This is a genomic window from Rhodoferax sp. ZS1R8, from assembly GCF_056521325.1.
Genome location: NZ_JBWMBA010000002.1, coordinates 110788 through 339232 on the forward strand (window position 1 = coordinate 110788; position 228445 = coordinate 339232).

Here is a 228445-nt window from a genome sequence, read left to right on the forward strand (position 1 = left end):
CGCTGCGGCGTATCAGGCGCACTGTACTGTCCAGGCGGTCCAGCGACGGCAGCACGGCGCGCAGCAATTGGGCACCAGCGCCGGTCAGCTCCACGGCGCGGGTGTGGCGCAAGAAAAGGGGTACGCCCACCTCTTCTTCCATGGCCTGGATCTGGCGGCTGACCGCACTCTGCGTCAGCGACAGCTCTTCGGCCGCTGCGCGAAAGTTCAGGTGCCGGGCCACGGCCTCAAAAGCGCGCAGGTGGCCCACCGCTATGGGGCGGGTACGCAGATGGTTTTCAGAATGCTGCATGGGTGATAGGGCAGAGCAGAAAGGTATTGATGCGAAATTGGAATGAATAGCTTATCCCGTTTTCATTGGACGATCAAGGGTTATCCCGCGATCATTCAGGCATCAAACGCAACAAAGGAGCGCACCATGTCAAGCCGCAATTTCCTGGATTTCCAAGCCTCAACAAGCCAGGACGCCGTTCGCGGTATCTGGAAGTTGGCCCCCGGGCGCGCGCTGAGCCTGCAGCCGCGCCAAGCCGGGTTGTTGCGTGTGGCGCAAGGCCAGGTATGGGTCACGCTAGACGCCGAACACCGCGGTGCCGGTAACGAGTCGGGAGACTACTTTCTGCACGCCGGCGAGCAGTTAACGGTTGGTCCCGGTCAACATCTCGTGCTGGAACCTTTCGAGCGTGCTGACCAGCAAGCCGTCTATTTTGAGTGGGAACCGGCACCTGCCAGCGTATGTGCTCTGGCTGTACCCAACCCCCATGCCGTCACGCAGCCACTGCGGGATCTTGGCCAGGCCTTGGGCATGGTGGGCTCGGCCCTGGTCCACTTCTGCGAAGGCTTGCTGGCCTATGGCCGCCAGCTGCTGCCCGGCCGCCATGTGGCGCAAGTTACGCACTGCAGCTGAGTATTCAAACCGATCGCGTCGGCCACGCTGGTGCATCCGTACCGGGTGGCACCGAGGGGCGGCTCCACAGTGCAGGTGTGCGTGACAGCTGGGGCGTGGGCCGCACTGCCACCAGTGTGCCGAAGCCCGATGCGTAGGTTTCCAAATAAACCTGCCGATCCGGTGCGGTGACGGCAAAGCCTGAGGGAATGCGGCCCAGGCCGCGCAGCCAGTGTGCCGTTTGTGCAAGGGACACGCGCACATGCCAGCTGCCGCCTTCTTGCAACTGCCGCAGCTTGGCGGCCGCAGTTCCAAAGGCCATCAGGTATCCGCTGGCGTGGTCCAGGATCTGCATGGGCAGAGCCCTGGGCTGGGGTGAGCCGGCCGCTTCGGCCTCGGCCAGATTGAAGCCAGTGGCAGCTTGCACCAGAGAATCAAAACCGCGCCGCTGGGCCCACGGACCCTGATTTCCATACGCCGACAAAGACACGACGACGATGCCGGGCCGCCGTTCAGCCAAGGCTTCAGCACCGTAACCTAGCGCTTGCAGGCCGCCCGGGCGGTAGCTCTGCACGAAGACATCGGTGTTGGCTACCAGCGTATCCATCGCCAGTCTGTCTGCCGCGTTGCGCAGGTCTATGTGGCTGGAGAGTTTGCCGCGGCTGTTTTCGGCGATCAGGCCGATGTTGGGCAGGTGGGGTGCGTTGACTAGCATCACATCTGCGCCTAGCGCCGCAAGGGTACGGCCCGCGACCGGGCCGGCGACGATGCGGGTCAGGTCCAGCACGCGCAGCCCCGTCAACGGCCTTTGGTCTGACTGCAGTTTGGGTAGTTCGCGTGGAGGTGCATCTCCTATGCGTTCTATGGTCAGCAGCGGCTGCGCCGCCACTACCTGCGCGTGGGGGTGGGCGTCCCACTGTGCAAAGCTGCGCAATGCGGAAACAACCAAGCCCTTGTCGGCCGCGGCCTGTTCAAAACCCAACGCCTTCCAACTGCGCAGGGCGCGTTGCGCGTCCTCGCGCTGAGCGCTTGCACCAGACAGCCCCAGCAGTGCCAGTGCACCCTCACGGTGGTGGGCGAAGTTGGCGTGTAGACGCACCCAGCCATCGGCACACGCGTATAGGCCCGAGAAGGGGTCCCACGCATCAATGGTCTTGTCGTCAACGCTGAACCAGCCCTCGCACTCCACTGCCGCATGCGCCATGTTTACGCCCACCGTCTGGCGCTGTTGACCGCGTGCATGGCCCAATTCGCACGCTGCCAGGGCCGCTGCGGCAATGCTGGTTTGCGCTGCGGTACCTACTGCAAAAGACGAGGCGAAAACCGGGTCTGCGCCCTCAAGTTCCAGATGTTCCAAAGCGTGGGGTGTCAATCCACCCAAAAGCCACAGGTTGCGAATGACGGCATGTGGGTCCATGGAAAATATTTGTGCAGTGGCTCGGGCGTGGAAAAAGTGTTGACCGCTTCCCCTAGACTATAACGATCGCCTCACGACAGAAAGTTTGCACCATGGCGCCCTGCGCAACCGGCCAGTACCTCACCCCTTATGAACGTGGCAACCAGAACCAGACAACCCAGTGGAATGACTGCATAGCCTTCTACGGGAAGCTTGCCGCGGACTTTCCCCGCATATTGCATTTCTTCCAGATCGGCATAGCTGACAACGGATTGCCGCTGCATGCGGGCGTGGTCACCAGCGACGGTGTTGGCGACCGTGCGCAGATCAAGGCAGATGGCCGGCCGGTCTTCTTCAACAACAACGGAATCCACCCTGGCGAGCCCGAGGGCATAGATGCCTGCATGGCGCTGGTGCGGGACTTTTGTACCCAACCCGATCGGTTGAAGACCCTGGGCAAGACCGTGTTCCTGTTCATACCGGTGTACAACGTGGACGGCTGCCTCAACCGCCAATCGACTTCGCGTGTGAACCAGTTGGGTCCGGAAAACTTTGGCTTCAGGGCCAACGGGCGCAACCTGGATTTGAACCGCGACTTCATCAAATGCGACAGCTTGGCGGCCCAGGCTTTCAACCGATTCTTTAGCGCCTGGGACCCGGACGTGATGGTCGACACCCACACTTCCAATGGCGCGGACTACCACTACACGATGACGCTGATCAACACCCAGACTGACAAGCTGGGGGGTGGACTGGGTGACTTCCTGCGCGACACCATGCTTCCGGATATCTACAGCAACATGGCCCGCCGTGGTTGGCCAACCTGCCCCTATGTCAATCCGGTCCGCGCCACACCCGACGATGGCATAGAAGACTTTTTAGAAGTACCCCGGTTTTCCACTGGCTACGCGGCGCTGCACCACTGCATTGGCTTCATGCCAGAGACGCACATGCTCAAGCCATTTGCCGACCGCTACGCGGCCATGCGGACGCTGGTGGAGGTGGTGCTGGAGTTCACGGTCGACCACGGCGCGCAGATTCAGGCGCTGCGCCAGGTGGCCCGGAAGAATGCCGCAGAGCGTCGCAGCTGGCCGGTGCTGTGGCAGCCCGATACTGAACGCCCCTCGACCTTCCGTTTCAAGGGCTACGCAGCGGTCTACCGACCCAGTGTGCTCGGTAATTACAACCGTCTGGCGTATGACCGCAACCAGCCCTGGGAGCGTGACATACCGTGGTTCAACCGCTGCTCCGCAGCACTGGAAGTAGCCACACCCAAACAGTATTTGATACCCCAGGCGTGGCGCGAAGTCATTGAGCGCTTGCAATGGAACGGTGTGCAGCTACAGCGGCTGCAGACCAATCAACTGGTGCAGGCCCGGGTGTACCGGATTGCCCACGTGCAGTCACGCGAGCGCCCCTACGAGGGGCATATGTTCCACGACACGGTGGAGCTCACCGCGCACACCGAAACCGTTCAGGCTTATGCGGGCGACGTACTGGTAGACCTGGCCCAGCCTCTTGCTCGCTACGCGGTAGAGACGCTGGAGCCACAGGCCCACGACAGCTTTTTCCGCTGGGGATTTTTCAACAGCGTGCTGGAGAAGAAGGAAGCGTATTCGGATTACGTGTTCGAAGATACTGCGCTGGAGATGTTGCAGCAAGAACCAGAATTGCGGACCCGCTTCGAGGACTGGAAGCGGGAGTACCCCGAACGCATTTCCGACCAGACTGCGGTGCTGGATTTCATCTTTGCCCATGGAAAGCGTTTCAACGAACCAGAGTGGCTGCGCTATCCAGTAGTGGGACTGTTGTGAGGGCCTTTGCGCGGGAGTAGGATGCAGTCAATAGCATTGCTGTGACTGGAGAACGAAATGGCGAACGAACTGGCTGCGGGTGCAGCGACCGATGCATTGCATGAGGATGCGGATGAAGAGATTACCGAGGTGGAGGTGGGCGACCTGATGCACCGCCCGGATGGCTACTACTGGCAGACCCCCGACGGCACCCAGGAATTCGGCCCATTCGAAAACCTGGAGCTTGCACTGGCCCATATGCAGTCGACGAGTGAGGAAGAAGTTACCGAACCTGGTGAAACGCTGCAAGAGGCGGAGGATGAAATTGGCGTAGCCGCCTGGGTGGACCCTGATACCGGAGAACTTGCCGAAGGCCAGTCCACGCCCCGGCTCAACGACGAGTAGGGTTCGTCCGTGATGCCGGTTACCACAGCTTGGCGCAGTTGCCGCTGAATACCACTGGCCCGCGCTGGCGTGAAGGGGCGGCTTCGGTTTCCAATGTCACGGTCAGTTTGCTTACTTTGGAAAACAATTTTTCCGAGGTATCCGGGAGCGAAGAAATGGTCGACCCCTGGGCGGGCACCGTACCGACCGCGAATGGAACCCCGTCTGTAGGATGGGCCCACAGCACCATATAACCTGCGGGCGGCGCAGTTACAGGACCAATGATTTTGATGGCTATCGTCTTGCCGTGGCGCAGCGAGCTGACGAGCACCTTGCCGTTGCCCGCTGTATCGGTCAACAGGCCGACATAGCTCGGTGGCAGACGCTCCCCCGCACGCATGGCTATCTGCTCACTGGATACAAAAAGTGTCGGCGCCATAAAAAACAGTGCCCCCGCCGCCAACATTCCTGCGGCCAGCCCGCCAAAGCCAAAACCTGCCGGCATCAGCCAGCCCAGCCATGCCGGTGGCTTGAGCGGAGCCAGTTGCTCCTGGGGCTTCTGCGTGCGGGCTGCAATTGCCGGCCACAGCTTGGCGGACGGCGTCTGCGGTGGCACTGACAAAGCCAGTTCGCCCAGCCGCATTTCCCACAGCGTGACCTGGGCTTGAATATCTATCCGGTCCGCGCGCAGTCGCTCGAACCGCCGGCGTGCGCCGCCGCGCAACGTGCCTAGAACATAGGCAGAGGCCAAGTGCTCCAACAGATCGGGATGGGTGTACCTCATGCGACCACTCCCTGGTCCGCCAGGCAGGCCTTCAATTTTTCCAGGCCGCGGCGTATCCACGCCTTGACCGAGCCCAGCGGGGCACCCATCTGGGCGGCAACTTCAGTGTGGGACAAGCCTTGGTAGTAGGCCAGCGCCAGACTTTGGCGGTGCGTGCCTTCCAGCGCGCCCATGCAGGCGCCGATGTGCAGGGCTTCGGTCGCCTGCTCCAGCAGTTGCACTGCGCTGGGATTGGCCTGCGCGTTGGATGCCGCGGCCGTGTGGGAGGTCTCTTCATCGTCCGGCGATAACTCGCTTTCCTTGCGGCGGCTGCGCAGTCGCAGGGCGTCTAGTGCCTTGTTGCGCACGATCGCAATCAACCAGGTCATGGGTTGAATGGATTGCCCGCCCACCTCGCTGCGATAGCCACCTGCGTTCTTCCAGATACTCACATACGCCTCTTGCAAAACATCTTCGGCCGATTGGCCGTTGCCTAATATACGCACGGCAACGCCGAACAGATGCGCGTGTGTGCGGGCGTAGAGCTGCGCAAAGCTGGCGTGGTTGCCGTAGGCCGCCAGGCTGATCAACTCCTGGAGGCTGAGGGTGTCCAGTTTCATAACTGGTCAGTATATGGATTTCCAACGCGCGAAGGCCGCAAATACCGTTTTGTCTATTTCTGGACCACCCTGCATCCGGATGGTGATCTGCGTCGTATATGCAGGGGTGGCATGATTTCTGGCGGTGAACCAATTGAGGAGAAGAGCATGGGACGTTTGTCTTCAAAGGCGTGTTTGGCGCTGGTAGCGCTGGTGTGGTTTAAGGCGGCATACGCAGCCCCCGCTGCGCTGTCAACTGCCGAGCCACCCGCAGCCGTGGTGGATGGTGTCGTCAGTCCGGCATGGTTGGAGCGTTTGGGCCGCCGCCAACCCCTATCTGCCGGCATGGTTTTGCAGGAGCGTGACCGTATCGAGACCGGGGCAGATGCCCGCGTGCTGCTGACGCTACCCGAGGGCAGCAAGATCAAGCTGGGTGAGCGCGCGCAGCTGGGGTTTGACACCTTGTTGGCGCGCCGTGAGGGGCAGGATGGCAACGTTTTCCTGAAATCGGCGATCAGCGTCGTGACCGGTGCCTTTCGCTTCACAACGAATGCGCTGTCCAAAGCGCGTAGCCGCCGCGAGGTGGATATCCGCTTGGCCACTGTGACGGCCGGGATCCGCGGCACCGACCTGTGGGGCAAACAGGGGGGTGCCAAAGAGATTGTCTGTCTGCTGGAAGGGAAAATTGAGGTCTCACGCGACCCGGTGGGCGGCCAAAGCTCTTCACCCGTGGTGCTGGACCAGCCGTTGCAGTTCTATATTGCACCCAAGGGGGAACCTACCTTGCCGATCGGCCGGGTGCCGGACGCCCAGTTGGCCCAATGGGTAGCCGAAACCGATATTGCGCGCGGTGCCGGTGGCTCCAGTGTGGATGGTTCCTGGAAGCTGCGCTTTGATACCCAGACCACGTTTGCCCAAGCCATGGCGCTATACGAAGAATTACGCGACCAGGGTTACGCTGCGCAATTCCAGCCCGAAAAAAAAGCTGGCAAGCGCATCTATGTGGTGCAGCTTGCCAACTTGTCCAGCGAAGACGATGCCCGCGCTCTGGCTACCAGACTGGGCCATGGCGGCAATGCCATGCCCAGCGTGGGCCGATAGTTTCTGTTTAAAGGGACATCTTGAACTGCACGCCGTAGGTGCGCGGGTCGTTGACGAAACCCAACAGGTTGTTGAAGTCGATGGCGCCGTTTATCTTTACTTGATTAGTGATGTTGCGGCCGAAGATCGCAGCTTCATACTTACCATTGCCCCAGTTGTAGCCCAAGCGCAGGCCGCCTTCCAGCAAAGATGGTGCGGTGAATTCTTTAGATTCGTACAAGAAAAGATTAGTCTGGCTGCGGTAAGCCCAGTCGGTGTAGATGAAGTACTCACCACCGTCGGAGGTAGGAATGCTGTAGCGTGCAGTGACATTCGCAATCCATTTGGGTGCGTTAGGCAACGGGTTGCCGTCAACCAGTGCAAACTTACCTGTGCCGAAAGTCTGTACGGGGTTTAGAACCGTGCAAGTTCTGCAAATACCGATGGCCAATGCAGGGTCGTTGATTTTTGTATCGTTATAGCTCCCACTGAAAGTTACCAAAAAATTGGGCGTGATGTAGGAATCAAAATTGACCTCGATCCCATCCCCGCTCGCTTTGTTGGCGCTCACCAGCCTCACCGTGTTGTCGGAACCACCTACAGACGTCAGTTGCTGATCTTTTACGTCATAGTGAAACAGGCTGATCGACGTACGGGCTCGCTTCTCAAACAGGTCTGCCTTATACCCGGCCTCAACGGAAAGAATAGTCTCCGGTTTGGCCTGCGTTAACGGGGCACCTTGAGGGGCTTGGATACTAGACCCGCGGTAGCCCGTGGCGACTCGTCCAAACAAATTCGAGTCCTTGTCTAGCTTGTAGGTTGCTCCCAGGTCCCAGGTGACCTGGCTGTCGTTTGTATCGCTACCCAAGCCATTGCTAGCATTAGCTACAGGTCCGGGTTGGCTAATCAACGACTTCTTGTCCTGCGAATAGCGCAAGCCACCCCGAACTTTCAGGTCCGAACTAACGGCGTAGGCCACACTTCCGAATAGTGCATTGGCTTGCGTAGTTTGGTCACTCACGAACACACTCGTTTGAGCATTATTAGCCAAGGAGTTATAGCCATAGCTGTCAAAACCCAACTTTTCACGGAAGAAATAGGTGCCAACTTGCCAACTGAAAGGACCTCGGGTCTTTGACTCCAGGCGAAATTCTTGTGTCACCTGTTGATGATCGCGGATGCCAGTAGCTGATTCGACAGAGAATGGAATCACTCCAGGTCCGCTGACCGGCAAATACGCCGCGCCGTAGCCGCCGTCAATGTCTCCGCGACTGAACACGCTGACTGTTTCATAGCCAGTAATCGAGTAAAAAATGAAATCTGGGAGCGACCATTTCAACTTAAGGTTGGCTCCTTTAATGCTCAGGTTCTGAGAGTTCACGCCGTCAGTTTGAATTCGGGATGGATGGAAGTCATCCACCAGCTCGTTGCTGCCCGGTTTGATGATATTGGCACGGAACAAACGTGCGCTGCCATTTAGGTCGCGGTTGTGGATTCCAATCAACGCGCTGAAGATCCCACCACCATCGTAAGCTGCTTGCAGGCGCACGGCGCGGTCGTCATAGCCTTCCAGATCCTTGGTCGGGCCTTTGTCGTTCTTGACCCAGTTGTCTCGGTGCTGCAGTTGCGCCGAGATGCGGGCGTTCCATTCGCCGGACAGCGGCAGGTTGAAGGCCGTTTCCAGGGCGGCTGTGCCGTAGGTGCCGTAGGACGCGTTGAAGTAACCGTCGGTGGTCTTGGAGGGCTTGACCGAATCAATCTTGACCACGCCAGCGGGGGTGTTGCGGCCAAACAGGGTGCCCTGTGGGCCGGCCAGCACCTCAATACGGTCCACATCAAACACGGGGAAGCCCTTCAGGATGGGGTTTTCCTGCACGATGTCGTCATAGATCAGCGAGACGGGCTGGGAGGCGTTGGAGCGGAAGTCGGTATTGCCGTAACCACGGATGTAGAAGCGCGGGAACGCACGGCCAAACGACGATTCGATGTTCAGGCTGGGTACGCGGCCCGACAGCATGCGGATGTCCATGCCACCCGTATTCAGTACATCAAATTTTTCACCGGAAATGGTGGAGATGGAACTGGGAACGTCCTTGATGTTCTCTGCGCGGCGCTCGGCTGTCACTGTCACGGCTTGCAGCACGCCCGCTTGCGGTGCGGAGGCAGTTTCTGCGGGTGCTGTGGTCTGGGCCATGGCAAAGGCCATGGGCCAGAGTAGTGCAATGCCGACCATGAGCGGCGTTGGCGAAAAACGGTTGTGGCCTGAGCGGGCGAGTTTTTGCATGGGGAATCTCTTTGTTGAATGAATGGTCAGGAAATTGTCGCATGACCCATGCAAATAGCGGGCCATCTTGGCGCAGGCTGTCAGGCCGTTGGTAGCGCGCGACACCCCGGAGCATTGCGAACTTGGACTTTTGTTCGGGGGCGTACATACAAGCACCAGCGTCCGACCTACTCTCGGGCATTCCAACAAGAGGAAGCCACGACCATGAATACACTTACTTGCCATATTTCCGTTGCGCGCCACCTTGCGCTGACTGCCGCCACACTGGTTTTGGCCAGCGGGGCCGCATTTGCCGCCGGTTCGTCGCCAGACGTCTCCAGCGCGGAGCAGCGCTACCGCCAGGAAATGGCCGTCTGCGATAGCGGGCGGTCCCAGCAAGACGTGAAAACTTGTCGCACCGAGGCCCGCAATGCCTTTGCGGAAGCCAAGCGCGGCGCCCTGAGCGATGCGCCCAAGCAATTCGGCAACAACGCCGTGCAGCGTTGCAGCGAATTCACAGGCGACGAACGCAGCGCCTGCGAGGTTCGGGTGCTCAACCCTTCACGCGTGGACGGCAGCGTTGCGGGCGGCGGTCTGGTGCGCGAAAGCGTCATCATTGTCCCCGCGCAATAGTTCAGCGGCCCGCCTAGCGGCAAGCCGCTGTCGGCCGGAATGGTTTAGGTTGAATCTGGCTGTAGCCATCGTCCAGAAAGCGTAAGCAGCTATCAAATATGTAGCACCGATGGAGCCGTAGCGTTCTTCTAAACGCCGCCATTTGCACTGCTTACACCCGATTTCGGTTGTTTTGTGTCGTTTGCGCATAGCCATTTGGCTGCCCCGCCGACCGTATTTTCACCCTCGGAAAGGCGTAGACTCGCCGGTTGCGCCAGTCGGCGCTACTTTTAACTGGGGTGTAACAAAAAATGCGCATACGATCGCTGTCCATTGCTTTTCTTTTTTCCACGCTGGCGTTGCTAGTGTCGGGTTGTATGGAGACTGCCCCTAAGGCTGCCGATACATCTCAGGCTGCGCCCGCACAAGGGGCTGGTCCCACATTTGGCAACCCTTCGCCTAACGCTGGTACATCTACCTCCAATAAGGCCAATGCCGCAGCCGACGCCGCAGCCTACAAGGAAGTTGCCTACAAGAACGCGAGCAAGAAAGGCCCCGCGCTGATCGTCATCCCCGGCGAGATCAAGAGCGCGAACGCGACCTTCACGCAAAAATTCTCCCCCAACAATATTGCCGATTTTGGTGAGCTGGAATTGTCCCAAGCCAACTTCACGGTGCTGGAGCGGGCCAACCTGGGTAACCTGCTGAACGAAATCACGCTGGCTTACAACCTGGGCAATGTCGCCCAGGCCCGTAAGACCATGCAGGTTGGCAAACTCAAGACCACGAAGTGGATTGTCAAATTCGACATCCTGAAGGCCGAGCAGATTGCCGAGAACTCCAAGGGCTTTGATGGCCAGGCTATCGGTGGTCTGATCGGATCGCTGTCGGGTACCCGTGCGGGTGCCGCGACCGGTCATGTCGTGGGTTCTGTGAAGACTGGCGATTCCACTGGCGTGTGGCTGATCGGCATGCGCTACAAGATCATGAATGCCAGCACCACTGAGCAGGTGGCGCAGGGCTACAAGGAACTGAAGATGGAAGTCGGCGCCACGCGCACCAGCGTGATGGGCATCTCCGAGAGCGCCAAGGGTGGCGTCGGCTTGGACACGATGATCCAGCGCCTGATCCAGACTGCGGTCTGGGATATTGACGCTAAGTACAAATAAGCCCCCACGCTCCGCCGCTGCGCGGGTCGCCGCCCCCCGAGGGGGCTAACTCGCCTTGGGGCGGCCCAGCGGCGAGTTGCCCAGCCTCTTGTTCCGCTGCTGGCCTCTCAGGCGGGTACCGGCTGCCGGCTTCTGAGGTGGACGCCTGCTAGCATGCAGCGCACCGATCCACCGGCCAACTCAATCGTTGGAACGTCCAGCGGTAGTAGTTGCACATGGCGTTCCAGTACGCCAATCTGGTCCTCCGTCAGCGCACGCAAGGCGCGCGCCGATAGTGCCAGCACTCGGCCGTTATGGCCCTGCAGCTCCAGTGCATTGCCGGCGAATTCGCCGATCTGCCCGTCGCTCAGCGCCACTAGTTCACGCCCGCTTTCCTGCAGGCGTTCGCGTACTGCTTGGCGGCGCTCGGCGTTGGTGATCATGTCAAAGCCTACCATCGCAAAGCCGGTGCCTATGCACATCAGCACATTGGTGTGGTAGACAGCACGGCCCAGCGCGTCGGCCGCATCAAACAGCATGGGGTCGAAATTAAAGTGGGTGCAGAATCGCTCCAGCGCAAGCGGGTCGGCACGACTGGAGCGGGCCACATAAGCGACGCGGTCGATGTGGTCCAGCACCATGGCGCCGGTGCCCTCCAGGTAGACGCTGTCTCGTTCCAGGCCGGAATAGTCAATGACGTCTTGCACGCGGTAGTGCTGCTTCAGCAGATCGATAACATCCCAGCGTCTCTCGCGTTGTCGGCTGGGCGTGGCCATTGGGTAAATGGCAACGTGGCCACCGGCGTGGGTGGAAAACCAATTGTTGGGGAACACCGCATCGGGCGTTTGGGTTCCGGTGTCTTCAAACAGGTGCACCACCACGCCGGTATCTTGCAGGCAACGTGCCGCGGTGCTCACTTCTGCGTAAGCGCGTGCCGCCGTGTCAACGTCTGATCCTGCGGGGCTTAGGGTCTGGAATGCGTTGTCCTGCAGCGTGTCGGGGTTGGAGCGGAACATATGCGGCCGAACCATCACGACCGCCGCTGGCGCCTGCGCACTGAAGCACCGCGCCGCGCTCACGCCACCGTTTCCAATACTGTATGGGCCGGGTGAGCCGCGCCACCACTTGTCTTAGGTGTTGCGGGGGCAGCGGGGCGGATCAGCTGGTACAGATCTTTGGGGTCGGCCAATGCGGGAATCAGCGGAATCGCGGCGCCGATGTTCAGCGACTGGGCAAGGTCGTAGATGTAGCGCAGCGCGGAAAAGTCTTCCATCGCAAAGCCAACCGAGTCGAAGAAGGTGATCTGCTTGGCGTTGTCGCGGCCCGGGGCGTGGCCACCCAGCACTTGCCACAGTTCGGTGACACCGAAGTCGGCGTCCATTTGCTGCAGGTCTCCTTCGATACGGGTTTGCGGCTCATACTCTACAAACACCTTGGCTGCGCGCAGCACGTCGGCATGGATCTCGGTCTTGCCGGGGCAATCGCCGCCCACACCGTTGATATGCATGCCCGGTGCAAGCATGTCGGGGGTGATGATGGTCGCATTGGTCTTGTCGGCCGTCACCGTTGTCACGATGTCAGCACCGCGCACCGCCTCTGCCGTGCTAGCGCAGACCACTAGGCGTAGGCTAGTGGTATCGGGGTTGTTTTGCAGGTTGCGCACCAGCTTGGCGGTGGCGCGTGCGTCCACGTCAAACAGCCGGATCTCCTCAATGCCCACCAGGTGGTGAAACGCCAGCGCCTGGAATTCGCTTTGGGCACCGTTGCCTATCAAGGCCATCACGCGGCTGTTGGGGCGGGCCAATGCACGGGCGGCCACGGCCGACGTCGCGGCGGTGCGCATGGCGGTGGTCAGTGTCAACTCGCTGATCAACAGCGGGAAGCCACTGGCTACGTCGGCCAACACGCCAAAGGCCATGACAGTGGGCAGGCCCACGGCGGTGTTCTTGGGGTGGCCGTTGACGTATTTAAATGTATAGGTATCGGCGTCGGCAATTGGCATCAGCTCAATGACGCCGTCGGCCGAATGCGCAGCCAGGCGGGCCGATTTGTCAAAGCTTGTCCAGCGCAGAAAGTCCTGGCGGATGTAGGAAGCCATGCCTTCCAGCGTACGGGCCAGATCGGCCTTACCAACGATAGTGGCAACGTCTTCTGGGCTTAGAAATAGGGTGCTGTGGCGTGCTTGGTTGCGTGTTGTCATGGTTTGTCTCCTCTGGATTGCAAGGGTTTGCAATGGGGTATGGAGGAGTATGGTTTGGCGACCAAACAATAACAATTGTCAATAATGCATAAAAATAGGCAATAAATTGCCATTACGACATGGTAAATTGCCGATATGGATGAGATTGACCAAAAACTGTTATCGCTGCTGCGCCAAGATGCGCGCCTGACCGTGGCCGCTCTGGCTGCAAAATTGAGGGTGTCGCGGGGCACGGTGACCAACCGCATCCGTCGCCTGGAGGACGATGGCGTTATCGTGGGTTACACGGTTCGCCTGCGCCCCGACGTGCAGCACAATACGATCAAGGCTTGGATGAGTATTGCGGTGGACGGCAACCAGACCCGAGCTGTGATTGCCAGCTTATTGGGGGAACCCGGTGTGGCGACGCTGCACGACACCAATGGACGCTGGGATTTGCTGGCCGAGCTGCGGGCCGAAACTTTGCAGGAACTGGCCAAGGTGCTGGAGCGTATCCGCTTGCTCAAAGGCATCAGCAACACCGAGACCAGCATCCATCTAGAAACATTTCGGGCGTCGTGAATAGCCCCGGCGCCCGGGGTCTGGACCTACCTTCAGTCCTTATGCTTTTTGCCGTGGCCCTTGCCATGCTTGTTGCCATGCTCGTGCTCATGCTCGTGTTCTTCCTCGTAGCGCTCGCGCACCCAGTCTTCACGGACAAAGTAGACCGGCTGTCCGCAGGCGTTGTAGCGACCGCAGTGCTTGCTCCAGTTCTTTTGATGCCCTGGTGGAACATAGAGGTAAACCGGCTGCTGGTGGACTGCAATTGGCGCAGGTGCAATGACAACGGGCTGCGCGTAGACCACGCGGGGTTGGGGGAACGCGCCAATATCGATGCGACCATAGACCCCGGGTTGGTTGATGCCTATGGAGACACCGACATTGGTCTGCGCGAAGACGGGTGTCAGGGCGCTGGCGGCAAGCAGAAGGGCAAATATTTTCTTCATGGTGTTTTCTCCTGTGGTCACGATGACCTTCCAACGGTTGAGCTCCTGCCGCGGCCGACCGACGGTGGAGGCCCCGAATGTAAGTTTTTGTCAACGCAATGCGTTGTAGGCCTTTTGCAGCCGCAGGCCACTGGCGCGTAACGTGCTTTCTTCGAGCCTGCCATCGCGCCAGGCCTGCAGCATGCAATGCATCAGAGTGTAGTACTGGTCGGCATCGTAAGACACCAGCAACAGGTCAACGCCAGCGTTGACCGCATCCACGCCCGCGTTGCACATGCCGTGCCGAACGACGGGCGCCATGGCCAAGTCATCGGTTACCAATATGCCCTCGTGCTGCCAGCGATCTCGCACAATGCCTTGCACCACTTTGCGGGATAGTGAAGCCGGGGTGTCGGCGTCCACGGAACTGAGGGCAGCATGCCCAACCATTAGCAGGGCCTGCGTTGCCTTGAGGCCTTCGCGAAAGGGTATCCAGTCGCTGGTCTCCAGTTCCTTCTGGCTCAATGGCAGTTTTGCGCGGAATAGATGCGTGTCCGCGCCGACGCGACCGAGCCCCGGGAAGTGCTTGAGCGTGGCCTGCACGCCCTGGGTTTGCAGGCCGCGGGCATACCCAATGACGGCAGAGCTGACACGGTTGGGGTCAGCGTCTATCGCGCGCTGGCCGATCAGGCTATGCATGTCGAAACGGCTGCGGGCGCGAGGAAAGGAAAGATCAGCCAATGGCGCAAAGTTCACATTGACGCCCAGGGTAGCGAGCCCACGACCGTGTTCCTGTCCATAGGCAAATGCCAGCGGCTCGATGTCGCTTTGTTTAGCCCCGGCAATGATGGTGGCCAGAGGCGGGGTGCTTGCCAGCGGCGGTGACATGCGTGCGACGATGCCGCCCTCCTGGTCCGTGCTGACAATCAGCGGCGGTAGACCGGCGTTCTTACGCAGCAACTGCAAGTCTGCGATCTCCGCCGCGATTGCCGCCACCGTTTTCCCCTGTACGGTATTGGCAGCCACGAAGATGCCGCCGACGAATCCCTTCTGCACCAGCATGCGGGCCTCGTCGGGATGGCCGTAGCCGATGATGAAGTGGGCGCCCAACTTCTGTATTGCGGCTGCCTCCGCGTGCAATACGTGATGGCGGCGCCAGTGAAACAGCCCCTCTTGCAAACCCGCTATGACCAATGTGGTCAACCACATGGCCAGCAGCGCGGCGCGTTGCACGCCTCTTGGCCGGGACTGCCACCATTGGACGCTGACCATAGTCACCGCTGCGATGGCCACTACAAACAGCAGCGGTGTGAAAACAAAACGCCCTGGCAGCAGCAATGGGTTTCGTAGCAGGATCGCCAGTGGAAGCGCGACCAGCGCGCCACCCCATAGCAGACCGTGGCGTAACGCAATCGCCCTCACAGGCTCACCGCTTTTTCCGCGCGCATAGGACGCTTGCTCAGCCCATACCAGTCCATGCGGCGTGTTCCCAGCATCAAGCCTGCCAGCGCGAAAAACAGCAGCAGAGAACCCAAGAGCAGCGCGCTTTGTTCCGAGCGCAGAATGCCAAACAGTGATGCGTACAACAAGGCTAGCGCAAAACTGAATCCCATCCCCCGGCGCCAGCCTTGCAGAATGGCCGCCAAGTAAGTGCCGATCAACGCGATGGAGGCACTTGCCGCTACTAGATAGGCCATCGCAAAGGTGATGTGTTCGGACAGGCTGGTCAATAGCAAAAAGAACACTGCCTGGGCCAGGCCCACCAGCGCGTACTGAATGGGGTGGATGGGCAAGGCCCGCACGTTTTCGAACAGAAAGAAGGCAGCGAACGTCAGTACGACAAACAGCACGCCGTATTTCACTGCCCGCAAAGCCTGGCGGTAGATGTCTACCGGGTCTATCAGCCGTACTTCGAAGCCTTTGGCATCAGCTTTAATTTGGGTGGCGTCTGTGTTGGACGCCAGACCGGTCGTGCTCCAGCGGGCTACAAATCCGTCCTTGTCGATGTCCCGGCTGCGCGGTAAGAAGGCGCCTCCGAAACTGGGGTGAGGCCAGTTGCCGCGCAACTCGGTGGTCGTAACATCACCCAAGGGAACAAACTCAAGGCTGCCGGTGCCCGCCAAGCGCAGGTCCACCCGAAAGGGGATGCGTGCAGCTTTGCCATCCAGCACCTGTTCCGACGTGCCATGAAAGCCCGTCTCCATGCCGCGGATGTTGGCGGCGCGGTGCAAGTCCAGTAACTTGCCGTCCAGCTGGATTTTGGGCTCGCCATTGAGCCCGCGAGGATCGGCGATGCCAACGGATACCGTGGGCGTTCCCCACTTCAGCCGGGCGTTGGCGCCCAGCGGTGGAAGAGACGCCGCACCGGGTGTCTCTATCGTTCCGGTCATCGTGCCTTGAAGTTCGAAGACGGCCGTTTCATGCAAGCCGTAGGCGCGCTTTTCCACGGCAAGACTGCCGTCAAAGTGCAGGTCCTTGGGGGCTACCGTCAGCGTGTGGGTGCGCTTGCTGCGCACCACTTTTTCCTTTGGTTCGCCGCGGTACTCATAGGTTTTTTGCTCGTCAAATTCTTCCTCTACCTTTACTGTGAGCACCGGGCCGAGGATTGACTGCTCACCGGCGGTACTGGCTGCAATGGCGTGGATGGCGTCGGCCCGATAGGCCGTGCGCTCGTCAATCGTGCGTTCGATCATGGCCAGAGGAATCAGTAACAGAGCGGCTATCAGCGCCAGCAATGCGCATTTGAGAAGAATGGGGTATTTCATGGAAAAGTGTCCGTCGTGTAAGTCAGCGACCAGTATTTGCAAGCCCTGTGAAATGCGCACGAAGCCCAAGTGCGTTAGCAGTGAAGGGCGTGTGAAAGCTGGACGATGACTGCGCGGGTATTCCCCAGTTGTCCCGCATTGACGCATTGGAGACACTTGCGCACCCCGATAAGTTGAATCCAGATTCAAGGAGCTATCCATGCGTTCTGTTTGCCTGACTTTCTTCCGTCAACGCTCTGCATTGGCTATCAAGTCCTTGCTGGTGTTCCTTCTCTTTTTGGCGGGTGGGGTTTATGCCACCAACTACTCGTTGTGGGTCAATGGCCGCAACAACCCGAATGCCCAAGTGGGCAACTATGCGGACTTTACGTACTGGGGCCCGGCTAGCACCGCGGCCGGCGTGAACAAGAAATCGGTGAATTGGGACGGTTTCAGTCGCGTGTCTGACCAAAATTACCTTGTCCGCGACGCGCTGGATTGCTACTGCACCGGCAACAACTGGTGTTACATCGCAGCGCACAGCGCCGGCAATTTGCAGATTGGCTATGCCTTGTCGCTGTACGGCGGCACGGCCCGCAGCAAGAAGAACGCCACCCCTAACGCTTCGGGTGTGTGCGGAAATTCCGATGGAACAACTCAAACTGGTTGGAACATCAAGTGGGTCGATGTGGCGGCGGGAGCCGGCGGTGGGAGTGAGTTGGCGAACGTAGGTAGCTGGGCCGTATCCGATCCTCTCAGTTCCGATTTGAAAACCGCAACAGCCCGTGCGCTGTACGACCACAACCAGACGCGCGCCAAGTGGTTCTACATGTACGCCGGCGCCAAGGGCACGCTCTATTCTGGCGTCTTGCCGGGCCAGGATGATGAGGCCGTGGCCTATCACTCGTCGGGTGGTGTCTCCGGCAGCGGCGGCGGCGCCGGCTTCTGCAATCCATCCGACTGGTTCTGCAACGACCTGACCATGGGCACTGCCGCCAATGAGGGTGGTGCAGCCAAGTGGAGCTACCACACTGTGGCCTTCCGTGATGACAGTGAATCCTACAACCACTACACAAACGGCGCCTGGGGCGGTGTGGTGTCCAAGGTGCGTGCCGACATGGCGGCCAACGCCAATTAACCGCCATCCGTTTCGCCCGACTATGGCAGTGTGAACCATGAAACGGCGTGCAAAGTCGGCTTGGCTCGGCGGCGCGCTGCTGGTGCTGGCCGTGCTGGGTTGGTATGGGTTTGGTGCAGCTAGCGATGCGGCTCCTAATGGCGCTGCGGCCGGCGCAAGCCAATCAGGGACGCAAGACGGGGCCAGTGGCGGTGCCCCGTTGTCGACGGGCAATGGCAGTGGCCCCCCCTACACCGCTGCAGGCCTGCAGTCACGCCAAGAGCAACTGGCCTTGTGGCGCGGCCGTTACGAGCGGGCGGAACACACTTACGCCAGTTACCGTGACGCCACGCGCTACCCCTACGACTCTCGGCCGATTGCCGAGCACCCCGACCAGATTCACCCGTTCGCACCGATTGCGGAAGAGCTGAAACTGCGCAATGCCAAAGGCGAGGAGGTCAAGGGCATCCGCCTGCGTACCAGCCAGGAGCGGGTTTTTCTCAGCGGCTCCGAGAGCGTGAAGTTCAGCGTAGCCGTGCGCGATGAGAGCGGCAGCCCTGTACCCCTTGTGATACGTAGTGCCCAGGCGCAGTCCATCCCCGATTCGCGTACACCGATCAAGCTGGTGCAAGCCAGCGTGGTTTTTGCAGACGATGGAACAGGGGCCGACGATTCTGCCGGAGACGGCACCTACTCCGGCCGCTTGACACCTGCGAGTCAGGGCTTTCAAAACTACGGCGGCACCATCCGCGTGCTGGTCGAACTCTCGGCAGACGGCCAGCAAGGTGTCGCCCATTTCGATGTGGTTTACATGCCGGACGTGCCTGCCACTTGGGCTGGAGTGCGCGAAGCGCTGGAAGCCGGCTCGCTGAATTTCTATCTGAAGGCCAATGTGCGTGTGGGAGGTCGCTACGTCGTCAGTGCGCGCGTGGACGATGCCAACGGCGTGCCATTTGCGTTGCTGCAGTTCAATGACGAAGTGGTCGCGGGTAGCCGGGAGTTCAAGTTGCAGTTGTTCGGCGCACTGGTGCAGGACAAGAGCCCTGCCTTCCCGCTGCGCTTGCGCGATGTGGATGGCTTTTTGCTGATCCCGGATAAATTTCCGGACCGCAGCACCATGGCACGCCAGGTGGGTGTAGTGCACACGAGCGCCGTTTACCCCAAGAGCCGATTTTCCTCCGCCGAATGGAGCAGTGAAGAGCGCCAACGCTACTTGACCGAATATGGCAAAGATGCCGATACTGCCAGACGCAAGGTGGAAGAGCTTACCAACCCTTAAATTCCCGTGGCTTGTTGTGGTGTGCACATACCGACCAAGGCGGCGGTACTATTGCTGCTTCCATATGATGACTGCATACATTTTTCGGCGCAGCATTTTGTCCGCGGTGGGCTTGGCGGTTTTGTGTGGATGCGCGGGTCCTGCCAGAAAAACTGCAACCGATCCGATAGCGGCGGCGAATGCCTATGTGCAAACCAACCGGCTAACCTGGGGTGCCACCGCCAGCGCAGTTGCCCATTTTCAGGCCGTTGGGCATCAGGCCTATCTGTTGGAGCAATTGCATCCGGCGGCGACGCAGCTGCCCGCCACAGTCCAGTCGCAGATCGACGCCATGACCGTATCGCAACAGCCCCTGGTGGCGCTGGTGCAAACCATGGAGCAGCGTCGCAAGGACGCCGACGCGGTTACGGATGATGCCGCCAAGAAGACAGCCCAGCAGGCTTACCAACAGGAGATGAACCGGCTCTCCAAGGAGTCGGCAACGCGCCATGTGTTGCGTGCCCTGTATTCCAATACCCAGATACAGGAGCAAATGACCTGGTTCTGGTTGAACCATTTCAGCGTGCACCTTTACAAGAGCAACCTGCGGGCAATCGTGGGTGACTATGAAGAGACCGCCATCCGCCCAAACGCTCTCGGTAATTTCAGGACCCTGCTGGGCGCCGTGGTGGAGCATCCTGCCATGTTGCGCTACCTAGACAATGAGCAGAACGCGGCGGGGCGCATCAACGAGAACTTTGCACGCGAGCTCATGGAACTCCACACGCTTGGCGTGGACGGCGGCTACTCCCAGCGGATGTGCAGGAGCTCGCCAAGATACTGACGGGATTTGGTGTCAATCTGGGGACCACAAACCCGCCCCAGAAGAAGGAGTTGCAAGAGCTGTACCTGCGCAAGGGCTTGTTCGAATTCAACCCTGCGCGCCACGCGTTTGGGTACAAGGAGCTTTTGGGGCAACCCATCCGTGCCAGCGGCTACGGTGAGTTGGGTGAGGCCCTGGACCGACTGGTGCGCCATCCGGCAACTGCACGCTTGCTGAGCAAGAAGCTTACGACCTACTGGCTTGCCGATGAGCCACCCGCCGCTGTGGTGCAGGGCATGGCGCAGGCGTTCGAGCGCAGCGGTGGTGATATTGCCGCCACCTTGCAGGCCTTGTTTACCTCCGATGCCTTCACGTATCCCGCCACCTACAAGTTCAAGGACCCCACGCGCTTTGTGGTGTCTGCAGTGCGCCTGGCCTATGACGAGAAGCCGGTACTCAATGTGAATCCGATGCTGAACTGAATCAACCGCATGGGTCAGCCCTTGTATGGCCGCGCTACACCAGACGGTTACTCCTTGCAGTCCAGCGCCTGGGCCAGCCCCGGGCAACTGGCGACCCGCTTCGAAATCGCCAAAGCCATTGGTTCCGGCAGCGCGGGATTGTTCAAGACGGAAGGCCCGGATGTGCGCGAGCTTCCGGCGTTTCCGCAATTTTCAAATGCTTTGTACTACCAATCGATAAGCAAGGGCTTGGGGCAGGCCACGCGTCAGGCACTGGACCAAGCCGCGTCACCGCAGGAGTGGAACACCTTCCTGCTGTCATCGCCCGAAATGATGCAACGCTGATGCTCAACACGAAAGAGGGGTTTGCATGAATCGCCGTGAATCACTCGCCGGATTGGCCGCACTCTCCCTACCATTTCCAACCGGTCGCCTGTATGCCGCGCCGGATGTGGGATCCCGGCTACTGGTGGTGTTCTTGCGGGGTGGCTATGACGCTGCCAGCCTGTTGGTCCCATGTGCGAGCAGCTTCTACTACGAATCCCGTCCTGACATTGCCATTGCCAAGCCGTCCAGTGACTTAGCGTCCAGTCTCCCGTTGGTTGATGGGTGGGGCCTGCACCCTGCTTTACGCGACAGTCTGTACCCGTATTTCAAAAATGGGGAACTGGCGTTCGTGCCTTTTGCGGGAACCCATGACGTCTCGCGCAGCCATTTCGAAACACAGGACAGTATCGAAATGGGCCAAGCCCTGGACGGTCACAAAAACTACAGTTCCGGGTTTATGAACCGCCTGGCGACGGTGTTGAAGGGCAGTACGCCCATGGCTTTTACCGAGCAGCTGCCCGTCATCTTCCAGGGGGATGCAAAGGTTCCCAACACCGTGCTCAAGACGTTGGCGAAGCCCTCGGTCGATGCCCGCCAGAGCAGCATCATTGCATCCATGTACCAGGGCTCGCCGTTGATGGAACAGGTGGCAGACGGTTTCATGGTGCGTGATGGCGTGTTGCGTGAGCTGACCGCTGAGATGGACGCCGCCAACCGTAACGCCATTGCAGCCAAGGGCTTTGAGCTAGAGGCCAGACGCATCGCACGCTTGATGAAGGACAGCTACAGTCTGGGCTTTGTCGATGTTGGAGGATGGGATACGCATGTCTACCAAGGTGCAGCCACTGGCTACCTGGCCAGCCGTTTTGAGGAGTTGGGGCGAGGGCTGTCGGTGTTTGCGCAGGAAATGGGCACTGCTTGGCGCACCACCACCGTGCTGGTGCTCAGCGAGTTTGGTCGCACTTTCAGGCAAAACGGAAACCGGGGCACGGACCACGGTCACGGAACCGTGGCGTGGGTGATGGGCGGAGGTGTACGGGGCCAACGCATCGCCGGTGAGCAGGTCCGTGTCGAGCAGGCGACACTTTTCCAAAACCGGGATTTCCCCGTGCTTAACGAGTACCGGTCCTTGTTGGGTGGCGTGTTCAAACGCCAGTATGGTTTGTCTTCCGAGCAATTGGAATTTGTCTTCCCGGGCGCCAAGGCGCAAGACCTGAAGCTTTTGTGATTTTAAAAATGGGGAGCTTGCAGTAGACTGAATCCGGCTGAGATGCTGGGTCTACTACAGGAACTCCATGGAAGAAGCAGTCGATACGAAGCGCATGCTGCGCCGGGCGAACCTTCGCGATCGGGTGGGTGGTTTCCTTGGAACCGTTGGCGGCGAGCCTGTCGATGAAAGATTGCTGTTGCTCATCCGATTCAATTGGGCGGTGGTCAGCTTTGCCATCTGCTACATGGCCGTAAGTTGGGCCATTAACTTTCAATCCGGCATCTATGTGATGGTAGTGCTAGGACTGCTGTTGCTGGCCAATCTGGTTTTCATCTACAGAACTGGCAACTATACGGTTGCCGCCAACATTTATCTGTTTGCGAACTGTTTTGTCGGCATATTGGGTTGCACGTATTTTTCGGGCGGTCTTTACTCGCCGGTCATATCCTGGTTCGCCACCGGCCCGGTTACCGCCACGCTGTTGCTTGGCTTTACTCGCAACGCCATCATCTGGCTCGCTGTCAACGCAGTGCTGGTGCTGGCTTTTGGCTTTGCTGCAGGTCTTGGTGTCGAGTTGCCTTTTCTCTACGATGTACGGCATGCGGATTTCTTTTTTGCGACCAGTCAGATTGGACTTGTGCTGACGCTGCTGGTACACACCAAGATCTTTGATTCAGCCAAGAACCGGGCGCTGCTTGAATCCGAGGCGCGCAATGCCGAGCTTCAGACCGCTTTGTATGAGACCGCCCAGGCGCGCCAAAAAGCCGAAGAGGCCACTGCGTCCAAGTCTGCCTTCCTGGCCAATATGAGCCATGAAATCCGGACACCGATGAATGCCATCATTGGCATGAGCCACCTGGCGTTAAAGACTGAGCTGGCTCCACGCCAGCGCGACTACTTGCAGAAGGTGCAGCAGTCGGGTCAGCACTTGCTGGGCATCATCAACGACATCCTGGATCTCTCGAAAGTAGAGGCCGGTAAGCTAGACCTTGAGAATCGTGAGTTCAGCCTGGAACAGGTGATGGCCAAGGTGGCTGGCCTGATCGACGAGAAAGCCGCCGATAAGGGGCTGGAATTGTTATTCGACATCCCGCAGAACGTGCCGGACGCCTTGCGCGGCGATGCGCTCAGGCTGAGCCAGATGATCATCAACTACGCCAACAACGCGGTCAAATTTTCCGACCGGGGCGCGATAGACATCATCGTGCGGGTGCAGGAGCACGACGCCGATTCGGTGTTGCTGCGTTTTGCCGTGCGTGACAGCGGTATAGGACTAACACGTGAGCAGGCCAGCAAGCTGTTTCAGAATTTCCAGCAAGCCGATGCCACGACGACGCGCAAATACGGTGGCACGGGTCTGGGGCTTTCCATCACAAAAATACTGGCCACGCAAATGGGCGGCGAGGTCGGTGTAGACAGCGAGGTAGGGCAGGGCTCCACGTTCTGGTTCACAGTGAGATTGGGTCTAGGTAGCGCCGCGCCGCGCCAACTGTTGTTGCAAAGTGGTCTGCAGCCCCCGCGTGTGCTGGTGGTGGATGACATGCAGAGCGCGCGACAGGTTTTGGGTGAGATGCTGGCCTGCATGCGTTTCACAGTCGATGTGGCCGACGGCGGCGCCCAGGCCTTGGGCTGCATCCAGGCAGCCGATGCTGCAGGCAATCCCTATGACATCGTGTTACTGGATTGGCAAATGCCTGGCATGGACGGCATAGAAACCGCTCAACGCATGCGCACCTTGAATCTGCAGCGGCCGCCGCAGCTGGCCATGCTTTCTGCACACGGCCGGGGTGATCTGGGTGCGGCACTGGCCCGTGCACCCGGAGCGGACATCGCGGCGGTGCTAGACAAGCCAGTCGTTCCCTCACAACTGTTCGACACCCTGGGAGCCCTGTTATACGCAACGCCTGGCACAGATAGTGCGTGCAGAGAGGTTGCACCGACCGCGATTCCCGCTGCCTTGCGCGCCATCCGCGGAGCCCGCATTTTGTTGGCGGAAGACAACCCCCTGAACCAACAAGTCGCCAGTGAATTGCTGAGCGATGTGGGGATGGTCGTGGATATCGCTGACAACGGTCGTATAGCCTATGAAAGGCTTGCCGAGGGTGTGGCTACCGCCCGGCCCTACGATCTGGTACTGATGGACTTGCAGATGCCGGTCATGGATGGACTGGAAGCCACGCGCCGTATACGCGCGCTGCAACACGGGGGCAGCGTTCCCATCGTCGCGATGACGGCCAACGCCATGGCATCGGACCGTGAACAGTGCGTTCTCGCAGGCATGGTGGACTTCGTCGCCAAACCGATTGACCCCGATGCACTGTTCCAGGCGCTGCTGCGCTGGATAAGACCTATCGATAGCGCTGGGCCCCATCGCGCAGGCGCCGGGTCAACCGGTAAGCTCGCTCCTGAACCCGGAGGCACAGATGCCATTCCGATACACATTCCGGGTCTGGACCCTGCCGCAGGCCTGCGCCGCGTGCTGGGAAAGCCCCAGCGTTACATGGCGATGCTACGGGGCTTTGTAGATACACAAGCGGACGCTGCGGCCCACATCCTCAGCGCGATAGAAGCGCAGGACACCCAGGCGGCGGCCCGGCTTGCCCATACTCTCAAAGGCTTGGCTGGCAATATTGCGGCGGCTGATCTGGTCGAGCACGCGGCGGCTGTTGAACAGGCGCTGCACGCGGAAGGCAATGCCGCTGATTTAACGCTTTTGCTCACCCAGCTAGAACGGAAGTTGGCTGCGCAGGTCGAAGCGATACGCCAGGCCCTGCCGACGGAACCCCAAACCAGCCCGCCAACCGAAATTGATATGTCGGACGCAAGCAGGCTCATCGCGGTGTGTCAACACCTCATCACTTTGTTGACCAATGACGACGGAAATGCCGAACGTGTGCTGGCGGAACATGCGAACATGTTGCGCATGGCGTATCCTTTGCACTTCTCCAAACTGCAGGCGGCCGTGAATCGGTTCGACAGCGAACGCGGCCTGGAGATACTTCAGCAAGCCATAGCCGGAAGTTAAGTGATTGCAATGTACGCACCGCAAGACCTATCCTATCGACCCACGATTCTGGTGGTAGATGACACGCCCCAGAATTTGGCGTTGATGCGTGACCTGCTGGAAACGGACTACACCGTCAAGCTGGCGCCCAGCGGCACGCGTGCACTGAAGATTGCCAAAACCCAGCCTCCGGATATGGTGCTGCTGGACATCATGATGCCCGACATGGACGGCTATGAGGTGTGCCGCCAACTCAAGGCTGACCCAGCGACCGCTGATATCCCGGTGATATTTTTTACCGCCAGGATCGAGACGCAAGACGAGCAGATGGGTTTTGCGCTTGGCGCAGTGGACTACATCACCAAGCCCATTAGCCCACCCATCGTGTTGGCGCGGGTCAAGGCGCATCTGTTGTTCAAGCAGGCGCGCGACGCCCTGGAGCGGCGCAACCGCGAGGACAAGCAGCGCTTTGACACCGCTTTGGCGCAGCAGATCGAGCTGAATGAACTGAAGTCCACCTTTGTCGCGATGACGTCGCACGAGTTCCGAACACCGTTGACGTCCATCCTTGTATCGCAAAGCCTGCTGCGCAACTACTGTGACCGGCTTCCGGTCGCGGAGCGCAACGGCTTGCTCGACAGCATTGAGGCCACCGTCAAGCGCATGGTCCTGATGCTGGACCAGGTGCTCACCATAGGACGTGCCGACGCGCACCTGCTGTCCTTCAGCCCTAAGCCGTTCAATCTGCTGGTGCTGTGCCACCAACTGCGGGATGAGGTCAATGCCGTTCATGCCGGCCCCGGCAAGGCCGTTGCAGCCCGCGTCGCGCTGGAGACAGAATTGGATGACCAGGAAGTGCTGGCGGACGAAAAGCTGCTGCGCCACATCCTAGGCAATTTGCTGTCCAACGCGGTCAAGTATTCGCCACAAGCCAAGGAGGCTTTTTTTCGGATACGCCGCAATGGCGATAGCGTCCGTTTCGAAGTGCAAGACCAGGGCATCGGCATACCGGCCGATGATTTACCGCGACTGTTCGGCGACTTTCACCGTGCCAGCAACGTTGGCAACATACCGGGTACAGGCTTGGGGCTGGCAATCGTCAAACGCGCCGTTGAAAGCCATGGCGGCACCATTGGAGTGACCAGCCAGCCCGGCATGGGAACTTGCTTCACCGTGACGATTCGCTTGGGCTGATCACAGCACTTGCTTCCACGGCAATCCCTTGTCGAAATTCATGCGGTCTAACGCCTGCAGAGGTTTGAGCAACAACGGCGTGTGCATTTCCCAGATATCGCAATAGTCTTCGTCGGATTCCGTCGCAGACAGGATGCTGTTGACAGCGCGCCGTGCGGCTTCGTTGGCGCCCTCCATTGTGGCCAGGTCGGTATTGGTCTTAACGTAGTCGCTGGCCAGAAACAGGTTGTCAATGGCGGTGTGGGCGTTTGGTCGGATGCTCCAGGTGTTGCACTGGTTGACCAGCAAAGGCTCCAGCTCAATGACCTTTGCCAGAGCCTCTTGCTTGGCGGGGCTCAGCCGGTCGGTAATCGCCTTGCTCATGCCGGCGTTCGTGGGTTCAATGTCCTCGTCCAGGTAGTAGTCTTCAACCATGTCATCGCGCAATACGTCGGCGCCGCCAAAATTGAGTTCCTGCTTAAGCTGCTCCCAAACCTCCGTCTTGATTTCTTCCTTGGTGCAATCCCGGGCTGCCTTGCCGTTGAAATTGCCTACTGCCTTCCAGTCCGAAATGTCCACGGACAGGATGGATACCACCTTGCCGTTGCCGCGGCGACGCAGGTCGTAGCCGGGCCAGAACTGGATCTGCGAGATGCTGGTCAGCGCCCAGTTGCTACCGGTGTACATGGTGTGGCCGCGGTTCAGGTCGACCTTGGTGTTCAGATAGAACTGGATGCCATTCATCCACTCCACATTGGGGGCAAGCTTGATGATGTTCTTCAGCGATGGGTCGAGTGCCAATACCTTTTCGCTCATCAAATTGGCAGCCCTCTCCACCGGTACGGCCAGCAGGTAGTAGTCGCCGGGTGCGCCACCGTGGCCTACATCGCCATCTTTTTCGTAAGTAACGCCGCTGATACGGCCTTTTTGGGTCTGAATGCTGTTTACGACGGTGCCGTGGTGGTACTTGACGCCTTTGCTGGTCAGGTAGTCGTACCAGGGATTGAGCCATGCCTGGTTGGTGGGTGCGTTGAATACGCGGTCGGTGTCCCGAGTGAACGGGTCCATCATCATGTACAGCATCTGTAGCAAGATGGCGCCGCAGGTCCGCGTGCTCGCCAGCTGGGCTTGGCAGGCGACGAGGCTGCGGGTCAATCCACCAGACAACAGTCGCTGGTACGCGGCGCTCTTGGTCGCAGATTCTGTGTAGTCCCACCAGCTGATGTTGTCATATTCATCGGCAAAGCGTTTACTGCAACTCGTCATAAGCTGCCAGATTTTTCCCGAGAAGAAGCTGATTTCGTCGTCGGTCAACTCGGCGCTAAAAGCCTGGAAGCCTTTAAAAAATTCCTCAAGGTCTTGCAGAGAGGTCGGAAAATTCACTGGCAGGACGATGGGTTTGGCGTTGCTTTGCGCCATCATCATGTTCTCCGTCACCACCAGATTGTCAAACGCGGACCTGTCGTTCCCCACCGGGATCCGCTTCATGGTGTCGGTGACATGCTTGTAAAAACCGGGGAAAAACCGAAAGCCGTGCTCGCCGGGCAGGAACAGTGTCGGGTCGATCTTGTTGGTGCCCGGTGCGTCGACACTACGGGCCTTGCCGCCCACATACCGCGGGTTTCGTTCAAAAATCTCGACCTGAAATCCCCGCTCCATTAACTCGTGCGCGGCGCTCATACCCGCCACACCGCCACCGATAACGATCACTTTTGGCATAGTGCCTCCCCAAAAAGTCAGACCCGTACAGTACGCAATGGCTTTTGTATGCGCCTGCGGATCTTACTGACATCCGGGAAAACAGCTAGTGTTTTTAAGCCACTACTTCAACGCCTTTCCAGAAAGCCACGCGCCCCTTGATGTTGGCGGCTTCCGGCTTGGGTTCCGCGTAGTACCAAACTGCATCGGGATTGAGCTCGCCGTTGACGATTAGTGAGTAGTAGCTGGCCTGGCCCTTCCAGGCGCAGGTGGTCTTGTGGTTACTGAAGGTGATGAAGGCGCGGTCCAACGTGCTTTCGGGGAAGTAATGGTTGCCCTCCACCATGACGGTGTCGTCACTTTCGGCGATGACGGTATCTTTCCAGATTGCTTTCATAAATGGCTACTCTATTTGGGTGCGTCCAGCCATAGCAGGCAGAACTGGTTGGCAGGGTCGGTCCACGATTGGCCTGGCGTAAAGCCAGCGCGCTGGGCCAATTGGCTCAGCCCGTGGACGGTGAACTTATAGGAATTCTCTGTATGCAGGGTCTCGCCCTGTGCAAACGTAAACGATGCACCGCCCACACGGACCGACTGCTGGCAGGTGCTCATCAAATGCATTTCGATGCGCTGGAACGGCGCATTGTAGAAAGCGCTGTGCGCAAATTGGTCGAGCTGGAAATTGGCGCCCAGCTCGCGGTTTGCGCGCACCAGCACATTGCGATTGAAGGCTGCCGTGACACCCTGGCTATCGTTGTAGGCAGCGTGCAGCCGCTCCGGGCTCTTGACCAGATCGACCCCGAGGATCAGCGACCCCCCCTGAAGCGTTTTGGCGCACATGCGCATGAAGCGCAATGCATCCAGCGGCTCGAAGTTCCCCAGTGTGGAGCCAGGGAAAAATCCCACACGGCGGCCCTCAGGCGGCATGTCCGGTGGCAAAACAAGATCCTGCGTGTAGTCGGCTTCGAGTGGCTCTACCTGCAGATTAGGATAGTCTCGGGCCATTCGCAAGGCAGCGCCCTGCAGGTGCTCCGCAGAGATGTCGATCGGAATGTAACGGGCGGGCTGGTCCATGGCGTCCAGCAATACCCGAACCTTTTGCATGGAGCCGGCGCCGAACTCCAAAATCTCTGCATGCGGTCCCATAAGCTTCGCTATCTCGTCTGCGTGTTTGTGCAGGATCGACAGTTCGGTGCGTGTTGGGTAGTACTCCGGCAGGTCGCAAATTTTGTCGAACAGGATGGAGCCTGCACTGTCGTAGAAGTACTTGGGCGAAATGCTTTTGCGCTGGTGGGCCAAGCCCTGTTTGAGGTCGGACATGAACTCGTTTTCAACAAGGTCGGGCGTACTTGCAGCGTCGGTGTCAAGAAGGTCTGCGTCGCCGGCATATGCCAGGTTGTCTTTCATGGGTGGTCCTTTGCCAGGCGTATGCCAGAAAACTGCCAGCGGGCCGCTGGCGGAAAAAAGTTGCGGTAGGTCTTGCGGCTATGGCCCGCGGGCGTGACCGGGCTGGCGCCGCGTAGCACCTGCTGGCCCACCATGAACTTGCCGTTGTACTCGCGCACGGCGCCAGTGCTTGGTCGAAAGCCGGGGTAGGGGTCGTAGGACGAACGGGTCCACTGCCAGCCACTGCCCATCATCTGCGTGATGCCCGGCAGGTCAAAGGCCACCTCCCATTCAAATTCGGTGGGCAGGCGTGCGCCCGACCATTCAGCGAAGGCGGCGGCCTCGTAGAAGCTGATGTGGTGGACGGGCGCTTGCCGGTCCAGTGCCTGCACCCCGTTCAGGCCGAACACCTGCCACGCGTCAGACGGTGCTCGCGGATCACCGGGCGCCAGCCAGTACGCCGGCGCGGCCAGCCCTTGTGCCTGCACGGTGGCCCAACCGTCTGACAGCCACCAGCGGGCCTGCGTGTAGCCGCCGTCCACAATAAAGTCCAGGTACTCGCCGCAATTGACGAGGCGGTTGGTGATCTGAAACGCATGCACCAGCGCCTGGTGCGCCGGGGTTTCGTTGTCGAACGAAAAACCAGCACCTGCATGGCCTACTGTGTGCACGCCTCCTGTCCCGGCCAGCCATTGCAGCGCTACGGGCGCGCTGTCGGTCTGCGGCACTTGCCGGACAGGCTGGTAGGGCGGCAACAGCGGGCTGCAGGACAGCAGGTGCAGCATGTCGGTCAGCATCAATTCCTGGTGCTGCTGCTCGTGCTGCAGCCCCAGTTCAATCAGACCCGCAGCGACCTGCCACGTGGCTTCATCGGCTGACTCCAGATATCGCAGCAGGGCAGCGTCAACATGCTGGCGGTAGCTATGGATGTCAGCCAGCGCGGGCCGGGTCAACAATCCCCGCTGCGGCCGCGGGTGTCGTGGCCCCAGCGCTTCGTAGTAGGAGTTGAACAGGTATAGGTAGCGCGTATCGAATACTTGGTAGCCTGGTTGGAACGCCTGCAGTACCACGGTCTCAAAAAACCAACTGGTATGGGCCAGGTGCCACTTGGTCGGGCTGGCGTCGGGCATGGATTGGACGCACTGGTCTTCGGCCGACAGCGGGCGGGCCAGTTCTAGCGTGCGTGCACGCACGGCGCTAAAGCGCCGGGCCAGGGCAGCGCGGGGTTCTGCCAAAGCAAAGGATGCAGTTGTCTGGGCGGCGGATGGCATGGAAGCTCCGTTTGTCACAGTGCGTGGCGCACGGTGGGCGTGCGCATCGTGACCAATTCTTCGGCCGCCGTCGGGTGCACGGCCAGCGTGGCGTCCAGTGCGGCTTTGGTGGCTTTGAGTTGCAAGGCCACGCCCATCAACTGCGCCATCTCTCCGGTGTCGGGCCCCACACCATGGAAGCCCAGCACGCGGTCCGTGTCGCGGTCCACCAGCAACTTGAACAGCACCTTGCCGGTATGGCCGGACAGCGTGGCTTTCATGGGGCGAAAGCTGGTGCGGTACACGTCAAGCCGTGGGTAGTGGTGGAGGGCCGTCTCTTCGGTCAGGCCGACGACACCCAGCTCGGGTGTCGTGAACACAGCGGTGGGTATCAAGTTGTGGTCTACGCGGCGTGGCATGCCGCCAAACACGGTGTCGGCAAAGGCATGGCCTTCGCGGATAGCCATGGGGGTCAGGTTGACGCGGTTGGTCACGTCACCGACGGCGTAGACGCTGGGAGCGGTCGTCTGGCTGAATTCATCCACCGGTATGGCGCCATGGGCATCCACCGTAATGCCCAGCGTGTCCAACCCAAGATCGTGGGTATTGGGCTTGCGGCCCAGCGCGCGCAGCACGCAGTCTGCTGCTACGTTTTCGCCGTTGTCCAACTCTACTGCCAGGCCATCGGCAGCTTGTGTGATCCCCGTCACATGGCGGCCGAATTGCAATTGCAAACCGCTCTCCACCAGTTCACGGCTGAGGTGGTTTCGCACATCTTCGTCGAAGCCCCGCAGTATCTGTTCGCCGCGCACCACCACGCGGACCGTGGCACCCAGGCGCTGCAGCACGCAAGCTAGTTCCAGTGCGATATAGCCCGCGCCCTGCACAACCACGCGCTGGGGCAGTGCCGTCATGTCGAAAAAGCCATTGGAATCGATGCCAAGCTGATAGCCTGGAATGTCCGGACCCCTTGTCGGTGCTGCTCCGGTAGCTATCAAAATGTGTTTTGCGTGCAGTTTGCTGCCATCGGCCAGCACCACCTTGTTAGGGCCTGCCAAGCGCGCGCGGCCAGCGAAAATCTGCACACCGGCAGCCAGCAGGTTGCTGCGGTAGATACTTTCTAGGCGGGCCACTTCCGCGTCGCGACGCGCCTTCAGCGTGGCCCAGTCGAACCGTGTCTCCGCCAAGGTCCAGCCGTAACCGGCCGCCTCTTCAAATTCTTGTGCGAAGCGGGAGGCGTAGACCATCAGTTTCTTGGGCACGCAACCGCGTATCACACAGGTGCCGCCGAGTCGGTACTCCTCCACCAGGGCTACGCGCGCGCCATGACTAGCCGCGATGCGCGCTGCCCGCACCCCGCCCGAGCCACCGCCCACTACGACCAGATCGAACTCGGACATGGAAACCCTTTAAAAATGGTCGAATAAGGTGGACTTCGCATAGCGTGGCGAAAGGTTAACAGCATGCTGCCAGAATGTGTGTGCGTTGCCCAACGAATAGGAGTAGTCGATGCCCCACGTCTTTTCTTACACCCTCAGACCGTTCACCACCGCTGCCGGCAAGACCGGCATGCTGCATTCTCTGCCAGCCCTGGCGAAAAAATTCCCTAATGTGAACCGCCTGCCGGTATCGTTGCGCATCGTACTGGAAAGCGTGCTGCGCAATTGCGATGGCAAGAAGGTCACGGCCGAGCACGTGGCGCAGCTCGCCAACTGGCAGCCCCGGTCCGAGCGCAGCGCAGAGATTCCGTTCGTCGTGTCACGTGTGGTATTGCAGGACTTCACCGGCGTGCCGCTGCTGGCCGACCTGGCCGCGATGCGCAGCGCCGCCAAGCGCCTGGGCAAGGACCCGGCTCGCATCGAACCGCTGGTGCCGGTGGACCTGGTGGTGGACCACTCGGTGATGGTGGATCACTATGGCAAGAAGAATTCGCTGGACCTGAACATGAAGCTGGAGTTCCAGCGCAACCGCGAGCGCTACGAATTCATGAAGTGGGGTATGCAGGCCTTTGACACCTTTGGTGTGGTGCCGCCGGGATTTGGCATCGTGCACCAGGTCAACCTGGAGTACCTGGCGCGCGGCGTGCACAAGGCCGTGCAACGCGATGCCAAGGGCATGAAAACGACCGAGCTGTACTACCCCGACACGCTGGTGGGCACCGACAGCCACACGACGATGATCAACGGCATCGGCGTCGTGGGCTGGGGCGTGGGTGGTATCGAGGCCGAGGCCGCGATGCTGGGCCAGCCGGTCTACTTTTTGACACCCGACGTGGTGGGGTTCGAGTTGCGCGGCCGCCTGCGCGAAGGCGTCACCGCGACCGACCTGGTGTTGACCGTGACGGAGATCCTGCGCCAGCACAAGGTGGTGGGCAAGTTCGTGGAGTTTTTTGGCGAAGGCACACGCACGCTGAGCCTGCCAGACCGGGCCACCATTGCCAACATGGCCCCCGAATACGGCGCCACGATGGGCTTCTTTCCGGTTGACGAGAAGACCATGGAGTACTTTGAGGGCACGGGCCGCACCAAGAGCGAAATGCAGGCGTTTGAGGCCTACTTCAAAGCCCAGGGCTTGTTTGGTGTGCCTTTGGCCGGGGAGATAGATTTTTCGCAGGTCGTGACACTGGACCTGGGTTCCGTCACCCCCAGCCTGGCGGGCCCCAAGCGTCCGCAAGACCGCATCGAACTGGGCAAGGTGGCCAGCCAGTTCGAGTCGCTATTCTCCAAGTCCAATGCGGAGAACGGTTTCAACCAGCACGCGGCGGTGTTCCAGACCCGGCACCTGTTGCGCGTCTCTGGCGAGCCCGTGGCAGACAAGGTGCCGCTGGCCCCACCCACTCCTCTTGGTGCAGCCCGTCCGATGATGGAGATGGAGGGAAACAAGCCCACGCTGGCAGCGCACCATGAGCCGCCCGCGGTTCCCGAGACCGCCACGCCGGTTGGTGTGCCCGACATCACCGTCGGCCATGGCGATGTGCTGATTGCCGCCATCACCAGCTGCACCAACACGTCCAACCCCAGCGTATTGCTGGCGGCAGGCCTGCTGGCCAAGAAGGCGGTGGAGGCGGGGCTCAGGGTGCAGCCGCACATCAAGACTTCGCTGGCGCCGGGCTCGCGCATCGTCACCGAATACCTGACCGAAACCGGTCTGTTGCCCTACCTGGAGAAGCTGGGCTTTGCGCTGGCCGGGTATGGCTGCACCACCTGCATCGGCAATGCGGGCGACCTGACGCCGGAGCTGAATGAAGTCATCACCAAGAACGACCTGGTGTGCGCCGCCGTGCTGTCGGGTAACCGCAACTTCGAAGCGCGCATCCACCCCAATCTGAAGGCCAACTTCCTGGCCAGTCCGCCGTTGGTGGTGGCCTACGCGATAGCCGGCACGGTGACCCGCGACCTGATGACCCAACCCGTGGGCAAGGGCAAGGGCGGCAAGGATGTGTACCTGGGTGACATCTGGCCCAGCAGCGATGAAATCCATGCACTGCTGAAGTTTGCAATGAACGGCAAGGCCTTCCGCCAGAACTACGCCAAAGTGGCGACCGAACCGGGCAAGCTGTGGGACAAGATCAGAGGGGTATCGGGCCAGGCCTACACCTGGCCGACCAGCACCTACATCGCCGAGCCGCCGTTCTTTGATAATTTTGCTATCAAATCAGGAGCTGGTCACGCGCAGCCCACGGGGGCTGCAGGCCTAAATGGCTCTAAGCTTTCCGGTCAAACGGCTGGCGCACCCGCTGTGCACGGCGCGCGCATCATGGCGCTGTTCGGGGACTCCATCACCACCGACCACATCTCACCCGCCGGCTCCATCAAGGAGAGTTCGCCGGCCGGGCAGTGGCTGCTGGCCCATGGGGTGCAAAAGCCCGACTTCAACTCCTACGGTTCACGCCGCGGTCACCACGAGGTCATGGTGCGTGGCACCTTTGCCAATGTGCGCATCAAGAATCTGATGCTGCCGCACAAAGCCGACGGCGGCCAGGAAGAGGGCGGTTTGACGATTTATCAGGGGCCGCAGGGGGTGGAAGGCGTGGGCGACAAGCTTTCGATCTTCGACGCCGCCATGCGGTATCAGACGGCGGGTATGCCCACCGTGGTGTTTGCGGGCGAGGAATACGGCACCGGCTCCAGCCGTGACTGGGCCGCCAAGGGCACGGCCCTGCTCGGCATCAAAGCGGTCGTCGCGCGCAGCTTTGAACGCATCCACCGCAGCAACCTTGTGGGCATGGGCGTGCTGCCACTGCAGTTCAAGCCCGGGGAAAGCTGGAGTCGCCTGGGCCTCAAGGGTGACGAGGTCATTAACATCATCCCCGACGCCCATCTGACACCGCAGAGCGAGGCGCAACTGGTGATCACCCGGGCCGATGGCACGCAGAGCCACCACAGCCTGCTGCTGCGCATAGATACCCCCATTGAGGTCGACTATTACCGGGCCGGTGGCATCCTGCCCTATGTGCTGCACCAGTTGCTGGGCAACTAGGGTGGCCTGAGCGGCAGACTGGCGCTGCTGAGGCGGTGGTCAGGCCGCTACTGCGACCCGCCTGCTGCGTTTGCGCGCGACTGGGCTTTTGTCGGCGGCCGCCTTTGGTGTTGGGCTTGGTGGGGTGTTGTGCAATAGCGCCGTTGGCTTGTCGGATTTGGCTTTGGCCGGGTTCAGCAGGGCTTCGACCGGATCGGCCAGTTGGGCCCGTGCCAGTTCCAGCAGCGCGCGGTGTTCTGCCAGCAAGCCATCGGCAAGGTCATTGACATCGGGTACGGCGCGGCGGCAGGCGATCAGGCCGTAGTCGAGGCGCCCGTTGTAGCTTTGCACGGTCACATTCAGCGCCATGCTGTGCGCCGGAATGGAAACGGGGTAGTAACTGACCACCTTGGCGCCCGCAAAATACAGCTGTACCGGAATACCCGCCACGTTGGAGATCACCAGATTGGCCAGCGGCGGCATCACATTGGCCAGGCGCGAGCGGCTGAACAGCGAGGCCACAGCTGACATTAACCAAGGCGCGGCGGGCAGCGGAAAGTCAGTGGGGATGGCGGCCTTGAAGCGGCTCATCTTGGCCTTGGTGCTGGCCGACAGTTCATGGATCTTGCGCAGCCGGGCCAACGGGTCCTTGATATCGGTGGCCAGGCCCATCGTGACCATGCTGACCTGGTTGTTGGATGTGGTGTCGCCCTCGGCCCGCAGGCTGACGGGCACGGCAGCGGTCAGCGGCTTGTCGGGCAACTCGTTGTTGTCCTGCAAGTAGCTGCGCAGGGCGCCGGCAGTGGTCGCCATGACCACGTCGTTCAGCGACACGCCCAGCAGCTTGGCGATCAGCTTGACCTCGGCCAGCGGCACAGTGCGCCCGGCGAAGGTACGCTGGTTGGTGATGGCCACGTTCAGTGAGGTGCGGGGCGCAAACAGCGTGAAATCCTTAGGCAACGACCAGTCGCGCTTGCCGCTTGCGTCCTTGGCCGGGATCAGCACGCTTTTGGCAGATTTGGCAATCAGCGGCAGTGACTTGATCAGTCCCACCGATTGGTTGACCGTGTTGCGGGCGGCAGCGCCCAGCAGCTCGGCAATACCCAGCTGGTATTGGTTGCGCCGCGCGCGGGGGCGGGGCGGCTTGATGGCCCGCCCAGTGGCAGCCAGATCAAACATGGCCTGCGCCACGGCCACACCGGCCTGTCCGTCAATACCGGCATGGTGCAGCTTGCTGTACAGCGCCACCTGACCGCTCTTCAGGCCATCAATGACAAAGAATTCCCACAGTGGGCGGCTGCGGTCGAGCAGGCTGGAATGCAGGCGGGCTACATATTGTTGCAATTGCCGGTTGCTGCCGGGTTTGGGCAGAGTGACATGGCGTATGTGGTAATCCAGGTCGATATCCTCGTCCTCCACCCATACCGGGTTGGACAGGTCCAGTGGCATCAGCGCAAGCTTGCGGGTGAAAACTTCGGCCAAGTGCAAGCGCTGCTGGATGTAGCTCTTGGTGTCCTCGAAGAAGTCACCGCTATAGCCCTCGGGCAGGTCCAGAACGTTGAGGGAGCCGATATGCATCGGCATTTCAGGCGATTCGAGGTGGAGAAATGCAGAATCCACGCCGCTGAGATGTTTCATGGCCAAAGCCTTTTGGGAATTGAGCAACCACGATAGCATGGCGGCCGGCAATTGCGAAGAGGGGTTTTACGGCTGCTTTCTCCTGTTCGCGCATGGCGTGCACTGGGTTACCATTCGCCCGCATTTTCAAGGAAGCAGTCCATGTCCCCATTTGGTTTTTCGCGTTCAGGTATTCGTTCTTTCCCCCGCGGCCCGGTCATAGCCACTGTGCTGCTGTGCAGCATCGCCACGCTGTCTGGCTGTGGCAAGAAGGGGACAGAGCTGGGTGGTGGTAGCTCCGAAGTGACCGGGTCGGCCGGACCAGCGGGCGCCAAAGGCGAGAACAAATCGCTGGTGAAGTGCGATGCGCCGGTCGCCACGTTGGCACTCGCGGAAAATCCAAACGGATATGTCATGAGCAGCAGCTACAACTTGCCCAGTTCACCCGTACCCCTGGTGCGCCTGCTGGCGCAGCAAAGCGGTTGCTTCCGTGTCGTGGATCGGTCCGCGGGACTGCACGGTACCATCCAAGAGCAGCAACTGAAGGAAAGCGGCATCCTGCGCAAGCAAGGCAATACCGTGGAAAAAGGCAAGGGCTATGAGGCGCAGTACACGCTAATCCCCAACCTGACCTTCAGCGAGCAAGACGCCGGGCGTAGCCTGGGCGGCGTGCTGGCCCACATTCCCGTTGTGCGTGATCTGGGTGCGCTGATCGGCGTTGTGGAGCAGATCAAATTCAAGGAAGCCCAAGTAGCGCTGCTGCTGACCGACAACGAAACCACGGAGCAGGTTGCCGCCGCAACCGGCTCTGCACGCACCACCGACTTGGGACTAGGCGGACTGGCCTTCGGTGGAATGGGTGGGGCGGGCGGTATGGGTTGGAGTAATACCAACGAGGGCAAGGTTATCGCCGCCGCTTTTTTAGACGCCCACAACAAGCTGGTGGTGCAAGCGCGTGAACTAATGGCCAAGGATTTGCCACCAACGGTGGCAACGAAGAAGACGCCCAGCAAAGGTCTCTAGGACCTTGCTGGGCTCAGGCGTTGTTTCAGGGGAAGACGCCAGTCAAAGTCGCCTTGCCGATGATGAAGGCCTTGAAGTCCAGTTCAAACTTGGCACGGCTGTACTCAGGCACTGCAGTGACCCAAGTGACGTTGTCCGTCAACGCGTAAACAGTCAATTTGTAAGTGTGTCCTGAAGTAGCAGGACCGGCGTACCCGATGCCAGCAACGCCACCAGGTCCGATGGTGTAGTTGCTACCGTATACGACTCCGCTTTGCAGCAACAGGTTTTCGCCTTCAGCGATGGCAGTCTTGGCCACCGGTAGGTTGAATACGCTCCAATGGCGGCAAGCACTGATGCCAACCTGACATGGTGCAGTTTCATCATCCATAACAATAGCAAACCGCTTGGTCGCGGTTGGAATGTCAGAAATGTTCAACTGCGGCGTAAGATTGTTGCCACCGACTGTTGTGCTCGCGATACGCAGCGGTATCGTTCCACCATCGGCATACGACGTAGAGTTGATCGTCAGGTTGGTGGGGCTTGCAGTCACGGTGGTTGTGGCGACCGCACTGTTGCTCTTTCCGTCGCTCGCCATCAGCGTCACAACGTACACACCTGCTACCTCAGGGACAAAGCTGGTCTTGACCCCGGAGGCCGAGACCAGGGTTGCGGTGCTGCCCGAGGGCCGCTGCAAAATGGACCATGTGTAGCTGATCGGATCCTTGTTGGCATCCGACGTGCCACTGCCATCCAGGGTCACGGTGGAGCCGATCAGAACGTTTTGCGGGGCACCTGCGTTAGCTACCGGAGGAACATTGCAGGAATTGACGCCCAATGTGCAGTCGTTGGTTTTGTTGTCCCCGCCTCCGCCACAGCCTGCCAGCAAAGCAGAAGCCAGTCCCAAGCAAATTAAAGCCTTCATTTTGTTCATCCCGTGTTTGTAACCGTTCGATTGTGCATGACAGTCGCTCTCTTTTCAATAGCATGCAGCTTTGCGCGACGATTCAGTATCTTTTGTAACTGTACCTAGCGCCTGTGTAGAAATTAGTCCGATTGGACTATTGGTACTTTAACCGACACCCGCCTACACTCAAACGCGATCTTTGTCTGGCATGCGTAGCACAAGGGTCCAATCAAGCCTTGCTCTGGGGGAGCAGGCACTCACTCCATTTCTCAGAAATAAAAATTTCAGTATGAAACTCAAACCTCTTGCACTGGCTCTGTTGATGACCGCCGCCGCCGGTGCGCAAGCAGCGCAATTTAATTTCTCTGGTGATATCGCCACCCATAAGGATGTCATCCAGATCGGCTTTTCGCTGCTGACGGACGCAACGGATGTAAGGGTTTGGACCGATTCCTTCCAGAACGGTGCTAACTTTGACCCCATCACTGCGGTGTGGTCGCAGAACAATGCCGGCTGGAACCTGTTGGGCCAAAACGATGACCGCTCCAATATTGCGCCTGGACAAACGCGTTTTGACTCCGGCCTGACGTTCGCCACACTGGGTGCCGGCAACTACCTGTTCACAATCGCTACTTTCAACAACTGGGCCCGTGGCACAACCCTGGCGCAAGGCTTTACATTTGACAGCCAGACCGCCATCCCACTGTCACAGTGGAACCAGCCCGCCAACCACGCCAACATGGGCACACACTACAGCGTGCACCTCTCCGGTGTGGATTCCGCCGTGAGCGCAGTTCCCGAACCCGAAACGTATGCCATGTTGCTGGCCGGCCTGGGCTTGGTGGGCGCGATAGCACGTCGTAAGAATCGCAAGACTTCCACAGCAGCTTAAACACTGCGTTGATTGGCCTGCCCCGCATTCGCGGGGCTTTTTTGCGTCTGCTTCGCGACTACCGCCCCGCTCAGTTGCCGAGATAACGCGCTTCCAAATGCCTGCGGAAGTGGAGGGCGTTCAGTGGCTCACCGGTAGCCCGGGTCACCAGCGCATCGGTAGACCAACGGCTGGCTTGACTCCAGATGTTTGTGTCTAGCCAGTCCATTACCGGTGACAGGTCACCACTGGCAATGCTGGCATCCATATCCGGGTGCGACCTGCGAATGGTTGCGAAATATTGCGCTGCGTAGATTGCGCCCAAGGTGTAGCTCGGGAAGTAGCCAAACATGCCCGATGGCCAGTGGATGTCCTGCAGGCAGCCTTGGTCGAAGTTGCCAGCCACATCCACACCCAGGTACTCCTGCATCTTGGTGGTCCACAGTGCCGGGATGTCATCTGCCTCGATCTCACCGGCAATCAGCGCGCGCTCGATCTCAAAGCGCAAAATCACATGGGCCGGGTAGGTCAGTTCGTCCGCATCCACGCGGATGAAGCCGCGCTTGACGCGGGTGATCATGCGGGCCAGGTTGTCGGCCTCGAAGGCCGGCTGGTCTCCCAGGTGCTTCTTGACCAGCGGCGCGATCAATTGCAGAAACGCCGGGCTGCGGGCCAGTTGCATCTCGAACGACAAGCTCTGGCTCTCGTGTATGCCCATAGAGCGGGCACGACCTATCGGCAGATGTACTGTGTCCCGTGGCAGGCGCTGCTCGTAGCGGGCATGGCCGGTCTCATGGATGATGCCCATCAGGCTGGGCGCGAACGCGGCCTCGTTGTAGCGCGTGGTGATGCGCACGTCTTGCGGCACGCCACCACAAAACGGATGGGTTGAGATGTCGAGCCGGCCGCCCTCAAAGTCAAATCCCAACAGGCCCATCACTTCCACGCCCAGCGCGCGCTGTTTGTCGATAGGGAAAGGCCCCATGGCCTGCACCACCTCTTCGGATTGTTGCTTGGCAATCACCTTGTCGATCAGATCCGGGAGCCAGGTTTTGACCTCACCAAATAGTTTGCTGATGGCGCTCTCGGACATGCCGGGTTCGAACTTGTCCATCAGGGCCTCGTAGGGTGTGCTACCGGTGGCATCGGCCAAAAATTTCGCTTCCTTGCGAGCCAGGTTGACCACCTCGCGGAAGTTGCCCAAAAAGCCTTGCCAGTCGTTGGCCTTGCGCTGCGTGCGCCAAGCGTGTTCGCAACGGGCGCCAGCCAGGCTTTGGGCTTCGACCAAATCCTGCGGCAGGCGGTTGACCAGGGCCCACTCTCGGCGCATCTCGTTGAGACTAGCCTGGTCAGCCTCCGGCAAGTTGGCGTTCTGCGCTGCGTCGAATTGGTCTTTGAGTGCAGGGTCTGTCAGCGTCTGGTGCATCAGCACTTGCAGCTCGGCCATGGCTGCGGCGCGGGCTTCGTTGCCCTTGCTGGGCATCATTGCGGCTTGGTCCCAGCCGGCTATAGAAGCCAGATGGCCGAAATGGTGCAGGCGTTTGAAGGTGGCGTTTAACGGCGCCAGTGCGGATGCGGTCATGGTGGGATTGTTCCTAGGGGATGGGACGCGTGGGTACGCTGCGGTTGCAGATATTGCTGTGCAGCGCACTGCGCACCGCCCAGCCACCAATGGCATGGCGGCTGGCCTCCACCAGGTTGCGCCAGGTGGCCGTGTCGGTGCGCATGATTTCGATGTTTGGCTGCTCGCTGGCCGGAATATCGGCCAGCATGCGCGCGCGGGTAATAGGGGTGTAAGCCTCGGGCTTGTCGTAAAAGCCCATCGGGCCAGGGCCACGCGGCATGGACGACAACACGTTCATGCCTTTCACTATGCGCCCGACCACCGTGATGTTGAGATCCAACGCCCTGGGTGCCTGGCCATTGATGGCGTATAGGCTAGTACCGTTGCTGCTATCGGGCTTGGTGCCGCGCGCTGCTCCCACCATGCCGTAGCAGTGAACCAGCCATGCCTGGTTCTTGGCCGGATTGGCGGCTACCGGCATACCATCGACAAAACCGCTCACCGGGGCCCAACCATCGGGATCGGTGAATTTGGTAATGGGCAAACCCTTGAACGGAATCGAAAACTCGGCTGGCAGGTTGGCCAGTGCCGTACCCAGCGGTTTAAGTTTGTCCTTCTCTTTTTCCTCATCCGCGGGGTCGGCCCATTGCGTTACGTAGTTGTCCTGCACGCGCACCACGGCGGAACCAGTGTAGTACCCCTCACGGGTCAACGTGCGGATATTGGCTGCATGTTTGGGAGCAAAGCGCGGTGCCAGCTCCATAACCACAGCCTGGCCATGGATCTCCATGACCACGGTTTTCTCAGGGTCCAGCCGGCGCCAGTCGCTGGGCGCCGAATTCTTGATGATGTCGGCCTGGCTGGAGAGCGGCTGCTGCGCTGCATAGCCCGTCAGAGTCACCAGCGCAGCGGCACAGAAGAGGGATTGTGACTTGAAGCGCAACATACAGACCCTTGTCGTATTGAAGGCTTCAAGCATACCGTCAGTTCAGATCAAAACGCACGCCCTGGGCCAGCGGCAGCTCCCTGGAGTAGTTGACCGTGTTCGTCGCACGGCGCATATAGGCCTTCCAGGCATCTGAGCCGGATTCACGCCCGCCGCCAGTCTGCTTCTCGCCACCAAACGCGCCACCAATTTCTGCACCGGATGTGCCGATGTTCACGTTGGCAATGCCACAGTCCGAACCGGCGGCGGACATAAACTGCTCCGCCTCGCGCACGTCGGTCGTGAAGATCGACGACGACAGGCCCTGTGGCACGTCGTTGTTCAATGCGATGGCTTCAGACAGCTCGCCGTACTGCAACACATACAGGATGGGTACAAAGGTCTCGTGCCGTACGACTGCGGTTTGTGCAGGCATTTGCACCAGCGCCGGGCGCACGTAGAAGGCATTGGGGAAGCGGTCCTGCAGCGCGCGTTCGCCACCGGAGATTGTGCCGCCCTGGGCCTTGGCCTGTTCCAGTGCCGATTGCATCGCGTCGAATGCAGCGCCATCAATCAGAGGGCCGACCAGCGTACCGTCTTCCAGCGGTGAGCCAATCTTGAAGCTGGCAAACGCGCGGGTCAGACGGGCCACCAAATCGGCATGGATGGATTTGTGGACGATCAGGCGGCGGGCCGTCGTGCAGCGCTGGCCCGCAGTACCGGCTGCGGCAAAGGCCACGGCGCGCACGGCCATGTCCAGGTCGGCGGATGGCGCCACGATGATGGCGTTGTTGCCGCCCAGTTCCAGCAAGCTGCGGCCAAATCGGGCTGCCACGCGCGGACCCACGGCCTGACCCATGCGGGTGCTACCGGTAGCGGATACCAACGCCACCTTGACATCGTCCACCAGAGCTTGGCCCACGTCGGCGCGGCCCATGACCAATTGGGACAGGTTGGCCGTCCGGTCGGCGCCAAAGCGCGCGCAAGCGCGATCAAACACGGCTTGCACGCCCAGGGCACACAGCGGTGTTTTTTCCGACGGCTTCCACACCACGGTGTCGCCGCAGACCAGTGCCAAGGCTGCATTCCATGCCCACACGGCCACTGGGAAGTTGAAGGCGGTGATGACACCAACCACACCCAGTGGATGCCAGGTTTCCATCATGCGGTGGCCGGGGCGCTCGGACGCAATCGTCAGGCCGTACAACTGGCGTGACAAGCCCACGGCAAAGTCGCAGATGTCGATCATTTCCTGCACCTCGCCCAGGCCCTCGGACAAGACCTTGCCGGCCTCCAGGGACACCAGCGTGCCCAAGGCCTGCTTGTGTTCGCGTAGCTCTTCGCCGAGCAAACGTACCAGCTCGCCGCGTTGCGGTGCGGGCACCGTGCGCCAGGTTTGTTGTGCAGCATGGGCGCGGGTTATGACGGTTGCTACTTCAGTCAAAGTGGTTTCGTGCACCTGGCCCAAGGACGCGCCGTCAATCGGCGAGCGGGATGGCAGGGTTCCGCCGGTGTAGGCGCTGGCGGTCACGCCCAGGCGCGTAAGCAGGGTTTGGATGCTGTCTGTAGAGGTAGACATAGGATCTCCGTATTCGGTGAGAGGTGCTTGCTTAACCGATGGACTCGACCTGGCGCGATTGTTGGTACGCCTTGCCAAAGCGGTTGGCCAGGAAAGCTGGCAACTCTACCTGTTCCTGGCGGATGAAACCCGACTGCGGCAGCTTGCCCTCACGGAACAGATCCACCGCCGCGCAAATGCCGGCGGCTGTGGTGATCTGGATGGCGCTCAGCGGGGCCTTTTCGTCGCGGTCGGCAAAGATCTTGCGGGCAAATACTTCCTGTACCAGGTGCCCATCGCGCTCGCCGCTGACGGTCACAAAAACCAGCACCACGTCTTGCATGGTCAGCGGGATGGAGCGGCGCAGAATGTCCTTCAACGTCTCCTGGTCCGACTTCATACCCAACTCTTGCAGCAGCATCTTCATGATGTCGCAGTGGCCGGGGTAGCGCACGGTCTTGTAGTCCAGCGTGGCAACCTTGCCTTTCAGTGTCTCGCACAGCGTGCCCAGACCGCCCGAGGTGTTGAAGGCCTCGTACTCGGTGCCGTCCAGCGAAAAGTGCTCCATGCCTTCCAGCGGCAGCACTTCGATGATCTCGCCATCGCGGATCGCTTCGCACGGGTGGCAGTATTCGTTGATCAGGCCGTCCACGCTCCAGGTCAGGTTGTACTTCAGCGAATTGGTTGGGAAGGCGGGTAGCGCACCTACGCGCATTTTCACTTCGTGCAGCTTGCTGAACTTCTTGCTGAGGTGGTGGGCCACGATGCCAATGAAGCCGGGCGCCAGGCCGCACTGGGGCATGAAGGCGGTCTTGGCACCTTCGGCCATGCGCATGATCTCGCGTGTGGCGGCCACGTCTTCGGTCAGGTCAAAGTAGTGGCAGCCGGCTTCCAGTGCCTGGGTGGCGGCCATGGTGGCCAAGTGGTAGGGCAGGGCGTTGACAACGGCGTCATAGCCCTTTAGCGCGGCGCGCAGTGCGCTGGCGTCTGAGGTGTCGATCTGCGCCACTTCCAATGGTAGATGACGCAGCTTCTTGAGAGCCTCTTCGCTGCGGTCCACGACCTTGACCTGGTAGTCGCCTGAGCCGGACAACAACGTCGCTATTGTTTGGCCAATATGGCCCGCACCCATCAGAACAACACGCATGGCAATCTCCTGGTAATAAGTTTGAATGCAACAAGTCTAGGTCCAGGTTCGGACGAACTAAATGGACGAAGTGTCGTAATGGTGGATTAAGCAGACGATTCGTCGTAATATCCGGTCATAAAGACCAAAGGCAAGCTATGAGTACCCGTGCTGTGACACCGCGAGCGTCTAACATCCACAGACCCACCACCCCCGCCATACCAGAGCGCGCCTTGCGCGACCAGCTGGACCGCGACCTGCTGGCTCTGCTGCAAGCCAATGCCCGCGCCTCCACCGCCGACCTGGCACGCCAACTGGGCACGGCGCGCACCACGGTGCTGGCCCGCCTGGGTCGCTTGGAGCGCGAGGGGGTGATTGCCGGCTACACCGTGCGCCTGGGCCAAGATGTGCGCGATGCGGGTCTGCAGGCCTTTGTAGGCGTCACTGTGCAACCCAAGGCCGGCCGCGAGGTCGTGCGCCAGATATCCCGCATGCCCGAGGTGCGCCAGCTGTGCGCCGTCAGCGGTGAATTTGATTACGTTGTGTTGCTGCGCGCCGAGTCCGCACTGCGCATGAATACGCTGCTCGATGAGGTCGGCAACTTCGACGGCGTGGTCAAGACCACGACATCGGTTGCGCTGGAGTGGAAGATCGACCGCACCTGAGCCCCCCATTACAATGAGAGACCGGGTCGGCAGCTACTGCCAGCCTGTAAACGCTAGGGGTGCTGGTCGTCGCAAAGCGGCCGGCTGAGATAACACCCTGGAACTTGATCAAGGTAATACTTGCGCAGGGAAGCGTGGTGTAAAGGCCGTTGTTCTGTACACAGAACGTGTTGGCCTGTCCGTGCGCCCTGCCGTCGAAAAAGGATATGCGATGGCCCCCCGTCTGAACCTCAAACTGTCCCCCTGCGCCGCCGCAATGCTTGTCGTATTGGCGGCGCCCGTGTGGGCCCAGCAAGCTGCAACGCAAAGCCTGCAGGGCGTCACTGTCAGCAGCAAGGCCGCACCCGTGCTGGATGTAGACCGTGCCGATGTGGGCGGCCTGGGCCTGCCGCTGGCCCAGACGCCGCAGAGCATCAGTGTGCTGGGCGCCGACCTGCTGGCCGCCACGGCCGCCAGCAGCCTGTCGCAAGCCATCAAGCTCGACGCCTCGCTGTCCGACAGCTACAACACCACCGGCTACGTCGAAGGCATGTCCATACGTGGCTTTTTGCTGGACCCGAAAAACAACTATTTGCGCAACGGCCTGCCATTCTCCAACTACGCCCCCGTTGCCCTTGAAAACAAGGAGCGCATCGAAGTGTTGAAGGGTGTGGCCGGTTTGCAGGCGGGCGTATCGGCGCCCGGTGGCCTCGTCAACTTTGTGACCAAGACCCCGCAGCCGGGCAACTTCACCACAGCATCGATTGGCGGCGACAGCAATGGTGGCAGCAAAGTGCATCTGGACAGCAACACCGCATGGGGTCCAGTGGGCGTGCGCTTGAATTTGGCAGCCGAGGACCTGCGCACGGTGTTTGACCGCGCAGACGGCAAGCGCGAATTTGCCAGCCTGGCGTTGTCCGGTCACTCGTCGCGCGATACCAAGGTCTCTGTCGACCTGGAGTTCCACCACAAGAAGCAACCGTCTGTGCCGGGCCTGGGCCTGCTGGACACCAATGGCGATGGCGTGGCCGACACGCTGCCCGCCCCCAACTATTCCCGCCTGAACCTCAACAATCAGACTTGGTCGCAACCTTTCGAGGCCACCAGCACCCATGCCCAGATCGCCATCGACCACCAGTTCAACCCGCACTGGACAACCCATCTGGGCCTGAGCACCCAGCGCACCGTGGTGCAGGACCGGCTGGCATTTCCCGATGGCTGCAGCACAGGCCCCAAAGAACTCTATCCGGGACTGTGTGGCAATGGCGATGTAGACATCTACGATTACCGCAGCGAAAACGAAGAACGCAGCACCTGGGCCTGGGATGCGAGCATGCGCGGCAAGCTGCTCAGCGGAGGCGTGCTGCACCACCTGAACCTGGGTCTGAGTGGCCGCAGCGCGCGCACCGATATGGCGCCCAAGCAGGCCTACAACTTTGTCGGCACGACCAACATCGATCGCCCCATCGCTCTGCCAGCAGATGGCGCGGCTGGTGACCTCAACACCAACAGCCGCGAACGCGCGGTGGATGCCTATCTGTCGATAGCCAGCGACCTCGGCCGCAGTGTGCGCAGCTTTGTCGGCTTTCGCATGTCGCGCCTGAACCGCAACAGCGAGCGCAGCGATGGTTCGCGTGCCATTGCCATCGACCAAACCGTGACCACCCCGTGGGCCGGCCTGTCGTGGTCTCCAGCAGCCAGCACCATGTTGTACGCATCGTGGGGCGAGGGCACCGAGTTGGAAGCCGTGCCCAACCGCGCCAGCAAATTTGTCAATGCCGGCGAGGTATTGCCCGCGCTCAAGAGCCAGCAGACCGAGCTGGGTCTGAAATGGCAAGCGCATCCGCGCTTGCTGGTGTCGGCCGCGGCCTTCAACATTAGCAAGCCCTATGCCGATGACCAGCCCACGGCCAGCGGCAAACCGCTGCGCGTCGTTGGCGGCAAGACCGCGCGGCACAGTGGCCTGGAATTGATGGCTGTTGGCCAAGTCGGCAAGCAACTCTCGGTACAGGCCAGTCTGATGGTGCTGGATGCCAAATACACAGACGCCCTGGACCCCGCACTGGTGGGCCAGCAGGTTACCAATGTGCCCAAGACCAAGGCATCGCTGTTTGCCGATTACAAGCTTGTGTCGCTGCCCGGCCTGTCGCTTAGCACCCTGCTGACCCATGAGAGTGGTAAGACAGTCACGGCCAACGCCGCTGTCGGTCTGCCAACCGCCTGGCAGATGGATGCGGGCGTGCGCTACCAGAACCGTATGCTGGGCAAGTCCACGCAGTGGAGTCTCAATGTGGAAAACCTGACCGACCGCAACTACTGGCGCGAAGCGCCCACGCAGTACTGGGGTGGTACCTATGTGTTCCCCTCCACGCCACGCACGGTGCGGGCCCGAGTCACCATCGAATTCTGATCACGGGCAGCGGTTGCCATGGAGCCCCGCCTCATCTGTCTGATCGGAGCCGAATGCACTGGTAAGACTACGCTCGCCCAGGCTCTCGCGCAGCGTATGGGCGGGCTGTGGGTGCCGGAGTACTTGCGCAGCTTTACCGATCACCGCGGCCGTACACCGCAGCGCGACGAGCAATTGCGCGTCCTGCACGAGCAGGTGCGCCACGAAGATGCCGCGCTGGTAAGCGCCCGTGCGCGGCGGATACGCGTGGTGGTGTGCGACACCGCGCCACTGCTGACCGCCGTCTACAGCGACTACGTGTTTGGCGACACCACGCTATACCCCATGGCCCGCGACCTGCACGCCCGCTATGCGCTGACACTGCTGCTGGAGCCGGACATTCCCTGGGTGGCGGACGGGCTGCAGCGCGATGGCACCGCCGCGCGCGCTACGGTGCATGCGCGCATCGAGCAGGCATTGGCCGATGGCGGTTGGCCCCATGTGCGCATCGCCGGCCAGCCCGAACAGCGGCTGGCTGCGGCGCTGGGCGCTATACGCCGGGCACTGGGCTAGAGCGGTCGCAGCGGTTAGACTGGCTTTTTGTTCTTTATGCGGACCCACACACCATGACCGAACTCGTCGCCTACAGCCTGGAAGATGGCATTGCCACATTGACCCTGAACAACGGCAAGGTCAACGCCTTTTCCCATGAGCTGATTGCCAGCTTTAATCACGGGCTAGACCAGGCGGAAGCCGCGGGCGCGGTGGTCATCGTAACCGGTCAGCCCGGCATTCTCAGCGGTGGCTACGACCTCAAGGTCATGACAGCCGGTCCGCAGGCCGCCATCGATCTTGTGGCCGCTGGGTCCACACTGGCCCGGCGCATGTTGGCCCACCCGCAACCGATCATCGTGGCCTGCCCGGGCCATGCCGTCGCCAAGGGCGCCTTTGTGCTGTTATCGGCTGACTACCGCATTGGCGTCGAGGGGCCGTTCAGCATCGGCCTCAACGAGGTCAAGATCGGCATGACCATGCACCACGTAGGCATCGCCATTGCGCGCGACCGGCTGACCACACCGGCCTTCCAGCGCTCGGTCATCAACGCCGAAATGTTCACGCCCCAGGGTGCGATGGCCGCAGGGTTTCTGGACCAGGTGGTGGCGCCTGAGCAATTACTCAGTGCGGCCGTTGAAGTGGCGCAGCAGATGAAGAAGCTCAACATGACAGCCCACGCCAACACCAAGCGCAAGGTGCGCAAGGCCTTGCTGGACGCGCTGGAGGCCGCCATCGCACTGGACAAGACCATCAGCCTGATGTAAACCCTATTGGTGAAATCAGGCTCTAGCCCTCGTGGAACGTGCGTAAGCAGCTACTGAATTTATAGCGCTTTCCGAGACTGTCCCCTTCCGGAAATCGCAAGACTATGTCCTCCACACTGATTCGCCGCCTTCTGCTTGTACTGCTGGTCATCGGTTTGCTGGGCCTAGCCGTGTGGTGGGCCAAGCGCCCAAAACCGGTTGCCGTGCTGGTGGCCGTGATTGACCAGGGCCGCGTCGAATCCAGCATTGCCAACACCCGGGCGGGCACCGTGGAGGCTTGTATGCGTACCAAACTCTCGGCCACGGTGGGTGGGCGTATTGAGGTGCTGGCCGTCAGGGAAGGCGACAAGGTCAAAAAGGGCCAGCTGCTGATGAAGTTGTGGAACGACGACCAGCAGGCGCAAAGCAGCTTGGCTCTGGCCCAGGTGGAAACCGCGCGCAAGCGGGTGGCGGAGGCCTGCACGGTGGCGGCCAATGCCGAGCGCGAGGCCGAGCGCCAGACAGCCTTGTTCAAGCAGGGCTTTGTATCCGGCTCGCGTGACGAGCAGGCCCGCGCCGAAGCCCAGGCGCGCCGCGCCGGTTGTGACGCGGCCAAAGCCGACGTGGCGCAGACGCAGGCACGCGTTACTGCTACGCGCGTCGAGCAAAACCGCACCGTGCTGTACGCGCCTTTCGCTGGCACCGTGGCCAAGATCGTGGGTGAGGTCGGTGAATACTCCACGCCGTCCCCGCCCGGTGTGCCTACGCCGCCGGCCATAGACCTGATTGACGACACCTGCCTTTACGTGCGCGCCCCTATGGACGAGGTGGATGCGCCCAAGATCAGCGCCGGGCAGACGGTGCGCATCAGCTTCGATGCGCTGCCCAAGCAGTCTTTCCCCGGCAAGGTCAAGCGCGTGGCGCCCTTTGTATCGGCCGTGGAGAAGCAGGCCCGCACTGTCGATATTGAAGCGACGCTGGACACACAAGCCGACAAAGCAGCGCCGCGCCTGCTGGTGGGCTACAGCGCCGATGTGGAAGTAGTGCTGGCCTTGCGAGAAAAGGTGGTGCGCGTCCCGACCTCGGCCTTGCATGAAGGCGGGCGTGTGCTGGTGGCCGGTGCGGATGGCACCCTGCAGGAGCGCGTGCTCAAGACTGGCCTGGCCAACTGGGAATTCACCGAGGTGCTGGACGGCCTTGCCGCCGGCGACAAGGTGGTGACCTCGCTGGAGCGCGAAGGTGTAAAGCCTGGCGCGCATTTCATCGTCGACGAAAAGAGCAAAAGATGAGCCCCCACGCTCACGTTCGTTCACTGTCCCCCGAGGGGATGCTCTCCCTCCTGAAAACGGCCCGTCGGAAGGCAAAATGACCACGCCGCAGATCGAGCTCGCCGGCATCGAGCGGGTCTTCCACCTGGGTGACTCGGAGGTGCACGCGCTGCGCAATCTGGATTTGTCGATCAATGCCGGCGAATATGTGGCAGTCATGGGGCCATCGGGTTCGGGCAAATCGACGCTGTTGAATCTGCTGGGCCTGCTGGACCGCCCCAACACGGGTGTCTACCGCCTCGAAGGCCGCGACGTGACGACGCTGTCGCCCGACGAGCAGGCGCGTGTGCGCAGCCAGCGCATCGGATTTGTATTCCAGAGCTTTCACCTCGTGCCGCGCCTGACCGCCGCCGAAAACATTGCGCTGCCGATGGTGCTGGCCGGCCTGCAACCCGCGCAGCGCAGCGAGCGGGTGCAGCGGGCGCTGAAGGACTACGGCCTGGAGAACCGTGCCGGCCACCGGCCCGACGAGCTCTCGGGCGGCCAACGCCAGCGCGTGGCCATTGCCCGCGCCACCATCATGCAGCCGGCGATGATTTTGGCCGACGAGCCCACCGGCAACCTGGACCGTGCCACCGGCGAAGAGGTGATGCGCCTGCTGGAAGGACTCAACGCCCAGGGTGTGACGTTGGTCCTGGTCACGCACGACGCCGCATTGGGCGCCCGCGCCCACCGGCAGCTGCGCATGGAAGACGGCGTACTGCAGCAGGATCTGCGCCGTGACCTTGCAGCAACCACGCCACTTCAACCGCCATGCGCAGTGCCGACCTGATCCGATTCGCGCGCGATGCCGCCACGGGCAATGCCCTGCGCGCGTCCTTGCTGGTGTTGGCGATGGCTATTGGCGTGGCGGCCGTCGTGGTGCTTACTGCGCTGGGCGATGGTGCCCGGCGTTATGTGATGTCCGAGTTTTCCGCGCTGGGCAGCAACCTGGTCATTGTGTTGCCGGGGCGCTCGCAGACCGGAGGCTTCAGCCCGGGCAACGCCATCACCAACACCACGCGGGATCTGACTATCGACGATGCGCAAGCCCTGCAGCGTGCCAGCGCCGTCAACCGCGTCGCACCACTGGCCGTGGGTACGTCGGAGATCAGCGCCGGCGGCAAGCTGCGCGAGGTTTTGGTCGCCGGCACAGTGTCGCAATATGCGCAGGTGCGCCAGCTGGCGCTGGCCCAGGGCCGATTTCTTGCCGCCGGCGATTGGCGCCGCGGTGCCAGCGAGGCGGTGATTGGAGCCAAGGTGCGTGACGAAATTTTTGGCAGCGGGCCGTCGCTGGGTCAACTGGTACGCATAGGTGACCGGCGCTTTCGTATCGTGGGCGTGTTGGGCAGCAGTGGCCAGGGCCTGGGCATGAACACGGATGAGCTGGTGTTCGTACCAGTGTCGATGGCGCAAGCCATGTTCAACAGCAACACGCTGTTCCGGGTTCTGGTGGAAGCCCATGGCCGCGAATCCGTCGAGGCCGCCAAGGTGCAGGTGGCCGACATCATCCAGCAGCGCCACGATGGCGAACGCGACGTGACCGTCATCACCCAAGACGCGGTGTTGGCCACCTTTGACCGCCTGCTCGGCGCGCTAACCTTGGGCGTGGCTGGAATTGCCGCCATCAGCCTGGCGGTGGCGGGGATACTGGTCATGAATGTGATGCTGGTGTCGGTCACCCAGCGCACGGCCGAGATCGGACTGCTCAAAGCATTGGGCGCCACCGGTGGCCGTATACGCCTGCTGTTTCTGGCAGAGGCAAGCATGCTGTCGTTGACGGGTGCGGTCGCAGGCTATGTGCTGGGTCAACTGGCAGCCGCTTTTATCCGCCATCTGTATCCGACCCTTCCGGCTTATCCGCCAGACTGGGCCGTGCTTGCGGGGCTGGCTACGGCATTGGTTACCGGCACTTTGTTTGGGGTGCTACCGGCACGGCGTGCGGCGCAGCTCGATCCGGTGCAGGCATTGTCCAAACGCTAGCGCATGCTGCCAATCGACGCCGTACGCCTCGCCTTGCGGGCCATCGTTGCGCAGCGCCTGCGGAGCTTCTTGACGCTGTTGGGCATAGCGGTGGGCATTGCGTCCGTGATTCTGCTGACCTCCATTGGCGAGGGCATACACCGTTTTGTGCTGGCGGAGTTCACGCAGTTTGGCACGAACATCGCAAGCGTCTCGCCCGGCAAGGTCAAGACCTCCGGCCCCGCACCGACCGGCATACCCAGCTCGGTACGGCCGCTCACGCTGGACGACGCACGCGCATTGCGCAACTTGCCACACGTGATCGGCATGACTGCGACCGTATGGGGCAATACCGAGGTGGGTGCCAACGGCCGCGTACGCCGCACCACGGTCAATGGTGTCGGGGCCGACATGCTCAAGGTCTACAGTATCCAGGTCAAGGCCGGCCAGTTTCTGCCGGATGAAGCGCTGGAGAACGCCCGTGCGTTTGTCGTGCTGGGTTCCAAATTGAAAGCCGAGCTGTTTGGCACCACCAACCCGCTGGGTGCCCGGCTGCGGGTGGGCAACCTGCAGTTTCGTGTGATCGGTGTGTTGGAGGCCAAGGGCCAGTTTCTGGGTGTTGATTTGGATGATGCCGCCTACATCCCCACCGCGCGTGCACTGGAGCTGTACAACCGCGACGGCATGATGAAGATAGACCTGGCGTACGAAGAGGGCGTGCCCGCAGCGCGCATTGTGTCGGCGGTCAAGAGCACGCTCAGCGCACGCCATGGTCGGGAAGATTTCACGATCACGACCCAGGAGGACATGTTGCGAACGCTGTCCAATATTCTGGACATTTTGACGATGGCTGTAGGCGCCCTGGGCAGCATTTCGCTGCTGGTTGGGGGCGTCGGCATTGTCACCATCATGACGATTGCCGTAACTGAGCGAACCAGCGAGATCGGTCTGATGGTGGCACTCGGTGCACCGCGCCGCACGATACTGGGCCTATTCCTCGGCGAGGCTGTCACGCTATCGGCCATTGGCGGCGTCATGGGTTTGGCGCTGGGTTTTGGTTTGGCCCAGATCATCCACCTGGCCGTGCCGGCCTTGCCAGTGCACACGCCGCTGAGTTTTGTGGTGCTGGCTGAGTGCATAGCGGTGGTGATAGGGCTGCTCGCCGGTGTGTTGCCAGCCCGCAGTGCAGCACGGCTGGACCCGGTGGATGCCCTGCGCACCGACTAGTCATCTAGTTGTAGCCTGGTGTTTCAGCAGGCAGGTATGGACACTTCCCGACACAAATGCTTACCGTTAGATGCCTCTGTCGCGACGATGCTGGGGTTTTACCCTCCGGGAGTTCATCCTTTGGTATTTCAAGACAGACGTAGAAAGGCGACCGCACCGCCAACTTCGCCGATTCCGCTGGAGGAATTGGTGCAGGATGTCTACGTATCGTCCCCACCCGATGCGCAAAAGCAAATGCTGGCCCGCCTGGTCGACAAAGTGTATGAGACCGGGCCCGCTCCCCTACAGGGCTTGGTTGAAGATGGACAACAGGCAGTACCCAAAGCAGAGGCCGTGGCTGTGGTTGAGAATGCCATGCACACGGGCGGCGCCGCTTTGGCCAAGGTGACGCGCGTACTCGTCAATTCGCCGTCGCTTGTGGGATCGGGTGCTGGTGCTGTGCTCCTCGCACTGTTGCGGCGCACGCAACGCCGTCGGTCGGGTGATCGCGTAAAAGTAGATTAGCCCCGCGTCATTTATGCCAGTTTTTGGCCCGGGCCTGCCGCTCGGCCGCCACGTCCAAGGTTCCGCCTTCGGCGCGCTTGTCTACCGCATCCAGCAGTGCCGGCGGAAGCGAAGCCGAAGCTTGGCGGACTGCCCCGCCAGATGGGACCTCCAGGGTATTGACTTGTTGTACGGTCCATTGCCCTGCCTGTTGGCAGGCCAGACCCGCAATGGCAGTGGTGCTGAAGGTGCGGCAATAGTGGCCATCTTTGTCCATAAAACTTAGCTGCACCTTCACGCCATCCCCTGCCACCGGTTCACTCGCCAATTGGTTTGACAGGGCCTTTTCGATTTCGCCACCCGCCACCAGTTGACCCTGGTTCACGCCCACGGACGGGTCCACACCCGCGCCCAGGAAACGCGTGCCCAGCAGCACGCCCAGCATTACGCTGGCCGCCATGCCGCCCAGTTGTGCCCAGGTTGGCATGGTCCGGACGCCCGCACGCTTGGCCCGCGCATCGGCCAGTTGCACGACCACTGGCGCAGAGTCAGCGGCCGTAACCCCTTGTGGTGCAGCCTTTAGCAGTTGGGTCAATCTATCGGGTACCGGTTCGCTCAGCGCCGCGGCAAAGGCGGCGCTTACGCGCTTGCGTTGCTGCTGCATCTGGTCCACGCGCTGGCGCAGTGCCGGGTTGGCCTGCAGCGCAGTTGCTACCTGGGTATGCTGCGCGGCATCCAGTTCGCCGTCTGCAAAGGCCATCAGGGTTGCGTCGGCCAGTGTGTTGTTGCCCGTGTTCATGGATGTACTCCTTCGTGTGCGCCACCCAACAGGGCTTGCAATGTTTCGCGTGCGCGCGCCAGCCGGCTGGTTAGCGTACCCACCGGTATCGCCAGCACCTCGGCGGCCTCTTGGTAGGAAAAACCTTCGACCAGTACCAGGCCAACCACGGCGCGCTGGTCATCCCCCAGTTGTGCCACGGCCTTGCGCACGGCAATGGCGTCCATTTGCGCATCGTTGGTAGATGCGCCGACGTTTTCTCCGGCCTCTTCTTCCACAAAGGTCTGGTTGCGCCGGTCGCGGGCGCGGGTCTCATCAATCCAGGCGTTTTGCATGATTCGAAACATCCAACTGTCCAGCCGCGTGCCCTCTCGCCACTGTTCGGTGTGCGTCAGGGCCCGCTCAACTGCGATTTGCACAATGTCGTCGGCATCCTCCGCGTTGCGGGCCAGCGTGCGGCCAAACCGCCGCAAGCGCGGCAGCAGGGCGGCAATCTCATTGCGCAGGTTCGTTGAGGAGGATTCAGCCATCTCTAATTGACACAACGTGCGGGCTAGGGATTTTCTTCCATGGATGGTTCGTTATCATCGCATGCAAACCATGATGCGTTACAACCAGCGTGTTCCCGGGCGGGCCATAGCCGCTGTCATCTTGACGGGCCTGTCCTTGGTGTTGCCTGCCCATGCCCAGCTGGGCTTGCCGCCAGCAGTAAGGCCTACGGTGCCTGCCGCGCAGCCACAGGTTCCGCAAGTGCCCGGTGCCTTGCGCAGCCCCACCCCTTTGACCGGCCTACCACCGCCCAGCCTGCCCCAGCCGGTGACTGTGCCACCCGGAGTGGGAACCGTGGTCCCGGCCCCGTTGGGTCAGCAGGTCCTGCCGGTTTCTCCCAATGCCCAATCCCCCCTTTTGCCGTCGGTTCAGCCTGCCGTGTCCGCGCTGTCTACGGTGGTGACGCCTGCTGCAGAGGTGGCGGGCGATCTGACGGTAGCTGATAGCGTGCGGGGGCTGGTTCCACTGCAACAGTTGCGGGCCAGGAACGTTCAGGAATTATTGATCCAGCACAGTGCTGTGCTGGAGTCGGACCCCAAGGGTGAGCCCGTGCGCCGGCAGGAGTTGCTGTGGGTCTCACCGAAGACGCAGGCGCTGAAGTCTGCATTGGCCATGGGTTTTGTGGTGTTGCGTGAACACAGCCTGCCCGAGCTGGATCTGCGCGAGGTTGTGCTGCGCCCCCCTGCCGGGGTGGGCACGGCCCAAGCCCTTGCGCAACTGCGGGCGCTGGCACCGGACGTTGAAGCCGACTTTAACCATGTATTTACGCGCAGCGGCGATGCGGCGGGCAGTGGTATGGCGGTCCCGCGTGTTGCGGCTGCAGGGTCACGCCGTGTGGGCTTGGTCGACGGGGGTGTGGACCGGCAGCATGCCGCTTTGCGCGGTGCCACCGTGCATTTGTGGGGGTGTGGGGAGATACCGCATCCCAGCACGCATGGCACGGCGGTAGCGTCTTTGTTGCTGACTGGCACCGAACCGGCGGGTGCGATAGCTGCAGGGGGAAGCACGCTGTTTGCTGCCGACATTTACTGTGGCAAGCCCGAGGATGGTGCGGCCGAATCCATAGCGCTTGCGCTGGCCTGGATGGCGCGCGAAAAGGTTGCCGTGGTGAACATCAGTCTGGTAGGCCCGCCCAACCGTCTGCTGGAGCGTGCCGTGGAATCACTGGTGCGCAAGGGCTTCTTGCTGGTAGCCGCAGTAGGAAATGACGGCCCGGCCGCGCCACCCTTGTACCCCGCTGCCTACAGCGGGGTCGTGGGCGTCACCGCGGTGTCGCTTGATCACAAAGTCCTGCCCGAGGCAGCGCAAGGTCCACACGTAATGTTTGCAGCGCTGGGGGCCAGGGTGGCGGTGGCCGAGCCGGGCGGTGGCTACGCGCTGGCGCGGGGCACGTCATTTGCGGCACCGCGCGTAGCGGGGCTGTTGGCCCAACGCCTGGGCATGCCCCACCCACAGGCAGCTTCGACTGCGCTGGCGGCGCTGGCAGGCACTGCCGTGGACCTGGGGGCCGCTGGGCGGGACCCGGTATACGGCTATGGCCTGGTAGGGGCGCGCTAGAGCCGAGGGGCCATACAGGCTGCCCTGTTGCAATTGTTTACATATGGCGATGGAAGGAACCGTTCGCGGACTTCGTTGTACTTGGTGTAGGGGCCGGAATGGCTGGCCCTAAATTGTCAAAGGAGCATCCACCATGTTCAAACGTCAATTCTCTTCTGTGAACCGCAAGCTCGCCGCCACCGTTGTGTCGGCCCTGTTTCTGTCCGTATCCGCCCATGCTGGCCTGCTCGGCGCAGGCGGAGTCGCCACCGGTTTGACGGGTAGCGCCGTCGGCGGTATGACCGGTAGTGCCGTCGGCGGTATGACCGGCCGATTGGGTGTAGGCACGCCCATGCCCACGATGAACCCTTCTGCGCTGAGTGCGGCAAATGTGAACGCTGCGACGATGAACGCGGGCAATCTGAACGCAGCCGCGCTGTCGGCCGGCACGGTCAATGCAAATGCTGCGGCTGCCGCTGCAGCACAGGCCGCCACCCAGAGCCGCATGCAAGCGGTTGTCCCGGCACGTGCTGCTGGGGCTGTGCAGCAAACGGGCCAACTGGGTGCGCAGGCGGTGGGCCAGGCTGGTCTCGCAACCTCCACACCTGTCGCCGCCCCCCAGGGGGTGGGCATTCCCAACGGTGAGGACGTCACGCTCCAAGCCGAGCGTTTGACCCGCAGGGGCAGTGCGACCGGCAATATGGCGGTCGAAATGGCCTCTGACGCGCAAGGCCAGGCGGTCGGCCAGTTGGTACGCGTCAAGCAATCTGGCGAAGCCAGCGCTGATACGCAAATAACTGCAGCACGCAGCGATAGCGCTCGAGTAGGCGCGCTAGCCAGTGGCACAGCAGCTGCCACTGCCAATGCCTCTACCCAAGCGGCGACCAATACCGCGACCGCTGCCGCCAACCGCAAACCCCAGGTCGCAGCCAAGGGAGAGGCCTCGGGTTCGGGTTCCGTGCAGGCTTCCAACCGCAACGCATCGGTGTCGGGTGATGCCTCGGCTCGCGGCTCCGCCTCGGTCAGTAACTAAGTTGCACTAACGCCCGTCCGGTGTGACGGGGTTCACAAAAACCCGGGCGCTGCGGTGGCAGCCCCGGGTTTTTTCATACCGCACAACAAAGGGGGGAATCCATGCGTTTCAGGCCATTCGCGACCGCAGGGATCTGCCGATAATTGGCCCATGATTCGCTCCGCGCACCCCGACGGCACCCAGCGTCCCGGCTTTTTAACAGTGTTTGTCCTGGTATGTGCCACGCTGACCGCTGGCTGTGCAGACACTGCCTATCTGCTGGGTTCGGCCAGCGGCCATTTGCAGCTCTTGCAAGCCGCGCGCCCCATAGACGACTGGCTGGCCGAAGACAACACCCCTCCGGCATTGAAAGAGCGGCTGCGGCTGGCGCAGGACATACGGCGATTTGCCGTCGGCACGCTGCAATTGCCCGACAACGCCAGCTACCAACGCTATGCGCAACTGCCGCGGCGCGCCGTGGTGTGGAATGTGGTGGCAGCGCCTGCCTATTCGCTGACGCTCAACACCTGGTGTTTTCCATTGGTGGGCTGTGTCGGCTACCGCGGATACTTTGACGAGCAGGAAGCCAAGCAGCAGGCCGATGCATTGCGTGCACGGGGACTGGAAGTCAGCGTCTACGGTGTGCCCGCCTACTCCACACTGGGCTGGACCAACCTGCTCGGCGGTGACCCGCTGCTCAGCACCTTCATCCAGTACCCTCAGGGGGAACTGGCCCGCATGATCTTCCACGAAATGGCGCACCAGGTGGTCTACGTGAAGGACGACACCGCGTTCAACGAATCCTTTGCGACCGCCGTCGAGCGCCTGGGCAGTACCGCCTGGCTGGCCAAGCATGCCAAAGCCGGCGCACAAACGGAATACACCGACTTTGATGCGCGGCGCCGCGCCTTTCGCACTTTGACGGGCAAGACCCAGCTGCAGCTCAAGGCCCTGTACGCAGATGGCGGAGGCGATGCGCCGGCCACGCTGGAGGCCAAAAAGCAGGCCGTCTATGCCGAGTTCCGCCAGAGCTATACCGAGCTCAAGCAGGGCTGGGGTGGCTCGACGGGCTATGACGCCTGGGTCGCCAGCGCCAATAACGCCGCCTTCGGCGCGCTGGCCGCGTACGACGATTGGGTGGCCGCTTTCGAAATACTGTTCGCACGCCATCCCGGCGACTGGCGGTCCTTCTACGGCGCGGTGCACCAGCTTGCCGAGTTGCCGCGTGCGCAGCGCACGCAAGAACTGAAACAGTTGCTGGCGCACAACCAACAAACTGTTGCTGCACAGTGATCGGCGCCGTGGCGCGGTCGTTGCCCTGGTAGAGATTGCTATCAAATCAGGAGCTGCTTATGCACGTTCCACGGGGGCTAGCGGCTGATTTTACCAATAACAACTGGCTCAGGCGGACTTGGGCGCCTCCTGCCGGTGCACCCAGGCCAGGAAGGCGCACAGCGACACACCGGCGGCCACCAGCCCGGCCGTGCTCATGGCCCAGTAACCCTGCGCGCCTTGCAGTGTCGGCGGCGCCCAACTGCTGGTGGTGACAAAGTAGCCGCCCACCAAGCCTATGCCCCACAATGACGTGGCATAGAAGACCAACGGCATTAGCGTGACGCGGTGCGAGCGCAACACAAAATTGGCCATGGTCTGGGCTGCGTCTGCCACATGGAACCACCACACCCACACCAGCAGCGGCAGCGTGGCCGCGATGATGGTGGGGTTGTCGGTATACACATGGAGCACTGGCTCGCGCAGCAGGTAGACCAGTGCGCCAAGGATGGCCGCGATACCAACGCCAATCTCCACGCCATGCCAGCCCAGTCGGCGTGCCTCGGCCAGGTCGTGCGCGCCCACGCGCTGTGCGACAAGCGTAGCCGTGCCATTGGCCAGCGCCAACGGCAGCATGAACATCATTGACACCAGGTTGGCCGCCAGCTGGTGGCCGGCCACCGCCTCGCCGCTCTGGCGCGAGATGAGAAACGCCATGGAGCTGAACCCCGTGACCTCGATCATGATGGCCGCGCCCATTGGCACGCCCAGTTTCAGTTGCGCCAGCATGGCGGTACGGTCTGGCCGGGCAAAGCCCTTGTCATGCAGGCCGAACGGTGCGTAGAACGGGTCCCGCCGCATGACCACCCAAGCTGTCATAGCCTGCGCCCACATCACCAGCGCTGTGGCCAGCCCACAGTCAACGACGCCCATGGGCGCCACATGCCAGCTGCCTAGGCCACCGGGGAGCGGCAGCGTCCAGCCATAGATAAACAGTGCGCTGAGCGGGACCTTCAATGCCAGCCCGCCGATTTGCAGCGCCATCACTGCCTTGGGCCGTGACACCGCAGTATTGAAGCCGCGGTACACCGTGAACAGCAGCGAGGCCGGCAGCGAAAAAGCCAGCGCAGTCAAATAGCCACGCACCTTGTCCGAGACTTCGGGGCTGGTCTTGGCCAGCGCCAGGAACGGCCCGGGTAACAGCAGTAGCGTGCTGCCCACCACCGCCAGACCTAATGCAATCCAGATCGCCTGGTGCACCTGTCGGCCCGCTTCGCGCAACTTGCCGGCGCCAAACAATTGCCCGGCCATAGGACTGATGGCCAGCACCATGCCCATGAAGCCGATGAAGATCGTGATGTAGGCCGCCATGCCGATCGATAGCGCCGCAAGATCACTGGCCGCAAAACGCGCTACGAGTATGGTGTCCACTGTGCTGAAGCCCAGCACCGCCAGTTGGCCAATCAGCACCGGCCAGGCCATAGGCAGGATGCGGAAAAAACTGTCGCGCAGCGAGGCGAGGTAGCTGGCGTGGATGGGGGTGTTGGCGGTGGTGTCTGGCGTGTCAATCATTGACGCACCAGTATCGCCGATCGTGTACGGTTACATGCCCGCAAACAGCAGGTTCCAGCTACAGAGCTGGGGTGGGCGCCAAAGTGAGGTAAAGGAGGAGGCCGAAGGCCGGGGGACACGAACGGCGGCGCTCACCCCAGTTCTGTAGCGGGCGCAATGCGCAAACGCGCCTCCGAAGGAAACTACTTCTTGGATCCAGCGTACTGCAGGAAGTTCTCGGGGCTCACGCGCAGGGCTGCACCCGTAGGGCAGGCTCGAACACAAGCCGGGCCGGCCTTGATGTCCTTGCACATATCGCACTTGACGGCCTTCTTCTGGCTGGTTTTATCCTGGAGGTTGCCGGCCTGGTGCGTGCCGGGCTCCGGTCCCAAGCCAAACAACATCCACGACAGCAGGTTGCCGCCCGTCTTCTTGGTTGACAGCGGCGCCATCTGGATGACGTCGTATGGGCAGTTCTTTTCGCAGTTCCCGCAGCCGATGCAGGCATCGCTGATGAACACCTCACCATTGGGTGAGCGATGGATGGCATCGGGCGGGCAGTCCTTCATGCAATGCGGGTGCTCGCAATGTCGGCACGATGTTGGCACGTGCAGGTTGGCATAGGTCGGTCCGGCCTCGCGGTCCAGGCGGGAGAAGCCGTCATGCGTGCTGGCGCAGGCTTTTTCGCAGTGGTCGCAGCGTACGCACAGCGATTCATCAATTAGCAACACGTCTGTGGCCTCACCAACCCCCTGCTGCAACAAAAACGAGATCAGGTTTCCTGATTGGGTGTCGTCTGCTACCGCCTGGTTGGCCTGTACCCGCTGGTTGTACTGCTCGTTCAGCTGGTGGCGCATGCTTGTGTTGCGGGCTACGATATCCAGCACCTGGTTGGCATCCAGCACAATGGCCTCGGTAGGCACCGCTGCCCGCACGGTGGCCGATCGGGGAGCGTTCATCATCAGCGCCATTTCCCCAACATAGTTTCCGGCGGACACATACGACATCACCACCTCGCGCCCGCCCAGCATGTGCGACACCATCACCGAGCCACGGCGTATCAGGTACAGCCCGTCGGCCTTATCGCCCTGGTTGAACAAGGCTTCGCCGGTTTTGTAGTGTTTGAGCGTGGAGCCCTCGACCATGGTATCCAGGTCGGCTTCGGTCACATTGCCAGCCACGTACTTGCGAACCGCACGGCGCAGCGCGACACGGTCCAGGTTGCGCCGAACGGGGTCTACCGTGGCGAGCAACTTCAGCATGGCACGCCGTGGGGTTTCAACCAACAGGCAGTCCAGCCCGGCAACCGCGGTGGCCGAGCGTCGGCGCCCGGAGATCAATCCCATCTCGCCAAAGAACTGACCATTGTCCAGGATGATGTCGTTCGCCTGGGTCTCACCCACAATCTTGACCGTGCCGGAGACGATAGAGAAAAAAGAGTTGCTGTAGTCGTTGCGTTTAAAAATTTCTGTCCCTGAGCGCAGCATGCGCAGGTCGCTATCGAGCATTACTTCGCGCAGCTGCAGCGCGGTCAAGCCTTCGAATAGCGGCACACTGCTACCCACCAGTTCCAGCACTCCGCTGACACCACCCAAGTGAGGCAGCTGCCGCAAGATATCGGCAAATTTTTGACGCAACAATGGTTCGTCTGCGGACTCGACGCTGCGGCCCATGATGGTTTCTACGACTTCGTAGCCCTGGTTCATAGCCTGCTTGATCAGCGGGTATCCACCCAAAGCCCCTATGACATACAGCCCCGGCACGCTCGATTCATAGGTGGTCGACAACTCTGGAAGTGCCGTAGCTTCTCTGCTAGTAAAGCGCACGCCGAAACTCTCCACCAGTTTGCGGGGGGGCGTGGCACCCAGGCGGGCGATGATGCGGTGGCAATCGATGCGTTCCTCACCCGAAGGGGTGTTGAGCACCACGGACAGCCGTGGCTCGGTGCCTCTTGCGGAGTGGCGCTTGGACAAGTCAACGTGGGAGACCATCATGGTCCGGTTCATGTCCTCCTGCGACGAGGCGGTGTCTAGGGGAGCAACGTGGTCTACCTGTGTGCTGAAGCGGCAACTCACCAGCCCGCTGCGCGCTGCCGCCTGTATGGCTGTCAAGTTACCGTCCTTGCAGCGTGTGAATTCTTCGTTGCGGTTAAGCAGGATGACGCGGTTGGTTGCTGCGGCAAGGGCCAGTGCGTTTTCAATGGCTGCGTCACCCGCGCCAACCACCAAGATGGTTTCTCCTTCGTACTCCTTTGGGTTATCAAGTTGGTATTGGATGCCGGGCAGGTGCTCGCCCGCCACGCCCAGCGTGCGCAGATTGCCCTGCAGGCCAATAGCCAGTACCACGTGCGCGGCAGACACGATCTCTGAACTGGCGAGCTCAATCTGGAACAGACCCTTGGCGCCGGTGATGCCGACTACCTGCGCGTTGTGCTGCACCTGCACGCCAAGCGAGACCACTTCTTGGTTCCATTGATTCAGAATGCTTTCGCGCGAACCTGCTGCAAAGCTGACGGGGCTGCGCAAGCCCAGGACGGCTGGCTCAGCCATCACGTGCTTGCCCTTCTGGTACTTGTAGATGGTGTCGGCCAAATGTTCCTGGGCTTCCAGCAGGATATGCCGAATGCCCAGCGATGCGCAGTGGCCCGCTGCGGACAGTCCCGCCGGACCGGAACCGACGATGGCGATGGTGAAGTCAGCTTCCATGGCGAATCCTTGCTAACGTGCCCCGACCACACTGCGAAACTCGCGCAGTCGGGACATGAACTCTGCGGGTTTGTAGGCCTCGTCCTTGACCAGCACCGCGCGTAGCTGCGCCAGTCCCTTGTTGTAGGCCGCAGGGTTCTTGACAGCGCCTGTCTGTTGCATGGCGCTGCTCAAGCTGCCCAGGGCCATCGTGGCCTGCTCGGCACCCGAGTAGTCAGGGTACAGGCCAGCAAGGCCGTCGTCTATCAGGTTCAAGGTCATGGCGCGCAGTGTGCCGCCATCAAAGCTGGACGCAGAAATCTTTTCGCTGGCTACCTGTGCCTGTTGACGCAGCGCCAGTGCCTTGTCATTGAGTTTGCCATTGCCTGCCAAGGCCTTGTTCAGGTCTTGCGCGGCCTGGTTGAAGCGGTTGTACAGGTCCGCATCGAGTTGGCGCAGGATCAGGCGCAGCATCAGCGCATTGGCATCGTTCAGCCGTATCAGCCCGGGGGAAATACTGGTGCCAAAGGCGGTGCGGGGCTTCCAGCGCTGGTCTGCCATGGGGTGGTGGCAGGCGTGGCAGTCAAAGAGCGTGGGTTCCGGGAAGACGCCGTCGCGCCCGCGCACCGGGTCCACCAATATCTCCATCTGTGTGCTGACCGCGAGTGCCTGGCCCAGCGCCCAAACTTTGGCATGGTTGCTGGCATGGACACCCTTGCGTTCGGTGTAGTCCTTGTCGACGTTGAAGTGCGCCGGCTGTAGATTGGTGAAGGTCGTCAACTCAAAACTCAAACGCGGGTGGCCGGCGGCCATGGTGCGGTGGTTGACGTATTTGTCGGCTGTGCCGAAGTGGCAGGACATGCACAACTTGGCCCGCGCCTGCGGCACGGCGGCCGGGTACAGGCCGTGGGCCAGATTGTCCGCATGCTTGACGCCGGGCGCCGTGTGGCCGGCTATCCAATTGCCGGCCGGGCCATGGCAGCCCTCGCAGCCTACGCCGTCGGTGATCTTGTGGCGGGTGTCGACCCGCTCAGCCACCGGGTTGTGCGCATGGCAATCCAGGCACTCCTTCGATTCGTGGGCTGGCTTGGTCAGCCCCAGCTTGCTGGCGATGCTGCGCGAGCGCTCGTTCAACAGCACGCTGTAGGCGCGGGCATGCTTGTCCAGGCGGGACCAGACCACGTATTCGTTTTGCGCAACCGGAGAACTCTGCCAGGTGCTGACCGAGCCGTGGCATAGCGAGCTGGAACAGTTGACGACGCCCAGGGTTTTGTCCGGAGACTGGTCGGGCAAGGTTTGGGCATGTACCAGCGAATGCCCGGCCGCCAGCGCTGCCACCAGCGTCAGGAGCACGGAGAACCGCGCTGCCAGAGAAAAAATCAGGCGGGTCATCGAGTGGCTCCCAGTGGTGCGGCCGATTGGGCTGTGTACTGTGTGGGTGACTGAGCGGAGGCGGAGGCCTTGCGGCCATTGGCAGTGGGCGTGTCGTCCACGGTCCACACCCCTCCGTCCTTGCGCAGATAGAGCTTCTGCATTTCGGGCAAGGTAAAGGGCCGCGAGCCTATGCGCCCGAAGACTGCAATCTGGCCCCCGGTCTCATCCACAGCGCGGTCACGGTCCATACCCTTGGACAGTGCCAGTGCGCGCGATGCGGTGGGCCGCCATGCCACCACCTGCGGTGCGGGCGAAGGTGAGAAACCGTAAAATTTGGGTTGTGTATCGGGCGCCGTCAATTGCACCACCTTTAGGCCGTTGACGCCATCGGCCACATACGCAAACAGCGAGGCGTTGGTGGAGCCGACGATCACATCCTGCGTATCTGTCAGCTTGCCGCCCATGCCCGCCTTGCCCTGCGCGTCGCTGTTGGTGAAGCGCTGCACCAGTTGTGGCCGCTCGGGCTTTTCAACATCGACCACGGCCAGGCCCTCAGCCCCTGCGGCCACGTAGGCATAGGTGCGGGCCAGGTAGACCTTGCGTGCATCGCGCAGTGTTACCCGCGCTTCAGATACCAGACGCGGCTTGGCGGGGTTGGTGATGTCCAGCAGCTCCAGGCCCGCAGCGGTGGTGACCCACAGGTAGCGGAACTGCACAGCGCTTGCGCGGGCGTCTTTCAGCGGTACGACAGCAGCCACGCTGGGCTTGAGTGGGTCATCCACGTTGACGACAACCAGACCCTTGTCTGCAGCGATGTACAGGTAGTGGCCGGCGACGACCACATGGCGTGCGCCATCCAGGATGCCGGGGTTACCCGCATCGCCGTTCCAGGTCAGCGCACGCTGCAGAAAGTTGTTGCGGAATTCACCGTCGGCCAGCGTGTCAACATTGGTGACGATCAGGCCTTCCTTGGCGTCGGTGATGAAGGCATAGTGGTAGATGGCGTGAAAGGGCTGTTCCTGGTTGGTGGTGCGCATCAGCTCGCCCTGGTTGCGCAGCGGCGCGATGGGCTGGTTGGTGGGCAGGGCGACGCAGGTGGCGTTGGCGGATGCAATATGCGTCTGCTGGCCCAGCTTGGAGAAGGGTGCAGAAATGATGCGCTGTGAGACGCCCTTGTTGGCGATCGACGCCACGTCATAGACCCGCATGCCACCCGTGCCTTCGGCGGCGTAGAGGTACTCGCCGCGCAGGCTGAGGCACTGCGTGGCGCCGGCCGTGCCATGGTCATGCGCCTCTTGCAGTTTGCCGTCCGCCTTCAAATGGTTCTGGTACCAGTCCGGGTAGGCGTAGCGGTGCAGGTAGCTACCGATCACCGCCTGGGGCTCATCCCATTCGGTGACTTGCACAGCCTCTACATGCTCGGCCTCGCCCACCCAGGTGTTGTGACCGATGAAGTTGACGAAATTGGTGCCCTGCAGCAGCAGCTGCGCCATGATGGCGTTGTTGTCATTGGCCTGGCTGACATGGCAGTCCGAGCAGGTCTTGGTCTCGGTCTTGCGTTCTGTATGCGGGTAGTGGGGCGCAAACGCCTGTGAGGAGAATCCGCTGGCCGCCACCGGTGCTTGTTGGATATAGATCTTTTCGCGGTTGGCGTTGGTGGACGACAGCACCAGCGCAGAGCTGGATCGTATCGGCGATATCTTGGCACCCTTGACCGGCCCGTGGCGGCCCAACTGGAAGACGTCCTCGCGCACGACCTGCGGGTTGTAGGTCGCGTAGTTGCGGGTTTCTCCACCTTCGTAGTGCAGGCGTTCGGTCTTGGCATTGGCCTGGATCGGCAGGTGGCAGCCGGAGCAACTGGTGGTCCATGACAGGTGGCAGCTGTAGCAGGTCATGTTGTCATCCCCGTGGGCATAGCCTTGTCCATTGGTAGTGGCGCCCCACTGACCGTTTTGCCCGGCCTCGCCGGCATGCATCAGCTTGGCGCGGGCGGCCTTTTCGTTGTAGCGGGGGTTGCCTGGTGTGACCGAATCCTTGACCAGGGACATTTCCCATTCCAGTGTCGGGTCTACTGCCGAGCGCTGGAACAGTTTGTCACCGCGCCACTCAAAGCGTTTGCGGCCGTCTTGTGTGCGCAGCAAGGCCATGTCCATGCCACCGGGCTTGGCGGCAGGGCCAGTGGTGACAAGCTTGGGGTAGGCGTTGGCGCTGCCATGGCAGTCCTTGCAGTCCACTTCAATGGCGGCGGCCACCTCACCATAGATGTGGCCGTTGCCATGGTTGTCCTGCGAGAAGTGGCAGTCGACACAGTGCATGCCCACGTCCAGATGAACCGATGTCAGATGCACGGCTTTCTTGAACTTTTGCGGATCGGTGTCCGACACCGGTTGGTTGTCGGTATCTAGCAATGTGCCCTTGCGGTCGCGTTTGAACACCTGGCGGAAGTTCCAGCCGTGGCCGTGGTAGTCGGCAAACTGCGTGTCCTTGAGCGTTGGGTTCAGCTCCGACACTTTCTTCGAGAATTCAGGGTCGCCCCACAAACCACGGGTGGCCGCTTCTTCCGGGTTGCGCGCCAATATCTTGCGGGACTCTTCTGCCGTTGGGTATTTTTGCGCTTTGGGCCACATGCTCGGCGCGTCGGTCTCGTAGTCCCACATCGTTGTGCCATAGAACGAGTTCACAAACACATTGGGCTGGTGCATATGGCATGTCATGCATTGCGAGGACGGTATGGCGCGCGTGAACTGGTGCGATATCGGATGGCCCGACTGGTCCTTCGGGATAGTTGCGTCGCGGGTGGCGGCTTTGCCCTCGTGGCCGAAGCGCGCATACGGTCCGGAGTGCTGGGGATCGCGGTCATTGGCGTAGGGGCTATGGCAGGCGGTGCAGCCCGACGATCGATAGTCGCCCGGCTGCTCGTTGGTGCCCAGAAACCACAAGTGCGGGTCATTCAGCCGCGTCTTCGTGATGTTGATCAGTGGCACGGCGATGCGGCTGCCGGTGCCCGGCCCGCGGTTGGACTGCTTGATGTCGGGGCGGCCGGGTTCGTCCAGCTTTTGCAGGCCGCCGCTCAGGTTGGGCAAGCCGACCTCGGGGAACTGCGTGCCGATGACACGGCCGCCCCGCTCGAACACGCGGAACACATCGGCGGGCGGCACCGTCTCCCATGCCGGCAGCGGTAGCAGCATGTCCAGAATGCCCATGTCCACCATATGCGGGTTGGTGGGCAGCGGGTTCTTCAGTAGCGCTGGCTCACTCAGCGCGGTGTAGGATTCACCCAGCCGATAGCGCTTGTAGGGCAGGATGCCATTGTTGTACGAGGCACCGCCCCACAGCATGGCGCTGGTGGACATCAGGCTGCGTTCACTGGCCTGCACGGTGGCCAGGTGGCAGGCGCCACAAGCCTGGCGCGCCACGCGCATGTCGCCGGGATTGATGAAGCGGATAAAGGCCGGTGACTCGCGGTTGAGCTGTGTGAAGCTGCCCGGCGGGTTGGCAGACGAGGGGTAGTTCCACTGGACGGGGAAGCGCGGCAATACATGGGCCGCCTTCAGCGCGTCCTGGTACGGGGCGTCGGCCGTCTCGGTGTTCGCTGGTTTCTGGATGGATGCGTTGCCACCATGGCAGTCGGCGCAGCCCAGCACTACGCCGGGGTTGGCATGCATGCTGCGGTGGTCCTTGGCCGCCGATGAATTGGCATCGCCCAGGCCGGTGTGGCAGGACTCGCAGCCGACTGACTTTTCCAGAGCCTGCGCCAGGGTCTGGCGCACCGGCGCATCCGGTGTGGCGGCCGTTTGTGAATCCGTGCTTGGCGCTGCGCCGGACGAGGACCAGGCGCCCTGAACCGTCCACAGTGAAGCGACCACGGTGACCAGCACGGAGCTGTACAACCAGAAAGCAGATTTGAAACGCGCGGTCATCGTGGTTTTGTTCTTAAAAGGTGAGCAGCAAGTTGACCAGCACCGAGTAAGGCCGCTCACTGCTGTCGAACAATTGCTTGTAGCCTCTGCCTGGCTCCAGCGCTGCCACCGACGCGTTCAGCACCACGTTCTGCGTGCTGAACGGGCGGTACTGCACCCCTACAGAAAGATCGGTGCCCAATTGGCGGTCTACCGGACCTTGGTTGCGCAGGTATTGCAGCACTGTGGTGTCGGCAAACGAGATGCTGGACAGGTTGACAAGCAGCCGCAATTGCGGCGTCAGGTCTACATCGGCACCGATGCCCAGCAACTGCAAACCGGGGTTGACGAAGTTGGACTGGCCTTGGTCCTTGCTGGAGCGCAGGCTGGGCAGTACACCGTTGCGACCAGACAGTGCCACGCCACCACCGCCGATCAGCGGAATGGCCTGCCGTATCCAATAGCTGGTGTCCGCCCCGGCGATCTGCGGGTTTTCGAAGATGGCATCAAAGCCAGTGGAGCGGCCGTCGAATGGGTCCTTGTCGCCGGTGGCCAGTATGCAGGTCGCACGCAGTCTCAGCCAGTCAAAGTCGCGCGACAGCTCGGCAGCCGCAAAACCGGCTTCAATCCGCTGGGATTGCTGGGCGATGGGGTCGTAGCTGGCATTGCCAATGGCTGCATACAAGGATGTGCTCAGGTTCCATCGGCCGAAGTGGCCATCGCCATTGGCGCCCAGGTAGGTCACGTCGTAGTTGCGGCCACGCACATCGCCGGTGATGGCCGGGCGCACCTGGAAACCATTGCGGTCGTAATAGTCGGAATCGCCGCCTTCGCGGTTGCGGTTGTGTGCAATGGTGAGTTGCGTGGTGTGGCCCAGTACCGGCCAGTCTTGCTGGTAGACATTGGCGACAAAGGTGTCGTCGCGGCGCATGCGTTGCGACACATCGTTCAGCCCCGAGTTGGTGTCTTTCTCGAAGCGCCGCAGCCACGCCAGGTTGTACTGCTGGCGGTTGTTGTCGCGGTTGCCAAATAGCCGCACGCCCAGCGCCTGGTCATTGAACAAGAAGCCGCGGAAATCGGTGGTGAAGGGCTGTATGCCAACGCGCAGCGAGTCAAAGTCATAGTTGTCTGATACGTTGCGCAGGTGGATGTCGGCAAATGCTTCCTGCACACCAAAGTGGCGGTCTTTGCGGATGGTGCCTATGCGTGGGTCGGCATTGAGGCCACGCACTTCTTCCAAGCGGGCGTTCGTGGCGTTGAAGGCACCGGTAAACTTGAACTCGTAGTCTTGCGGCTTGAACGTGGTGTTGCCCTTCACCACCGATGCGCTGAGGATGACCGTCTGTGCGACTACGGTCTGGCGCCCCTGCCCGAACACATCGTTGGCCTGCTGGCGCGCCGCCGACTGTGCGCCCACCGGCGTGGGGACGCTGCGGCTCTCGACCAGCGTGTCGGATACCACACCGAGGTTTAAAAACCAGTCCGGTCCCCAACCACCAAAGGCCTCAAATGGCCGGTCGCCCTTCAGCGTGTTCTGGTTGTACGGGTCCCAGCGCCGGTCTGGCACGCCCAACTGTTCTACCAGGCGCCAGCGGTCCGGTATCGGCAGGCTGACGCGGGGATCCAGGCGCTCCGGTGGTGGCACCTGGCGGGGGTCAATGTCGGGCAGTGTGAACGTCAGCGGCTCGGACTGTGCGCGCTTGAGTTCAATCGCCGGCTCGTTGGCGGGTGGCGGCGCGGGTGCGGACTGCGCAGAAGCCCACGAAGCCATCAGTGCCAACACTGCCAGTGACAGTGCCGTGCGCCGTGCAGGGCCGCAGTGCAAGTGGCGTGTCACAGGCCGGCGCATACGTTCTGTTCATCGCTGTTGTTGAACGGGGCCTGAGGACACTGCACATAGCGCAGCTGTCCACCCGTTAGGGGCAGCTTGTCGGCCCGCATGCCGGCAGGCGCGTGGCCAAGCCCGGTTCCCAAAATGCGCGACGCGTTGGCAATGCCCAAGAAGGCGACCATGTCATCCTGGTCCACACCGTCACCGGACACGCCCACCGCACCTATCAGTTGCGCGCTGCTGCCGCTGACCCGGTACAGCGGGAAGCCCCCGGGGAAGATCTGCAAGCCGTTCCTCAGGTTGGGCAGCCCCGTACATCCCACCGCAGGTACAGGGGGCGTTCCGGTTATGGCGTTGATGGACAGGTCCAGCTGTAGGCCGGTGCTGAAAGGGCTCCACGCGGAAAGAGGTTTGGACAACGGTCCATTCCCGGTGATGGCGATGCCATCCGGAAACATCGGGCGGGCCAGATTACCAATGGTGCGCGCACCAAATGCCAGGCCGTCAGACAACGCCGTGGGACGGTTCAGAAAATTGCGCAACTGGGCCACATAGCTACCAATGGACGACGTGGCGACCGGTTTTAGATAACTGGCATCGGGCAGCGCCTGCAGTGCCGCGCCACTGGTGGGGTTGGAGAAAAAAGCGGCACTGCGGGCCTTTTGCACCGACACATCCAGCGAAAAGACTGGCGCATCCGGCGAGCGTGCAATACCCAGTATCTCGCCGTCCAAACCCACGACCGAAACGGTGACCTGCGCGGTAGAGCCTGCCGGTTTGCGGATCTGCGCACGGCTGCGGTTGGCCACGTCCAGCGCGGAGGCCACCAACTGGCGGGCCTCCGCAGCCGTAACCAAACCGTCGGTGCTGGCGCGGGGCGGGTAGAGGTTGTTGTTGGCCGCATCCACGACGATGTAGGCGTTTTGCGCGGCAAAGCCTGCGCTGTCCTTGCGTAAGCCAGAGTTTGCATCGCCAAAGGCCACACCCGTTCGGACAGGAGGGCTGAAATAGCCCGCCACTGCCTGCAGACTGCCCGGCAGTGTGGACAGTGCCGGTGCTGCCGAACCCGCTCCGCTGTACACGGTGTCGAGGTAGCGCAGGCTGCGGCCATCCAGCGTGATGCGGCTGGCGATGATGTCGGCAGGTGCCTCAAAGCCGCGCACTGCGGCGACCGCTAACTGTTCGTCCAGGTCGCTGTCGATATTGCGGATGTCCAGATCCAAACCATAGATGCCGTCCGCAATCACCCCCACGCCGCCAACCAGACGGCCGCCTTTGTAGACCGGCAATCCGCCCGGATCGGCGGACAAACCCAGAGGCGCGCGTTTGGGGCCCAGGCTGGTGTCGGATTCCTTGCGCATCACGTCCGAGCAACCAAGCTGCGAAAACTGCACGCCGAAGAGCGGACCGGATGGCTGGTTGGCCTCCTGCGGGTTGAAGTTCTCTTGAACGATATGGCTGGCCGTGCGCGTGGAAAAGGCATTGCCCGCGCTGGACAGGTAAGCGCCGGTTAGCGCCTTGCTGATAGCAGCCAGCGTGCTGGGCAACGTGTCCACCTGCTCCAGCCCCCCGCGCACGCCGCGGCCGCCGTCGATACGGAATGTGGTGGCCGCGCCCGACATGCTGAACACTGCCAGCACATTGCCGACGCGGTCGGTCACCGCAATGGTGGCGCGTGCACCCTGGGCCTGGGCTTGCACCACGGCCTGCGCGACGATGGTTTCAACTTCAGCGGCGGTCAGTTTGTCGGCAGAGCAGGCACTGCCACATTCCGGAACAGCGACTGGTGCCGATGTGGCTGAGCCACCGCCACCCCCACTGCCACCGCAGGCCAGCAGTGGCAGCGCCAGCGCACACGCTGCTGCGCGGACAAGCCGTTGCCATGCGAGCAGGGTGCGGGGCGTCTTGTTCATGGTGCGGAGGCCGCCTTGTCAGGGGCGGATGCACTGGCCTGGGGCTTGGTGGCTGGGGCAAAGCTGGCATGCACCACTGGCGCGTGGAAATCGTGGCAGTTGTTGCACTGGCTGATGACCTTGTCTTGTCGGGTAATGCTCAGGTCATGCGCTCGGCTACCGATGTGGCAGGTTCGGCAGGTGGAGATGGGCGGTATCAGAATATCGCTACTGGTCTTGGATTTGGCCGCAGCATGGCAGCTGCTGCAGGCGGCGTTGGCGTGTTGTGCGTGTGAAAACTTGGATTTGGGTAACCAGTGGTCATTGCTTAAAACCGGCTGCACTTTCCACATCGGCATGCCATTCGCGTCCAGCCCTGTCTGGCGTTCAATGCTGTGGCATGTCAGACAGGTACCCTTTGGGTTTTCAAACATGTCGGTGGCTGCTGCCAACGTCTTCTCGTTGACCCAACGGGCTGATGCGCTGAGCTGCGAAGACGCGGCTCCCAGTCGGGGACCCTGCAATAGCGAATTCACTACTACCACTTGGGATGGGTTTTTTTCCAGCACCAAAGCAGAAAAACTATCACGCAGCGCCGAGACCACGACCTGGGGTTGCGCATGCGGCACCTGCCGCGTGGGCTTTTGAGGGTCTATTCCCAATTGGTGGCAGCTGATGCAGGCTTGCTCCATACGAACTGGTTGGTAGCGAACCTTCGCGCTGTCGAGTTGGTGGCAGCTATTGCACTGCAAAAAGACTCGGCCACCGGAAGCGGCGGGCCCTACTGGGCTGCGAACACCCTGGAGGGGTAGGTGGACGTCGTGCGGGAACTTGATACCGCTGTTCTCTTTGAGCGCAGGCGTCTGGACTACGCGTTGAAGCGCATTTGGCGCCGAGCTGTTTTTTATCGTCAGGCGGAAGTCTGGGTGCTCTTTGCCAAAGTCACCCACATTCTGCAGTGTGCTGGAAGGTGCAAGGGCCTTGACGTTTGCGTGGCATTGCTCGCAGCCCATGGCGTCGATCTTTTGCATGCTGTCCGCGCCCTGGTGTTCTTTATGGCAGCTCGCGCAGCGCTGGCCCGCGAAGACCTGGGCCTGCAGCGCCGGGTGGTCCGGAATGTGGGCTCCCGACCGTTGGTGGCAGGATACGCAGGCAAGGTCTCGTACGCGCTCGAACGGCTTCGTGTGGCAGTTCTGGCATTGGTTGCCAATAGTCAGGTGGGCCGATGAAATGGGCCCCGGGTTCCACAGCGCGTCTAGCTTGACTGGTGGCGGGCCGTCATTCACAAGTTCCATGGGTTCGTAAGCCTGCCACAGGGGCAGTGCCAACAAGGTCACGCTGAATAACAGCGCGGCTAACCACGACAGGCTGCGCATGCCAATCAGCGAGCGGCGGAAACCGCCCTGCGAGCGCGGAGTATCGGCGCGCACCTGGCTCACAGGTTTATGCGTGAACTGCAGTGTTAGCAGTGGTTGCGCACACTCGGGGCCGTGCGTGATATCGGTGACGACAAACTCAAACGGGCCGATCAGAATGACTTGGCCAGTCGCAAGACGGATCGATTCTTGTAGCTTGCCATCGACGAGTACAGAGCCTCCCCGGCCTTGCAGCATCAGGTAGCCGTCTTCGGCACGGTGGATCTCGGCGTGCTCCAGGCGCACCTGTGCGGCGGGAAGGTAAATCTTGCAGGCCGCTGCGCGGCCCAGGGTCAGGGATTCGGAAGAAGTGGCGCGGGCGATGCGGCGAGCAGTTTCACCACCTTGCGCCGTGGTTTCGACAATAGTGCAGCGAATCATTCCGCGCTACCAATAGATGAAAACAGAGATGATGTGGGCCACCAGCGCTACCAGCAGCGCGATCGACATCGGTACATGCAGCATCAACCATAGCCGCAGCTTGGCGGTCAACCGGTAGGCCTTGCGGATACGGTCCACCAGCCCCTGGCGCCGCACCATCTGCCCATAAATTTCCCGCCCGGCCCGGGCGGACTCGGCGTTTATTTCTTGGTTCAGGGTTTCGATGGCGGTGACGGCGTGCGCAGTAGGGCAGTTGGCGCCCACCGTGCCCAGCAGATTCTCTAGAGCGGTGCCTTGCAGCCGGGTGTTATGGGCTGCGTTGAGGATCAGCGCGTTGTACTGATCGGGGAGCGTCAGGGCCAATTGCTGTGCTTGGCTATCGATGTCCTGGAGTTGCAGCATCAGCGAAGAAAGCGTGTCGTCGCCCATGGTCGTGGTTAGTCGCGACGGGACTCGGCTGAACACCACCACGCCGTAAATTCCGCTTCCAACAACAATCCACATCAACAGGTAGGCCAGCGAATGGTTGTTCCAACCCAGTTCGAAGCCGCTGTGCAGCGTGGCCAGAATGACGACGGAACACCCCAGATAGACGTGCGCCGACAGCCAACCCTGGGCACTACTGCTGCTGTGGTAGCGCCTTTTGCGGATGCCCAGCCAGGCCAGCCAAATCACCAATCCTGTGGCTGCCGCTCCGAATGTGTAACCGGGCAAGGTTCCGCCATAGCCTAGCTTCCCGGGGGTTTGGAACAGGTATAGCCGGTGCCAAACATAGGCCATTGCAGACAAAGAAACGACCCACCCTGCCAGCTTGAGATAGCGGAAGTGCCGGTACTCCAAGAATCCCTGGTGTTTCATGCTGGCGCCTGTACGGGTTGTGAGGGCTTGCGGGTATGCCGGACCGATCATACGGTCAGACCCCAGAAAAGTGAGGATTTGTAACAATTTGATGCAATGGGTGTGGTGACCTTGCACCAATAGGCATTGGGTATAGTGCGGCGTTGTCCAATCCCCACCCTGAGGAGCCGTTTATGGTCAAGAAGATTTTTCTCGGGCTGCTGGCCGCCATTGCGCTGCTGCTGATCTTTGCGACCACACGGCCGGACGCCTTTCGCGTAGAACGCAGCATCAACATCCATGCTGAGCCGGCCAAGGTCTACGCCCTGCTCAATGACTTCCACAGTTTCCCCGCCTGGTCACCCTGGCAAAATCTGGATCCAGCGATGCAGACCACGCACAGCGGCGCACCCAGCGGGCAGGGCGCTGTATATGCTTGGACTGGCAATGACGCGGTAGGCTCCGGGCGCATGGAGATTTTGCAAACGGTACCGAATGCCAGCGTCACTGTGAAGCTGGATTTTCTTAAACCTTTCGAGGCGCACAACACCACGCAGTATTCGCTGGCCGGCAACGGCAACAACACCACAGTGACCTGGGCCATGTACGGCCCCAGCCCCTACATCGCCAAGCTGATGGGGGTCTTTGTTAGCATGGACAGCATGGTCGGAAAAGACTTTGAGCGCGGGCTGGCCAACCTGAAAGCGCTCGCAGAGAAATAGGCTCGTTTTCCCCGTTAGAGTTGCAGAGCTCTGGCACCCGCGGGGTGCCTGCCCGGTATTGCCCACTGCACGGCCGCTTTGATTTTCATATGTTCCACGAGACCACGATGCAACCCACGGTTAAACCTCAGAACCCCAATTTTTCTTCAGGCCCTTGCAGCAAGCGCCCCGGTTATGACGTAGCCCGGCTTCAATTGGATACGCTGGGCCGATCGCACCGCTCCGCGCTGGGCAAAAAGGCGTTGGGGCTGGCCTGTTCCGAAACGGCCCGTGTCCTGGGCCTGCCTACGGACTACCGGGTGGCTGTCGTTCCCGCTTCGGACACCGGGGCGGTTGAGATGGCTCTGTGGTCGTTGCTGGGTCCACGCGGTGTGGATGTGCTGGCTTGGGAGACGTTTGGCGCGACCTGGGTCAACGACATCGTCCATCAGCTCAAGCTGCCCGGCGTCAACGTTATCGATGCACCCTATGGCGTGCTGCCAGATCTGAAACGCGCAAATTTTGCCAACGACGTGGTGTTCCCGTGGAACGGTACGACATCGGGCGTAAAGGTGCCCAATGGCGACTGGATCCCGGCTGACCGTGCGGGCCTGACCATTTGTGACGCTACATCGGCCGTTTTCGCGATGGAACTGCCGTGGGACAAACTGGATGTCGTGACCTTTTCTTGGCAAAAGGTGCTGGGTGGCGAGGGTGGACACGGCATGCTGGTACTGAGCCCGCGCGCCGTCACCCGGCTGGAAAACTACACACCGCCGTGGCCATTGCCGAAGATTTTCCGCATGACGGCCAATGGCAAACTATTGGAGAGCCTGTTTCAGGGCGACACCATCAACACGCCATCGATGCTGTGCGTCTCCGATTACCTGGACGCCCTGGCCTGGGTAGACAGCCTGGGCGGCGTGCAGGCCGTTATGGCGCGCAGCCAGGCAAATTTGAAGATCGTCGAGGACTTTGTTGCTGCGCACGACTGGATTTCGTTTCTGGCGCAAGACCCGGCCACGCGCTCCAACACCAGCGTCTGCATGACGCTGGCGGTCAGTGATGTTCAGGTCAAGCAAATGGTGGCGATGATTGAAGCCCAGGGCGTGGCGTTTGACATCGGGGCCTATAAGGATGCACCTGCCGGCATCCGTATTTGGTGTGGCGCAACAGTCGAAGCAGCAGATCTGGCCGCCTTGTTGCCATGGCTGGAATGGGCCTACGCACAGGTTGTCAAAGCCTGAGAATTGCTACAAAAATAATAGCTGCATACGCTATCCAGACGAGGGCTACAGGCGTTTTTTGATTAGCGTGATTCGACCCGCCCATCGGCGTGTTTGGCAAAACGCCCTTGCGTGCGCGGGTGTACGGGGTCGCTTGCAGGCCAAGGCCAGCCGCCGAACCCGGTCCGACGGTAGTCCAGAAAAGCCTGCTGGATTTCTGCCTCCGTGTTCATGACAAACGGGCCGTACTGGGCTACCGGCTCGTTGATGGGCAGGCCCTGCAGTACCAGCAGTTCGGTCATATCCGGGCCGCAGACGAGTTCTGTGTCGACTCCTGCCTGAATCTCGATAGCGCTGACGGGCGGAACCGTTTGTCCGGCGATCGCCAGGGCGGAACCCTTGAAGAAATACAACATGCGCCGCGTGCCGTTGCCACTGGCAGCGGGTAGCGTCCAGCGTGCACCTGGCTGCATTTTGATGGTCCAGATGGCGAGGTCGGCATCGGGCTCTGACGCCCAAGAATCCGGCGGCGGCGGCAGGCCACTGGTGTCGCCAAGTTTCCCCGCTATGCAAGCGACATCGGTGGTCTTGCCGGCGGCATCCACCGCGTGCACATGGGCAATATCCTCACGCCATAGCATCGTGAAGTGCGGCTCCACCATTTTGCTTTTAGCGGGCAGGTTCAACCAGATCTGGAACAACTCGGCCGGGTTGGGTTTGTCGGTGTGAACCAGTGGAAACATCTCGCAGTGCACGATGCCCTTGCCAGCGGTCAGCCACTGCACGTCGCCGGCGCCAAAGCGCGCGGTGGCTCCCAGAGAATCGGAGTGGTCTATCAACCCCTGGCGGGTGATCGTCACGGTCTCGAAGCCGCGGTGCGGGTGAGAGGGGAAGCCGGGAATGGTTTGCCCGTGGTACATGCTCCAGCCGTCCTTGCCGGCAAAGTCCTGCCCAATATTGCGGCCTGCCAGCGAGGCTAGCGGGCCCATGGCCGCATTGCCCTGTGGATAAGCGTCATTGTGGTGTACGCAAAACAGGAATGGGTCCAGGGTTTGCCAAGGAAAGCCCAGGGGTCGCTCGCTGAGGATGGTGGGTGAAGTCATTCACATGATTTTCACCGCATTGGCATTCGCGCGCCACGGACGGGGCCATGGCCGCTGCCTGCAACTAAGATACCGGGGTCCTAAACCCTGAGCGCCTGAATTGTTGACCATGCCCCTCCGTTCTGTCTACTGGCGCTTGCTGTGCGCGGTGCTGGCCGTGGCTGCGGTGCTGGTTGTGGAACTGTGGCAGCGCCCGAGCGCACCACCGCAGGCCAGCGCGGTGTGGCCTGCCGTGCCGGCCGTTACCGACCTTACCCATTTGCAGGTGGTCGCCCGGGGCGAGATTCCGATGCCCGCCGGCATGGCGGCGGCCCACGCCAGCAGCCTGTTGCCCATGCCCGCCAACCATGCTGCGGCGCTGACTGTCTTTTGGTTTTCGGGTGACCGCGAGAGTGGACCCAATGTGCAGATCGCCGCATCGCAGTATCTGCGCGCCACCCAACGGTGGACACCAGCCCGCTTTGTTGTGAACCGCTTTGCGATGGGCGAGCAGCTAGGTCATGGATTGCGCCGTCTGGGCAACCCGGTCGCGTGGATGGATGGCAAAGGACGCGTCAACCTGTTCGTGGTGGCGACCGGTTGGGGTGGCTGGGCGGCCTCACGGGTCCTGCATCTGCGCCAGAGCAGTGCGGGCAGTGGCTCGGAAGAGCTGATTCTGGAGCCGGTGCGGGTGTTGCCGCTGTCGTGGTTGTGGAACACCAGCTTCCTGGTGCGCAACGCGCCGTTGCAATTGCAGGACGGAGGCATGGTGCTGCCGGTGCACTTTGAACTTGGCATCAAATACCCCACCGCCTTGCGCTTTGACAGCGACGGAAGTTACCGGGGCATGGTGCGCATGTCCCAACGGCCGTATGCGCTGCAGCCCAGTCTGGTCATGCAGTCGCCACGCGCCTGGCTGGCCTACATGCGCGATGAACGCCCCAAGGGCAAGGTCGGCGTGGCCCAGACTCTGGACGGCGGCCGGCGTTGGACGGACCTGCCGGACCTTGCGCTCGACAACCCCGATGCGGCAGTCGCGGGCTTGGGTCTGGCGCCGGGGCACCTGGTGTTGGCCCATAACTCGTCGCTTGCGTCCCGCGGGACCTTGGACCTGAGCCAATCGGCGGATGGCCGGAACTGGACCATAGTCCAAACCCTGGAGAAGGGCGGCTTCGACGACGAGTTTTCGTATCCCGCGCTGGCCTGGCTCGACGGCAGCTTGTGGGTCAGCTATACCGTGGACCGGCACCGCATTGCATGGCAACGCCTGGCACCCCCCAGCATCGTGGAGGCCAAGCCATGAGCGCACACTGGGCGCCATGGCTGGCGCAGTTAGCGGCGACCGACAGCCCAGTGTTGCCCCACGCGCTGGCCATGCAAATCTGGCTGCACCTGGGCTGGAGCGTGGTGTTGGCCTGCACGGGCGCAAACCTGATGGGCCGTTGGATACCGGCGCCCGCTGGCAAGCTGGATGGCAAGCAGTGGGGCGTGGCGCTGGTGTTGGCAATCTGGAGCTGGGTACCCGGCCCTTATTCACCCGCCTACTGGCTGGGGCTTGCGTTCCAGGCCCCCAGCATCGTAACGGTGTTGCTGTGCGATGCGCTGCTGCGTGCGCGGTTTTTCGCAACCCGATCCGGAATGCCGCCGAACATAACTCCGCACCGCGCCACACTGGTGCTCGCCGTATGGGGCGTGCTGACGGGCTGGGCGCTGTTGTTGGACAGCTTTGCGCTATTGCCAATGCAGATGTACGCATGGGGCTTCAGCACGGCGGCTGTGGTTGGCGTGCTGGTGGTGGCACTTCTGCCCTGGCTGCTGCTTGCGGGGTCTATGCCCGTGCCCACGCGCAATCTGCGCCTGTGGACCGTGCCGATGGCGGTGTTCGCGTTTGCGGCTGTGCGCCTGCCCAGCGGCAATGTGTGGGACGCGGTGCTGGACCCCTGGTTGTGGGTAGCGCTGCATGCTCACGTGGCAAGGGCGCTGTGGCGGAGGCAGCGGCGCTAGGCCGGCGATAGGCGGTAAATGGTGCGACTGCCAAACAGCGTACCGCAAGCAACAAATGGTTCGCCGTCCAGCGCCTGACGGAACGCATCGGTCACCAGCACCTCTCCAGCCTGGGCCGTGTCCTCGCCCAGCTTGGATGCAGCATTGACTTCGGCGCCCCAGATCTCGTTGTTGTCTATGCGCAATACGCTGCCATAGCCCAATCCTATGCATACTTCTATCCGGTCTTCGGGAGCACGCCCGGGATTGACCGCTGCCGCGGCAGCAAGCATGTCCCGTGCGGCGTTCAGCGCCTGTTGCGGCGTGTCGAACACTACCAGTAGCGAGTCTCCTTCATGCTTGATGCAGTGACCGCCGTGCTGCGCAATCAGTGGCAGGAAGAGCGCTTCGGACTCGTTCGGCCGGGCGCACTCTGTATCCATTTGTTACCAAATGCTAGCGATAAATGCTGCAATAGGCGTTGTACTCTGCTTGCAGAAGAGCAAAACTACCGGTGCATACCGGATCCGAGTTGGAGCCATACACCGTGGCGGTGAACGGAAGGAGAAGCCATGAACACTTGGCAGGGCGACTTGCTGGGTATTACTGATACGGGACGTACTGCGGACGAGGTTTTCGTAAAAATCGAGGGCGCGTCGAAGGCGTTGGGCTTCGAATACTGCGCCTACGGGTTGCGTTTGCCGACCCCAATCTCCAATCCCCGCACAGTCATGCTGAGCAACTACCCGCTGGCATGGCAGACGCGCTATGCCAGCCAGGGCTACCTGGCCGTAGACCCAACTGTGGCCCACGGGCGCCAATCGCAAACTCCGCTGGTCTGGAGCCATGCGGTGTTTGAGTCGACGCCCGATCTGTGGGAAGAGAGCCAATCGGCCGGCTTGCGGTTCGGTTGGGCGCAGTCCAGTCTTGACGCCGTGGGTGTTGGCGGCATGCTATCGCTTGCGCGTTCCAGTGACGCGCTGTCTGCTGCGGAGCTGGAAAGCCAGGAAGTGAAGATGCGTTGGCTGGTCAATATTTCGCACCTTGCGCTGTCGCGCCTCTTCGTGTCCGAACTGCTCAAGGAGTCGCAGCCGGATTTGACAGGGCGCGAGATCGAGGTGCTGAAATGGACAGCCGACGGAAAATCCTCCGGTGAGATCGCAGACCTGCTCTCCATCTCGGAAAACACAGTGAATTTCCACATCAAGAATTCAGTCGCGAAGCTGCGTACCGCGAACCGCACTGCTGCTGTGGTGCGGGCGGCCATGCTGGGTCTGTTGAACTAGCAGGCAATTTGGCATATATTCGGCCGGACACACTAGCCGATGTGACAGCCCACCCAGTCCAGTTGATCCTATGCACCTATCACCCGATGGATTGATCCGCTTGACTGTCGATCAACTGCTGTCGACGCCGCTGGAGCATCTGGTATCGGGCGTGGATGCCGACCCAAGCAACCCCAAAAGTGCCTGCGGCACGCAAACCTCTTTGTCTGGCTATACCGAATGGGTCAGCACGCGAGACCCCACGATTTCGATCGGCTGGGACTGGCGCCTACAGACGCTGGCAGCGGGCGCACGCTGGATTCGCGTTGGCCTGCCGCGCAGCAACCTGATGCTGACGCAGGACAGCGGCTGCGACGCAAGCTGGCTCGGCAATCTCGAAATTCTTGGCACGGTCGTTGATGCTTTGGCCTGGCGCGAAATATTGCCCCAGGTTGTGGCGGCACGCTACGCCTGAATTCTTTCTTACAAACCTACCAGTTCTAGTAGTTACAAGGCGCTGATAAGCGCGGTTCAATGAATCTCCTCTTGTGAAAAAGGAGACGACGTGAACATAGTTACCGGGACACCCGCGGATCTGTCGGTGGAGATCATGGCCGGCGTTGCACGCTACCGCCATAAGGTTTTCGTGGAGAAGCTCGGCTGGCAACTGCGGTGCGAGAACGCGCTGGAATACGACCAATTCGACCGCGACGATACGGTCTACGTCGTGGCCCAGAATGAGGATGGCGAGGTCGTGGGTACTGCGCGATTGCTGCCCACCACACGGCCGTATCTGCTGGACGAAGTGTTTCCCCAGCTGCTGCACGGCATTGCGCCCCCCCACTCGCCCGATGTGTGGGAGCTATCCCGGTTCGCTGCGGTCGACTTCAGCGTTCAGGGTGGATCGGCGCTTGCACAGTTCTCGTCGCCAATTGCTGTGGGTCTTCTGCAGGCCTCGCTGGAGTGCGCGGCGCGGCACGGTGCCAAACGCTTTATCACGGTTTCGCCGCTGGGTGTGGAGCGCTTGCTGCGCATTGCAGGCTTCAAGGCACATCGGCTGGCTCCACCCACGCTGATGGATGGAAATCCGGTATTCGCCTGCTCTATCAGTTGCGAGACCGACGGCGCGGCGGCTGTCGAGGGCAGCACGTATTCGCTCGCCTTGCGGGCGTGAACCCACAAGAGTGCACGCTATGCTCAACCTAGGCAAGTACCGTTTGGTTATTCTGCTCACCGGGCTGTTCCTGGTGATCTTCGGCGCGGTGATGGTGCTGACCTTCGTGATCTCCCGCCAGATCGCAACAGACGCCGTCTCGCTGAATTTGGCCGGCCAGCAACGTACCCAGGTGCAACAGTTGGTAAAGACCGTACTGTTGCTGGAACAGGGTGGCACACAAGGCGTTATCGATAGCAACGGCGCTACCAGCTTCTCGGAGCTGAAGGATCTCTATTCCACGGTGGATGCGCTGAAAGCTGCGCTGACGGCTTTCCGCGAAGGCGGTATGCAGTTGGAGAGTGGAGCGCGGGTTGCGTTAACACCGCAGGACGACGTGCAGGCGGCCGCATTCTTCAAGCTGCTGGATGAGTTGTGGGCACCCATCAACGAGCAGGTTCAGGCCCTGCGCAAGAAGGAGAACCCCACGCAGGACGACTTTGGCGCTCTGCTGCAAGTGCTGGTGCCGGACAACCTGAATCTTTTGGAAACCTCGAATTTGCTGACCTCGCGCATGGAGTCCTTGTCGGCGGACAAAGCGGCCACGTTGCGCAAGATCCAGACTGGCGGAATTGCGTTGGCATTCCTGAACTTTGCGCTCATCGTCTACGTGTTTCTGGGGCGCCTGCGTGCCAGCGACAGCGAGGTCGACCGCATGCAGGCCGAAACGCAAAACATCTTGCGCACCATGCAAGAGGGCTTGTTTCTGCTGGACAACAATTTCCATATAGGCTCCCAGACATCCCATGCACTAAGCCAAGTTCTGGGCACCACCGTCAAGCCTGGCGGCGACTTTCTGGCAATCCTCAAACCGATGGTTTCGCAGAAGACGTTGGACACCACCAAAGAATATATTGAGTTGTTGCTGCGTTTTGACGTGAAGGAAAAACTGGTAGCCAGCCTCAACCCGCTGGACGCACTTGAAATCAACACCACCCGAGAGAACGGCACGGTGGAAACGCGCTACCTGAATTTTCGTTTTAACCGGGTGGTGGACAAAGGCAAGATTACGCACTTGCTGGTCACTGCCTCCGACATTACCCGGCGGGTCAAGCTGGAGCGTGAACTGATCAACAGCGAACGCCAAGTGCAGGACCAGATGGCCATGATGGTCTACATCCTGCAGGCCGATGCCAGCCAGATGCGGGACTTCTTGGAAGGCTCGGTTGCAGGTCTCAACCGCATCAATGAAGCGCTGAAGAGCGGTTCCACATCCGGTGTTGCCAACGCCGATATCGACCACTTCTTCCGCATCGCCCACCGTATCAAAGGGGATGCAGCGGCACTGAATTTGCAGGCTATCGCAACATCGCTGCACAGTTTTGAAGACCTGTTGCAAGGTTTGCGTGGCAAGCCGAACCTGCAGAACGAAGACCTGCTGCCAGTGATTGTGCGTGTCCGCTCCATCTACGCAGAGCTGCATGCGGTCCAGGAAGCCATGGCCCGGATTGCCCAGGTGCGCGGCGTTGTAAACGTGGAGCCGCCCAAGCCCGAGCACGACCCGGCGCGCCAGAATTCGCCCTTTGTCGCCCAGTGGCGCAACCTTGCCCAGCAGATCGCCAATCGCAAAGGCAAGAAGGCCGATTTGACCTACCACGGCCTGGACCTGGAAAAAGTAACCAAGTCCATGCGCGAGACGATAGACACCATCGTCACGCAGTTCATTCGCAACGCTGTCACACACGGGTTGGAGACACCGCAAGAGCGTGCCCACCTGGGCAAAGAGGAAAAGGGAGCTATCGCGGTGTACCTGTCGGAAGCAGGAGATGGCGCGCTGGAGCTGAGCTTTCGTGACGACGGTGCCGGGATCAATGTGGAAAAGTTGCGGGAGGCAGCGGTGCGCAACGGCGCTTTGGATGCCGAGAAGGCGCGCAAGGCCGATGTGCGCCAGTTGACGGAACTGATCTTTAAGCCGGGCTTCTCCACGCATGAGTCGGTGGATGAAGACGCGGGGCGGGGCGTGGGGCTGGACGTGGTCCGGGATCTGGTCGCACGGGTTCGAGGACGAATCCACATTGGAACGGCACCGGGCAAGTATTGCCACTTCCGTGTGCAAATTCCGTCCCACTTGTTCTCCTCATCCAACCTGGCTTCACTGGCATTGCAGGCGGAGGCACACAGCTGATGGAACTCAAACTGATGATCATTGATGACTCCAACGTCATCCGCGGGAAAATCTCCCGCGCCTTGACGCGCCACAACATGCGCGTGGTGGCTACCGCTGCCAATGGCGAGGAGGCCGTAGAGCGGTTTATGCCCGACAAGCCTGACATCGTGACCATGGACCTGACCATGCCACGCATGGATGGCTTGGAGTGCATCCGCAAGCTGAAAAAAATCAAGCCAGATATCAAGATCCTCGTGGTCTCGGCATTGGCGGACAAGGCGACCGCCATCCAGGCGCTGAAGGAGGGTGCGCAGGGCTTTCTGTGCAAGCCGTTCTCCGACGACGACCTGACCGACGCGATGGACGAACTTTTATCAGGGGCATGACATGGACGAAGACCAGCTGCGTATTTTTGTAGGCATTGTTCAAAAATACTTTGAGAGCGAGACCGGAAAAGGTCCCGATACCGGCAGTCCCTACCTGGGCGATGTGACCGATCTTCCGATGCTCGACTTTACGGGCGTCATCGGAATTTCCGGCGTGCGCCAGGGTTGTGTCTACATCACAGCAGGACCGGATTTGCTGCGCGCCCTGCTGCTGCACGTGGGCGAGACAGATGTATCCGACCAGAACCTATGCGACCTGTCCGGAGAAATTGCCAACACCATTGCGGGTAACGCACGTATGCACTTTGGCCCAGACTTCATGATCTCGGTGCCGGTGATTGTGCGAGGTGCAGCGCATGCCATCCATATGCCGCGCAACACCAAGGCTTATGTGATCCCGTTTCGGTGGCGAAAGCATCCAGCGTCGCTGGTGGTCAGTTTGCAGTGATTGGGAGTCCCGTATATGCATGCATCTTTCGTGACGCGCACCGCCCTGGCGATGCTTCTGGTCTCCGGCTTGGCGTCTGCATCGGCAGACACTACCTTGACCAATGCCTCCTATACCGCGACCAAGGAAATGTTCGCCGCGTACAACCCGGCATTTGCACGCTATTGGAAGGCAAAGACCGGCGAGGCTGTGCAAATCAACCAATCTCACGCCAACTCCAGTACACAGGCCAGCCTCGTCAACAGCGGCTTGGCAGCCGATGTGGTTACGCTCTCCGTACCGTTGGATGTGGACGAAATTGCCAGCAACCGCTTGGTGCCGGACAACTGGAAGCAGCGCTTGCCACAGGGCTCCACGCCGTACTACTCCACCATCGTGTTTCTGGTACACAAGGGCAACCCGAAGGCGATCAAGGATTGGCCTGATTTAGTGCGCTGGGGAGTGCGCGTGGTCATGTCCAACCCCAAGTCTTCGGGTGGCGCGCGCTGGAGCCACTTGGCCGCCTGGGGTTACGCGCTCAAAAGACCGGGCGGAAGCGAAGCCAGCGCCCGCGATTTCCTAAAGCGCCTGTACAGCAATAACAAAGTATTGGAGTACACGGCACGTGGCGCCTCCACCACCTTCGTTGACCGCAAGCAGGGTGACGTCATGGTGTCCTGGGAGAACGAGGCCTTCCAGATCGTCGCGCAGCACCCCGATTTGTTTCAGATCGTTGTGCCCTCCGTCTCGGTTGTTGCGGAGCCACCTGTGGCCGTGATCGACAAGGTCGTTGACCAGCGGGGTTCGCGCAAGGTGGCGGAAGCCTATCTGCAATACCTGTATAGCCCCGAAGGGCAGGCCATCGCGGCCAGCCATTACTACCGTCCGACCGACCCTGCGGTGGCGAGCCAATTCGAGAAGCAGTTCACACCGCTCAAGTTGTTCAAAGTGGGAGATCTCTACAAGGACTGGCAAACCATTGACAAAGTGCACTTCCAGGATGGAGGGATCTTTGACCAAGTGTATGACCAGTACCGAAATGGTTCATAAAGGACTCCTTATGCCTTCCATCGTCAAAGTGGCCACCACATTTCTATTTGCCCTAGGCACTTGTTTCGCCGGGCTGTTTCCCTCAGCGGCAAACGCTACGGCAACGGTGGTTGGCACGCAGGATGTGGTCATCGAGCGCGACGTGGCCGCCCTAGCAGCCCATTTGTCCCGGCTCTGTCCCAGGGCCGACGCGGCCAGCCAAGCGGCGTTTGATGCCTGCCGCAAGGGCATGTTCACCAGCGCCCAGATCCAAACTGCGCTGAGTCCGATCACACTTTGGGGGCGCCAACGCGATCCCAACACGGTGTTGAAGGAGACATCGCTGACACAACTCGCGCCAGAAGTGTTGACCGGTATGTACATGCCGCTGTTTATGTTCGACGGCACTTACTCGGTCAGCTATTCCGAAGCCAACGGCTTGTACTTGGCGCGACTGGGTGTCGGCTTTCGCAACCGGCTACAGCCCGGCCAGTTCCCCTATCCCTTCTGGCATGAGTCCAACAAATGGAATACCTACGAGAACGCGAAAGCCATGCTGTTCTGGCTGGACCCCAAGTCCGGCAAGGCGCGCGCCGTGCAGTTCACCCAACTGGGCGAAGGCATGCCCGCCGTACCCGTGCAACCCAATACGCCTCCAGCTTTTGACGGCAAGTGGCTGTGGACAGACGCGCGAGGGAAGACCCAACCGGCGGTGACTTTGTTCGACGGTCTTTTTGACACCGCAAATCCTTATAAGGTAGGGCTGGAGCAAAGTTACCGCGCGCTGGCACTGTCGCTACGCGACGGCCAGTGCTTGCAATGCCACGTGCCCAGCAACCCCCAGCGCTCGCGCAAGCTGGTGTTGCTTCAGTCTCCAGCGCACGCGGCTGCAGAAATCAAGCGGCTGATGAAGCAAGTCCGAACCGACCGTATGCCCGTAGATGAGTTTGGGTTGGAGGAGGCACTCGATCCCCAGCTGAAAGCCATGTTGTTGGAGCGGGGCCGGGAGTTCGAGCAATTCGTCGATAAGGCCCATGCTTGGGAGCGTCAGCGGCGTCTCTCCAGCAGTGCAGCTGACGTCGGAGTCGTGCAATAGTTTTCTGTAGAGGGACCTATGTCTTTAAACATTCAGTTGAAATTTTGTGTGGCGGCACTGTCACTGGCATGTGTGGCGCCTGGTGTTCATTCCGCATCGGTGCTAGGCGCTGGCGCCTCGCTGCCAGCACCGGTATATGCCAAATGGGCTCAGGCTTATAAGCAGGCAACCGGCACCAAGGTCGTCTACCAGTCCATAGGTTCTGGCAGTGGCGTGACGCAGATAACTGCCAAGTCAGTGGACTTTGGCGCGACTGACAGCCCGTTGTCTGGTGCGGTGCTGGAAAAGAACGGCTTGCTGCAGTTCCCGACTCTGCTGGGTGGTGTGGTCCCCATTGTCAACCTGCCCAATACCAAGCCGGGCGATGTCAAGCTTAGCGGCCCGGTGCTGGCGGACATCTATATGGGAAAAGTCCTCAACTGGGACGACGCCGCCCTCACGCAGCTGAACCCGGGTGTGTCGCTGCCGAATCTGGCGATTGCTGTTGTACGTCGATCCGATAGTTCCGGCTCGACACTGCTATTCACCGACTACCTCTCCAAGGTTAGCCCGGAGTGGAAAACGCGGCTGGGCCGTGGCGTTACCGTGCCGTGGACGGTGGGGCTGGGCGGCAAGGGCGACGACGGTGTCCGCAAGTTCGTGCAGCGTTTGCCAGGGGCGATTGGCTTCGTAGACTACGGCTTTGCGTTGAACAACCAGCTGACCTACACGCAACTCAAGAATCAAAGCGGCGCGTTTGTAACACCCAATGCACAAAGCCTGCAAGCGGCGGTTAGCAGCAATTGGGAAAACTCAGGGTTTTCCGACATCCTGACCGAAGAGCGCAGCCCAGGCGCCTGGCCCATCACAGGAGCCACCTTTGCGCTGATACGCAAAGTGCAAGATAGGCCCGAGCAGGCGCGCGAGGTGCTCAAGTTCTTTGCCTGGGCTTTCAAGGAGGGCAATAAATCGGCCACAGAGTCTAATTACGTTCCATTGAATGAAACGACGACGCGTGCGGTCATCACGCAGTGGCAAGTGGTGCGGGACGGCACCGGCAAGCCTTTGTACGAATAGGCGATGACCCAGGCGGCATACATGCGTAGTGGTTTTCCCTCAATTACTTGACATCTAAAGGTTTAAGCCTAAACTAATTGCAGATCCCACCCCGAGTCGCAAGGCTCTTCTGGAGTTGCAATGAATATCGTGTGCATAGGCGGCGGCCCCGCTGGGCTGTATTTCGCACTGCTGATGAAGCAGGCCAACCTGTCGCACGACATTACCGTGGTGGAGCGCAACAAGCCCTACGACACCTTTGGCTGGGGCGTGGTGTTCTCGGATGCGACCATGGACAACATGCGCATTTGGGACCCGACCAGCGCGGCCGAGATCGAACAAGCCTTCAACCATTGGGACGATATCGAACTGGGTTTCAAGGGCGAAGTCATTCGCTCCGGTGGCCACGGCTTTGTGGGTATTGGCCGCAAGAAGCTGCTCAACATCCTGCAACGCCGCTGCGAGGAGCTCAACGTCAAACTGGAGTTCGAGGTAGATGCCGAGTCTGATCTTCAATACCCCGATGCCGACCTGATCATTGCCAGCGACGGCATCAACTCCCGCATCCGCGCCCAGCACGCAGATATCTTCAAACCCGACATTGTGGTGCGGCCTAACCGCTTCATATGGCTGGGCACCCACAAGCTGTACGACGCCTTCACCTTCCTGTTCGAGAAGACCGAGCACGGCTGGTTTCAGGCCCATGTCTACAAGTTTGACGAAAGCACTACGACCTTTATTGTGGAATGCCCGGAGCACGTTTGGCAGGCCCACCGCCTGGACCTGGCAGACCAGGAGGAGTCGATTGCGTTTTGCGAGAAGGTCTTTGCGAAGAACCTGCAAGGCGCCAAGCTGATGACCAATGCGCGCCACCTGCGCGGCTCGGCGTGGTTAAACTTTCAGCGTGTCAAGTGCGAGCAATGGTCGTTTTTCAACGGACGCAGCCATGTGGTACTGATGGGCGATGCGGTGCATACGGCGCACTTTGCAATTGGCTCGGGCACCAAGCTGGCGATAGAAGATGCGATTGAACTGGCACGCCAGTTCCGCGACCAGGGCGACACTGCGGAACACATACCCGCCGTGCTGGCGCGTTACCAAGCGTTGCGCCATGTGGATGTGCTGCGCCTGCAAAACGCGGCGTGGAACGCGATGGAGTGGTTTGAGGCCTGTGGTGATCGTTACTGCGACCAGTTGGAAGGCCCGCAATTCATGTACTCCATGCTGACCCGCAGCCAGCGCATCAGCCACGAGAACCTGCGCCTGCGCGATGCCAAATGGCTGGGCGATTTCGAGGCCTGGTTTGCCAAACGTGCCGGCATGCAACTGGCGCCCGGCCAGGCTGCGCCTCCGCCGATGTTCACACCCTACACCGTGCGCGGCCTGACCTTGAAGAACCGCGTTGTTGTGTCACCGATGGCCCAATACTCTGCGGTCGATGGCGTGGCTGGCGACTACCACTTGGTGCACCTGGGCGCCCGCGCCATGGGCGGCGCGGGTATGGTGTTTGCCGAGATGACCTGCGTCAGCGCGGAAGGCCGCATCACGCCCGGTTGCCCTGGCCTGTATGGACCCGAGCACACCATTGCCTGGAAGCGTATCGTCGACTGGGTGCATGCCAATAGCGACTGCAAGTTCGCCCTGCAGATTGGCCATGCGGGTGTCAAGGCATCGACTCGTGTGGCCTGGGAGGGCATAGACCAGCCGCTGCCTAGCGGCAATTGGCCCATCGTCTCGGCATCGGCCCAGCAATATCTGCAAGGCGTGAGCCAGACCTCGCGTGCCATGACCCGCGCCGATATGGATGCCGTGACGGCCCAGTTCGTGGCCAGCACGTATGCGGCAGCGGAGATCGGTGTGGACTGGCTGGAACTGCATTGCGCCCACGGCTATTTGTTGTCCAGTTTCATATCCCCACTGACCAACCACCGCGAAGATGCCTATGGAGGCAGTCTGGAAAACCGCCTGCGTTACCCGTTGGAAGTGTTCGCCGCCGTGCGCGCGGCATGGCCTGCTGATAGGCCCATGTCGGTGCGGATCTCTGCGCACGATTGGGTGGAGGGCGGCATCACGCCAGATGACGCCGTGGAGATTGCCAAGGCTTTCAAGGCCGCCGGCGCCGACCTGATTGATTGCTCATCCGGCCAGGTCAGCAAACAAGAAAAGCCGGTCTACGGCCGCATGTTCCAGACCCCGTTTGCTGACCGCATCCGCCAGGAGGCCGGCATCGCCACCATCGCCGTGGGCGCCATCAGCGAGGCCGACCATATCAACAGCATCATTTCCGCCGGCCGTGCCGACCTGTGTGCCGTGGCGCGGCCACATTTGGCCAACCCGGCCTGGACGTTGACCGAGGCTGCCAAGATTGGCTACACCGCGCTGGCATGGCCCAAGCAATATGTCTCTGGCAAGACGCAGATGGAAGCCATCTTCCAACGTGAGAAAGCGCAGGCCGCGGCGGCTGCGATGTCCCCCGCACGCGCGGCCGAGGCGTGAAGACGATGACCGCAACAAACACATTGCAGAATCGCCACGCCGTCGTCACCGGTGGAGGGCAGGGCATAGGTGCAGCCATCGCCCGATTGCTGGTCGCGCAGGGCGCGAATGTCACGGTGTTGGGCCGCAAGCTGGAAACGGTGCAAGCCCTCGCGGCAGAGCACCCTGAGCGCCTGCACGCCGTCACTGCCGATGTGTCAGATGCGGACCAAGTGCATGCAGCATTCGCTGACGCGCGCCAGCGCTTCGGCCCTATTGCCATTCTGGTCAACAACGCCGGCCAAGCCAGCAGTGCGCCATTCCTCAAGACCGACGCCGCGCTGTGGAATCAGATGCTGGCCGTCAACCTGACTGGCACGATGTTGTGCACCCAAGCCGCAGTGCCAGACATGCTCGAAGCCAAGTGGGGCCGCGTCGTCAATATCGCCAGCACGGCAGGCTTGGCCGGCTACGCCTATGTGGCCGCCTACTGCGCCGCCAAGCATGGCGTCGTCGGGCTGACGCGTGCATTGGCCTTGGAATTCGCCAAGAAGGGTTTGACCGTCAACGCGGTCTGCCCCGGCTATACCGAGACCGACATCGTGCGCACCAGCATTGCCAATGTAGTTGCCAAGACCGGCCGAACCGAAGAACAAGCCCGTGCGGAATTCACGGCAGGCAACCCGCAAGGCCGGCTGGTCCAAGCCGATGAAGTGGCCGATGCCGTAGCCTGGTTGTGCGGCCCCGGTGCCAGCGCCATCACCGGCCAATCCATAGCCGTCTGCGGTGGGGAGGTGATGGTATGAGTAAGGCCGACCACAGCCGCACGCTGTTGAACGATGCCGACGAGTTAGGCCATGAGGCCCGCTCCAACGGTGGCGACCACGCGGCGCTCAAACTTTGGCTGCGCATGCTGGCCTGCACCACGCAGATTGAAGACGAAATCCGCAAACGCCTGCGCAGCCGCTTTGACATCTCGCTGCCGCGCTTTGACTACATGGCCCAGCTCTACCGCCAGCCCGAGGGGCTGAAGATGAGCGAGCTGTCGCGCTTCTTGATGGTGACTGGTGGCAATGTGACCGGCGTCACTGACGAGCTGGAGCGCGAAGGCCTGGTCTCGCGCATCAACAACCCGCAAGACCGCCGTGCCTGGATTGTGTGCCTGACCGCCAAGGGCCGCGACACCTTCGAGGCCATGGCCGAAGAACACGAGCAGTGGATTCTGGAACTGTTCGCGGGGCTGCCCGCCAACACCGTGCAACAGCTCTACAACCAGCTAGGCACCCTGCGTGTGCAACTGGTGCGCCAACAAGACAACCCCACCAAGGAGAACAACAAATGACTTCAGACGCCAACAGCCCCGCCCTGGACCCCGCATTGCAAGCCGGCAACCATAAGCCCCTGGCCGGCTACCAGCCGCTGCACTTCTTGTGGAAGCCGGAGGCCGGCGTGGCCACCATCACGCTGAACCGCCCGGACCGCAAGAACCCGCTGACCTTTGACTCGTATGTTGAGTTGCGCGATCTGTTTGGCCAGTTGAAATACGCCACCGATGTGCATGCCGTCGTCGTCACGGGCGCGGGCAATAACTTCTGCTCGGGTGGTGATGTGCACGAAATTATTGGCCCGCTGATCCAGTTGAAGGCGCCCGAGTTGCTGATGTTCACCCGCATGACTGGCGACCTGGTCAAGGCCATGCGCGCCTGCCCACAACCCATCATTGCCGCGGTAGACGGTGTGTGTGCCGGTGCCGGCGCCATCATCTCCATGGCGTCGGACATGCGCCTGGGCACGGAGCGCAGCAAGACCGCGTTCCTGTTCAACCGCGTCGGCCTGGCCGGCTGTGACATGGGCGCCTGCGCCATGCTGCCACGCATCATTGGTCAGGGCCGCGCCAGCGAATGGCTGTACACCGGCCGCTCGATTGGTGGTGTGGAGGCCGAGCGCAGCGGCTTCTTCAACCGCCTGTGCGCACCCGAAGAGCTTGCTGCAGCAGCGCATGCCTTGGCTGCTGATCTGGTTGCCGGCCCCACCTTTGCCAATGGCATGACCAAGACTATGCTCCACCAGGAGTGGTCCATGTCCATAGACCAGGCGATAGAGGCCGAAGCCCAGGCCCAAGCCATTTGCATGCTGACGCAAGACTACCACCGCGCCTACGCAGCCTTTGTCGTCAAGCAAAAGCCGGTCTTCCAAGGCAACTGAGTTAAGGAAAGACTATGAGCGACACTGCATACCTGAACTGGCCCTTCTTCGCGCCCCAGCACGCCGACCTGGCCCGCACGCTCGACGCATGGGCTGTGGAACACATTTCGCAGGAGCACGGCCACGATGTGGAGGCTGAATGCAAAGCGCTGGTGCGCAAGCTGGGCACAGCAGGTTGGTTGAAATTCGCCATAGGTGGTACGGCTTACGGCGGTATGGGCGACAGCATAGACACCCGCTCCATCTGCCTGATCCGCGAGACCTTGGCCCGCCACTCTGGCCTGGCCGACTTCGCGTTCGCCATGCAGGGCCTGGGTTCCGGTGCCATCAGCCTGGCCGGCAGCGAAGAACAAAAGCATTTGTATCTGACGCGGGTTGCCAGCGGTGAGGCCATTGCCGCCTTCGCACTGAGCGAGCCCGACGCCGGCTCCGACGTGGCGGCCCTGCAATGCAGCGCCCGCATCGATGGTGACCACGCGGTGCTGAACGGCACCAAGACCTGGATATCAAATGGCGGTATTGCCGATTTTTATGTGGTGTTCGCCCGCACCGATGAGGCGCCAGGCGCCCGCGGCATCAGCGCTTTTATTGTGGATGCCGACACACCGGGCTTTGTAATTGCCGAGCGCATTGACGTCATCGCGCCGCACCCGCTAGCCACGCTGCGCTTTACCGAATGCAAGGTGCCCTTGATCCAACGCATAGGCGCCCCCGGTGAGGGCTTCAAAATTGCGATGCGCACGCTGGATGTGTTCCGCACATCGGTGGCCGCCGCGTCGCTGGGCTTTGCCCGCCGCGCGCTGGACGAAGCTCTGGCGCGCGCCACCACACGCAAGATGTTCAACCAGACACTGGCCGACTTTCAGTTGACCCAGGCCAAGCTGGCGCAAATGGCCACCACGGTGGACAGTAGCGCTTTGCTGACCTACCGCGCCGCCTGGCAGCGCGATCAGGGCCGCAACGTGACGCGCGAAGCCGCTATGGCCAAGATGGTTGCTACTGAAGGTGCGCAGCAGGTCATTGACGCCGCAGTGCAGATCTGGGGCGGCATGGGTGTGGTCAGCGGCCATATCGTCGAACGCCTGTACCGCGAAATCCGTTCACTGCGGATTTATGAAGGCGCCACCGAAGTGCAGCAGCTGATCATTGCCAAAGACCTGCTCAAGGAAGTCTCCCAGTAATACCAGGGAATTGCCATGTCCAGTAGTGCCCACATTGACACCTTCGCGCGCGATAACCTTCCGCCTGTTGAGCAACAACCGCGGTTCCTCTTTGATCTGCCGGAGCTGAAATTCCCTGCACATTTGAACTGCGCAACGGAGTTATTGGATCGGAACATTGCCGAGGGCCATGGCAGCCGCATCTGCATACGCGCACCTGGCGGCCTGAGCTGGACCTATGCGGATCTGCAAGACAAGGCGAACCGCATTGCCAACGTGCTGGTGCACGACATGTGCGTGGTGCCCGGCAACCGCGTGCTCTTGCATGCGCCCAACAACGCAATGATGGTGGCCTGCTGGTTTGCCGTCATCAAGGTCGGAGCCATTGCCGTGGCCACGATGCCGCTGCTGCGTGCCAAGGAACTCAAACCAGTGATAGACAAGGCGCAGATCCGCCACGCGCTGTGCGATTTTCATCTGGCAACCGAAGTGCAGAGCGCGGCCCAGCAATGCCCCACATTGCAGACTATTCGCTACTTCAACGACGAAAGTCCCGATGGTCTGGATGCCGCTATGGCACGCCACAGCCCCGTGTTTGCCAATGCCAATACCGCTTCAGACGACACCTGCATCATCGCCTTCACCTCCGGCACCACCGGTATCCCCAAAGCCACGATGCATTTTCACCGTGATGTGATGGCCATCTGCGCTTGCTGGCCACGGCATGTGTTGCGCGCCACGGCCGACGATGTTTTTATGGGCAGCCCGCCGCTGGCCTTTACCTTTGGTCTGGGTGGTTTGGTACTGTTTCCCATGTCGGTGGGCGCCTCCACCGTGTTGCTGGAGAAGGCCGGGCCACCCCAGTTGCTGGAAGCCATACAGGCCTTTGGCGCCACCGTGCTGTTTACCGCGCCCACGTCGTACCGTGCCTTGGCGCCTCAGGGTGAGGGTTTGCGCAACGGCAGCTTGCGCCACTGCGTGTCGGCCGGTGAAGCGTTACCGGTTTCAACCCGCACATTGTGGCGTGATGCCACCGGCATCGAACTGATAGACGGCATTGGCGCCACGGAGCTGTTGCATATCTTTATCTCGGCGGATGAAGAACATGCCCACCCCGGTGCCACCGGCAAGGTCGTGCCCGGCTACCAGGCGCAGGTGGTGGACGATGACGGCAAGCCGGTACCCGTGGGCACGGTAGGCAAGCTTGCAGTGCGCGGCCCCACGGGTTGCCGTTACCTGGCCGATGAGCGCCAAACGAAATACGTGCGCAATGGCTGGAACCTGACCGGCGACGCCTACAAGATGGATGCGGATGGTTACTTCATCTACCAGGCCCGTACCGACGACATGATTGTGTCCAGCGGCTACAACATCGCCGGCCCCGAAGTGGAAGACGCCTTGCTGTTGCACCCCGCCGTAGCCGAATGCGCGGTGATAGGTTGCCCCGACGACGAGCGCGGCCAGATCGTCAAAGCCTTTGTCACGCTGCGTGCCGGCCATGAAGGCAATGAGGCCATGGTCAAGGCGCTGCAGGATTTTGTGAAGAACACCATTGCCCCCTACAAGTACCCGCGTGCTATTCACTTTGTCAGTATGCTTCCACGCACCCAGACCGGAAAGCTGCAGCGCTTCAAGCTGCGCGACCTGGCCTGATCAACCTTTTCATCCATTCCCTGCCCGCTTGATCAACCCAAAGGAACCACTGTGAACCGTAGTACACCTCGCTCCTCGCTCTTCCTGCGCACCCTGGTCGCGACCGCTGCCGCAGTGACCGCGCTGTCCGCAACGGCACAGACTTCCGAGCCGGTCAAGATTGGTTTGCTCAGCACGCTGTCCGGCCCCGGCGCTGGTTTGGGTGTGGACATCCGCGATGGATTCCAACTGGCGGTCAAGCTGGGTGGCGGCAAGCTAGGTGGGCGTGCGGCCGAAGTGGTGATCGCCGATGACCAGGCCAGCCCGGACGTGGGCCGCCAGACGGCGGATCGCCTGATCAAGCGTGACAAAGTGGACTTTTTGACCGGCATCGTGTTCTCCAATGTGATGCTGGCCGTGGGTACGCCCACCTTCCAGTCCAAAACCTTTTACATCAGCGCCAACGCCGGCCCCTCGCAATATGCGGGTGAGCAGTGCAATCCCTACTTCTTCAGTGCATCGTGGCAAAACGACAACCTGCACGAAGCCGTGGGCAAGACCGTGGTCGACAAGGGCTTCAAGAATGTGGCCCTGATCGCCCCCAACTACCCCGCTGGCAAGGACGCACTGACCGGCTTCAAGCGTTTCTACAAGGGCACCATCGCATCCGAGAGCTACACGCAGTTGAACCAGTTGGACTACGGCGCAGAGATCTCGCAATTACGCGCCACCAAGCCCGACGCGGTGTATATCTTCTTGCCCGGCGGCATGGGCATCAACTTCATCAAGCAGTTTGTCGGTGCCGGTTTGTCCAAAGACATGACCTTGTTTGGCCCCGGCTTCTCGGCCGATGAAGACGTTATCAAGGCCGTGGGTGAACCCATGCTGGGCATGTTCAACAGCTCGCAGTGGGCGCATGACCTGGACAACGCAGCCAACAAGACCTTTGTAACCGCGTTTGAAAAGGAATACGGCCGCATCCCATCGCTGTACGCAGCGCAAGGGTATGACGCGGCCAAGCTTATAGACGCTGCCGTGCGTGACAGCAAAGGCAAGTTGGATGACAAGGCAGCCGTGCGCAAGGCGCTGGAAGCCGCCAAGTTTGATTCGGTACGCGGCGCCTTCAAGTTCAACACCAACCACTTCCCGATCCAGGACTACTACCTGCGTGTCGTCACCAAGAACGCCCAGGGCAAGGTCACCAACCGCACGCTGGGAGCGGTGTTCAAGAACCAGCCCGACGCGTACGTCGGCAGCTGCAAGATGCCTTCGTAATTAACCCAAGAGCCCATGAACACCATCCTGATTCTGGAGCAGATGCTCAACGGGCTGCAGTTCGGCTTGATGCTGTTCCTGCTGGCCGCCGGGCTCACGCTGGTGTTCGGCATCATGGACATGATCAACCTGGCCCACGGCTCGCTGTATATGGTGGGCGCGTATCTGATCGCGTCCGTCGCACAGGCCACCGGCTCGTTCTGGTTGGGCCTGGGCTTTGGCATTGTGGGCGCAGCCATCTTTGGCATGCTGCTGGAAATGACCGTGCTGCGCCGCCTGTACCAGCGCGACCACGTGTCGCAGGTGCTGGGCACGTTTGCCATTTTGCTGATGTGCAATGAAGGCGTGCGCATGATATGGGGCTCGCAACCCCTGTCATTGAACCCGCCTGCGGCCTTGGGCGGCCCGGTGGAGTTGATCAGTGGTTTTTCTTACCCCGCCTACCGCCTGTTCATCATCGGCGTGGGTCTTTTGGTGGCGGGCTTGCTGTACTTGCTGATCGCCCACACCCGCGTCGGCATGCAGGTGCGCGCCGGTGCGGCCAACCGCGAGATGGCAATGGCCATGGGCACCAATGTGCAACGCCTCTTTACTGCTGTGTTTGGCGTGGGCGCCGCGCTGTGCGCAGTGGCCGGTGGCATGCTGGGGCCGCTGCTGGCGGTGCAGGTGGGCATGGGCGAGAGCATCTTGATCCTGGCCTTTGTCGTCATCGTCATTGGCGGGATTGGCTCCATACGTGGGGCCTTGCTGGGTGCACTGTTGGTCGGCATTGTGGACACCGCCGGCCGCACGCTGATCCCACCCTCGCTGGGGTATCTGGTCGGTCCCGAGGCCGCGTCCAACGCCGGCCCGGCAGTCGCCTCCATCCTGATCTATGTGCTGATGGCCGCTGTGTTGTTCTTTAAACCCCGGGGCCTGTTCCCCACCCACGGCTAAGCCAACCGTACGCATGCAGACGACACAGGACTCCTCCGCGCCAAGCCTGCTGGACCATACGCTGCAACTGCGCTGGTCATTGCCCGTGCTGGCCTTACTGGCGGCGTTGCCGCTGTTGGCATCGTTGGCGGGCGACACGTTTTATGTAGGCCTGGCCACCCGTATTTTGATATTTGCGTTGGCCGCCACCAGCCTGAATTTGATCCTCGGCTTTGGTGGCATGGTCAGCTTTGGCCATGCCGCGTTTGTGGGCGTGGGTGCCTACACGGTGGCTATCTTGATGCAAAGCGGTTTGGCGTCTGCCTGGGCCGCGTGGCCCATTGCCATGCTGGTCAGCGCTACTGCCGCGCTGCTGATTGGCTGGGTCAGCCTGCGCACACAGGGCGTGTACTTCATCATGATCACGCTGGCTTTTGCGCAGATGTTGTATTACCTGGTGGTCTCGCTCAAGGCCTATGGTGGTGACGACGGCATGTCGCTGGCCGGGCGCTCCAGCCTGGGCCTGGGTGTGAACCTTGGTGAAGACACACACCTCTACTACGTCACGCTGGCGCTGCTGGTGGTCGCCATGGTGCTGATTACCCGCCTGCTGAACGCCCGCTTTGGCCATGTGCTGCAAGCCATACGCGAGAACGAGGTCCGCATGACGGCGATTGGCTTCCCTGTGTTTCGCTACAAGCTGGTGGCCTTTGTGCTGGCTGGTGCACTGGCAGGTTTGGCGGGTGCACTCTTAGCCAACCAGGGCAGCTTTGTCAGCCCGGCGCTGATGCAGTGGAGCCAGTCCGGCATGCTGATGATCATGGTCATCCTGGGGGGAGTGGGCCATTTGTATGGCGGCGTGCTGGGCGCCATCGTCTTCTTGCTGCTGGAAGAATTTTTGAGCCACTACACCATCCACTGGCAACTGGGCCTGGGGGCGGTGTTGCTGGGTGTGGTGCTGCTGGCCCCCAATGGCCTGACGAGCATGCTGCGCCGCAAAGGGGCAGCAGCATGAGCGCAACCATCGTGTTGGACGTGCAAGGCCTCGTCAAACGCTTTGGCGGTCTGACCGCCACCGACCATGCCAACCTGGCCGTGCACCAAGGCCAGATCCACGCGCTGATTGGCCCCAACGGCGCTGGCAAGACCACGCTGATCCACCAGATATCGGGCGCACTGCAGTCCGACGCGGGCCGCATCGTTTTCAACGGTGCTGACATGGCGGGCATGCCCATGCATCTGCGCGCACGCAAGGGCCTGGTGCGCTCGTACCAGATCACCAGCATCTTCAAAAAGTTGTCCGTGCTGGACAACCTGGCACTGGCCGTGCAGGCGGTGGATGGCAGCAGCATGGCCTTCTGGCGCGCCGCGCGCAGCGAGCAGGCCCGCTATGCCAAAGCCACAGTCGTTGCAGAACGTGTGGGTCTGGGCAAACACCTGAGCCGCCTGTCTGGCGCACTGTCCCACGGTGAACAGCGCCAGCTGGAAGTAGGCTTGGCGCTAGCCACCCAACCGCAGTTGCTGTTGCTGGACGAACCTATGGCCGGCATGGGGCCAGACGAATCCGAACGCATGGTCACGCTACTGCAAAGCCTGCGCACCGAGACCACGATATTGCTGGTGGAGCACGACATGGACGCCGTGTTCCGCCTGGCCGACACCATCTCGGTACTGGTGTTTGGCAAGGTCATCGCCAGCGGCAACGCACAGGCCATACGCGACAACGCCGAGGTGCGCAAAGCCTACCTGGGTGATGAAGTGGAGGGTGTTCCATGACCGCACTGCTGGAGATCGACAACCTGCAAACTGCGTACGGCCCCAGCCAGGTGTTGTTTGGCATCAGCCTGCGCATAGAGGAAGGCGACGTGTCCACGCTGCTGGGCCGCAACGGCATGGGCAAGACCACCACCGTGCGCTCCCTGCTGGGCCTGACGTCCAGCCACAGCGGCACGGTGCGCTTCAGGGGTGAACGCATCGAGCGGCTCAGCGCCGACCGGATCGCGCGTATGGGCATGGCCGTGGTGCCCGAAGGCCGCATGATCTTCCCCACACTCAGCGTGGCCGAGAACCTGCGCGCCTTTGCCGGCAACCGCAATGCATCCAGCAACCCGTGGACGTTGGACCGCGTCTACGCGCTGTTCCCGCGCCTGGCCGAGCGTGCGCGCAACATGGGCAACCAGTTGTCGGGTGGCGAGCAGCAAATGCTGGCCATAGGCCGCGCGCTAATGACCAACCCCCACCTGTTGGTACTGGACGAAGCCACCGAAGGCCTTGCACCGCTGATACGCGAAGACATCTGGCACTGCCTGGCTACGCTGCGCGCCCAGGGCCAAAGCATTCTGGTCATCGACAAATATGTTCAGCGCCTGGTGCAACTGGCCGACCAGCACACCATCATCGAGCGCGGCCGTGTGGTGTGGGCGGGCAGCTCCCAGCAACTGGGTGCGGACCCCAGCCTGTGGCACCGCTACATCGGCGTCTAAGCCTATCCAAAAAATAGAGAGAGCGAGTTCACGATCATGACTACGACTACCCCGCCAACCAACACAGTATTGCAACCCGCCGACTGGGCGCGCCCCCGGGGTTACGCCAATGGCGTTATGGCCTGCGGCCAGACCGTGTGTGTTGCCGGCATGATCGGCTGGGACGCGCAGTGCCAATTTCACACCGATGATTTCGCCGGCCAGGTGCGCCAGGCGCTCTTGAACGTGGTGGCCGTGTTGCGCGAAGCTGGTGCCAAACCCGAACACATCGTGCGCATGACCTGGTACGTGACTGACAAACGCGAATACCTGGCTTCAGGGCGCGAGATTGGTTTGGCGTTCCGGGAGATCATTGGCAGCTTCAACGCAGCGATGACGGCAGTGCAGGTGTCGGCGCTGATCGAGGATCGGGCGAAGGTGGAGATTGAGGTGACAGCAGTTATTCCGGATTGAGTTTTAGCAGCTAAATGAGGCTGCAGCCCTCATCCAGCGAGCGTAACCAGCTACTGATTTTGTAGCATTTTTGGAGTGAATGGTCACGCCACCGCAGGCAGACGGTCCAGCAGTTTGTCCAGCGTAATGGGGTAGTCACGCACGCGCACGCCGGTGGCGTTGTAGATCGCATTCGCAATGGCGGCACCCACGCCACACAGCCCCAGCTCGCCGACGCCCTTGGCCTTCATTGGCGACGAGATCGGGTCAGTCTCATCCAGAAAGATCACGTCCTGGTGCGGTATGTCGCCATGCACAGGCACTTCATAACCTGCCATGTCGTGGTTGACGAAGAAGCCGCGGCGTTTGTCGACGGCCAGCTCTTCCATCAGCGCGGCGCCCACACCCATGGTCATCGCGCCAATCACCTGGCTGCGGGCGGACTTGGGGTTCAGGATGCGCCCGGCGGCACACACTGCCAGCATGCGGCGCACGCGTATTTCACCTGTAGCGGCGTCCACGCCTACCTCCACAAAATGCGCGCCGAACGTGGACTGCTGGTATTTTTTGGCCAGATCACCAAACTCGATGGCGTCTTGCGCCACCAGCCCGCCCGTGCCTGCCACCTGCGCCAGCGGCACAGACCGGTCACCCGTGCGCACCATGCCATCGGCAAACACCGCATCGGCCGGTGCCATGCCGGCTGCGCTGGCCACCATCTCGCGCAGCTTCATGCAGGCCGCGTACACGCCCGCTGTGGACGAGTTGCCGCCCCATTGACCGCCCGATCCGGATGACACCGGAAACGCCGAGTCTCCCAGCCGCACAAACACTTTCTCCAGCGGAACACCCATCACCTCTGCGGCCGTCTGCGCAATGATGGTGTACGAGCCGGTTCCGATGTCGGTCATGTCGGTTTCCACGGTGACCAGGCCCGTGTTGTCCAGCCGCACGCGGGCGCCGGATTTGGTGACCTGGTTGTTGCGGAAGGCCGCCGCCACCCCCATGCCCACCAGCCATTGCCCGTCCCGCACCTGGGCGGGCGTGGCTTTGCGCCGGTTCCACGCAAAGCGCTCGGCCCCCAGGCGCAGGCATTCGTTCAGCTGGCGTTGTGAGAAAGGGCGTTCTGGCTTTTGTGGATCAACCTGCGTATCGTTGAGGATGCGAAATTCCAACGGGTCGAGCTTGAGCTTCTCCGCCATCTCGTCCATCGCAATTTCAAGCGCCATCAAACCGGGTGCCTCGCCCGGCGCACGCATGGCGTTGCCTTCGGGCAGGTTCAGCACTGTCAGCCGGGTCTTGGTGATGCGATGGGGTGCGGCATACAACAGTCGGGTCTGGCTCACGGCCTTTTCCGGCTTGCCGCCGGGTAGGTCGCCCGACCAGCTCTCGTGCGCCATGGCGGCTATCTTGCCATCGGTCGACGCACCGATGCGTATGCGCTGTATCGTGGCCGGGCGGTGCACCGTGTTGTTGGCGATCAGCGGCCGCTGCAGCGCCACCTTGACCGGCTGCCCAGCAGCCCGCGCACCCAGCGCGGCGAGCAGCACATCGGCCCGTATGAACAGCTTGCCACCGAAGCCACCGCCGACGAATGGCGACACCATGCGCACATTCGCCTTGGGTATGTCCAGCGTTTTGGCGATGTCACTCACGCTCCAGTCCACCATCTGGTTTGAGGTCCACACGGTGAGCTTGTCACCTTGCCACGCAGCGGTGGTGGCGTGGGGCTCCATCATGGCGTGGGACTGGTCGGGCGTTGTGTACGTGGCTTCGAATTGCACGGGTGCTGCCGGGTACGCAGTGTCGAAGTCGCCGTAGCTGGTATCCGATGGGTCGCCCTTGTCGGTCGGTTTGGGCTTGAATGCATTGCGGGTCGCAGCAAGGTCGTATTCGCCCGCTTCCTGTGCGTACCGAACCTGCACCAGTTGTGCGGCGGCACGCGCCTGCTCAAAGGTCTTGGCCACCACCAGGGCGATGGCCTGGTGGTAGTGCTCAATGTCCGGCCCACCGAGCAGCTTGGCGGTGTTGAGCTTGCCTTTTCCCAACTTACCGGCGTTGCGGGCGGTGACGATGGTGAGCACGCCGGGGGCCGTGCGGGCAGCCGCCAGGTCCATGGATGCGATCTGTCCTTTCGCAATGCCTGCCCCCACCACATAACCATAGGCGGCATCGGGCGCGACATCGTGGCGTTCGTACGCGTAGGGCGCTACACCGGTGGTCTTGAGCGGGCCGTCGATGCGGTTGACGGGCTGGCCGACCACCTTGAGCTGGTCAATCGCGTTGGTGGTGGCGGGTGTGTTGAATTGCATGGTCATGTCCTTGCTTGGGCCAGCACGCTGGCGAGCGTGCGCTCCACCAGGCTCACTTTGAAGGCGTTGGCCGCAGTCGGCCGGGCGTCTGCCAGCAGCTGTGCGGTCATGGCCTTGGCACCCCCGGGCAGGGCTGCTTCCGCAGCCTCCAACCGCCAGGGCTTGTGCGCCACGCCACCCAGGGCCACGCGGCCCGAGCCGTCGCGCTGCACGATGGCCGCCACCGACACCAATGCGAATGCATACGAAGCACGGTCGCGCACCTTGCGGTAGATGTGGCTGCCACCGGCCGGGCGCGGCAGCGTCACCGCGGTGATGAGTTCGCCGCGCTCCAGCGTGGTCTCGATGTGCGGCGTGTCGCCCGGCAGCCGGTGAAAGTCCGCAATCGGGATCACGCGCATGCGGCCATCACCACGCACCGTGTGCACCGTGGCGTCCAGCACCCGCATGGCGACCGCCATATCGCTAGGGTGGGTGGCGATGCAGGCCTGGCTGGTGCCGATGATGCCGTGCTGGCGGTTCACGCCGTCCAGCGCGCTGCAGCCGCTGCCGGGTTGGCGTTTGTTGCAGGCCTGGTCGGTGTCGTAAAAATAAGCGCAGCGCGTACGCTGCAGCAGGTTGCCGGCGGTGGTGGCCTTGTTGCGCAACTGGCCGGACGCACCCGACAGTAGGGCGCGCGATAACACGGCATAGTCGCGCCGCACCCGGTCGTCCGCCGCCAGCGCGGTGTTGCGTACCAGCGCGCCCACCCGCAGCCCGCCGTCCGCCGTGGTTTCGATCTTGTCCAGCTTCAGTCCATTGACGTCCACGAGGTGGGTGGGGGCTTCCACCTGCAGCTTCATCAAGTCCAACAGGTTGGTGCCACCGGCAATGAACCGGGCGGTTGGGTTGCGAGCAACGGCCGCTGCCGCATCGGCGGGCTTTAGGGCGCGCTCGTAGGTAAAGGGCTTCATGTGCGCACCCCGGCCACTTCTGAGATGGCTTCGATAATGTTGGAGTAGGCGCCGCAACGGCAGATGTTGCCGCTCATGCGCTCGCGTAGCTCGTCCACCGACAGCAGGGGCCGCGCGGTCAGGTTGGCGCTGACATGGCTGGGGATGCCGCGGCGCACTTCGTCCAGCACGCCCACGGCAGAGCAAATCTGCCCGGGCGTGCAGTATCCGCACTGGTAACCATCGTGCTTAATGAAGGTGGCCTGCATGGGGTGCAGGGCCTTGGGTGTACCCAAGCCTTCAATGGTGGTGACCTTGGCGCCTTCGTGCATCACGGCCAGCGTCAAGCAAGAATTGATGCGGATGCCGTCCACCAGCACGGTGCAGGCGCCGCACTGCCCGTGGTCGCAGCCTTTCTTGGTGCCGGTCAAGTGCAGGTGCTCCCGCAACGCATCGAGCAATGTGGTTCGCGTGTCCAGCTCCAGTGTCTGCGGTTTGCCATTCACTTCCAGCGTGACCGTGGCCACCGGAATCGCCTCGGCTGGCGTGGTGGTCGCGGCAGAAGCCTGCTCGAGCGCGGCGGCCGTTGCGGCCGAGCCCGCCCCCACAATCAACAGGTCGCGGCGGGAAATGGTCAGGTAGTCTGAAATCTCCATGGGTACTCCAATCCATGTGCCGCAAGGGAGCTTGGGCGTGCTCCACAACATACACAGATGGGAGTCTGCCCGGTGTGCGAAGCCGCACATTTGAAGCGAAATATGCCTGAAGCCCTCGTGCGCCCGGCGTAAGCAGCTACTGATTTTGTAGCGGCTGCGGAGTAATTTTCTTGCGTTGGGGCGGCGCTTCGGTCTCGTTTTTGCCGAACACCTTCCCCAGCGCCCCCCCAATACGCGCCCCGATCACCGTGCCAATGCCGGGCAACACTGCGGTGCCGATGGCGGCCCCGGCGAAAAAGCCCGGCGGCACCGAGGCCTTGGGTTGGTGCACCGAGCCGCTCAGGGTGAACGGCACGCCCAGGGCGCCTTCGACCAGGTCCACGTTGCCGCTGGCTTCGATCTGGCCGTGGTAGACCGTGCCCTTGCCGGTAGCGGTGAACCTACCGGCCCGCGCGCGGATGTCCGTGCCGGTGACGCGCATACCTTCTGCGCCGTTTTGGGTATCCAGCTGGCCAGTCAACTCCTGCAACGGGGTCTGGCCATCGTGTTCCTTGCCGGCAGTGCGGATGGCTTTGTCCAGGTCAAATCGCAACAGCGCTGCACCATGGACCGAGAATTCCGTCCGCGTATGCAGCGATCGCGCAAGCAGGCCCGCTGTCTTACCATTGGCCGACACCACGGTCTGGCCCGTTGCTTTACCTGAAACGGGCGATCTGCGATTGAAGGTGGCCAGCGCGCTGGCCACCTCGATGCCACGGGGCGCCAGCAGGCCGCTCAACTGCATGGCTCCGTCTTCACTAGTCTGGAGTGCCACGTGCCCGTGCGCTGTGCCGCCGCCTACATGGATTTGCATCTGCCAGCGGTCGGCATCTGAATCGCGTGCAGCGGCCAGTGTGAACGGAGGGGTGGTTCCGGGGCGGCGTATTTCGGCATGGCGCGGACGCCAATGCGGGTCAAAGTCGACCTCGCCGTCGAAGCTGTTGGCCACGCCGCTGTAAGAGATCCAGGTCAGATTGCGCACCACCAGGCGTGCCAGCGGCACACCGTCACTTTCACGTTCAAACTCGTTGATGCCCTGCGTATGGAGGTTGAGTGCATGCAGTGAGTTGCGGGGAATGACAGCATCGTCCACTTCCACGCGCCCGAAGACTAATTGGCGGTGCAACAGCAGCGTGCGCAACTGGGGGTAAGCACTGAGCCGGCCAATGACCACTGGCACTGGCTGCTGGGTACGCGCGTCGCGGATGGTGATGACCGGCACAGGCAATAGGCTCCACTCGACGGCTGCGATGGAGAGTTTGACGTTAAACCGTTGCTCCACCTCGGCACCCAGGCGGGCCGCTAATTCCTGTTCGGTCGGCATCCACCACACCAACGCGAACCCGGCCACTGCCAGCACTGCGATAGCTGCAATTCCGAACCTGATGGCCCACCGGTGCGAAGCCTTCATGGTTGAACGCAATCAAAAAAGTTGATACTAGGGGGGCATCGTATCAGCGGGGGCGTGGTCCGCGCCCTGAGCACCTGATCGGCCGTGGTTGTTGGCCGTCTGCGGTTCGGCGGGTTGAACACCGTCGCCGGGGTCTGCGCCGTCAGAAGCACGTGCCAGTGGCGTGGTGCGGATCTGGAAGATCGAAAACCACTGCTTGGCTTCGCTTTTAATAGGCCGGGTGCGTGCGCCTAGGTATGTCATGCGCGCATGTTCGCGCCATTGCCTGGGTATGTATGTTCGTTCGCTAACATTGAGGGGCGGTACACAGCGTGGTCACGGTGTGTACTGCACTCACAAACTGTACGGGAGTCTTAAACATGAAAAAAAACCTTATCGCCGCATGCATTTTTGTTGGCACCTTTATGCCGGCCTTTGCGGCAGCGCCGTCCGTCGAATCGCTGGACGCCCTGTTTGAAGTAACTCGTACTGAGGCACTGGTGGACTCGTTATCGGCGACCATCGACCAAAACATGCGTCTGAGCATGGAGCAGTCTGTAGCGGGCCAAAAGCTCACCGATACCCAACGTAAGTTGCTAGACACGACGGCCCAGAAAACGCTGAAGATCGTTCGGGAAGAGATAACTTGGGCCAAGCTCAAACCGGTGTACGTGGGCATTTACCAGGAAAGCTTGTCGCAGGAAGATATTAACGGGCTGGTAGCCTTCTACCGCAGCCCAGCGGGAGATGCCATGGTCAAAAAAATGCCCCTGGTCATACAGAAATCGATGGCGGCGGTGCAGGCCATGCTCGCGCCAATGATTGAAAAGCTGAAAACCGCCCAGGCCGAAGCGATTGGTGAAGTCAAAGCCGCTAAATAGCGCTTGGCGCGAAGGGCCGGCGCTACTGCGCGGTTTTAGCCAGCGTCTTTGCTCAAAAAGTCCACCAGCGCGCCATTCACCTGGCGCAGGCGCTGGCTCAGCAGCCGGGTGACCCGTAGCAATAGCTTGATGCCCAAGGCCTCGTTGACCACCAGGATGCGCTCGAACTGGGCCTTGGGTAGCACGGCCAGCACACAGGCCTCAGTGGCGATACAGGTGGCGGAGCGGTTCTCGCCGTCGATCGCCGCCATTTCACCAAAGGTGCGCCCGGCCACGATATGGGTTACCACTTGCGCAACGCCGGCGGCGTCTTTCTTGCGCACCTCGATTTCGCCCGACAGCAATAGGCCCATAGCGTCTCCCTCATCGCCCTCTTCAAACAGCAGTTCGCCAGCCTTGGCACGGTAGCCCGCCATGTGCGAGCTCAGTGTATCGAGCTCGTCCCACGACCAATCCCTGAACAGCGGCGAGCGCGACAGGGAATCACAAACCTCGATGCGAAACGCACGAGACTTCGGGATGGCTTCGAGTGAATGGGTTTGCATGGGTTGACAGTTTATCGCGCCCAGGTGGCCGTGGTGTAGGGCCCGCAAACGGCCAGTTCGATTCCGTACCTCGCAGGCTTGTACGTGTGTCGTGCACCTGCAAGCACCTGCATTGCCTTATGTGTCTTCGGTTTTGTGCGGCAAGTTGTGGAAGTAAAGACATTCAATTTTGCTATGTGCGTCTGCGAACAGTCATGCCACGTCTAGAGGAATAACGTCTGCCTTTCATAAACGGCCTCGCGGCCAATCATTGAAGGGAAGACTTTATGAAGACTGTAGGAAAGCTGTTGGGCTGCGCTCTGGCACTCACGTGCGCAAGCGTTATGGCCGTTGAACAAGCACCCGCCAGCGCAAGTGCAAGCTCTGCGCCGCGCGGGCAGATGTCAACCAATGTCGACAACACCAACATCAACAATCGCGACAAGAGCGGAGCTACCAAGACTCCCGAAGACCAATCCAACAGCACGCGAGACCGCGAGCTGCTGGCGGCGGTACGGCGCGCCATCGTTGATGACAAGTCCTTGTCCACAATGGCGCACAACGCCAAGATCATGGTGGAAGGCGGCACCGCTACCTTGCGCGGTCCGGTCAAGAGCGCAGAGGAAAAAGCCAAGCTGGAAATGCTTGCAAAGAACGTCAAAGGTATCACCAAGACTGACAACCAGTTGGACGTGAAAACTGGCGACACAAGCAAATAAGTTTTTTTAACCCCAAGGAGTTCACATGTCAAAGAACGCAGTTTTCTGTATTGCCAAAGACCGTAGCCAGGCTGAGGCGATTGTTGAAGCTTTGAAAACCACCGGTTTCCCCAGCACCGATATCTCTGTGCTGCTGCCAGACAAGTCGGGCACCCGTGATTTCGCCCACGAGCAAAATACCAAGCTGCCTGAGGGTGCCACTACAGGCGTCGTCGCTGGCATGGGCGGCGGTGCGATCCTGGGCTGGCTGGCCGGGATTGGCACTCTGGCCATCCCTGGCGTAGGCCCTTTCATTGCCGCCGGCCCCATCATGGCAGCCCTTGGTGGTGCGGCTGTAGGCGGTGCCACCGGCGGCATCATCGGCGCGCTGGTTGGCATGGGTATCCCCGAGTACGAAGCCAAGCATTACGATGGAAAAATCACTGAAGGCAACACGCTGATCTCCGTGCACACCGATGACTCTGATGAGGAGCGTAAGGTTCGCGACATCTATGAAAGCATGGGTGCCGAGGACATTAAATCCACCAGCGAGGCTTCAGTGCCGAGCTAAGGCTTTGTTTGAGGCATGTCTGCGATTTAGCAGACATTAGTGGCCGCCAGTGCACTTGTAACAAGTGCACTGGCGGTTTTCATTTTGGCTCAACAGATGCGTTGCACCTCGTCAAGGTGTAGTCTTCTTTTCTCCCTGGTTGTGAGAGCCCGTGGGTGAGCCAGAATTCTTATCTGCTCGGCCCTCGTCCGAGCGCTTGCCGCCCTTAGCGGCGGTGTCCTTTACCGGCTTGTCTTTGCCGCCTGTGCTGTCTTTGGAATTTTGAGGCATGGTGGTTCCCATTATTTTGATAAACGTGGCAAAAGCGCCGCTTGCACGTTAATGGCTCTGCAAGCGCGCTTCTGTTCGATGTCAAACACAGATGGAGCCTAGAATGAGCTCCACCCGCCGCGCTGGAGCCGACCTTTGAAACTCTCCGTCTATATCACCGATCACGCAGATGAAATACTCACCGAGTGGGATTCGTTTGCTGAGACATTGGCGCCCGCCGCCATGACGCGCAAAGCTCTGCGCGACCATGCGCGCCAAATGCTCTTGGCCATCGCACAGGACATTGATACCGTCCAAAACGAGGCAGAAGGCGTGGAGAAATCGCAGGGCCATGCGCCCGACACGTTTCCACAGAGCGCCGCGTCCATTCATGGCACGTTACGGGAGGACAGCGGATTCACCCTGGTTCAACTGGCAGCCGAATTCCGCGCGCTACGGGCCAGCGTGCTGCGCCTGTGGCTGGGCGAGGTCGTTACCTTTGATAAGGCCGTGACGCGAGACATCGTGCGCTTCAATGAAGCGGTCGATCAAGCGTTGGCAGAGTCCGTCGCCACGTTCTCTGATCGCAGCGGAGAGACGCGCGACCGTTTTCTCGCGGTGCTGGGCCATGACCTGCGAACACCGCTGTCTGCCATTAGCATGTCAGGCCACCTGCTCGTACTGTGTCCAAACGATGCCAGTAGGAATGTAGATATTGGGCAAAGGCTGCAGCGCAGCGCCGCGACGATGACGGCCATGGTTAACGATTTGCTGGAGTATTCGCGTACCAAGCTCGGCGGAGTGATGCCCTTCGAGCCGGAGCACGGTGACCTTGGCGAGGTTACGCAGGCCGCTGTCAACGATGCCCGGCTGGCCAATCCCAAATGTGATTTCGCTATCACGCTGCACAATGACCTGACGGGCGAATTTGATGCGGTGCGTATGCAGCAGGTCATCATGAACCTGCTGGCCAATGCGGCCCAATACCGCGCACCCGGAACCCCAGTGGCGGTGACTGTGTGGGGCCAAGATTTAGACCTTGCTATTTCGGTACACAACCGCGGGACGCCCATACCGGACGCATCGCTGAAGACCATTTTCAACGCCCTGGTCCAGCTGCCGGCGGGCAGCGAGACGGCGGGCAGACCGAGCACCAGCATGGGCCTGGGACTTTTTGTCGCACGCGAAATCGTACGGACCCACGGCGGGAAAATTGACGCTACTTCGACTGAAGACGAAGGTACCGTTTTTCGTGTGACGATCCCACGCACCGTTCCGCAAAAGCTGGACTGAGCTGCAGCCGGGAAGCACCTGGGCACCAATCTGGACCGCAACAAGCGCTACGATGTCAGACCAGCTGCCGCTGTGGGTACAGGTCAACACGGATGTTGAAGTGCAACGGCTGGACCAGTTGATCCAGACGCGCGGGGGATGAACTACGGTCCGGCCCGCATCAGAGTTGTGTGCCCACCAGAGAAGCCAACGCCTCCCCTATGCGCTCACGCACGGGGCGTGCAAGCCAGTCGGCGTAGGTGACACGGCGTGACTTTGCGAGATCAGCCTCAAACGTGGCCGTCTGCGCGCTGGCAAAAACCGTATCGACAACATTCAATGTCGCTTCGTCGTTGAGCCTGAACGACCGATTGTCGAAGTTGGTGGAGCCCACTGAGACCAGCAAGCCGTCGACGATCATCACCTTGCAGTGGTACATGGTGGGCGCATATTCCGCGATTACGGCACCGGCGGCGAGCAGCGGCCCCCAGGTAGCGCGGGACGCGGTGCGCACGGTCTCGCTGTCGATGAATTCACCTGGCACTACGATGCGCAGTTTGACGCCGCGCTGTATCGCCTCTACGAGGGCTTGCAGGGTCAGCGGGTCGGGCACGAAGTAAGCCGCAGATAGGTCAATGGACCGGGTAGCGGCGGTCACGGCCAGCAGATACATCAGTTGCATACTCTCACTGCCACCCGTCGGTGAACTGCTGAACATCTGCGCCGATGCCGGTCCCGCTGGCGATATCACCGGGAAGTACGCGGGGCCATGCAGGACGTGGCCCGTAACCTTTATCCAGTTGTCAATGAAGACCGATTGCATTTGCGCGACCACGGGGCCAGTTACCTCGAAATGTGTGTCACGCCAGTGCGCAGGATCTTGCGCGTGGCCGGTCCAGGGTGACGCCACGCCAACGCCTCCCGTAAAGCCTACACGGCCATCAACGACCAGCAGCTTGCGATGGGTACGGTTGTTCAGCCGCCCCAGATGTGACCAGTGCGGTGGATGGAAACGCTTGACCTGAACGCCAGCCTGTACCATCTTGTCGACCAGCTTTTCGTCCATCTTCACGCTGCCCACCCAGTCGAGCAGGACATGCACTTTGACCCCGTTGCGGGCACGTTCGGCCAAAGCGTCGGCGAAGGTCTGACCAATGTCACCTGACCAATAAATATAGGTCTCGAAGGTGATGGATTCTGTGGCGCCGCGAATTGCCGCGAGCATTGGCGGGAATATCTCATCCCCATTAAGCAAGGCACGAACTTTTGTGCCTGGGAGGAACGCCGGTCCCAGAAGCACACCGAGTTCATGCATGAATCGGGGATCATCCAACGCGAAGTGGCGTTCTACGTGTCGCTCGATTTTTGTTTCACCGCCGACGAAGTTGGAGAACAGCAATCCGGCAACCAGACACAGGCCGGCCACGATGGCTGCAGTCGCAAACCAACGTGGGCGTCCACGGAGTGATCGCCACTGGCTATACAGCGACCTGGACGCTCTTGTTTGCATTGGGGCCTATCGCTCGAGGTGCATCCCGTCGAATCCCTCAAAGGACATCATGTCCAACTCGACACGGGTGATCGCCAGCGACAGCCAGATCCAGGCTACCAGACCGATTGTTGGCAGAACGACCAGACCCAGCAGGGAGAAGAAGGTAGCTGCAGTCATGGCCTTACCACTGGCACGGTTGTGGCCTGACCATTGTTGTCGCTGGGTGCGTAGCCATAATTCATTTCAGGTCCTGTCGGCGAATCTGGCTGCGGCCGCAAGGGATTGCGGCTGTTCATGCCATTCACACGGACAAGATGCTAAGCGCCCGGGCAAGAGCGCTCTGTGCGATGACACACCCAATTTTCCACGGCAACGTGCAGCGCTAAGGCGTCACCGGGTCGCCGCGGGGTTTTAGACGTGGCGCCGTTTGCCGTCTCAATCGAGAGAGATGTTTTGGGCCTTGATAAGTTTGTGCCAGCGAACAGTTTCAGTGCGGATCAAGTCACCATACTGCTGGGGTGTGCTTGCGATCGGCTCAATACCAAAGTCGATGAGTTTTTGCCGAATGGCGGGTTGATTGATCGCAGCCGCTATTTGCTTTTGCAAAGCGTTCACAGTCTCGGCGGGCGTGCCTGCCGGAACCACGACACCAGTCTGCGCCGATGCCTCTACATTTTTGAAACCCAATTCTGCGAAAGTCGGTACATCGGGCAACTGGGGCAGCCGGGTAGCGTTCGCGACAGCCAGAGGACGGATTTTTCCACCCTTGATAAATCCTCCACCTGCAGCCAAGTCGACCATCATGGCGGAAATTTGTCCACCCGCCAGGTCAGTCAGCGATGGCGCTGCCCCGCGGTAGGGGATGTGCACCATGTGAAGGCCAGCGCTGACTTTCAACAACTCCATTGCCAGGTGGTGCGGGCTTCCTGCTCCTGCAGAACCGTAATTGACCTTTCCTGGATTGGCTTTGGCCTTTGCGATGAAATCTTTCGCGTCCTTTGCGTCAGAGCCGGGTCCAACCACCAGAACCATGGGGAACTTTCCCATCAGCGTGACGGGCGTCAGGTCTTTTTCTGGGTTGTAGGAAAGTTTGGAATAGAGCGCCGTGTTAAAGACCATCGTACCGTTGTCGGCGGAAAGAATGGTGTAGCCGTCAGCGGTGGAGCGGGCTACCTCGGCTGCCGCAATGGACGTGTTCCCCCCAGCCTTGTTATCAACGACGATGGGTTGTCCCACCTGGCTAGAAAGCTGCTGGGCAATGGTGCGCGCCAGGAAATCAGAACCACCACCTGCTGGGTAGGGTACAACCCAACGAATGGACTTGGCTGGGTAGGCCTGCGCCTGCGCCATCGGTGCAAAGCTGACAAGTGGTAACACGGCCATCAGGCCCGTTGCAAGACGGCGTTTCATCATCATGGATTTCTTTCCCGTTAAAGAGTTGCTGCGCACGATATTACTCCCGGAACTGATTGGCGAAGCGCAGCCAGGCTGGCCTCCTCAGCCAAAATGGAATATTTGCCGAGCCTGACCGAAATACCCTTCCATTCCATTCAATCTACCGTGGTGCCCAACAAACGAAAGGGATTCATCCTTACCCGCCACTGGCAGGATACAGCTGTGGGCACCCAGATCGAGTACTGGCTGGCCACGGACGCTGGGCCTTTGAGAGTGTTGCTGGCTGCGCAGACCTCCGTGGCCTTTGTCGAGACCCGGTTCCGGGCGGCGGTGGAAGCGTATCTCCCAGCTATGCCCGGGATGCAGCTACGCGAACTCGATTTGAAGACCTTCCAGCAAGGCCCTGTCATCGGCGTCTATGCCAGGCAGTTTCGCCAACTCGGGCAATTGGCGCGCAAGCTTGCACCGCAGAACATTCCGTTGCTCGAAGCCGACGTGCGTCCGCATGATCGCTACCTGATGGAACGCTTTATCACGGCTGGCGTATCGGTGGAAGGCGGTCAGGTCGAGCAATCCACTGTCATCGACTGCAGGCTCAAGCCAGAGCCTGACTTCCGCCCTGTGCTGAAGGTCGTGTCTCTGGACATAGAGACCAGTGAAAACGAGGAGCTGTATTCCGTCGCGCTGGACGGCATGCCGGAGCGCTTGGTCTTCATGCTGGGGGAGCCTCCTTCAGCGTCCACTGAGCCTTTGGACTTTGCACTCATCTACCTTCCAACCCGCAAGGCCATGGTCGAGAGCCTCAACGATTGGTTCGCACGCAACGACCCGGACGTCATCATCGGGTGGAGCGTCATCCAGTTCGACCTGCGGGTGCTGCAGAAGACGGCCGACCAGTGCGGAGTCCCGCTCCTGCTGGGTCGCGAGCGCAGCCCCACCGCGTGGCGTACGCATCCGGGCAAGCAAGGCTACCTTTTCGCGCCCACGCCGGGCCGGTTGATAGTGGACGGCATTGAGGCCCTCAGGGCGGCGGTATGGAGCTTTCCATCGTTCAGCCTGGAGGCCGTCTCGCAGGCGCTGCTGGGCGAGGGCAAAGCCATAGGCGACGAGTACGACAAGATGGCCGAGATCAATCGGCGTTACCGCGAAGACAAACCAGCGCTGGCCACATACAACATCCGCGACTGTGAGCTGGTCTTGCGCATTTTCGACAAAGCGCAGCTGCTGCAGTTTGTCATGGAACGGGCGCACACGACCGGCCTGGCTGCCGACCACTTTGGTGGCTCCATTGCCGCATTTAGCCACCACTATCTGCCGCGCATGCACCGGCTGGGCTACGTGGCTCCCAACGTGGGCGAGATCCAGCGCAAGGCCTATCCGGGTGGCTATGTGATGGACTCGAAGCCGGGTTTCTACGATTCCGTCTTGGTGCTGGACTACAAGAGTCTGTACCCCTCCATCATCCGCACCTATTGCGTGGACCCGGTGGGGTATGCGGAAGGGCAGCACTCCAGTGACCCTGCGTCCCAGATCAAGGGCCCAATGGGGACGCTGTTTTCGCGCAACAAGCACTGCCTGCCAGAAATCGTGACCACGCTCTCACGCAGTCGGGACGAGGCCAAGCGGGTTAAAAACGAACCCCTGTCGCAGGCGCTGAAGCTGCTGATGAACTCGTTCGCCGGGGTTTTGGGTGCAACCGAGTGCCGCTTCTTCAACCCGGAGCTGGTGTCGGCGGTGACCTTGCGCGGGCACGAGATCGTGAAGCGTACGCAAGTGTTCGTCGAGAACCGTGGGTATGAAGCCATCTATGGTGACACCGACTCGATCTTCATCTGGTTGGGGCGCACCCACACGAATGCAGAGGCGCACGCCGTAGCGGCAGAACTGGTGCGCGATATCAACGCCTGGTGGACGCGTACGCTGCACGAGGAGCAGGGCCTGGAGAATTTCCTTGAGATCGAATTCGATACGCACTACAAGAAGTTTTTCATGCCCACCGTCCGTGGCTCCGACGTCGGCAGCAAGAAGCGATACGCTGGCCTGAGCACGGACGCGGTGGAAAAGGAAGAGATGGTCTTCCGCGGTCTGGAAATGGCCCGCAGCGACTGGACGCCGTTGGCGCGGCAGTTCCAAGAAGGCTTGCTCTCGCGCATCTTCCATGACCAGCCCTACCGCGAGTTTGTGACGGACTATGCGCATGCCACACTGGCAGGCGTAAAAGATGAATTGTTGGTGTACCGCAAACGCCTTCGCCATCGTCTGGATGCGTATCTGGTCAACGTCCCGCCGCAGGTGCGTGCCGCCAGGATGGCTGATGAGCACAACCTGCGCGTGAACCGGCCGGCGCAGTACCAGAACGGTGGCTGGATTCGGTATGTCATGACGAAGAACGGCCCCGAGCCGCTGGAGAATCACCAGTCACGCGTTGACTATGAGCACTATCTCACGAAGCAGTTGATGCCGATCGCAGATGCCATCCTCCACCCTTTGGGGGACAGCTTCACCGCGTTGGTTTCTGCGCAGCAGGGCCTCTTCTAATCAGCCAAACTCAAAGCCACAGAAAATAGCCATTTTGATACCGAGCCCCTTGTGAACCAACCACTTGTCCATGCCGAACTGATCGCCGCTTTCAGGAGGGCCGAGATCGATGCTGCTCATAAGCTCGGATTGGTCAATGTCGTCGCCAAAAAGGGGCCCAAAGCCATTCAGGCTGCCGTCGAAACAGCGGCAAAGGCCGCTAAACGCAGGGATTCGTTCGCAAAGAAGCTGCAAGCTTTGGGGATAGACCCAAACGCATCAGATAGCCCGCCGAGATAGTCTGTCGATGGGTGGAGTTAATAGCTACTGAAAGCGACGCACGAACGTCACTCCGGCATACAGGCTGCGACCTGCAGCAGGCTCGAAGTAGCGGCCGTTGCCCTCGTTCACGATCACCGAGCCGGCGTACACACGGTTTGCCACGTTGTCGATCCGCACAAACTCATTGATCTGCCACGCGCTTGAAGTCTGCTGAAACCTTGCGCCCAGATTGACAACGGTGTAGGCCGCAGCCGCTTCGGTATTCGTGTCGTTGGCAGTGACGTGACCCATGTGCCTGACATCCACCGTGTAGACGCCTGGTAACGTTTTTGGCTCCCACGCAAGCTGCATAAACAGCTGCCGCGCTGGAATGCCGGGTATGCGGTTTCCTGCGGGTATGGACAGCGTGGGGGTGGTGCAAGGGCTGGTTGCACACGTCTGAAAGCTGTCACTGTAAGTGGCATCCATTAGAGTGAGTGCAGACTTCATGCTGACACTGCCACCCAACTGGGCCTGCGCGGATATCTCCACACCCTGCCGCAGGCTGCGGCCCGCATTCTGGAATGTGGACCGCCCCCCGGTATTGGAAAGTACGGCTATTTCGTTGTCGGTACGGATGTCAAACGCCGTCGCATTCCATATCCCGTTGGCCTGGCGGCTCCGAAGGCCCACTTCGCTGTTGCGACTGCGGCTTGCCTGCAGCCGGCTGTTCAAGCCGCTAGCGCCCGATGCCTGGTAAGCCACTTCGTTCAGGGTTGGCGTCTCAAAGCCCAAGCCGGTGCTGGCATAGGCCTGAAGCGTGTCCGTCAGACGGTACCGCAGGCCCAGTACAGGCATCGTTCCAGAGTACTCGCTGGACCCGCTGTCATCGGGGTTGCCGGTGGCAACATAGTGGTCGGTTGAGGTCATGCGCACGCGAGACTGCCGCAGCCCCACAGTGGCCGTCCACGCCGTGCTTTCCCATTCGACCTGGGCATACGGGTCCAGCGTGCTTGCTGAGTTGCTCTCATCACGCCGCAGCCGCCCGGTAACCCCCAACTGACTCGGCGACGTGGGCAAGCCTGAGAAGTTGTCGAATCCGCGCCGCCATTCGTCTTGCCGGTCGGATGCAACACCGGCGGATGCAGTCAAGCGACCACTACTCCATTCGCGGTCTATGCGCCAACGGGCATTGATACCCCCATATCCCCGGTCCAGGTCGATCACCCCACCGGGGCTGGTGGCAGTACCCTGGGTCGCAGCTGGAATCGCCTGGTATTGGTTGATGGCGCGTCGTCCAACATAGCCCATGAACTCCAGCCGTTGTCCACTGCCCAAACGGTGTTCCCAAGCTGCGCCCACCTGGGTTTGGTCAAAGCCTTTGCGGGTATTGAATACGGTTGCCGCCGGCGTAGTCTGGTAGGCATTGGCCGCAAACTCTGGGCCTGAGAGGCCGAGTGGATCTTGCGCGATCCCGGTCTGTCGATTGGCGGAGACAATCAGCCGCCCCCTGTCATAGGGGTAGGACAGTTTGAGATAACCCGTGTCGCGCCGGGCGGCCGACTGTGGCCGCAGGCCATCGGTCGCAAAGTGCGATGCATCCAGTGCGTAGTCCAGGGTACCGACGGTGCCTTGTGCTTGGGTCGAGACCCGTCGCATACCGTCTGCTCCGCCCGCCATACCAGCCTGCACGCTGGCGGGCGCTTGCCCGTCTGCGGTGTACAGCGCAATCACTCCCCCGGCAGAACTGCCGTAGAGCGCCGCAAAGGGCCCCCGTACAACTTCTATGCGCTGTGCCATTCCCAATGGGAAGTTGGCGGCTTGGCCCTGACCATCGGGCGCGCTCGCGGGAATGCCATCGACAAACAGCCGTACGCCGCGCACACCAAAGGTGGAACGCGCACCGTAGCCGCGCACCGATATTTGCAAATCCTGGGCATAGTTTTGCCGGTTTTGGATAAGCAGGCCAGGCACGCGCCCCAGGCTTTCGGAGACATTGACCTGCATGTGACCGCTACGCACTTCATCCCCATCCACGGTGTCCACCGTGGATGGGGATAACCAGCGCCGCCGCCCGGGCGCCGCGCCGGTGATGACAACCGGTTGCAGAACACTGCCTTCGCTCACTGCAGGCGCCATGGCTTGCGCATACGCCAGGGTCGGCGCCAGATACCCCCCACCAAGGTAGCCCGCGAGTACTGCGACGCGTTTGAAGTTGTTCATTGGGTGTGCCGAATGGCCTGCACTGTACCGTTGACCATCGCATGGGGTATGTGGCGCAACGAACATATGTGCGCTGTGGCTTCGTGGGTACTTACCAGCGCTGCTGGTAACGCGCGATGGCTGCACAGTGGGTGTGGTGACGCACAGATGCACAACAACCCTTGCGTGACGATGGACTGTCCATCGGAGTCCTCATGCACCACAAATTTCTGAATGCATCCATTGCATTGCTATGGGCGGGCAGTCTGCTCGCGCAACCCAACACGCAGCCCCCCGCCAACACGATAGGCCCGAACCCGCAGCTGGCCAAGCCAAACAAGCAGACCATTCCCACTGTGCATATCGCGCCCGCCAAAGGCTGGCCGGAAGGGACACGACCCATTGCAGCCGCCGGACTGTCGGTAGCACCTCTGGCCACCGACCTCGAGCACCCGCGCTGGGTCTACGTGTTGCCCAACGGCGATGTTTTGGTGGCTGAGAGCAATGCACCACCCAAGCCCGAAGACGGCAAGGGCATCAAAGGCGCCATCATGGGTGCGGTGATGAAGCGCGCCGGTGCAACTGTGCCTAGCGCCAACCGCATCACGCTGCTGCGCGACGCAGATGGCGACGGCGTGGTCGAGCTGCGCACCACCTTTCTGCAAGGCTTGAATTCGCCCATCGGCATGGCGCTGGTCGGCGACCACTTCTATGTAGCCAACTCGGATGCCATCGTGCGCTTCCCCTATGTGGCGGGGCAGTCACAGATTACGGCTGCGCCGACCAAGGTGTTCGATCTGCCGGGCGGCCCTATCAACCACCATTGGACCAAGAACATCATCGCCAGTGCCGACGGCAGCAAGCTGTATGCGACGGTGGGCTCCAACAGCAACGTGGCCGAGAATGGTATGCCAGCCGAAGAAGGCCGTGCGGCCATCTGGGAGATTGACATTGCCAGCGGCAAGGGCCGACTCTTCGCCACCGGCCTGCGCAACCCCAACGGCATGGCCTGGGCCGGCGGCAAGCTTTGGACGGTTGTGAACGAGCGCGACGAGATAGGCAACGATCTGGTGCCCGACTACCTGACGTCCGTTGCCGACGGCGCGTTCTACGGTTGGCCCTACAGCTACTACGGCCCAAATGTCGACGTGCGTGTCAAACCGCCGGCACCCGAGCTGGTTGCCAAGGCCGTTAAGCCTGACTATTCTCTGGGCTCCCACGTCGCGCCACTGGGTCTGGCCGCATCCGAGGGCGCTGCCCTGCCTGCACCTTTCAATGTAGGCTTCTTTATTGGCCAACACGGCTCGTGGAACCGCAAGCCGCGCAGCGGCTACAACGTGGTGTTCGTGCCGTATGACGGCAAGGCGATGCCGACGGCGCAGCCCTTGGTCGTATTGAGTGGCTTTGTCAGCGCCGACGGGGATGCGTACGGCAGGCCTGTTGGGGTTGCCCTAGACAAGCGTGGAGGCCTGCTCGTCGCCGATGACGTTGGCAATGTCATTTGGCGGGTAACGGGTGCATCAGGCGCATCGCGCTAGGAGCGAAACATGAAAAACACAAGTCTTCTTTACTCCGCCCTTATTGGCGCGGTTGCCAGTGCCCGGTCCATGACCCCGATGGCTACCATCGCGGTGGCGCGCCTTTTGCACCGTCGCACACCGGGGCAGCTTGTCTTGCTGGACCGCCCACTGTTCAGGAACGGCGCGTTGGCCATGGGGGTTGGTGAATTGCTGGGCGACAAAATGAAGACCGCGCCTGACCGTACCGTCTCGCTGGGTCTGGTGGCGCGCGTCATGAGCGCCGGCATCGCAGGCGCTGCGTTGGCTCCCCGGGGTCGCGAGCAAGCGGGCGCATTGGTGGCCGTTGCGACCGCCGTACCACTTGCCTATGCGACGCTGGCAGGACGCAAACGCGCAATGGTGCGCATGGGGCAGACCCGTAGCGGCTTGATCGAGGATGCCCTGATCGTCGCCGCGGGTGTGGCGATCGTTGCGATGGCGGTCAGGCCTGAAGCGCTAGCGCCAAATCCGTAGCCTCCAATACTTTAGTTGACCGCGGACACTTGAATCGCACCGTTGTGCAGAAAGCAAGTCCAGTCAAACAGCGAAAGGTCGATAGGATTCGGCAGCCGGACATCGGCGAGGCTCGGCAGAGGCTTTGCCGCCGGGTCGTACGATCGATCAATTTGCGAGATGAGCACGAAGATTAGTCCTCGGTTTCGGGCAAAGGTCTTCAGGGAGCGGAGCTGCACGGCGCATCGCGCGCCGGACTTTCAGAGGCAAGTCGCGCGAAATGATGGCCTTGACCGCAGCGGAGTTCCGAATCACGTGCCAAGACGCCTGCGTAACGCTACAAAATGCATAGCGGCTTACGCTTGTAGGGAGAGGGCTGCAGCCCGATTCGTCTTATAACTCCGTGCGCAGCGACCAGATCTCCGGAAACAGCACCACATCCAGCATCTTGCGCAGGTAGCTCACACCACCCGTGCCCCCCGTGCCGCGCTTGAATCCGATAACACGCTCCACCGTGGTCACATGGCGGAAGCGCCACAGGCGGAAGGCGTCTTCCAGGTCGGTCAACTCTTCGCCCAGCTGGTACAGGTCCCAATGCGCCTTGGGGTCGCGGTAAACCTGCAGCCAGGCCTGCTCCACCTCCTTGCTCGCCACATACGGTTGGGACCAGTCGCGCTGTGTGTGGGAAGCCGGCACGGTGATGCCGCGGCGCGCCAGCAGGCACAACGACTCGTCGTACAGCGACGGCGCAACGTACGCGGCCTGTACCAGCGCCAAACGGTCCGGCGCGTGCTTGTGGGGCTGCAGCATGGCGGCGTTCTTGTTGCCCAGCGCAAATTCGATGCACCGGTACTGAAAGCTCTGGAACCCGCTGCTCTGGCCCAGGTAGGGCCGCATGGCGGAATACTCGGGCGGCGTCATCGTGCCCAGCACATCCCAGGCGTGGACGAGCTGCTCCATGATCTTGCTGACGCGGGCCAGCATCTTGAAGGCGGCGCCCAGTTCATCATTGGCAATGTTTTTGATCGCGGCGGTCAGCTCGTGCAGCATCAGCTTCATCCACAGTTCGCTGGTCTGGTGCTGGATGATGAACAGCATCTCGTCGTGCGTCGGTGACAGTAGTTTCTGCGCCGACAGGATGGTGTCGATGTTCAGGTAGTCGCCATAGCTCATGCTTTTGCTGAAGTCGAGCTGGGCTTTTTCTTCGGCAACTATTGTCTCGCCGGCCGATTGCGCGGCGGCATGCATGGGGCAGCCGGGGGGAGGGGTGTTGTTACTGCTCATATCAGGTAACGGCGTGCTGCTGGTTGAATGCAGGTTTCTTCCATTCCTCGGTCGCCAGCACCTGGCGCAGGTGCTCCACGGCATGCCATACATCCTCAAAGCCCACATAGAGCGGCGTAAAGCCAAAGCGCAGGATGTCTTTGTGGATGCCGCCATCCCCGGCGCGGAAGTCGCCAATCACGCCACGGGCGATCAGCGCCTGCACGATGGCGAACGCGCCGGAGCCCGACGCACCACCAGCCTGGTGTTCGCGCGTCAGGCAGACTTGCGAGCCGCGCTTGGCGTGCTCACGCGGGGTGGCAAAGCCCAGGCCGAAGCCTTGGCAGCGCTCTTCCACCAACTGCATGTACAGATCGGTCAGCGCCAGTGATTTGCTGCGCAGCGCCGCCATGCCGCCCAAGCCTTCAGCGGCCTTGAAGCCATCCAGCCCGCACTCCAACAACGACATGCTGACGATGGGTTGTGTGCCGCACAAGTAGCGCGTGATGCCGGCGGCGGGTTTGTAGTCTGCGGTGAACGCAAATGGCTTGGCATGGCCCCACCAGCCCGACAGCGGCTGCCAGAAGCGGTCCGCATGCTTGGGGTTGACCCACACAAAGGCGGGTGCGCCAGGGCCGCCGTTCAGATACTTGTAGCCGCAGCCAATCGAAAAATCCGCCTTGGCACCCGCGAGGTCCACCGGCACGGCACCCGCGCTGTGCGCCAGGTCCCACACGACCAGCGCGCCGGCTGCATGCGCAGCGGCCGTGACGCTAGCCATGTCGTGCATGGCCCCGGTGCGGTAGTTCACGTGGGTCAGCATCAGCACCGCCACGTCAGCAGTCAATGCGGTGCTAATCTCTTCGGGCTCCACCAGTTGCAACGTGTAGCCGCGCTCCTTGCACAGGCCTTCGGCAATGTAGAGGTCGGTGGGGAAGTTGCTGCGCTCACTGACCACCACGCGGCGCTGCGGCGCGTCTTGCTGGGTGATGGACAGTGCAGCAGACAGCACCTTGAACAGGTTGATGGACGTGGTATCGGTCGCCACCACTTCGTCCGGCCCGGCACCAATCAGCGGAGCGATCATATTGCCCAGGCGCTGTGGCAGGTCGAACCAGCCGGCGGTGTTCCAGGAGCGGATCAGACCCGTGCCCCATTCGGCGGTAATGACCTCGGCAGCACGGGCGGCCGCTGTCTTGGGCATGACGCCCAGTGAATTGCCGTCCAGGTAGATAAGGCCGGGTGGGATGGTGAACAGATCGCGCAGCCCGCGCAGGGGGTCCGCTGCGTCGCGCTGCTGGCAGTCTTGCAAAGTGGTCGTCATGGTGTTGGGTGTGTCGGGCACAGGTTGCGTGGGGAGAGAACGCAAAGTTAACACCGGGCAAAAAGCCGTGGTGTCGGTTATTTCCAACAGCCGAGAAATACTTTAGACCTAAACCATTGATCTGTCTGGTTCTCTGCCAAGCCGCCACAGCAGCGGTCGTCCTGCAGCGGTGCAAAGGCAGCCTAGACGTGCGCGCCGGTCAGTGGTTGCAGCAGCAAGCGCGGGGTTTCCAGGGGTACGCAGAGTTGGTGGGCGAAATCAGATGTCATCAATGTGTCCAAAGAATGCTATTGTTTTAGTAGCTGCTTACGCACGTCCCGTGTGGCCTACAAGTGTATTGGCGTATCAGGTGTGCGGATTGCGCAGCCGCGCTCTGTCACCCGGCACCGGCCCCGCGACGGCGGTAGCGTGCCGGGGATTCGCCCACCCAGCGCACAAACAGGCGGCTGAAAGATGCAGTGTCGGCGTAGCCCGCAGCTTCGGTGATGCGAGCGAGGCTCCAGCGCGTGGTGTGCAGCAATTGCTTGGCCTTTTCGACCCGCGCCTTTTGCAACAGTGCCAGCGGTGTGTGACCGGTTTCGGCTTTGACGCGCCGCATCAGTGTGCTGCTGCTGATGCAAAAAGCCTTGGCCATTCGCGCCAGTTGGAAGGGTTCGTGCAACCGCGCGCCCAACCACTGCACCGCCTGGTGTGCAAACGGCGTCCCCGGTGCGTCCATCAAGCGTGTGTCGACGAAAGGTGATTGGCTTGTGCGCTGGTCCGGCAACAAGCACACCCGTGCGGTCGCCGTGGCCACCGCGGCGCCCAGCGTGCGTTTGACCAGGTGGATGGCCAGGTCAAAGGCAGAGCTGACCGCGCCGGTGGTGGTGATACCGGCGTCTTCAAGCAACACCGAAGCGCTGTCTACCGTTACCGCGGGATAGCGCTGCGCCAGCGCCGGTGCAAACAGCCACGCAGTCGTGGCCTTGCGGCCGTCTAGCAGCCCCGCTTCGCCCAGCAGGAATGCGCCCACGCAAACCGACGCTACAGGCGTGCCGGCGGCAAAGGTTTTGCGTAGGAAGGTCAATTCGTGATTCAAGGGCTCCAGCGCCGCGTTCCAATCCACATGACGGCTGATCTCTAGGCCAGGAACGATGAGTAGATCGTAGTGGCCAACGGGTTTTTGCGTGGCAATGGTGTTGCCCCCGGCAATGGTGACTTGGCGTTTGCGCAGACCGATGACTTGGATGTCGAACGGCGCCGAAGCACCAGTACCGTCGTTTGTAGTTTGTGTACGGGCGATGTCAGCAGCCAGGCTCAGCACTTCTGCCAGGCCGAACACTTGTGTGCCCATGCAGCCCGCGTAGGCCAGCACGGCGATGCGCAGAGGGCTGGGGATCGTCTTGCGCGGTGTGGCAGCAGGTTTGATGATATTGACCATAATATTGCGAATATCCGCATGCTAACGCGAAACGTTTGGGGTCAACAATGCCTGCACTATGCACACACTCCAAATCACACGTATCCCCATATTGCCGTTCGGTATGGTCAATTGCCATCTGTTGACTGGCGCGCTCGGCTGCATCCTGGTCGATGCGGGCCTGCCCGGCTCAGAGCACAAGATCCACCGGGCTCTCAAGCAGCAAGGGTTGGAATGGCATGACATCCGGCTCATCGTCATTACCCACGCCCATGTGGACCACGCTGGCAGTGCCGCGCGCCTGCGCGCACTGTCGGGCGCTCCCATCGTTGCGCATGCCGGTGATCTGGACCACTACCAACAAAGGAAGCCGATGCAGTTTTGCGCCACGGGCTGGTTTGGCCGTCTTTTCCTGCGCATGGGTCTGATACTGCAGCCCTACACGCCTTTCACGCCGGACCTGTTGTTGCAAACCAATGAGACGCTGGACCTGTCCGACTATGGGCTCGATGGCCGGGTGCTACATACGCCCGGTCATACGGCGGGCTCGTTGTCGGTGCAGCTGACCAGTGGCGATGTGATGGTGGGTGACCTGCTGGCGTCGGGCATCTTGCTGGGTGGCATCGTGCGTACCGGGCAAGCCATACGCCCGCCGTTTGAAGACGACCCCCACGCCGTGGCCGATGCGTTGCAGGACATGGTGGATGCCGGCATGCAACGCTTTTATATGGGGCACGGCGGGCCGCTACCGGCGCAAGAGGTAAGGCGCCATGCCCAGGGGTTGCAAAAATTGCCATCTCGCCTAGTGCCGTCGTCTTGCTGCTAAGGTAAGACCCCTTTGATACTTCAGCGCTACCTTAGTAGTGCCTGTACGGCAAGAACTTGTCCGACAACACTACGTTGACCCAATCGCCCATGGCGGACGGACGGTGACGACACAACCGCCCAATGCAGTGGTCACATGACATCCTGTAAAGAGGCCACCGCGGCTGCCCAGTGTGGCAACCATGCAGTGGTCCGATGCGAGGGAGATAGCACGATCCCAACATCGATTGCCCGTCATTGCTTTAATAAGGCAACAACCTCTCCCGTAGAGCTTCTCTTGAGGTACAGCGTAGTGCCATTCATCCGGAACTCAGCACAACCAGAGGAAACCGGCCCCGGAACTCCATGCACACGCGGCCATCCTCGGTACGCCACGTTGCGCTATCGCGTTGGCCAGTGCTGATGTCGAAGAACATATGGCCCTAGGACTTGTACTCCATCCGCCATGTCACGCCATCGGACAACTTGGCTGTGAATACCTGCTCGGCCATTTGCTCGACCAGTTGGGCGGCATTGGGGGGTTGCGCGCCGTCCGGAAGGTCGACTGGAAACGCGTTGGGAATTTGACTGTGGGCGACGCCACAGCAAAGCGCGGTCACGATAGCGAGTTGTTCAACATGATGGACCCTTAGGACTTGGTTTTTAGAGACCCAGCTGCGTCTTCATAGCACTCCAAGCAATGGTGTTCAGCCGCTTCGGACTGCTTAGATTCACAGCAACGGATGGCTTATTTTCACGGGCTTGGTATACCCAGTTGCCTGCGACCAAGCTCGGCGCATCCTTGACCTCTACATACAGGCGGATTGTGGTCGCGACGGTTTCGGCATGGCCAGAAAAACGCATAACGCGCATGCCACCGACGGTGCTTATGGTGTAGGTTCCGGTCTGCGCCGCAACACAGTTGGAGGCCACCGTCTGCGCAGTGTTCAAGTCACAGTCGTAGAACTGCACCGTACCGGCGGTTGGGCTGGTGGTGCCGGTAAATGCCACGCGCAAGTTCTTGAGGTTGCCGCTGCTCAATCCCAAAGTAAGACTGCCGCCGGCAGTGGCTAGTGTGACGCCTGAACTGGGCTTTGCGGCGATCAATTCCTCCAACGTCGTAGCCTCCGATTGGGGACGTGCGTCGCCGCTGATGCTGTTGATGAAAATCGGCTGGGTTAGGTTTACGTTGGTGCGGGTGCGAATGGCAGCACCTGTCGGAAAAGTAGTGGAGCCCAGTGCCGCCAGCAACCCGGTTGTTGCCACCCCGTTGTTAATCGTATTGGTGGCAGAGTCGGGCTGTAGAGTGGTAACTACGCCGCCCATGGTCTGCCCGCCAATGTCGGATGACACCGTAAACCCCACCGAGCCCAGAGCGCCGCAGAAAGTGCTGCGGCTTGGAGTGCCGAGTGTGGCGGCAATGACAGCTGCGTCATCGCAGCGCACCCAGCCGCTGGCAGTTAGGTACGCCTGGTTGTACAGAAAACTTTTTGCAGTAGCCGCCCCACTTGTTTTACCAACGCGCGTATCCAGAAGAGACACCCCGGGCGCCCCGGCCACTTTTGCAACCACATCGAGGGTTCGGAACGAGTAATTGGAACTGTCAGTAAAGCTCAAACTTGCCAAGTCTCCGGGGGATGCGGTCACTGCACCGTTTTGATCGCCAACCTGTAGCACCAAACCGGCTTCCAACGCTGATGCGGTGATCTTGGCCATCAATCTGGCGTTATCTTGCACTTGGGCGCTGCTGGAGATGGGGTCGTCTTGGTAATCGTTGATCTTAGCTGCGGCAATGGCTAACTGCACCGCCACATTGGCGCGCGCCACGGCTTCTGTCATGCCAGCAGCTACCCCGGCAGTCACCAGCGTGGTCAGCGGGTTGATCTGACCACTGAGACCCGGCACCTGCTTCAGTACATAAGCCTTATTGGTACTTCCGACGGTTGGTGCCACCGCGTCGATCGTGGTAGCTGCGTCACTAGGCGCGCCAGGAACCATAGAAGCGATGAGCGATGCGGCTGCCACTTGTGCTGGCGTCACTACGGTAGTGTCGTAGGTGATGCTGTAGGCACCGTCTGAACCGGTCTTGGCCGACGTGGGCTCGTTCGCATCACAGACGTTGTTGACATTGAGGTCCATGCAAACCACCGCGTTTCGTATGGCCTGGTCGACCACCACCGTGCCTTTGATAGTGGTCTTGGTGTTGACAGGGGTGGTGGTAGGCGTACTGACGTCCGAAGATGATCCGCCACCGCAGCCCGCTATAGAAAGTAATGCCGCGTTGACCAGGGCCAAGGAAAGTTGTTTGGGTTGAAATTTCATGATTTCTCCGTTGAGTGACATACGCCGCATACCCGGCGAGGGCAACCGCACTGTCGTTGCACACCGCTCATCTGTAAATCACCAGGTTGAGCGATTCCCAAATGATCGTTTTCGTGATAGGAAAAAAATGAGACGGCCGACGCGGGGACCTTGGAGCGGCCCGTCGGTGCAAGCAGGCTTGGAGCAGCAAGAGCGTCAATGTATTGATCGCTGATGGTGAGCCGAAATTCCTGCGCAGGTTTTCCGAAGCCGTGCGGGCTGAGCCAGCTCTGCGACAGTGTGCGCGGTCGAACCGGTTGCCGCAGCACGGGCCCTCTTCGACTCCGACCGGGTGGATGTGGTACTGACCAACTTGGGCCTACCCGACGGCAATGGTGTGGAGGTCATCCTTCATGCCATTGCACGGCATCCGCAATGCGACGTGCTGGTGGTGACCGCATTTTGGTGACGACGGCAACGTCATCGACAGACGCCGCTGGCGCAACAGGCTACCTTATGAATGACGCCATGCATGAACACATCGTCACCTCCATCTTAGGGGGATCGGCGCCTTTAGGGGAAAGGTCTGTAGCCCGTTCGGGCAAAGCGCAGCGGGGTTAGGGCGGATGCCTAGATCGCAGGGGTGCTTTCCTTTAAGAGGCTTGGGAGTTTCACTTAGGCATGCCATGAATATGGGGTGTCGCGGTCTTGTGCGACGCCTGCTTTGGCCCTAACCTTGGGCAATATGAATATCGTCACCACCACCTGCCTTGACACCGGGCCCTCCATTTCGGTAGCGATGGTGGAAGACGAGGCTGGCACGCGCTCGCGGCTGGCGCGCGCACTCGAACAGGCGCCACGCTTGTGCCTGGCGTTCACGGCCACCACGGCGGGCGAGATGCTGGATTGGCTGCGCAACAACAGTGCGGACGTGCTGCTTGTCGACCTGGGCCTGCCCGACTGCTCGGGGCTGGAGGTAATTCGCCGCTGCCGCGTGCTGTCGCCGGGTACCGAGGTGATGGTCATCACCATGTTCGGCGACGAGGCTAGCATGATGAGTGCGTTCGAGGCGGGCGCGCGCGGCTACCTGCTCAAGGACGGCACCGAGGACGACCTAGCCCAGCATGTGATGAGCCTGCACGCTGGCGGCTCGCCCATGACGCCGATCATTGCGCGCCAGTTGTTGGCGCGCCTCTCGTGCGTGCCGACGCTGCCTGGCAAGGCCGAAAGCCCGAATGCGATGACGGGAAGAGAGCAGGACATCCTGGTCAAGCTCTCGCGCGGCTACACGTACACGGAGGTGGCCAACCTGCTGGAAATTGCGCCGTCCACCGTGCAATCCCATGTCAAGAACATCTACAGCAAACTGGCTGTCCACTCCAAGGCCGAAGCGATCTTCGAGGCTCGCCAGCTCGGCCTGCTTTGAATACGCTGCGGGCCGCTCGGAGATGAAACCCGCCACACTGATACGCGCTCTGGCCACATTGCTGCTCGCGTTGGCCGCCAATATGGCCTTGGCGGCCGAGACCCTGCGCATAGCCATCGCCTGCGAGCAGCCCGTCGGCGCGCGGCCCTGCACGCCGGGTGAAATCGCGTTGCCCTATCACTGGGACCTGAAGTACAGTGCTACCGACGGCTCGGCCCGTTTTGAGATGCACTTCCTGGCCGCCTCGGTGGCCCCGCCCCAGGGCTGGCGCGGCGGTGCCGCGCCAGCAGTGCTGCTGCCCCGCATCGGCAACGCCTTCGATATCGAACTCAACGGCAACCGCGTGTTCGCCGTGGGTGAACCCGGCACGCAGCGCCACGACACGGTCAAGCGCCCCTGGCTGGTCCATCTTCCGTCGGCCGAGATTCGGGCGGACAACGCACTGGTCATTACCATCCATGCCGCGCTCGGGCGCGCCGCGCAGCTGGCGCCGCCAACCGTGGGCCACTACGCCGAGCTGCTGCCGGCATTCGAGCGGCACCAGTTCTGGCGCGTGCAGATGACCGGCGCTTTGATGTGGATGGCGGCGGTGCTGAGCGTGATGAGCCTGGCAGTATGGACGGTGCAACGCGAAGGCGTGTTCCTGGCCTATGCCGTGGCCGAACTCGCCTGGGCTTGCCGCCTCTCGGAGATGTTCATGGTCGAGATGCCGCTGGATTGGCAGTTGTGGGGCGCCGGCGTTGTGCTGGCCTTCGCGACCTCGCAGTTGGCAATGTCCTGGTTCTTCCTCAAAGTTGTCGATCGCTGGCACGGCCGCATCCGCACCGGTTACTACGCCTACGTGGGCCTGTGGCTGCTGGTTGCGCCGATCGCGATCGGGCTGAAGCTGCGCGATCTGTGGGTGGGCTGGGTCTTGCTGGGCATGGTGGTATTTCTCGTCCTCGCCATCTACATCGGCTGGCGCGGCTTCAAGGACCGCCATGTGTGGCGCTGGCTGTTCGGCAGCTTCCTGGTGGCGGCGGTGGTGGCGGGCGCCCTCGACGTCCTGGAGTCGCCGGGCTCGATGTACATGCACCCAACCTGGACCCGCCTGGTCTGGGGCAGCTACAGCGTCGTGCTAGCGCTGCTGGTTGGGCGGCGCCTGCACAAGAGCCGTGCCGCCCTGCTGGCCAGCAATGCGGGGATGCGCGAAGCGCTTGAGCGGCAGGCGCGCGAACTGCGCGAGGCGCATGAGCACCAGGCCCGCGCCGACCTGGGCAACGCGATGCTTGCGGAGCGCCAACGCGTGATGCGTGACATGCACGATGGCCTGGGCGCCCATTTGTCGAGCATGTTCTCGCTAGTGTCGCGCGAGCCGCCGCCGCGCGACGAGCTGCAAGGCGAATTGAAAGCGGCGATGGAAGAGCTGCGCATGGTGGTCGACGCAATGACGCCGTTCGACGGAAATTTAGCCGTGATGCTGGGCAGCTTGCGGCCGCGGCTGGAGCGCCGCTTGGGATTGGCGCAGATCAGACTCGAATGGGCGGTTGACGAGCTGCCCGTCGCCGAGCACCTGACTCCGACGCAGATTCAGCACTTGCAGCGCCTTCTGCTGGAAGCTGCCACCAATGTGGCCAAACACTCGCAGGCGACCGTCGCGGTGTTGAGCGCGCGCGGCGCGCCCGGGGGCATCGAACTCGAGGTGCGGGACAACGGGAAGGGCTTTACCGCCGACGCGCGGTACGCGGGCAATGGTCTGGGCAATATGCGCTGGCGCGCCGCGGCGCTGGGCGCAACGCTGTCGATCAGCGGCGAGGGCGGCTCGACCTTGGTGCTTAGGTTGCCTGTGTAGCGGGACGGCGCGTGACGGCTAGAGCACCGACGCGATGGCCGCCACCATCACCAACATGGCCGCCCAGTCCTGCTAGCGCAGGATTTCGCACAGCCGGAGGGCGCCGCTGAATACGCCCAGTACCGGAATGAACATTACGCTCAGGGTCGAGGCCACGGGCGGCAGCGACCGGACCAGGTAGAACCAAGCCGCGTGGCGTGCCTAAAGAGCTTGGGTGGAAGAGCGCTCTGCTCCGTGTAACCAACCCCGCTGCGCGGGTTCTTCATTTACCTAGGCAGAACGCTCTGCCGCACAAACTTTTAAGGTGCGGTGCGTGCCACCAGCCATTCGCGGCGGAACAGCCATTGCTGCGGGTACCAGACGTTGTCCAGCGTGACCTCGCCCCCCTTGTGCCGGCTCTTCACATGCCAGCGTGACCCCAGCAGCGCGCAACGGGGCATGCAGCCCGGTTGAGTCTGTTCCATGCTGTCCTGCAGCCAGACCACGGCGTCAAACTGGCCCAACAAAAATTCCAGGCGTTCATCGGGCGGCAACTCGGGTTGGAATGCCCCGGTGCTGCGGCCCTCGGCGTCATAGGGCGTGATGCGGGCGCCGGGCAGCACGAAGCGAAAACGCTCAAACTGACCGGTAAAACCGTTGGGCACAGCCACACGCTGGTTGCGCATCTGCGTCTGCACGGCGGGGCTGTAGCCCAGCGCTACGCCACTGAGAGGTTGCACCATCAGGCCAAACGTGGCGTATACGGCAAGCACCACCACCAATACGGCTGGTTTGGTCCATTTCCTTATGAAGAATCCGGCGCCAGCCCCCGCCAGTCCACCGCAAGCCGCTAGCAAAGTAATAGCAACCCGGGGGCCGGTGGCAATATGCAATTCACCCATGACCCAGCTCACGCGGGCCAGCATCACCAGCGCCGGCACCAACAGGGCTAGCGTGATCCAGAACCAGGCCTTGCCCAAGCGGTCCCAGGCCAGCGCCGTGGCGATGGCGATCGCCGGCATGGCGGGAATCAGGTAGCGCTCCGAGCGCTGGCTGGGGATCGTGAAGACGACCAACCACACCACCGCCCAGGCCAGCAGCACGCGCAAAACCGGCGTCAGCTGCACATAGGTCTGGCGCTGGAAGGCGACCTTGAGCGCCGCCCAGCCCAAGCCCAGTACGGTGAAGAACAGCAGGCCGGCATTGACCGGGTAGGCCAGCAGCTGGGTCCACATGGGATAGGCGCCAAACAGCGCAGCGTGCCAGTAGCCCTGGGTGTTGGACATCTTGCCGGCGTTTTCGGCTACTACAAATTCCTGCCACACTGACGCCGGGTCCGGGTCCAGCAGAAACCACAGCGCAAAAATGCCCAGCGCCAGTGACGTGCTCCAGGCCAGGCCCAGCGTGGCGCGTATCGCCAGCGGCCGGGTGATGCGCGGCGCGCTGGCCAGCCAGGCGCACCAGACGGCTGCTGCCGCCGGCGCCACCAGCGCAAACGATTTGTATGCCGAGCCCAGACCCATCGCCACGCCCATCAGTGTGAAGACCAGCCAGTCCATACCACTGGACTTGTCACTGTCGGTGGCCACTGGACTGCGCAGGCGCAGCCACAGTACCCACCACATCGGCAGCGCCAGCCAGAAGGTCTCGGGGGCCGATGTCAGGTAGGCGCGCCCGTAGCGGAACGTGGAGAAAAATAGCAGGTACAGCACTGCGGCAATGCAGGCGGTACGCAGGCTGCCGCTGATGCGGCGGGTAAAGAAGGCCAGCAGCGCAGCCGTTGCAAAGGTATAGAGCACGCTGGGCAGGCGCAGTACGAACAGGTTCCAGTTGCGTCCCCAGTCGCCCGCGGCGATGGCCTGCCAGAACAGCAGCGGCGGCTTGGTGTTGCGGGTGTCAACGATCTCAGACTGCAGCGGCAGCCAATGGCCCGATTCGGCGGTCATGCGGGCGATGTGGATGTAGACCATCTCATCGCCATTGGTTGGCGCATAGGGGCTGTTCAGGCCATAGAAGTACAGCAGTGCGGCAACCCCAACCAGCGCCAGCCAGAGCCAGGGAATGGGATCGGGTCGGGGCTGCATGCCGCCGCGCCGGGCTGCCGCAAGCAAGGCTGCGCCCCTTCGGTAGGCAGCGACCCGCGCAGTGGCTGAGCGTTGGGGCAGCACGGCTATTCCTTATCGCGTTTAAAGGTCCAGCGGTCGTTGGCCAAAAAATTGCTGACGCTGGCCGCCAGAATGGAAATGATGTTGGCCACACGGTAGTCCATGGAGCCCGACAGCAGCAGCGTCAGCACATACTGCAGCCCGCTGCCAAAGGCCGACGCCGTGGCGTACTGGCCGAACTCCTTGGCCAGCAGGCGCGGGCTGACCGGGCCGGGGCTCTCTTCCTGCTCCAGCGTCTTGACGCGGTCCGACCAGGTCCATAGCCGGTTCCAGGTGAAGTTGTTCAGCGTGGCCAGTGCAATCGCCACGGCGAGCGAGATGTAGGGTTTTCTGTAGGTCGCTTCGATCGCGTTGAACAGGTATTCGTGGCCTATGTGCAGCATCGTCAGGTTGACGACGGTGCCACTGGCACCCACGATGCCGAACTTGATGTAGCGGTAGCGCTCCAGCATGCCCAGTGCCCACAGCACTGCGCGTTGCGGCGCCGTCGTGTTGCCGGCACCACTCATGCCGTGACTGCCGCGGGTTGGGTGCGCAAGAAGTTCAGCGCCTGGTCCAGCACCGGATCGGGCGCGATGCGCTTCAAGCACTGGTTGTCGCCATCGCAAAAGGTCAGGCGGTGGTTGTAGGCTGAAAGGCAGGGCGAACAGGCGATGCCGCTTTCCAGCACCATGTTGCGCGAACCCAGCGGGCCGTACAACTTGCCGGTCTCGGGGCCAAAGAACACCATGGTCTGGATAGGGGTCAGCGTCGCAAAGTGGCCGGGGCCGCCGTCGTTGGTGATCAGCAGGTCGGCGGCGTGGAACAGCATCAGCAGTTCACGGATGCTGCGGGTGTAGCCGGTCAGGTCAATACACGACTTGTTCTGAATCTTTGCGATCAAGTCCTTGGCCAATTGGGCATCGTCTTTCAGGCCGATCAGGCCTACCGCGAAGCCTGCCGTGCACAGGCCCTGCGCCACACGCGCATAGTGCTCGGCCGGCCAGGCCCGCTCGGGCAAGATGCCGCCACCGGCATACATGAGCACCAGTTTTTTGCCGGTGCGCACCGGGTGGTCGGTCTCCAGCTTGGCGCGGTAGGCGGTCAGCTCGTCGGGCGTGAACGCGACGGATAGTTCTGTATCGGTCGGCACGCGGCGAATGGGCGCGGCCTTGTTGCGCGGCATACTACCGGCCGAATCCAGCGCGTCCACCAGCGACAAAAACTGTTTGCTGATGTGCTGGTAGGGGTTGTATGGAATGGCGTGGTTGATGAAGCTGCCGCGGTACAAACCCTCTTGGGTATGCGGCGTATAGCCCACCCGCACCGGTGCGCCGGTGCTGAAGGACAGCAGGGCGCTGACACGCGAAAACAGTTCGCAGTCGATAACGGCATCCAGGCCCAGGCGGCGCATCGCGATGCTGATCTTGAAAATGTCGCCGACCAGTGCACCACCCGAGCTGTCGTCCAGGCTGTGCATGTACTCGGGTTTGGTCAACTGCAGCAGCTTGGAGACTTCCTGGTTTTTCTTCAACTGCAGGATGTGGATAGCCGCGTCCGGGTACAGCCTGCGCAGCTGCGCAAACATGGGGCCGGCCAGCACGATGCTGCCCATCTCGGACAGCAGGATCACCAGAATGTTCTTGGGCGCAATCGCCAGCTGGGGCGGTGCGCGGAACAGACCGGTGAACCACACCCAGGCCGACACAGCGCGACACAGAAGCTGGCCTACCCAGCGATCGATGAAGCGTTGTGTCTGCAGTTTCATGGGTGCTTGTCAGTGCCGCAAACGGCTTACTTGAGGCCGGCGGCAGCGCGCAGGATTTGCGCCTTGTCGGTTCGCTCCCACGTGAACTCGGGCTCTTCGCGGCCAAAGTGACCGTAGGCTGCGGTCTTTTCATATATGGGGCGCAGCAGGTCCAGCATCTGGATGATGCCCTTGGGGCGCAGGTCGAAGTGTTCGTTGACCAGTGCTGCGATTTTCTCGTCAGAGATCACGCCGGTGCCTTCGGTATAGACGGTTACGTTCATGGGCTTGGCCACACCAATCGCATACGCCACCTGGATCTGGCACTGGCGTGCCAGCCCGGCGGCCACGATGTTCTTGGCCACGTAGCGCGCAGCGTAGGCGGCCGAGCGGTCCACCTTGGAGGGGTCCTTGCCGGAGAAGGCGCCACCGCCGTGGGGGCAAGCGCCACCATAGGTGTCGACAATGATCTTGCGACCGGTCAGCCCGCAATCGCCTTGCGGGCCGCCGATGACGAAACGGCCTGTGGGGTTGATCAGGTACTTGGTGTCGTTTAGCCACTCTTTGGGCAGCACGGGCTTGATGATTTCTTCGATGATGGCTTCGGTGAACGAGGCCTTCATCTTGTGCATGGTCTCAGACTGGTCCGGGCTGTGCTGGGTGGACAGCACCACGGTGTCGATGCTGTGGGGCTTGCCATCTACATAACGCATCGTGACCTGGCTCTTGGCGTCCGGGCGCAGGAAGGGCAGGCGGCCGTCTTTGCGCAACTGGGCCTGGCGCTCCATCAAGCGGTGGGCGTAGTAGATGGGGGCTGGCATCAGCTCAGGCGTCTCGTTGCAGGCATAGCCAAACATCAGACCCTGGTCACCGGCGCCGGTGTTCAGGTGGTCATCGGACGCGTGGTCCACGCCCTGGGCGATGTCGTTGGATTGCTTGTCGTAGGCCACCAGCACTGCGCAGCCTTTGTAGTCAATGCCGTAATCCGTGTTGTCGTAGCCAATACGCTTGATGGTGTCGCGTGCTACCTGGATGTAGTCGACATGGGCGTTGGTGGTGATTTCACCGGCCAGCACGACCAGCCCGGTGTTGGTCAGGGTTTCGGCGGCCACGCGGGATTTAGGGTCCTGCTTGAAAATAGCGTCGAGGATCGCGTCGGAAATTTGATCGGCGACTTTGTCGGGGTGGCCTTCAGAAACAGACTCAGAGGTAAAGAGAAAATCGTTCGCCATGGTTGCTTGCTCCAAATAAACATCAAGTCGCGTTGCTTGGGCTTTGGGGCTTCGGCGAACGCTTTAGCAGAATTGTCGGTATTGACAAGGCACAATGGCAACCCAATCAAGAATCACCACCGTGTGCGTCGCCCTGCAAGTAGTTCCGTAACTCAGCGACGCAAACGATTTTAGCGTAGTCAGGACCCTTCCATTGGACGAATTGGCATCCCTTTCGCATTCAAGGATTTGGACTGCAGCGGCAGCTTGCTCCCCATGCTGACCAGGCTCTTGCTGGGGCTGGTTCGCGCGATCGCGTGGCTGCCCTTGCCGTTGGTGCGTGGTCTGGGAGCCGGTCTGGGCTGGCTCTTGCATGCGTTGGTCGCGTCCCGCAGGCGGGTCGTCATGACGAATCTGACGCTGTGCTTTCCACAGTGGTCAGATGATGAACTGCGCGCACAGACCCGCCGGGTATTCACGCGTTTTGCACAGAGCTGGCTGGACCGCGGCTGGTTGTGGCACGCGCCCGAGGTTGTATTGCGCCGGCGCCTGAAGCTGGAGGGCGACCTGGACGCGTTGGCAGGGACCACGCCGACGGTGCTGTTCGCGCCCCACTTCATGGGGCTGGACGCCGCGTGGACGGCATTGACGTTGTGCATCCCCCGCCACTTTGCGACCATCTATTCCCCGCAGATGAATGCCGACGCCGATGCCTGGATTTATGCCGGCCGCCGGCGCTTTGGCGCGCCCGAAATGGTGGCGCGGCTGGATGGCGTCAAGCCCATCGTTGCGGCCTTGCGTGCCAGCGAGCCGCTGTACCTGCTGCCCGACATGAATTTCGACCCGTCGGAATCGCTGTTTGTGCCGTTCTTTGGTGTCAGCGCCTGCACGATACCGTCGCTGTCGCGCTTTGCACGTCTGGGGCGTGCGCAGGTTGTGCCCATCGTGACCCAGATGACGCCGCTCGGGTATGTGGTGCGTGTGCTGCCGCCGTGGGCCGACTTTCCCACCGCCGATCTGGAGGCCGACACCACGCGCATGAACCGCGAGCTGGAGTCTTATATCCGCCCCGATCCTTCCCAATACTACTGGGTGCACAAGCGTTTCAAGGACAGGCCCCATGGGGAGCGGCCGCCGTACTGATGGTGTGGCTTGTGCCGCGAGTAGCTATCAAATAAATAGCTGATAAGCGCCAATCGGCGAGGGCTAGCGCAAGAAATCGCTTAAATACTTCTGGACCACGGCGGGTTGCTCGTGGATGATCCAGTGCGAGGCACCTGGCACTTTGTGCAGCGTCAGGTCGGGGACGTAAGCGTCCAGTCCATCGATCAGGGAGGGCGGCAACGCTGTGTCATCCATTCCCCAGACCACCAGGGTTGGCATGGCAATAGTCAGCATGCTGGTGGGCAGGTCAACACCCGCTGCACCAGGGTCTTCAGGCCGGGGCGGGCGCAGCGGTGATGAGCGGTAGTAGTTGCAGCCGCCGCGCAGGCCTTGCGACCAGACGGCACGGTACTGGTCTTTGACGGCCTGCGTCAGCCAGGGCGTGGCGCGGTCACCGCTGAATTCGTGGGTCAGGAAACCCCACAAGCGCGCATAGTCATTGGCGGTCAGCAACTGCTCCGCGTCATCGCGGATCAGGAAGTTCATGTAGGCGCTGGCCTGTTGCTGCACCGTGCTGCTTTTGAGTTCGCGCAGGAAGGTGCCCGGGTGCGGGGAGTTGATGATGGCCAGTTTGCGGGTCAGCTGCGGCAACTGGTTGGCAAAATTCCACGCCACGGCGCCGCCCCAGTCGTGGGCGACCAGGCAGGCCAGGGGTTTTGTACCACCAGTTTCAACGGCAACCAGGGCCGCGATGTCTTGAACCAAAAATTTGGGGCGGTAGGCGCTGACCTCGGCCGGGGCGGAGGATGTCTCGAACCCGCGCAGATTGGGCGCAACACAGCGGTAGCCCCCGTTCTCGGCTTTGGAGAAGTGCTCCAGCAGTTCGTCCCAGACGAATGCCCCTTCGGGGAAGCCATGCAGGAATACCAGCACGGGCTGCCCACGTGTACCAGCTGCCCGGCAGCTGAGCGTGATGCCGTGGGGCAGCCGCTGCTGGTAGGTCTCGATCATTCGTCTTCGGCAGCAGGTTCTTCTGGCGTCTCCGCCTTGGGCGTTTTTTCCTTCTTGGCCGGAGGATGTGCCCACTTCCACAGCAGTTGGGCCACGTCGTCAACGCCCTTGCGCTTGGTGGCCGAGAACAGCATCACCTCGCCACCTCCCGCCTGCAGCTTTGTGATAGACAAGATCTTCGTGGCTTCGCTGCGGGTCAGCTTGTCGGACTTGGTCAGGATGATCAAAAACTTCAGGCCTTCCTGCACGCGCGGGCGGATGACATCGAGCAGGATCTCATCCAGTTCGGTCAGACCATGGCGCGGATCGCACATCAGCACGATGCCGGTCAGGTTCTCGCGCGTGACCAGGTAATTGGCCATGACCTGCTGCCAACGGATCTTGTCCGCCTTGGGCACGGCCGCATAACCGTAGCCGGGCAGATCGGTCAGGATTGCGTCGGTGACACCCTGCTTGCCCAGCGCAAACAGGTTGATGTGCTGGGTGCGCCCGGGCTTTTTGGACGCGTAGGCCAGCTGCTTTTGCTGCGTCAGCGTGTTGATGCACGTGGATTTGCCGGCATTGGAGCGGCCCACAAATGCAATTTCGGGCACATCCAGCGGCGGCAAAAAGTGCAGCTCGGGCGCCGTTGTCAGGAATTTGGCGGTGTGCAGCCAGCCCAGGGCGATGGCTGCAGGGGTCTTTTCACCTTCGCCGGCCTTGGGGGCTGGGGGGGTAAAGCTGTTGGAGTTTGTATTGGTAGTCATGGAGTAAGGCGAGAGACCCGAGCCGCATTGTAGAATGCCCCTTGTTTTGCCCACTAGACACACAGCAGCACCATGAAGTTGATCGCCCAATTGCTCATCGCCGCCACTGCGGCTGCCTCGCCTTTTTTTGCTCTCGCAACGGACGCCGCTGCACCTGCAGCCGAGCATGGCGCCGCACCCGCAGCGGCCCACGCGCCAGCGCCGGTGGAAAAGCCTGATCTGGCCAAGGGCGAAGCGAGCTTTACCGCGGTGTGCGCCGCCTGCCACGGTGCCGATGGCAACTCCGGCACGCCGGCTAACCCCAAGCTGGCCCAGCAGCACCCCGAATACATCGTCAAGCAACTGCAAGAATTCAAGTCCGACAAGCGCGCCAACCCCATCATGAAGGGTTTCGCCTCTGCGCTGTCCGATGCAGACATGAAGAACATTGCCTACTGGGTGGGTAGCAAGAAGGCCAAGACGGGTTTCTCTACCGACAAGACGCTGGTGCAATTGGGTGAGCGCATCTACCGCGGCGGTATTGCCGACCGTCGGGTCCCAGCGTGCGCGGGCTGCCACAGCGCCAATGGCGCCGGCATCCCGGCCCAGTTCCCCCGCCTCAGCGGTCAGCATGCCGATTACGCGACTGCCCAGTTGACTGCCTTCCGTGACGGCGTGCGCAAGAACAGCCTGCAAATGACCCAGATCGCTGCCAAGATGAATGACCGTGAAATCAAGGCGGTGTCCGACTACATCGCCGGTCTGCGTTAAGACGCTACTCGACGGCTGCGTTGGTTTCTTTGTGTGGAACCAAACGCCAGCAACAGTCCCTAAAGGGGCAGATACATCGAAGGATGGGTCTGCCCCTTTTGCTTTTGAGTGTAAGGAACGGGGCCTTCAACCGACCAAGTTTTAGCCGACCAAGTTCTAAACGAGAAAATATCCTATGCTGATCAAAACCCAAGGCAACGGCTTCAACCACCCCCTGTCCAGCGAGATCACGGAACGCGCGCACTACGAAAAGCGCCGCGACATTTTGAAACTGATGGCGACCGGGGTGGCTGGTGGCGCGATGGCAACCTGGGCATCACGTCAAGCCCTTGCGCAGGCCACTGCTGCAATTCCAAGGCCCGGCAAGTTGGCCGCTTTGAACGCGCGTCCTTCGGCGTTGGCGGGGGCCACGACCATGGAAAAGCCTACTGCCTATAAGGACGCCAGCAGCTACAACAACTTCTATGAATTCGGCACCGACAAGTCCGACCCCGCCGCCAACGCCCACACACTGAAGACCAGTCCCTGGTCGGTGGAGATTGAAGGCATGGTCAAGAAGCCCGGCAAGCTGGCGCTGGAAGACTTGCTCAAGCTGAGCCCTATGGAAGAGCGGTTGTACCGCCTGCGCTGTGTCGAAGGCTGGTCTATGGTGATTCCGTGGGTCGGCTATTCGCTAGTAGATCTGATCAAGCACGTAGAGCCCCTGGGCAGCGCGAAATACGTGGAGTTCGTGACGCTGGCTGATCCCAAGACTATGCCGTTTGTGGGTTCACGCGTGCTGGACTGGCCGTACGTGGAGGGCCTGCGCCTGGATGAAGCCATGCATCCCTTGACCTTGTTGACCTTCGGCATGTACGGCGAAGTGCTGCCCAACCAGAGCGGCGCGCCGGTGCGCATCGTGGTGCCGTGGAAATACGGTTTCAAGAGCGGCAAGAGCATCGTCAAAATCCGCTTCACCGACAAGCTGCCCGGTACAGCCTGGAACAAGGCTGCCGCTAACGAGTACGGCTTTTATTCCAACGTCAACCCGAATGTGGACCATCCGCGCTGGAGCCAGGCGACTGAGCGGCGCATCGGCGAAGACGGCCTGTTCGCCAAGAAGCGCAAGACGCTGATGTTCAATGGCTACGAAGCCCAGGTAGGCCAGTTGTACGCCGGCATGGACCTGAAAAAGTTTTTTTAAGCCGACTGACTGACTGATCGACTGCATGCGTGCACGCATCAACCGCTACCTGTCCAGCCGCTTTGCCAAACCATTGGCGTTCATACTGGGGCTACTCCCGTTCATCTGGCTGGTAGCCGCTGCAGTGCTTGACTGGCTGGGCGCCAACCCGGCCGAGGCGCTGGAACGCTCAACTGGGGATTGGACGCTGCGCATGCTGTGCGTGGTGCTGGCCATCACACCGGTGCGCACCATGGCCGGCTTGCCGGCGCTGGCACGGTTCCGACGGATGGCGGGGCTGTTCGTGTATTTCTACGCCGTACTGCACCTGCTGGCGTATAGCTGGTTTGACATGGGTTTTGAGCTGGCAGATATCGCCAAGGACATCGCCAAACGGCCTTTTATCCTGGTGGGCTTTACTGCCATCGTGCTGTTGACGCCGCTGGCATTGACGTCGTTCAACCGGGCGATCAAGGCCCTGGGCGGCAAGCGCTGGCAGATGCTGCACCGGTTGGTCTATGCGGTCGCCGTGCTGGCGGTGGTGCACTTTTTCTGGATGCGTGCGGGCAAGAACAACTTCGCCGAGGTCGCCGTCTATGCCGTGATCTTGGGTAGCTTGTTGGCCTGGCGTGTGGCCAAGGCTATACGGCGAAATGGCCTGCAGCCCCCGCCAGTCGCGCGTAATCAGCTATAGAAATAATAGCTATTTTCAGATTCCGCCAGCGGAGCGCTGGCCGCCGGCTTGCTCGGTTTGGCGGGAGGCGGCAAATACAGCGAGCCCGCTTGACCGCAACCGACCAGCGTTGCCATGCAAGTTGCAAGGACAAGCGCACTGACTAGAATTTGCTTTGCGTTCAACATGGTGAAAATTGTAAGTAATGACTGATTCTGAATACATGGACCGCGCCGAAGCCTTGCTCCAGTCGGTGGAAGTGGCGTGTGACCGCATCAACGACGAGACCGATGCGGATGTGGACAACCAGCGCGTAGGCGGCATGGTAACCATTACATTCGCCAACCGCAGCCAGATCGTCATCAACCAGCAAAAACCACTGCACGAAATCTGGATGGCCACCAAGGCTGGTGGGTTCCACTACCGGTGGCTGGACGGTAAATGGCAGGACACCAAGGGCCAGGGCGAATTTTTCGCTGCCCTGACCCACAATGCCAGCCACCAGGCCGGGCAGGCTCTGCGCTTCGAGGCCTGACCGCTCAGTTGCGGAACAGGTCGAGAATCTTTTTCTTTTCTTCGGCGGGCGGCAAGGGCGCGGTTAGCGATTCCGGTTTTTCCTCGGATCCCACGGTCGATACACCAGAGCTCCTGGCGTACTCCTCGTAGAACCATTCGCCGCCCACGTGGACAACGCCCTCCGGCGCAGTCGGCTCGTTGACGGGCACACCCTTGAGCGCCGTCTCCATAAAGGTGATCCACACCGGCAGGCTCAAGCCACCACCGGTTTCCCGGTCGCCCAGCTTGCGCGGGGTGTCGTAGCCAATCCAGGTGACTGCCGTCAGCGTCGGGTTGTAACCGGCGAACCAAGCATCCATGGAGTCATTGGTGGTGCCGGTTTTGCCATAGACGTCTGGCCGCTTGAGTGTGGCCTGTGCGCGCGCGGCGGTCCCCGAGCGAGTGACTTCTTGCAACAAACTGGTCATCATGAAGGCATTGCGGGCGTCAATGACGCGTTCGGTATCCGACAGCACCGGCGGTTTGGCTTCTACCAGCAGCTTGCCCCGCTGTTCGCTTACTTTGGATACCAGCCAGGGATTGACCCGGTAGCCACCATTGGCAAAGGTCGAGTAGCCGACCACCATTTGCATGGGTGTCACCGATCCGGCGCCCAAGGCCATCGTCAGGTAGGCCGGGTGTTTTTCGGCGTCGAATCCGAAACGCGTGATCCAGTCCTGGGCGTAATGCGTTCCGATGGAGCGCAGGATCTGGATGGAGATCATATTCTTGGACTTGGCCAATCCACGGCGCAAAGTCATCGGGCCTTCAAAGGTGCCATCGTAGTTCTTGGGCTCCCAGGGCTGACCTCCGGTGACTCCGGCGTCAAAGAACAGTGGAGCGTCGTTGATCACGGTCGCCGGCGTAAAACCCTTCTCTAGCGCCGCCGAGTAAATGAACGGCTTGAAGCTGGAGCCTGGCTGGCGCCACGCCTGGGTCACGTGGTTGAATTTGTTCTTGCGAAAGTCAAAACCACCCACCAGGGCCTTGATGGAACCGTCGCGCGGGTCGATGGCGACAAAGGCGCCTTCCACCTCCGGCAATTGGGTGATCTCCCACGTGTCCTTAACAGTCTTGGAAACGCGGATTACCGCACCGCGGCGTAGCTTGATGTTGGGAGGCGCTTTGTCGGACAGGCCCGATTGCGCGGGTTTGAGACCATCACCCGTGATTTCGACCAGCACGCCTCCGGTGCGCATGGCCGTGATTTTCTTGGGTCCTGCGTCGAGCACTACGGCTGACATCACGTCGCCGTTATCAGGGTGGTCATCCAGCGTGTCGTCAACAGCGTCTTCCACCTCGCTTGCCGCCGTCGGCAGTACGACGAACCTTTCTGGCCCGCGGTAGATCTGGCGCCGTTCGAAATCCATGATGCCGCGCCGCAAAGCCTTGTAGGCCACGTTTTGGTCTGAAGTTCGCACCGTGGTGCGAACGTCCAATCCGCGGGTGTAGGTTTCATCTCCATATTGGGAATACATCAACTGGCGCACCATTTCGGCCACATAGTCGGCGTGAACTTGGGTATTGCCGGCCCCTGATTTGATTTTGAGCTCTTGCGCCTTGGCCGTTTCGGCTTCTTTTTCGGTAATGAAACCGTTTTCCAGCATGCGGTCGATGATGTGGCGCTGGCGACTGCGCGCGCGTTGCGGGTTGCTGATGGGGTTGTAGGCCGACGGCGCCTTGGGCAGACCGGCCAGCATCGCGGCCTCAGCGATCGTGATGTCTTTCAGTGGTTTGCCAAAGTAGGCCTCGGATGCTGCCGCAAAGCCGTATGCCCGGTTGCCCAGGAAAATCTGGTTCATGTAGATTTCCAAAATCTGGTCCTTGCGTAGCAGGTGCTCCAGCTTGAAAGTCAACAGGATCTCGTAAATTTTGCGGGTAAAGGTCTTCTCGGACGATAGGTAAACATTACGTGCAACCTGCATCGTGATCGTCGATGCGCCCTGGCTCTTGGCCTTGCCCACATTGGCAAGACCGGCTCGCATCACACCTAGATAGTCGACACCACCGTGCTGGTAGAAGCGCGCGTCTTCGATGGCCAGCACTGCATTGGTCATGACTTTTGGGATTTCGGCGATCGGCGTGAGGTTACGCCGTTCTTCACCAAACTCACCCATTAGATCGCCTTCTGCGGAGAACACCCGCAAGGGTAGTTTGGGGCGGTAGTCCGACAGCTCGGAGATATCGGGGAGGTTGGGGAAGGCCACGGCCAACGCGATAGCTATCACCATCAGCAATGACAGTGCGCCAGCCAACAGCGCCCCCCCAGCCCACAAGACAGAACGCAACGCCCAATGCAGGGGTGCTCCCGGTTTGTGCGCATCAGGAGTTTCTCTATCAGGTGGGGTGGAAGTGGAGGGCATAAAGGGCATTTTGAGGGTGGCAAGGCATTATAAAAATCTGCCTGCTGGGCGCCTCACGGGCGCGGGCGCATGCATTGTTGCCCGTTCTGGAGTTCGCCACAAAAACTGTTGTTAGTTTTTGCAAATGGTTAAAAAACGTCTGCTTTTGGCAACGTTTGAAACAGGCTAAAACAGAAAAAACCTTTGCGGGACAAGGTGCTTACTGATAGCATTGAAGTGATTTCTTAAGTCTGACCGGCACTTGACCGGTATGTTTCAGGGGACCGTTTTGATCTCATTGGGGTCGTTATTCAGCCGCCAACCGGCATCCATGTTTGGGTTGGATATCAGTTCCTCCAGTGTAAAGCTGGTGGAGTTGGGGCGTGACAAAGCCGGTAACTTGGTGTTGGAGTGCTGTGCCATCGAACCGCTGGAGCGGGGATGGATCACGGACGGCAACATAGAAAAATTTGAAGAAGTTGCCAATGCCTTGAAGCGTTTGGTCAAGAAGAGCGGTACCAAAACCAAGAACGTGGCGATGGCCCTGCCGCCATCGGCAGTTATTACAAAGAAAATTGTGCTGCCGGGTGGCATGTCGGATCAAGAGCTGGAGCAGCAGGTCGAAAACGAAGCCAACCAGTACATCCCCTTTCCCTTGGATGAGGTGAGCCTCGATTTCTGCGTTATCGGTCCAAGTGCAACGTCCGCTGGCGATGTGGAAGTGCTGATCGCCGCCTCGCGCAAGGAAAAAGTGCAGGACATCCAGGGTCTGGCGGAGGCAGCCGGCCTGACACCAGTGGTGGTCGATGTCGAGTCTTACGCGTCACGTCTAGCCGCCGGACGGCTGATTGAGAACCTGCCTAACAAGGGTGCTGGCTTGATAGTCGCCCTGTTTGAAGTCGGCGCGCTGACAACGAGCATGCAGGTTTTGAGGGATGACGAGGTTTTGTATGACCGGGACCAGGCGTTTGGCGGTGCCCAATTGACCCAGTTGATCGTGCGCCAATACGGGTTTTCTCAGGAAGAAGCCGAAAGCAAGAAGCGTAGCGGCGAACTCCCAGAAGACTACGAAGCGGCCGTCTTGCGTCCCTTTATAGAAACCATGGTGCAAGAACTTGGCCGTGCGCTACAGTTTTTCTTCACCAGCACACCCCACAACAAAGTGGACTACATCATGTTGGCGGGTGGATCGGCGGCTTTGCCGGGCCTCACGGCAGCGGTAACGCAGCACACAACCTTTCCCTGCAGTTTGCTCAATCCCTTTGACGGGATGGAGATCGGAAACGGCGTTCGCCTGAAGAAAATGACCCGCGAGGCGCCTTCGTACCTGACGTCTTGTGGTTTGGCCCTGCGGAGGTTCGCGCAGTGATTCTGATCAACCTACTACCCCACCGCGAGGCCGCGCGTAAACGCCGGCGCGACGTTTTCAATGTTTCTCTCGCGTTGTCTGCTTTGTTAGGTGGACTGATCGCTGGAGCCATTTTTCTGTGGTACCAGGCTGAGATTTCTACCCAACAGGGCACGAACTCCACGCTTGAGGCTGAAATCAAAAAGCTGGAAAGCCAAATTAAAGATATCAGTGGCCTCGAGGCCGAAATTGCCGCCTTGCGCGCACGCCAGCAGGCAGTAGAGGACTTGCAGTCGGATCGCAATTTACCGGTTCACTTGTTAACGGAATTGGTAAATCAGCTTCCTGATGGCGTATACATTGCGAAAATGTCGCAGACAGACCAGGTGGTCACCATCAATGGGGTTGCGCAGTCCAATGAGCGGGTCTCAGAGTTGCTGCGGAATCTATCTACCAATACACCGTGGTTCACCAAGCCCGAATTGATCGAGATTGTCGCAGGGACTGTTTCACTGACGGCACGCGATCAAAGACGTGTAGCCAATTTCACGGTCAAGGTGCGCCTGGTTCGTGCCAGTGAGGCGGAGAAGGCAGCAAAGCTTGCGTCCGGTACATCTGTACCGCTTGCACCGGTCTCCTCTCCAGTGGCAGCCAGTTCTGCCGCAATTAAGAATTAGCAGGAATCTAAATGGCTACCAAAACATTAGGTTCACTCGATTTTGCTCAGTTGCAACAGCAGTTGACTGCGCAATTCACCGGCTTGGACCCAAAAGATCCGGCGGTATGGCCCGCATTACCACGCTATGCATTGTTTGCTGCGGTTGCTGTGCTCATCGTCGTGGCATTGTGGTTTGTATGGTTAACAGGCGAGGACGATATCCTGAAACAGGAAGAAGCCAAAGAGGTCAAGCTGCGCGCCGATTACAAGGTCAAGCTCACCAAAGCTGTCAATCTCGAAGTGTTGAAGAAGCAACGTGAACAAGTATTGCAGTATGTGACGCAGCTTGAGAAGCAATTGCCTAGCAAAGCGGAGATGGACGCCCTTTTGTCAGACATCAACCAAGCCGGTTTAGGGCGTAGCTTGCAATTTGATGTGTTCCGTCCGGGTCAAATTGCTGTTCGCGATTACTACGCTGAGCTTCCCATCACGATAAAGGTTACCGGCAAGTACCATGACATCGGTGCGTTTGCTTCCGACATCGCGAACTTGTCACGCATCGTCACGCTGAATAATCTGAGTATTGCCCCTAGAGCCGACGGTGCCCTCATTCTGGACTCCACAGCAAAGACCTTCCGCTATTTGGACAAGGACGAGGTTGCCGCCCAAAGCAACGCGACAAAAGGGGCGAAAAAATGAAGCGCATCGTCCCGTTCTTGGTTAGCGTTTGTGCGCTGGTGATGTTAGTCGGTTGTGGAAGCTCCCGTGAAGACGACATTCGTCAATGGATGGCCGATGAACGCAACCAGACCAAGCCCAAGGTGGAGCCGATTTCTGCTCCCAAGCAATTCAAGCCAGAGGCGTATACAAATTCCGCCGTTACTGAGCCGTTCAGCAAGGAAAAGTTGACCCAAGCTCTCAAGCGTGATTCATCCCAGGTGGTCGCTAATGGTGCGTTGGTAGCACCCGAACTAGCGCGGCGTAAAGAGCCGTTGGAAGCGTTTCCACTGGACACTATGGGCCTTGTAGGTAGCCTCATAAAAGAAGGGCAACCGGTGGCCCTGGTCAAAGTTGACAATTTGTTGTACCAGGTCAAGCAAGGGGCTTATCTGGGACAGAACTTTGGTAAGGTCACGAAAATCACTGAGACAGAAGTCTCGTTGCGTGAAATTGTTCAGGATGCAGCGGGCGAATGGATTGAACGCGTTGCGACATTGCAGTTGCAAGAGAGGGCGAAATGAAAAATCAGAATCAGCAGTTGGGTTTGCGCATGTGGCACGGACTTGTTTTCTTTGGGGCGCTATTGTTGAGCGCTGGCGCGCAGGCGCAAACTGCCATCGAATCCGTGACTGGGTCCATTCAAGGTGGGACCGAAGTTGTCCGCATTGACCTTAGCAAGGAATTGGTTGCTGTACCTTCCGGATTTGCCATTCAGTCGCCAGCGCGCATTGCATTGGATTTCCCTGGTGTTTCCAGTGCGTTGGGCAGGTCTAACGTCGAGGTCAACCAGGGCAATTTGAAATCGGTCAGTGTCGTCCAAGCGGGCGAGCGCACGCGGGTGGTGTTGAATTTGAAATATCCGACAGCTTATACCGCGGAGATCCAGGGCAAGTCCCTTTTGGTGGTGTTGCGGCCGGGCGCCCCAAGCGCGCCGGCGGCAACGGTGGCATCCAATTTCGCGGAAGCCCGCACCCGCGATTCAGCACCATTGAAGGATTTGGATTTTCGCCGCACAGCGGATGGGGCCGGTCGCGTAGTAGTGACATTACCCAATAACCAAGTTGGTGTAGACATACGTCAACAAGGCAAAAATTTGGTAGTGGAATTCATGAAATCAACTCTCCCAGAGGGGTTGCGGCGGCGATTGGATGTAGCAGATTTTGGTACACCGATCAAGTCAGTCACCACAACTCAGACCGGCGACCGCGTTCGTATGGAGATTGAGCCTACTGGTCAATGGGAACATAGCGCTTACCAAAGTGACGAGCAGTTCGTGATCGAAGTTAAGGAAATTAAGGTTGACCCCAAGAAGCTGACACAAGGTGTAGGCTACAACGGGCAAAAGTTGTCCCTTAACTTCCAAAATATTGAAGTTCGCTCCCTGCTGCAAGTGATTGCCGACTTTACAAACTTCAATATCGTGACCTCGGATTCCGTTGCCGGCTCCGTCACCTTGCGCTTGCAAGATGTACCTTGGGATCAAGCCTTGGATATCATTTTGCAAGCTAAGGGATTGGGTATGCGCAAGAGCGGTAATGTGCTTTGGGTTGCTCCGAAAGACGAGATCGCGGCTAAGGAAAAGCTGGATTTGGAATCTGTTGTGGCGGTCCAAGGACTGGAGCCTTTGCGTACTCAGTCTTTCCAGATCAACTACGCCAAGGCAGACGAAATTGCAGCTTACTTTAGAGCGGACGGCGGTGGTGAGAAAGGCGCCGCGCGTATATTAAGCACGCGCGGCAGTGTCATCGCTGAGAAGCGCACCAACCAACTTTTCGTGACCGACATCCCCAGTAAGCTTGAGCAAGTTCAACAATTGATTGCCAAGCTTGACATAGCGGTTCGTCAGGTTTTGATAGAAGCGCGCATCGTGGAGGCTACCGACACGTTTGGTAAATCTCTAGGTGTCAAACTTGGTGGAGTGGATGCGAGAGCTGCTGCGGGGGGGGACGGCGGATACCAGGTAAATGGTGACAATCGAGTCGCCTTCGGCACGAGCTATTCCAACATTATCCCGACCACGTCGGGCAGCTTCACAAATAAGCTGGACGGGAATGGACAGTTTTTTACGATGCCGGCCGTTGTCAACTATCCGGCACTGTCGTCACCTGCCGCCTTTGCAGTGTCTATATTCAATGCGAGCGCGAATCGATTCTTGAATCTTGAAATTTCTGCGTTGGAAGCAGACGGTAAAGGAAAGGTTGTTTCCAGCCCTCGCGTGGTCACAGCGGATCAAGTCCAAGCGACGATTGAGCAGGGGGAGGAGTTACCATACCAAGTAGCTTCTGCGAGCGGAGCAACTTCCATCGCGTTCAGAAAAGCCAACCTTAAACTGGAAGTGACGCCGCAAATCACGCCGGAAGGAAGCATTATTTTGAAACTTGATGTTACGAAGGATACGGTGGGTAGACTAACGACTGCTGGTTTTGCAATCGACACCAAGCACATAAAGACCGAAGTGTTGGTGGAAAATGGTGGTACGGTCGTGATCGGCGGGATTTATGCGGAGCAGACTAAGGAAGATGAAACGCGTGTACCACTTCTTGGAGATTTGCCAGTTGTCGGCAACCTATTCAAGAGCAAAGTGCGATCGTCGAACAAAACTGAATTGTTAGTTTTTATTACACCAAAGATGATTTCGGATCGCGGTGCGACGCGATAATCCGTATTAACAGATAACACAAGAGTTCATCATGCGACTACTATCTTTTTTGACGACTTTTCTGATTGCTGCCTCTCTGGCGTCTTGTGGCGGCGGTGGTGGGTCACCAGGACTAAGTTCTGGGCCGGCCTCTAGCTTCTCTGTTGCGGCTCCTTCGGCAGTTACATTGCAGGTTGGTTTGACACAGCAGTATTCCATTCAGGGAGGTGCTAAGCCTTACTCGGTGTTTAGCACTAACCCTGCAGTTGCGGTTGGTTGGCTGGTCGGCGAAAACGTAGTGGGCGTGGGAACTGCTGCTTCAGGTTCTGCGACCGTCACCGTTAAGGATGCGAATGGATTGAAATTCGACATCGCTGTCACTGCGGGTTCGAGTACTGAGTTTTTTACGACATTGCCGAGCGCACTTACTCTTGCACCCGGGCAGCTAGCGGCTCAAACTTTCAAGGTGGGCGGAGGTACGCCACCGTACAAAGCAGTTAGCAGTAATGCATCTCTGTTATCTGTGGTCGTCAAAGGTTCAGATGTAACACTAACCGCGTTGAAAATTCCTGGATCGGCAACTGTCACCCTTAGCGATTCCTCGTCCCCAGTTGCTACTCTCTCGTCGAAAGTGGCGCTTGCAACCATTCCTTTAACGGTTACGGCCGGAACCTACAAGGTTTTTGTGGGCGACACTGTGCGATTTTTCATATCGGGTGGCACGCCTCCGTACCGCATCATTGATCCCCTGAATAATACGGTTACTGCGAGGGTCATCAACGGAAATGAAGGCGAAGTGGTCGGAATTCGCGTCGTTGATCCAGTCGAGTTGATCGTTGTTGATTCAGATGGTCAGACCGCGACAGCGCCCAAGATAACATTTATGGCCGGCGGAGATTCGTTCCTCCGCGTATCACCAGATGCGTTCACGGTACCTGAAAAGGTAAACAGCCCTAATATTGTTTTGAACGTGTTTGGGGTGTCACCAGGTAGTCCAATTACAGTGTTTACCACTGACAATACGGTGTTTGCCCCTGGCACCCCCGTGATGACAAAAGCCGATGGAACCGCCTACACGATCACCTTGACGGGCGGCAATACGTGCTACAACGGGGCAGGTGTCGACAACACTCTCCCCCCAAATGGCACTTTTACTGATATAGCAGTAGTCCCTGTGGTAGGGGGAGTGGGTCAACCCATTGCTGATGTCCCCGCAAGGCCTACCAAACCTGTCACTATCACTGTACTTGACTCCACTGGTCGTCGGGGTACGAGTGTGATAACCATTGCTGACAATGGATTGGGTGGCGCGGGTTGTAATTGAGTACACCATCAGTTTCAATGGGAAGCGGTTCAAACTATCCGAGGCCGGCCAGTCGTTACATGTTTCATCTGCGGATATTAGGTGGATGGAGTTGGAGATCCCTTCATCCAGCATGATCAGCCTAATCGGCCTCCCCGGCTGCGGTAAATCCACCGTCGGGCGACAACTCGCCCGACGGCTACGCATCCCATTTTTCGACTCCGACCACGTCATTGAAGAGCGTCTCGGCTGCTCAATCCGAACTGCCTTCGAGCGTGATGGCGAGCAGGCGTTTCGTGACCTTGAAGAGTCGGTTCTCAGTGAGCTGACGCTAATCCCCAGCGCCGTGGTGTCGACCGGTGGCGGCGCTGTGCTGCGGCAGGTTACACGCCAACATTTGCATGAACGAGGGTACTCGGTCTACCTCAACTCCAGCCCTGATGAGATCTTCCGCCGTGTGAAGCAAGACGCGAGTAGGCCTTTGTTGCAGGTGGACGACCCGCTAGCGCGTTTGCGCGACCTGCACGCCGCCCGCGACCCTCTATATAGCGAGACGGCGCATTTTGTCGTCGAAACTGGCCGCCCTTCGGTGGCTACCTTGGTTAATATGATCGTCATACAGTTGGAACTCGCCGGAGCCTATCCTCTAAACTAGTGCGCTATGCACGCACTGTCTTCCACCAAGCACGTCCACATTGATCTGGGCGATCGTAGCTACCCCATTCTTATCGCCAACTCCTTGCTGGACGACCCGGCCACGTTTGCAAGCCTGCCGTCTGGCGATGCAGCATTGATCGTGACCAATACAACGGTGGGGCCGCTATACGCCCAGCGTCTGCAAACTACGCTGCAAAAGCGCTACAGGACCGTGCACACTGTCTCTCTACCCGATGGTGAAGAGTACAAAAACTGGCAAACGCTGAACACCATATTCGACGCTTTGCTATCCCAGGCCTGTGACCGAAAGACAGTGCTGTTTGCGCTGGGCGGTGGCGTGGTCGGAGACATGACTGGTTTTGCTGCTGCCAGTTACATGCGTGGCGTTCCTTTTGTCCAGGTGCCGACTACGCTGCTGGCCCAAGTGGACTCGTCAGTCGGCGGCAAGACCGGCATCAACCATCCACTGGGCAAGAACATGGTGGGGGCCTTCTACCAGCCGCTGCAGGTTGTGTGCGACTTGGACACCCTCAAGACCCTGCCTGCACGGGAGTTAAGTGCCGGACTTGCAGAAGTCATCAAATACGGCCCCATCGCGGATCTGGCATTCTTGGACTGGATCGAGGCCCAGATGGACGCCTTGCTCGCGCGCGACGTAGGCGCTTTAGCTTACGCGGTTCGGCGTAGCTGCGAGATCAAAGCCTGGGTCGTGAGCCAGGATGAACGTGAATCCGGCGTACGCGCTATCCTCAACTTTGGCCACACTTTCGGCCACGCCATAGAGGCGGGCATGGGTTATGGCAAGTGGCTGCATGGCGAGGCCGTGGGTTGCGGCATGGTCATGGCGGTCCAGTTGTCGTACGAGCTTGGACTGGTGGACGCCGCGTTTGTGAAACGCCTGCGAACAGTGGTGCAGAGGGCGGGTTTGCCGGTGATTGGCCCGCGTCTGGACCCAGACGACAATGCTGGCCGTTATCTCGATCTGATGCGGGTGGATAAAAAGGCAGAAGGTGGCGAAATACGCTTCGTGCTGATAGACGGGCCGTCGCGTGCGTGCCTGCGCGCTGCGCCGGACGCGCTGGTGCGCAAAGTGGTGGACGCATGCTGCGCCTGAGAAGCTATGAATTTGATAGCTGCTTACGCTATCCCTACGGGGGCTAGCGCCCGTTTTGACTCTATGGTTTTGGCTCCCTACGCTTGCAACCCTGCCCAATCGCGCGGCCGGCGATTTGCCGAAGCGGATGCGCCGACGCGCACAGCCTACCAACGCGACCGCGACCGTATCGTCCACTCCACCGCGTTTCGGCGCCTGGTCTACAAGACCCAGGTTTTTCTGAACCACGAGGGCGACCTGTTTCGCACCCGGCTGACGCATTCGCTGGAAGTTGCGCAGTTGGGCCGCTCGATTGCACGCGCGCTGCAGCTCAACGAAGACCTGGTTGAGGCCATCGCGCTGGCGCATGACCTGGGACACACACCTTTCGGCCACGCTGGCCAGGATGCGTTGAACGCGTGCATGCGAGACCACGGCGGCTTCGAACACAACCTGCAAAGCCTGCGCGTCGTAGACCTTCTGGAAGAGAGTTACCCGCAATTTGACGGAATCAACCTCACGTTTGAGACGCGTGAAGGCATTCTCAAGCACTGCTCCAAAGACAACGCTCGGGCGTTGGAGGCAGACGAACCCAACGGCGTTGGGCGCCGTTTTCTGGACGGGACACAGCCCAGCCTGGAGGCACAGTTGTGCAACCTGGCGGACGAGATTGCGTATAACGCCCACGACATTGACGATGGCGTGCGCTCCGGCCTGATCACAATGGAGCAACTGCTGGACGTGGACGTGTTCGGCATGCACCACCGGCAAGTGTTGCTGGATTTTCCAGAATTGTCGGCGCAACAGCTTCAGCGCCGCCTGCTCTTTGAGGTGATCCGCCGCATGTTAAGCGCCCAGGTCTACGATCTCATTGCTGTAAGCCAAGCTGCTCTGCTGGCGGCGGCGCCATCTAGCCCCGACAGTGTTCGCCAAAGCGGCCGTCTGCTGACCTTTGGCGAAGAAACACGCGGACTTTCCACGCAACTCAAACAATTTCTTTTTCGCAATCTGTACCGGCATCCCCAAGTGGTCCAGACCACGGGAATGGCCCAGCGGGTCGTCCGAGAATTGTTCCAGGCGTATCTAAACGCACCGCAAGAAATCCCAGCAGATTTTGGCGTTGACAGCAACGCAGCTGCGAAGCTGCACGGCCGCACGACGGCAGCGCCCCGTGTCGTCGCAGATTACATTGCGGGGATGACGGATCGCTTTGCCGCACGAGAACACCAGCGCCTCACCGGACAGAGGTTGTTGGTATAACCACGTACCGCTGCTGCCACGCGTAAGGGGTGTTGTCCCCTCGTTAGAATGGGGCAAATTACAAAGTGAGCCGGAGGGGTCGTGAGTTTTCTCAACCAGTTGAAGCAGCAGGCCAATGCGCTTCAGAGCCAGCAGACGGCGCAGCTACAGAACATTGAAGCTAACACTGCTGCGACCGAATGGGCTTGTCAGTCCGTGTGGAAATATCTGCAAGATCTTGCAAAGCATCTCAGTGTCATTACGCCCGACGCCCCCCGGTTCTCACTAGACGGCAAGACGCCGTGGCCGGCCATGAAGCTGGTTGAATTTCGGGCCGACTTCCGCAAGAAGAAACTGCGCGACAAAGAGGTGTTCGACTACATAGCCATGGGTTGGGATATCGTGCCCAAAGCTGGTCTGCCCCTTGGCGGATCTGTTAGTGTCAACTTCCCACCCGATCTGGAACGGGTGCAAAAGAGGCTGGCATTTGGGCATATCGAGCATGAGCAAAAGAATCTGCGCCACCCCGAGAAAAACACCCTGCAGGCGATTTGCTTTGAATATGTGACCAAGGCACGGGGCAACGTCACGGTGGCTGCGGACCACGACAACGGCAATTTGATCTTCCGGTTGGCCAATGCCGACGGGTTTGGTGTAGAGACTAGTTCCTGGGCGGCTCCGAAGATCGACCATGCATTGCTGGATGAGTTGGCCAAGATGGTTGTCGCCCAGCCGAACAAATTCAGATGAGTGTGGGGCCAGCACCGGTAGACGCCCTCGTGGTAGCAGACACCCGCCGCTGGCTGCAGCGTGCCGTCATCAGCCTGAACCTGTGCCCGTTTGCCAAGGCGGTCGATGCCAAGGGCCAGGTTCACTATGCTGTCAGTCGTTCGATGGGCTTCAAGGATTTGCTGAGTGACCTCGACAGGGAGTTGCATGACCTAGAGGCCACTGATTCCGACACGCGTGACACCACACTGTTCATCGTGCCAGACGCGCTGGCCGACTTTCTGGAATACAACGACTTTCTGGGCCAAGCCAACCGGCTGTTGGCCAAGCGCGGGTTTGACGGGATATTCCAGATCGCCAGCCTGCACCCACGCTACGAGTTTGCCGACGCGCTGCCAGACGATATTGCCAATTGCACCAACCGCTCGCCCTATCCCACGTTGCACATCCTGCGCGAAGAAAGCGTGGACCGTGCCGTCAAGGCATTCCCGCATGCAGAGGCTATCTTTCAGGCCAACATCGATACCATGCAGCGCATCGGCCACGCAGGGTGGGAAGCGCTGGACGTGGGCGCCAGCCACCGCCGTGGCAAGATCGGCCTATGAAACCACGCAAATTGGCGTCGCCGCCGCCAAACCCGTTGGAATCCGAGCTGCGGCCCGGCCAAAGTATTGAACTCCTTAAAGAGCTTCACATCCTGACGCGTGAGGGCAAGCTCAACCAGGATTCTCGGCGCAAGCTCAAGCAGGTTTACCACCTGTACCAGTTCATCGAAAAGCTGCTGTCAGAGCTGCCCAATTTGGGGGAGGGCGCCACGCTGGCCGACCACGGCGCCGGCAAGTCTTATCTTGGTTTCATCATTTATGACCTGTTCTTCAAAGGGCTGAAGGGCGGTCACATCTACGGCGTGGAATCGCGTCCGGAACTGGTTCAGAAATCCCAGGCGTTGGCCGCTCAATTGGGCTTCGCGCGCATGTCATTCCTGAACTTGAGCGTAGCCGAATCGACGGACTCAAGTGCGATGCCGGACCATATCGACGTGGTCACGGCGCTGCATGCATGCGACACGGCCACCGACGATGCCATTGCCTTCGGTCTGCAAAAGAAGGCGCGCTGTCTCGTGCTGGTGCCGTGCTGCCAGGCTGAAGTTGCGCGCACGCTGAACGCCAGCAAGGCCTTGTCGCTGAGCCGCACGCCGCTGGCCGAGCTGTGGCGCCACCCCTTGCACACGCGGGAAATGGGTAGCCAGATCACCAATGTACTGCGCTGTCTGTACCTGGAGGCTTGTGGTTACCAGGTCACCGTGACCGAACTGGTGGGCTGGGAGCACAGCATGAAGAACGAACTTATCATCGCCCGCCGCAGCAACAAGCCCAACCAGGCCGCGGCAGAGCGGCTCACGGCACTGCTGGAGGAGTTTGGTCTGACCGCGCTGCGGGATACACGTTTTGTGCTGCCGGTAAACTAATTGGGGTCAGATCCCAATTCAATGCTATGGCCCGTCTTTCGCGCCTGACTCTGCCAGGTCACCCCCACCACATCATCCAGCGGGGTAACAACCGACAGGCTATCTTCGTCTCCAGCGCGGACTACCAAACGATGCTGGATCTGTTGGCCGAAAATGCCCGCAAGTTCAATGTCGAAATCCACGCCTATGTGCTGATGGGCAACCATTTTCACTTGCTGGCCACGCCACAGACCGCTGACGGGCTGCCCCAGATGATGCAGGCCGTGGGCCGCCGCTATGTGCGCTATTTCAACGACAGCCAGAAGCGTACGGGCACGCTGTGGGAAGGGCGATACCGGTCCACGTTGATCCAGACCGAACGCTACCTGCTGGCTTGCATGGCCTATATTGATCTCAACCCCGTGCGTGCGGACCTGGTCGCCCACGCAAGGGACTACCCGTGGTCCAGTCATGCCCATTATGTCGGCGTGCGGGTCGACAAATTGCTCACGCCCCACGCGCTGATTTGGGGGCTGGGCAACACGCCATTCGCGCGTGAGGCGGCCTACGCCGAACTGGTGCAAGCCGGTATCAGCGCTGTGCAGCAACAGGCGTTGACCGACTCAGCCCTGCGTGGCTGGGCGTTGGGCGGACAAGAGTTTGTGGAAAATTTGCAAAAGAAGACCAAGCGCCGCCTTACCAAAAGCGCTCCCGGTCGCCCCGTTTCTCCACCGAAACTCCATCAGTGAATCGGGCTATAGCCCTCGTCATATAGGGTTTTATTGCTATCAATTTTAATATGTCCCTAATTACAGATAGATGAGATCCACTGGTAATTAATTGGAATCTGACCCTAATTAATTCGCTTGGCACCGTTGTTGCATTGCAGTATTCTTCACTTCCATCGCAATTTTCAGAGGAACGCCATGACTACGGCAGCCGAGATCCAACACCTTCAGAACCACGGTTTGTATTCCAAAGAGCATGAGCACGATGCCTGCGGCGTGGGCTTTGTGGCCCACATCAAGGGCACCAAGTCGCATGACATCGTCAAGAATGCGCTGAAGATTCTGGAAAACCTGGACCACCGGGGTGCCGTCGGCGCGGACAAGCTGATGGGCGACGGCGCCGGCATCCTGATCCAGTTGCCCGATGCGCTGTACCGCGAAGAAATGGCCGCACAGGGCGTGACCCTGCCGCCACCCGGTGAATACGGCGTCGGCATGATCTTCTTGCCCAAGGAACACGCTTCCCGCCTGGCCTGCGAGCAGGAGATGGAACGCGCCATCAAGGCCGAAGGTCAGGTGCTGCTGGGCTGGCGCGACGTGCCGGTCAACCGCGATATGCCCATGTCGCCCACCGTGCGCGAGAAAGAACCCATCCAGCGCCAAGTCTTCATCGGCCGTGGCCAGGACGTCATCGTGCAGGACGCGCTGGAGCGCAAGCTCTATGTGATCCGCAAGACCGCGAGCGCCGCTATCCAGAACCTGCAGCTCAAGCACAGCAAAGAGTATTACGTGCCCAGCATGAGCAGCCGCACGGTGGTCTACAAGGGCCTGTTGCTGGCCAACCAGGTGGGCGTGTATTTCCTGGATCTGGCAGATGTGCGTTGCGTCTCGGCACTGGGCCTGGTGCACCAGCGCTTCTCCACCAACACTTTCCCCGAGTGGCCGCTGGCCCACCCCTACCGCTATGTGGCGCACAACGGTGAAATCAACACCGTCAAGGGCAACTACAACTGGATGAAGGCGCGCGAAGGCGTGATGTCGTCCCCCGTGCTGGGTGCTGACCTGCAAAAACTGTACCCCATCAGCTTTGCCAGCCAGTCCGATACGGCCACCTTTGACAACTGCCTGGAACTGCTGACCATGGCGGGCTATCCGCTGAGCCAGGCGGTCATGATGATGATCCCCGAACCCTGGGAACAGCACACGACTATGGACGGCCGCCGCAAGGCCTTCTACGAATACCACGCCGCGATGATGGAGCCATGGGACGGCCCGGCCTCCATCGTGTTCACCGATGGCCGCCAGATTGGCGCCACGCTGGACCGCAACGGCCTGCGCCCATCGCGTTACTGCATCACCGATGACGACCTGGTCATCATGGGTTCCGAGTCCGGAGTATTGCCCGTGCCCGAGAACAAGATCGTGCGCAAATGGCGCCTGCAGCCCGGCAAGATGTTCCTGATCGACCTGGAACAGGGCCGCATGATCGACGACGAAGAGTTGAAGGCCAGCCTGGCCAACAGCAAGCCCTACAAACAGTGGATCGAGAACTTGCGCATCCGCTTGGACGACGTGCAAGGCAGCGGTGAGCCCGCCAGCGAGATGGAAAGCCAGGTCAGCTTGCTGGACCGCCAGCAGGCCTTTGGCTTCACACAGGAAGACCTGAAGTTCCTGATCGCCCCCATGGCCGCCGCTGGCGAAGAAGCCATTGGCTCCATGGGCAACGACAGCCCGCTGGCCGTCTTGAGCGACAAGAACAAGCCGCTGTACAACTACTTCAAGCAGTTGTTCGCTCAGGTAACCAACCCGCCGATCGACCCGATCCGCGAAGCGATTGTGATGTCGCTGGTGTCCTTCATCGGCCCCAAGCCCAACCTGCTGGACATTAACCAGGTCAACCCGCCGATGCGTATGGAGGTCAGCCAGCCGGTGCTGGACTTTGCCGATATGGCCAAGCTGCGCGACATCGAGAAGCACACGCAGGGCAAGTTCCGCAGCTACACGCTGGACATCACCTACCCGCTGGCCTGGGGCCACGAAGGCGTGGAAGCCAAGCTGGCATCGCTGTGCGCCGAAGCGGTAGATGCGATCAAGAGCGGCAAAAACATTCTGATCATCAGCGACCGCGGCATCAGCGCCACGCAAGTGGCCATTCCCGCTTTGCTGGCCTTGAGCGCCATCCACCAACACCTTGTGATTGAAGGCCTGCGCACAACCGCGGGCCTCGTGGTTGAAACCGGCACAGCACGGGAGGTCCACCACTTCGGCGTACTGGCGGGTTACGGCGCAGAGGCCGTCCACCCCTACCTGGCCATGGAAACCCTGGTCAGCATCCACAAGGACCTGCCCGGTGACCTGAGTGCTGACAAGGCCATCTACAACTACGTCAAGGCAGTGGGCAAGGGCTTGTCCAAGATCATGTCCAAGATGGGCGTGTCCACCTATATGAGCTACTGCGGTGCGCAGTTGTTCGAGGCCATTGGCCTGTCCACCGAGACCGTGTCCAAGTACTTCACCGGCACGCCCAGCCGCGTCGAAGGCATAGGCGTTTTCGAAATCGCCGAAGAGGCCATTCGTATGCACAAGGCCGCTTTTGGCACTGACCCTGTGTTGGCCAATGCGCTGGACGCGGGTGGCGAATACGCCTGGCGCGTGCGCGGTGAAGACCATATGTGGTCGCCCGATGCGATTGCCAAGTTGCAGCACAGCACCCGTTCCAACAACTGGAACACGTACAAGGAATACGCGCAGATCATCAATGACCAGAGCAAGCGCCATCTGACTTTGCGCGGCCTGTTCGAGTTCAAGATTGACCCCGCCAAGGCCATCCCGGTGGACGAGGTGGAGAGCGCCAAGGAAATCGTGAAGCGTTTTGCCACAGGCGCCATGTCGCTGGGTTCCATCAGCACCGAAGCCCACGCCACACTGGCCATTGCGATGAACCGCATCGGCGGCAAGAGCAACACGGGTGAGGGCGGCGAAGACCCGGCACGTTACCGTCAGGAACTCAAGGGCATCCCGATCAAACAAGGCCAGACCATGGCCGACATCATTGGCCATGACGTGGTGGAAGTGGACATTCCACTGCTGCCAACCGACTCGCTGCGTTCGCGCATCAAGCAAGTCGCCTCGGGCCGATTTGGCGTCACCGCTGAATACCTTTCCAGCGCCGACCAGATCCAGATCAAGATGGCCCAAGGTGCCAAGCCGGGTGAGGGCGGTCAACTGCCCGGCGGCAAAGTGTCCGACTACATCGGTCGCCTGCGCCACTCGGTACCCGGCGTGGGCCTGATTTCGCCCCCACCGCACCACGATATCTATTCGATTGAAGATCTGGCGCAGCTGATCCACGATCTGAAGAACGTGGCACCGCACAGCTCCATCAGCGTCAAGCTGGTGTCCGAAATCGGTGTCGGTACGATCGCCGCAGGTGTGGCCAAGTGCAAGAGCGACCACGTGGTGATTGCCGGGCACGACGGTGGCACGGGCGCGTCGCCATGGTCATCGATCAAACATGCCGGCAGCCCTTGGGAAATTGGCCTGGCTGAGACACAACAGACGCTGGTGCTGAACCGCCTGCGCAGCCGCATCCGCGTGCAGGCTGACGGCCAGATGAAGACCGGCCGCGACGTCGCGATTGGCGCCCTGTTGGGTGCGGATGAGTTCGGTTTTGCGACAGCTCCGTTGGTGGTCGAAGGCTGCATCATGATGCGCAAGTGCCACCTGAACACCTGCCCCGTCGGAGTGGCTACTCAAGACCCTCTGCTCCGCCAGAAGTTCTCCGGCAAGCCCGAGCATGTCGTCAACTACTTCTTCTTCATCGCCGAAGAAGTGCGCCAGATCATGGCCCAGCTGGGCATCCGCAAGTTCGACGACCTCATCGGCCGTTCTGATTTGCTGGACATGCGCAAGGGCATTGAACACTGGAAAGCCAGCGGCCTGGACTTTAGCCGCCTGTTCGCACAGCCCCAGGTGCCCGCCGATGTGCCCCGCTACCAGACGCTGGAGCAGGACCACGGTCTGGAAAAGGCTCTGGACAACGTGCTGATCGCCAAATGCCGCGCTGCCATCGACAAGGGTGAGAAGGTGCAGTTCATGGAAGCGGCGCGCAACGTCAACCGTTCGGTCGGTGCCATGCTGTCCGGCGCGGTGACCAAGGTGCATCCCCAGGGCCTGCCCGACAACACCATCCATATCCAGCTGGAAGGAACCGGCGGCCAGTCCTTCGGCGCCTTCCTGACCAATGGCATTACGCTGTACCTGATTGGCGACGCGAATGACTACACCGGCAAGGGTCTCAGCGGCGGCCGTGTGGTGGTGCGCCCCAGCATTGACTTCCGCGGTGTCGCTGTCAACAACACCATTGTTGGCAACACCGTGATGTACGGTGCCACTGCCGGTGAGGCCTTCTTCAGCGGTGTCGGTGGCGAACGTTTTGCGGTGCGCCTGTCGGGTGCCACCGCGGTCGTCGAAGGCACTGGCGACCATGGCTGTGAATACATGACCGGTGGGACCGTCGCCGTGCTGGGCAAGACCGGGCGCAATTTTGCGGCCGGCATGAGCGGCGGTATCGCCTACGTCTACGACGAAGACGGTCAGTTCGCCAAGCGCTGCAACACGGCCATGGTGTCTATGGAAAAAGTGTTGCCTGCGTCTGAACAAGAGGCAAGCGTGCCTAAAGCCATCTGGCACCGCGGTCTGGCCGACGAAGTGCAACTGCGCAAGTTGCTGGAGGAGCACAACCGCTGGACCGGCAGCAAGCGCGCCCGTGATCTGCTGGATGACTGGGACACAGCCCGTGCCAAGTTCATCAAGGTCTTCCCCAACGAGTACAAACGTGCGCTGGGCGAGATCCATATGAAGAAACAGGCTGTAGCCCCCGCAAAACCTGCGCAGGCCGCTATCAAAAAAGCAGCAACCACCGGAAAATAATATCTTGCGTGACAGACCACGATTGGCGCAGCCGATCTGCTCTGTCCCCAACTGACTAGGAAGAGAATCATGGGAAAAGTCACTGGCTTCATGGAATACGAGCGCATCGAAGAGGGCTACAAGCCCGTCGTCGAGCGTGTGAAGCACTACAAAGAGTTCGTCATCGGTCTGGACGATGCCCAGGCCAACAAACAGGCCGCACGTTGCATGGATTGCGGCACGCCGTTTTGCAACAACGGTTGCCCGGTCAACAACATCATTCCGGACTTCAACGACATGGTGTTCCGCGACGACTGGAAGTCTGCTATCGACACGCTGCACAGCACCAACAACTTCCCCGAGTTCACCGGCCGCATCTGCCCCGCGCCCTGCGAGGCGGCCTGTACGCTGAACGTTAACGACGAAGCCGTGGGCATCAAGTCTATCGAACACGCCATCATCGACCGCGCCTGGGCCGAGGGTTGGGTGTTGGCACAACCACCCAAGGTCAAGACTGGCAAGACGGTTGCCGTCGTGGGCTCCGGCCCCGCAGGCATGGCGGCTGCACAGCAACTGGCCCGTGCCGGCCACGCGGTGACGCTGTTCGAGAAGAACGACCGCGTTGGTGGCTTGCTGCGCTACGGCATTCCTGACTTCAAGATGGAAAAATCCCACATCGACCGCCGCGTCGACCAGATGGTCAAGGAAGGCGTGACGATTCGCACTGGCGTGCTGATCGGCGAGATGCCCAAGGGCTCCAAGGTCACCAACTGGGCCAAGGAAACCATCTCCGCCGCCCAATTGCAAAAAGACTTCGACGCCGTGGTGTTGACCGGTGGTGCAGAGCAATCGCGTGACCTGCCCGTGCCCGGCCGTGACCTGGACGGTATCCACTTTGCGATGGAATTTCTGCCCCAGCAGAACAAGGTCAACGCGGGCGACAAGCTCAAGGGCCAGTTGCGTGCGGACGGCAAACACGTCATCGTGATTGGCGGTGGTGATACGGGTTCTGACTGCGTGGGAACCAGCAACCGCCATGGCGCAGCCAGCGTGACCCAGTTTGAACTGATGCCCCAACCGCCAGAAGAAGAAAACCGCCCCATGACCTGGCCCTACTGGCCGATCAAGCTGCGCACCAGCTCCAGCCATGAAGAGGGTTGCGAGCGCGAATTCGCCATTTCCACCAAGGAATTCATCGGTGAAAAAGGCAGGGTCACCGGCCTGAAGACTGTGCGCGTCGAATGGAAAGACGGAAAAATGGTCGAGGTCGCCGGCTCTGAGCAGGTGCTCAAGGCCGACCTGGTCTTGCTGGCCATGGGTTTTATCAATCCGGTTGCCACGATGCTGGAATCTTTTGGTGTCGACAAGGACGCCCGTGGCAATGCCAAAGCAAGCACTGACTTCATCGGCGGCTATGCCACCAATGTGCCCAAGGTTTTCGCCGCCGGCGACGTGCGCCGGGGTCAAAGTTTGGTGGTCTGGGCGATCCGCGAAGGCCGCCAGGCTGCGCGGGCTGTGGACGAGTTCCTGATGGGGGCCAGCGACTTGCCCCGCTGAGATATGTGGCCCCCACGCTCCGCCGCTGCGCGGGTCGCTGCCCCCCAGGGGGGCTCGTTTGGCAAAACCCCAAGTCCACGCCTTGGGGCGGCCCGGCGGCGAAACCTGGTCTCCACGCTCAGCGGCTGTTGCTAACCGTACTCAGCCGATACACGCCCGATACAAGGGTTTACACGAATCCCTTATCATCCAAGAGCCGGAAACTGCCCGGCTTTTGCTTTTTTATGGCCTCCAACCCACCCACCCCGCTCGTTGAGCTGCGCAATCTGAGCTTCGGCTACGGGGAGCGTGTCATATTGAATGACGTGTCGCTGACCGTGCCGCGCGGCAAGGTCACGGCGCTGATGGGCGCGTCGGGTGGGGGCAAAACGACGATTTTGCGTCTGATTGGCGGCCAGAACCGGGCGCAATCGGGACAGATGCTGTTTGATGGCCAGGATGTGACGGTCATGGACCGTGAGCAGCTCTATGCCGCGCGCCGTCGCATGGGCATGCTGTACCAGTTTGGCGCGCTGTTTGCCGACCTCAGCGTTTACGATAACGTGGCTTTCCCGCTGCGTGAGCACACCGATTTGTCCGATGACATGATCCATGACATCGTGCTGATGAAACTCAACGCCGTGGGTTTGCGTGGTGCGCGGGACATGATGCCAAGCGCGCTGTCCGGCGGCATGGCGCGCCGCGTGGCGTTGGCGCGGGCCATCGCGCTGGACCCGGAACTGGTGATGTACGACGAGCCGTTTACCGGCATCGACCCGATTTCCGTCGGTACCTCGGCACGCCTGCTGCGCCAGCTCAACGATTCCATGGGGCTGACCAGCATTTTTGTGTCGCATGAGCTGGAGCAGACCTTCACGATCGCCGATCACGTCATCATTTTGGCCAATGGCAAGGTGGCCTCGCAGGGTACGCCGCAGGACGTGCTCAAGAGTACCGACCCCCTGGTCTATCAGTATGTGAATGCGCTTGCCGAAGGGCCTGTGCGTTTCCATTACCCGGCGTCCAGCGTAGAGGATGATTTTGGTCCGGATGCGCTTGGCACACCACCACAACAAAAACAAGGTGGAATCACGCGATGAGTTGGTACAACCCCGCCGATGTAGGCTTTGCCACCCGCAGTAAATTGGCGGACATGGGCTATGCCGCACGGCTGTTCTTCAAGCTGCTGGTGTCGGTCGTGCCAACCTTTCGCCGCTTTGGCCTGGTGCGCGACCAGATCCATTTCCTTGGCAATTATTCGATGGCCATCATTGCCGTGTCTGGCCTGTTCGTCGGATTTGTGTTTGGCCTGCAGGGCTACTACACACTGCAGCGCTATGGTTCTTCCGAGGCGCTGGGCCTGCTGGTCACACTCAGTCTGGTGCGCGAGCTGGGCCCCGTGGTGACGGCGCTGCTGTTTGCCGGCCGGGCCGGCACCTCGCTGACCGCTGAGATCGGCCTGATGAAGGCTGGCGAGCAGATCAGCGTCATGGAAATGATGGCCGTGGACCCTATTCAACGCGTACTGGCGCCCCGTTTCTGGGCAGGCGTCGTCGCTATGCCGTTGCTGGCCGCGGTGTTCAGCGCCATGGGCGTCATTGGCGGCTGGGCCGTGGGTGTGCTGATGATTGGTGTGGATGCCGGATCGTTCTGGAGTCAGATTCAGGGCGGCGTCGATGTCTGGAAAGATGTGGGCAACGGCGTCATCAAGAGCGTAGTGTTTGGTTTGACGGTGACCTTTATTGCCGTGTTCCAGGGCTTTGAAGCCCAGGCTACTCCCGAAGGTGTGGCGAGCGCGACCACGCGCACGGTGGTGATGGCCTCTCTGGCGGTGTTGGGGCTCGATTTCATCCTCACCGCGATGATGTTTACGATATAAGAAAGAAGTTATGCAGCGTTCCAAGAATGATGTCTGGGTTGGTTTGTTTGTGCTCATCGGGGCGGTGGCCATTTTGTTTCTGGCATTGCAGTCGGCCAATTTGCTGTCGCTGAACTTCCAGTCCAATTATCATGTCAGCGCCAAGTTTGACAACGTAGGTGGGCTCAAGCCCAAGGCGGCTGTGCGCAGTGGAGGCGTTGTCGTCGGTCGTGTCGAAACGCTGACCTTTGACGACAAGAGCTTCCAGGCCCGCGTAACGCTGGCTTTGGAGAGCCGTTATGCCTTCCCCAAAGATAGTTCGTTGAAAATTTTGACCAGCGGTCTGCTCGGCGAACAGTACATCGGCATTGAAGCCGGCGCATCGGACAAGAATTTGGCCCAGGGCGACGTAATTGCCGCAACCCAGTCCGCCGTTGTGCTGGAGAATTTGATCAGCCAGTTCCTGTACAGCAAAGCCGCGGATGGTAGCAACAGCACAACCCAAGGGTCAGAAAAGAAATGAACCTGGAACAAATTATTCTCCCTGCTGACAGCCATCCCCAGCGGCTGGTTCGGAATCGGTTCCTCCGCTGGAGCACCGTAGTCGCTCTCGTCGTGTTGCAGGCCTGCGCAGCCGTACCCAACAAAGACCCGCGGGATCCGATGGAATCGTGGAACCGCAGCGTGTTCAGCTTCAACGATTCTGTGGACCGGGCAGTGATCAAACCCGTGGCAACAGCCTACCAGCGCGTTTTGCCGCACTGGGTGCGTACAGGCATTGGTAATTTCTTCGCAAACCTCGACGACGTCTGGTCGTTCGTCAACAACGCGTTGCAGTTGCGCGGTCTGGATACGGCGGACAGCTTTGGCCGGGTGATAGTCAATACAACGATGGGCCTGGGCGGAATATTGGATGTGGCCGGCGAGATGGGCATGGAGCGCCACCCCGCCAACTTCGGGCTGACGTTGGGTCGCTGGGGCGTCGGCCCTGGCCCCTTTGTGGTGTTACCGCTACTGGGTTCATCGACGGTGCGCGACACGCTGGCACTGCCGATCGATGTGAAGGGCAATCTGGTCAATTCCATACAGGATGTGCCAACGCGCGATGCGTTGACTATCCTGAATGCAGTGGACACCCGCGCCACCTACCTGAAGGCCGGTGACGTGGTCGATGGTGCTGCGCTGGACAAGTACAGCTTCACGCGGGACGCGTTCTTGCAACGTCGGCGCAACCAGGTATACGACGGCAACCCACCAGATGAAGATTCGACCAGCATGTACGCCGAGCCGCCGTCCAGCGTGCCTGCCGCCGCGGCTGCGCCCGCGCCCGCACCTGTTACTGTGTCTAGCGCGCAGTAGACCTGTCGGCCTGGGGCCGGCCAAGCGCGTTGAGACAACACACGGGATAATGGACTGTAATTGCAGAATTTAGGAATCCATATGATGAAACGCGTTTTTTTCCGCCAGCTTCTGGCAGCATCTGTTCTGTTGGCCACGGCCTTCGCCGCCCCATTGGTGCATGCCGAAGACGAGGCACCCGATGCGATGATCAAGCGTCTGTCCACTGAGGTGTTGGACACTATCAAGAACGACAAGGCGATCCGTTCCGGTGATACGGCCAAGGTCATTGCGCTGGTAGATTCCCGCATCATGCCCAGTGTTAATTTCCAGCGCATGACCGCGTCAGCCGTGGGGCCAGCCTGGCGCCAGGCGACCCCTGATCAACAAAAGCGCCTGCAGGAAGAGTTCAAAATCCTGCTGGTTCGCACGTATGCGGGTGCTCTGGCCCAAGTGTCCGACCAAGTGATCACAATGAAGCCGCTTCGCATCTCGCCCGAGGACAAAGAGGTGCTGGTGCGTTCCGAGATCAAGGGCAGCGGCGAATCCATCCAGCTTGACTATCGTCTGGAGAAGACCCCTGGCCAAGGCTCCGGCTGGCGCATCTACAACCTGAACGTACTGGGCGTCTGGTTGGTGGAAACCTACCGCAGCCAGTTCGCCAGTGAGATCAACGCCAAGGGAATCGATGGTTTGATTTCTGCTCTTGCCGACCGCAACAAAGCCAACAACACTGCGAAGAAGGCCTGATGTGCTGAGTTTGCCGGCCGAATTGACGCACGCCCAGGCCAAATCCTGCCTTGAGCAACTTACGGTAGGGCTGGCAGCCGAAACAGCATCACCTGTGGTGGTAGATGCAGCAGCGCTGGGCCGTTTCGATTCGTCGGCCTTGGCGGTGTTGCTCGAATTGCGCCGCGTCTGCCAGCGCGCCGGCAAGGCCCTCGTGGTTCAGGGCCTGCCCCGCAAACTGAGCGACCTGGCCACCCTGTACGGCATCGAAGGGCTGCTGCCCTCTACCTGATCCTCTTTCCAGAGTCACGGCCGCCTAAAATGGCGGTTTACCCATGCCCGCCATTTCCTTCCAGTCTGTCTCCAAAAGCTATGTGTCGCCACGCGGGCCTGCGGGTGCCACTTTTCTGGCGCTTGACGGGGTACAACTCGATATCGAAGAGGGTGAATTCTTCGGTCTGCTGGGCCCCAACGGTGCTGGCAAAACCACGATGATCAGCATCCTGGCCGGCCTGACGCGCGCCACCAGTGGCCGGGTCACCGTGTTGGGCAGCGATGTGCAAGCCGACTATGCGCAGGCCCGCCGCAAGCTGGGCATCGTGCCGCAGGAACTGGTGTTTGATCCGTTCTTTAATGTCCGTGAGGCTCTGCGTTTCCAGTCGGGCTATTTCGGCATCACCAAAAACGACGCTTGGATCGACGAACTGTTGGATAGCCTGGGTCTGGCCGACAAGGCCAACGCCAATATGCGCCAGCTGTCCGGCGGCATGAAGCGACGCATGCTGGTGGCGCAAGCGCTGGTGCACAAGCCACCCGTCATCGTGCTGGACGAACCCACGGCCGGCGTTGATGTGGAACTGCGCCAGACGTTGTGGCATTTTGTGTCCAAGCTCAACAAGCAAGGTCACACCGTGCTACTGACCACCCACTACCTGGAAGAGGCCGAAGCCCTTTGCGGGCGCATCGCTATGCTGAAAACCGGCCGCATCGTGGCACTGGACCGTACCAGTGCGCTGCTAAAGGCCGCGTCAGGGAATGTGCTGCGCTTCAAGACGGAGGGCATACTGCCACCTGCGCTGGCCGCCCGTGCCCGTGTGACGGGCACCGTGGTGCAATTGCCAGCCCACAATGCATTGGAAATCGAGCAATATTTGGCCGCCGTGCGCGAATCGGGGCTGGTCGTGGAAGACGTGGAAATGCGCAAGGCTGATCTGGAAGACGTTTTTATCGACATCATGGCCAAGGCCGGCATGGCCAAAGATGGTGATCATGCCAACGCTGTCCCCGAATCCAATACCGTGGGAGCAGCATGATGACCGGCTGGCGTACCCTGCTCTACAAAGAAGTGCTGCGCTTCTGGAAGGTTGGTTTTCAGACCGTGGCCGCCCCCGTGCTGACAGCCATGCTGTACCTGCTGATCTTTGGCCATGTGCTGGAAGACCATGTCAAGGTGTACGACAGCGTGCGTTACACCGCTTTTCTGGTGCCGGGTCTGGTGATGATGAGCGTGTTGCAAAACGCGTTTGCCAATAGTTCTTCGTCGCTGATCCAGAGCAAGATCATGGGTAATCTGGTGTTCCTGCTGCTGACACCCCTATCGCACTGGAGCTGGTTCGTGGCCTATGTGGGCTCCAGCATCGTGCGCGGCCTGGTCGTCGGCGCCGGGGTCTTGCTGGCGGGTTTCTGGTTTACACCGCTGGGTTTTGCGGCCCCGCTGTGGATCATCATTTTTGCCGTGCTGGGCGCCGCGCTGATGGGTGCCCTGGGCCTGATCGCCGGTTTGTGGGCTGAGAAATTCGACCAATTGGCTGCTTTCCAAAATTTCGTCATCATGCCGATGACGTTTCTGAGTGGCGTGTTTTATTCCATCCAGTCACTGCCCCCGTTCTGGCAAAACGCCAGCCACTTGAATCCCTTTTTCTACATGATTGACGGCTTTCGCTACGGCTTCTTTGGCGTCAGCGACGCGTCGCCGTGGCTGAGCCTGGGCATTGTGGGCGGTGCGCTAGCCGTGGTCAGCGTTTTGGCTATTCACCTGCTGCGCACTGGTTACAAGATTCGCAGTTAAGCCACCTATTTTTTGAGACCGACATGACCGCCGATGAAATCCAAAACCTGATCGCCAACAGCATGGCCTGCGAGCTCTGCCAGGTGGAGGGCGACGGCCGCCACTGGTACGCTACGGTTGTGTCGCCAGCCTTCGAAGGCAAACGCCTGATTGCACGCCACCAGCAGGTGTATGCGGCCATGGGCGCGCGACTCAAGACCGACGAGGTACATGCGCTGTCGATGAAGACTTTCACCCCCTCCGAGTGGGCTGCACAAAACAATGGGTAAGCGCAATGGATAAGCTGCTGATCCGCGGTGGTCGCTCCTTGCAGGGCGAGGTGCTGATCTCCGGTGCCAAGAATGCTGCCTTGCCCGAGTTGTGCGCGACCTTGCTGACGGCAGAACCGGTGACGCTGCGCAACGTGCCGCGCCTGCAAGACGTGTCCACGATGCTGAAGCTGATCCGCAACATGGGCGTGCAGGTCGACCAGCAGGACGACGGCTCGGTGCGCGTCGATGCCAGCACACTGACCACGCCAGAAGCACCGTACGAGTTGGTCAAAACCATGCGTGCATCAGTGCTGGCCCTGGGCCCGTTGCTGGCCCGTTTTGGCGAGGCGACCGTGTCGCTGCCTGGCGGTTGCGCGATTGGTTCACGCCCGGTCGACCAACACCTTAAGGGCCTTGCCGCCATGGGTGCTGAGATCGTCGTCGAGCACGGCTACATGATCGCCAAACTGCCCAAGGGCCGCACCCGCCTGCAGGGCGCCCGCATCACCACCGACATGGTGACCGTGACCGGTACCGAAAACTTCTTGATGGCCGCTGCGCTGGCCGAAGGCGAGACCATTCTGGAAAACGCGGCACAAGAGCCCGAGATTCCTGACCTTGCCGAAATGCTGATCAGCATGGGCGCCAAGATCGAAGGCCATGGCAGCAGCCGTATCCGTATCCAGGGCGTAGAGGCCTTGCATGGCTGCACGCACCAGGTGGTAGCCGACCGTATCGAGACCGGCACTTTTCTGTGTGCTGTGGCCGCCGCCGGTGGTGATGTGGTGCTCAAACATGGGCGCCTGGAGCATCTGGAAGCGGTTGTGGAGAAGCTGCAGGAAGCAGGTGCCAAAGTTACGGTCGTGGATGGTGGCATCCGTGTGCAGTCGCAGGGTCGGCTGAAGGCACAAAGCTTTCGCACCACCGAATACCCCGGCTTCCCCACCGATATGCAGGCCCAGTTCATGGCGCTGAATGCCATCTCGCACGGCAGCAGCGTGGTGACCGAGACCATCTTTGAGAACCGCTTCATGCACGTCAACGAGTTGGTGCGCTTGGGTGCCAACATCCATATCGACGGCAAGGTGTCTGTGGTGGAGGGTGTGGAAAAATTGTCCGGCGCCACCGTCATGGCCACCGACCTGCGCGCCTCCGCCAGCCTGGTGATTGCAGGGTTGGTCGCCGATGGTGAAACGGTGGTGGACCGCATCTACCACCTGGACCGCGGTTACGACCAGATGGAAGCCAAGCTGCGTGGCATCGGTGCAGACATAGAGAGGTTTAAATGATTACTCTGGCGCTCTCTAAGGGCCGCATCTTTGAAGACACCCTGCCGCTGCTCAAGGCAGCCGGCATCGAGGTGTTGGACGATCCTGAAAAATCCCGCAAGCTGATCCTGGCGACCAACCTGCCCGACGTGCGCGTGCTGGTCGTGCGCGCCACCGATGTGCCCACCTATGTGCAATACGGCGGTGCCGACATGGGCATAACCGGCAAGGACACGCTGTTGGAGCACGGCAGCCAGGGCCTGTACCAGCCACTGGATCTGCAAATTGCCAAGTGCCGCATCAGCGTCGCGGCCCGTGCCGATTTTGACTACGCCAGCGCGGTGCGCCAGGGCGCACGCCTGAAGATCGCCACCAAATACGTAGCCATTGCCCGCGAATTTTTCGCGACCAAGGGCGTGCACGTGGACCTGATCAAGCTCTATGGCAGCATGGAGATTGCGCCGCTGGTCGGCATGGCCGATGCTATCGTCGATCTGGTATCCACCGGCAATACGCTTAGGGCCAACCACTTGGTCGAGGTGGAGCAGATCATGGAGATCAGCTCGCGCTTGGTCGTCAACCAGGCCGCACTGAAACTTAAGCGCGAACCCATCCGCAAGATCATCGACGCCTTTGCCGGCGCACTGGCCGCAACTGCCTGATTCTTAGCCACTACAAATCCATGACCCTGACCGCCAAGCCCCTGCGCCTTTCAACCGCTGACAACCAATTCGAGGCGGCTTTCCAGGCGCGCCTGCATTGGGCGGAGGACACCGACGCAGCGATAGAGACCAGCGTGGCCGCTATCCTGCGCGATGTGCAGCAGCGGGGCGATGCGGCGGTGCTGGAGTACACCGCACGCTGGGACCATGTGCAAGCCCCAACGCTGGCCGAGCTGGAGCTGACCCAGGCTGAACTCAAAGCCGCCTTCGACAGCATTCCAGCCAAGCAACGTGAAGCGCTGCAAGCCGCTGCCCAGCGTGTGCGCAGCTACCACGAAGCCCAGAAAAGAGCCTGCGGCGAGAGTTGGAGCTACCGCGATGCGGATGGCAGCTTGCTGGGCCAAAAGGTCACCCCACTGGACCGTGTTGGCATCTACGTGCCCGGTGGCAAGGCCACGTATCCGTCGTCCGTGTTGATGAACGCCATCCCGGCCCATGTGGCAGGGGTCGGCGAAATCATCATGGTCGTGCCCACACCGCGCGGCGAGAAGAACGCCATGGTGCTGGCCGCCGCATACGTGGCCGGTGTGACCCGTGCTTTCACGATTGGTGGCGCGCAGGCCGTCGCGGCCCTGGCTTACGGCACGGCCACCATTCCCGCTGTGCACAAGATCACCGGCCCGGGTAATGCTTACGTGGCTGCCGCCAAGCGCAGTGTCTTCGGCAAGGTGGGCATAGACATGATCGCCGGACCCAGCGAAATTCTGGTGCTGGCCGACGGCACCACGCCGCCCGACTGGGTGGCCATGGACCTGTTCAGCCAGGCCGAACACGACGAATTGGCGCAAAGCATTTTGCTGTGCCCCGATGCGGCTTACATCGACGCCGTACAAGCCGCCATTGACCGTTTGCTGCCCGAGATGCCACGCGCCGAAATCATCGCCAAGTCGCTGAACGACCGCGGCGCACTGATCCAGACCCGCAGCATGGAAGAGGCCTGTGCCATCAGCAACCGCATCGCGCCTGAGCATTTGGAAGTGTCCAGTCAAGACCCGCACCGCTGGGAGCCCCTGCTGACACACGCGGGGGCCATTTTCCTGGGCGCCTTCACCAGTGAGTCGCTGGGCGACTACTGCGCCGGCCCCAACCACGTGTTGCCCACCAGCGGCACGGCGCGTTTCTCCAGCCCGCTGGGTGTCTACGACTTCCAAAAACGCTCCAGCCTGATCGAAGTCAGCGAAGCCGGTGCCCAGGTGCTGGGCCCCATTGCTGCCGAACTGGCCTATTGCGAAGGCCTGCAGGGCCATGCCCGTGCGGCGGAAATGCGGCTCAAAAAACCCGTCTAAATGCGAGGTGCGCCGAGCGGTGTAAGAATATGCAACACCCCAACGACTACCCGCCATGCACCCCACACGCTTTACTTCCTACTGGGCCCGCGCAGCCCTGCTCGCAGTCACTGGTTTGAGCCTTGCCGCCAGCGCTTCGGCCATGTCGCTGCGTGAATTGCGCAGCCTAGAAAAAACGGGCAAACAGGGCCTGTTTTACGCCAACTACTATTTGGTCGGCGTCATGGAGGGCGCGATGGAGGCCCACGACACCGCCGTGCGTAACGGGGCCACCGCCACCATCTGCCTCAACGGCCGCCGGCTAGAGCCCCGCATGGCCAAGAATTTGTACGACACGGAGTTAAAGCGCAATTCCGAGGTCTACGAGGCAGACATGCCGGCGCAACTGGTCATGACCAACGCGCTGGCGACCGTGTATCCCTGCCAATAAACGCCCTTGTGCGGCCACGCTGCTGCCTGCGGGGCTGGTCGAGCAAGAGTTCATCTAAAAGCCGCTATTGAAACAGTAGCGGCTTACGCCGGCTGCACGAGGGCTAGCGGTCCATTCGGTCTCAATGATTCTGTGAAATAACGATAGCAACTGCCTAAAGCGCGTGCTGCGTTTGCTCAAAACGCCCGGAGGTCTTTCATTCACTTCGAGGCCAAATATTACACGAACTTCGTGTTGCACGAATTTCGTGTAATATTGGTAACATGAAAAACGTCACTATCACCGTCGAAGACGCCACGCTGGAATGGGTGCGCATCGAGGCGGCCAAGCGCAATACCAGCGTGTCGCGGTTGGTCGGCGAGATGCTGACCGACAAGATGCAGCACGATGACGCCTATGCCCGTGCGCTGCGCGAGTGGGTGGCGGACACCTCGTCGTTCAGCTCGGGCGGTGCGCCGTATCCGAAGCGGGAGGCCATCAATGGCTAGCGTGGGCACGGCTGACAACCCCATTGTTTTTGTCGACACGCATGTCCTGCTGTGCGCGGACGACGCCTTTGACCCCCCCAAACAAGCCCAGGCCCGCGCCTGGCTGCAGGCCCTGTGGTTGCGCAGGGCAGGGCGGATCAGCACCCAGGTGCTGAACGACTACTACGTCACCGCCACGCAAACCTTCGCCATGCCTGCTGGCGATGCACGTGCCAAGCTGCGGCGCTTCCAGCTGTGGCAGCCCTGGCAGATCGACCACCAGACGGTGGAGACCGCCTGGGGCGTAGAGGCCCGTTTTGGCCTGCGCTATTGGGACGCGCTGATGGTGGCCTCGGCCGCGCAATCGGGTGCCACCCACGTGCTGACGCCCAGCCTGACGCACCAGCAGCATATCGACGGCGTCACCATCCTGAATCCCTTCCTCGTTACGCCTGCCGAGTTGGGCTTGGCAGAGTAGGCTGCCATCCAAGAAAAACCGTCGACAACACCCCCTCACGCAGCCAGCCACCACCGATCCACCGAAAGGAGCCACCACGCATGACAGCCGCAACCGCCAGCGCCGCCGCCCCCAATCTGGACGCTTTGATCCAGCGCCGTATCCGCCAGGACGTGCAATCCATGCACGCCTACGCCATCCAGGACTCGGTCGGCATGGTCAAGCTCGACGCCATGGAGAACCCGCACCGCCTGCCCGCCACCCTGCAGGAAGCCCTGGGCAAACGCCTGGGCGCGCTGGCGCTGAACCGCTACCCCAATGGCCGCGTCAACGACCTGCGCCACGCATTGGCCGCCTATGCGCAGATGCCCGAAGGCTTTGACATCATGCTGGGCAATGGCTCCGACGAACTGATCTCGCTGTTGGCCATGGCCTGCGACGTGGCCGCCGATCCGGTCACAGGACGGACGCCCGTGATTCTGGCGCCGCTGCCCGGCTTTGTGATGTACGCGATGAGCGCCACGCTGCAAGGGCTGGATTTTGTCGGCGTGCCGTTGACGCCAGACTTTGAACTGGATGAAGCCGCCATGCTGGCCGCGATTGCAGAGCACCAGCCGGCAATCGTCTACCTCGCATACCCTAACAACCCCACCGCCAATCTGTGGAACGCCGACAGCATGGCCCGGGTCATTGCAGCCACCGGCGCCCTCGGTGGTCTGGTGGTGCTGGACGAGGCCTACCAACCGTTCTCCAGCCGCACCTACCTGGACACCATTCGCGCGCAACCTGAACAACACGCCCATGTGCTGCTGATGCGCACGATGAGCAAGTTTGGCCTGGCCGGCGTGCGCATTGGTTACATGGTTGGCCCCAAGGCGCTGATCGCCCAAGTTGACAAAGTGCGGTCGCCCTACAACATCAGCGTGTTGAACTACGAATGTGCGCTGTTCGCGCTGGAACATGCGGACGTTTTCGCTGGCCAGGCCACCGAGTTGCGCGCCCAGCGTACCCGCCTGCTGACCGCACTACGTACCATGCCCGCCGTGAAGGCCTGGGACAGCGACGCCAACATGATCCTCATCCGTGTGGCAGACGCGCAGAAAACCTTTGACGGCCTCAAAGCACGTGGTGTGCTGGTCAAGAACGTTTCTAAAATGCACCCATTGCTGGCCCATTGTGTGCGCCTCACCGTCGGCACTGCCGACGAGAACACCCGTCTATTGGCCGCTCTACAGGAATCCCTATGACAGACCACCATTCGCTGATTGAAATCCCGCAAACCGGAAATCCGGACCGCATCGCGGAGGTCACGCGCAACACCGCAGAGACCCGCATCCGCGTCAAGATCAACCTGGACGGCACCGGCCAGGCACGCTTAAGCACCGGCATCGGCTTCTTTGACCACATGCTGGACCAGATCGCCCGCCATGGCTTGATCGATCTGGACATCGAGGCCGATGGTGACCTGCACATTGACGGCCACCATACGGTGGAAGACGTGGGCATCACGCTGGGCCAGGCCTTCAACCAGGCAGTTGGCGACAAGAAAGGCATACGCCGCTACGGCCACGCCTATGTGCCGCTGGACGAAGCCTTGTCCCGCGTCGTCATCGACTTCTCGGGTCGCCCGGGACTGGTCATGGATGTGCCATTCAAGAGCGGCATGATCGGCAGTTTCGACACCCAACTGACACATGAGTTCTTCCAGGGTTTTGTGAACCACGCCTTTGTGACGCTGCACATCGACAACATCAAGGGCGAAAACGCCCACCACCAGGCCGAGACCGTGTTCAAGGCCTTTGCCCGAGCACTGCGCTCGGCGCTGGAACGCGACCCTCGTGCTGCGGGTATGATTCCATCCACCAAGGGTTCACTCTGAACCTATGGGCCAAACCAGGCTGTAGCCCCCGTGCAGGGCGCGTAAGCAGCTATTAAATTTGTAGCATGGCAAAAACGATTGCGGTGGTGGACTATGGCATGGGCAATCTGCGTTCGGTGACGCAGGCCGTCATGCACGTGGCCGCCGGTGCCGGTGTGGATGTGGTCTGGGCGCGCACGCCCGCCGAGGTGATGTCCGCCGAGCGCGTGGTCCTGCCCGGCCAGGGTGGCATGCGTGACTGCATGCGCGAGCTGCACGACAGCGGCATGTACGACGCGGTGATGCACGCCGCGTCGAACAAGCCGCTGATGGGCGTCTGTGTGGGCATGCAGATGCTGCTGGACCATAGCGACGAGCTGGATACCCCCTGCCTGGGCCTGATCCCCGGGAAGGTTGCAAAGTTTGATCTGGTGGGCCAGACCCAACCGGACGGCAGCCGCTACAAGGTGCCGCAAATGGGCTGGAATAAGGTCTGGCAGAACAACCATGGTGCAGCACCCCATCCGGTGTGGGGTGACGTGCCGGACGGCAGTTACTTCTATTTCGTGCACAGTTACTACGCCCAACCGTCGGATACGCGCCACAGCGTGGGTGAAACCGACTATGGACAACGCTTTTCAGCGGCCATAGCGCGCGATAATATTTTTGCGACCCAGTTCCACCCTGAAAAAAGCGCTGACCAAGGCCTCTCGCTCTACCGCAACTTCCTGCATTGGAACCCCTGACCTTTTTGCTCTCAGCGCGCTTCGCCTGGCTACCCCTTTCCCTCCAACTCTGAAGCATCATGCTTTTAATCCCCGCAATTGACTTAAAAGACGGCCACTGCGTTCGCCTCAAACAGGGCGACATGGACCAATCCACCACCTTTGGTGAAGACCCGGCCGTCATGGCACGTTCCTGGGTCAGCAAGGGCGCACGCCGCCTGCACCTGGTGGACCTGAACGGAGCCTTTGCGGGGCACCCCAAGAACGAGATGGCGATCCGCAAGATCCTGAAAGAAGTCGGTAACGAGGTGGACGTGCAACTAGGCGGCGGCATCCGCGACCTGGACACCATTGAGCGCTACCTGGACGCCGGCCTGCGCTACGTCATCATCGGTACCGCCGCAGTCAAGAACCCTGGCTTTTTGCAGGACGCCTGCACGGCGTTTGGCGGCCACATCATCGTCGGCCTGGACGCGCGCGATGGCAAGGTCGCCACCGACGGCTGGAGCAAGCTGACCCGCCACGATGTGATCGACCTCGGCAAGAAATTTGAAGACTACGGCGTCGAAGGCATCATCTACACCGACATCGGCCGCGACGGCATGTTGAGCGGCATCAACGTCGAAGCCACTGTGAAGCTGGCGCAGGCGTTGACCATTCCGGTGATTGCCTCGGGTGGCCTCTCCAATATGGCGGACATCGAAGCCCTGTGCGCAGTGGAAGACGATGGTGTCGAGGGCGTGATCTGCGGACGCGCCATTTACAGCGGCGATCTGGACTTTGAGAAGGCCCAGGACCGGGCGGATGAGCTCAATGGATGAGTTGCGATGACCGACGGCTCTACCGACGATATTCGTTGGCAGCAACGGCTGTCCAACTACCAACGGGCATTGGCGCGTTTACGGGACGCCGTTGAACTCCGCGAAACTCGCCCTTTGAGTGATTTGGAGCAGCAAGGGCTGATTCAGGCATTTGAATTCACACACGAGTTGGCGTGGAATGTCATGAAGGATTACTTTGCATACCAAGGCAATGCGACACCCATCACGGGTTCGCGCGATGCGGTGCGGGAAGCGTTTGCAGTGCAATTGGTAACGGATGGACAAGGTTGGATGGACATGATCAAAAGTCGCAACCAGTCTTCGCACACGTATAACCAGAAAACAGCCGAAGCGATTGTGAAAGATGTTGCTGAGCGCTATACGGCTTTGTTTACTGCCTTCGCGCAGCATATGGAAGCCTTGACCCGTGCCTGATACCGCAGTCTCCTCAGGTGTTACCAGGTTCGACTTTGGTTTACCGACGTCGGCGGTCGACGCGCTACGTGGAGTCTTGCGCGAATATCCGCAAATCACGCGAGCAACCGTGTATGGATCGCGCGCAAAGGGCAACTTTCGGGCGGGCTCAGACCTTGATTTAGCGTTGGACGGTGCGGGGTTGGCACCTAGTGATCTCTCGTCCATCAGTACGGCGTTGGACGACTTAATGCTGCCATGGAAGATTGACCTGTCGCTGCTATCGGATATCGATAGTCCAGAGCTGTTGGCCCACATTGAACGTGTTGGAAAACCTTTGTGGATGCGAGAAAACTAAGACCATGCTCGCCAAACGAATAATCCCCTGCCTGGACGTAACCGGTGGTCGCGTCGTCAAAGGCGTCAATTTCGTCGAGTTGCGTGACGCTGGAGACCCCGTCGAAATCGCAGCCCGCTACAACGGCCAGGGCGCGGACGAACTCACGTTTTTGGACATCACCGCCACCAGTGACGGGCGCGACCTGATCCTGCACATCATCGAGGCCGTGGCCTCGCAGGTCTTTATTCCGCTGACCGTCGGCGGTGGTGTGCGCACGGTGGAAGATGTGCGCCGCTTGCTCAATGCTGGTGCCGACAAGATCAGTTTCAACTCGGCTGCGCTGTCCAACCCGCAAGTCATCGAAGATGCATCGTTGAAGTACGGCTCGCAGGCCATCGTGGTGGCCATCGATGCCAAGCGACGCAGCGGCGACGACGCACAGGCGCGTGGCGAGGGCTGGGACGTGTACAGCCACGGCGGGCGCAAGAACACCGGTTTGGACGCTGTTGCTTGGGCCACCGAGATGGCGCGCCGCGGTGCGGGTGAAATTCTGCTGACCAGCATGGACCGTGATGGCACCAAGTCGGGTTTCGATCTGGCGCTGACCCGCGCTGTCAGTGATGCCATCAGCGTGCCCGTCATTGCTTCCGGTGGTGTGGGCTCGTTGGACGACCTGGCCGATGGCATCACCAAGGGCGGTGCCGATGCGGTGTTGGCCGCCAGCATCTTCCACTATGGCGAATACACCGTGGGCCAGGCCAAGGCCCTGATGGCGCAGCGCGGCATCCCGGTTCGGATCTAGGCCTTTAGCTTTTCGGGCTCTAGCCCTCGTGGAATCTGCGTATGCAGCTATAGATTGAATAGCAAATGTCAACCACCGACCCCACCCCCAACCCTTCCCCAGTGAGCTGGATCAAACACATCCGCTGGGATTCCAAGGGCCTGGTGCCCGTCATCGCGCAGGAGCAGGGCACAGGCGATGTGCTGATGTTCGCCTGGATGAACCGCGAGGCGCTGCAAAAGACGGCTGAGCTGGGCCAGGCCGTGTATTTCAGCCGCTCGCGCAACAAGCTTTGGTACAAGGGCGAGGAGTCTGGCCATGTGCAAAAGGTGCATGAAATCCGCATGGACTGCGACAACGACGTGATTTTGCTGAAGGTCACCCAACTGGGCCACGAGCCCGGCATCGCCTGCCACACGGGCCGCCACAGCTGTTTCTTCAGTGTTTTGCAGGATGGTGAGTGGAAAAGTGTGGATCCGGTCTTGAAAGACCCTGAAAGCATCTACAAATAGCAGCACCATGACCACAACAAACTCTTCAGACTCCCTGGCCCGCCTGGCCGCCGTCATGGAATCGCGCAAGCCGCGCAACGGCGGCGACCCCAACGCCAGTTACGTGGCCCGACTGCTGGCCAAAGGCCCGGACGGTTTCCTGAAGAAGATCGGCGAAGAGGCTACCGAAGTGGTCATGGCTGCCAAGGATGTTGACCACGGAGGAGATAAGGCCAAACTGGTTGGTGAAGTGGCTGATCTGTGGTTCCACTGTATGGTGGCTCTGGCGCACTACGAGCTGAGCCCTGCCGATGTGCTGGCCGAACTGGAACGCCGCGAGGGCACCAGCGGCATCGAGGAAAAGGCCATGCGCAAGGTATTGGACCGCGAGGGAGAAAAGAAATGAGCCAGGACTTCATCCAGACGCCGAACCAGGACCAAGCCCTGCTGGCAAAAATGCGGGCGCTCAACACGGTGGGCACCATCAGCTACTTGCTGCATCTGGTCGTGGCGGTTGGCGCGCTGATTCCCGGCGCGCAGTTTGGCCCTGTGCTGCTGGTAGCAGCGTTGATTCTGGACCTCGTCAAACGCAGCGATGCGCAAGGAACCTGGCAGGCATCCCACTTCCGCTGGCGCATCCGCTCGGTGGTGATCGCCGGGTTGTTGTACTTGGTGACTGCGCCGCTATGGCTGTTGCTTGTGGTCCCCGGCTGGATAGCCTGGCTGTGTATTTCGCTGTGGTTTCTGTACCGCATCGTGAGTGGCATGGTTGCGATGAACAAAGGTGTGCCCATGGAGATGCCGGCATGACTGTGATGACGCATAAAGACCACGACCCGAATTGCCTGTTTTGCAAGATTGTGGCGAAACAGATTCCGTCCAGGACCGTGTATGAAGACGACGACTTTTATGCCTTCGACGACATCCATCCGTGGGCGCCAGTGCATTTTCTGGTCGTCCCCAAGCAGCACATTGCATCCATGGCGCACATAGAGGTTGAGCATGCAGGCCTGATGGGCCGCATGATGGCCTTGATACCCAAGCTGGCCCTGCAGGAAGGCTGCAACCCCTACCCGGACGGCGGTTTCCGCGTGTTGACCAACACCGGGGCCGAAGGCGGCCAAGAGGTGCACCATTTGCACTTTCATGTGATGGGCGGTCCGCGCCCCTGGCTGCGCGGTTGATAGGGCTGTGTGGGCTTGAAGCTGGCCCGTCACAGCCCTGCCGCAGCGAGAGCCTAAAATACCTGCAACAACCAAGGAGAAAGCTATGTACCCCCAAGCTCACATTCGTTCACTGCCCCCCAAGGGGGCGCATGCCTCCTTAGAGGCGGCTCGTCAGGAGGCATGACATGGGCTTTTCTACGACGCATCTGATTATTTTTCTGGTCATCATCATTGTGATTTTCGGCACCAAGAAGCTGCGCAACATAGGTTCCGACTTGGGTGGCGCAGTCAAGGGCTTCAAGGACGGCATGAAAGACGGCGCTACCGAGAAGACTGCCGATACACCCCCCGCGACGCTGGCCACCTCCGATAAGCCCGATGCCACCAAACCCATCGACGTCGAAGTCAAGATCAAACGCTGATGCAGCGTGCGCACCGCTGTACCGCTGCAAGCCTGAAGGGCTGCTCCCATGTTTGATATTGGCGTCACCAAGGTCGCCATCATTGGTGCGATTGCGCTGGTGGTGATTGGGCCCGAGCGCCTGCCTGGCGTTGCCCGCATGGCCGGCACGCTGCTGGGCCGGGCGCGCAACTACATGGCCGAGGTCAAGGCCGAGGTCAACCGCTCCATGGAACTCGACGAGTTGCGCAAGATGAAGGACACGGTCGTCAGCGCTGCGCGTGACGTCGACCGGACCATACAGACGCATGCCAGTGACTTTGAAAAGAGCTGGGCTGAAGCGACTGACGCCGCGTCGACCGCCTCGTTGGACATGTCGTACAGCAGCGTTCCTGAATACCGCCATCCCAAGAAACAATGGCGCCTGAAAAAAGGCGCCACACCGGCCTGGTACAAAGCACGCAGCGGCGTGCGCACCAAGGTCCTGTCGGGCGCAGCGCGGGTTGCGCGCTTCCGGCCCCCTAAGATTTCCTCCTGATGGCTGACGACACTTCCCACACTTCGGACGAGCTGGCCGGCACCGAGCAGCCTTTTGTGCAGCATTTGATGGAGCTGCGCGACCGCCTGCTGTACAGCGTGTACGGCATTGGGGCGATCTTTGGCGTACTGGTGTTTTTTCCTGGCCCGTCGGCCCTGTACGACCTGCTGGCCATGCCGCTGGTCAAGACGCTGCCCGAAGGCTCCCGCATGATTGCCACCGGTGTCGTGTCGCCGTTTCTGGTGCCGATCAAGGTGACCGTATTGGCCGCCTTTGGCGTGGCTCTGCCCTGGGTGCTGTACCAGGTGTGGGCCTTTGTCGCGCCGGGCCTGTACAAGCACGAAAAACGCCTGGTGATGCCGCTGGTGGTGGCCAGCACACTGCTGTTCTACACCGGCGCTGCGTTCTGCTATTTCTTTGTATTTGGACAGGCGTTCCCGGCGATCCAGAAAATGGCGCCAGTGTCGGTGGCCGTTAGCCCGGACATTGAAGCCTATTTGGACTTCGTCATCACGATGTTTATCGCCTTTGGCGTGGCCTTTGAGGTGCCGATCGCGGTCGTGATACTGGCCCGGTTGGGCGTGGTCACGGTAGATCAGCTCAAGTCGTTCCGCGCCTATTTTGTGGTCGGTGCCGCTGCGGTTGCCGGCATTGCAACGCCGCCGGACCCTGTGTCCATGCTGGCATTGCTGGTGCCGATGTGCCTGCTATACGAGGTGGGTATCTGGGCTGCCAGAATCTTTATCAAGCATACCCAGGCGCCGGACGACGATGCCACTGCAACCGCTGTCTGAGCCGATTCTCTAAGATGAATCGACCGCTAGCCCTCGTGGGGCGAGCGTAAGCAGCTACTAAATTTGTAGCAAATTGCGTAGGCTTTCTATTGGTCCTGCGCCCGTGGGCGTGGGCGCACACCGGGTGTCACATCCAGCTCCAGCGGTTGGTTCTTGCGCTCCAGCGCAAATCGCGCGGCGGTGCCCGGCTTCAACGATGCCACGGCCGACAGCAGGTGGGCCATGTCCACCACGGGCGCGTCGGCAATCTTGACGATCACATCGCCGGGCCGGATGCCAGCCTTGGCCGCAGGGCCGTTTTGCAGCACGCCGGTGATGATGACGCCCTGGCGTGTCTTCACATCGAAGGTCTCCGCCAACTCGGGCGACAAGTCATTGGGTTCAACGCCAATCCAGCCGCGCGTGATCTGCCCATCTTTTACGATGCCTTCCAGCACCTGTTTAGCGGTAGACATCGGAATCGCAAAGCCGATGCCCATGCTGCCGCCGGAGCGCGAGTAGATGGCGGTGTTGATGCCCAGCAGGTTGCCATTGGAGTCCACCAGCGCGCCGCCCGAATTGCCGGGGTTGATGGCGGCATCGGTCTGTATGAAGTTCTCAAAGATGTTGATGCCCAGCTGGTTGCGCCCCAATGCGCTGACGATACCGCTGGTTACCGTCTGGCCCACGCCAAAGGGGTTGCCGATGGCCAGCACCTGGTCACCCACCTGGGCGTTGTCGGAATTGCCCAGCACGATGACGGGCAGCTTGTCGAGCTCGATCTTGAGGATCGCCAGGTCGGTTTCGGGATCGGTACCGATGACCTTGGCGCGTGTGCTACGGCTGTCGTTCAGCACCACTTCGATTTCATCCGCGCCTTCGACCACGTGGTTGTTGGTCAGGATGTAGCCATTGGCGCTGACGATGACGCCACTGCCCAGGCCCACTTGGGGCTCATTGCTCTGGTCGCCGTAGAAGAAGCGGAACCATGGGTCATTGGCATTGGGGTTTTTGCGCGCGGCCTTGCTGGTGTTGATGCTGACCACAGCGGCCGACGCCTTTTGTGCCGCGCCGCGAAAACTGCCGGCCGGGGTTACGCCAGATGGTGTGGGCGAAGCCTCGAACAGCGCAACCGTGCTGCTGCCAGAGCCATGCCCTATCCACTGGGGCTTGAGGGTCGCAACGACGAAGTAGGCGGCCAGCAAAATGGTGGTGGTTTGTGCGAAAAGAAGCCAGAGTCGTTTCATTGGGTATCCCGGGGCGTTAGGGGGCACGCTGCAGAGCAGGCCGTGCGCGTGTCAAATTGTAAATCGCACGCCCCGGTTGGACGTGCGCTGTCGCACACGCCAGGCTTGTATCAATGGTCGTCGCCGTGCCTCAGCGCCCATCGGCGTGCGCCGCAGTACATTGCAGGTCTGGCATGGCACACCCGGAGCACACCACCATCTACATCCACCCGCTGGCCCCGGCCAAAGTGGCAGCGGGCGCGGCTTGCAATGGCTGTGGTGTCTGCTGCCTGTATGCGCCGTGTCCGCTGGGCATAATACTGTCGCGCAAGCGCACTGGCGCTTGCGGGGCTCTGCGGTGGGATGGGGGGCTGGCCCAGTACCGTTGTGGGGCGATCACTGCGCCGCAGGAGGTACTGACCGAATCCTTGCCCCGTGGTCTGCACGGCTTGGCACCGGTACTCGCACCCGCGCTGCGGCGGCTAGGTTTGCGCTGGATTGCCGCGGGCGCGGGCTGCGACAGCAGTTTGGAGGCGACAATGCCGGCGCCGGACCCTGACCTCTACCAACCCTGCCGCGCCGCAGTGCGCAAACCCTCGCCATGACCGACCGCCAAGAACTCCAGATTGCGCTGGACACGATGCTCCAGCCTGAGCGCTTCAAGGACTATTGCCCCAATGGCTTGCAGGTGGAGGGCGCCGCCACGGTGCGCAAGATCGTGTCCGGCGTAACGGCTAGCCTGGCGCTGATTGATGCCGCCATTGCAGAGGGGGCGGATACGATTTTTGTCCACCACGGCTTGTTTTGGCGCGGGCACGATGGCCGTGTCACCGGCTGGATGCGCCAGCGCCTGGGGCGGTTGCTGGAGCACAACATCAATGTGTTTGCCTACCACCTGCCGCTGGACGCGCTACCGGCGCTGGGCAATAACGCGCAGCTGGGTGTCAAGCTGGGCCTGCAAATGACCGGCCAGTTTGGTGAACAGCAACTGGGGTGCATAGGCGAGACTGGGTTTGCGACGGCGCAGGCTCTGGCGCAGCGAGCAGAGTCTGTGCTGGGTCGCTCCGTGGTGCTGGTGCCGGGCAAGGGTGGGCCACTGCGGCGCATCGCCTGGTGTACGGGTGGAGCCCAAAGCTATTTTGAAGCGGCTATCGCTGCTGGCGCAGACGCCTTCATCACCGGCGAAATATCCGAGCCCCAGACCCACCTGGCGCGCGAGTCCGGCGTGGCCTACCTGGCCTGCGGCCACCACGCGACGGAGCGCTATGGCGCGCCCGCGGTGTCAGCCCATGTCGCAGCGCAACTGGGGTTGGAGCACCAGTTCATCGACATCGACAACCCGGCCTGAGGCACATGCGCATGGCAAATATCGCTGCAAAGCCACCGCTGGCCATCACGATGGGCGACGCCGCCGGCATTGGCCCCGAAATCATCGCCAAGGCCTACCGCGACGAGCCTGCGCTGATGCACCACAGTTTTGTGGCGGGCGATGTGGCGACGATGCGGCGCGCAACTGCGATGTTGGCAACCGAAGGGCGTCCGGCTTTGCCCGTTGCGGTCATCTCATCGGTGGACGAGGTGGCTGGCGTGCCGCCCAATTGCGTACCCGTTCTGCAAATCGGCCCACCTTTGCAGGCTGTGCCCTGGGGCGCTGTCAGCCCCGTAGCGGGCGCGTTGGCCGGGTACTGTGTGGAGTGGGCAGCCGACGCGGCCTTGCGGGGCGCGGTGTGCGCTCTGGTCACCGCGCCTTTGCACAAGGAGGCGCTGGCTGCGGCCGGAGCGCCCTTTGACCAATTTCCCGGCCACACGGAGCTGCTGCAGGATCGCGCGGCCCGTTTTCTGGGCAAGCCCGTGTCCGAGGTGCCGGTGCGCATGATGTTGGCCAATGACGAGCTGCGCACGGTGCTGGTCAGCATCCACGTGTCGCTGCGCGACGCCATTGCCGCGGTGACCTATGACAACGTGTTGCAGACGCTGCAGATCACGCACGCGGCCCTACTGCCCATTCTGGGGCGGGCGCCGCGCATTGCAGTGGCCGGATTGAATCCCCATGCCGGCGAGGGCGGTCTGTTCGGCCGTGAGGAGCTGGAGGTGATACAGCCCGCCATCCTTGCAGCCCGCGCCCAGGGCCTGGACGCCAGTGGCCCGTGGGCACCCGATACGGTGTTCATGCGGGCCCGCAACCGGCCGGGCGTGGGGGGCGAATTTGATGTGGTCGTCGCCATGTACCACGACCAGGGCCTGATTCCGGTCAAATATCTGGGGGTGGAGCAGGGCGTCAACGTGACGCTGGGCCTGCCACTGGTGCGCACCAGCCCGGACCACGGCACGGCCTTCGACATTGCCGGCACCGGTCGCGCCGATGCGTCCAGCCTGGTAGAGGCGGTGCGCATGGCGCGGGTGCTGGCAAGGTAGTGACCCCCACAGCGGTGGGGAGTGGGGGCAACAAATCCGCGCCGGGCCGTCCCAAGTGGAATTAGCCCCCTTGGGGGGCAGCGACCCGCACAGCGGTGGAGCGTGGGGGCCCTACTTCTTTAGCGAATCGCGGATTTCGCGCAATAACAACACATCTTCGGGGGTCACGGCGGGCGGTGTTTCGACTAGGGGCGCGGGGGTTTCGCGCTTCAGGCGGTTGATCTGCTTGACCATCAGGAAGATGATGAACGCCAGGATCGCGAAATTCACCGCCACGGTGATGAAGCTACCGTAGGCCAATACAGGCACGCCGGCCTTTTTCAGCGCGTCCAGCGTCGTCGCGGTGCCGGGCGGAATGGTGCCCAACACGATGAACAGGTTGGAAAAGTCCAGTTTTCCGAACGCCGCACCGACCACCGGCATGATCAGGTCCCCGACGACAGAATCGACAATCTTGCCAAACGCGCCGCCGATGATGACGCCGACAGCCAAATCGATGACATTGCCCTTGATGGCGAAATCCTTGAATTCCTGGACCATTCCCATTGCAACACGCTCCAAAATTGTCAGAAAACCGCAGTATTGCTGATAAACAGGGGCTGTCAAGACTGGTTTTGGGGCCATCGGAGTAGCGAATTGGCTCTATAGCCGTCAGCTACAATCGGAAATTACCCCCTAGTAGTCATGTTCATTGAGGATACTCATGAGTGAAACCCTTGTCGGCAGTCAACAGATCGACTCCAGTAAACGAACTTGGCTGATTGCCTCCAGTTGCGCTGGCGCCGTAGGCGTTGGTGCGGTTGCCGTCCCATTTGTCAGCACATTCCAACCATCCGAGCGGGCTAAAGCGGCCGGCGCTGCCGTCGAGGTGGATATCGGCGCCATGAAACCCGGTGAAAAATTGACCGTGGAATGGCGTGGCAAGCCGGTCTGGATCATCCGCCGCACCCCCGAACAATTGGCAGCTCTGCCAACCTTGGACGGCCAACTGGCAGACCCCGCGTCCAAACGCAAGCCCACGGAACTGACCCCCGCGTATGTGGACAAGGCCACGCGTTCGATCAAGCCCGAGTATTTCGTGGCCGTAGGCATCTGCACCCACCTGGGCTGCTCGCCATCGGAGAAATTTACGCCCGGCCCCCAGCCTTCACTGCCGGATGACTGGAAAGGCGGCTTTCTGTGCCCCTGCCACGGCTCCACATTTGACCTCGCCGGTCGCGTTTTCAAGAACAAGCCGGCTCCGGACAATCTTGAAATCCCTCCCCACATGTACCTTTCCGACAGCCGCCTGGTGATCGGTGAAGACAAGAAAGCCTGAGGAACAGAGACATGGCTGATTTCAAGGAAATTTCCCCCAACGCGTCGGCAGGCGCCAAGCTCACCAACTGGTTCGAGAACCGTCTGCCCACCGCGTTTGACGCTTACAAGGTTCACATGTCGGAGTACTACGCTCCGAAGAACTTTAACTTCTGGTACATCTTCGGCTCGCTGGCCATGCTGGTGCTGGTCATCCAGATCGTGACCGGCATTTTCCTGGTAATGCACTACAAGCCGGATGCCGCCCTGGCTTTTGGCTCGGTCGAATACATCATGCGCGACGTGCCATGGGGCTGGTTGATCCGCTACATGCACTCGACCGGCGCCTCGGCGTTCTTTGTCGTTGTCTACCTGCACATGTTCCGCGGCCTGATGTACGGCAGCTACCGCAAACCGCGCGAGCTGGTCTGGGTCTTCGGTTGCGCCATCTTCTTGTGCCTGATGGCCGAGGCTTTCATGGGCTACCTGCTGCCTTGGGGCCAGATGAGCTACTGGGGCGCCCAGGTCATCGTGAACCTGTTTGCCGCTGTGCCGTTCGTCGGTCCTGATCTGGCTTTGCTGATCCGCGGTGACTACGTTGTGGGCGATGCTACGCTGAACCGCTTCTTCAGCTTCCACGTCATTGCCGTACCGCTGGTGTTGCTGGGCCTGGTGGTTGCGCACTTGATGGCGTTGCACGACGTGGGTTCCAATAACCCTGACGGCATCGAAATCAAGGCAACCAAGGACGCCAAGGGCATCCCGCTGGACGGCATTCCCTTCCACCCCTACTACACCGTGCATGACATTTTTGCGGTGTCGATGTTCCTGATGGTGTTCTCGGCTGTGATCTTCTTCGCGCCTGAGTTTGGTGGCTACTTCTTGGAATACAACAACTTTATTCCTGCTGATCCGCTGCAAACCCCGTTGCACATCGCACCGGTCTGGTACTTCACACCGTTCTATTCGATGCTGCGCGCCATCACTGACGAGATGATGATCGTGCTGGAGATCTGCACGGTAGCGGCTGCCCTGTTTGCTGTGGTCAAGTTCAAAATGCCCACCATCTTCAAGGGTGTGATCCTGGGTGCGGCCGTCGTGGTGGTTGCCATGATGCTGTCCATCGATGCCAAGTTCTGGGGCGTGGTCGCCATGGGCGGCGCGGTCGTGATCCTGTTCTTCCTGCCGTGGCTGGATTACTCACCGGTCAAGTCCATCCGTTACCGCCCCGATTGGCACAAGTACCTGTATGGCATTTTCGTCTTCAACTTTCTGATCCTGGCTTGGTTGGGCACGCAGCCACCATCTCCGATTGGCGAGCGTGTGTCTCAAGTGGGTACGCTGTTTTACTTCGGCTTCTTCCTGCTGATGCCGTGGTGGAGCCGTCTGGGTGAGGCCAAGCCCGTGCCCACCCGTGTCACCTACGCTGCCCACTGATCGAGCCGGAGATTTACGCAAATGAAAAAAATATTGTTGACTGTGATTGCGGCGCTGAGCCTGGTGGCGGGTACCGCCCAGGCCAACAGCGGTGGTATCGAGTGGGACAAGGCGCCCGACCGTTCCAATGATCTGGCTGCCTTGCAAAATGGTGCCAAGCTGTTCGTCAATTACTGCCTGAACTGCCACTCGGCTGCTTTCATGCGCTTCAACCGCCTGAAAGACATTGGATTGACTGACCAGCAGATCAAGGACAACCTGCTGTTCACGACCGAAAAGGTCGGCGACACGATGAAGTCGGCCATTGATCCCAAGCAGGCCAAGGAGTGGTTTGGCGCCAATCCTCCGGACCTGACCGTGATCGCACGTTCGCGCTCCGCACAGGGCAAGGGCAGCGGCGCAGATTACCTGTACACCTACTTGCGCAACTACTATGTGGACGAGGCCAAGCCCACCGGCTGGAACAACCTGGCCTTTCCCAACGTGGGTATGCCCCATGTACTGTGGGAATTGCAGGGCAAACGCGCGCCGGTGTACGAAACGGTGTCGAGCCATGGCCATGAAGAGCACGTATTCAAGGGCTGGGAGCAGTTGACACCCGGAACGATGAATTCGGTGCAGTACGACCAAGCGGTCGGCGACTTGGTGAGCTATATGTCGTGGATGGCTGAGCCCGCGAAAAATACCCGTTTTCGTGTCGGTTTTGGTGTGATGTTGTTCTTGTTGTTCATGACATTCATTGCGTGGCGATTGAACGCTTCGTACTGGAAAGACGTCAAGTAATACGGTCTTTTTCGCCAGCCGCCGGGCGTCCGAAGATGCCCGGTGATGGTTCCAGAGTGGGTTCGCAATGGCAACCCACTCTTTTTAATTTTTAGGAGTCTTTTGCCATGATGGTGCTGTATTCAGGAACAACCTGCCCCTTTTCTCACCGTTGCCGTTTCGTGTTGTTCGAAAAGGGCATGGACTTCGAAATCCGCGATGTGGACCTTTACAACAAGCCCGAAGACATCAGCGTCATGAACCCTTATGGCCAGGTGCCAATTCTGGTCGAGCGTGATCTGATCTTGTACGAGTCCAACATCATCAATGAGTACATTGACGAGCGTTTCCCGCACCCCCAATTAATGCCCGGCGACCCTGTCGACCGCGCCCGCGTGCGCCTGTTTCTGCTCAATTTTGAGAAGGAACTGTTTGTGCACGTGTCGACGCTCGAAGCGCGCAGCTCCAAAGGCAATGACAAGGCATTGGAAAAGGCCCGCGCCCACATCCGCGACCGCCTGACCCAACTGGCCCCTGTGTTCCTGAAGAACAAGTACATGTTGGGCGACAATTTTTCGATGCTGGACGTGGCTATTGCTCCGCTGCTGTGGCGCCTGGATTTCTATGGCATTGACCTCAGCAAGAACGCAGCGCCACTGCTGAAGTACGCAGAGCGTATCTTCTCGCGTCCGGCCTACATTGAGGCGCTGACGCCTTCCGAAAAAGTCATGCGCAAGTAACTGCCCGGCGAGCCATGATGCTAGACGCTGCAGACTCCAGCTCCACGCGCCCCTACCTGATCCGAGCGCTGTACGAGTGGTGTACAGACAATGGTCTGACACCTTTCATCGCCGTGCTGGTAGATGAAACCGTGCGTGTGCCCAATGAGTATGTCAAGGACGGCGAGATCGTGTTGAACATCAGTTTCGATGCCACCAGTTCACTGACCATGGGCAACGAGTTCATTGAGTTCAAGGGGCGGTTTGGTGGTGTGGCAAGGGACATTTATGTGCCGGTGGATCGCGTTGTCGCGATCTATGCGCGTGAGAATGGGCAAGGCATGGCGTTCCCGATGCTGGCACGGTCTGCGCCCAGCGTGCTGTCAGCCGAGTCGTCAGCGGCAACTGAGCCCAAGCCCACAACCCTGTTGACCAGTGTCACGACATCGTCCACCGACGATGGGCCCGAAGCACCCCGCCCATCCGGTGGTGGAAAGCCATCTCTGACGCGGATTAAATAACATCGCGATACATACCCGGCATTTTCATGCCGCCAAGTGATGTAGAATAGAAGACGTGCCGATTTAGCTCAGTTGGTAGAGCAACCGCCTTGTAAGCGGTAGGTCATCAGTTCGAATCCGATAATCGGCACCATTTTTTTGCTACTCTTTTTAAGGTTCTGCGCGTGGCGTCTGGACTTTAAGGCGAATAGCGCTGACCTCCCAGCCTTTTGTTCGCAAGTGTGACTCCAGGGAGGGCAGCAGTTGGCGAATTTTCGCGGCAATTGCGTTGTTGTCGAGAATCAGGCACCAGACGGTGCCTTCGATGGGGCCAGCCCGTACCGCTTGGCGCAAGCCGGCAGGTATGAGGGCCTCAATCGATTTCAGTCGAGCCGACGATTCCATTGCGAGCCCGGTGAGACGCGCCAAGGTAGGTGAATCCTGCGTTGCCTGCTGCAGCGTGAAGGATTGGTTGCGACGGTTCATGGCCTGAGTTAATGCGAAGGGATTCTGAATGCAATTGATTATCACGGATGCGTGGCTTACCAAAAGCCGTGCTTTTCACCTGAGCGGCTCCAAACTCCTGATGACCGTGATCGCTTCATCCTTTGCATTGATGCTGGTTTCGGCGGGGTTGTATCACTGGGTTTTCCTCAAGGGCGCCCGCGAAGGTTGGCCAATTATTGGCACCTTGGTGCGTTTGGTCGTCAAGGACGAAGTTGCGCAACAAGACCGTTTCATGCGCGAAAACATCGAGGTCATGGCCAGGAAGCTGGGTGAGATGCAGGCCAAGATGCTGCAATTGGAGTCACTGGGCGAGCGCGTCTCCGGTTTGGCGGGCGTCAATCCTGCAGAAATCAAGATCAAGCCGGGCCAAGGCGGCAGGCTGATTTCGGGGCGCGACCTGTCTATGCTGGAATTGCAGGCTACGCTGCAGGAACTCGATAGCCTAGCCGGTCAGCGAACCGATGTGATGACAGTGCTGGAATCCCGCTTGTTCGAGCAAAAAATCAAAAAAATGATGATTCCGACCCAGACGCCGGTGCCCAACGCCAACCTGGGCTCGAATTTTGGATGGCGTATTGACCCCATCACGGGTCGTTCTGCGCTACACACTGGTCTGGACTTCCCGGCAGCACCTGGAACAGTGATCTTTGCGGCTGCCGGTGGTGTTGTTGTCACCCAGGAATACCAGTCCGAGTACGGCAACATTCTCGAAGTGGACCACGGCAACGATTTGATTTCGCGATATGCCCATACGTCCAAGGTGTACGTCAAAAAAGGGGACCTGATCAAGCGGGGCCAGAAGATCGCCGAAGTCGGCAACACGGGTCGCTCCACCGGGCCGCACCTGCACTTTGAAGTGCTGGTGCAAGGTATCCCCCAGGATCCTCAGAAATTTCTCAACGCCGGACGCGACCTGAAGTCCATCCAGGTGGCGCGCGGTGGCATGCCGTCAGCGGCGGGTATATCGCCCCTACAAAACACATCGGCAGAAACGACGCCAAGTCAACGGTAAAATCGCCGGTTTGGTTTTCAACGGTGCAAGTTTGACCGCGCAAGCGGTTGCATTTCGCTAGAACATCCCCACTTTATCCAGATTAGAAAAAGGACTGCGCTGCGCTGTGAACCCATAGGGGGTCCAGGCCAGTCTTGCATTCATGGCCATCAATATCCTTACCAAAATATTCGGCAGTCGCAATGACCGCCTGCTCAAGCAATACCGTACCGGTGTCGCGCGTATCAATGCCCTGGAGGCGCAGTATGAGCAGTTAAGTGACGATGCGCTGAAGGCGAAAACACAGGAGTTCAAGGAACGCATCCAGAAGGGTGCCACGTTGGACGATTTGTTGCCTGAAGCCTTTGCGGTGGTCCGTGAGGGTTCCAAGCGGGTCATGAAGATGCGGCATTTTGATGTGCAGCTGCTGGGTGGCATGTCGCTGCACTACGGAAAGATTTCCGAAATGGGCACCGGCGAGGGCAAGACGCTGACGTCCACGTTGCCGGTCTACCTGAATGCATTGACGGGCAAGGGTGTTCACGTCGTTACCGTCAACGATTACCTGGCCAGCCGCGACGCGCAGTGGATGGGGCGGCTGTACAACTTCCTGGGCCTGACGGTGGGCGTCAACCAGCCACAAATGGCGCGCGAAGAAAAGCAGGCGGCCTACCGCGCTGACATCACTTACGGCACGAACAACGAATTTGGCTTCGACTACCTGCGCGACAACATGGTCTACGAAGTGGCAGACCGTGTGCAGCGTGGTTTGAACTACGCCATCGTCGATGAGGTGGATTCCATCTTGATCGATGAAGCGCGTACGCCGCTGATCATCAGTGGCCAGGCCGAAGACCACACCGACATGTACCTGGCCATTAACAAGGCCGCGCCGCAGCTGGTACGCCAGGAAGGTGAGGCCGATCCACGCACGGGTGAGGGCGTCACCAAACCCGGTGACTTCACGCTGGACGAGAAGAGCCATCAGGTGTTCCTGACCGAACAAGGCCATGAAACCGCCGAGCGCATCTTCGCTGAGATGGGCCTGATACCCGCTGGCGCGTCGTTGTACGACCCTGCCAACATCACTTTGATGCACCACCTTTACGCGGCGCTGCGGGCCAACAACCTGTACCACCGCGACCAGCACTATGTGGTGCAGCAGGGTGAAATCATCATCGTCGACGAATTCACCGGACGCCTGATGACCGGTCGCCGCTGGAGCGACGGTTTGCACCAAGCGGTCGAGGCTAAGGAAGGCGTTGCCATCCAGGCTGAAAACCAGACGCTGGCGTCCATCACCTTCCAGAACTATTTCCGCTTGTACGCCAAGTTGTCCGGTATGACCGGAACGGCGGACACGGAGGCCTACGAGTTCCAGGAGATCTATGGTCTGGAAACCGTCATCATCCCGCCTAACCGCATCAGCCGTCGCGATGACCAGCTGGACCGCATCTACAAGACCACGCGCGAAAAGTACGCGGCGGCCATTCAGGATATCCGCGAGTGCTATGAGCGCGGCCAGCCCGTGCTGGTGGGCACCACGTCCATCGAAAATTCCGAAATCATTGCGCAGTTGCTCGAGAAGGAAAAGCTGCCGCACCAGGTGCTCAACGCCAAGCAGCATGCCCGCGAGGCCGACATCGTCGCGCAGGCGGGTCGTGCCAAGATGATCACCATTGCCACCAATATGGCCGGTCGTGGTACCGACATCGTATTGGGCGGCAGCATCGCCAAGACCATCGAAGCCATAGAGGCCGACGAGACATTGGACGCTGCTGCCAAACAACAGAAGATCGAAGCCGTGCGTGCAGAATGGTCCGTCGACCACGAAAAGGTTAAGGCACTGGGCGGTTTGCGCATCATTGCGACCGAGCGCCATGAATCCCGCCGTATCGACAACCAGTTGCGCGGCCGTTCGGGCCGCCAGGGCGATCCTGGCTCCTCGCGCTTCTACCTGAGCCTGGACGATTCGCTGATGCGCATTTTCGCGGGCGACCGCGTCAAGGCCATCATGGACCGCCTGAAGATGCCCGATGGTGAAGCCATCGAAGCCGGCATCGTCACGCGCAGCATCGAGAGCGCGCAGCGCAAGGTTGAAGCCCGTAACTTTGACATGCGCAAGCAGTTGCTGGAATACGATGATGTTTCCAATGACCAGCGCAAGGTGATCTACCAGCAGCGCAATGCCATTCTGGACGCCAAAGATTTGACGGCCCAGATTGCATCGCTGCGCGAAGGCTGCTTCCAGGATCTGGCCCGCCAGTACGTTCCTGCGGAGTCGGTGGAGGAGCAATGGGATGTTGCCGGGCTACAGAAGGTTCTGACCGACGAATGGCAGATCGAGCTGGACCTGCAAAAGAAGGTCAGTGAGGCCAGTGCCATCGTTGACGAAGACCTGGTTACTGCCGTGACCCAGGCGGCCGATGCGCTGTTCGATGCCAAAGTCGAACAAGTTGGCGCTGAGAATTTCACGCAGTTCGAGCGCATGGTGTTGCTGCAAAGCATTGACACCCACTGGCGCGACCATTTGAGCGCACTGGACTATTTGCGCCAGGGTATCCATTTGCGGGGCTATGCCCAAAAGCAGCCCAAGCAAGAATACAAGCGCGAAGCCTTTGAGTTGTTCGGTCAGTTGCTGGATTCCGTGAAGAACGAGGTCACCAAGGTGTTGATGACCGTCAAGATTCAGTCGTCCGAGCAGTTGGAGCAGGCTGCCGATGAGATGGAAAGTCGCGGCGAAAGCATTGCGAACGTGACTTACAGTGCGCCTACCGAAACCGGTGAAGTTGCGACCACGGTGGACCCTGACACGATCCGCGCGGCGGGTGCCCCCCTGGGCGCCGACATGATGTTGCGCGTGGGACGCAATGACCCTTGCCCCTGCGGTAGTGGGAAAAAATTTAAACAGTGCCACGGAAAACTCGCCTGACACCCTTTGAAAGACTTTAGCGATGCCCGTCAACCTGCCCGCCCCGAACCTTGACACACTTTTCCCGATCGTAGGGGTGCGCATTGGCGTGACCGAAGCGGGAATCCGCAAGGCGGGACGCAAGGACCTGAGCGTCGTGCTGATTGATGCCGGCGCGTCGGTCGGTGGTGTCTTCACCAGCAACCGCTTTTGCGCGGCACCGGTTCAGATCTGCCGCCAGCATCTGGATGGCAAGCAGGGCGTTCGCGCCATGTTGATCAACACCGGCAATGCTAATGCCGGTACAGGTGCCGATGGACTGGCACGCGCGCACAGCACGTGCGCCGCGTTGGCGCAGAAGCTGGGAGTAGCAGCTGAGCAGATACTGCCGTTTTCGACCGGCGTCATCATGGAGCCACTGCCGAATGACCGCATCGAAGCAGGCTTGGCGGCAGCGATTGCCGACGCCAAGCCGGGCAACTGGTTGCGCGCGGCCGAAGGCATCATGACCACCGATACGGCGCCCAAGGCCTATGGCGCCACGACGGTGGTGGGCGGCAAGACCGTTCACATCACCGGCATCAGCAAGGGTGCGGGCATGATCCGCCCGAATATGGCCACCATGCTTGGCTTTATCGCCACGGACGCCTGTGTCAGCCAGCAACTGGTGCACCAGTTGGCGCTGGAGTTGGCCGAAGGCTCGTTCAACCGCGTGACCGTAGACGGAGATACGTCGACCAATGACTCTCTGGTGGTCATCGCATCTAACCAGGCCGGCCACGCTGTTATTGATTCGTTGGATAGCGCGGATGGCCAGGCGCTCAAGCAGGCCATGCTGGGCGTGGCCCGCAACCTGGCCCAGGCCATCGTGCGCGACGGTGAAGGGGCTACCAAATTCATTACGGTACAAGTAGACGGCGGGCGCGACGAGGCTGAATGCCGTTTGGCGGCCTATGCCATCGCCCACTCACCGCTGGTCAAGACCGCATTCTTTGCCAGCGACCCAAATCTGGGGCGAATTTTGGCCGCCGTGGGTTATGCCGGCATCGCTGATCTGGACCAGAGCCGTATAGAACTGTTCCTGGACGATGTGCATGTGGTAACCCAAGGCGGCCGCAAGCCCAGTTACCGCGAAGAAGAAGGTCAGCGTGTCATGCGGCAAAGCGAGATCACGATCAAGGTCGGTCTCGGTCGTGGCACTGCGAGTCAGACAGTCTGGACCTGCGACCTGAGCCACGACTACGTGACCATCAACGCCGACTACCGCTCCTGAAGCCATGGACGCGCAATGGACCGCGTTTCTGGCGCGCGCAGAGCGGTTGATGGACCGCATAGAGTCCGCGCTGCCGAATGGGCTGCAGCAGCCCGATTGGGGCGCCTCTATTGCCTTTCGCTACCGCAGACGCAGTTCGGGTCAGGGTGTGATTGCGCCCGTAGCGCACATCGGAGCCATCAGCCTGACCGACCTGAAGGAAATTGACACTCAGAAGGAAAAGATTCAGCGCAACACCGAGCAGTTTGTACACGGCTTTCCAGCTAACAATGTGTTGCTGACCGGCGCCCGCGGCACCGGCAAGTCGTCGCTGATACGGGCTTGTCTGCATGCCTACGCGGCCCAGGGCCTGCGCCTGATCGAGGTGGACAAGGCCGAGCTGGTGGACCTGCCCGATATCGTCGACCTCGTATCGCAGCGGCCCGAGAAATTCATCGTCTTTTGCGACGACCTGAGCTTTGACGAAGGTGAACCCGGCTACAAGGCCCTCAAATCCGTGTTGGATGGTTCGGTGGCGGCCGCCACGCCCAATGTGCTGGTCTACGCCACCAGCAACCGACGCCATTTGCTGCCGGAGTACATGGCCGAGAACCTGACCTATACGCATACGGCAGATGGCGAGGTGCACCCGGGCGAGGTCATCGAGGAAAAAATCTCGCTGTCCGAACGCTTTGGTCTGTGGGCGAGCTTTTACCCGTTCAATCAGGAAGAGTATCTGCAGATCGTGGCGCAGTGGCTGTCCGCCCTTGGCGTGGATGCTGCGCATATCTCTGAAGCCCGTCCCGAAGCGCTGGTCTGGGCGCTAGAGCGAGGTTCGCGCAGCGGACGCGTAGCCTGGCAGTTTGCGCGCGACTATGCCGGGCGCCACGCCACCCCAGAGCCATGACGCAGACCCCGTTGATCGCTGATCCGGATGCGGTCCGCCAGGGTGGTACGGATCGCAAGATCGTGGAGGTGGCAGTGGGCGTACTGTTCCAAGCCGATGGAGCCTTTTTGGTGACTTCGCGCCCGCAAGGCAAGCCCTATCCGGGCTACTGGGAGTTTCCGGGGGGCAAGTTGGAGGCCGGCGAGACTGTGGAGCAGGCCCTGGGGCGGGAGCTGCAGGAGGAGCTGGGCATTCAGATTGGCGCGGTCACCCACTGGAAGGTTGAGGTTGTCGACTACCCTCACGCGCTGGTGCGGCTGCACTTTTGCAAGGTGTTTGACTGGGCGGGCCCGCTGGAGATGCGGGAGGGGCAATCTTTCTCGTGGGAGCGGTTGCCGGTGCAAATGCATCCAGTGTTACCAGGGACGGTTCCCGTTTTGCAGTGGCTGGCGGAGGAGCAGGGTTTTCAGAGTGCTACACATTTAATAGCTGCTTACGCGCATCCCACGGGGGCTGCAGGCTGATTTGGCTTAGAGAATTGGGGTGAAACGGCGCTACTGCAGCGTACGGTCGTCAAGGTCTAGATCCTCCGCACTCGGCGGCGCCGCTACCCGGAAGCTCTCGCTGGCCCACGCACCAAAATCCATGTTTTTGCAGCGCTCGCTGCAGAATGGCCGAGACGGGTTGGACACGGCATAGATACTCTTCCCACCGCAACAGGGGCAGCGAACCAGCCGCTGGGGCATTGCGTCCAAGGGCGGCTTGGCGTCGTCGTTATCCGAATGCTGGCTGGCCACGGTTGTGCGCTCGGGCTTCAGGAGCACAAAGTGAGTTCAAAAGCCCCGTCTTCGTTACAAATATGCAGGCGGTCGTCGCTTTCGTGGCGCATTAGGCGGATAGACACCATCAGGCGGTTGCCGCTGATTTCGGGGATCAAGCGTAGCTCGTCCTTTAGGGACAGCCGAAGCAACTGGAAGGTTCGGCCCTGGGGCAGGTTCTGCTGGAACTGGCCGCCGACGGCAATCACTTTTTGCGGTGATCCCGAGTCGCGCAGCAACTTGAGCAGCAGGTGGATGGATTCGGCCAGCGGCGCCAGCGTCGAAGCCCAGCGCTGCAGGTCCACTTGGCGCGATGCGGTGTCGCGGTGCTGCCAGGCAAAGTAGGCGGGCAAATCAAACTCGCACGTGCCGCCAGGAATCCCAACCCGGCTGCGAATACTCATCAGCCAGTCGTTTTCGGTCAGGGCCTGGCCGGCTTTGCCAGGTTGGGCGTTCAACGCGGCGAAGCAGCGTTCGAGTTGCTGGATGATGCCGTCCAGTACACCCTCTGCAATGGCCGGGTTGCCGCGGTAGCCGTTAAGAATCTGCTTTTGCTTGTCGAGGTCTTTGAGGACATCGGACTTCAGGTCTGCACGGGCGCCCACATCCATGACTTCAAACATCGTGGCGATGGCGAAATGGTGGTCCAAGGGGTCCGTACGGGCCATCAGTTCGGACAGGCGCAGGAACAGGTGCTCCAGACGCAGATACGTGCGAATTCGCTCGTTGAAGGGGTATTCGTATAGGATCACGCTGATTTTTCCGGTGGCCGCATCATAGCCCGAACTGCGTGCCGATTTCGTGCACCTGCGCTCTAAGGCCATCAAGAGCGATGCCATCGTTAAACAGTACGGCATCAGCGGCAGCCAGCCGTTGTGCGCGAGAGGCCTGGGCGGCGATGATGCGTTGCACTTCTGCCGTCTGCAGGCCGTTGCGGGCGACGACGCGTGACAGTTGTGTTGCTTCGCTGCAGTCCACAACCAAGACGCGGTCTACAACGGAGCGCCAACGGCCGGACTCTACCAGCAAGGGGATGTCGAATACGGCGCAGGCAACGTCTGCTTCTGCGGCTTGCTGGGCCTGTCTGACCATCTCGGTACCGACGAGTGGGTGCACGATGGCTTCCAAGCGGGTTTTAGCCGTGGGGTCGGTATATACCAGGCTGCGCATCTGGACACGGTCCAGCGCGCCTTCAGGCGTCATCATGCCGGGTCCGAAGACGCTCTGAACCGCAGCCATCGCCGAGCCCCCAGGCGCTGTAGCAGCCCTTGAGATGGCGTCGGCATCTATCAGTACCGCCCCCATATCTAACAATACTGCCGCGACCGTGCTCTTGCCGCTGCCGATGCCGCCGGTCAGACCCAGTCTCAGCATGGATTCAACCGGCGACCCGGCTGAAAGGGAAGAGAAATGGAACCCACTGAACCAGAGTGTTCGTTCCAACCACAAACATCAGCAAGCCCGCGCCGGCCAGAAAAGGGCCAAACGCAAAATGGATGTCTTTGTGCGCAATGCGTCCCATCCATAGCGAGATACCGCCCAGTATGGAGCCTACGACGGAGGACAGCAGGATGATGGCAATCAGGTGTTCGGCACCAAACCATGCCCCCAGTGCGGCCAAAAGCTTGAAGTCTCCATGCCCCAGACCAATCTTACCGGTGAGATAGTGGTGCACGTGGAAAACGGACCAGAGGGAAACGTAGCCGAAAAAGGCGCCCCAAACGGCGGACTTCAAAGGAATGTTCCAGCCCAGCGCCGCGACCACGAGCCCCAGCCAGAGCAGCAGATAGTTGAGATCGTCTGGCAAGAAATGCGTATCGAAGTCGATGAGGAACAAGGCGATGAGTAGCGCGCAAAAAGTTGCCCACGCCAACGCCAACCATGTGGCGCCATATAGGGATGCTGAGAAATAGAACAGGGCACCAGTTAGCAGTTCGACCGCCGGATAGCGCAGACTGATGGGCTTCTTGCACGAGGAGCAGGCACCGCGCAGCGCGATATAGCTCAGCACGGGTATATTTTCGAACCAGCGAATCTGATGCCCGCAGTGCGGGCAGCGCGAGCGGGGTACCATCAAATTAAAGGGCTCAGCAGCAGGTGTTTCTCGTCCCGACATCTCCGCACATTCTGCTGCCCAGTCTTGCTCCATCATCTTGGGCAGGCGGTGGATCACGACATTCAGAAAACTGCCGATCAAGAGGCCCAGCACGCCGATCAGGCCGGCGTCCAGCCATTGCACGCCTGACAGCATCAAACCACTTGGCCCAATTTGAAGATCGGCAGGTACATGGCAACCACGATGCCACCGATGACGGTACCTAGAATCACAATGATGATGGGTTCCATCAGGCTGGAGATACCTGCAACCATGTCGTCGACCTCGGCTTCGTAGAAATCAGCAGCCTTGCCCAGCATGTGGTCAATAGAGCCGGACTCTTCACCAATCGCACACATCTGCAGCACCATGGAAGGGAATAGGTTGGCATTAGTCATGGCTGCGGTCAAGGCTGTGCCTGTGGAAACCTCCTGCTGGATTTTCAGCGTGCCGGACTCAAAGACACTATTGCCTGAAGCACCACCGACAGAATCCAACGCTTCGACCAAGGGCACACCTGCGGCAAACATGGTTGACAGGGTCCGCGTCCAGCGAGCGATACAAGACTTTTCGACCAATACCCCAAAGATGGGCAGCTTCAACATGACCCTATCCATGACCATTTGCATCTTCTTGTTGCGCTTCCATGTCTCCATGAAAAAATAGAGCCCGCCGCCTATGCCGCCAAAGATCAAGTACCAATACTTGACAAAAATCTCACTCATGGCGATGACGATCAGCGTAGGTGCGGGGAGTTCACCGCCAAAGGATTTGAAAACTTCCTTGAACGAAGGAATCACGAAGATCATGATGACGGCGACTACAACAAAGGCGACGACCAGCACGGATATCGGATACATCAATGCTGATTTGATCTTTGACTTGATAGCCTCTGTCTTTTCCATGTAAACCGCCAACCGGTCCAGCAATTGGTCCAAAATACCAGCCGACTCGCCGGCCTCAACCAGATTGCAATACAAGGCATCGAAGTACAGCGGAAACTTGCGAAAGGCCACATTCAGCGAGGTACCGGTTTCGACATCGGTCCGGATGTCGTTGAGCAATTTGGTTACCCGCGGGTTCGGGTTGCCACGTCCAACGATGTCAAAGGCCTGCAACAATGGCACCCCTGCCTTCATCATCGTGGCTAACTGACGTGTGAAAATGGCGAGGTCTTTAGGCTTAATGGACTTGCCCGCACTCATGCGCCGCTTTTTAATTTTTGTCGGAATCACGCCCTGGCGCCGCAGGGACGCCTTGACCTGGTTTTCACCGACTGCGCGAATCTCGCCGCGCACCTGCTTGCCGTTGCGGTCCTTGCCTTCCCATTCGTAAACAGCGTCTTTGCTGCTGTTGGTTTTTGCAGTTGCCATGAGACTCCTCTGGATTTCTTGTTATTCGTTGGTAACGCCGAGAACTTCTTCCAATGAAGTCATTCCCAGTTTGACTTTGTTCAGCCCCGATTGGCGCAAGGAGCGTACACCCTCGAGTTCGGATTGTCGGGCAATATCCAGCGAGCTACCGTCGCGCAGGATGATGCGCTGGATTTCTTCGCTGATAGGCATGACTTGGTAAATGCCGACGCGGCCTTTGTAGCCGTTATTGCAAGCAGAACATCCAACGGGCTTGTAGGGTTTCCAACTGCCATCCAGCTGGGTCTCGGTGAAACCCGCGTCGAGCAAAGCCGCACGCGGTATATCCACCTGTGTTTTGCAGGTTGGGCACAGACGCCTGGCCAAGCGTTGGGCCGTGATCAGGATTACGCTGGACGCAATATTGAACGCTGCAATGCCCATATTTCGCATGCGGGTCAGTGTGGCGGGCGCATCATTGGTGTGCAGTGTGGACAGCACCAAGTGGCCGGTCTGGGCTGCCTTGATGGAGATGTCTGCCGTTTCCAGATCCCGGATTTCACCGACCATGATGATGTCAGGGTCCTGGCGCAAGAATGATTTCAAAGCCGCCGCGAAGGTCAACCCCGCCTTTTCGTTGACGTTGACCTGGTTGACGCCGGGCAAGTTGATCTCGGACGGGTCTTCTGCCGTAGCAATGTTGACACCCGGCTGGTTCAGCAGGTTCAGGCAGGTGTACAGCGACACGGTTTTACCGGAGCCCGTGGGCCCGGTAACCAAGATCATGCCGTAGGGTCGTCCGATGGCTTTAATCAGGCGCTCTTTTTCCTCCGGGTCGTAACCCAGCGCATCGATACCCAGCTTGGCACTGCTGGGGTCCAAAATACGGATAACGATCTTTTCGCCAAACAGCGTGGGCAAAGTACTAACCCGGAAATCGATGACGCGGTCTGGCCCCACCTTGAGTTTCATGCGTCCGTCTTGCGGGACCCGCTTTTCGGAAATGTCCATTCGCGAAATCACCTTGATACGCGAGGCCAGCTTTTCCTTGATGGCGATGGGCGGCGATGCGATTTCGCGCAATTCGCCGTCAATGCGAAACCGCACCCGGTATGTCTGTTCGTAGGGTTCGAAGTGCAAGTCCGAGGCGCGCATACTGAACGCGTCCATCAGCATCTTGTGCAGAAAGCGCACCACCGGTGCGTCTTCGACTTCAGATGTGTTGGCCTGACCATTGTCGATAACCGCCTCTGCCGCTGCTTCATCGAATTCAAAGTCGCCGCCAATAATGTCTTCCATCGCCTCTGTGGCGGTGGTGGCACTGGCATCGACCAGTTTTGACAGTTTGTCGTATTCCGCGATAACCCAGTCGACCCCCATCTGGGTCGAAAACTTAATCTTTTCCGCCGCGGCTTGGTCCGATGGGTCGGCCGTTGCAACAATGAGACGGTTGCTGCGTTTGCTCAGCACCACTACGCGGTAGGCGGTGCAGATTTTGCTGTCCAGCAGGCCTTTGGGTAGCCGGTTAGTGTCTACGGCGTCCAGATCCAGCAAAGGTGCTGCAAAGGCGGCCGACAGCGTGTGAGCCAGGTCAGCGGCCGACACAGCGCCGGAGCTCATCAGTTCGGCAATAAAGCTGTTCTTGCTGGCCAACGCTTTGCGGTAGAGGTCTTCTGCGGATTTTTGACCCAGCTTACCTGCCGCGATCAACGCCCGACCCAGCCCCGGCAGGGCTATGGTTTGGTTGTCACGTTGTATGGGGTCAATAGTGGCCATGAACCAATGGGATAAAGCGTTAGGGGAAAGACCGAAGCATCATCGCTGATTGCAAGGGCAATGTAAATGAATTGAGATGAATGTTACCTTGCCTCGGCCCGTTTCCCCAGGCGCCTGTGCTACCCTTTGTGCTATGTATCCTAGAGCACTCGTTTCATGAATTCAATAGAGCGCACGGCGCCAGACAGTATCATTTCCGTCGTTCTGTGTGGTGGCAGTGGTACACGGTTGTGGCCCTTGTCACGCAAGGCCTTACCCAAACAGTTTGTACCCTTGGTCCAGGGCGTCAGCCTATTGCAGCTGACGATGCAGCGTGCCGCGCTGTTAGGCCCCGAGCAAATCATTGTGGCCAGCGAGGACCACCGCTTCCTGGTACAGGACTGCGCGGATGCAGCCCATGTAAAGGGCACCATACTGCTGGAGCCCGTCGCACGCAACACCGCCGCAGCCATGGCCAGCGCTGCACTGAACGCGCCAGCAGATGCTTTGTTGCTGTTTCTGCCGGCAGACCACCACATTCCGGATACCGCTGCGTTTGCCCAGACGATACGCGCGGGTGTTCCCGCGGCGCAGGCAGGGTCGATCGTGACTTTTGGCGTACAACCCAGTTTCCCCAGTACGGCCTATGGTTATATCCAGCAGGGCGAGTCACTGGAGAGGCAGGGCGGCGCCCATGCCGTGCAGCGCTTTGTTGAAAAACCCGATGCCGCGCGTGCGCAAGAGTTGTTGCTGGCCGGAGGTTACTTCTGGAATGCCGGGATTTTCCTGGTACGGGCAAGCACCTTGTTGGCTGCCTTACAGACCCATGCACCCGACATCTTGGCTGCCTGTAGGCAGGCCGTGGAACAGCAGACCGCAGATGGAAACTTCCGCCGTCTGGGGGCCCAAGCATTTGCGGCCTGCCGATCGGACAGCATCGACTACGCAGTGATGGAGAAGGCCGGCAATGTCGCGGTGCTGCCATTCGCCGCAGCATGGAGCGATGTGGGGAGCTGGAACGCTGTCGCCGAATTGTCCGAACCCGATGCGCAAGGCAACCGTATCCACGGTCAGGGCCATGCAGTGCAGGCCAGTGAGACCTTTATCCATGCCACGCACCGCCCCGTCGTGGCACTGGGAACGCACAAGCTGCTGATCATTGACACGGCCGATGCGGTGTTGGTGGCCCATGTAGACCATGCCGAAGAGGTAAAGACCGTGGTTGCCAAACTGGAAGCCCTGGGCGTGCCGCAGGCCCTGCACCACCGCCATGTCGCCCGCCCGTGGGGAATGTACGACAGTGTGGACGCTGGTGAGCGCTTCCAGGTCAAGCGTATTGTGGTCAAGCCGGGGTCCTCACTCAGCCTGCAAATGCACCACCACCGCGCCGAGCATTGGATTGTGGTCAGTGGGACGGCCGAGGTGACGAATGGTGACAAGGTCATGCTGTTGACCGAAAACCAGAGCACATACATCCCCCTTGGCCAGATTCACCGCTTGGCGAATCCTGGCAAAGTGCCTCTAGAGATCATTGAGGTTCAGTCGGGTTCTTACCTGGGCGAGGACGATATCGTGCGCTTGGAAGACACTTACGGCCGGACGGTAGCACCTGCGAAGTCTGAATAGGGGAATTGGTCGGGGTGAGAGGATTCGAACCTCCGGCCTCTACGTCCCGAACGTAGCGCTCCACCAGGCTGAGCTACACCCCGTGTGTAGACTTGCAATGCGGTCCAAAATCAGTGATTTCGGTCCAGCAACTGCGATGCCAAGTGTACCAAACAGTCCCTGTGCTGGCCCTGTGGTAGTCGCTGTGCAGCGGCAACGGCGCGCATGGCTTCCTGCTGTGCGGCAGTGCGGGCAACGTCAAGGGCCCCGGTCTGTCTGACGATGGCGATAACGGCGTCAAGCATGGTTACATCACCGGTTTCTATCGCCTGCTGAATGGTTTCGCGTTCACGTGTCGTGCCCCGCTGCATGGCGGCGATCAGCGGCAGCGTGGCTTTGCCCTCGCGCAGGTCGTCGCCCAGATTTTTTCCCATGATGGCGGCGTCGCCGGTGTAGTCCAGCACGTCGTCGATGACCTGAAAGGCTGTACCCAGCGCCTGACCGTATTCGGCGCAGGCCTCTTCCAGTGAAGGATTCGCGGCCGACAATATGGCGCCGACGCGGGCGCTGGCTTCGAACAGTTTGGCCGTCTTGGAACGGATGACCTGCAGGTAGCCGGCTTCATCCAGCCCGGCGTTGTGCATATTCATCAGTTGCATGACCTCACCTTCGGCGATGATGTTAGTGGCATTGGCCAGCACTTCCATGATGCGCATGCTTTGCGTGTCGACCATCATCTGGAAGGCGCGGGAATACAGGAAATCACCTACCAGCACGCTGGCGGGGTTGCCGAATTTGGCGTTGGCGGTAGGGTTGCCGCGGCGCAACGCCGAGTCGTCGACCACGTCGTCGTGGAGCAGCGTAGCGGTATGTATGAATTCCACCACCGCGGCCATATTGAAGCGTTGCACGCCTTTGAAGCCCAGAGCGCCACAACATAAAAGCAGCAGCGCTGGGCGCAGGCGTTTGCCGCCGGCCGAAATGATGTACTGGGAGACGCTGCCCACCAGGGGCACGCCGGAGTCAAGTCTGCGTGCGATCACCTGGTCGACCTGGAGCATGTCCTGTTCGACGATGGAGAGACCATGGGACGCGCCGGTTGTAGTGGCTTGCAAGGCAGTAGGACCGTTTATTAGTTGTCGAATTGTATAGAGGCCGGCCCGGGCCTTTGGTGCACGCACGCGCAATTTGACGGTTTTAGCCTCCAATGTTATACTCATGGGCTCTGCGAAAATTCGTTTGCAGAATCTCACATTGAAGAGGTCAATATGTACGCGGTCATAAAAACCGGCGGTAAGCAATATCGGGTTGCTGCTGGCGAAAAAATTAAAGTAGAACAGATTGCTGCGGATGTAGGCCAAGAGATTGTGTTTGACCAGGTTCTGGCTGTCGGAAACGGCGCTGAACTGAAGGTTGGCACTCCCTTGGTGTCCGGCGCAACTGTGACAGTTACAGTACTGTCTCAGGGCAAGCACGACAAAGTGCGCATTTTCAAGATGCGCCGTCGCAAGCACTATCAGAAACGTCAAGGTCACCGCCAGCTGTTCACAGAACTGCAAATCGGCGCCATCGTAGGATAAGGTCATGGCACAGAAAAAAGGCGGCGGCTCTACGCGAAACGGGCGCGATTCCAAGCCCAAAATGCTCGGCGTGAAGAAATTCGGCGGCGAATTGGTTAGCGGTGGCGCGATCATCGTGCGCCAGCGCGGCACCAAGTTCCACCCCGGCACCAATGTCGGCATCGGCAAGGATCACACCTTGTTTGCCCTGACAGAAGGCCATGTTTCTTTCACCACCAAGGGTGCATTGAACAAACATACGGTGAACGTAACTGCAGCCTGATCTGCGGTGACTCTTCCCAAGAAACCCTGCGCTGTACCAGCGCGGGGTTTTTGTTTTCAGCGCACAGCATTTAACGTCTTTGCGCGAAGTGAGCCTATAACGCAACCCGCAAACGGGTTGTCATCTGCGAAAATAGCACCATGAAGTTCGTCGACGAAGCCTATATTGATATCTCTGCTGGAGACGGCGGGGCCGGCTGCGTCTCGTTTCGGCATGAAAAATACAAAGAGTTTGGCGGCCCCAATGGCGGCGACGGCGGCCGTGGTGGCCACGTGTTCGCGGTGGCGGACCCCAATCTCAACACCCTGGTCGATTTCCGCTTCTCGCGCCGGCACGACGCCAAGCGCGGCGAACACGGCATGGGCTCCGACATGTTTGGCGCTGCGGGTGACGACATCACACTCAAGATGCCGGTCGGCACCATCATCACCGACGCCGAAACCGGCGAAGTGCTGTACGAGCTGCTCAACCCGGGCGAGGTGATCACCATCGCCAAGGGCGGTGACGGTGGCTTTGGCAACCTGCGTTTCAAGAGCGCGATCAACCGTGCACCACGCCAGAAGACGCCCGGTTGGCCCGGTGAAAAGAAGAGTCTCAAGCTCGAACTGAAAGTGCTGGCCGATGTCGGTCTGCTGGGCATGCCCAATGCCGGCAAATCCACCTTCATCACCGCTATTTCCAATGCGCGTCCGCGTATTGCCGACTACCCGTTCACCACGTTGCACCCCAACCTGGGTGTCGTGCGCGTTGGCCCGGAACAAAGCTTCGTCGTTGCCGATCTGCCCGGTTTGATCGAGGGCGCGTCCGAGGGCGCTGGCTTAGGACATCTTTTCCTGCGCCACCTGACCCGTACCCGTTTGCTGCTGCACATCGTGGACATGGCCCCCTTTGATGAAGGCGTTGACGTCGTCGCGCAAGCCAAGGCCATCGTCAACGAACTGAAGAAGTACGACACCGATTTGTACAAGAAGCCGCGTTGGCTGGTGTTGAACAAGCTCGACATGGTCGATAACGACGAGCGAGCCGCCCTGATCAAGGACTTTGTGAAGCGCTTCAAGTTCAAGGGCCCGGTGTTTGAAATTTCCGCCCTGACGCGCGAAGGTTGTGAGCCTCTGGTCAAGGAAATCTACAAGCACGTCAAGGCGCAACAGGTGGCAGAACAAACGCCCGAGGTCATAGACCCGCGCTTTGTGAACACCCCCGACGCATCCGACGCCTAAAAATTTCACTATCAAATTAGTAGCTGCCCACGCGCTGCTGACGGGGGCTACAGCTCCAAATGGTAAATATTTCCAGTTCTACGGTGTTGCGTGATGCCAAACGAGTGGTGGTCAAGGTGGGTTCCAGCCTGGTAACCAATGACGGCCAAGGTTTGGACGAAGTCGCCATTGGCGAATGGTGCCGCCAGATGGCCCACCTGATGCGCGATGGGCGCGAGGTCATCATGGTTTCCAGCGGCGCCATCGCCGAAGGCATGAAGCGCCTGGGCTGGTCGGTACGGCCCAAGGCCATCCAGGAGCTGCAGGCCGCTGCCGCGGTGGGCCAAATGGGCCTTGCGCAGATGTACGAGACCAAGCTCAAGCTCAACGGTCTGGGCAGCGCCCAGGTATTACTGACCCACGCGGACCTGGCCGACCGCGAACGCTACCTGAATGCCCGCTCCACACTGCTGACACTGCTCAAGCTGGGCGTTGTGCCGGTCATCAACGAGAATGACACGGTCGTCAACGACGAAATCAAGTTTGGTGACAACGACACACTAGGCGCTCTGGTCGCCAACCTGGTCGAGGCCGACGCCTTGGTGATCCTGACCGACCAAAAAGGTCTGTTCACCGCCGATCCGCGCAAAGACCCAGCCGCCGAATTTGTGTACGAAGCGCGGGCCGGCGATGCTGCACTCGAAGCTATGGCCGGCGGCGCAGGATCGAGCATCGGCCGGGGTGGCATGATTACGAAGATCTTGGCAGCGAAGCGCGCTGCGGGGTCTGGCGCGTCCACCGTCATCGCCTGGGGCCGCGAGCCTGATGCGCTGATCCGCCTCACACAAGGCGAGGCTATCGGCACTTTGCTGGTGGCCCAAACGCAAAAACAACAGGCCCGCAAACAGTGGATGGCCGATCACCTGCAAATGCGCGGGGCGGTGTTCGTGGACGACGGTGCCGCCACCAAGGTGCGTGCCGAAGGCAAAAGCTTGTTGCCCATCGGCATGGTATCGGTGGAGGGGGACTTCTCACGCGGTGACGTGATTGCGGTGCGCGATGCCAGCGGCAGCGAACTGGCCCGGGGACTGGCCAACTACTCTAGCTCCGAAGCGCGGCTGTTGTGCCGAAAGCCGTCTGCCGATATTGAAAAATTATTGGGCTATGCCGCCGAGCCAGAAATGTTGCACCGCGACAACTTGGTGCTGACCCGCTAGGTAGGCGCCGTCTCAGGGCACGCCCAGCGTGCCTTGGGCACTAGTCGTAGTTTTGTTGGCGCCGCTTAAGGGCGCGTATTGTGTCCTCGCGCTTGGCGGATGTCCGACCCTCGCAGCCCCCCTGCTTGGCAATCGCGTAGGCGTGGCGTGACGGTAGGTTGTCGGTCAAAGGCCGCCACTCCGGCTTTTTCACCGCCGTCCACACGCCGCTCGAGTTAGCCCGGGCATAGGTCTTAACCTCGCCGCTGGTACACAGGATACCCTCATAGGCCGCGTTGGTGGAGCCAGACGCGTTGCGCATGACCACCACGTAGCGCACGACGCCGTCGCTTGCGCCCACGCTCAGCGTTGCCGGGTCAATGCCAACCTGCAGCGTTACATAGGACGGCATTTCGATCGGGACCAATCCGTCCTTGGAATACGTGGGCGGGGGCGGCGCATTCTCTTCTACCCATTCCGGCACCTCGACCGGGGTTTGTGCCCAAACGGCCGGTGCCATACAGGCCAGCGCGATGCACAACGCCACACAATGTCTAAATCCCATGCTTGTTTCCGTGGTGTGAGTCCGCGCCATTGCTAGTGGCTGGATTCGGCTCAAATGTGGCGCCGGGCGGCAATGCCATGCCGGACGGCATATGGTGGTGGTCTCCACCCGATGACTGGCCGTGGTCGTCCGTACTCGCAGGCTCGTGCGAGCGATGTCCTTGGCGTAAGAACCGGTTGCGTGGTTCTTGCCGCGGCAGGTAGCGGGCGAGCTCGGTTAAGGCGGTTTCGTACACGCCGCGTTTGAACTCGACAACGGCATCCAACGGAACCCAGTAATCGTTCCAGCGCCAGGCATCGAATTCGGGGTGGTCAGTGGCACGCAGGTTCAAATCCCAGTCGTGTCCGATTAGTTTCAATAAGAACCAGATCTGTTTCTGGCCTTTGTAGTGGCCGCGCGCATCCCTGCGGATGTAGCGGTCCGGCACCTCGTAGCGCAACCAGTCTCGGGTACGGGCAACTATGCTGACGTGCTCCGGCAGGAGCCCCACTTCCTCATGCAACTCGCGCATCATGGCCTGCTCGGGAGTCTCGCCCCGGTCAATGCCACCTTGCGGAAACTGCCACGAATGGGTTCGTATGCGTTTACCCCAAAATACCTGATTTTTCTGGTTGAGCAGGATGATGCCGACGTTGGGCCGAAAGCCGTCCCGGTCAAGCATAATCAAACCCCAATTTTTAAACTTCGTTCATTATGCACAGCAAGCGCTGTGTATCAAGGGGCGAAGGCCTTTGAAGTTTTCCGAGTGACCCCATGAAAGCATCTCAATTTTTCATTTCCACCCTCAAAGACGCGCCTGCCGACGCCGAAGTCGCCAGCCACAAGCTGATGATGCGCGCCGGGATGATCAAGAAGCTGGGCGCCGGCATCTACACCTATATGCCCATGGGGCTGCGCGTGATCCGCAAGGTGGAAGCCATCGTGCGGGAAGAGATGAACCGTGCCGGTGCGGTGGAACTGGCCATGCCGGTCGTCCAGCCCGCCGAGCTGTGGCAAGAAACCGGGCGCTTCGAGAAAATGGGCCCCGAACTGCTGCGCATCAAGGACCGCCATGACCGCGATTTTGTTGTTCAGCCGACGAGTGAGGAAGTGATCACTGACATTGCGCGCCAGGAGATCAAGAGCTACAAGCAACTACCCAAGAATCTGTACCAGATCCAGACCAAGTTCCGCGACGAGCGCCGTCCCCGCTTCGGCCTGATGCGGGGGCGCGAGTTCACGATGAAGGATGCGTACAGCTTTGACCGCGACCAGGACTCGGCCAAGGCCAGCTACCAAGTCATGGCCGGTGCCTACCGCAAGATATTTGACCGCTTTGGCCTGCGCTACCGCGCAGTTGCGGCCGATAGCGGTGCGATTGGCGGCGATCTGAGCGAGGAATTCCAGGTCATTGCAGCTACTGGCGAAGACGCCATCATTTACTGCCCGACCAGCGACTACGCTGCCAATATCGAAAAGGCCGAGGCGCTGGCCCCTACCGCGGCGCGCGGCGTGGCCACCCAGGCCCTGACCAAGACGTCCACGCCAGGCAAGAGCACGTGCGAAGACGTATCGGCGCTGCTGAACGTGCCGCTGTCCACCACCGTCAAGTCTTTGGTGCTCGCCACCGACGAGCTGGACAATAAGGGCGCGGTCGTGAAGACCCAGGTCTGGTTGCTGCTGTTGCGCGGAGACCACGAAATGAACGAGGTGAAGGTCGGCAAGCTGCCGGACCTGGCCAACTTCCGCTTCGCCACGGTGGAAGAGATCGAGGCGCACTTCGGCTGCAAGCCCGGCTATCTTGGCCCCATAGCCCTGAAGAAGCCGTTGAAGATCGTCGCCGACCGCGACGTGGCCGTCATGGCCGACTGGATTTGCGGCGCCAATGCCGAAGACTTCCACACCACTGGCGTCAACTGGGGCCGGGATTTGCCCGAGCCTGACTTGATCGCCGACATCCGCAACGTGGTCGCCGGCGACGCCTCGCCCGACGGCAAAGGTGTGCTGGCCATCGAGCGCGGCATCGAAGTCGGCCACGTGTTCTACCTGGGCACCAAATACAGCAAGGCCATGAACGCCACCTTCCTGGGCGAAAACGGCAAGCGCCAGTTCATGGAAATGGGTTGCTACGGCATTGGCATCACCCGCCTGCCCGCAGCCGCCATCGAGCAGAACCACGACGACAAGGGCATCATCTGGCCGGACGCGTTGGCGCCTTTCACCGTGGTGCTGTGCCCCATCAGCCCGGACCGTTTCCCGGAAGTCAAAGCCGCCGCAGACTCTCTGTACGCCGACCTGCTGGCTGCCGGTGTGGACGTGATGCTGGACGACCGCAATGAGCGCCCCGGCGCGATGTTCGCCGACTGGGAGCTGATCGGTGTGCCGCACCGCGTCACGATTGGCGACCGTGCGCTGAAAGAAGGCATGGTCGAGTACCAGCACCGCCGCGATGCTGAGGCCACGAAGGTGGCCGTGGGCGAAATTGCGGCGCTGGTCCGCGGCAAACTGGCCGCATGAAGCTAACTGGTACGCAGCTGCTGCAAGCCCCTGTCTCACGGAGAATATGCCTGTTGCCCCCGTTGGTAGGGGCTGGGTTGCTATCGATACAGGAGCATGCCTGGGCCGGTGGCCAGATTGAAGAGCCGCTGATGGATTCGGTGCGCACCGCGCTCAGCAGCGCGGTTCGTAATGCGGCGCCACCCATCCCCGAGTTCAGCAATACCGAGCAGCGCCTGTATTACCTGCGTTGGCTCGGTGCCATGAGCGAGCGTCTGGCGAAGAAGAAGAAAGACTTCGAAACCCGCAAGGAATTTTTACAAACTGTCTGGTACGAGAGCAAGCGCGCGGGCCTGGACACCGCTCTGGTGTTGGGACTGATCCAGGTAGAGAGCAATTTCCGCAAGTTCGCGGTGTCTGTTGTTGGTGCGCGCGGGTATATGCAGGTGATGCCGTTCTGGACGCGTGCCATTGGTGATGGGGACGCTGGGAGGCTGTTCCATATGCAAACCAACCTGCGCTTTGGCTGCGTGATTCTGCGGCACTATCTCGACCGGGAGAAGGGTGACCTGTTCCTGGCGCTGGGGCGTTACAACGGGTCGCGGGGGAAACCGCAGTATCCGGATGCGGTGTTTGCGAACAAGCGGTTGTGGGAGTTTGTTCCGCCTAAGTCTTAGGCACTAAGACCCTAGCCGGCGGCTTGTTGTGGGTGGATCCGTTGGGCTGCGCGTTTTGCTCCGTGTCCCCCGCCCGCTGCGCGGTCTCCTCCTCCTTTACCTGCGCAAAACGCACAGCCCAACGGATCTGGCCGGCGTTGTCAGCACGCGTCTAACGGGGTCCACAAATAGCGAAATCCTCACGGCCGACAGCCTACGCGCTCCACCACTGGAGCATCAGGCATGGGGCGGCTGTTCTGCGCAGGTAAAGGAGGAGGCCGAAGGCCGGGGGACACGGAGCAGAACAGTCGCCCCATGCCTGTTGCGGGTCGGGTGACGAGTCCTGCGAAAAAGATCAGGCTGCGGGAGTACCCAAAGCCTGCTGCAACTCACCGTTCTCGTACATCTCCATCATGATGTCCGACCCGCCAATGAACTCACCCTTGACGTACAGCTGGGGAATGGTGGGCCAGTTGCTGTAATCCTTGATACCGGCGCGGATTTCGTCGTCTTCCAGCACATTGACCGTCTTGATGGCCTTGGGGTCCACACCGCAGGCCTTCAGGATCTGGATAGCACGGCCGGAAAAACCGCACTGGGGGAAGCTGGCATTGCCCTTCATGAACAGCAGAACTTCGTTGTTCTTGACGAGTTCATCAATGCGTTGTTGTGTGTCGCTCATGGCAATAACTCCAAAAAATCTGGCCCGACTGGCCGTAGCCCCACATTATCCCAGACCCACCGGGCCGCTGCACAAGCAAGCTATTTGCGCCGCGGGTTTGACCAGCGTGCTCTTGCCGAACATCAGATGCTCCACCACGACCAGCAGTACGCACAGCGCAATGAACAACGGCAACTGGACGGTCGTCCAGCGGTCTTCGCGCCACTGTTTTTCCAGCGAATACCACCAGTCGGCACTGGACCACAGGCGCAGCGCTTCCAGAAAACTGCTCCATTCCTTGAAGATGATCTTTCCCAGCGCCAGGTAGACCGGAATATTGACCAGAACCAGGATGAACCAGTGCGCTTTGTTGGCATTCATGGCGGCGGAGGCTGTAGAAGAGTTGCTATGGATTTGCTAGCTGCTTACGCGCATTCTACGAGGGCTACAGCTTGATTTACCGTTGAGAACCGCTGCAGCGCTCTATGCCGGCCAGGTCGCGGCGCGATTGCGCATGGGCAAGCCCGGCACCCGCCATCAGCGCGCGCACGGCGGCGGCCTGGTCGTAGCCGTGCTCCAGCAGCAGCCAGCCGCCGGGCAGCAAGTGGTGCACCGCCTGGGTAATGATGCTGCGGATGTCGTCCAAGCCATCGGCGCCGCTGGCCAAGGCTTGCAAAGGCTCGTGTTTCAGCGCGGCCAGGCGGTGGTCGGCGCTGGCGATGTAGGGCGGGTTGGAGACGATGGCGTCAAACTGCTGGCCCTGCGGCACGCCTTCCAGCCAGCTGCCCCGGGCAAATTGCACATCCAACCGCAGCCTTTTCGCATTGGCCTGGGCCACGGCCAGCGCGTCGGCGCTGAAGTCGACCGCGCTGACCTGCAGGTCGGGCCGAGCGTGTTTCAGCGCTAGCGCGATGGCGCCACTGCCCGTGCCCAGGTCGACCACCCGCTTGGGGGCTGCGGACGGGGCAGGCATCACCTCCAGAGCCCATTCCACCAGCGTTTCGGTATCGGGGCGGGGCACCAGCACACGGGAGTCGACCTGCAAGTCCAGGCCAAAGAATTCCTTGTGGCCGGTGATATAGGCCACGGGCTCGCCGGCCGCGCGGCGCAATAGGGACTGCACCAATGCGGCCTCGGCAGCGGCGGGCAGTGGGTCAGTGTCGTGGGCCAGCAGCCAGGCGCGGTCATGCGCCGGGCGGCCCAGCGCATGCAGCAGCAGCAACTGCGCGTCCAGCCGGTCCAGGCCCAGGACCTGGGCGTGGCGCAGCGCCTGGTCCACTGTCATGACCATCAGCCCAGTCCCACTTCCAGCGCGGCAAGTTGTTCAGCTGCCTCGTAGGCTTGCAGGGCCTCCACGACATCGCCCAGGTCGCCTTCCATGATTTGCAAGAGCTTGTACAGCGTCAGGTTGATGCGGTGGTCGGTCAGGCGACCCTGCGGGAAGTTGTAGGTCCGAATCCGGTCGCTTCTATCCCCACTTCCGACCAGGCTCTTGCGTTCGGCCGCGTCTTTGGCAGCGCGCTCGCTGCGCTCTTTCTCGTGGATGCGGGCGGTCAGCACTTTGAGGGCCTGGGCCTTGTTGCTGTGCTGGCTGCGGCCGTCCTGGCATTCGGCGACGATGCCGGTGGGCAGGTGGGTGATGCGCACGGCCGAATCGGTCTTATTGATGTGCTGGCCACCGGCACCGCTGGCACGGTAGGTGTCGATGCGCAGGTCCGACGGGTTGATCTTGATGGCCTCGGCCTCGTCCTGCTCGGCCAGCACGGCGATGGTGCAGGCGCTGGTGTGGATGCGGCCCTGGGTCTCGGTGGCGGGCACGCGTTGCACGCGGTGGCCGCCGGATTCGAACTTCAAAAGGCCATACGCGCCGCACGATCCAGCGCTGGTGGTCGCGCTGCCTTCGATGCGCAGCACCACTTCCTTGTAGCCGCCCAACTCGCTTTCAGACGCGCTCATGATTTCGGTGCGCAGGCCCTTGGCGTCGCAGTAGCGGGTGTACATGCGGGCCAGGTCGGCGGCAAACAGCGCGGATTCGTCACCGCCGGTGCCGGCGCGGATTTCCACAAACGCGGGGCGCACATCGTCCGGGTCCTTGGGCAGCAGCATGCGCTGCAGTTCAGTCTCCAACTGCGCCAGTTCTGCCGTGGCAGCAGCGATTTCCTCTTCGGCCATTTCGGCCATGTCGGGGTCGGATTTCATCTCCTGTGCACTGGCCAGGTCGGCCTCGCGCTGCTGGTGGCGGGCCCAGCGGCTGGCAACCGCCGCCACGTCGGTGTGCTCACGCGACAGCTTCAGGAACTGCTCCATGTCTTTCATGATGTCCTCGCGGGACAGCAAAAATTCCAGTTCGCCCTGGCGGTCGGTGTAGCGGGCTAGTTGTTGGCGGAGAAAGGGTTTCATAGGACTAAAAAAGCGGTCAGCAAACTAGAAATACCAGATGCGGTTTCAGCGTGCTTGGCAGCGTGTACTTCAGTACTAAAAAGACGCGGCCAAATGTGGCTGTTAGCTCCCTCTTCCACCCGGCGGGGTGGGAGAGGGCGGGGGGAGAGAGGGGGAAAAATGAGGAAGCCGCCAGCGCAGCTAACGCTCTTTACGGAGGAAAAAGTGCTGAATCGCAGAACTCGCCCGTTCACGTGCGTGGGAGTCCCCCGCATGCAACTCCGCCATCGCCCCATGCAGCATTTTCTGTGTCAGCCCCCTAGACAAGGCCTCCAGCACGGTATCAATATCCTCACCCTTGGCCAGCAGCTTGCGCGCCCGGGCCAGCTCCATGGCACGCCATTCGTCAGCCTGCGCGTTGAGCTGCTGGATCAACGGCACCGATCCACGCTGGTCCACCCAGTGCATGAAGCTTTGCACACCGGCGTCCACAATCGCTTCGGCCTGGGCCACGGCGGCCTGGCGGCTGGCCTGGGCGGTTTGCACCACGCCGGCCAGGTCGTCCACGGTGTACAGGTAGACATCTTCCAACGCCTTGACCTCGACTTCGATGTCGCGCGGCACGGCCAGGTCGACCATGAACATCGGGCGGTGGCGGCGTTTCTTGACTGCGCGTTCCACGGCACCCAGGCCGATGATGGGCAGCGTGCTGGCGGTGCAGCTGACCACCACATCGAATTCGTGCAACCGGTCCGGCAGATCAGCCAAGCGCATCACCTCGCCACCAAAACGCGACGCCAGTTTTTCGCCACGCTCCAGCGTGCGGTTGGCAATGGCGATGGCCTTGGGCGACTTGGCCGCAAAGTGGGTGGCGCACAGCTCGATCATCTCGCCAGCGCCAACAAACAGCACCTTGACCTTGCCCAGGTCTTCAAACAGATTGCCGGCCAAGCGCACGGCGGCAGCGGCCATGCTGATGCTGTGGGCGCCAATCTCGGTCGACGTGCGCACCTCTTTGGCCACGGCGAAGGAGCGCTGGAACATCTGGGATAAGGTGGTGCCCAGGGCACCCGCCGCGTCGGCCGCACGCACGGCGTCCTTCAGCTGGCCCAGAATCTGCGGCTCGCCCAGCACCATGGAATCCAGACCGCTGGCAACGCGAAAGGCGTGGCGCGCGGCTTGGCCGTCCTGCAAGCTGTAGGTGTGAGAGCGCAGCGCGTCGGCGGAGATACCGGCCGACTGGGCCAGCCAGCCCAGCGTGGGCTCCAGCTCGGACTGTTCACCGGCGCAGTAAATCTCGGTGCGGTTGCAGGTGGAGACGATAGCTGCCTCGGGCATGCGCTGCAGCGTCTGGCGCAGGCCTTGCAAATGCGGTGCGATCTGGTCCATGGCGAACGCAAACCGACCGCGCAAATCCAGGGGTGCGGTGGTGTGGTTGATGCCTAGGGTCCAGACGGCCATGCGGGAGAAGCTTTGGAGGGGTTAAACCGTGATTATAAAATCGGACCCACTTCATCCACCTGACGGCCCCTTGAGTGGCCGCGCCGCATGGGCCCTTTGGACCAACTAAACCACATCCTCAACTTCCTGGCACCAGCGGCGGCAGTGGCTTTGCTGCTCGCGCTGTTTGGCCCCTTTGTTGGTGGGAAAAGGGCGGCAGCCCCCGGATTGCTTGCCCAGACAGCTATGAATTTTGTAGCCGGTGCCTTGGCCTTGGGCCTGGGCCTGTGGTTTTTTGGGAACGACGGCAAGATGGCCAGCTATGCCGCGATGGTGGTGGTGTGCACCATCAGCCAGGCTCTGGCGTTGCGGCGCTAAAACCTGTCAGACCGGGCTGAACAGGTCCACGCGGTCGGTGATGATGCCGTCCGTGCCCAGGTCTATCAGCCGCTGCGCCGCCCATTCGTCATTGACGGTGTAGCTCAGGGTTCTGAAACCCGCGCTTTGGGCCTGGGTAACGCTGCTCTGGTCCCACAGGGCGTGGTTGCAGACAACGGCTTGGCAGTCCAGGCTGAGCGCGGTTTCCAGCCAGCCCTTCCACAGGGTATCGAGCAGCAGGCCACGCGGCAACTCCGGCTGGGTAGCTAGCGCGCCTTCTAGCGCATCCACTTGGAACGAGGTCAGCAAGGGTTTGATGGCCTGGTCCGCCCACAGCCGCGCGGCGTGCTGGGCCACGGCTTCGCCGGTGTGGCGCTCCGTGCCGGGCGTGGGTTTGATTTCGATGTTCAGCAGGTAGCCGTTGGCCATGCAATATGCGGCAATGTTGGCCAGCGTCGACAACGGCTCGCCAGCGTAGGCCCGGCTGTGCCAACTGCCGGCATCCAGCTGCGCCAGTGCGCTCCAGGGGATGTCACCGCCGACCAGTGGGGCCGTCTGGAGTGCTATCGAATCAGGAGCTGCTTGTGGGCGTTGCATGCGGGCTGCAAGCACTTTTGATGCATTGGTGGTGCGGGTCAGCGTAGCGTCATGCATCAAAAATGGCACGCCATCGGCACTGAGTTTGACGTCGCACTCGAACATGCGGTAGCCATGGCTGGCACCCAGGCGGAAGGCTGCCAGCGTGTTCTCGGGCGCGAGCTTGCCCGCACCGCGGTGGGCCACCCAGCGGGGGTAGGGCCAGGGGGGGAAGGTGGTGGTCACAGTCTCTTGCCGGAAGCGGCGTCGAAGACGTGCATGCGGTCGGCGCGCGGTGTGACATGCAGCACGCTACCCAGCGCCGGCACGGGCTGCGATTCCTCAATCCGCACGATCATGCTTTCGGTGGAGTCCACGTGGTTCCAGCGCCCGTAGACCAGGCGTTCGGCCCCCAGCATTTCCACGGCCTCCACGCGCAAGGCCCAGCCGCTGTGGCTGATGTCCAGGTGCTCGGGGCGTACGCCGGTGATGGTGCCGGGCTCGGTCCCGGGTGCGTCTTTGAGCAGGTTCATTGGCGGCGAGCCGATAAAGCTGGCCACAAAGGTCGTGGCAGGGCGGGTGTACACCTCTTCGGGCGTGCCGAACTGCTCCATATTTCCAGCGTTCATGACGATCATGCGCTGGGCCAGCGTCATGGCTTCGACCTGGTCGTGCGTGACGAACAGCGACGTGATGCCCAGCTCGCGGTGCAGCTTTTGAATCTCCAGGCGGGTCTGGGCTCGCAGCTTGGCGTCCAGGTTGGACAGTGGTTCGTCAAATAGAAACACCTGGGGCTGGCGCACGATGGCGCGGCCCATGGCCACGCGCTGGCGCTGGCCGCCCGACAGGGCTTTAGGCTTGCGTTCCAGGTAGGGAGTCAGTTCCAGAATGTTTGCAGCCTTGTCAACGCGCGCTTTGATCTCGGCGATAGGCACGTTGGCGATCTTCAGACCATAGGCCATGTTGTCGAACACGCTCATGTGGGGGTACAGCGCATAGTTCTGGAACACCATGGCGATGTCGCGCTCAGACGGTTCGAGGTCGTTGACCACGCGGTTGCCAATGGAGATGGTGCCTTCGCTGATTTCCTCCAGCCCTGCAACCATGCGCAGCAGGGTGGATTTGCCGCAGCCCGACGGCCCGACGATGACGATGAATTCGCCATCGGCAATGGCCGCATTCACGCCGTGGATGACCTGGTTGGCGGTCTTGCCGCTGCCGTAGCGTTTGATGACGTTTTTGAGTTCTATGGATGCCATATTTCCCTATTCAGTTGGCGACAGAGTTCCGCTTGGCTGCGGTCTGTACCGCAAGCACGTTTACTTTTCAGTATCCACCAGACCTTTGACAAACCACTTCTGCATCAGCATCACCACCAGCGCGGGCGGCAACATGGCCAGCATGGCGGTGGCCATTACGATGTTCCATTCGGTTTGTGCGTCACCGCCGGAGATCATCTGCTTGATGCCGATGACGACGGGGTACATGTTTTCTTCGGTCGTCACCAACAGCGGCCACAGGTACTGGTTCCAGCCATAAATGAACTGGATCACAAACAGCGCGGCCATGCTGGTGGCAGACAGCGGCACCAAAATGTCCTTGAAAAACCGCATCGGGCCGGCCCCATCTACCCGCGCTGCCTCGACCAGCTCATCTGGCACGGTCAGGAAGAACTGGCGGAACAAAAAGGTGGCAGTTGCCGATGCGATCAACGGCACGGTCAGGCCGGCGTAACTGTTGAGCAGGCCCAGATCTGCGACGACCTGGTAGGTGGGGCCAATGCGTACCTCCACCGGGAGCATCAGCGTGACGAAAATCGCCCAGAAAAAGAACATGCGCAACGGAAAACGGAAGTAGACGATGGCAAAGGCCGACAGCAGCGAGATGGCGATCTTGCCCAGAGCAATGACCAGGGCCGTGACCAGGCTGACGACCATCATGCGGCCCACCGATGCGTGCGAGCCAGTGCCGGTGCGCTCGCCCGATAGTGCAGTGGCGTAGTTGTCCAGCAAGTGCGTGCCGGGCAGCAGTGGCATGGGAACCTGCACCACGGCTTCGGTTGTGTGGGTGGACGCTACAAATGTGATGTAGACCGGGAAGGCGATGACCAGCACGCCGATGATGAGGATCAGGTGGGACAGACGGTCCAGCCAGGGGCGACGTTCAACCATCAGTAGTTCACCTTTTTTTCGACGAAGCGGAACTGCACTACGGTGAGGGCAACCACAATCACCATCAGCACGAGGCTTTGCGCCGCCGATCCACCCAGGTCCATGGCTTTGAAGCCGTCGAAATATACCTTGTAGACCAGGATGGCCGTATCCTTGCCTGGGCCGCCTTTGGTGGCCGCATCGACGATCGCAAACGTGTCAAAGAATGCGTAGACGATGTTGATGACCAGCAGGAAGAATGTGGTTGGCGACAGCAGCGGAAACTGTATGGTCCAGAACCGGCGCCAGGGCCGGGCACCGTCCATGGCGGCAGCTTCTATCAGTGATTTGGGGATGCTCTGCAACCCTGCCAGAAAGAACAAGAAGTTGTACGAAATCTGCTTCCAGACAGCGGCCATGACGATCAGGGCCATCGCATGGCGGCTGTTCAGCAACGAATCCCATGCGAAGCCCATCTCGCGTAATGCATACGACACCACGCCAATGCTGGGCGAGAACAGGAAAAGCCACAGCACGCCGGCTACGGCCGGTGCCACTGCGTAGGGCCAGATCAGCAGCGTGCGGTAGAAGCCAGAGCCGCGCCCGACGCGGTCGGCGAAAACAGCCAGCACCAGCGACAGGCTTAAACCAATCACGGCAACCAGTACGGAGAAAACGGCAGTGATCTGAAACGACTCCATGTAGGACTCGTCGTGCCACAAATTGCGGAAGTTCTCCAGGCCGACCCATTCGACCGAGGTGCCGAAGGCATCGGACTGCTGCAGCGACTGCAGCAGCGCCTGGGCGGCCGGCCAGAAGAAAAACACGGAGATCACGGCCACCTGGGGCGTGATCAGCACCCAGGGCAGCCACCAGGACTTGAATACGACGCGCTTTTCCACGGCTGGGGGTTTCTCTCGATTACTTTTGTTTATTCGCTTTTTCAAAGCGTTCCAATTGCTCGTCTCCGCGCTTGACGATGGCTTCCAGCGCTTCCTTGGCGGTCTTCTTGCCAGCCCAGACCTGCTCCAGTTCTTCGTCCTCGATCGCGCGGATCTGCACGTAGTTGCCCAAGCGTATGCCGCGTGACTTGTCGGTGACTTTGCGAACCATTTGCGTCACGGCCACATCGGTGCCAGGGTTTTCCTTGTAGAAGCCGGATTTCTCGGTCAATTGGAAGGCAGCCGTCGTGATCGGCAGGTAGCCGGTGCGCTTGTGGCTCGCGGACTGCACCTCGGGGCGGGACAGGAAGTCAAAGAATTTGGCAATGCCCTTGTATTCTTCGGGCTTCTTGCCGGCCATGACCCACAAGCTGGCACCACCGATGACGGTGTTCTGCGGGGCTCCAGGCACATCCTGGTAGTAGGGCAGGGGCGCCAGGCCAAAGGCGAATTTGGCGTTCTTTTTGACATTGCCGTAGAAACCGCTGGACGTGGTCATCATTGCGCATTCGCCAGAGACAAAGCTGGCCTCAGGCACGTTGCCGCGGCCCTTGTAGACGAACAGACCCTGCTTGGCCATATTGGCCAGGTTTTCGATGTGGCGCACATGCAGCGGCGAGGCCACCTTCAGGCGTGCATCCAGTCCGGCCAGGCCGTTTTGCTTGGTGGCATATTCCACGTTGTGCCAGGAGGAGAAGCTCTCCAACTGGGTCCATCCCTGCCAAGAGATCGAGATCGGGCATTTGTGCCCATTGGCCTTGAGCTTGGCGGCAGCCAACGCGACATCGCCCCAGGTGGCGGGTGCCTTCTCCGCGTCCAGGCCGGCGGCCTGGAATGCGTCCTTGTTGTAATAGAAAACGGTTGTGGAGCTGTTGAAGGGGAAGCTCAGCATTTGGCCTGCTGGCGATGTGTAGTAGCCCGCCACGGCGGGTATGTAGACCTTGGGGTCGAACTTGTAACCAGCGTCCGTCATCACCTTGCCCACAGGCACTACTGCGCCCTTGCTGGCCATCATCGTGGCCGTGCCCACTTCGAACACCTGAAGGATGTGGGGAGCGTTGCCGGCGCGAAAGGCCGCCACGGCAGCCGTCATGGATTCGTCGTAGGTGCCCTTGAAGGTAGGCAGAATCTTGTAATCTTTCTGGCTGGCATTGAATTCCTTGGCCAGGTCATTGACCCATTCGCCATTCACGGCGGTCATGGAGTGCCACCACTGGATTTCGGTTTGGGCCTGGGCCGACAAGGATGCGGCCAGGGTCAATGCCATGGCGGCGAATTTCAATTTCATAGGTTCTCCTGAGAAAAGCGACCGATCGTAGCCGGGCTGTGTGTCATTCTGATTAGACTTGATGCGTTAACCCGCTCCCCTTGGTGATTTCCATTAGAAAACCTGTGCAGCGCAGGTCTTCCCCACAGGGTGGACGGCGATTTGCTGCGCTGCGGTAACATCTTCCTTCTGCCCCAGCGGCCCCTTTCACTGCAAGATTGCTACAGAACAGCCCGATGAACGCTCCGACCTCGCTCAATCACCTTCTGTCGGCACCCGGCACGGCAGCGCCTGTGCAAGAGCGCATCCGCGAGATTCCGTACAACTACACCTCGTTCTCTGACCGTGAAATTGTCATCCGCCTGCTGGGCGAACCGGCTTGGGGCCTGCTGAACCAATTGCGTGGCGAGCGCCGCACCGGTCGCTCGGCCCGCATGCTGTACGAGGTGTTGGGCGACATCTGGGTCGTGCAGCGCAACCCCTATTTGCAGGACGACCTGCTGGACAACCCCAAACGCCGTGCCTTGCTGGTGGATGCCTTGCACCACCGACTGCACGAGGTGGAGAAACGCCGCACGCCCGATGCTGATCCCGAGCGCGACGCCATGGTGGGTGAGCTGCTGGTGCTGGCTGGTGCAGCCGTAGAAGCTTTCAACGCCGCGTCGGTAGAGGTGGGCGCGCTGCGGCGCAAGACGCAACGTGCGCTGGCCAAATTGACGGCCAAGGACAACATCAAGTTTGACGGCCTCTCCCGCGTGTCCCACGTAACCGACGCCACCGACTGGCGCGTGGAATACCCCTTTGTGGTGCTGACGCCGGACTCCGAAGAAGAAATGGCTGGCCTGGTCAAGGGCTGTATCGAACTGGGTCTGACCATCATCCCGCGTGGGGGCGGCACGGGTTACACCGGTGGGGCGATTCCGCTGACGTGGAAGAGCGCGGTCATCAACACCGAAAAGCTGGAAGCCATGACCGAGGTCGAGATGAAAGTCTTGCCCGGCATGGACCGAGAGGTTGCCACCGTCTGGACGGAAGCCGGTGTGGTGACCCAGCGGGTGGCCGACGCGGCCGAGCGCGGCGGCTATGTGTTTGCTGTAGACCCGACATCGGCCGAAGCCTCGTGCATAGGCGGCAACGTGGCAATGAATGCCGGCGGCAAGAAGGCTGTGCTGTGGGGCACCGCGCTGGACAATCTGGCCAGCTGGCGTATGGTGACGCCCCAGGCCGAGTGGCTGGAAGTGACGCGCATCAACCACAACATGGGCAAGATCCATGATGCTGACGTAGCCAGCTTCGAGCTGCAGTATTTCAAGGCCGACGGCAAGACCAAGATTCGCACTGAGCGCCTGGACATTCCCGGCCAGTCTTTCCGCAAAGAGGGCCTGGGCAAGGACGTAACCGACAAGTTCCTGAGCGGCCTGCCCGGCATCCAGAAAGAGGGCACCGACGGCCTGATCACCAGCGCCCGCTGGGTGGTGCACAAGATGCCGGCCCACACGCGCACCGTTTGTCTGGAGTTCTTTGGCAACGCCAAGGATGCGGTGCCGAGCATCGTGGAGATCATCGACTTCATGTTTGCCGAGCAAAAGCGCAGCGGCGTGTTGCTGGCCGGTCTGGAGCATCTGGATGACCGCTATCTGAAGGCGGTGGGTTACACCACCAAATCCAAGCGCGGTGTATTGCCCAAGATGGCGCTGTTTGGTGACATTGCCGGTGATGACGCCGATGCGGTGGCCCGCGCTACGTCCGAGGTAGTACGCATCGCGAATTCGCGTAGCGGCGAGGGCTTTATAGCCATCAGCCCAGAGGCGCGCAAGAAGTTCTGGCTGGACCGCAAAAAGACAGCCGCTATCAGCCGCCATACCAACGCCTTCAAGATCAACGAAGACGTAGTCATCCCACTGCCGCGCATGGCGGAGTACACCGACGGCATTGAGCGCATCAATATCGAGTTGAGCCTGCGCAACAAACTGGCGCTGTGCGATGCGCTGGCGGAGTTCTTTAGCGCCGGCAACTTGCCACTGAGCAAGGGCGGCGATGCCAACGACATCCCGGCGGCCGAGCTGCTGGAAGACCGCGTGGCCCAGGCCCTGGCTCTCATCTCCGATGTGCGCACCCAATGGCAAGGCTGGCTGGACGGCGTGGAAGGTTTGTTCACACAGCTGCAAGACCATAGCCTGCGCGCCAGCTGGAAGACGCAGCTGCGCGCTCCGTTGCAGGGCATCTTCAATGGAGCGGCATTTGGGGCCATCCTGACCGAGTGCACTGCCATACACCAGCGCGTGCTCAAGGGCCGAGTCTGGGTCGCGCTGCACATGCACGCTGGCGACGGCAATGTACACACCAACATCCCCGTCAACAGCGATGACTACGAGATGCTGCAAGCCGCCCACGGCGCTGTCAAACGCATCATGGCGTTAGCCCGTTCGCTGGACGGCGTGATCTCTGGCGAACACGGCATTGGCATCACCAAGCTGGAGTTTTTGACCGACGAAGAACTGCAGCCGTTTACCGATTACAAGGCCAGGGTCGATCCTGAGGGGCGGTTCAACAAGGGGAAGTTGCTACGAAATCAGGAGCGGCTTACGCGCGATCCACGAGGGCTGCAGCCCGATTCAGCCCGCAGCTTCCCGGCCTACGCTGATTTGACGAACGCCTACACGCCGTCGTTCGGCCTGATGGGGCACGAGTCGCTGATCATGCAGCAGAGCGATATTGGCGCCATTGCGGATTCGGTCAAGGATTGCCTGCGCTGCGGCAAATGCAAACCGGTGTGCGCCACCCACGTGCCGCGTGCCAACCTGCTGTACAGCCCGCGCAACAAAATCCTGGCGACCTCCTTGCTGGTGGAGGCCTTCCTGTACGAAGAGCAGACGCGCCGAGGTGTCTCCATCAAACACTGGGAAGAGTTTGAAGACGTCGCCGACCACTGCACGGTCTGCCACAAGTGCTTGGCACCCTGTCCGGTGAACATCGACTTTGGCGATGTAACGATGAACATGCGCAACCTGCTGCGCAAGATGGGCAAGAAGTCCTACCGCCCGGCCGCCGAATTCCAGGCCTGGTTTATCGGCACGGCCAGTCCCAACGCGATTGCGATTGCGCGCACCGCCACACGCCTGAGCTTCAAGATGCAGCGCCTTGGCAACCGCGTGCTGAATGTGCTGGCCCGCAAACAGACCCATGCGCCACCAGCGACCGTAGGCCCGCCCACGGTCAAGGAGCAGGTCATCCACTTCATCAACAAGAAGATGCCGGGCAATCTGCCCAAGCGCTCGGCCCGTGCCTTGCTGGACATTGAGGACAAGGACTACGTCCCCATCATCCGCAACCCCAAGACCACGACGGCCGAGACCGAGGCGGTGTTTTACTTCCCCGGTTGCGGGTCGGAGCGCCTGTTCAGCCAGGTGGGCCTGGCGACCCAGGCCATGCTGTGGCATGCCGGTGTGCAGACCGTGTTGCCACCGGGTTACCTGTGCTGCGGTTATCCGCAGCGCGGCTCGGGCCAGTTTGACAAGGCCGAGAAGATAATCACCGACAACCGGGTGCTGTTCCACCGCGTGGCTAATACGCTGAACTACCTGGACATCAAGACCGTGGTGGTGAGCTGTGGCACCTGTTATGACCAGTTGCAGGGTTATGAATTCGACAAGATATTCCCCGGTTGCCGCATTGTCGACATCCATGAATACCTGCTGGAGAAGAACATAACCTTGGGCGCCGCAGCAGGCGGCGGTTATCTGTACCACGACCCCTGCCACAGCCCGATGAAGTTGCAGGAGCCAATGAAGACGGTCAAGGCCCTCGTGGGCGACGGTGTGTTGGAGAGCAAGCGCTGCTGCGGCGAGAGCGGTGGTTTGGCCACGTCGCGGCCCGACGTCTCCACGCAAATCCGCTTCCGTAAAGAAGAGGAAATCCGCAAGGGCGAGGCGACCCTGCGCGAAACCGGCGCCGTTCAGGCCGACCAGAATGTCAAGATATTGACGTCTTGCCCGAGCTGTCTGATGGGCCTCAACCGCTACCAGGACGACCTGAAGACCGGCTTGTTGGAGGCGGATTACATCGTCGTTGAGATGGCAAACCAGATTCTGGGCAAAGAGTGGTTGCCGGAGTATGTGGCGACAGCTAATGCTGGGGGGATTGAGCGGGTGTTGGTGTAACAGCTTGAAAATCCGCAATGTGTTGCGAAATGTATCCACTGGGTTACATGGCTGATACGTGGGGGTCGTAGTCGCTTAAATTCAAGTTTACGAATAGAAGTGTTGTGATTTAATCTTTTTAGCGTCTACCTCGCGGCCGGTGGAGGCTTTTTGGAGTTACATCATGAGTTCACGGGCTTCACTCAACCATGTGTATCGGACAGTCTGGAACCAGGCGCTTGGCGCCATGGTTGCGGTCGCTGAAATTGCCTCTGGTCGAGGGGCTACTGGTAGTGCGAGTGGTGTCAGCGTGGGCAGTACCCACCGCAGTTCCCGTGTATTCCTCCATCTCAGTGCCTCGGCGCTTGGGGTTGCCATGGCCTGGTGTGCAATGTCTGGTAGCGCGCAGGCGAATCCCACGGGCGGAGTTGCCGTAGTTGGGCAGGCCAGCATGGTCTCGAGTGGTAACCATTTGCAGGTGACCACGCAAAACGGCACTGGCACCAACCACTCTGCCATCAACTGGCAAAGCTTTTCCATTCCGGCAGGCAACACAACCTACTTTCAGCAGCCCGACGCTACCAGTACGGTCATCAACAGGGTGGTTACCAATACGCCCTCTGCCATCTTCGGTACGTTGTCGAGCAACGGCCATCTGGTATTGGTGAACCAGTCCGGCATAGCGGTGGGAGCTGGCGCGGTCGTAGACACCGCGGGGTTTACCGCTTCCAGCTTGAGGATGTCGGATGCGGATGCGCTCACCGGGCGTCTGCGCTTTGGCGACGCCGGCACCAGTTCTGGAGCAGCGGTTTCGGTGCAGGGCAGTGTTCTGGCTCGCAGCGGCGATGTGGTGCTGCTAGGTGGCAATGTAGACACGGGTCAGGCAGCGTTGGTCCAAGCGCCCAACGGCTCCACCATTTTGACGGCTGGCCACCAAGTCGAGATCACGGGGCGCGGTCTCGAAGGTATCAAGCTGCAGGTGCAGGCGCCGACAGACCAAGCCGTGAACCTGGGCACGTTAAAGGGCGGCGCTGTTGGCATTTTCGCAGGTACGCTGCGCCACACAGGGCAGATACATGCTACTGAGGCGAGCCTGAAGGGTGGCAAGGTTGTGCTCAAGGCCACTGGCGACGCGTATGTCGAAGGCTCGGGCCGTATCTCGGCTACCGGTAGCACGGGGGGCACCGTGGATGTTTTGGGTAAGCGCGTCGCGTTGACGGACCAAGCCACCATAGATGCGTCCGGAGACCAAGGCGGCGGCCGTGTACGGGTTGGTGGGGATTACCAAGGCAAAAATGCAGATGTACCGAACGCGGATTTTGTGTACTTTGGGCCGCAGGCCTCGGTCAAGGCCGATGCCACGCGCAGCGGCAACGGCGGGCGTGTAATCCTGTGGGCGAACGACACTACGCGAGCCCACGGAGCGATTTCTGCACAGGGTGGTGCCGAGAGTGGCGACGGTGGATTTGTTGAAACATCTGGCAAGCAAACCCTATCAGTTGCGGGGGCGAAAGTGGATACCCGTGCGGCACAGGGTAAGACCGGTCTATGGTTGCTGGATCCAAATAGCATCGACATATCGTCAGGCGCAACGGTCAACGTTGTCGGCGGTCCTAGCTTTACTTCCCCAGGTGCCGGGACCTTGGCTGTTTCTGATTTGTTGACTGCGTTGGGGTCC

The 228445-nt window shown here is 60.5% G+C and carries 216 protein-coding genes, 2 tRNA genes, 2 pseudogenes and 1 riboswitch (2 of these 221 running past the window's edge); of the genes and pseudogenes, 138 read left to right on the top strand and 82 right to left on the bottom strand.

Going from position 1 to position 228445, the window contains the following annotated elements; genetic code table 11:
• On the bottom strand, positions 1-292 hold the 5' end (the start) of the coding sequence (locus tag AC097P_RS06560) for a LysR substrate-binding domain-containing protein (RefSeq protein WP_479609590.1). The gene continues 695 nt to the left of window position 1, outside the view; 292 of the gene's 987 nt are visible here — the first part of the coding sequence; the start codon lies at positions 290-292; the stop codon falls past the left edge of the window.
• A 126-nt stretch (positions 293-418) separates the two neighbouring features.
• Here AC097P_RS06560 and AC097P_RS06565 point away from each other — a divergent pair, with 126 nt between their 5' ends.
• Positions 419-904: a DUF2917 domain-containing protein gene (locus AC097P_RS06565; protein WP_479609591.1), complete on the top strand. Its 486-nt coding sequence runs from the start codon at positions 419-421 to the stop codon at positions 902-904.
• Between the two features lie 4 nt (positions 905-908).
• Here AC097P_RS06565 and AC097P_RS06570 read toward each other — a convergent pair whose 3' ends face one another.
• Positions 909-2300 carry a CoA transferase gene (locus tag AC097P_RS06570; RefSeq protein ID WP_479609592.1) on the bottom strand — a complete coding sequence of 464 codons (1392 nt, stop codon included), beginning with the start codon at positions 2298-2300 and terminating at the stop codon, positions 909-911.
• A gap of 92 nt (positions 2301-2392) precedes the next feature.
• Here AC097P_RS06570 and AC097P_RS06575 point away from each other — a divergent pair, with 92 nt between their 5' ends.
• Positions 2393-4093, top strand: a complete 1701-nt coding sequence (locus tag AC097P_RS06575; protein WP_479609593.1) for a M14 family zinc carboxypeptidase — start codon at positions 2393-2395, stop codon at positions 4091-4093.
• Between the two features lie 57 nt (positions 4094-4150).
• Positions 4151-4477, top strand: coding sequence for a hypothetical protein (locus AC097P_RS06580; RefSeq protein WP_479609594.1), 327 nt, complete (start codon positions 4151-4153; stop codon positions 4475-4477).
• 19 nt (positions 4478-4496) lie between these two features.
• Here the strand turns inward: AC097P_RS06580 and AC097P_RS06585 are convergent, their stop codons facing one another.
• Complete coding sequence (locus AC097P_RS06585) at positions 4497-5240, bottom strand: anti-sigma factor (protein WP_479609595.1); 744 nt, start codon at positions 5238-5240, stop codon at positions 4497-4499.
• Positions 5237-5839 (bottom strand): RNA polymerase sigma factor, encoded by a 603-nt coding sequence (locus tag AC097P_RS06590; protein ID WP_479609596.1) that lies wholly within the window; start codon positions 5837-5839, stop codon positions 5237-5239. Before AC097P_RS06590 ends, AC097P_RS06585 begins: the two co-directional genes overlap by 4 nt.
• A 147-nt stretch (positions 5840-5986) precedes the next feature.
• On the opposite strand from AC097P_RS06590, the gene AC097P_RS06595 reads away from it, so the two are divergent.
• A complete protein-coding gene (locus tag AC097P_RS06595; protein ID WP_479609597.1) occupies positions 5987-6919 on the top strand; it encodes a FecR domain-containing protein in 933 nt (310 codons plus the stop codon).
• Between the two features lie 7 nt (positions 6920-6926).
• On the opposite strand, the gene AC097P_RS06600 is transcribed toward AC097P_RS06595, so the two are convergent.
• Positions 6927-9182 carry a TonB-dependent receptor gene (locus AC097P_RS06600; RefSeq protein WP_479609598.1) on the bottom strand — a complete coding sequence of 752 codons (2256 nt, stop codon included), beginning with the start codon at positions 9180-9182 and terminating at the stop codon, positions 6927-6929.
• A 204-nt stretch (positions 9183-9386) separates the two neighbouring features.
• Between AC097P_RS06600 and AC097P_RS06605 the strand changes: the two genes are divergently transcribed.
• Complete coding sequence (locus AC097P_RS06605) at positions 9387-9794, top strand: hypothetical protein (RefSeq protein ID WP_479609599.1); 408 nt, start codon at positions 9387-9389, stop codon at positions 9792-9794.
• A gap of 356 nt (positions 9795-10150) precedes the next feature.
• A complete protein-coding gene (locus tag AC097P_RS06610) occupies positions 10151-10942 on the top strand; it encodes a hypothetical protein (protein WP_479609600.1) in 792 nt (263 codons plus the stop codon).
• Positions 10943-11049: 107 nt separating this feature from the next.
• Here AC097P_RS06610 and ctlX read toward each other — a convergent pair whose 3' ends face one another.
• Entirely contained in the window at positions 11050-11952 is a 903-nt protein-coding gene (ctlX, locus tag AC097P_RS06615) for a citrulline utilization hydrolase CtlX (protein WP_479610418.1), read from the bottom strand.
• Between the two features lie 44 nt (positions 11953-11996).
• Positions 11997-13121, bottom strand: a complete 1125-nt coding sequence (locus AC097P_RS06620; protein ID WP_479609601.1) for an ornithine cyclodeaminase — start codon at positions 13119-13121, stop codon at positions 11997-11999.
• A gap of 135 nt (positions 13122-13256) precedes the next feature.
• On the opposite strand from AC097P_RS06620, the gene AC097P_RS06625 reads away from it, so the two are divergent.
• Positions 13257-13682 carry an Lrp/AsnC family transcriptional regulator gene (locus AC097P_RS06625; protein ID WP_479609602.1) on the top strand — a complete coding sequence of 142 codons (426 nt, stop codon included), beginning with the start codon at positions 13257-13259 and terminating at the stop codon, positions 13680-13682.
• A gap of 32 nt (positions 13683-13714) precedes the next feature.
• On the opposite strand, the gene AC097P_RS06630 is transcribed toward AC097P_RS06625, so the two are convergent.
• The 3 genes from AC097P_RS06630 to creD form a co-directional block, all read right to left on the bottom strand.
• Complete coding sequence (locus AC097P_RS06630; protein WP_479609603.1) at positions 13715-14107, bottom strand: hypothetical protein; 393 nt, start codon at positions 14105-14107, stop codon at positions 13715-13717.
• A 90-nt stretch (positions 14108-14197) separates the two neighbouring features.
• Complete coding sequence (locus AC097P_RS06635) at positions 14198-15508, bottom strand: glycoside hydrolase family 3 N-terminal domain-containing protein (protein WP_479609604.1); 1311 nt, start codon at positions 15506-15508, stop codon at positions 14198-14200.
• Positions 15505-16851 (bottom strand): cell envelope integrity protein CreD, encoded by a 1347-nt coding sequence (gene creD / locus AC097P_RS06640; RefSeq protein WP_479609605.1) that lies wholly within the window; start codon positions 16849-16851, stop codon positions 15505-15507. The genes AC097P_RS06635 and creD overlap by 4 nt, the downstream gene beginning before the upstream one ends.
• 199 nt (positions 16852-17050) lie before the next feature.
• Here creD and AC097P_RS06645 point away from each other — a divergent pair, with 199 nt between their 5' ends.
• The 6 genes and pseudogenes from AC097P_RS06645 to AC097P_RS06670 all read left to right on the top strand — a co-directional run bounded on the left by AC097P_RS06645 (position 17051) and on the right by AC097P_RS06670 (position 26224).
• Positions 17051-17968 carry a hypothetical protein gene (locus tag AC097P_RS06645; protein ID WP_479609606.1) on the top strand — a complete coding sequence of 306 codons (918 nt, stop codon included), beginning with the start codon at positions 17051-17053 and terminating at the stop codon, positions 17966-17968.
• A gap of 37 nt (positions 17969-18005) precedes the next feature.
• Positions 18006-19226: a choice-of-anchor X domain-containing protein gene (locus AC097P_RS06650; protein WP_479609607.1), complete on the top strand. Its 1221-nt coding sequence runs from the start codon at positions 18006-18008 to the stop codon at positions 19224-19226.
• A gap of 67 nt (positions 19227-19293) precedes the next feature.
• A pseudogene (locus tag AC097P_RS06655) lies at positions 19294-20834 on the top strand (DUF1800 domain-containing protein).
• 25 nt (positions 20835-20859) lie between these two features.
• The gene (locus AC097P_RS06660; RefSeq protein ID WP_479609608.1) at positions 20860-22044 is read left to right on the top strand and encodes a DUF1501 domain-containing protein; all 1185 of its coding nucleotides are present in this window, start codon (positions 20860-20862) and stop codon (positions 22042-22044) included.
• Between the two features lie 67 nt (positions 22045-22111).
• The gene (locus AC097P_RS06665; RefSeq protein WP_479609609.1) at positions 22112-25051 is read left to right on the top strand and encodes a hybrid sensor histidine kinase/response regulator; all 2940 of its coding nucleotides are present in this window, start codon (positions 22112-22114) and stop codon (positions 25049-25051) included.
• Positions 25052-25060: 9 nt separating this feature from the next.
• Positions 25061-26224, top strand: coding sequence for a hybrid sensor histidine kinase/response regulator (locus AC097P_RS06670; protein WP_479609610.1), 1164 nt, complete (start codon positions 25061-25063; stop codon positions 26222-26224).
• On the opposite strand, the gene AC097P_RS06675 is transcribed toward AC097P_RS06670, so the two are convergent.
• The 5 genes from AC097P_RS06675 to gorA form a co-directional block, all read right to left on the bottom strand.
• Complete coding sequence (locus AC097P_RS06675; protein WP_479609611.1) at positions 26225-27922, bottom strand: hydroxysqualene dehydroxylase; 1698 nt, start codon at positions 27920-27922, stop codon at positions 26225-26227.
• Between the two features lie 94 nt (positions 27923-28016).
• On the bottom strand, positions 28017-28298 hold the full coding sequence (locus AC097P_RS06680) for a DUF427 domain-containing protein (RefSeq protein ID WP_479609612.1): 282 nt from the start codon (positions 28296-28298) through the stop codon (positions 28017-28019).
• Between the two features lie 11 nt (positions 28299-28309).
• Positions 28310-29308 carry an L-histidine N(alpha)-methyltransferase gene (gene egtD, locus AC097P_RS06685; RefSeq protein ID WP_479609613.1) on the bottom strand — a complete coding sequence of 333 codons (999 nt, stop codon included), beginning with the start codon at positions 29306-29308 and terminating at the stop codon, positions 28310-28312.
• The gene (gene egtB / locus AC097P_RS06690; RefSeq protein ID WP_479609614.1) at positions 29305-30558 is read right to left on the bottom strand and encodes an ergothioneine biosynthesis protein EgtB; all 1254 of its coding nucleotides are present in this window, start codon (positions 30556-30558) and stop codon (positions 29305-29307) included. The genes egtD and egtB overlap by 4 nt, the downstream gene beginning before the upstream one ends.
• Positions 30559-30572: 14 nt before the next feature.
• On the bottom strand, positions 30573-31937 hold the full coding sequence (gene gorA, locus AC097P_RS06695; RefSeq protein ID WP_479609615.1) for a glutathione-disulfide reductase: 1365 nt from the start codon (positions 31935-31937) through the stop codon (positions 30573-30575).
• 109 nt (positions 31938-32046) lie between these two features.
• On the opposite strand from gorA, the gene AC097P_RS06700 reads away from it, so the two are divergent.
• Complete coding sequence (locus tag AC097P_RS06700) at positions 32047-35016, top strand: aconitate hydratase (protein WP_479609616.1); 2970 nt, start codon at positions 32047-32049, stop codon at positions 35014-35016.
• 39 nt (positions 35017-35055) lie between these two features.
• On the opposite strand, the gene AC097P_RS06705 is transcribed toward AC097P_RS06700, so the two are convergent.
• Positions 35056-36633 (bottom strand): WS/DGAT/MGAT family O-acyltransferase, encoded by a 1578-nt coding sequence (locus AC097P_RS06705; RefSeq protein ID WP_479609617.1) that lies wholly within the window; start codon positions 36631-36633, stop codon positions 35056-35058.
• 141 nt (positions 36634-36774) lie between these two features.
• Here AC097P_RS06705 and AC097P_RS06710 point away from each other — a divergent pair, with 141 nt between their 5' ends.
• Positions 36775-37635 carry a CsgG/HfaB family protein gene (locus AC097P_RS06710; protein WP_479609618.1) on the top strand — a complete coding sequence of 287 codons (861 nt, stop codon included), beginning with the start codon at positions 36775-36777 and terminating at the stop codon, positions 37633-37635.
• 25 nt (positions 37636-37660) lie between these two features.
• On the opposite strand, the gene AC097P_RS06715 is transcribed toward AC097P_RS06710, so the two are convergent.
• Positions 37661-38539, bottom strand: a complete 879-nt coding sequence (locus AC097P_RS06715; protein WP_479609619.1) for a YbhB/YbcL family Raf kinase inhibitor-like protein — start codon at positions 38537-38539, stop codon at positions 37661-37663.
• Between the two features lie 271 nt (positions 38540-38810).
• Here AC097P_RS06715 and AC097P_RS06720 point away from each other — a divergent pair, with 271 nt between their 5' ends.
• Positions 38811-39413, top strand: a complete 603-nt coding sequence (locus AC097P_RS06720; RefSeq protein WP_479609620.1) for a DVUA0089 family protein — start codon at positions 38811-38813, stop codon at positions 39411-39413.
• A gap of 70 nt (positions 39414-39483) precedes the next feature.
• Here the strand turns inward: AC097P_RS06720 and AC097P_RS06725 are convergent, their stop codons facing one another.
• From AC097P_RS06725 to AC097P_RS06740, 4 genes are read right to left on the bottom strand one after another with little or no spacing between them, the layout of a single operon-like run.
• On the bottom strand, positions 39484-40974 hold the full coding sequence (locus AC097P_RS06725) for a carboxypeptidase M32 (RefSeq protein ID WP_479609621.1): 1491 nt from the start codon (positions 40972-40974) through the stop codon (positions 39484-39486).
• Between the two features lie 13 nt (positions 40975-40987).
• The gene (locus AC097P_RS06730; RefSeq protein ID WP_479609622.1) at positions 40988-41935 is read right to left on the bottom strand and encodes a peptidylprolyl isomerase; all 948 of its coding nucleotides are present in this window, start codon (positions 41933-41935) and stop codon (positions 40988-40990) included.
• Positions 41936-41939: 4 nt separating this feature from the next.
• Positions 41940-43460 (bottom strand): L-piperidine-6-carboxylate dehydrogenase, encoded by a 1521-nt coding sequence (amaB, locus tag AC097P_RS06735; RefSeq protein ID WP_479609623.1) that lies wholly within the window; start codon positions 43458-43460, stop codon positions 41940-41942.
• Positions 43461-43491: 31 nt separating this feature from the next.
• Positions 43492-44586, bottom strand: coding sequence for a saccharopine dehydrogenase family protein (locus AC097P_RS06740; RefSeq protein ID WP_479609624.1), 1095 nt, complete (start codon positions 44584-44586; stop codon positions 43492-43494).
• Positions 44587-44723: 137 nt separating this feature from the next.
• On the opposite strand from AC097P_RS06740, the gene AC097P_RS06745 reads away from it, so the two are divergent.
• From AC097P_RS06745 to AC097P_RS06785, 9 genes are all read left to right on the top strand, one after another.
• Positions 44724-45230, top strand: a complete 507-nt coding sequence (locus AC097P_RS06745) for an Lrp/AsnC family transcriptional regulator (protein WP_479609625.1) — start codon at positions 44724-44726, stop codon at positions 45228-45230.
• A gap of 45 nt (positions 45231-45275) precedes the next feature.
• A riboswitch (TPP riboswitch) is annotated at positions 45276-45378 on the top strand.
• A 63-nt stretch (positions 45379-45441) separates the two neighbouring features.
• A complete protein-coding gene (locus tag AC097P_RS06750) occupies positions 45442-47619 on the top strand; it encodes a TonB-dependent siderophore receptor (RefSeq protein ID WP_479609626.1) in 2178 nt (725 codons plus the stop codon).
• An 18-nt stretch (positions 47620-47637) separates the two neighbouring features.
• Complete coding sequence (locus AC097P_RS06755) at positions 47638-48171, top strand: AAA family ATPase (protein ID WP_479609627.1); 534 nt, start codon at positions 47638-47640, stop codon at positions 48169-48171.
• Positions 48172-48224: 53 nt separating this feature from the next.
• Positions 48225-48917, top strand: a complete 693-nt coding sequence (locus AC097P_RS06760; RefSeq protein WP_479609628.1) for a crotonase/enoyl-CoA hydratase family protein — start codon at positions 48225-48227, stop codon at positions 48915-48917.
• A gap of 104 nt (positions 48918-49021) precedes the next feature.
• A complete protein-coding gene (locus AC097P_RS06765; protein WP_479609629.1) occupies positions 49022-50185 on the top strand; it encodes an efflux RND transporter periplasmic adaptor subunit in 1164 nt (387 codons plus the stop codon).
• A 76-nt stretch (positions 50186-50261) separates the two neighbouring features.
• Positions 50262-50996 carry an ABC transporter ATP-binding protein gene (locus AC097P_RS06770; protein ID WP_479609630.1) on the top strand — a complete coding sequence of 245 codons (735 nt, stop codon included), beginning with the start codon at positions 50262-50264 and terminating at the stop codon, positions 50994-50996.
• On the top strand, positions 50978-52186 hold the full coding sequence (locus tag AC097P_RS06775; protein WP_479609631.1) for an ABC transporter permease: 1209 nt from the start codon (positions 50978-50980) through the stop codon (positions 52184-52186). Before AC097P_RS06770 ends, AC097P_RS06775 begins: the two co-directional genes overlap by 19 nt.
• Before the next feature lie 3 nt (positions 52187-52189).
• Positions 52190-53392, top strand: a complete 1203-nt coding sequence (locus tag AC097P_RS06780) for an ABC transporter permease (RefSeq protein ID WP_479609632.1) — start codon at positions 52190-52192, stop codon at positions 53390-53392.
• Positions 53393-53512: 120 nt separating this feature from the next.
• Entirely contained in the window at positions 53513-53896 is a 384-nt protein-coding gene (locus tag AC097P_RS06785; RefSeq protein WP_479609633.1) for a hypothetical protein, read from the top strand.
• A 7-nt stretch (positions 53897-53903) separates the two neighbouring features.
• On the opposite strand, the gene AC097P_RS06790 is transcribed toward AC097P_RS06785, so the two are convergent.
• Together AC097P_RS06790 and AC097P_RS06795 are read right to left on the bottom strand one after the other, a co-directional pair.
• Positions 53904-54674 (bottom strand): anti-sigma factor family protein, encoded by a 771-nt coding sequence (locus AC097P_RS06790; RefSeq protein WP_479609634.1) that lies wholly within the window; start codon positions 54672-54674, stop codon positions 53904-53906.
• Positions 54671-55183 carry a sigma-70 family RNA polymerase sigma factor gene (locus AC097P_RS06795; protein ID WP_479609635.1) on the bottom strand — a complete coding sequence of 171 codons (513 nt, stop codon included), beginning with the start codon at positions 55181-55183 and terminating at the stop codon, positions 54671-54673. The genes AC097P_RS06790 and AC097P_RS06795 overlap by 4 nt, the downstream gene beginning before the upstream one ends.
• 70 nt (positions 55184-55253) lie before the next feature.
• Here AC097P_RS06795 and AC097P_RS06800 point away from each other — a divergent pair, with 70 nt between their 5' ends.
• The 3 genes from AC097P_RS06800 to AC097P_RS06810 all read left to right on the top strand — a co-directional run bounded on the left by AC097P_RS06800 (position 55254) and on the right by AC097P_RS06810 (position 59043).
• Positions 55254-56759 (top strand): S8 family serine peptidase, encoded by a 1506-nt coding sequence (locus AC097P_RS06800; RefSeq protein ID WP_479609636.1) that lies wholly within the window; start codon positions 55254-55256, stop codon positions 56757-56759.
• Between the two features lie 133 nt (positions 56760-56892).
• A complete protein-coding gene (locus AC097P_RS06805) occupies positions 56893-57771 on the top strand; it encodes a hypothetical protein (RefSeq protein ID WP_479609637.1) in 879 nt (292 codons plus the stop codon).
• A 150-nt stretch (positions 57772-57921) separates the two neighbouring features.
• Positions 57922-59043, top strand: coding sequence for an aminopeptidase (locus AC097P_RS06810; RefSeq protein ID WP_479609638.1), 1122 nt, complete (start codon positions 57922-57924; stop codon positions 59041-59043).
• Between the two features lie 108 nt (positions 59044-59151).
• Here AC097P_RS06810 and AC097P_RS06815 read toward each other — a convergent pair whose 3' ends face one another.
• The 8 genes from AC097P_RS06815 to AC097P_RS06850 form a co-directional block, all read right to left on the bottom strand.
• Positions 59152-60594, bottom strand: a complete 1443-nt coding sequence (locus AC097P_RS06815; RefSeq protein ID WP_479609639.1) for an MATE family efflux transporter — start codon at positions 60592-60594, stop codon at positions 59152-59154.
• 182 nt (positions 60595-60776) lie between these two features.
• Positions 60777-63278, bottom strand: a complete 2502-nt coding sequence (locus AC097P_RS06820; RefSeq protein WP_479609640.1) for a cyclic nucleotide-binding domain-containing protein — start codon at positions 63276-63278, stop codon at positions 60777-60779.
• Positions 63279-63290: 12 nt separating this feature from the next.
• Positions 63291-64649, bottom strand: coding sequence for a multiheme c-type cytochrome (locus tag AC097P_RS06825; protein WP_479609641.1), 1359 nt, complete (start codon positions 64647-64649; stop codon positions 63291-63293).
• Entirely contained in the window at positions 64646-68551 is a 3906-nt protein-coding gene (locus tag AC097P_RS06830; RefSeq protein WP_479609642.1) for a hypothetical protein, read from the bottom strand. Before AC097P_RS06830 ends, AC097P_RS06825 begins: the two co-directional genes overlap by 4 nt.
• Before the next feature lie 13 nt (positions 68552-68564).
• Positions 68565-70367, bottom strand: a complete 1803-nt coding sequence (locus tag AC097P_RS06835; RefSeq protein ID WP_479609643.1) for a hypothetical protein — start codon at positions 70365-70367, stop codon at positions 68565-68567.
• The gene (locus AC097P_RS06840; RefSeq protein WP_479609644.1) at positions 70364-72274 is read right to left on the bottom strand and encodes a heme-binding protein; all 1911 of its coding nucleotides are present in this window, start codon (positions 72272-72274) and stop codon (positions 70364-70366) included. Before AC097P_RS06840 ends, AC097P_RS06835 begins: the two co-directional genes overlap by 4 nt.
• Positions 72271-74049 carry a multiheme c-type cytochrome gene (locus AC097P_RS06845; protein ID WP_479609645.1) on the bottom strand — a complete coding sequence of 593 codons (1779 nt, stop codon included), beginning with the start codon at positions 74047-74049 and terminating at the stop codon, positions 72271-72273. Before AC097P_RS06845 ends, AC097P_RS06840 begins: the two co-directional genes overlap by 4 nt.
• Positions 74050-74055: 6 nt before the next feature.
• Entirely contained in the window at positions 74056-74907 is an 852-nt protein-coding gene (locus AC097P_RS06850; RefSeq protein ID WP_479609646.1) for a hypothetical protein, read from the bottom strand.
• Between the two features lie 173 nt (positions 74908-75080).
• Between AC097P_RS06850 and AC097P_RS06855 the strand changes: the two genes are divergently transcribed.
• Positions 75081-75608 carry an SRPBCC family protein gene (locus AC097P_RS06855; RefSeq protein ID WP_479609647.1) on the top strand — a complete coding sequence of 176 codons (528 nt, stop codon included), beginning with the start codon at positions 75081-75083 and terminating at the stop codon, positions 75606-75608.
• 89 nt (positions 75609-75697) lie between these two features.
• Entirely contained in the window at positions 75698-76834 is a 1137-nt protein-coding gene (locus AC097P_RS06860) for a phosphoserine transaminase (RefSeq protein WP_479609648.1), read from the top strand.
• 62 nt (positions 76835-76896) lie between these two features.
• Here AC097P_RS06860 and AC097P_RS06865 read toward each other — a convergent pair whose 3' ends face one another.
• Positions 76897-77916, bottom strand: a complete 1020-nt coding sequence (locus AC097P_RS06865; protein WP_479609649.1) for a pirin family protein — start codon at positions 77914-77916, stop codon at positions 76897-76899.
• A 109-nt stretch (positions 77917-78025) separates the two neighbouring features.
• Here AC097P_RS06865 and AC097P_RS06870 point away from each other — a divergent pair, with 109 nt between their 5' ends.
• Both AC097P_RS06870 and AC097P_RS06875 read left to right on the top strand, forming a co-directional pair.
• Positions 78026-79198 carry an exo-alpha-sialidase gene (locus AC097P_RS06870; protein ID WP_479609650.1) on the top strand — a complete coding sequence of 391 codons (1173 nt, stop codon included), beginning with the start codon at positions 78026-78028 and terminating at the stop codon, positions 79196-79198.
• Positions 79195-79899, top strand: coding sequence for a hypothetical protein (locus tag AC097P_RS06875; protein WP_479609651.1), 705 nt, complete (start codon positions 79195-79197; stop codon positions 79897-79899). Before AC097P_RS06870 ends, AC097P_RS06875 begins: the two co-directional genes overlap by 4 nt.
• Here the strand turns inward: AC097P_RS06875 and AC097P_RS06880 are convergent.
• The gene (locus AC097P_RS06880; protein ID WP_479609652.1) at positions 79896-80321 is read right to left on the bottom strand and encodes an adenylate/guanylate cyclase domain-containing protein; all 426 of its coding nucleotides are present in this window, start codon (positions 80319-80321) and stop codon (positions 79896-79898) included. The genes AC097P_RS06875 and AC097P_RS06880 overlap by 4 nt on opposite strands.
• A gap of 129 nt (positions 80322-80450) precedes the next feature.
• Here AC097P_RS06880 and AC097P_RS06885 point away from each other — a divergent pair, with 129 nt between their 5' ends.
• The 21 genes from AC097P_RS06885 (at position 80451) to AC097P_RS06985 (ending at position 101034) form a co-directional block, all read left to right on the top strand.
• Complete coding sequence (locus tag AC097P_RS06885) at positions 80451-81164, top strand: autoinducer binding domain-containing protein (RefSeq protein ID WP_479609653.1); 714 nt, start codon at positions 80451-80453, stop codon at positions 81162-81164.
• A 70-nt stretch (positions 81165-81234) separates the two neighbouring features.
• Positions 81235-81618, top strand: coding sequence for a DUF4902 domain-containing protein (locus AC097P_RS06890; RefSeq protein WP_479609654.1), 384 nt, complete (start codon positions 81235-81237; stop codon positions 81616-81618).
• A gap of 90 nt (positions 81619-81708) precedes the next feature.
• Complete coding sequence (locus tag AC097P_RS06895) at positions 81709-82317, top strand: acyl-homoserine-lactone synthase (protein WP_479609655.1); 609 nt, start codon at positions 81709-81711, stop codon at positions 82315-82317.
• A 19-nt stretch (positions 82318-82336) separates the two neighbouring features.
• Positions 82337-84481 carry an ATP-binding protein gene (locus AC097P_RS06900; protein WP_479609656.1) on the top strand — a complete coding sequence of 715 codons (2145 nt, stop codon included), beginning with the start codon at positions 82337-82339 and terminating at the stop codon, positions 84479-84481.
• Entirely contained in the window at positions 84481-84849 is a 369-nt protein-coding gene (locus AC097P_RS06905; RefSeq protein WP_479609657.1) for a response regulator, read from the top strand. The genes AC097P_RS06900 and AC097P_RS06905 overlap by 1 nt, the downstream gene beginning before the upstream one ends.
• A 1-nt stretch (position 84850) precedes the next feature.
• Positions 84851-85297, top strand: a complete 447-nt coding sequence (locus tag AC097P_RS06910; RefSeq protein ID WP_479609658.1) for a chemotaxis protein CheX — start codon at positions 84851-84853, stop codon at positions 85295-85297.
• 15 nt (positions 85298-85312) lie between these two features.
• Entirely contained in the window at positions 85313-86326 is a 1014-nt protein-coding gene (locus tag AC097P_RS06915; protein ID WP_479609659.1) for a sulfate ABC transporter substrate-binding protein, read from the top strand.
• A gap of 10 nt (positions 86327-86336) precedes the next feature.
• On the top strand, positions 86337-87401 hold the full coding sequence (locus AC097P_RS06920; protein ID WP_479609660.1) for a hypothetical protein: 1065 nt from the start codon (positions 86337-86339) through the stop codon (positions 87399-87401).
• Positions 87402-87419: 18 nt separating this feature from the next.
• Entirely contained in the window at positions 87420-88457 is a 1038-nt protein-coding gene (gene pstS / locus AC097P_RS06925; RefSeq protein ID WP_479609661.1) for a phosphate ABC transporter substrate-binding protein PstS, read from the top strand.
• 120 nt (positions 88458-88577) lie between these two features.
• Positions 88578-90932: a bifunctional salicylyl-CoA 5-hydroxylase/oxidoreductase gene (locus tag AC097P_RS06930; protein WP_479609662.1), complete on the top strand. Its 2355-nt coding sequence runs from the start codon at positions 88578-88580 to the stop codon at positions 90930-90932.
• A gap of 5 nt (positions 90933-90937) precedes the next feature.
• Entirely contained in the window at positions 90938-91717 is a 780-nt protein-coding gene (locus AC097P_RS06935) for an SDR family NAD(P)-dependent oxidoreductase (RefSeq protein WP_479609663.1), read from the top strand.
• Positions 91714-92253: a MarR family winged helix-turn-helix transcriptional regulator gene (locus tag AC097P_RS06940; RefSeq protein WP_479609664.1), complete on the top strand. Its 540-nt coding sequence runs from the start codon at positions 91714-91716 to the stop codon at positions 92251-92253. Before AC097P_RS06935 ends, AC097P_RS06940 begins: the two co-directional genes overlap by 4 nt.
• Positions 92250-93116 (top strand): enoyl-CoA hydratase family protein, encoded by an 867-nt coding sequence (locus AC097P_RS06945; protein ID WP_479609665.1) that lies wholly within the window; start codon positions 92250-92252, stop codon positions 93114-93116. The genes AC097P_RS06940 and AC097P_RS06945 overlap by 4 nt, the downstream gene beginning before the upstream one ends.
• A gap of 14 nt (positions 93117-93130) precedes the next feature.
• A complete protein-coding gene (locus tag AC097P_RS06950; RefSeq protein WP_479609666.1) occupies positions 93131-94297 on the top strand; it encodes an acyl-CoA dehydrogenase family protein in 1167 nt (388 codons plus the stop codon).
• A gap of 15 nt (positions 94298-94312) precedes the next feature.
• Positions 94313-95929 (top strand): AMP-binding protein, encoded by a 1617-nt coding sequence (locus AC097P_RS06955; RefSeq protein WP_479609667.1) that lies wholly within the window; start codon positions 94313-94315, stop codon positions 95927-95929.
• Positions 95930-95980: 51 nt separating this feature from the next.
• Complete coding sequence (locus AC097P_RS06960; RefSeq protein WP_479609668.1) at positions 95981-97183, top strand: ABC transporter substrate-binding protein; 1203 nt, start codon at positions 95981-95983, stop codon at positions 97181-97183.
• 15 nt (positions 97184-97198) lie between these two features.
• The gene (locus tag AC097P_RS06965; protein WP_479609669.1) at positions 97199-98119 is read left to right on the top strand and encodes a branched-chain amino acid ABC transporter permease; all 921 of its coding nucleotides are present in this window, start codon (positions 97199-97201) and stop codon (positions 98117-98119) included.
• 13 nt (positions 98120-98132) lie between these two features.
• Positions 98133-99113: a branched-chain amino acid ABC transporter permease gene (locus AC097P_RS06970; protein WP_479609670.1), complete on the top strand. Its 981-nt coding sequence runs from the start codon at positions 98133-98135 to the stop codon at positions 99111-99113.
• Positions 99110-99874: an ABC transporter ATP-binding protein gene (locus tag AC097P_RS06975; RefSeq protein ID WP_479609671.1), complete on the top strand. Its 765-nt coding sequence runs from the start codon at positions 99110-99112 to the stop codon at positions 99872-99874. Before AC097P_RS06970 ends, AC097P_RS06975 begins: the two co-directional genes overlap by 4 nt.
• Entirely contained in the window at positions 99871-100581 is a 711-nt protein-coding gene (locus AC097P_RS06980) for an ABC transporter ATP-binding protein (protein ID WP_479609672.1), read from the top strand. Before AC097P_RS06975 ends, AC097P_RS06980 begins: the two co-directional genes overlap by 4 nt.
• A gap of 36 nt (positions 100582-100617) precedes the next feature.
• Complete coding sequence (locus AC097P_RS06985) at positions 100618-101034, top strand: RidA family protein (RefSeq protein WP_479609673.1); 417 nt, start codon at positions 100618-100620, stop codon at positions 101032-101034.
• 83 nt (positions 101035-101117) lie between these two features.
• Here AC097P_RS06985 and paoC read toward each other — a convergent pair whose 3' ends face one another.
• The 5 genes from paoC to AC097P_RS07010 form a co-directional block, all read right to left on the bottom strand.
• Positions 101118-103325 (bottom strand): aldehyde oxidoreductase molybdenum-binding subunit PaoC, encoded by a 2208-nt coding sequence (gene paoC / locus AC097P_RS06990; protein WP_479609674.1) that lies wholly within the window; start codon positions 103323-103325, stop codon positions 101118-101120.
• 2 nt (positions 103326-103327) lie between these two features.
• On the bottom strand, positions 103328-104278 hold the full coding sequence (locus tag AC097P_RS06995; RefSeq protein WP_479609675.1) for an FAD binding domain-containing protein: 951 nt from the start codon (positions 104276-104278) through the stop codon (positions 103328-103330).
• Positions 104275-104913, bottom strand: a complete 639-nt coding sequence (gene paoA, locus AC097P_RS07000) for an aldehyde dehydrogenase iron-sulfur subunit PaoA (protein ID WP_479609676.1) — start codon at positions 104911-104913, stop codon at positions 104275-104277. The genes AC097P_RS06995 and paoA overlap by 4 nt, the downstream gene beginning before the upstream one ends.
• 136 nt (positions 104914-105049) lie before the next feature.
• Entirely contained in the window at positions 105050-106363 is a 1314-nt protein-coding gene (locus tag AC097P_RS07005; protein WP_479609677.1) for a glycine zipper domain-containing protein, read from the bottom strand.
• A gap of 27 nt (positions 106364-106390) precedes the next feature.
• Entirely contained in the window at positions 106391-106606 is a 216-nt protein-coding gene (locus AC097P_RS07010) for a hypothetical protein (protein WP_479609678.1), read from the bottom strand.
• Between the two features lie 116 nt (positions 106607-106722).
• Between AC097P_RS07010 and AC097P_RS07015 the strand changes: the two genes are divergently transcribed.
• Positions 106723-107223 (top strand): DUF2059 domain-containing protein, encoded by a 501-nt coding sequence (locus AC097P_RS07015; protein WP_479609679.1) that lies wholly within the window; start codon positions 106723-106725, stop codon positions 107221-107223.
• A gap of 35 nt (positions 107224-107258) precedes the next feature.
• Here AC097P_RS07015 and AC097P_RS07020 read toward each other — a convergent pair whose 3' ends face one another.
• Positions 107259-107768, bottom strand: coding sequence for a Crp/Fnr family transcriptional regulator (locus tag AC097P_RS07020; RefSeq protein WP_479609680.1), 510 nt, complete (start codon positions 107766-107768; stop codon positions 107259-107261).
• Positions 107769-108034: 266 nt separating this feature from the next.
• Between AC097P_RS07020 and AC097P_RS07025 the strand changes: the two genes are divergently transcribed.
• Positions 108035-108466, top strand: a complete 432-nt coding sequence (locus AC097P_RS07025) for a BON domain-containing protein (RefSeq protein WP_479609681.1) — start codon at positions 108035-108037, stop codon at positions 108464-108466.
• 25 nt (positions 108467-108491) lie between these two features.
• Positions 108492-109016 (top strand): hypothetical protein, encoded by a 525-nt coding sequence (locus AC097P_RS07030; RefSeq protein ID WP_479609682.1) that lies wholly within the window; start codon positions 108492-108494, stop codon positions 109014-109016.
• A gap of 111 nt (positions 109017-109127) precedes the next feature.
• Here the strand turns inward: AC097P_RS07030 and AC097P_RS07035 are convergent, their stop codons facing one another.
• On the bottom strand, positions 109128-109286 hold the full coding sequence (locus AC097P_RS07035) for a hypothetical protein (RefSeq protein WP_479609683.1): 159 nt from the start codon (positions 109284-109286) through the stop codon (positions 109128-109130).
• 135 nt (positions 109287-109421) lie between these two features.
• Here AC097P_RS07035 and AC097P_RS07040 point away from each other — a divergent pair, with 135 nt between their 5' ends.
• Positions 109422-110558 carry an ATP-binding protein gene (locus AC097P_RS07040; protein ID WP_479609684.1) on the top strand — a complete coding sequence of 379 codons (1137 nt, stop codon included), beginning with the start codon at positions 109422-109424 and terminating at the stop codon, positions 110556-110558.
• 160 nt (positions 110559-110718) lie between these two features.
• On the opposite strand, the gene AC097P_RS07045 is transcribed toward AC097P_RS07040, so the two are convergent.
• A complete protein-coding gene (locus AC097P_RS07045) occupies positions 110719-111762 on the bottom strand; it encodes a phospholipase D-like domain-containing protein (RefSeq protein WP_479609685.1) in 1044 nt (347 codons plus the stop codon).
• A gap of 84 nt (positions 111763-111846) precedes the next feature.
• Between AC097P_RS07045 and AC097P_RS07050 the strand changes: the two genes are divergently transcribed.
• On the top strand, positions 111847-112005 hold the full coding sequence (locus AC097P_RS07050) for a hypothetical protein (protein ID WP_479609686.1): 159 nt from the start codon (positions 111847-111849) through the stop codon (positions 112003-112005).
• A gap of 48 nt (positions 112006-112053) precedes the next feature.
• On the opposite strand, the gene AC097P_RS07055 is transcribed toward AC097P_RS07050, so the two are convergent.
• Together AC097P_RS07055 and AC097P_RS07060 are read right to left on the bottom strand one after the other, a co-directional pair.
• Positions 112054-112206, bottom strand: a complete 153-nt coding sequence (locus tag AC097P_RS07055; protein ID WP_479609687.1) for a hypothetical protein — start codon at positions 112204-112206, stop codon at positions 112054-112056.
• Between the two features lie 258 nt (positions 112207-112464).
• Entirely contained in the window at positions 112465-113439 is a 975-nt protein-coding gene (locus tag AC097P_RS07060) for a Bug family tripartite tricarboxylate transporter substrate binding protein (RefSeq protein ID WP_479610419.1), read from the bottom strand.
• A 96-nt stretch (positions 113440-113535) separates the two neighbouring features.
• On the opposite strand from AC097P_RS07060, the gene AC097P_RS07065 reads away from it, so the two are divergent.
• On the top strand, positions 113536-115962 hold the full coding sequence (locus AC097P_RS07065) for a DNA polymerase II (RefSeq protein ID WP_479609688.1): 2427 nt from the start codon (positions 113536-113538) through the stop codon (positions 115960-115962).
• 303 nt (positions 115963-116265) lie between these two features.
• Here the strand turns inward: AC097P_RS07065 and AC097P_RS07070 are convergent, their stop codons facing one another.
• Positions 116266-118425: a TonB-dependent receptor family protein gene (locus AC097P_RS07070; protein ID WP_479609689.1), complete on the bottom strand. Its 2160-nt coding sequence runs from the start codon at positions 118423-118425 to the stop codon at positions 116266-116268.
• A 194-nt stretch (positions 118426-118619) separates the two neighbouring features.
• Between AC097P_RS07070 and AC097P_RS07075 the strand changes: the two genes are divergently transcribed.
• Both AC097P_RS07075 and AC097P_RS07080 read left to right on the top strand, forming a co-directional pair.
• Positions 118620-119942, top strand: coding sequence for a PQQ-dependent sugar dehydrogenase (locus AC097P_RS07075; RefSeq protein WP_479609690.1), 1323 nt, complete (start codon positions 118620-118622; stop codon positions 119940-119942).
• Between the two features lie 9 nt (positions 119943-119951).
• The gene (locus AC097P_RS07080) at positions 119952-120437 is read left to right on the top strand and encodes a hypothetical protein (protein ID WP_479609691.1); all 486 of its coding nucleotides are present in this window, start codon (positions 119952-119954) and stop codon (positions 120435-120437) included.
• A gap of 11 nt (positions 120438-120448) precedes the next feature.
• On the opposite strand, the gene AC097P_RS07085 is transcribed toward AC097P_RS07080, so the two are convergent.
• The 4 genes from AC097P_RS07085 to AC097P_RS07100 form a co-directional block, all read right to left on the bottom strand.
• A complete protein-coding gene (locus tag AC097P_RS07085; protein WP_479609692.1) occupies positions 120449-120604 on the bottom strand; it encodes a hypothetical protein in 156 nt (51 codons plus the stop codon).
• Between the two features lie 205 nt (positions 120605-120809).
• On the bottom strand, positions 120810-121664 hold the full coding sequence (gene kynA, locus AC097P_RS07090) for a tryptophan 2,3-dioxygenase (protein ID WP_479610420.1): 855 nt from the start codon (positions 121662-121664) through the stop codon (positions 120810-120812).
• A gap of 37 nt (positions 121665-121701) precedes the next feature.
• Positions 121702-123003, bottom strand: coding sequence for a kynureninase (kynU, locus tag AC097P_RS07095; RefSeq protein WP_479609693.1), 1302 nt, complete (start codon positions 123001-123003; stop codon positions 121702-121704).
• 376 nt (positions 123004-123379) lie between these two features.
• On the bottom strand, positions 123380-124423 hold the full coding sequence (locus AC097P_RS07100; RefSeq protein WP_479609694.1) for a GlxA family transcriptional regulator: 1044 nt from the start codon (positions 124421-124423) through the stop codon (positions 123380-123382).
• A gap of 58 nt (positions 124424-124481) precedes the next feature.
• On the opposite strand from AC097P_RS07100, the gene AC097P_RS07105 reads away from it, so the two are divergent.
• The gene (locus AC097P_RS07105) at positions 124482-125228 is read left to right on the top strand and encodes an MBL fold metallo-hydrolase (protein ID WP_479609695.1); all 747 of its coding nucleotides are present in this window, start codon (positions 124482-124484) and stop codon (positions 125226-125228) included.
• Between the two features lie 421 nt (positions 125229-125649).
• On the opposite strand, the gene AC097P_RS07110 is transcribed toward AC097P_RS07105, so the two are convergent.
• Together AC097P_RS07110 and AC097P_RS07115 are read right to left on the bottom strand one after the other, a co-directional pair.
• Positions 125650-125826 carry a hypothetical protein gene (locus AC097P_RS07110; RefSeq protein ID WP_479609696.1) on the bottom strand — a complete coding sequence of 59 codons (177 nt, stop codon included), beginning with the start codon at positions 125824-125826 and terminating at the stop codon, positions 125650-125652.
• Between the two features lie 43 nt (positions 125827-125869).
• Positions 125870-127528, bottom strand: a complete 1659-nt coding sequence (locus tag AC097P_RS07115; RefSeq protein ID WP_479609697.1) for a hypothetical protein — start codon at positions 127526-127528, stop codon at positions 125870-125872.
• 277 nt (positions 127529-127805) lie between these two features.
• Between AC097P_RS07115 and AC097P_RS07120 the strand changes: the two genes are divergently transcribed.
• From AC097P_RS07120 to AC097P_RS07130, 3 genes are all read left to right on the top strand, one after another.
• Positions 127806-127976, top strand: a complete 171-nt coding sequence (locus AC097P_RS07120; protein WP_479609698.1) for a response regulator — start codon at positions 127806-127808, stop codon at positions 127974-127976.
• Between the two features lie 255 nt (positions 127977-128231).
• Positions 128232-128933, top strand: coding sequence for a response regulator (locus tag AC097P_RS07125; RefSeq protein WP_479609699.1), 702 nt, complete (start codon positions 128232-128234; stop codon positions 128931-128933).
• A gap of 22 nt (positions 128934-128955) precedes the next feature.
• On the top strand, positions 128956-130764 hold the full coding sequence (locus AC097P_RS07130; RefSeq protein WP_479609700.1) for a sensor histidine kinase: 1809 nt from the start codon (positions 128956-128958) through the stop codon (positions 130762-130764).
• A 75-nt stretch (positions 130765-130839) separates the two neighbouring features.
• Here the strand turns inward: AC097P_RS07130 and AC097P_RS07135 are convergent.
• The 5 genes and pseudogenes from AC097P_RS07135 to metK form a co-directional block, all read right to left on the bottom strand.
• Positions 130840-130956 (bottom strand): annotated as a pseudogene (locus tag AC097P_RS07135) (EamA family transporter); the annotation flags it as partial.
• Positions 130957-131063: 107 nt separating this feature from the next.
• Entirely contained in the window at positions 131064-132911 is a 1848-nt protein-coding gene (locus AC097P_RS07140; RefSeq protein WP_479609701.1) for an ArnT family glycosyltransferase, read from the bottom strand.
• A 2-nt stretch (positions 132912-132913) separates the two neighbouring features.
• Positions 132914-133417, bottom strand: coding sequence for a GtrA family protein (locus AC097P_RS07145; RefSeq protein WP_479609702.1), 504 nt, complete (start codon positions 133415-133417; stop codon positions 132914-132916).
• On the bottom strand, positions 133414-134655 hold the full coding sequence (locus tag AC097P_RS07150; protein WP_479609703.1) for a glycosyltransferase family 9 protein: 1242 nt from the start codon (positions 134653-134655) through the stop codon (positions 133414-133416). Before AC097P_RS07150 ends, AC097P_RS07145 begins: the two co-directional genes overlap by 4 nt.
• 26 nt (positions 134656-134681) lie before the next feature.
• Complete coding sequence (gene metK, locus AC097P_RS07155; protein ID WP_479609704.1) at positions 134682-135866, bottom strand: methionine adenosyltransferase; 1185 nt, start codon at positions 135864-135866, stop codon at positions 134682-134684.
• Between the two features lie 255 nt (positions 135867-136121).
• Here metK and AC097P_RS07160 point away from each other — a divergent pair, with 255 nt between their 5' ends.
• Positions 136122-136988, top strand: a complete 867-nt coding sequence (locus AC097P_RS07160) for an LpxL/LpxP family acyltransferase (protein ID WP_479609705.1) — start codon at positions 136122-136124, stop codon at positions 136986-136988.
• 63 nt (positions 136989-137051) lie between these two features.
• Here AC097P_RS07160 and AC097P_RS07165 read toward each other — a convergent pair whose 3' ends face one another.
• Positions 137052-137960, bottom strand: a complete 909-nt coding sequence (locus AC097P_RS07165; RefSeq protein WP_479609706.1) for an alpha/beta fold hydrolase — start codon at positions 137958-137960, stop codon at positions 137052-137054.
• A complete protein-coding gene (gene yihA, locus AC097P_RS07170) occupies positions 137957-138706 on the bottom strand; it encodes a ribosome biogenesis GTP-binding protein YihA/YsxC (protein ID WP_479609707.1) in 750 nt (249 codons plus the stop codon). Before yihA ends, AC097P_RS07165 begins: the two co-directional genes overlap by 4 nt.
• 72 nt (positions 138707-138778) lie before the next feature.
• On the opposite strand from yihA, the gene AC097P_RS07175 reads away from it, so the two are divergent.
• The 3 genes from AC097P_RS07175 to AC097P_RS07185 all read left to right on the top strand — a co-directional run bounded on the left by AC097P_RS07175 (position 138779) and on the right by AC097P_RS07185 (position 141312).
• Entirely contained in the window at positions 138779-139456 is a 678-nt protein-coding gene (locus AC097P_RS07175; RefSeq protein WP_479609708.1) for a c-type cytochrome, read from the top strand.
• A 175-nt stretch (positions 139457-139631) separates the two neighbouring features.
• The gene (gene msrP, locus AC097P_RS07180; RefSeq protein WP_479609709.1) at positions 139632-140639 is read left to right on the top strand and encodes a protein-methionine-sulfoxide reductase catalytic subunit MsrP; all 1008 of its coding nucleotides are present in this window, start codon (positions 139632-139634) and stop codon (positions 140637-140639) included.
• A gap of 25 nt (positions 140640-140664) precedes the next feature.
• A complete protein-coding gene (locus AC097P_RS07185; protein ID WP_479609710.1) occupies positions 140665-141312 on the top strand; it encodes a protein-methionine-sulfoxide reductase heme-binding subunit MsrQ in 648 nt (215 codons plus the stop codon).
• Here AC097P_RS07185 and lptM read toward each other — a convergent pair.
• The gene (lptM, locus tag AC097P_RS07190; RefSeq protein ID WP_479609711.1) at positions 141303-141479 is read right to left on the bottom strand and encodes an LPS translocon maturation chaperone LptM; all 177 of its coding nucleotides are present in this window, start codon (positions 141477-141479) and stop codon (positions 141303-141305) included. The two genes, AC097P_RS07185 and lptM, sit on opposite strands and share 10 nt — an antisense overlap.
• Before the next feature lie 17 nt (positions 141480-141496).
• Between lptM and cyaY the strand changes: the two genes are divergently transcribed.
• Complete coding sequence (cyaY, locus tag AC097P_RS07195) at positions 141497-141826, top strand: iron donor protein CyaY (RefSeq protein WP_479609712.1); 330 nt, start codon at positions 141497-141499, stop codon at positions 141824-141826.
• 4 nt (positions 141827-141830) lie between these two features.
• On the opposite strand, the gene AC097P_RS07200 is transcribed toward cyaY, so the two are convergent.
• Entirely contained in the window at positions 141831-144209 is a 2379-nt protein-coding gene (locus tag AC097P_RS07200; RefSeq protein WP_479609713.1) for a penicillin-binding protein 1A, read from the bottom strand.
• A 268-nt stretch (positions 144210-144477) separates the two neighbouring features.
• Here AC097P_RS07200 and AC097P_RS07205 point away from each other — a divergent pair, with 268 nt between their 5' ends.
• From AC097P_RS07205 to tatC, 44 genes are all read left to right on the top strand, one after another.
• Positions 144478-145557, top strand: a complete 1080-nt coding sequence (locus AC097P_RS07205) for a pilus assembly protein PilM (protein WP_479610421.1) — start codon at positions 144478-144480, stop codon at positions 145555-145557.
• Complete coding sequence (locus AC097P_RS07210) at positions 145554-146213, top strand: PilN domain-containing protein (RefSeq protein WP_479609714.1); 660 nt, start codon at positions 145554-145556, stop codon at positions 146211-146213. The genes AC097P_RS07205 and AC097P_RS07210 overlap by 4 nt, the downstream gene beginning before the upstream one ends.
• A gap of 11 nt (positions 146214-146224) precedes the next feature.
• Complete coding sequence (locus AC097P_RS07215) at positions 146225-146893, top strand: type IV pilus inner membrane component PilO (RefSeq protein ID WP_479609715.1); 669 nt, start codon at positions 146225-146227, stop codon at positions 146891-146893.
• Positions 146890-147435: a pilus assembly protein PilP gene (locus AC097P_RS07220; protein WP_479609716.1), complete on the top strand. Its 546-nt coding sequence runs from the start codon at positions 146890-146892 to the stop codon at positions 147433-147435. The genes AC097P_RS07215 and AC097P_RS07220 overlap by 4 nt, the downstream gene beginning before the upstream one ends.
• The gene (locus AC097P_RS07225; protein WP_479609717.1) at positions 147432-149573 is read left to right on the top strand and encodes a type IV pilus secretin PilQ; all 2142 of its coding nucleotides are present in this window, start codon (positions 147432-147434) and stop codon (positions 149571-149573) included. The genes AC097P_RS07220 and AC097P_RS07225 overlap by 4 nt, the downstream gene beginning before the upstream one ends.
• A gap of 31 nt (positions 149574-149604) precedes the next feature.
• On the top strand, positions 149605-150876 hold the full coding sequence (locus AC097P_RS07230; RefSeq protein ID WP_479609718.1) for a hypothetical protein: 1272 nt from the start codon (positions 149605-149607) through the stop codon (positions 150874-150876).
• A 112-nt stretch (positions 150877-150988) separates the two neighbouring features.
• Positions 150989-151510, top strand: a complete 522-nt coding sequence (locus AC097P_RS07235) for a shikimate kinase (protein WP_479609719.1) — start codon at positions 150989-150991, stop codon at positions 151508-151510.
• A 6-nt stretch (positions 151511-151516) separates the two neighbouring features.
• Positions 151517-152626, top strand: a complete 1110-nt coding sequence (gene aroB / locus AC097P_RS07240) for a 3-dehydroquinate synthase (RefSeq protein WP_479609720.1) — start codon at positions 151517-151519, stop codon at positions 152624-152626.
• A gap of 63 nt (positions 152627-152689) precedes the next feature.
• A complete protein-coding gene (locus AC097P_RS07245) occupies positions 152690-153865 on the top strand; it encodes a deoxyguanosinetriphosphate triphosphohydrolase (protein ID WP_479610422.1) in 1176 nt (391 codons plus the stop codon).
• 99 nt (positions 153866-153964) lie between these two features.
• Complete coding sequence (locus tag AC097P_RS07250; protein WP_479609721.1) at positions 153965-154594, top strand: hypothetical protein; 630 nt, start codon at positions 153965-153967, stop codon at positions 154592-154594.
• Positions 154591-155178 carry a DUF1415 domain-containing protein gene (locus AC097P_RS07255; protein WP_479609722.1) on the top strand — a complete coding sequence of 196 codons (588 nt, stop codon included), beginning with the start codon at positions 154591-154593 and terminating at the stop codon, positions 155176-155178. The genes AC097P_RS07250 and AC097P_RS07255 overlap by 4 nt, the downstream gene beginning before the upstream one ends.
• Positions 155175-156041 carry a class I SAM-dependent methyltransferase gene (locus AC097P_RS07260; protein WP_479609723.1) on the top strand — a complete coding sequence of 289 codons (867 nt, stop codon included), beginning with the start codon at positions 155175-155177 and terminating at the stop codon, positions 156039-156041. The genes AC097P_RS07255 and AC097P_RS07260 overlap by 4 nt, the downstream gene beginning before the upstream one ends.
• Positions 156042-156067: 26 nt before the next feature.
• Positions 156068-156769, top strand: coding sequence for an REP-associated tyrosine transposase (locus tag AC097P_RS07265; RefSeq protein ID WP_479609724.1), 702 nt, complete (start codon positions 156068-156070; stop codon positions 156767-156769).
• A 177-nt stretch (positions 156770-156946) separates the two neighbouring features.
• A complete protein-coding gene (locus AC097P_RS07270; protein ID WP_479609725.1) occupies positions 156947-161680 on the top strand; it encodes a glutamate synthase-related protein in 4734 nt (1577 codons plus the stop codon).
• Between the two features lie 69 nt (positions 161681-161749).
• Entirely contained in the window at positions 161750-163216 is a 1467-nt protein-coding gene (locus AC097P_RS07275; RefSeq protein ID WP_479609726.1) for a glutamate synthase subunit beta, read from the top strand.
• Between the two features lie 224 nt (positions 163217-163440).
• Positions 163441-164295, top strand: a complete 855-nt coding sequence (locus AC097P_RS07280; RefSeq protein WP_479609727.1) for an ABC transporter ATP-binding protein — start codon at positions 163441-163443, stop codon at positions 164293-164295.
• A complete protein-coding gene (mlaE, locus tag AC097P_RS07285; protein WP_479609728.1) occupies positions 164292-165074 on the top strand; it encodes a lipid asymmetry maintenance ABC transporter permease subunit MlaE in 783 nt (260 codons plus the stop codon). Before AC097P_RS07280 ends, mlaE begins: the two co-directional genes overlap by 4 nt.
• A 10-nt stretch (positions 165075-165084) precedes the next feature.
• On the top strand, positions 165085-165576 hold the full coding sequence (gene mlaD, locus AC097P_RS07290) for an outer membrane lipid asymmetry maintenance protein MlaD (RefSeq protein WP_479609729.1): 492 nt from the start codon (positions 165085-165087) through the stop codon (positions 165574-165576).
• The gene (locus AC097P_RS07295) at positions 165573-166412 is read left to right on the top strand and encodes an MlaA family lipoprotein (RefSeq protein ID WP_479609730.1); all 840 of its coding nucleotides are present in this window, start codon (positions 165573-165575) and stop codon (positions 166410-166412) included. Before mlaD ends, AC097P_RS07295 begins: the two co-directional genes overlap by 4 nt.
• Before the next feature lie 84 nt (positions 166413-166496).
• On the top strand, positions 166497-167141 hold the full coding sequence (locus AC097P_RS07300; RefSeq protein WP_479609731.1) for an MlaC/ttg2D family ABC transporter substrate-binding protein: 645 nt from the start codon (positions 166497-166499) through the stop codon (positions 167139-167141).
• A 1-nt stretch (position 167142) separates the two neighbouring features.
• The gene (locus AC097P_RS07305) at positions 167143-167412 is read left to right on the top strand and encodes an STAS domain-containing protein (RefSeq protein WP_479609732.1); all 270 of its coding nucleotides are present in this window, start codon (positions 167143-167145) and stop codon (positions 167410-167412) included.
• 43 nt (positions 167413-167455) lie between these two features.
• Positions 167456-168433, top strand: coding sequence for an ABC transporter ATP-binding protein (locus AC097P_RS07310; RefSeq protein ID WP_479609733.1), 978 nt, complete (start codon positions 167456-167458; stop codon positions 168431-168433).
• Positions 168433-169188, top strand: a complete 756-nt coding sequence (locus AC097P_RS07315) for an ABC transporter permease (RefSeq protein WP_479609734.1) — start codon at positions 168433-168435, stop codon at positions 169186-169188. The genes AC097P_RS07310 and AC097P_RS07315 overlap by 1 nt, the downstream gene beginning before the upstream one ends.
• Before the next feature lie 23 nt (positions 169189-169211).
• Entirely contained in the window at positions 169212-169457 is a 246-nt protein-coding gene (locus AC097P_RS07320) for a BolA family protein (RefSeq protein WP_479609735.1), read from the top strand.
• 5 nt (positions 169458-169462) lie between these two features.
• Positions 169463-170728, top strand: a complete 1266-nt coding sequence (gene murA / locus AC097P_RS07325) for a UDP-N-acetylglucosamine 1-carboxyvinyltransferase (protein ID WP_479609736.1) — start codon at positions 169463-169465, stop codon at positions 170726-170728.
• The gene (hisG, locus tag AC097P_RS07330; RefSeq protein WP_479609737.1) at positions 170725-171369 is read left to right on the top strand and encodes an ATP phosphoribosyltransferase; all 645 of its coding nucleotides are present in this window, start codon (positions 170725-170727) and stop codon (positions 171367-171369) included. Before murA ends, hisG begins: the two co-directional genes overlap by 4 nt.
• A 20-nt stretch (positions 171370-171389) precedes the next feature.
• Positions 171390-172715 carry a histidinol dehydrogenase gene (hisD, locus tag AC097P_RS07335; RefSeq protein WP_479609738.1) on the top strand — a complete coding sequence of 442 codons (1326 nt, stop codon included), beginning with the start codon at positions 171390-171392 and terminating at the stop codon, positions 172713-172715.
• A gap of 55 nt (positions 172716-172770) precedes the next feature.
• Positions 172771-173145 (top strand): hypothetical protein, encoded by a 375-nt coding sequence (locus tag AC097P_RS07340; protein WP_479609739.1) that lies wholly within the window; start codon positions 172771-172773, stop codon positions 173143-173145.
• Between the two features lie 263 nt (positions 173146-173408).
• Positions 173409-173633, top strand: coding sequence for a CopG family transcriptional regulator (locus AC097P_RS07345; protein WP_479609740.1), 225 nt, complete (start codon positions 173409-173411; stop codon positions 173631-173633).
• Positions 173626-174090: a PIN domain-containing protein gene (locus tag AC097P_RS07350; RefSeq protein WP_479609741.1), complete on the top strand. Its 465-nt coding sequence runs from the start codon at positions 173626-173628 to the stop codon at positions 174088-174090. The genes AC097P_RS07345 and AC097P_RS07350 overlap by 8 nt, the downstream gene beginning before the upstream one ends.
• A gap of 80 nt (positions 174091-174170) precedes the next feature.
• On the top strand, positions 174171-175316 hold the full coding sequence (hisC, locus tag AC097P_RS07355) for a histidinol-phosphate transaminase (protein WP_479609742.1): 1146 nt from the start codon (positions 174171-174173) through the stop codon (positions 175314-175316).
• Positions 175313-175948, top strand: coding sequence for an imidazoleglycerol-phosphate dehydratase HisB (hisB, locus tag AC097P_RS07360; protein ID WP_479609743.1), 636 nt, complete (start codon positions 175313-175315; stop codon positions 175946-175948). The genes hisC and hisB overlap by 4 nt, the downstream gene beginning before the upstream one ends.
• Before the next feature lie 65 nt (positions 175949-176013).
• Positions 176014-176673 (top strand): imidazole glycerol phosphate synthase subunit HisH, encoded by a 660-nt coding sequence (gene hisH / locus AC097P_RS07365; protein WP_479609744.1) that lies wholly within the window; start codon positions 176014-176016, stop codon positions 176671-176673.
• Positions 176674-176732: 59 nt separating this feature from the next.
• Positions 176733-177473, top strand: a complete 741-nt coding sequence (gene hisA / locus AC097P_RS07370; RefSeq protein WP_479609745.1) for a 1-(5-phosphoribosyl)-5-[(5-phosphoribosylamino)methylideneamino]imidazole-4-carboxamide isomerase — start codon at positions 176733-176735, stop codon at positions 177471-177473.
• Positions 177474-177479: 6 nt separating this feature from the next.
• Complete coding sequence (locus AC097P_RS07375) at positions 177480-177908, top strand: nucleotidyltransferase substrate binding protein (protein WP_479609746.1); 429 nt, start codon at positions 177480-177482, stop codon at positions 177906-177908.
• Positions 177901-178245 (top strand): nucleotidyltransferase family protein, encoded by a 345-nt coding sequence (locus tag AC097P_RS07380; RefSeq protein WP_479609747.1) that lies wholly within the window; start codon positions 177901-177903, stop codon positions 178243-178245. The genes AC097P_RS07375 and AC097P_RS07380 overlap by 8 nt, the downstream gene beginning before the upstream one ends.
• A gap of 4 nt (positions 178246-178249) precedes the next feature.
• On the top strand, positions 178250-179029 hold the full coding sequence (hisF, locus tag AC097P_RS07385) for an imidazole glycerol phosphate synthase subunit HisF (protein ID WP_479609748.1): 780 nt from the start codon (positions 178250-178252) through the stop codon (positions 179027-179029).
• Between the two features lie 65 nt (positions 179030-179094).
• Entirely contained in the window at positions 179095-179520 is a 426-nt protein-coding gene (hisI, locus tag AC097P_RS07390) for a phosphoribosyl-AMP cyclohydrolase (RefSeq protein WP_479609749.1), read from the top strand.
• Positions 179521-179527: 7 nt separating this feature from the next.
• Positions 179528-179905, top strand: a complete 378-nt coding sequence (locus AC097P_RS07395) for a phosphoribosyl-ATP diphosphatase (protein ID WP_479609750.1) — start codon at positions 179528-179530, stop codon at positions 179903-179905.
• Positions 179902-180309, top strand: coding sequence for a DUF4870 family protein (locus AC097P_RS07400; RefSeq protein ID WP_479609751.1), 408 nt, complete (start codon positions 179902-179904; stop codon positions 180307-180309). Before AC097P_RS07395 ends, AC097P_RS07400 begins: the two co-directional genes overlap by 4 nt.
• On the top strand, positions 180306-180683 hold the full coding sequence (locus AC097P_RS07405; protein WP_479609752.1) for a histidine triad nucleotide-binding protein: 378 nt from the start codon (positions 180306-180308) through the stop codon (positions 180681-180683). The genes AC097P_RS07400 and AC097P_RS07405 overlap by 4 nt, the downstream gene beginning before the upstream one ends.
• 167 nt (positions 180684-180850) lie before the next feature.
• Positions 180851-181087, top strand: coding sequence for a Sec-independent protein translocase subunit TatA (gene tatA / locus AC097P_RS07410; protein ID WP_479609753.1), 237 nt, complete (start codon positions 180851-180853; stop codon positions 181085-181087).
• 48 nt (positions 181088-181135) lie between these two features.
• The gene (tatB, locus tag AC097P_RS07415; protein WP_479609754.1) at positions 181136-181603 is read left to right on the top strand and encodes a Sec-independent protein translocase protein TatB; all 468 of its coding nucleotides are present in this window, start codon (positions 181136-181138) and stop codon (positions 181601-181603) included.
• Positions 181603-182397, top strand: coding sequence for a twin-arginine translocase subunit TatC (gene tatC, locus AC097P_RS07420; RefSeq protein ID WP_479609755.1), 795 nt, complete (start codon positions 181603-181605; stop codon positions 182395-182397). The genes tatB and tatC overlap by 1 nt, the downstream gene beginning before the upstream one ends.
• An 86-nt stretch (positions 182398-182483) precedes the next feature.
• On the opposite strand, the gene AC097P_RS07425 is transcribed toward tatC, so the two are convergent.
• On the bottom strand, positions 182484-183623 hold the full coding sequence (locus AC097P_RS07425) for a trypsin-like peptidase domain-containing protein (RefSeq protein ID WP_479609756.1): 1140 nt from the start codon (positions 183621-183623) through the stop codon (positions 182484-182486).
• Positions 183624-183796: 173 nt separating this feature from the next.
• Here AC097P_RS07425 and AC097P_RS07430 point away from each other — a divergent pair, with 173 nt between their 5' ends.
• The 3 genes from AC097P_RS07430 to pdxA are packed head-to-tail and all read left to right on the top strand — an operon-like array spanning position 183797 to position 186017.
• The gene (locus AC097P_RS07430) at positions 183797-184207 is read left to right on the top strand and encodes a hypothetical protein (protein WP_479609757.1); all 411 of its coding nucleotides are present in this window, start codon (positions 183797-183799) and stop codon (positions 184205-184207) included.
• Entirely contained in the window at positions 184204-184950 is a 747-nt protein-coding gene (locus AC097P_RS07435; protein WP_479609758.1) for a Nif3-like dinuclear metal center hexameric protein, read from the top strand. Before AC097P_RS07430 ends, AC097P_RS07435 begins: the two co-directional genes overlap by 4 nt.
• Before the next feature lie 11 nt (positions 184951-184961).
• Positions 184962-186017 (top strand): 4-hydroxythreonine-4-phosphate dehydrogenase PdxA, encoded by a 1056-nt coding sequence (pdxA, locus tag AC097P_RS07440; protein ID WP_479609759.1) that lies wholly within the window; start codon positions 184962-184964, stop codon positions 186015-186017.
• Between the two features lie 111 nt (positions 186018-186128).
• On the opposite strand, the gene mscL is transcribed toward pdxA, so the two are convergent.
• Positions 186129-186563, bottom strand: coding sequence for a large conductance mechanosensitive channel protein MscL (gene mscL, locus AC097P_RS07445; RefSeq protein WP_479609760.1), 435 nt, complete (start codon positions 186561-186563; stop codon positions 186129-186131).
• A gap of 157 nt (positions 186564-186720) precedes the next feature.
• Here mscL and petA point away from each other — a divergent pair, with 157 nt between their 5' ends.
• The 6 genes from petA (at position 186721) to AC097P_RS07475 (ending at position 190885) form a co-directional block, all read left to right on the top strand.
• On the top strand, positions 186721-187335 hold the full coding sequence (gene petA, locus AC097P_RS07450) for a ubiquinol-cytochrome c reductase iron-sulfur subunit (protein WP_479609761.1): 615 nt from the start codon (positions 186721-186723) through the stop codon (positions 187333-187335).
• An 11-nt stretch (positions 187336-187346) separates the two neighbouring features.
• On the top strand, positions 187347-188750 hold the full coding sequence (locus tag AC097P_RS07455; RefSeq protein ID WP_479609762.1) for a cytochrome b: 1404 nt from the start codon (positions 187347-187349) through the stop codon (positions 188748-188750).
• A 21-nt stretch (positions 188751-188771) separates the two neighbouring features.
• Positions 188772-189533, top strand: coding sequence for a cytochrome c1 (locus tag AC097P_RS07460; protein WP_479609763.1), 762 nt, complete (start codon positions 188772-188774; stop codon positions 189531-189533).
• Between the two features lie 107 nt (positions 189534-189640).
• Positions 189641-190252 (top strand): glutathione S-transferase N-terminal domain-containing protein, encoded by a 612-nt coding sequence (locus AC097P_RS07465; RefSeq protein ID WP_209394657.1) that lies wholly within the window; start codon positions 189641-189643, stop codon positions 190250-190252.
• A gap of 17 nt (positions 190253-190269) precedes the next feature.
• The gene (locus AC097P_RS07470) at positions 190270-190752 is read left to right on the top strand and encodes a ClpXP protease specificity-enhancing factor (protein WP_479609764.1); all 483 of its coding nucleotides are present in this window, start codon (positions 190270-190272) and stop codon (positions 190750-190752) included.
• 57 nt (positions 190753-190809) lie between these two features.
• Positions 190810-190885 (top strand) — tRNA-Thr (locus AC097P_RS07475).
• Between the two features lie 17 nt (positions 190886-190902).
• Here the strand turns inward: AC097P_RS07475 and AC097P_RS07480 are convergent.
• A complete protein-coding gene (locus AC097P_RS07480) occupies positions 190903-191217 on the bottom strand; it encodes a hypothetical protein (RefSeq protein WP_479609765.1) in 315 nt (104 codons plus the stop codon).
• A gap of 28 nt (positions 191218-191245) precedes the next feature.
• On the opposite strand from AC097P_RS07480, the gene AC097P_RS07485 reads away from it, so the two are divergent.
• The 5 genes from AC097P_RS07485 (at position 191246) to AC097P_RS07505 (ending at position 197802) form a co-directional block, all read left to right on the top strand.
• Positions 191246-192250: a M23 family metallopeptidase gene (locus AC097P_RS07485; RefSeq protein ID WP_479609766.1), complete on the top strand. Its 1005-nt coding sequence runs from the start codon at positions 191246-191248 to the stop codon at positions 192248-192250.
• A gap of 142 nt (positions 192251-192392) precedes the next feature.
• Positions 192393-195161 carry a preprotein translocase subunit SecA gene (secA, locus tag AC097P_RS07490; RefSeq protein WP_479609767.1) on the top strand — a complete coding sequence of 923 codons (2769 nt, stop codon included), beginning with the start codon at positions 192393-192395 and terminating at the stop codon, positions 195159-195161.
• 22 nt (positions 195162-195183) lie between these two features.
• Complete coding sequence (gene argJ / locus AC097P_RS07495) at positions 195184-196413, top strand: bifunctional glutamate N-acetyltransferase/amino-acid acetyltransferase ArgJ (RefSeq protein WP_479609768.1); 1230 nt, start codon at positions 195184-195186, stop codon at positions 196411-196413.
• A 4-nt stretch (positions 196414-196417) separates the two neighbouring features.
• Entirely contained in the window at positions 196418-197299 is an 882-nt protein-coding gene (locus tag AC097P_RS07500; protein ID WP_479609769.1) for an ATP-binding protein, read from the top strand.
• A complete protein-coding gene (locus tag AC097P_RS07505; protein WP_479609770.1) occupies positions 197296-197802 on the top strand; it encodes an NUDIX domain-containing protein in 507 nt (168 codons plus the stop codon). The genes AC097P_RS07500 and AC097P_RS07505 overlap by 4 nt, the downstream gene beginning before the upstream one ends.
• Before the next feature lie 30 nt (positions 197803-197832).
• On the opposite strand, the gene AC097P_RS07510 is transcribed toward AC097P_RS07505, so the two are convergent.
• From AC097P_RS07510 to pilB, 6 genes are all read right to left on the bottom strand, one after another.
• The gene (locus AC097P_RS07510) at positions 197833-198024 is read right to left on the bottom strand and encodes a DNA gyrase inhibitor YacG (RefSeq protein WP_479610423.1); all 192 of its coding nucleotides are present in this window, start codon (positions 198022-198024) and stop codon (positions 197833-197835) included.
• 68 nt (positions 198025-198092) lie between these two features.
• Complete coding sequence (gene zapD, locus AC097P_RS07515) at positions 198093-198848, bottom strand: cell division protein ZapD (protein WP_479609771.1); 756 nt, start codon at positions 198846-198848, stop codon at positions 198093-198095.
• A 22-nt stretch (positions 198849-198870) separates the two neighbouring features.
• On the bottom strand, positions 198871-199470 hold the full coding sequence (gene coaE, locus AC097P_RS07520; protein ID WP_479609772.1) for a dephospho-CoA kinase: 600 nt from the start codon (positions 199468-199470) through the stop codon (positions 198871-198873).
• 4 nt (positions 199471-199474) lie between these two features.
• Positions 199475-200347 carry a prepilin peptidase gene (locus AC097P_RS07525; protein WP_479609773.1) on the bottom strand — a complete coding sequence of 291 codons (873 nt, stop codon included), beginning with the start codon at positions 200345-200347 and terminating at the stop codon, positions 199475-199477.
• Positions 200347-201564: a type II secretion system F family protein gene (locus AC097P_RS07530; RefSeq protein WP_479609774.1), complete on the bottom strand. Its 1218-nt coding sequence runs from the start codon at positions 201562-201564 to the stop codon at positions 200347-200349. The genes AC097P_RS07525 and AC097P_RS07530 overlap by 1 nt, the downstream gene beginning before the upstream one ends.
• Before the next feature lie 21 nt (positions 201565-201585).
• Positions 201586-203319: a type IV-A pilus assembly ATPase PilB gene (gene pilB / locus AC097P_RS07535; RefSeq protein ID WP_479609775.1), complete on the bottom strand. Its 1734-nt coding sequence runs from the start codon at positions 203317-203319 to the stop codon at positions 201586-201588.
• Positions 203320-203475: 156 nt separating this feature from the next.
• On the opposite strand from pilB, the gene AC097P_RS07540 reads away from it, so the two are divergent.
• The gene (locus tag AC097P_RS07540) at positions 203476-204924 is read left to right on the top strand and encodes a mannose-1-phosphate guanylyltransferase/mannose-6-phosphate isomerase (protein ID WP_479609776.1); all 1449 of its coding nucleotides are present in this window, start codon (positions 203476-203478) and stop codon (positions 204922-204924) included.
• Between the two features lie 6 nt (positions 204925-204930).
• Here the strand turns inward: AC097P_RS07540 and AC097P_RS07545 are convergent.
• Both AC097P_RS07545 and AC097P_RS07550 read right to left on the bottom strand, forming a co-directional pair.
• Positions 204931-205007, bottom strand: a tRNA-Pro gene (locus tag AC097P_RS07545).
• Positions 205008-205034: 27 nt separating this feature from the next.
• Positions 205035-205964 carry a polyprenyl synthetase family protein gene (locus AC097P_RS07550; protein WP_479610424.1) on the bottom strand — a complete coding sequence of 310 codons (930 nt, stop codon included), beginning with the start codon at positions 205962-205964 and terminating at the stop codon, positions 205035-205037.
• Between the two features lie 207 nt (positions 205965-206171).
• Here AC097P_RS07550 and rplU point away from each other — a divergent pair, with 207 nt between their 5' ends.
• The 4 genes from rplU (at position 206172) to proB (ending at position 209161) form a co-directional block, all read left to right on the top strand.
• On the top strand, positions 206172-206483 hold the full coding sequence (rplU, locus tag AC097P_RS07555) for a 50S ribosomal protein L21 (RefSeq protein ID WP_295773804.1): 312 nt from the start codon (positions 206172-206174) through the stop codon (positions 206481-206483).
• 4 nt (positions 206484-206487) lie between these two features.
• Positions 206488-206745 carry a 50S ribosomal protein L27 gene (gene rpmA / locus AC097P_RS07560; RefSeq protein ID WP_209394672.1) on the top strand — a complete coding sequence of 86 codons (258 nt, stop codon included), beginning with the start codon at positions 206488-206490 and terminating at the stop codon, positions 206743-206745.
• Positions 206746-206885: 140 nt separating this feature from the next.
• Entirely contained in the window at positions 206886-207965 is a 1080-nt protein-coding gene (gene cgtA, locus AC097P_RS07565) for an Obg family GTPase CgtA (RefSeq protein ID WP_479609777.1), read from the top strand.
• Positions 207966-208024: 59 nt separating this feature from the next.
• Complete coding sequence (proB, locus tag AC097P_RS07570) at positions 208025-209161, top strand: glutamate 5-kinase (protein WP_479609778.1); 1137 nt, start codon at positions 208025-208027, stop codon at positions 209159-209161.
• Between the two features lie 40 nt (positions 209162-209201).
• On the opposite strand, the gene AC097P_RS07575 is transcribed toward proB, so the two are convergent.
• The gene (locus AC097P_RS07575) at positions 209202-209705 is read right to left on the bottom strand and encodes a CNP1-like family protein (RefSeq protein WP_479609779.1); all 504 of its coding nucleotides are present in this window, start codon (positions 209703-209705) and stop codon (positions 209202-209204) included.
• Positions 209695-210366, bottom strand: coding sequence for an RNA pyrophosphohydrolase (locus AC097P_RS07580; RefSeq protein ID WP_479609780.1), 672 nt, complete (start codon positions 210364-210366; stop codon positions 209695-209697). Before AC097P_RS07580 ends, AC097P_RS07575 begins: the two co-directional genes overlap by 11 nt.
• A gap of 92 nt (positions 210367-210458) precedes the next feature.
• Here AC097P_RS07580 and AC097P_RS07585 point away from each other — a divergent pair, with 92 nt between their 5' ends.
• Both AC097P_RS07585 and AC097P_RS07590 read left to right on the top strand, forming a co-directional pair.
• The gene (locus AC097P_RS07585; RefSeq protein WP_479609781.1) at positions 210459-212201 is read left to right on the top strand and encodes a proline--tRNA ligase; all 1743 of its coding nucleotides are present in this window, start codon (positions 210459-210461) and stop codon (positions 212199-212201) included.
• On the top strand, positions 212198-212857 hold the full coding sequence (locus AC097P_RS07590) for a lytic transglycosylase domain-containing protein (RefSeq protein WP_479609782.1): 660 nt from the start codon (positions 212198-212200) through the stop codon (positions 212855-212857). The genes AC097P_RS07585 and AC097P_RS07590 overlap by 4 nt, the downstream gene beginning before the upstream one ends.
• A gap of 334 nt (positions 212858-213191) precedes the next feature.
• Here the strand turns inward: AC097P_RS07590 and grxD are convergent, their stop codons facing one another.
• The 5 genes from grxD to hemA form a co-directional block, all read right to left on the bottom strand.
• Entirely contained in the window at positions 213192-213518 is a 327-nt protein-coding gene (gene grxD, locus AC097P_RS07595) for a Grx4 family monothiol glutaredoxin (RefSeq protein ID WP_479609783.1), read from the bottom strand.
• A 45-nt stretch (positions 213519-213563) separates the two neighbouring features.
• Positions 213564-213878, bottom strand: a complete 315-nt coding sequence (locus AC097P_RS07600; RefSeq protein WP_479609784.1) for a hypothetical protein — start codon at positions 213876-213878, stop codon at positions 213564-213566.
• A gap of 76 nt (positions 213879-213954) precedes the next feature.
• A complete protein-coding gene (prmC, locus tag AC097P_RS07605; protein WP_479609785.1) occupies positions 213955-214788 on the bottom strand; it encodes a peptide chain release factor N(5)-glutamine methyltransferase in 834 nt (277 codons plus the stop codon).
• On the bottom strand, positions 214788-215897 hold the full coding sequence (gene prfA / locus AC097P_RS07610) for a peptide chain release factor 1 (protein ID WP_479609786.1): 1110 nt from the start codon (positions 215895-215897) through the stop codon (positions 214788-214790). Before prfA ends, prmC begins: the two co-directional genes overlap by 1 nt.
• A gap of 180 nt (positions 215898-216077) precedes the next feature.
• On the bottom strand, positions 216078-217337 hold the full coding sequence (gene hemA / locus AC097P_RS07615) for a glutamyl-tRNA reductase (RefSeq protein WP_479609787.1): 1260 nt from the start codon (positions 217335-217337) through the stop codon (positions 216078-216080).
• 87 nt (positions 217338-217424) lie between these two features.
• On the opposite strand from hemA, the gene AC097P_RS07620 reads away from it, so the two are divergent.
• Positions 217425-217694 carry a hypothetical protein gene (locus AC097P_RS07620; RefSeq protein WP_479609788.1) on the top strand — a complete coding sequence of 90 codons (270 nt, stop codon included), beginning with the start codon at positions 217425-217427 and terminating at the stop codon, positions 217692-217694.
• Positions 217695-217700: 6 nt separating this feature from the next.
• Here the strand turns inward: AC097P_RS07620 and AC097P_RS07625 are convergent, their stop codons facing one another.
• From AC097P_RS07625 to ugpB, 5 genes are read right to left on the bottom strand one after another with little or no spacing between them, the layout of a single operon-like run.
• Positions 217701-218516: a glycerophosphodiester phosphodiesterase family protein gene (locus tag AC097P_RS07625; protein WP_479609789.1), complete on the bottom strand. Its 816-nt coding sequence runs from the start codon at positions 218514-218516 to the stop codon at positions 217701-217703.
• Complete coding sequence (ugpC, locus tag AC097P_RS07630) at positions 218513-219529, bottom strand: sn-glycerol-3-phosphate ABC transporter ATP-binding protein UgpC (RefSeq protein ID WP_479609790.1); 1017 nt, start codon at positions 219527-219529, stop codon at positions 218513-218515. Before ugpC ends, AC097P_RS07625 begins: the two co-directional genes overlap by 4 nt.
• A gap of 60 nt (positions 219530-219589) precedes the next feature.
• On the bottom strand, positions 219590-220441 hold the full coding sequence (gene ugpE / locus AC097P_RS07635; protein WP_479609791.1) for a sn-glycerol-3-phosphate ABC transporter permease UgpE: 852 nt from the start codon (positions 220439-220441) through the stop codon (positions 219590-219592).
• Positions 220441-221322: a sn-glycerol-3-phosphate ABC transporter permease UgpA gene (gene ugpA, locus AC097P_RS07640; RefSeq protein WP_479609792.1), complete on the bottom strand. Its 882-nt coding sequence runs from the start codon at positions 221320-221322 to the stop codon at positions 220441-220443. Before ugpA ends, ugpE begins: the two co-directional genes overlap by 1 nt.
• Positions 221323-221341: 19 nt before the next feature.
• Positions 221342-222649, bottom strand: coding sequence for a sn-glycerol-3-phosphate ABC transporter substrate-binding protein UgpB (gene ugpB / locus AC097P_RS07645; protein ID WP_479609793.1), 1308 nt, complete (start codon positions 222647-222649; stop codon positions 221342-221344).
• 215 nt (positions 222650-222864) lie between these two features.
• Here ugpB and AC097P_RS07650 point away from each other — a divergent pair, with 215 nt between their 5' ends.
• Together AC097P_RS07650 and AC097P_RS07655 are read left to right on the top strand one after the other, a co-directional pair.
• Entirely contained in the window at positions 222865-226788 is a 3924-nt protein-coding gene (locus tag AC097P_RS07650) for a DUF3683 domain-containing protein (protein ID WP_479609794.1), read from the top strand.
• 163 nt (positions 226789-226951) lie between these two features.
• On the top strand, positions 226952-228445 hold the start of the coding sequence (locus tag AC097P_RS07655; RefSeq protein ID WP_479609795.1) for a beta strand repeat-containing protein. Its footprint extends 2877 nt past the window's final position; the window shows 1494 of its 4371 coding nt (coding positions 1-1494); it begins with the start codon at positions 226952-226954; its stop codon lies off the right edge, out of view.

Coding starts and splice junctions, on each gene's coding strand:
- AC097P_RS06565 (WP_479609591.1), top strand. CDS start 419: ATGTCAAGCCGCAATTTCCTGGATTTCCAAGCCTCAACAAGCCAGGAC.
- AC097P_RS06570 (WP_479609592.1), bottom strand. CDS start 2,300: ATGGACCCACATGCCGTCATTCGCAACCTGTGGCTTTTGGGTGGATTG.
- AC097P_RS06575 (WP_479609593.1), top strand. CDS start 2,393: ATGGCGCCCTGCGCAACCGGCCAGTACCTCACCCCTTATGAACGTGGC.
- AC097P_RS06580 (WP_479609594.1), top strand. CDS start 4,151: ATGGCGAACGAACTGGCTGCGGGTGCAGCGACCGATGCATTGCATGAG.
- AC097P_RS06585 (WP_479609595.1), bottom strand. CDS start 5,240: ATGAGGTACACCCATCCCGATCTGTTGGAGCACTTGGCCTCTGCCTAT.
- AC097P_RS06590 (WP_479609596.1), bottom strand. CDS start 5,839: ATGAAACTGGACACCCTCAGCCTCCAGGAGTTGATCAGCCTGGCGGCC.
- AC097P_RS06595 (WP_479609597.1), top strand. CDS start 5,987: ATGGGACGTTTGTCTTCAAAGGCGTGTTTGGCGCTGGTAGCGCTGGTG.
- AC097P_RS06600 (WP_479609598.1), bottom strand. CDS start 9,182: ATGCAAAAACTCGCCCGCTCAGGCCACAACCGTTTTTCGCCAACGCCG.
- AC097P_RS06605 (WP_479609599.1), top strand. CDS start 9,387: ATGAATACACTTACTTGCCATATTTCCGTTGCGCGCCACCTTGCGCTG.
- AC097P_RS06610 (WP_479609600.1), top strand. CDS start 10,151: ATGGAGACTGCCCCTAAGGCTGCCGATACATCTCAGGCTGCGCCCGCA.
- ctlX (WP_479610418.1), bottom strand. CDS start 11,952: ATGGTTCGGCCGCATATGTTCCGCTCCAACCCCGACACGCTGCAGGAC.
- AC097P_RS06620 (WP_479609601.1), bottom strand. CDS start 13,121: ATGACAACACGCAACCAAGCACGCCACAGCACCCTATTTCTAAGCCCA.
- AC097P_RS06625 (WP_479609602.1), top strand. CDS start 13,257: ATGGATGAGATTGACCAAAAACTGTTATCGCTGCTGCGCCAAGATGCG.
- AC097P_RS06630 (WP_479609603.1), bottom strand. CDS start 14,107: ATGAAGAAAATATTTGCCCTTCTGCTTGCCGCCAGCGCCCTGACACCC.
- creD (WP_479609605.1), bottom strand. CDS start 16,851: ATGAAATACCCCATTCTTCTCAAATGCGCATTGCTGGCGCTGATAGCC.
- AC097P_RS06645 (WP_479609606.1), top strand. CDS start 17,051: ATGCGTTCTGTTTGCCTGACTTTCTTCCGTCAACGCTCTGCATTGGCT.
- AC097P_RS06650 (WP_479609607.1), top strand. CDS start 18,006: ATGAAACGGCGTGCAAAGTCGGCTTGGCTCGGCGGCGCGCTGCTGGTG.
- AC097P_RS06660 (WP_479609608.1), top strand. CDS start 20,860: ATGAATCGCCGTGAATCACTCGCCGGATTGGCCGCACTCTCCCTACCA.
- AC097P_RS06665 (WP_479609609.1), top strand. CDS start 22,112: ATGGAAGAAGCAGTCGATACGAAGCGCATGCTGCGCCGGGCGAACCTT.
- AC097P_RS06670 (WP_479609610.1), top strand. CDS start 25,061: ATGTACGCACCGCAAGACCTATCCTATCGACCCACGATTCTGGTGGTA.
- AC097P_RS06675 (WP_479609611.1), bottom strand. CDS start 27,922: ATGCCAAAAGTGATCGTTATCGGTGGCGGTGTGGCGGGTATGAGCGCC.
- AC097P_RS06680 (WP_479609612.1), bottom strand. CDS start 28,298: ATGAAAGCAATCTGGAAAGATACCGTCATCGCCGAAAGTGACGACACC.
- egtD (WP_479609613.1), bottom strand. CDS start 29,308: ATGAAAGACAACCTGGCATATGCCGGCGACGCAGACCTTCTTGACACC.
- egtB (WP_479609614.1), bottom strand. CDS start 30,558: ATGCCATCCGCCGCCCAGACAACTGCATCCTTTGCTTTGGCAGAACCC.
- gorA (WP_479609615.1), bottom strand. CDS start 31,937: ATGTCCGAGTTCGATCTGGTCGTAGTGGGCGGTGGCTCGGGCGGGGTG.
- AC097P_RS06700 (WP_479609616.1), top strand. CDS start 32,047: ATGCCCCACGTCTTTTCTTACACCCTCAGACCGTTCACCACCGCTGCC.
- AC097P_RS06705 (WP_479609617.1), bottom strand. CDS start 36,633: ATGAAACATCTCAGCGGCGTGGATTCTGCATTTCTCCACCTCGAATCG.
- AC097P_RS06710 (WP_479609618.1), top strand. CDS start 36,775: ATGTCCCCATTTGGTTTTTCGCGTTCAGGTATTCGTTCTTTCCCCCGC.
- AC097P_RS06715 (WP_479609619.1), bottom strand. CDS start 38,539: ATGAAGGCTTTAATTTGCTTGGGACTGGCTTCTGCTTTGCTGGCAGGC.
- AC097P_RS06720 (WP_479609620.1), top strand. CDS start 38,811: ATGAAACTCAAACCTCTTGCACTGGCTCTGTTGATGACCGCCGCCGCC.
- AC097P_RS06725 (WP_479609621.1), bottom strand. CDS start 40,974: ATGACCGCATCCGCACTGGCGCCGTTAAACGCCACCTTCAAACGCCTG.
- AC097P_RS06730 (WP_479609622.1), bottom strand. CDS start 41,935: ATGCTTGAAGCCTTCAATACGACAAGGGTCTGTATGTTGCGCTTCAAG.
- amaB (WP_479609623.1), bottom strand. CDS start 43,460: ATGTCTACCTCTACAGACAGCATCCAAACCCTGCTTACGCGCCTGGGC.
- AC097P_RS06740 (WP_479609624.1), bottom strand. CDS start 44,586: ATGCGTGTTGTTCTGATGGGTGCGGGCCATATTGGCCAAACAATAGCG.
- AC097P_RS06745 (WP_479609625.1), top strand. CDS start 44,724: ATGAGTACCCGTGCTGTGACACCGCGAGCGTCTAACATCCACAGACCC.
- AC097P_RS06750 (WP_479609626.1), top strand. CDS start 45,442: ATGGCCCCCCGTCTGAACCTCAAACTGTCCCCCTGCGCCGCCGCAATG.
- AC097P_RS06755 (WP_479609627.1), top strand. CDS start 47,638: ATGGAGCCCCGCCTCATCTGTCTGATCGGAGCCGAATGCACTGGTAAG.
- AC097P_RS06760 (WP_479609628.1), top strand. CDS start 48,225: ATGACCGAACTCGTCGCCTACAGCCTGGAAGATGGCATTGCCACATTG.
- AC097P_RS06765 (WP_479609629.1), top strand. CDS start 49,022: ATGTCCTCCACACTGATTCGCCGCCTTCTGCTTGTACTGCTGGTCATC.
- AC097P_RS06770 (WP_479609630.1), top strand. CDS start 50,262: ATGACCACGCCGCAGATCGAGCTCGCCGGCATCGAGCGGGTCTTCCAC.
- AC097P_RS06775 (WP_479609631.1), top strand. CDS start 50,978: ATGCGCAGTGCCGACCTGATCCGATTCGCGCGCGATGCCGCCACGGGC.
- AC097P_RS06780 (WP_479609632.1), top strand. CDS start 52,190: ATGCTGCCAATCGACGCCGTACGCCTCGCCTTGCGGGCCATCGTTGCG.
- AC097P_RS06790 (WP_479609634.1), bottom strand. CDS start 54,674: ATGAACACGGGCAACAACACACTGGCCGACGCAACCCTGATGGCCTTT.
- AC097P_RS06795 (WP_479609635.1), bottom strand. CDS start 55,183: ATGGCTGAATCCTCCTCAACGAACCTGCGCAATGAGATTGCCGCCCTG.
- AC097P_RS06800 (WP_479609636.1), top strand. CDS start 55,254: ATGATGCGTTACAACCAGCGTGTTCCCGGGCGGGCCATAGCCGCTGTC.
- AC097P_RS06805 (WP_479609637.1), top strand. CDS start 56,893: ATGTTCAAACGTCAATTCTCTTCTGTGAACCGCAAGCTCGCCGCCACC.
- AC097P_RS06810 (WP_479609638.1), top strand. CDS start 57,922: ATGATTCGCTCCGCGCACCCCGACGGCACCCAGCGTCCCGGCTTTTTA.
- AC097P_RS06815 (WP_479609639.1), bottom strand. CDS start 60,594: ATGATTGACACGCCAGACACCACCGCCAACACCCCCATCCACGCCAGC.
- AC097P_RS06820 (WP_479609640.1), bottom strand. CDS start 63,278: ATGGAAGCTGACTTCACCATCGCCATCGTCGGTTCCGGTCCGGCGGGA.
- AC097P_RS06825 (WP_479609641.1), bottom strand. CDS start 64,649: ATGACCCGCCTGATTTTTTCTCTGGCAGCGCGGTTCTCCGTGCTCCTG.
- AC097P_RS06830 (WP_479609642.1), bottom strand. CDS start 68,551: ATGACCGCGCGTTTCAAATCTGCTTTCTGGTTGTACAGCTCCGTGCTG.
- AC097P_RS06840 (WP_479609644.1), bottom strand. CDS start 72,274: ATGAACAAGACGCCCCGCACCCTGCTCGCATGGCAACGGCTTGTCCGC.
- AC097P_RS06845 (WP_479609645.1), bottom strand. CDS start 74,049: ATGATTCGCTGCACTATTGTCGAAACCACGGCGCAAGGTGGTGAAACT.
- AC097P_RS06850 (WP_479609646.1), bottom strand. CDS start 74,907: ATGAAACACCAGGGATTCTTGGAGTACCGGCACTTCCGCTATCTCAAG.
- AC097P_RS06855 (WP_479609647.1), top strand. CDS start 75,081: ATGGTCAAGAAGATTTTTCTCGGGCTGCTGGCCGCCATTGCGCTGCTG.
- AC097P_RS06860 (WP_479609648.1), top strand. CDS start 75,698: ATGTTCCACGAGACCACGATGCAACCCACGGTTAAACCTCAGAACCCC.
- AC097P_RS06865 (WP_479609649.1), bottom strand. CDS start 77,916: ATGACTTCACCCACCATCCTCAGCGAGCGACCCCTGGGCTTTCCTTGG.
- AC097P_RS06870 (WP_479609650.1), top strand. CDS start 78,026: ATGCCCCTCCGTTCTGTCTACTGGCGCTTGCTGTGCGCGGTGCTGGCC.
- AC097P_RS06875 (WP_479609651.1), top strand. CDS start 79,195: ATGAGCGCACACTGGGCGCCATGGCTGGCGCAGTTAGCGGCGACCGAC.
- AC097P_RS06880 (WP_479609652.1), bottom strand. CDS start 80,321: ATGGATACAGAGTGCGCCCGGCCGAACGAGTCCGAAGCGCTCTTCCTG.
- AC097P_RS06885 (WP_479609653.1), top strand. CDS start 80,451: ATGAACACTTGGCAGGGCGACTTGCTGGGTATTACTGATACGGGACGT.
- AC097P_RS06890 (WP_479609654.1), top strand. CDS start 81,235: ATGCACCTATCACCCGATGGATTGATCCGCTTGACTGTCGATCAACTG.
- AC097P_RS06900 (WP_479609656.1), top strand. CDS start 82,337: ATGCTCAACCTAGGCAAGTACCGTTTGGTTATTCTGCTCACCGGGCTG.
- AC097P_RS06905 (WP_479609657.1), top strand. CDS start 84,481: ATGGAACTCAAACTGATGATCATTGATGACTCCAACGTCATCCGCGGG.
- AC097P_RS06910 (WP_479609658.1), top strand. CDS start 84,851: ATGGACGAAGACCAGCTGCGTATTTTTGTAGGCATTGTTCAAAAATAC.
- AC097P_RS06915 (WP_479609659.1), top strand. CDS start 85,313: ATGCATGCATCTTTCGTGACGCGCACCGCCCTGGCGATGCTTCTGGTC.
- AC097P_RS06920 (WP_479609660.1), top strand. CDS start 86,337: ATGCCTTCCATCGTCAAAGTGGCCACCACATTTCTATTTGCCCTAGGC.
- pstS (WP_479609661.1), top strand. CDS start 87,420: ATGTCTTTAAACATTCAGTTGAAATTTTGTGTGGCGGCACTGTCACTG.
- AC097P_RS06930 (WP_479609662.1), top strand. CDS start 88,578: ATGAATATCGTGTGCATAGGCGGCGGCCCCGCTGGGCTGTATTTCGCA.
- AC097P_RS06935 (WP_479609663.1), top strand. CDS start 90,938: ATGACCGCAACAAACACATTGCAGAATCGCCACGCCGTCGTCACCGGT.
- AC097P_RS06940 (WP_479609664.1), top strand. CDS start 91,714: ATGAGTAAGGCCGACCACAGCCGCACGCTGTTGAACGATGCCGACGAG.
- AC097P_RS06945 (WP_479609665.1), top strand. CDS start 92,250: ATGACTTCAGACGCCAACAGCCCCGCCCTGGACCCCGCATTGCAAGCC.
- AC097P_RS06950 (WP_479609666.1), top strand. CDS start 93,131: ATGAGCGACACTGCATACCTGAACTGGCCCTTCTTCGCGCCCCAGCAC.
- AC097P_RS06955 (WP_479609667.1), top strand. CDS start 94,313: ATGTCCAGTAGTGCCCACATTGACACCTTCGCGCGCGATAACCTTCCG.
- AC097P_RS06965 (WP_479609669.1), top strand. CDS start 97,199: ATGAACACCATCCTGATTCTGGAGCAGATGCTCAACGGGCTGCAGTTC.
- AC097P_RS06970 (WP_479609670.1), top strand. CDS start 98,133: ATGCAGACGACACAGGACTCCTCCGCGCCAAGCCTGCTGGACCATACG.
- AC097P_RS06975 (WP_479609671.1), top strand. CDS start 99,110: ATGAGCGCAACCATCGTGTTGGACGTGCAAGGCCTCGTCAAACGCTTT.
- AC097P_RS06980 (WP_479609672.1), top strand. CDS start 99,871: ATGACCGCACTGCTGGAGATCGACAACCTGCAAACTGCGTACGGCCCC.
- AC097P_RS06985 (WP_479609673.1), top strand. CDS start 100,618: ATGACTACGACTACCCCGCCAACCAACACAGTATTGCAACCCGCCGAC.
- paoC (WP_479609674.1), bottom strand. CDS start 103,325: ATGCAATTCAACACACCCGCCACCACCAACGCGATTGACCAGCTCAAG.
- AC097P_RS06995 (WP_479609675.1), bottom strand. CDS start 104,278: ATGAAGCCCTTTACCTACGAGCGCGCCCTAAAGCCCGCCGATGCGGCA.
- paoA (WP_479609676.1), bottom strand. CDS start 104,913: ATGGAGATTTCAGACTACCTGACCATTTCCCGCCGCGACCTGTTGATT.
- AC097P_RS07005 (WP_479609677.1), bottom strand. CDS start 106,363: ATGAAGGCTTCGCACCGGTGGGCCATCAGGTTCGGAATTGCAGCTATC.
- AC097P_RS07010 (WP_479609678.1), bottom strand. CDS start 106,606: ATGACATACCTAGGCGCACGCACCCGGCCTATTAAAAGCGAAGCCAAG.
- AC097P_RS07015 (WP_479609679.1), top strand. CDS start 106,723: ATGAAAAAAAACCTTATCGCCGCATGCATTTTTGTTGGCACCTTTATG.
- AC097P_RS07020 (WP_479609680.1), bottom strand. CDS start 107,768: ATGCAAACCCATTCACTCGAAGCCATCCCGAAGTCTCGTGCGTTTCGC.
- AC097P_RS07025 (WP_479609681.1), top strand. CDS start 108,035: ATGAAGACTGTAGGAAAGCTGTTGGGCTGCGCTCTGGCACTCACGTGC.
- AC097P_RS07030 (WP_479609682.1), top strand. CDS start 108,492: ATGTCAAAGAACGCAGTTTTCTGTATTGCCAAAGACCGTAGCCAGGCT.
- AC097P_RS07035 (WP_479609683.1), bottom strand. CDS start 109,286: ATGCCTCAAAATTCCAAAGACAGCACAGGCGGCAAAGACAAGCCGGTA.
- AC097P_RS07045 (WP_479609685.1), bottom strand. CDS start 111,762: ATGCTCGCGGCAATTCGCGGCGCCACAGAATCCATCACCTTCGAGACC.
- AC097P_RS07050 (WP_479609686.1), top strand. CDS start 111,847: ATGCATGAATCGGGGATCATCCAACGCGAAGTGGCGTTCTACGTGTCG.
- AC097P_RS07055 (WP_479609687.1), bottom strand. CDS start 112,206: ATGACTGCAGCTACCTTCTTCTCCCTGCTGGGTCTGGTCGTTCTGCCA.
- AC097P_RS07060 (WP_479610419.1), bottom strand. CDS start 113,439: ATGAAACGCCGTCTTGCAACGGGCCTGATGGCCGTGTTACCACTTGTC.
- AC097P_RS07065 (WP_479609688.1), top strand. CDS start 113,536: ATGGAATATTTGCCGAGCCTGACCGAAATACCCTTCCATTCCATTCAA.
- AC097P_RS07070 (WP_479609689.1), bottom strand. CDS start 118,425: ATGAACAACTTCAAACGCGTCGCAGTACTCGCGGGCTACCTTGGTGGG.
- AC097P_RS07075 (WP_479609690.1), top strand. CDS start 118,620: ATGCACCACAAATTTCTGAATGCATCCATTGCATTGCTATGGGCGGGC.
- AC097P_RS07080 (WP_479609691.1), top strand. CDS start 119,952: ATGAAAAACACAAGTCTTCTTTACTCCGCCCTTATTGGCGCGGTTGCC.
- kynA (WP_479610420.1), bottom strand. CDS start 121,664: ATGCATGCCGCCGCGCAATCGGCCGGCGAGACAATAGTTGCCGAAGAA.
- kynU (WP_479609693.1), bottom strand. CDS start 123,003: ATGACGACCACTTTGCAAGACTGCCAGCAGCGCGACGCAGCGGACCCC.
- AC097P_RS07100 (WP_479609694.1), bottom strand. CDS start 124,423: ATGGTCAATATCATCAAACCTGCTGCCACACCGCGCAAGACGATCCCC.
- AC097P_RS07105 (WP_479609695.1), top strand. CDS start 124,482: ATGCACACACTCCAAATCACACGTATCCCCATATTGCCGTTCGGTATG.
- AC097P_RS07115 (WP_479609697.1), bottom strand. CDS start 127,528: ATGAAATTTCAACCCAAACAACTTTCCTTGGCCCTGGTCAACGCGGCA.
- AC097P_RS07130 (WP_479609700.1), top strand. CDS start 128,956: ATGAAACCCGCCACACTGATACGCGCTCTGGCCACATTGCTGCTCGCG.
- AC097P_RS07145 (WP_479609702.1), bottom strand. CDS start 133,417: ATGAGTGGTGCCGGCAACACGACGGCGCCGCAACGCGCAGTGCTGTGG.
- AC097P_RS07150 (WP_479609703.1), bottom strand. CDS start 134,655: ATGAAACTGCAGACACAACGCTTCATCGATCGCTGGGTAGGCCAGCTT.
- metK (WP_479609704.1), bottom strand. CDS start 135,866: ATGGCGAACGATTTTCTCTTTACCTCTGAGTCTGTTTCTGAAGGCCAC.
- AC097P_RS07160 (WP_479609705.1), top strand. CDS start 136,122: ATGCTGACCAGGCTCTTGCTGGGGCTGGTTCGCGCGATCGCGTGGCTG.
- AC097P_RS07165 (WP_479609706.1), bottom strand. CDS start 137,960: ATGATCGAGACCTACCAGCAGCGGCTGCCCCACGGCATCACGCTCAGC.
- yihA (WP_479609707.1), bottom strand. CDS start 138,706: ATGACTACCAATACAAACTCCAACAGCTTTACCCCCCCAGCCCCCAAG.
- AC097P_RS07175 (WP_479609708.1), top strand. CDS start 138,779: ATGAAGTTGATCGCCCAATTGCTCATCGCCGCCACTGCGGCTGCCTCG.
- msrP (WP_479609709.1), top strand. CDS start 139,632: ATGCTGATCAAAACCCAAGGCAACGGCTTCAACCACCCCCTGTCCAGC.
- AC097P_RS07185 (WP_479609710.1), top strand. CDS start 140,665: ATGCGTGCACGCATCAACCGCTACCTGTCCAGCCGCTTTGCCAAACCA.
- lptM (WP_479609711.1), bottom strand. CDS start 141,479: ATGTTGAACGCAAAGCAAATTCTAGTCAGTGCGCTTGTCCTTGCAACT.
- cyaY (WP_479609712.1), top strand. CDS start 141,497: ATGACTGATTCTGAATACATGGACCGCGCCGAAGCCTTGCTCCAGTCG.
- AC097P_RS07200 (WP_479609713.1), bottom strand. CDS start 144,209: ATGCCCTCCACTTCCACCCCACCTGATAGAGAAACTCCTGATGCGCAC.
- AC097P_RS07215 (WP_479609715.1), top strand. CDS start 146,225: ATGGCTACCAAAACATTAGGTTCACTCGATTTTGCTCAGTTGCAACAG.
- AC097P_RS07220 (WP_479609716.1), top strand. CDS start 146,890: ATGAAGCGCATCGTCCCGTTCTTGGTTAGCGTTTGTGCGCTGGTGATG.
- AC097P_RS07225 (WP_479609717.1), top strand. CDS start 147,432: ATGAAAAATCAGAATCAGCAGTTGGGTTTGCGCATGTGGCACGGACTT.
- AC097P_RS07230 (WP_479609718.1), top strand. CDS start 149,605: ATGCGACTACTATCTTTTTTGACGACTTTTCTGATTGCTGCCTCTCTG.
- AC097P_RS07235 (WP_479609719.1), top strand. CDS start 150,989: ATGATCAGCCTAATCGGCCTCCCCGGCTGCGGTAAATCCACCGTCGGG.
- aroB (WP_479609720.1), top strand. CDS start 151,517: ATGCACGCACTGTCTTCCACCAAGCACGTCCACATTGATCTGGGCGAT.
- AC097P_RS07245 (WP_479610422.1), top strand. CDS start 152,690: ATGGTTTTGGCTCCCTACGCTTGCAACCCTGCCCAATCGCGCGGCCGG.
- AC097P_RS07255 (WP_479609722.1), top strand. CDS start 154,591: ATGAGTGTGGGGCCAGCACCGGTAGACGCCCTCGTGGTAGCAGACACC.
- AC097P_RS07260 (WP_479609723.1), top strand. CDS start 155,175: ATGAAACCACGCAAATTGGCGTCGCCGCCGCCAAACCCGTTGGAATCC.
- AC097P_RS07265 (WP_479609724.1), top strand. CDS start 156,068: ATGGCCCGTCTTTCGCGCCTGACTCTGCCAGGTCACCCCCACCACATC.
- AC097P_RS07270 (WP_479609725.1), top strand. CDS start 156,947: ATGACTACGGCAGCCGAGATCCAACACCTTCAGAACCACGGTTTGTAT.
- AC097P_RS07275 (WP_479609726.1), top strand. CDS start 161,750: ATGGGAAAAGTCACTGGCTTCATGGAATACGAGCGCATCGAAGAGGGC.
- AC097P_RS07280 (WP_479609727.1), top strand. CDS start 163,441: ATGGCCTCCAACCCACCCACCCCGCTCGTTGAGCTGCGCAATCTGAGC.
- mlaE (WP_479609728.1), top strand. CDS start 164,292: ATGAGTTGGTACAACCCCGCCGATGTAGGCTTTGCCACCCGCAGTAAA.
- mlaD (WP_479609729.1), top strand. CDS start 165,085: ATGCAGCGTTCCAAGAATGATGTCTGGGTTGGTTTGTTTGTGCTCATC.
- AC097P_RS07295 (WP_479609730.1), top strand. CDS start 165,573: ATGAACCTGGAACAAATTATTCTCCCTGCTGACAGCCATCCCCAGCGG.
- AC097P_RS07300 (WP_479609731.1), top strand. CDS start 166,497: ATGAAACGCGTTTTTTTCCGCCAGCTTCTGGCAGCATCTGTTCTGTTG.
- AC097P_RS07310 (WP_479609733.1), top strand. CDS start 167,456: ATGCCCGCCATTTCCTTCCAGTCTGTCTCCAAAAGCTATGTGTCGCCA.
- AC097P_RS07315 (WP_479609734.1), top strand. CDS start 168,433: ATGACCGGCTGGCGTACCCTGCTCTACAAAGAAGTGCTGCGCTTCTGG.
- AC097P_RS07320 (WP_479609735.1), top strand. CDS start 169,212: ATGACCGCCGATGAAATCCAAAACCTGATCGCCAACAGCATGGCCTGC.
- murA (WP_479609736.1), top strand. CDS start 169,463: ATGGATAAGCTGCTGATCCGCGGTGGTCGCTCCTTGCAGGGCGAGGTG.
- hisG (WP_479609737.1), top strand. CDS start 170,725: ATGATTACTCTGGCGCTCTCTAAGGGCCGCATCTTTGAAGACACCCTG.
- hisD (WP_479609738.1), top strand. CDS start 171,390: ATGACCCTGACCGCCAAGCCCCTGCGCCTTTCAACCGCTGACAACCAA.
- AC097P_RS07340 (WP_479609739.1), top strand. CDS start 172,771: ATGCACCCCACACGCTTTACTTCCTACTGGGCCCGCGCAGCCCTGCTC.
- AC097P_RS07345 (WP_479609740.1), top strand. CDS start 173,409: ATGAAAAACGTCACTATCACCGTCGAAGACGCCACGCTGGAATGGGTG.
- AC097P_RS07350 (WP_479609741.1), top strand. CDS start 173,626: ATGGCTAGCGTGGGCACGGCTGACAACCCCATTGTTTTTGTCGACACG.
- hisC (WP_479609742.1), top strand. CDS start 174,171: ATGACAGCCGCAACCGCCAGCGCCGCCGCCCCCAATCTGGACGCTTTG.
- hisB (WP_479609743.1), top strand. CDS start 175,313: ATGACAGACCACCATTCGCTGATTGAAATCCCGCAAACCGGAAATCCG.
- hisH (WP_479609744.1), top strand. CDS start 176,014: ATGGCAAAAACGATTGCGGTGGTGGACTATGGCATGGGCAATCTGCGT.
- hisA (WP_479609745.1), top strand. CDS start 176,733: ATGCTTTTAATCCCCGCAATTGACTTAAAAGACGGCCACTGCGTTCGC.
- AC097P_RS07375 (WP_479609746.1), top strand. CDS start 177,480: ATGACCGACGGCTCTACCGACGATATTCGTTGGCAGCAACGGCTGTCC.
- hisF (WP_479609748.1), top strand. CDS start 178,250: ATGCTCGCCAAACGAATAATCCCCTGCCTGGACGTAACCGGTGGTCGC.
- hisI (WP_479609749.1), top strand. CDS start 179,095: ATGTCAACCACCGACCCCACCCCCAACCCTTCCCCAGTGAGCTGGATC.
- AC097P_RS07395 (WP_479609750.1), top strand. CDS start 179,528: ATGACCACAACAAACTCTTCAGACTCCCTGGCCCGCCTGGCCGCCGTC.
- AC097P_RS07400 (WP_479609751.1), top strand. CDS start 179,902: ATGAGCCAGGACTTCATCCAGACGCCGAACCAGGACCAAGCCCTGCTG.
- AC097P_RS07405 (WP_479609752.1), top strand. CDS start 180,306: ATGACTGTGATGACGCATAAAGACCACGACCCGAATTGCCTGTTTTGC.
- tatA (WP_479609753.1), top strand. CDS start 180,851: ATGGGCTTTTCTACGACGCATCTGATTATTTTTCTGGTCATCATCATT.
- tatB (WP_479609754.1), top strand. CDS start 181,136: ATGTTTGATATTGGCGTCACCAAGGTCGCCATCATTGGTGCGATTGCG.
- tatC (WP_479609755.1), top strand. CDS start 181,603: ATGGCTGACGACACTTCCCACACTTCGGACGAGCTGGCCGGCACCGAG.
- AC097P_RS07425 (WP_479609756.1), bottom strand. CDS start 183,623: ATGAAACGACTCTGGCTTCTTTTCGCACAAACCACCACCATTTTGCTG.
- AC097P_RS07430 (WP_479609757.1), top strand. CDS start 183,797: ATGGCACACCCGGAGCACACCACCATCTACATCCACCCGCTGGCCCCG.
- AC097P_RS07435 (WP_479609758.1), top strand. CDS start 184,204: ATGACCGACCGCCAAGAACTCCAGATTGCGCTGGACACGATGCTCCAG.
- pdxA (WP_479609759.1), top strand. CDS start 184,962: ATGGCAAATATCGCTGCAAAGCCACCGCTGGCCATCACGATGGGCGAC.
- mscL (WP_479609760.1), bottom strand. CDS start 186,563: ATGGGAATGGTCCAGGAATTCAAGGATTTCGCCATCAAGGGCAATGTC.
- petA (WP_479609761.1), top strand. CDS start 186,721: ATGAGTGAAACCCTTGTCGGCAGTCAACAGATCGACTCCAGTAAACGA.
- AC097P_RS07455 (WP_479609762.1), top strand. CDS start 187,347: ATGGCTGATTTCAAGGAAATTTCCCCCAACGCGTCGGCAGGCGCCAAG.
- AC097P_RS07460 (WP_479609763.1), top strand. CDS start 188,772: ATGAAAAAAATATTGTTGACTGTGATTGCGGCGCTGAGCCTGGTGGCG.
- AC097P_RS07465 (WP_209394657.1), top strand. CDS start 189,641: ATGATGGTGCTGTATTCAGGAACAACCTGCCCCTTTTCTCACCGTTGC.
- AC097P_RS07470 (WP_479609764.1), top strand. CDS start 190,270: ATGCTAGACGCTGCAGACTCCAGCTCCACGCGCCCCTACCTGATCCGA.
- AC097P_RS07480 (WP_479609765.1), bottom strand. CDS start 191,217: ATGAACCGTCGCAACCAATCCTTCACGCTGCAGCAGGCAACGCAGGAT.
- AC097P_RS07485 (WP_479609766.1), top strand. CDS start 191,246: ATGCAATTGATTATCACGGATGCGTGGCTTACCAAAAGCCGTGCTTTT.
- secA (WP_479609767.1), top strand. CDS start 192,393: ATGGCCATCAATATCCTTACCAAAATATTCGGCAGTCGCAATGACCGC.
- argJ (WP_479609768.1), top strand. CDS start 195,184: ATGCCCGTCAACCTGCCCGCCCCGAACCTTGACACACTTTTCCCGATC.
- AC097P_RS07500 (WP_479609769.1), top strand. CDS start 196,418: ATGGACGCGCAATGGACCGCGTTTCTGGCGCGCGCAGAGCGGTTGATG.
- AC097P_RS07505 (WP_479609770.1), top strand. CDS start 197,296: ATGACGCAGACCCCGTTGATCGCTGATCCGGATGCGGTCCGCCAGGGT.
- AC097P_RS07510 (WP_479610423.1), bottom strand. CDS start 198,024: ATGCCCCAGCGGCTGGTTCGCTGCCCCTGTTGCGGTGGGAAGAGTATC.
- coaE (WP_479609772.1), bottom strand. CDS start 199,470: ATGCTGAGACTGGGTCTGACCGGCGGCATCGGCAGCGGCAAGAGCACG.
- AC097P_RS07525 (WP_479609773.1), bottom strand. CDS start 200,347: ATGCTGTCAGGCGTGCAATGGCTGGACGCCGGCCTGATCGGCGTGCTG.
- AC097P_RS07530 (WP_479609774.1), bottom strand. CDS start 201,564: ATGGCAACTGCAAAAACCAACAGCAGCAAAGACGCTGTTTACGAATGG.
- pilB (WP_479609775.1), bottom strand. CDS start 203,319: ATGGCCACTATTGACCCCATACAACGTGACAACCAAACCATAGCCCTG.
- AC097P_RS07540 (WP_479609776.1), top strand. CDS start 203,476: ATGAATTCAATAGAGCGCACGGCGCCAGACAGTATCATTTCCGTCGTT.
- AC097P_RS07550 (WP_479610424.1), bottom strand. CDS start 205,964: ATGCTCCAGGTCGACCAGGTGATCGCACGCAGACTTGACTCCGGCGTG.
- rplU (WP_295773804.1), top strand. CDS start 206,172: ATGTACGCGGTCATAAAAACCGGCGGTAAGCAATATCGGGTTGCTGCT.
- rpmA (WP_209394672.1), top strand. CDS start 206,488: ATGGCACAGAAAAAAGGCGGCGGCTCTACGCGAAACGGGCGCGATTCC.
- cgtA (WP_479609777.1), top strand. CDS start 206,886: ATGAAGTTCGTCGACGAAGCCTATATTGATATCTCTGCTGGAGACGGC.
- proB (WP_479609778.1), top strand. CDS start 208,025: ATGGTAAATATTTCCAGTTCTACGGTGTTGCGTGATGCCAAACGAGTG.
- AC097P_RS07575 (WP_479609779.1), bottom strand. CDS start 209,705: ATGGGATTTAGACATTGTGTGGCGTTGTGCATCGCGCTGGCCTGTATG.
- AC097P_RS07580 (WP_479609780.1), bottom strand. CDS start 210,366: ATGCTTGACCGGGACGGCTTTCGGCCCAACGTCGGCATCATCCTGCTC.
- AC097P_RS07585 (WP_479609781.1), top strand. CDS start 210,459: ATGAAAGCATCTCAATTTTTCATTTCCACCCTCAAAGACGCGCCTGCC.
- AC097P_RS07590 (WP_479609782.1), top strand. CDS start 212,198: ATGAAGCTAACTGGTACGCAGCTGCTGCAAGCCCCTGTCTCACGGAGA.
- grxD (WP_479609783.1), bottom strand. CDS start 213,518: ATGAGCGACACACAACAACGCATTGATGAACTCGTCAAGAACAACGAA.
- AC097P_RS07600 (WP_479609784.1), bottom strand. CDS start 213,878: ATGAATGCCAACAAAGCGCACTGGTTCATCCTGGTTCTGGTCAATATT.
- prmC (WP_479609785.1), bottom strand. CDS start 214,788: ATGGTCATGACAGTGGACCAGGCGCTGCGCCACGCCCAGGTCCTGGGC.
- prfA (WP_479609786.1), bottom strand. CDS start 215,897: ATGAAACCCTTTCTCCGCCAACAACTAGCCCGCTACACCGACCGCCAG.
- hemA (WP_479609787.1), bottom strand. CDS start 217,337: ATGGCCGTCTGGACCCTAGGCATCAACCACACCACCGCACCCCTGGAT.
- AC097P_RS07620 (WP_479609788.1), top strand. CDS start 217,425: ATGGGCCCTTTGGACCAACTAAACCACATCCTCAACTTCCTGGCACCA.
- ugpC (WP_479609790.1), bottom strand. CDS start 219,529: ATGGCATCCATAGAACTCAAAAACGTCATCAAACGCTACGGCAGCGGC.
- ugpE (WP_479609791.1), bottom strand. CDS start 220,441: ATGGTTGAACGTCGCCCCTGGCTGGACCGTCTGTCCCACCTGATCCTC.
- ugpB (WP_479609793.1), bottom strand. CDS start 222,649: ATGAAATTGAAATTCGCCGCCATGGCATTGACCCTGGCCGCATCCTTG.
- AC097P_RS07650 (WP_479609794.1), top strand. CDS start 222,865: ATGAACGCTCCGACCTCGCTCAATCACCTTCTGTCGGCACCCGGCACG.